Below are 225,451 nucleotides of genomic sequence, written 5' to 3'. Positions count from 1 at the left end.
GCCGCTCATCAGCCGGTCGACCGGCAGCTTGCCGGCCCGGTACAGGCCGACATAGCGCGGGATGTCGCGGATCGGCACGCAGGTGCCGATATAGCTGCCCTTCACCGTGCGTTCCTCGGCGACGAGCTGGACCAGCGGCAAGGCGAGTGAAGCGGTCGGCGGCGGCAGTCCCGCGGTCACCGTGGTGCCGCCGCGCCGGGTGATCTCAAAGGCGAGCTGCATGGCACGCGCGGCGCCGGCCATCTCGAAGGCGTAGTCGACGCCGCCGCCGGCAAGCCGGCGCACCTGCTCGGCCGCATCCGGCGCGCGTGCGTTGACCACGTCGGTGGCGCCGAGCCCTCGTGCGATCGCGAGCTTCTCGTCGGACAGGTCGATGGCCACGATCTGCCGCGCCCCGGAGGCGACCGCGCCCAGCACCGACGACAGGCCGACGCCGCCCAGTCCGATCACCGAGGCGGTCTCGCCGGGCTGCAGCCGCGCGGTGTTGACCACCGCGCCCACCCCGGTCAGCACCGCGCAACCGAACAAGGCCGCCTCGTCGAGCGGCAGGTCCTTCGGCAGCTTGACCAGGGAGCGCCGCGAGACGACGGCATGGTCGGCGAAGGCGGAGCAGCCGAGATGGTGGTTGATCGTGACAGCCTCGCAATGCAGCCGGCGACCGCCGCCGAGCAGCGTCCCGGCGCCGTTGGCGCCGGCCCCCGGCTCGCACAGCGCGGGGCGTCCCTCGGCGCACGGCATGCAGTGGCCGCAGGAGGGCATGAAGACCATCACGACATGATCGCCTTGCACCAGGTCGGTCACATCCGCGCCGACCTGCTCGACCACGCCGGCCGCCTCGTGGCCCAGCGCCATCGGCATCGGGCGCGGCCGGTCGCCGTTGATGACCGAGAGGTCCGAATGGCACAGGCCGGCGGCGGCGATCCTGACCAGCACCTCGTCGCGGCCCGGCGGATCGAGCTCAAGCTCCACGATACGCAGCGGGCGGCTCGCGGCATACGGCGGTGCGGCGCCCATGCTGTTCAGGACTGCTGCCGTGATCTTCATGACCAATCCTTGCCAGCCATCAGAGCTGGTACATTCTGTTCCAGGTCGGGCTGATGACGATTTCATTGAGGCAGACGCTCGCGGGACGGGTCGCGATGTACAGGATGAGGTCCCCGAGATCGTCCGGCTGCAGCATACGCGCCCGCTCCTGCTGGTCAGGCGGCACCGGCCGCGTATCGAGGATGGGGGTTGCGACCTCGGCCGGCAGCAGCGCGGTCGACCGGATCCCGTTGCCGTACTCCTCCATGTTGAGGCTCTGGCTCATCGCCACGACGGCGTGCTTGGCCGCCGTATAGGCCGGCCCGCTGACCGGATGGATGAACTTGCCGGCCCATGATGCGGTGTGGATCAGCACGCCGTCACGCCTGGCGCGCATCAGCTTCAGCGCCGCCGCCGTGCAGTAGAACGCCGCCGAGAGGTTGGCGGCAAGGACGGTGTCGATGGCTTCCGGCACCAGCTGGTCCCAGCGCCGCAGGCGCGTGTTGAGGCCGGCATTGTTGACCAGGATGTCGAGGCGCCCGAAGCGCTCGCCGATCCGGTCCGCGATCGCGCTCACGGTCTGCGACACCGTGAGGTCGCCCGGCTCGACGATGGCCTCGCCGCCGGACGACGCAATGCCGTCTGCGACGACCTGCAGAGGCTCGACGCGCCGCCCCGTCAGCACGATGCGCGCGCCCGCGCCGGCCAGTGCCGTCGCCGCCGCCTGCCCGATGCCGCTGCCGGCGCCGGTGACCCATGCGACTTTGCCGCTCAGCTTCCCCATGTCACTCTGCTCCCAACCGGTTGGCACGCGCGCGACCGGACCGGCCGGTCCTTTCGGCGGCGTGTGCGGAGGCATCATGCAGGAGTTCGCCAACAGGATCGCCCTCGTCACCGGCACCACCGGCATCGGGCGCGCGACGGCGCTGCGGCTGGCGCAGGCGGGGGCGGACGTCCTGGCGCTCGGCATCGACGAGCCGGCGAACGCCGCACTGGCCGAGGCGGCCGCCGCAGCCGGGCTCGCGATCAGGACGCGCCACGCCGACGTGGCCGCACCCGCCGACGTCGAGACCGCCATCGGCGAGCTCGTCGCGACCGCGGGCGGCCTCGACATCATCGTCAATGCCGCCGCGGTGCATCCGTACGGCGATGCGGTGCAGACCGCGCCCGACCTGTTCGCGCGCTGCCTCGCGGTCAATGTCGGCTCGATGCATCTTACCGCGCATTTCGGCGTCCCCGCGATGCGCCGGCGGGGTGGTGGCGTCATCGTCACCCTGTCCAGCGTGCAGGGCTTCAGTTGCCAGGCCGGGGTTGCAGCCTACGTCGCCTCGAAGGGCGCCATCCACGCCATGACCCGGGCCATGGCGCTGGATTTTGCCGCCGATCGCATACGGGTGGTGTCGGTCAGCCCCGGCTCGGTGCGCACCCCGATCCTTGCGGCCGCCGCGCGCGCCTTCGACGGCGACGCCGCCGACATCGAGAGCGCCTTTGCCCGCTTCGGCGCCGCACACCCGCTCGGCCGCATCGGTGAGCCGGAGGAGGTGGCCGACCTGGTGGCGTTCCTGGCGTCAGACCGCGCGTCGTTCATCACCGGATCGGACCACAGGATCGACGGTGGCCTGACGGCCGGCCTCGGCGTGCGCTAGAGCATGAAGCCTGCATCATGCTCCGCTTGTCGTATGAAATAGAGCAGCTTTATGAGTGAGTTGGCATCGCAGAGCGATTCCAACTAACGTCATGCTGCTCTAGACTGAACGCGCTGAAGCCCAACCGGAACCTGATACCAGATGGATGAGCGGGTACTCCGCGGCCTGTCACCCCGGCAGCGCGAGATCGCGAGCCTGATCCGCGAGACCGGCCGCATCGCGGTCGACGAGCTGGCGAGCCGGTTCCAGCTCACCCCGCAGACCATTCGCCGCGACCTGAACGAGCTCAGCGAAGCCCGCCTGATCACCCGCGTGCATGGGGCCGCGATCGCCGCCTCCGGTGTGGAGAACCTCGCCTACGATGCCCGCAAGCTGGTGGCCCAGGGCCAGAAGCAGCGCATCGGGCGCGCCTGCGCCGAGCTAATCCCGGACAACAGCTCGCTCTTCATCAATCTCGGTACCACCACCGAGGAGGTCAGCCGGGCGCTGAGCGGACGCCAGGGCCTGATGGTGGTCACCAACAATGTCAACGTGGTGACCGAGCTGTACCGGAACCCGCTGATCAATGTCGTGGTGGCCGGGGGCAGCCTGCGCGCCAGCGACGGCGGCATCGTGGGCCGCATGGCCGCCGAGATGTTCCGGCACTTCAAGGCGGATATCGCCATCATCGGCACCTCGGCGATCGATGCCGACGGCACCCTGCTGGATTACGACCTGCGCGAGGTACAGGTCTCGCGCGCGATCATCGAGAATGCCCGCCGCGTGATGCTGGTCACCGACAGCAGCAAGTTCAGCCGCCGCGCGCCGGTCCGCATCGCGCGCCTCGACGAGATCGACGTGCTGGTGACCGACCGGCTGCCGAGTGCGGACATCGCCGAGCTGTGCCGCAGCCTGCAGGTGGAGGTCATCGAGACTGAACCGGAACCGGAGCCCGCGCGAGAGGCTGCCGGATAAGCGGGTATGCGATCGTTCTGTTCGCTTGCATGGTTCGTTCGTTCGTGAAAAGCTTGGAGGCGAACAGGTGCGCGATCTTGCGCATTCGGGGATCGTGTTGGACCAGCAGCCTCCACACCAGCAAGCTGGGAACCGACAGCCTGGCCAAGTCTTCGACCTCGTCATCATCGGCGGCGGCATCAACGGCTGCGGCATCGCGCGCGATGCGGCCGGGCGCGGCTGGCGGGTCCTGCTCTGCGAGCAGAACGACCTCGCGTCCGGCACGTCGAGCGCCTCAACCAAGCTGATCCATGGTGGCCTGCGCTATCTCGAGCATTACGAGTTCCGCCTGGTCCGCGAGGCGCTGCTCGAGCGCGAGACGCTATGGGGGATCGCGCCGCACATCGTCTGGCCGCTCCGGTTCGTGCTGCCGTACCATCGCAAGCTGCGGCCGCGCTGGCTGCTGCGGCTCGGACTGTTCCTGTACGACCATATCGGCGGCCGCAAGCGCCTGCCGCCGACCCGCTCCGTCGATCTCGCCACCGATCCGACCGGGACGCCGCTGAAGCCGGAGTTCAAGCGCGGTTTCGAGTATTCCGACTGCTGGGTGGAGGATTCCCGCCTGGTCGTGCTCAATGCGCTCGCCGCGCAGGAACTCGGCGCCATCGTCCTGACCCGGACGCGCTGCCTGTCCGCGGAGCACGACCAGAACGTCTGGAACGTGACGATACGCGACGAAGCCGGCGGGGCGGTGTCGATCGTCCGGGCGCGCGCGCTGGTCAATGCCGCCGGTCCGTGGGTCGATGCCGTCGCCCGCAGCGTCACCCGCACCAACGAGCGCGCGCCGGTCCGGCTGGTGCAGGGCAGCCACATCGTCGTGCCCCGGTTGTACGAGCATGATTGCTGCTACATCTTCCAGAACGCCGACAAGCGCATCTTCTTCGTGATCCCGTACGAGCAGGACTTCACCCTGATCGGCACCACGGATCGCGACTATGACGGCGATCCCGGCGAGGTGCATGCGAGCCAGGACGAGATCGACTACCTGTGCCGGTCCGCGAGCGACTATCTGCGCCAGCCGGTCACGCGCGATCAGGTGGTCTGGACCTATTCCGGGCTGCGGCCGCTCTATGCCGGAGACGGCGAGGATCCGGGCGGCGCCGCGCAATCCGCCACCCGCGACTATGTGCTGAAGCTGATCGTCGAGCCGCAGACGCCGGCGCTGCTCTCCATCTTCGGCGGCAAGATCACCACCTACCGCAAGCTGGCCGAGGCGGCGCTGGGGCAATTGCAGCCGCACCTGCCCAAGCCCACCGGCCGCGCGGCCGGCTGGACCGCCAGCGTGCCGCTGCCTGGTGGCGACTTCCCGCGCGAGGGCTACGACGCCGAGGTCGCGCAGGCGGTGGCGCGCTACCCGTTCCTGTCGCACAGGCACCTGCGCCGCCTGGTGCGCGCCTACGGCACGCGCATCCACGAACTGGTCGGCAACGCGGGCAGCATGGCCGCACTCGGCGGCCGCTATGGTGGCGATCTTACCGACGCGGAACTGCGCTACCTCGTCGCACGCGAGTGGGTCCGGACCGCAGGCGACGCGCTGTGGCGCCGCAGCAAGCTGGGGCTGCGGGTGAGCCCGGGCGAGGTCGAGGCGATCGAGCATGTCGTCCGGCAGTCGGTCGCGGCGCTGCCGCCTGTCCCGGCCGCCGCGCGTTAGACGAGTTCTGGTCGTAGTGCCGCCGCAATCCGTGGCAATCCTCCACCGGATGGATTTGCCGGAGGATGCGATGGCCTTGAGGAATGTTCTGGGTGGCGTGCTGACTGCTGTCGGAGTGGCGATTGTGGTGGGCCCCTGGACGGCCACCGCCTGGGCGGCTCCAGGCGTCGTCGTCGGTGGGGTCAACCTGCGGGCCGGTCCGGGGGTGGATTATCCTGCGCTCGCAGCGCTGCCGCCGGGAACCGGGGCGGAGATCTTCGGCTGCCTGCCCGGCTGGACGTGGTGCGACGTCGCCGTCAACGGCCCGGATGGCGGTGTGCGAGGCTGGGCCGCCGGACAGCGGCTGCAGGTGCTCTACGACAACCAGCCAGGCTATCTGCCGCAATACGGCGCCCTGCTGGGCCTGCCGCTGATCGGCTTCAGCATCGGCAACTACTGGGACCGCTACTACCGTGGCGAGCCCTGGTATGGCTCGGAGGGACGCTGGCGCGGTCGCGACTATGGCGGCGACGCCCATTGGAACGGGCCGCCGCGGGGAGGGCCGGGAGAGTACGGCCGCCCCGGCGAGGGACGCGGCGGCTTCCCCGGAGGATACCGTGGGCCGGAGGCGCACGGGCCCGCGGGCTACCAGTCGCGGCCGCCGCAGCGCGCGGCCGGTCCCGGCGGCCCGCAGCGCGGTGCGGGGCATGAAGCGCATGGCGGCCGGGACGACCGCCGGCCGAACTGATCGGTCAGGCTCTACTTGTCGCCCCTGCAGGAGCGGCACGAGTTCGGCGGCGGTATCGTCCTGCCGGAGGCCGGACAGCACGGCGGACGCGGTCAGCCGGCCGAGAGGACCATTCCGGCGGCGGCCGAACCCGAGTCGAAGGCGCTCTCGACTTTGCCGCCGAGGCACCAGTCCCCGCAGACCGCCAGGCCGGCATCGTCCCAGAGACAGGGCTGGCCCAGGGGCGCTAGGGTTCGCGCATGGCGCCAGCGATGCACGGCGGCATAGGTCGGCTGCGCCGTGATGCCGGTGACGCGCGCGAACGCCGATTGCAGGCCGATCGAGACCGCGTCCGCCTCGTGCTCCAGATGCCGGCGCGACCAGCCGGGCCCGGCATGACCGACCCAGCAATCGGGCCGTGCGGCATGGCCCGGTCGTGAACTGTCGCGGGCGATCCAGGAGAAAGGCTGGTCCGGCTCCTGCTCCTCGGCCGGTTTCTCGTCAAGCGTCCGGCGATCGGCGCCCGGCTGGCGTCCGGCAAACCCGAGCATCACCGCCCAGCACGGTTCCATGACGACCGCACCGGCCGCGCTGGCGAATGGGTGCCCGCAGACCTGCAGCAATCCCGTCGCCTGTGGCGCCGGCAACGCCAGCACCACCCGGCCATAGGGCCCGGCCCGCTCGCCCGCCTCGGCCACCGTGCCCGGGCGGATGGCCGCCGCATCCTGGTGCCGGATATGCCAGCCATCGGGCTGCCGGTTCAGGAAGGTGACCTGTCGGTGCAGGTGCTGCGTTCCGACTCCGCGCCGCTCGGCGACGCCGGCGAGGGTGGACATGCCGGGCACGCCGACCCAGCGCGGGTGCGGCTCGGCCGCGTCCCAAGCGGCTACCTGGTCGCCGGCCGCCGACAGGAAGTCGCGGAACCGCTCGCCACGCGCGGTTGCGAACTGCGCGCCATGGTCGAACGCGAAGTCGCCGCTGCGGCGGGTGGCGAGGCGGCCGCCCGGCCGGCGCCCCTTGTCGAACAGCGTGACCCGCAGCCCGGCCGCGTGCAGGACATTCGCGCAGGCCAGGCCGGCCATTCCGGCGCCGATGACGGCGACTGAACCTTCATTCTGCATGTGTCGGAAACCATCCTGATACGCCCCCGGTCCATGCGGAACCCGGCGAGGTCGCTCGCTGCCTCTAACGCAGATCGCCGGTCGGGTTCGTCGTTGCGAGCAGCATCTCGATCGGGTTCCAGAGATAGGCCGTCTGCTGCACTGGCTGGCCGCCCACCTGGGTGGTCCCGACGGCGACGGCGCGGCCGCCGAGGCGCTCGTAGAACCAGCGGCTCGGATTGTCCGACAACACCCAGAGAAAGGCCGACCGGCATCCTCGATCGGCCAGGCGCCGGGCGCCGGCATGCATCAGCCGGCGGCCGATCCCGGCCTCGCGCCAGTCATCGAGCACATAGAGCGTGTGGATCTCCCCTTCTCCGGGCGTGGATGCCCGGTGCCCCCCGATGCTCGCAAATCCCACGACCTGCTCGTCCCGGCCCGCGACGGCCACGAACACGCCGCCATGCCGGCGGATCATCGCCTCGTAATAGGCCGCCTGGTAGGCGGTCGACATCGCGGCCAGGGTACGATGCGACAGCAAGGTCGGGTAGGCGCTGCGCCAGGTCGCGACATGCACCGCACCGATGTCGTTTGCATCGTCCGGCCGGGCCGGCCTGATCGTGAGATCCGTCTGCATGGTCTGCGCCTCTCCCGCCCAGGACGACGTTGCCCGACCTGCCGCCGCGGCATGCCGGTGATCCGGCAGTGCCGTTCGGTGTGGCGCAAGGATTGCCTTATAGAAACGTCCGTCAAGCCGGACGTCATCGCAACGAAGGCGCCTGCTTCCCCGCGCGACACCGGCCGCGTCCGAGGGGTTCGAGAAACGCGTGGGCGTCTGTGGCCGCCGATAATTGTTGACCGGAGAGCGGAACCAGGCGGCGGGGGCCTTGTTCAATGGGCCGTCAGCCCGAGCGCGGTTGGCTGCACATGAGGGTGGACCTGACCATGCCGTCGGCGCCTTCGGATGGGTCTCGCCTCTCATTGCTCCTGCATGATGAAGCCCTCCGGGTAACTCGTCGGCAGGTCGCCGGCGACACGGTGCGGGTCGAAACCGTGACCGGCGAGCGTCAGCAGCTGGTCGATACGACGCTCACGCACGACCATGTGGACATCGAGCATGTTCCGATCGGTCGCGTGATCGACCGGATGCCCGACATCCGCACCGAGGGCGACCTCACGGTCATTCCGGTCGTCGAGGAGGTCGTCGTCGTCGAACGGCGGCTCGTTCTCAAGGAAGAGATCCACATGCGTCGCGTGCGCGTCAGCGAGCGCCACCAGCAGACGGTGACGCTGCGGCACCAGGAGGCGCTCGTCACACGGGTTCATCCGGGCTCGGGTCAGGACGACCGTACCGCATCGCCATCACCAGACAACCACGAGGAAACACCCCATGACTGAAGAAACCATCATCGCCGTCTATGATTCCGTGGACCATGCCGAGGCCGCGAAACGCGACCTGACCGCCGCCGGGGTGCCTCCGGGGGCGATTTCCCAGCACGCCGACGCCGGCTCGCTCGCGGACGGGACGAGCACCGGGGCGCCGCGCGAGCAGGGCTTCTGGTCACGCCTGTTCGGCGGCGAGCCGGACCACGACACCGCCGTCTATGACCGCAGCCTCGCAGGCGGCTCGACCGTGCTCTCGGTCAAGGTGCCGGATGAGCACGTGACAGCGGTGAGCGACATCCTGGAGCGCCACAACCCGGTCGACATCGACGAGCGCGCCTCGACCTATGGCCTGGCCAGCGGAACGCGTGCCGAGACCTATGCCGCGCCCGCGACCCCGGCGGTGACGCCGGTTGCGGCACCCGGCCTAAACGCGGGTCGCACCACGGCCCCGGCGGCCGGCGAGACCATCCAGCTTGCCGAGGAACAGCTCGTCGTGGGCCGGCGTGCGATCAATCGGGGGACCACGCGCGTCCGCCGCTTCGTCGTCGAAACCCCGGTCGAGGAGCAGGTCACGCTGCATGACGAGGCCGTGCGCGTCGATCGCCAGCCGGTCACCGACGGACGCGCGGTCTCCGGCGAGGCCTTCACCGACAAGGCGATCGAGATGACCGAGACCGGCGAGGAAGCGGTCGTCGGCAAGACCACCCGTGTGCGCGAGGAAGTCAGCCTGCGCAAGGAGGCGGTGGATCGGCTCGAGACGGTGCGTGACACCGTCCGTCGCGAGGACGTGGAGATCGAGCATGTCCCGGGCGAGACGCCTGTCGACCGCAAGATCTGAAGGACTGGCCGGGGCTGTGTGCAACATCCCCGGCTAGCTGAATTGCGGCAGCCGGTAGGCCGCGATGGCCGAGCCGCCCATGATTTGCGCGTGCTGTTCACTGTCCAGGTCGCCGAGCGCCGCGCCGAGTGCGGCCACGACGTCGCGGTAGCTGCCGGCGACCAGGCAGACCGGCCAGTCGGTGCCGAACATGCAGCGCTCCACGCCGAACGCCGCCAGCGCGTGCGCGATGTACGGCTGCAGGTCGGACGGCTTCCAGCGGGTCCAGTCCGCCTCGGTGATCATGCCGGAGAGTTTGCACCAGACGTGCTCGCGATGGGCTGCGACCTGGCGAACCAGGCTGCGCCACGGCTCCATCACGCCGGCCGCGATGTCGGGCTTGGCGATGTGGTCGAGCACGAAGCGTAGCCGTGGCATCTCGGCGACGATCCGCGCCATTGCCGGCAGGTGCGCGGTCGTGCCCACCAGGTCATAGGCCAGCCCGGCCGCGGCCACCGCCTCGAGCCCCTGCCTTGCGTCCGGCCGCAGGATCCAGGCCGGATCATCCTCCTCGTGCAGCAGATGGCGCACGCCGACCAGCCACCGCCCGCCAGAACCGGAACGCAAGGCGTCCAGGGTCTCGGCGACGGCAGGGTCGGTCAGGTCGACCCACCCCACGACACCGGCGACGAAGTCCGTCGCTTCGGCCAGACGCAGGAAGTCCCGCGTCTCGTCGAGGCTGTTTTGTGTCTGCACCAGCACCGTGGCGCTGATCCCGTCTGCCTCCAGGTCGGCACGCAGGTCGTCCGGCGCGAACGCCCGGCGGATCGGCTGGAACGGACCGCTCAGCCACGGATAGCTATACCCGCCACCGTCCGGGTTCCAGAAATGCTGGTGTGCATCGATGATCGGTATGGTCATGGGTGCTCTCGGGGCACTCTTGGGCCGCTCCTTGGGGGCGCTACCAGCGCTGGTGCACGTGCGGCCTGATATCCTGCTCGTAGATCGCGACCAGTGCGGCCATGGTCGCAGCGTCGAGCGCCGGCAACCCGGCTGCCTCGGCATTCGCGCGTGCCTGCTCGGCATTGCGGGCGCCCGGGATCGCGACGGTCACCGCTTCCGCCATCAGGATCCAGCGCAACGCAAAGCGCGCCATCGTGGTGTCGCCACCGACCAGCGGGCGGATGCGCTCGACCGCCTGCAGGCCCACCGGATACGGCACGCCGGAGAAGGTCTCGCCGACATCGAAGGCCTCGCCGTGGCGGTTGAATTGCCGGTGGTCGGTTTCCTCGAACGTGCTGTCCGCCTTGAACTTGCCTGACAACAATCCGCTGGCCAGCGGCACGCGGGCGATGATCGCAACATCGCCGGCTTTCGCCCGCTCGAACAGCAGGGTCTCCGGGCGCTGGCGAAAGATGTTGTAGATGATCTGGATGCTGACGATTCCGGGATATTCGATCGCCTTCAGCGCTTCCTCGACACGCTCGACGCTGACCCCGTAATCGCGGATCTTGCCGGCCTGCTTGAGGTCGTCGAGAACGCCGAAGACCTCCGGATGGTAGTACAGATCGGTCGGCGGGCAGTGCAGCTGCACCAGGTCCAGCGTCTCGGTCTGCAGATTGGCCAGGCTGCGCTCGATCCAGCCGGTGAGGTTGGCGCGGCTGTAGCCGGCGGTCTCCTGACGCTCCAGGCGACGTCCGGCCTTCGTGGCAATGAACGGTCGTTCGCCACCGCGCTCGCGCATCACCCGCGCGATCAGCTGCTCGGAGCGTCCGTCGCCATAGACGTCGGCGGTGTCGATGAAGGTCACGCCGCTATCGAGGGCCTGGTTGAGGGCGGCGAGGGCGTCGGTGTCGTTGACATGGCCCCAGCTGGCGCCGATCGCCCAGGCGCCGAAGCCGATCTCGCTGACCATCCGGCCGGTCTTGCCAAACCTGCGATGTCTCAAGGCTGTTTCCCCTGGAGCATGATCCGATCGATGATGCCCGGCTTGACCTTGGCTTCCGCCGGACCCAACACGGATCAGGTTGTCATACAAGCCGCTCAAAGAATCAACCCGGCATCTGGGAGGATGCACATTCGTGAAAACCGGCCGGCTGAAAGCTACAGCATCCTGGCCATGCACAGATGCGGGATGGTGACCTCGATGAACCGCTCGCCCTCGACCTGGTAGCCAAGTCGTTCGTAGAAGCCGACGACCGTCTCGCGCGCCGAGAGCGCGATCCTGCGGGCGCCGAGTCGCCGCAGCATCGTCTCCGCATGCCGTACCAGCGCCACACCCAGGCCCCGGCCCCGCAGCGGCGGGGTGACGGCCATCTGCCTGAGCCTCGCGGTGCCGGCGGCGTCCGGCCGCACCAGCAGCAGGGTCCCGGCCACCACGTCGTCGTACCAGAGCGCGAGATGGACCTGGTCGCGTTCCGCCGCGAGTTGCACCTGTGTCAGCACCAGGCCGAGAGGCTCGCGGAGCAGCCGCCTGCGCAGGGCCAGCATGTCGTGGTAAGGCGCACTCTGGTAGGCAACGGCGGATATCCGGATTGGCATCGACCCCATCCCTTCTCGGTGGCCCCATGCTTGGAAGCATGGCCTGTCTTCTCCTGCTGGCCGCGCCGGCCATGGCCGATGAGGTCTGCCGCTATGCCGGCAGCAGCGACTATGGCGGCCGGCTCGCCATCGAGGCGCGGTCGGTCTCGGCCGAGGGCGGCCTGCGCCTCGATGTCCGGCTGCAGCTCGATGCGACCCCGCTTTTGCTGGTGCATACGCACTATCTGATGCAGGAGATCAGCGTCTGGCATCGCGACGGGCTCGCGCAACTGGCCGTGAACAGCCGCTACCGCTTTAACGACCACATCGTGCGACAGCAATGGGATGTCTATGACCGCACGCCCGGCGGCCTCGCCGCCTGGCGGGTGCAGGGCAAGCGGCCTGCCGAGTTCCGCCGCCAGCATCCCCGCTTCGCCGCCCACTGGGACCCGGCCAGTTTCGGCGCACCCTGGCTGGGTGACTACGAGATGGACGCGGCCGCCCGCCGGCCGGATCTCGACCTGGCGCACGACATGCGACCGGTGCGTTCGCCTCTGGCGCTTGCCTTCTACTGGCTGCGCTGGCTGGACCGGCCCGGGAAGGTGGCGGTCTATCTGCCGGGCTTCAAGGAGCAGAAGCTGGTCGAACTCGGCATCGGGGCCGCGAGCATGGCGGCCCCGCGGACCTGGCAGGCGACGCCGCGCTATCCCGGTCTCAGCCCGAGCCAGCCCTCGACGGTGACGGCGGCGATGGCGTCCGACCGGCACCTGCTGCGGCTCGGCTTCGACCTGCACGGCGTCGCGCACAGCGCCCGCGCCAGCATCGCCCTGACCGGCTGCACCGGCACGCTGCCGCCACCGCCCTGAGCATGATCCGAGCGATCAGGCTCCGCTTGTCGTTCGATCCAGGTGACGGCAGCGTTTTGTTGACTTAGTCAGGGATAGACACGAACATCAACCCGAATGATCGGATATCGTAACTAAAGTGCTTGCCAGCCTCGGCACGCTGCGCGCTGCCAGCGGGGCCTCGGTCCCGGCCGGGCTCCGAAACCACGTCGCGAACCGGAGCGGTGTCCATCTCTAACGTTCCTCCCGGTGAGCAGGTCGGGCCGGACTCGACGTCCATGCTCAAGATCCTGTTCGTCAGCGGCTCGACACGGGCTCGCGACGAGTTTCCGCGCCAGGCCGGCGCCGCGCGCTCGGGCCTCACGGTCATCGTCGACGACCATCTGGGCGAGCTTGCCGGGATCGACCCGGAGATCGCGGCGGTGGTGCTGGACAGCCGGAACGGCCGCGAGATCGCCGATGTCGCCCTGCGACGGCTGACGCTTCAGCCAGCCGCCGTGCGCCCGTTCGTCCTCCTGCTGATCGGTGGCCACGAATCCGAGAAGGAGTGGGCGATCTCGAGCGGCGCCGATGATGTGCTGGCCGGATCCTACTCGCTGCCCGACCTGCGGCTGCGCCTTGCCGGCCTGTGCCGGGCGGTCGGCCAGCAGCGCGAGATCGACCGGCTGTCGAGGACTGTCGAGGGTGTCGCCAGCGAGGCGAGCCAGTTGCGCTCGCTCGCCTATACCGACCATCTGACCGGGCTGCCGAACCGGCTCTACCTCGATAACTGGGTGTCCGAGCTCGGCACCCGTCGCGACGGGGAGGCCAATTTCGGTATCCACATGATCGACCTCGACAAGTTCAAGCAGATCAACGACCGCTACGGGCACCGTGCCGGCGACATCCTGCTCAAGCAGGTCAGCGAGCGGCTCTGCCAGAATTCGCGCCGGCTCGACATCGTGGCGCGTCTCGGTGGCGACGAGATCGCCGTGGTCCAGGTGGGCGCGATCTCCGCCGACGATCTCAGGGCGTTTGCCGAACGCCTGCTGACCGTGTTCAAGGACGAATTCGTCATCGACGGCAATTCGATCCAGATGGCGGGCTGTGTCGGCAGCGCGCTGTATCCCGCGCACAGCGACAACTTCTCCGACCTGCTGCATCGCGCCGATATCGCGATGTACGAGGCGAAGTCCGCCGGCACCGGCATCTTCCGCCTGTTCCAGGGCAGCCTGGAACCGCCGGCGCCCGCGGCTCCCTCGGAAGCGGTGGAACGGCAGTTGCGCGAGGTCAGGTATGGCCTGTTCTTCAGCCTCGCCGGCTCCGCGTTCCGGGGCGGTGCGGTCGCGGTGCGCGCGCGGCGCCAGAGGGATGCGCGGCACGAGGGCGAGCACGACGAGGTGTCGCTCGCCGAGCGGGTCGAAGGCCAGCTGCGGGACCTGCGGCTGGCGCTGCTGCAATCGAGCCTGTGGAAGCAGACCACCTATCCGGTCGTGTTCAGTGCGTCCGTGCACGCCTCGGCGTTCACCGACCGCGGCATCGTGACCAGCATTCACGATCTGCTGCTCGAGGTGGGCGCCGACCCGGCGCAGTGCGAGGTAACGCTGGAGGAGCCCGACAGCCTCGCCGAGGTGGAGAGCCTGCACCGTCTGCGCGAGCTCGGCATGGGGCTCGGCGCGCATATCCGCATCGAGACCTTCATGCTGCAGCGCATGCTGCGCCTGCCGCTGACCCGGCTGCATCTCGATCGCGGCTTCACCGAGACCACCGCACAGGCCGGTAACTCCGACGTGCTGGTGGAGGCGGCGGTGCTGTTCGCGCGCTCGATCCGGGCGCGCACCGTCGCCTACGGCGTGACCGCGCGCGAACAGGCGGAGGCCCTGCTGGCACTCGGCGTCGATGACATGACCGGCCCCTACGCCGCCCCGGTTGCCTCGAACGATGCGCTGGCGAGCCGCCGACAGCGCATCGCGGCCGAGCAGCGCTGACGAGGGCCGGCTTCGATCGGGCAGGCCCGGCGTGCCGTCTGGCAGAGATGGGCGACGCAGGTCGGGGCGTTGATCCGGTTATTGTCCGGCTTCGAGCCTGGTCGAGAAATAGGCCCGGCTGCGGGCCAGATGATCGTGCGCCGCCTGCCGTGCGGCAGCCGGATCGGCCGCCTCTATGGCTTGCAGGATCGCCAGATGTTCGCGACGCAGCCGTTCCTTGTAAGCGGCCAGCTCGGCGTCCGGCATGCCCTCCAGGCGCACGCGCTGACGCGGGATGATGTGGCTGCCGAACACGTCGAACACCCGGGTGAAATACGCATTTTGCGTCGCCGCCAGGATCGCGCGGTGATAGGCGAAATCCTCGTCCGCGCCGGCGCCGGCGTCGCCCTTGGCCGCCGAGACCACCTCGAAATGCCGTCGGATGTCCGCGAGATCGGCAGCCGACCGACGCCCTGCTGCGAGCCCGGCCGCCTCCACCTCGATGCTCATGCGCAGTTCCAGCACGCTGAGCGTGTCCGCCAGGGTGTTGTCGGCGCCGTCGATGGTGAAGGAGCGTCGCGTGGTGTGGTCGGCGACGAAGGCGCCGAGACCCTGGCGCGTGGTGATCAGGCCGCGCGCGCGCAGTGACGCCAGCGCCTCGCGCACCACGGTGCGGCTGACCCCCGTGGCCGCGACGATCGCCTGCTCGGTCGGCAGGCGTTGGCCCGGGGCGAGCTGCCCGCACTCGATCTGCGCCACCAGCGTCTCGATCAGGCCGCCGGTGAGGTTCGGCGCCTGCTCGATACGCGAGAACAGCGCGGGTCGGCCCCCCATCACGCCGCGGCTTCGGTCACCTGGGTCTGCTCGCCCAGCCCCTGGATGCCGAGGCGGATGGTCTGGCCGGGCCGGAGGTACACCGGCGTCGGCTTCACGCCCATGCCGACGCCGGGTGGCGTGCCGGTGGAGATGATGTCGCCCGGCTGCAGGCTCATGAACCGCGACAGGTACGACACCAGGGTCTTCACCCCAAAGATCATCGTCCGCGTCGAGCCGTCCTGGCGCATGACGCCGTCGACGCTGAGCCACATCGACAGCGCTTGCGGGTCGGCGATCTCGTCGCGTGTCACCAGCCACGGGCCGATCGGGCCGAAGCTGTCGGCGGACTTGCCCTTGGTCCATTGCCCGCCGCGCTCGGTCTGGAACGCACGCTCCGAGACGTCGTTGACCAGGCAATAGCCCGCGACATGCGCCAGCGCGTCGGACTCGGCGACGTAGCGCGCCTCGCTGCCGATCACCACGCCGAGCTCGACCTCCCAGTCGGTCTTTTCCGACTGGCGCGGAATGATCACCGGATCGTTCGGCCCGGTGATCGCGCTGGTCGCCTTCATGAAGATGATGGGCTCGCCGGGGATCTTGGCCCCGGTCTCGGCGGCGTGGTCGGCATAGTTCAGCCCGATGCAGATAAACTTCCCGACCCGCCCGACGCACGGCCCGATCCGCGGCGAACCATCGACCAGCGGCAACGAAGCCGGATCAAGCGCTGCCAGCCGTTGCAGGGAAGCCGGTTCCAGCACCGCCCCCGCAACATCACCGACATGCGCCGAGATATCGCGAATGTGCCCGTCCGCATCCAGCAACCCGGGTTTTTCCTGGCCACGTGGACCATAACGAAGCAGCTTCATCTTGATCTTTCCTTAAACCTCGAAAAGGCAGAGACGGTTCGAGAATGTGCTAGGCCGTGTCAGAGGCGCCTGTGGCGCCGCCCGTCGCGTCTTTCGAGAACCGGAGCGGAGCGGCCGTCCGGCCGTGAGCACCGGAAGCGCAGAAAGGCGCGTCGGATGACCGGCATAGCGCATTCCCGAACCGTCTCATGCATTCGACCATCCTCCATCGACGACTACTGCATTCCCCGTCATGAAAGCGGAGTCATCGCTGGCCAGGAACACCACCAATTCGCCGATCTCTTCCGGCGTGCCGAGCCGTCCCATCGGCTGGCGGGCGAGAAAGCCGGCGCGCGCGGTCTCGTAGTCGCCTTGCGCCCGCATGCGGTCCTGCAGCGACGGGCTGTCGACGGTTCCCGGACAGATCGCGTTGGCGCGGATGCCGTGCGTCACATAGTCCAGCGCCACCGACTTGGTCAGGCCGATCACCGCCGCCTTGCTGGCGCCATAGGCGAAGCGGTTCGGCACCGCGATGACGCTGGAGGCGACCGACGCCATGTTGATGATCGAACCGCGCCGTCGCTCGAGCATGCCGGGCAGGATCGCGCGGATCATCCGGTACATCGCGCGGACGTTGAGCGCGAAGGAGAAGTCGAACGCGTCGTCGTCGCAGTCCAGGATGCTGCCGGCATGCACGAACCCCGCGCAGTTGAACAGGATATCCGGCGCCTGCACGTCGGCGGCAAAGCGCCTGATCGCATCGGCGTCCAGCACGTCGAGCCGGCGCCGTACGATGCCGGACGCGGCGGCCAGCGCGTCGAGCTTGGCGTCATCGATGTCGGTGGCGATCACCTGCGCACCCTCGCGCGCGCAGGCGAGGGCCGCCGCCCGGCCGATGCCCTGGCCCGCCGCCGTGATGATCGCCGTGCGTCCGGTGAGCCGTCCTGTCATCCTGCTGCCCTCGCTGTTGCCGGCGGAACCGCCGCGCCCGCCGCCGGCAGGCCTATACGGTGCATGGCGCCTCCCAGATGGGCGCGCATGGCGGTGCCGGCCGCTTCGGGATCGGCGGCTGCGATCGCCTCGAGGATACGCTCATGCTCGCTGAGCGTTGCCTGCGCCATGTCGTCGGAGCGCGCCCGGTTGCCGGCGGCGAGGATGCTCTCGCGCACCCGCTCGGCGGTGAAGCCGACGATCTGCTGGATGTAGGCGTTGCGCGTCGACGCCGCGATTGCTCGGTGGAACTCGAGGTCCCCCTCGAGCCAGGCGATGCTGCCGTACGGAGCCGCCGCCATGCTGTTGCGGGCCACGCGCATCCGCTCGAGATCGGCGCCGTCGCGCAGGCCGGCGGCGAGGGCTGCCGCCGGGACCTCGATCATCTCGCGCACCTGGAACAGGCTGGCGAACAGTTCGGCTGCCGGCGTCCGGGATGGCTCGATCTGCAGCACGACCGGCGTCGTCGCGTCGCTGACAAAGGCGCCGCGGCCCTGCTGCGACCAGATCAGGCCTTCGAAGCGCAGCCGGGCGATCGCCTCCCGCACCACGTTGCGCGACACCCCGAAGGTGCCCGCGAGCGACTGCTCGGTCGGCAGCCGGTCGCCCGGACGCAGCCTGCCTTCGGCGATCTCGCGCGAAATGGAGCTCGCCACCAGCGCCGGCAGATGCGGTCCGCGGCTCAGCCGGTCGAGCTTGAGGGTCACGGACTGGCCGGACCCGGCAGGATGCGCCCCATGCTGAGGATGCCGTCCGGATCGAGCGTGCGCTTGAGCCCCTGCGCCAGGGCCAGCGACACCGGATCGATCCGCTTCAGGAAGGCCGCCTGCTTGGTCCGCCCGATGCCGTGCTCGGCGCTGATGCTGCCGGCATAGCGGTCGAGCACGGCGAAGATCGCCTCCTGCGCCGCGTGGATCAGCGTGGCAGCCGCAGCGTGCGGCATGCCGTGCGGTGGCACCAGGTTGAGGTGGATGTTGCCGTCGCCGACATGGCCGTAGGTCAGCGCCTGGCTGTCCGGGAACCGCGCCGCCAGATGCGGCAGCACCTCGGCAAGGAAGGCCGGTATCTCGGAGATCGGCAGCGAGATGTCGGTGCGCAGGTAGGGCGCGCCCTTGCCCTGTGTCTCGACCATGGTCTCGCGCAGCCGCCACAGCCGGAGCGCCTGCGCCTCGCTGGCGGCGAGGGCCGCATCCATCACCAGCGCCTCGGCGCTCACCAGCGCATTCTCCAGCACCGCGCGCAGTTCGAAGCCGCCGCCGGCGGACAGTTCGATCAGCGCATAGACCGGATAGCGCGCCCCGAGCGGGTCGGCGAGCGTTGCATCGTCGCGCAACGAGACGTCGAGGCACTCGCGCAGCAGCAGCTCGAAGGCGGTGACGAGGTCGCTGGTCTTGCGCCGCATGTGCGCGTACAGCGCCATTGCGTCGTCGACGGAGCGCAGACCGACCAGCGCGGTCTCGACCTGCTCCGGCCTGGGGAACAGTTTGAGCGCGGCCGCGGTGACCACGCCAAGCGTGCCCTCGCTGCCGATGAACAGCTGCTTGAGGTCGGTGCCGCGATTATCCTTGCGTAGCCGCTTCAGGCCGTTCCAGATCCGGCCGTCGGCCAGCACCACCTCGAGGCCCAGCACCAGGTCGCGTGTCATGCCGTAATGCAGCACGTTGAAGCCGCCGGCGTTGGTTGCGATGTTGCCGCCGATCCGGCAACTGCCCTGCGCACCGAAGGTGATCGGCAGGATGCAATCCTCTGCCTCGGCGGCGCGCTTGGCATCGTCGAGCACGCAGCCGGCCTCGACGATCATGGTGAAGTCGATCGCCGAGACCAGCCGCACCGCGCGCATGCGCTCCAGGCTCAGCACCAGCTCGATGCGATCCTCCGGCACCGCGGCGCCGACCAGCCCGGTCAGGCCGCCCTGCGGCACCAGCGGGATGCGATGCCGGCTGCAATGCTGCAGGATGGTCGACACCTCGTCGACGTTGGCCGGACGCGCCACCGCCAGCGGGGTGCCGTGGTGATCGCCGGACCAGTCGCGGCTGTAGCGATCGAGATCGGCCGGATCGGTCAGCACCGTGCCGTCCGGTAGCAACGCGGCCAGCCCGGCGATGGCCGCGTTGCTGCCCGGTGCGGGGATTGGAGTGGCGACGGTCATGCGGCGATCCGGGCAATTCGCTGTTCTTCGTCATGTTATCATACAACAGGGCGCGGAGATCAAGCAAAGGGCAGCGCACTACTTGATCACCGCGAGCTTGCTGCGATCGATGGTCACCGCGACGGCGCCGACCAGCATCAGCCCGAATACCGTCTGCTGCGCGAAGATGTTGACGCCGACGAAGGTCATGCCGAGCTGCACGACGGCGATGATCAGCGCGCCCATCGCCGTGCGCAGCATGCCGCCGAGGCCGCCGGTGATCGCGGTCCCGCCGACGATCACCGCCGCGATCGCCGGCAGCAATTGCTGGTTGGCCAGAGCCGGCGAGCCGCTCGACATCCGGCAGCCGAGGATCGCGCCGGCGATGGCCGCCAGCATCCCGGACGCCGCGAACGCCGTGATCTTGACCCGGTCGACATTGATGCCCGCCGCCGCCGCCGCCGGCTCGCCCGCGCCGACCGCCTGGCTGTAGCGCCCGAAACGGGTGTAGCGCAGCACCACGAAGCCGGTCGCGCCGATGCCGATGGCCAGCAGGAACGTCGCCGGCATGCCGAGCGCGCTGCCGTTCAGCCAGGCGGTGTAGCGCCGGCCGCTCTCGCCGATGGTGATGGTCTGCCCGTCCGCCAGCAGCAGCGCGATGCCGGATGCGACGCCGCCGGTGGCGAGCGTCGCGATGAAGGACGGCACCCGCAGCCGCACATGCACGATGCCGCTGGCCAGCCCGAACAGCAGCCCGGTCGCCAGCACCGCGAGGAAGGCGGCCGGTCCGGCACGATTGACCGACTGCGCCAGCACCACGCTGCCCAGCGAGGCGACCGACTGGATCGAGAGGTCGATGCCGCCAAGCAGGATCACGAAGGTGACGCCGGCGGCCAGCACGAACAGGCTCGACATGTCGGCCAGGATCACCGACAGCGTGCCACGGGTGGCAAAGCCCGGCGCCACCGCCTGGATGCCGACGCACAGCAGCAGCAGCAGCGCCAGCGGCGCGATGTCGCGCCACCGCTCCGGCGGCAGGATGTCTCGGACGAACTGCATCAGCTCCGGCATGTGCCCGCTCCCGCCTTCAGACCATGTGCTTAACGAGATCAACCTGCGCCGGCTTGCCGCCCGGAGGTGCCGCGAACCGCCCGGTGATGGTGCCGTCGCGCATCACCAGCACGGTGTGCGACAGCCCGATCAGCTCCTCCAGCGTGTCCGAGATCAGCAGGATCGCGACCCCGCTCGCCGACAGTTCGCGTATCAGGCTGTACACCTCCTCCTTGGCGCCGACATCCAGCCCGCGCGTGGGATGGTCGAGCACCAGGATGCGGCTGCCCGCGTTCATCCAGCGCGCCAGCACGACCTTCTGCTGGTTGCCGCCGCTGAGCCTGCGGCAGGCGACCTCGACATTCGGCGCCTTGATGCGCAGCCGCTCCAACCAGTGCTGCGCCAGCCTGCGCTCGCGGCCATGGTCGATCAGCAGGCCGCCGCGCATGACCTGGTCCAGACTGGTCAGGCTGATATTGGCGGCAATCGACAGGAACATCACCAGCCCCTCGATGCGGCGCTCGCGTGGAATGGTGCCGATGCCGCGCCGGACCGCCTCCTTCGGCGTGCGCAGCCGCACCTCCTGGCCCCCCATCTCGATGGTCCCCGAGCCGGCGCGCACGAAGCCGCCGAGGCAGCGCGTCACCTCCTCGCGGCCGGAGCCGAGCACGCCGGCGATGCCGAGCACCTCGCTTTCGTGCAGCGCGAGATCGACATCATGGAACAGGCCCTCGGCGCCGAGTCCGCGCGCCTGCAGCACAATACGATCGCCCGGCGGACGCTGCAGCGGCTCCTTGTAGTATTCGGTCTGCAGGCTGCGCCCGACCATCGCCTGGTGCAGGTCGGCGACCGCGACCGCGCCGGCCGCATGCTCGCCGACGACCCTTCCGTCCTTCATCACCGTGATGCGGTCACTCAGCCGCAGCACCTCGTCGAGCCGGTGCGACACGAACACGAAGCTGGCGCGCGCCCGCAAGGCGCGGACGCGCGAGAACAGCAGTTCCACCTCGGCCTGGTTCAGCACCGAGGTCGGCTCGTCCAGCAGGATCAACAGCTGCCGGTGCGTGGTGTCCTCCAGCGTCAGCGCCTTCGCCAGCTCCACCATCTGGCGCTGCGCGAAGCTCAGCTCCGACGTGCGCGCGGCGACGTCGATCTCGACACCGATCTTGGCGAGCTGCGCCCGCGCCGCCTGCTGCATGCGTCGCGGCATGATGGCGCCGAAGCGCATGAAGCGGGCTTCCTGGCCGATGAAGATGTTCTCCGCGACGCTCATGTTGAGCAGCAGCGACTGCTCCTGGAACACCATGCCGATGCCGTGCGCCGCGGCATCCTGCGTGCCCGACAGACGCAACGGCGCGCCGTCGAGCGTCAGTGTGCCGGCGCTCGGCCGCACCGTGCCGGACAATATGCGCATCAGCGTCGACTTGCCGGCGCCGTTCTCGCCGATCAGCCCCAGCACCTCGCCGGCGCGCACGTCGAGCGAGACATCGTGCAGCACCTGCAGCGCACCGTAGGATTTCGACAGGTTGCGCGCCGTGAGCAGGCTCATTTGACGATCCGCAATATCTTGCGGTCGAGCGTGAGCGCGACGGCGGCGATGATCATCAGCCCCTGCACGGTCTCCTGCACGTAGGGCGAGATGCCGAGCAGGATCATGCCGTTGCCGAGCACGGTCACGATCAGCACGCCGATCAGCGTGTTGACCACGCCGCCCTCGCCACCAGTCAGCGCGGTCCCCCCGACCACCACCGCGGTCACCGTGGCGAACAGCCTGCCGTCGCCGATCACCGCGTTCGACTGCCCGAGCTGGGCCGCCGCGATGATCCCGCCAAGCGCATAGAAGAACCCCGCGAGGGTGAAGGCGAGAATGCGCACCCGGCGCACGGCGATGCCGGACAGTTCGGCAATCTCCTCGGCCCCGCCGACCGCCACGATGTGCCGCCCGAGCCGGGTGCGATACTGGATGAAGGCTCCGAGCAGCAGGGCCGCGATCGCGATCCAGACCGAGAACGGCACCCCTGCGAAACGGTCCAGCGCCAGCCCGCGCAACTGCATGTCGGTCAGCCGCACCGCCGAGCCGCCGAGCAGCCAGGTCGCAGCCCCGAGGCAGATGAACCACATGCCAAGCGTCGCCATGAAGGACGGGATGCGCAGCAGCGTCTGCACCAGTCCGGAGGCGAGCCCGGCCAGCATGGTGAGCGCGATCGCGGCCAGCGGCGCCAGCCAGCCGAGATCCTGCGCATTGGCGTCATTGGCGCCGAGCAGCACCACCACCATCGCCGAGATCGCCACCATGCCCTCGACGGAGAGATCGATGCTGCCGAGCAGGATGATGAACGTCTCGCCGATGCCGATCATCAGCGGCACCGACGCGGTGCTGGCAATGCGCACGAGGTTGCGCGGCGTGATGAAGCGCGGGTTGGCGAACGCGAGCCCGATGCCGAGCACCAGCAGGACGAGGAGGGGCGCCCAGCTTCTATAGCGTTTTAGCCAGGCCAGGGCGCTGCCCTGGACCCGCTGGGGCCGCAGGCCCCAGACCCCGATTCTAAAAGTAATGGGTTTCAAAGGCTTGCCTTTGATGGGGTCCAGGGGCAAAGCCCCTGGCCTTCGATCATCCCGCGCGCGCCGGCGCTGCCTGGTTGCCGCGCAACGGGCCGGCGATGTTGCCCCACAGGTCGTTGTAGTGCAGCGCCGGATGCGACTTCACGTTTGTCGCGACGTATTCGTCGACATTGTCGCGGGTGATCAGCGTGGTCTTGCCGTAGAACTGCCGATGCAGCGGCGGCTCGCGGGCCACGTCGATGGCGTGCGTGGCCGCGTGGTAGCCGATCGACAGCCCCATGCCGCCCTGCCAGAACGGGTTGGAACTCATGGTGCAGGCGAACTCGCCGCTTTTCACCGCATCGAGACCGGTCTTGATCGCGTCGATGCCGACCACCGGCACCTTGCCGGCCGAGCCCGCCGCGCGCAGCGCCTCGAGCACGCCGGTCGCCATGTCGTCGTTGGCGGCCCAGATGCCCTTGATGTCGTCGCCGAAGCGGGTCAGCAGCCCGTTGGTGATGGTGTAGGCGTTGGTCGCCTTCCAGTCGGCGACCTGGAAGTCGAGCAGCTTGATGTTCGGGTTCGCCGCGAGCGCCTGCTGCAGCCCGAGCTTGCGCTCGATCGCGGCAGTGTTGGAGATCAGGCCGCCGATGCCGATGATGCCGCCCGACCCGCCAATGGCCTTGAACAGATGCTCGGCGATGGTGCGCCCGCTGGCGACGCCATCGAAGCCGATATAGCTGACGTAATACGGGTTGAAATTCTCCGGCAGCAGGTCGGCCGGCTTGTTCCACTGCGTCACCACATAGGCGCCGGCCTTGGCGCAGGCCTCGACGATCGGCCGCGCATCCGGCGTGTCGTTCGGGTCCGAATTGAGGATCATGTTGCCGCCGGTGCGGGCCAGCATGGCGCGTATGTCGGAAATGCCCTTCTCGCTGTTGCCCTCGGAGACCAGCACCGTGTGCTGCAGGCCGACCGACTTGGCGAAGGCGTCCGCGCCCTGTTTCCAGACCGCGTGATAGGGATTGGACAATGACCGGATCGACGTGACCAGCGTCGGCGGCGAGGCGGCCGATCCGCGTCGCGTCCAGGGGAGGCAGAGCAGGCCTGCCCCCGCTCCGGCGAGCAGCTGCCGCCGCCCGATCCTGCAGCCACGCCCCTTGGCACCATCATCCCGCATGGAGATCTCCCGGATCGTTGTTCCTGCCCACGGCGCCGGTGTTCCGGCTGCCCAGTCGAAGCGAGCTAGTCGTATGACAACCCCTCGATCCGACGACGGTATGCGGTCCTGCGGCTGCCCACAAGAGCGATCGTGCGAGCCGGCCTGTCGAGCCGTGGGCGCGGGCTGCCGATCAGGGCGGCCGGCGCCAGAGGCGGCCGCGCGTGCCGCCCGGGATGTCATTGCGGTCGGTGAGTTGCTTGATCAGCCGGCTCGCGATCTGACCGCGATGGCCGTCCTGCCAGTGATCGGCCGCATCGTCCGCCGCCACCCAGCCGGGCAGCGGCAGCAGCAGGATGGTCGCCAGTCCCGCGAGCAGCGGTTCGTAGGTCGCGCGCAGGGCCACGAGCGTCCTCGCACCCTGGGCGTCGCTGGTCCATTTCAGCCCGCTGCCGACGAGCAGCGCCTCCAGCCGGGCGAGATCCTCGGGGGGCAGCCGGTCGAACCCCCGGGTCGGGGTCGGCGTGACGGCGAGCGTGCGTGCCATCTCGACCACCACCTGGCGCGCCATGGTGAAGGTCATGCGCGCCTGCAGCGGGGGCAGGTCGTCGAGGCCAACCAGGATCAGCGCGCAGGTGTCCATCACCGCCGCCAGCGCGGCGAGCCAGGACTGGTTGTCGTGCTGCGACCGGTAATAGACCAGCATCGGGTAGGAGAGATGGCTCTCCAGCAGCTCGGACGCCCAGACCTCCCACTCGCGCAGCAGGTCGTCGAGCTTGTCCAGCCCGCGTCCCTCGGCGTGCCGCGTCAGCATGGTGCCGGCGGTCGGCGGCGAGCCCGCGCGCCCGTCGAGCTGGATCACGTGCGCCTCGCGCCGGGAGAAGAGCTGGTACAGCACCGGCAGGTAGCCGATCACCACGGCGATGAAGCCGATGCCGCTGCCAGCCTCGACCACGCTCAGGGCGCGCGCCGCGGCGCTGTGCGGCACCACGTCGCCGTAGCCCAGGGTGAAGAAGGTGACCCCGCTCATGTAGAGCTGTTCGGACAACGGCGAGCGGGCCGAGCCGGCCTGCGTCTGCAGCACCCACTCCACCATGCCGAAGCCGGCGATCAGGGCTCCCGACCAGAGCGCGAACAGCATCACCATCGACAGCGCCCCGAACACGCTGAGGAAGTGCTCGCGGCGTGGCCCGGCGGCGAGGCGCAGCCCGACGGCCGCCCAGACCGCCCAGCCGGCGGCGAAATAATACCGCATCAGGCGGAAGCGCCGATACACCCGGCGCGGCAGCAGCATGACCTCGAAGGCGTCCTGCAGCACGATGACGAGCAGCGCCACCGCCAGCACCCCGACCGGCAGCCGGATCATGCGGCGGCCCCTTGCTGCATGCCGGCTGCCCGCCCGACCGTCAGGCGCCCGGCAGCGTCACCCCGTTCGCCTGCGCGATCGAGGCCGCGAGATGCGGCAGGTAGCGCTCGCCGTCGCCGAGCCCGACCGCCAGCGCCAGCGCGTTGCGCACCGCGCTGCCCACCGGGTTCGCGGCGGACACCGCGCCGGCGACGTTGGCCATGTAGGTCATGTCTTTCAGCGCGTTGCGCATGGTGAAGCGATGCGCCTCGTGGTTGCCGCCGACCACATGCTCGAAGAAGGTCTGGAAGAACGGGCAGTCCATGCGTCCGCCGGCCAGCACCTTGTGGATGATCTGGGGCGTGATGCCGGACTTGGCGCCGAGCATCAGCGCTTCGGCATAGATCGCGGCATAGCCGAGCGAGACCGAGTTGTTGAGCAGCTTGAGCGTGTGGCCGGTGCCGACCTCGCCGGTCTCGACCACGCGGCGCGCGAAGCAGTCCAGCAGCGGGCGGGCCTCGGCGAGATCGGCGGCAGCGCCGCCGGCCATGACGTCGAGGGTGCCCTCCCAGGCCTCGCGCGGGCTGCGCGACAGCGGCGCGTCCACGATCCGGATGGATTGCGCCGCGAGCTTGTGCGCGAGTTGCCGTGTGCTCTCCGGCTCCGAGGTCGAGCAGTCGATCAGCAGCAGCGGACGTCCCGCCGAGGCGAGCCCGTCCGGCCCGAGCACCAGCGCCTCGACCTGCGGGGTGCCGGTCACGCACAGCACGATGCGGTCGCACACCTCCGCCATCGCGCGCGGCGAGGTGGCCTCTGTGGCGCCACGGGTCTTGAGGTCCTCGACCGCTGCCGCCTTACGGTGGCGCAGCACGACCAGGTCGAACCCCTTCTCGACGATGTTCTTCGCCATTCCGTGTCCCATCAGCCCGACGCCGATGAAACCGACCTTGCCTTGTGCCATGTGTATCGTCCTGTGCTGTGCCGCCCGGCTATGCAGTCTTCCGTCGCTGGACATCCAGCTTCGTCTTGTTATCATACAACTCGGCAAGATCAATCCGCAGAGACGTCTCATGAGTGCCACGACTTCATCGAGGACCCCGACGGCTACAGGATCGAGCTGATCGACCTCGACACCACCATAATCCAGTAGAGTACGGGGTTCACATCATGCAGCAGGTCGGACTGTCGTTCGGGCGCGGACATCTGCAGGTTGCCGTGCCGGACGGCGCGCGCGCGACCGTCATACGCAAGCATCCGCTTCCCAGGCTTGCGGACGCCGCCGCCGCGGTTCGCCAGGCCTTCGCCGCCCCGGTCGGCAGCCCGCCTCTGCATGAGCTCGCGCGCGGACGGCTCAGCGCCTGCATCCTGATCTGCGACATCACCCGGCCGGTGCCGAACCATCTGTTCCTGCGGCCGATGATCGAGACCATGATCGCGGGCGGCATCCCGCGCGCGGCGATCACCGTGCTGGTCGCCACCGGCCTGCACCGGCCGAACGAGGGTGACGAACTGCGCGAGCTTGTTGGCTGTGACTGGGTGCTCGCCAATGTCCGTGTGGAGAACCATTTCGCCCGCGACGATGCGGCGCATGTCGATCTCGGCGTGACGGAAGGCCGCCGTACCCCGATCGGCATCGACCGACGCTTTGTCGACGCCGATCTGCGCATCGCCACCGGCCTGGTCGAGCCGCACTTCATGGCCGGGTGGTCCGGTGGTCGCAAGGTGGTGGCACCGGGCATCGCCCACCACACCACCATACGCACCTTCCATTCGGCGCGGTTCATGGAGGACCCGCTGGCGATCCAGTGCAACCTGGTCGGCAACCCGCTGCACGAGGAGCAGCTCGAGATCGTGCAGCGAATCGGCGAGATCTATGCACTGAACACCGTGCTCGACGAGGACCGGGCTCTCGCCTGCGTCACCTTCGGCGAGATCATCGCGAGCCACCTGGCCGCGGTAGCGTTCGCGACCGATGCGACCAGGGTGCCCGCCCCGCGCCGGTATCACACCGTGGTGACGTCCTCGGCCGGCTATCCGCTCGACAAGACCTACTACCAGACCGTCAAGGGCATGGTGACGCCGCTCGATATCCTCGCACCCGGCGGCACGCTGATCATGGTCTCGGAATGTTCGGAAGGCTTCGGCTCGCAGGAGTTCCGGCATGCGCAGGAGCGGCTGGTCGAGCTGGGCATGGAGCGGTTCCTCGCGACACTGACGGCCAAGTCGCTGGCCGAGATCGACGAGTGGCAGACCGAGATGCAGCTCAAGCCGATGCGGCTCGGGCGCGTGGCGCTGTATACCACCGGCCTCGATGCCCAGGAGCGGCGCATCACCGGGGTCGAGCTGATCGATGACGTCGCGACGGCCATCGAGGCCAGCATCCTCCGCCACGGCGATCCGCACGTGGCCTTCATCCCCGAGGGACCGTATGTGGTTCCGTTCTGTTCGACGGTGCATGACCGGCCGATCGCGGCCTGATGCCGGTCGGACTGTTCACCCACTCCGACTGCCTCGGACACGAGACCGGCCCGGGCCATCCGGAATCCCCCGACCGACTGCGCGCGGTCTGGCGGGCGCTTGAGCACCCGGACTTCGCCACGCTCCGGCGAGAAGACGCGCCGCTGGCAACCAACGCACAACTCGCTCTCGCCCATCCCGCCGCCCATGTCAGGCGTCTGCTGGCGACGCGGCCGCCGGCGCCCGCGCTGGCGCGGCTGGACGAGGATACGCTGGTCAGTGCCGGAAGCATCGACGCGGCGCTGCGCGCGGCGGGTGCTGCCTGCGCTGCGGTGGACGCGGTCATGCAGGGGCGCTGCGAGGCCGCCTTCGCCGCGGTGCGGCCGCCGGGGCATCACGCGGAGGCCGCGCGCGCGATGGGGTTCTGCCTGTTCAGCAGCGCCGCGATCGCCGCCTTGCATGCCAGGACGCGATGGGGCCTGCAGCGTATCGCGGTGGCGGATTTCGACGTGCATCACGGCAACGGCACGCAGGCGATCCTGCAGCATGATCCGGGGCTGTTCTTCGCCAGCTCGCACCAGTCGCCCTGCTACCCCGGCACCGGGGCCGCCAGCGAGCGCGGCGCGGCGAACAACGTGGTGAACCTGCCGCTGCCGCCCGGGAGTGGTTCGAAGGCGTTCCGGCAGGGCTGGAGCGAGACGATCCTGCCCGCCCTCGACGCCTTCGCCCCCGGGTTGCTGATCATCTCTGCGGGGTTCGATGCGCATCGCGCCGATCCGCTGGCGCAACTGACGCTGGAGGTGGACGATTTCCGCTGGATCACCGAGGCGCTTGTCGCACTGGCGGACCGGCACTGCGGCGGCCGTGTCGTCTCGCTGCTGGAAGGCGGCTACGACCTCGCGGCCCTCGCCGCCTCGAGTGCCGCGCATGTGCGGGCGCTGATGCGCCAATCTTGATACACCAGTGATGGCGCTGCCCAGCCAAGCACCTCCGGGACCGGTTTTTGCACGACGACACGCCATCGCACGCTGGCCGCTCGCGGCCATCTACCTCGCAGCCGGGCTCTTCCACCTGTCCATACCGGGCACCTTCCTGATGATCACACCGGACTGGGTGCCGTTCCGGCACCTGGTGATCATCGCGACCGGGCTGTGCGAGATCGCCGGTGCGATCGCGCTCAACACCCGTCTGCGCCGGGCGGCCGGCGTTGCATTGGCGCTCTATGCGATCTGCGTCTATCCGGCCAACATCAAGCACGCGCTGTACGGGTTGCCCGCCGGGCAGATGCAACTCGGCTGGTGGTATCACGCCCCCCGGCTGGCGCTGCAGCCGGTCCTGGTCTGGTGGGCGCTCTATGCGGGCGACGTCATCGAGTGGCCGTTCGCGCGCGCGGCGCCCAGCTTCGGTGGCGCTTCAGCAGGCCAGGGCGCTGCCCTGGACCCGCTGGGGCCGCAGGCCCCAGACCCCGATTCTTAACGTAATGGATTTCAAACTCGCTCACGGGGTCTCGGATTTGCCCATCTGCAGGAAGCTGTCGAACGCGTCGGCGTGCGCCGGATGCCAGCGCGACAAGGGCGGCCGGTTCTGCACGATGTCGCCCATCGCCCAGAGCATGCGTCGCTCGTCGGTCGGCCGGTCGACGTCGTTATCCGGGCAGAGGATGTAGAAATCGCCGGCCTCGATCGCGGCCAGCATGAAATCGACGGTCTGCTCCGGCGTCCAGGCCGCCGCCGGCTTTTCGGTGCGGCCGTTGGCGGTCAGGCCGGTGAAGACGAAGCCCGGGATCAGCAGGTGCGCACTCACGCGGCAATCCGGGATGTTGCGCAGCTCGTGCTGCAGCGTCTCGGTGAACACCTTCACCGCGGCCTTGGACACGTTGTAGGCGGCATTGCCCGGCGGCGTGGTGATGCCCTGCTTGGAGCCAGTATTGATCACCAGCGCCGGGCGGCCATGCTCGATCATCGCCGGCACGAAACACTGCGCGCCATGCACCACGCCCCACATGTTGACGTCGATGATGCGCGCCCAGGCTGAATCGCTTCCACTCTTGGAACTGCCGAGCGCGGTGCTGGCGGGCTGGATGCCGGCATTGTTCATCAGCACGTCGGGTGCGCCGAACCGGTCCAGCACGGCGTCGCGCACCCGCACGATTTCGTCCAGGCGGCCGATGTCGGCGGCAATCGTCAGGATGTCCGCGGCCCCCTGCAGCTCGGCCGCCGCCGCCTGCAGCCGGGCCGGTTCCAGATCGACCAGGCATAGCTTCATCCCAACGCCGGCGCAGCGTCGGGCGGCGGCAAGCCCGATGCCGGAAGCCCCTCCGGTGATGACGGCGACGCGCGAGGCGGTAAAGGCCGGATGCGGCATGGTGCTTATCCTGCAGGGATGGGTCAGGCGGTGGGGTCAGGCGGGGGCGAGGGCCGCCCACACCGCGTCGGCGCGGGGGATCGGGCCGACGGCGCCGAAGCCCATGGTCGAGAGGGCGGCGGCGCACCCGGCATAACGCACGGCAGCCTCCGGCGGATCGCCGGCGATGCACCGGGCAAGGAAGCTGCCGCAGAACACGTCGCCGGCGCCGGTGGCGTCCACCGGGGAACAGGCATGCGGCGCGACCCGCAGCCGGTGGTCCGGCGTCGCCAGCAGCGCGCCTTGCGACCCCATCTTCAGCACCACCAGCCGTGGCCCGAGCCGGAGATAGAAGTCGGCCACCGCGTCCGGATCGGCGAGGCCGGTGAGGGCGGCGGCATCGTCGAGGCCGGGGAAGGCGATGTCGGCGCCGCGCACGGCTTCGTGGATCACGCCGGCGGCGCGCCGGGGCGGCCACAGCCTGGGCCGGTAGTTGGTGTCGAAGGAGACCTGCGCGCCGCCGGCGCGGGCGACGTCGATGGCCTCCAGCACGGCGTCGGCGGCACTGTTCGAGATGCCGAGGCTGATCCCCGAGGCGTGCAGCACGCGCGCCACGCCGATCGCCGCCCGCGGCAACTCGGCCGTGCCGTAGGCGCTCGCCGCCGAGCCGCTCCGGTAGTAGCTGAAATGGTGCCCCGCTTCGTCGTGGCTGACGAAGTAGATGCCGGTCGGCTGGGCGCTGCTCCGGCGCACGAACCCGGTGCCGACGCCTTCGCGCTGCCAGAGCGCCATCAGGGCATCCCCGGCGCTGTCCGCGCCGACCGCGCTGATGTAGGCGGCGCGCGCACCCTGGCGCGCGGCGGCGATCGCCACGGTCGAGGTGTCGCCACCGAAATGCGGAGTGAAGCGTTCCCGCTGGCCGCTTCCCGGCGGCGCAGACGAGTTATACTCCAGCAGCGGCTCACCGATGCTCAACAGCTCGAAGGGTTCGGTCATGCGCTGGTCCATCGCCTTGCGGCCATGCTGGCCCGGCGCCGGCGCCGCTGTCCATGCGTCGCCGTGACGCCTTGATGACAACAGGCCGGCGACTTTGTGTTTGCCGGGTCTTTTGCTAGATCGTGGGCCGGATGATCTCGGAAGTCCTGTCCTGGTGGGCGCAGCAGATGCGCGGCCTGATCCCCGCGCGCTTCTGGCCGGCGGACCCGGCGGACGTCAACGCCCTGCTGGCCACCCCGGGTCCATCCGGCAATCTCGCGATCAGCCTGCGTCGCAACGGGCAGGAAACGCTGCTTGGCGTGCATGAGCCGGGCGATGCGACGTTGCGGCGGCTGCGGTCCGAGCATCCCGGCGCGATCCTGTTGCTGCGCCTGCCGGAGGCGACCGTCCTGGTTCGCGACGTCTCGCTGCCGCTGGCCGCGGAGGCCGAATACGAGCGCGTGCTCGGCTACGAGATGGACCGCCTGACGCCGTTCTCGGCGGCCGACGTGTTCTGGGCGGCGGCGATCGTGCGCCGCAACCGTGCGGTCGGGCGGCTCGATCTGCGGCTCAACCTGGTGCCGCGGGCCTGGCTCGCGGCACCGCTGGCGCTGCTGGCCGAGGCCGGCCTGCGGCCAGCGGCGATCGAGGCCGGGGGAGTCGAAGGCACGGGTGGCCCCGGTGCGCCGCCGCTGCGGATCGCGCTGGCGCACGACGTGCGCCAGGGGAGCGTCGAGCGCCTGAAGCTCCGCGTGGCGGCCGGTGCCTGCGCCGCCCTGGCGCTGGTCGCGATCGTGCTGCCCTTCATCCTGCAGTCGATCGCCGCCGGCCGCACCGAGCACCGCATCGCCGCGTTGCAGCCCCAGGTGGCGCAGGTGCAGGCGTTGCGGCGGACCCTGCTGGCCGGCAGCGCCGGGGCCGACGCCATCGCGCAAGCGCGCCGCCGGCTCGGCGACCCGCTGCGCCTGATGGCGGCGCTGACACGGGTGCTGCCGGACGACACCTATCTGAGCGACCTGACGCTGCGCACCGGCAGCATGACCGTGACCGGCCAGTCGGCCAGCGCGGTGCGGCTGATCCCGGCGCTGAGCGCCGATCCGGCCTTTGCGGCACCCGCCTTCTCGGCGCCGGTCACCCGCATCGAGGCGAGCAACACCGACCTGTTCTCGATCCGCGCCCGCGTCGCCGCCCGCTGATGGCGCTGGCCCTCCCTTTGCCTCTGCCGGGCGGCCAGCGCGGCCGCATCCTGGCGCTGCTGCTCACGCTGCTGGCGGCGGCATTGCTCTGGTGGGCGGCAGCAGGCCCGCTGCTCGGCTGGTATGCCGACCGGCAGGACGGGCTCGCGCAACGCGAGGCGCTGGCGACGCGGATGGCGCTGCTGGTGCAACGGCTGCCGGCGCTGCGCCAGCAGGTGCGCGACGCGGCGCATGCCGGCGATCCCGGCGCCCACGCTTTGATCGAGGGCAGCAGCGATGCGGTGGCCGGGGCCGCGATCCAGGAGAAGGTGGCCGCGCTGGCGACGGCACTCGGCGTCAGCCTGTCCTCGACCGAGACGCTGGCCGGTGCGCCGGATGGCGCCTACCGGCGGGTCGGGGTGCGGATCTCGCTCGATGCGCCGTTCCCGGTGGTCGTGCATCTGCTTGCCGCGATCGACAGCGCCCAGCCGAGCCTGCTCGTCGATGACCTGCAGATGCACGGCGCCCGCATCCTCGGCCAGCCGGAGTCGGCACCGCTGAACGTCGCCTTCACCGTGCTGGGATTCAGGCACCCGGACCAGGGCGAGGCGCCGCCGGATGCAAGGGCGCCCGCAGGCGCCGGTGCGGACGACCAGGGCGGGTAGGCGCGATGCTGCGGTACCGTTTTGTTGCGCTGGTTGCGCTCGCTGCCCTGCTCGTGGGAGCAATCGCCGTGGAACTGCTGGGCCCGGCAGCCGGAGAGCAGGTGCGATCGACAGCCATATCCAGCCGGCAGCCCGCAGCCGGCCGCCAGACGCCGCCGGCGCTGCCGTCGGGCACCCAGGGTGGGGCCTTGCAGGAGGCGTGGAGCCGCACGATCCTGGAGCGGCCGCTGTTCAGCCCGTCGCGCCGACCGAGCGCCGCCGCCGCGGCCGCCGCCACGGCGCCGCCGCGCCTGGCCGGCATCATCGTCGGACCGGCCGGCGACCACGCAATCTTTGCCGGCGCCGGCGACGCCCGCGCGATCCTCGCCGGTGTCGGCGCCCAGGTCGGACCCTACCTGATCCGCGCGATCACCGCCGACGGGATCGATGTGACCGGCCCGAACGGCAAGCAGCACATGCTGCCGCATTACGACAATAACGGGCCGCCGACCCAGGCTGCCGGAACCCCAGGCCAGCGGACGCCGCCGCCGCCGGGGACTTCCATCCTGGACATGCTGCGCGCGCGCCTGCGCCCCGGCGGCGGGGCGCTGCCGGCCGGTGCGCCCGCGCGTGGGGGCGCGATGCCCGGACCGTTCAGGCCGCAGGTCGCGGCTCCCGCCGGCAGCAGCCCGCCGCCCGGCGTCGGGCTGCCCGCCGCTACGAATCCCTCCCGCCGATAAATGAGCGACATGTCTGTGCCGATGTCTCTGCCGCCTGGCCGCCTGACCGGCCCTTCCGCCTCAGGGCGGTCCCTGCTGCTCGCCACCAGCCTGCTGGTGGCGCTGGCCGGGTGCAGTCCGCCGGACCAGCCGGTGATCGGGCCGCTGCCCGCCCCCAGCCGATCGTATCCGCGGGTCGAGCCTCGCATCGATGGCGGCCTCGGAGCGCCGACCGCGGTGGGACCGGCGCTGTACAGCTATGGCCGCAGCCCGGGGGGCGCCGGCAGCGCGCAAGGCGCGCCGAACGCCCGCATCGACGAGCGCGGCACCATCACGCTGGATTTCGCCGATACCGACATCCGCGACGCGGCGTCGCAGATCCTCGGCACGCTGCTGAAGGTCAACTACACGATCGATCCCGCAGTGAAGGGCACCGTGACCCTGCATACCGCGACCCCGCTCACCACGCGCCAGCTGCTGCCGACGATGCAGGCACTGCTGGCCCAGGTCGGCGCCGAGATGCTGCAGTCGGGCGGCCTGTACCGGATCGTGAGCGTCGGCGTCGCCGGGGGCGCCGGTGGGGCCGGCGCCGGCAGCTCGGCCAACATGGCGCTGGCGGAGGGGGCGTCGGTCGGCGGCGCCTCCGCGGTGCAGCTGCACTATGCCAATGCGGAGGATCTCGCCAAGGCGCTGCAGCCGTTCGTCGGCCAGGGCGCCAAGGTCACCGCCGTGCCGGGCAGCAACGCACTGCTGATCGCGGGCGACCCGCAGGCGCGCAACACGCTGCTCGACATGGTCTCGGCGTTCGACGTCGATGCGCTGGCCGGGCAGTCCTACGTGCTGCTGCCGGTCGAGAGCGGCACCGCCAAGGACATGGCGTCCTCGCTGCAGGACGCGCTGCGCGGCCAGAACAAGACGCTCGCCGATATCGTCCGGGTGATCCCGATGAGCCGGGTCGATGCGGTGCTGGTGACCTCGCCGCAGCCCTCGTACATCACGGCGGCGCGCCGCCTGTTCGCGCTGATCGAGCGCAGCCGGCGCAACACGATCCGCGCCTGGCACGTGTACTACCTGCAGAACAGCCACGCCGACGACACCGCCAACCTGCTGCAGCAGGCCTTCACCCCGAACAACGTGACGGTGCAGCCGAGCCCGCCAAGGCAGCTGCCGCAGGGCGGGGCACTCAGCGGCCAGCAGTCCGGCAGCGGCAGCACGCTGGGCACCGGCAGCTCGCTCGGCGGCGGCAACTCGCTCAGCGGCAGCGGCGGCGGCATCGGCGGCGGCAGCATCGGCGGCATCGGCAGCAGTACCGGCTCGAGCTCCGGCGGCGGCAGCAGCGCCGGCTCGACCGGCAGCCCGACGCCCCCGAGCGGTGGCGGGGCGTCCGCCAACCCGCTGCTGGGAGGGCTGGACAATGCCGGCGGCAACGGCGCCTCCGCCGACAACACCATGCGCATCATCGCGAACACGCAGAACAATGCGGTGCTGGTGTACGGAACCGAACACGAAACCGATGCGGTCAGCCAGATGCTGCGACGGATCGACATCGTCCCGTTGCAGGTACGGATCGACGCCATCGTCGCCGAGGTCGACCTCAACGACAACCTGCAATACGGCACCCAGTTCTTCTTCAAGTCGGGCGGCATCAACGGCGTGCTCAGCAACGCCAGCACGTCCGTCACAGGTACAATTGCCAACACGGTGTCCACCGCGGGCCTCGGCGCCACCCTGCCCGGCCTGGTGATCGGTGGTCTCGGCGCCGGCGGCGGCCCGCTGGCGATCTCGGCGCTGCAAGCGGTCACCAAGGTGCATGTGCTGTCCTCGCCCGAGCTCATGGTGGTGGACAACCAGCCGGCGCGCCTGCAGGTCGGTTCGCTGGTGCCGTACCAGAGCGGCACCGCGCAGAGCACGCTGACCAGCACGGCGTCCATCGTGAGCCAGATCCAGTACCAGCCGATCGGCGTGATCCTGGAGGTGACGCCGCGCATCAACACCGGCGGCATGGTGACGCTCGATGTCAGCCAGGAGGTGAGCACGGTGGCGACCGGCGTCACCACCGTGGGCGTCAACTCGCCGACCTTCAACACCCAGAACGTCAATTCGCGGGTGGTGGTGGCGGACGGCCAGACGGTCGGCATCGCCGGCCTGATCCGCGACAACACCAACCGCGCTAGCAGCGGCATTCCGTGGCTGAAGGACATCCCGCTGCTCGGGCTGCTGGGCGGTACGCAGACCAACACCCGCATGCGCGAGGAGCTGCTGGTGCTGATCACGCCGCATGTGGTGCGCGACCAGCACGACGCGCAGGCCCTGACCGAGGATTTGCGCGAGCATCTCAGCGGCGCCGCGGCGGTGCCGGACGACTCCGCGGCGGCGAACGGCAGCGCCGATCCGAATCAGCGGCTCAAGCGCAGCCTGAACCTCGAACACTGAGAGAGGCGGTTTGAAAACGCCTCTGCGCCCGAATGGCACTTGGCAGGCCCGCGAGGCGGGCTTTGCGCTGCTGATCGTGTTGTGGACGCTGGCGCTGCTGTCGCTGCTGATCAGCCAGATCGCCGGCTCGGGGCGACAGGCAGTGCGTCTCGCGGGCAACCTGAGGAATGCCGCGGCGCTGCAGGCGGCGGCCGATGGCGCGGTGCAGGAAGCCGGCTACCATCTGGTCGCCGGCGGCACCGCGCACTGGCCGGCGAACGGCGCGGTGCACGATCTGCGGCAGGACGGCGCCGGCATCCGGGTGCGCCTCGACAACCAGGCCGGCCTGATCAACCCGAGCATTGCATCGGTCGAACTGCTGGCCGGGTTGCTGCGCGCCTGCGGCGCGGAAAGCGGTGCCGCGGTGCAGGCGGCGTCCGCGATGGTGGCCTGGCGCTATCCCGGTGCGCAGACGGATTTCGGGCCGGCGGCATACCGGCAGGCCGGCCGCGATTACGGCCCTCCGGGAGCCGCGTTCGAGAGCCTGGCCGAGATCGGGCTGGTGCTGGGAGTAACCCCGAACCTGCTGGCCTGCATGGTGCCGCATCTCTCGCTGTATCGCGACACCGACCCCGATCCGAATGCTGCCGATCCGGTGGTGCTGCGAGCCATCGAACTTGCGACCGGCGCGGCGCCGGCGCTGACCAACGCCGAGGCCGACGAGACGGTCGTGCTGGTGAGCGCGGTGGCGACCGGACCGGATGGGGCGCGGGCGGCCCGGCAGGCAGTGCTGCGGGTGGAGCCGCCCAACCAGGCCGGCGGCCGCACCGCCGTCGCTGTTCCGCCGTTCGATGTCATGACCTGGCAGCGTTGAAGGGCGGCGAAGCGCTGATCAGCCGGCCACGGCGATGCAGGTGACGGTATCGATCTCGAAGCTGCCGTCGGGTTCGATCCGGAAATGCTCGCGCACCGCAGCGGGCGCTGTCGCCTGCAGCGCGAGGATCGCCTGCGTCCGCAGCATCTCGGTGCTGGTACGGTCGATCCACGCCGTGAAGTCCAGCCTCAGCCGTCGCGGCGTGATCCCGCCGACCTGCAGACCCGCACGCGCCAGCGCCGCCACCCATTCGGCCAGCGTATAGTTGCGCACGTGCGACGCATCGCGCAGCACCTCGATCGCCTGCAGGTAGGTGTCGAGCAGGGCCGAGGCCGGCGTGACGGTGTCGATGAAGACCGCGCGTCCGCCGGGCCCGAGCACCCGCAGCACCTCGCGCAGCCCGGCCTCGAAGCCGTGCCAGTGATGCGCGCTGAAACGCGACAGCACGAAGTCGAAGCGGCCGTCTGCGAACGGCAACCGCTCGGCGGCCGCCTGCTGCACGGTGATGTTGGCAAGCCCACGCGCCCGCGCCTCGGCGGCCACCGCCTCCAGCATGCTGGGCGTCAGGTCGCACGCCACCACCTGCGCCACATGCGGCGCCGCGCGGAAGCTGACATGGCCGCCGCCGCAGCCGAGATCGAGCACCCGCGCACCGTGTCCCGTCTCGCGTAGCAGCGCCTCGACCTGGTCGAGGTCGGCGCCGCTGCTGTGGGTGGGGCTGCTGACATAGGCCTGGGCGCGCGGCGCATACTGCGCGGCGACGAAGGCGTGGCCGGCGCGCTCGATCTCGCTGGTGCCCATCGCTAACCCTCCCGGTGACACCAGGCCTGCATGCCTCTTTCGCCGCCTGGCTGGAAGCCATAGATCTGCACGGCCGGCCTGTTGCTGACGCTGGAGATCCTGCCCGTGCCGATCCTGCTGCTGGCCTATCTCGCGCTCTGCACCGCCTGGTGGGCGTTCGAGTTCTATGTCGGGCGGCGGCAGGCGGCCTGCGTGCGGCGCCATCGCGAGCAGGTCCCGGCCGCCTTCGCCGCGTCGGTGACGCTCGAGGACCATCGCCGTTCGGCGGACTACACAGGCGACCGGTTGCGCCTCGACGCGTTCGCGTCTGCCGCCGATCTGGCCATCACCTTCGTCGCCCTGCTGTGGGCGCTCGATGCCGTCACCGGCCTGGTGTCCGGCTGGATGGCGCCGTCGATCGGCCGCAGCCTGGTGATCCTCGGCATCCTCGGCCTCGGCTCGAGCCTGGTGTCGCTGCCGCTGGCGGCGGCGCGCGACCTCGGGCTGGAGCAGCGCTACGGCTTCAACCGCAAGACCCCCGGCCTGTTCATCCGTGACCGGCTCAAGGGGATGCTGCTGACCGCGCTCATCGGCGGCCCGCTGGCGGCCGGCATCCTGTGGGCGCTGCGCGACCTGAAGGGACCGTGGTGGATCTACACCTGGGCGGCGCTGACCGTCCTCATGCTGGCCGCGCCGACCGTCTATGTCCGCCTCGTCGCACCCTGGTTCAACCGCTTCACGCCGCTCGACGGGGACCTCGCGGCACGCCTGGAGGCGCTGCTCGCCCGCTGCGGCTTTCGCTCCGACGGGCTGTTCGAGATGGACGCGTCGCGCCGGTCCAGCCGGGGCAACGCCTTCTTCGTGGGCTTCGGCCCGACCAAGCGCATCGTGCTGTTCGACACCCTGCTGGCGAAACACGCGCCCGACGAGATCGAGGCGATCGTTGCGCACGAACTCGGGCACTTCAAGCATCGCCATACCCTGACCGGCGCGCTGCGCAGCATCGTCACCCTGTTCGCGATGCTGGCGGTGGTCGGCTGGCTGTGCCGGCAGCCCTGGCTGCTGTCCGGCTTCGGCATGCGACACGCCGACCCGGCGCTGGGTCTGCTGCTCGGCTTCATGCTGGCCTCGGCGGCGTCCCCGGTGCTCGGCCTGTTCGGCCGCGCGATCTCGCGCCGGCACGAGTTCCAGGCCGACGATTTTGCCCGTTCGATGGTGGGGGCGGCGCCGATGGTCTCGGCGCTGACCCGGCTGGCGCGCGACAATGCCAGCACGCTGACGCCCGATCCGCTGTTCTCCCTGGTGCACGACACGCATCCGCCGGTTCCGGTCCGGGTCGCGCACCTGCTCGCCTGACCTTTGCTGGCCGGGCCGGAACCGACGCCGATCGGGCCGATCAACCGCCAGCGAGGCAACGAGACGCGAGGCCCTGGACGCCACCGTCCAGCGGCTCGCGATGCATCAGGCGCGCGGCACCGCACCCGTGACCAACGACGCGCTGGTGCTGCTGCGCGTCCTGGCCGACTATCCCGAGATCGTACCGGATGCGAAGGAGCGCACGAAGTGAGCGACCAGCCGAGTGACATGGTGATGCCTACCCTGCGGGCGATCCAGGCCGATCTTGGCGCGCTGAAAACCGACACCGCAGTCATCCGGCGACAACTGACCGCGCTGACCCTGGATGTGGCCAGAGTGCGCCAGGACACCGCTGGCGACAGGGTGACCCGAGCGCACGCCGAGGAACGCATGGATGCCTTGGAGGATCGCCTGGCGCTGCTCGAGAGCAAGCTGGCGAACGGCCCTTAACCTCGCACCGCGTCGAGCAGCTCAGCTTCGAGACCGAGTTCGAGGATCCGGCGCCGCTGGTGGAGGCCTTCGCCGTCGTCGGTATCAGGCCGTAGGACCAGACCGAGCATCGGCGTACAGCCATCCCACGATCGTGGAGAACTCGCTGTCGAGTGAGCTACTCCAGGCGAGCAGACTCGCGATGAGACCCGAGGAATGAGCCCTGCTTCGTGGACGGCGCACGAGTGAGTCGACTACCCTGCCTTATACCGAGAGTTGCAGTGGGATCTGGTCCAAGCTGAGGGTGGAACAGCATCGACCCATCATCTCCGAACGAGATGAGTATTGCGTCGAAGGCTGCATCCAGAGTTGCAACGAGCAGGATGCCGTTTTCAGGATCCAGGCGCTCCGCGTTGCTGCTCTTGCTCCAGGGCTTGATGTGGGACGCTCTCAGCAATGCGGGCACGTCGACGTTCGTGACAGCGCATCTGTTCTCGTAGATCCGCATCAGGTCGTCACGAAAGTTGCCCTGTCCTATCCGTGCGGCTATCAGCGCGGCCCGCTCGGTTTCGGGGACATCCGATCCCTCGTCGGGATCGACGACAGCGGTCAGGAAATCTTCCATGCTGAACGAGATCGTTCTTGCGGAAGCCTGCAACGCGTATTTCTGTATGTCCGCGGCGATCCTGGTGCGAACAGAAAGCTCGCCACCGCTAGTGACAAGGAAACTGCCGCGAACCTGACGCCGGCCGAAATGTACGGTGGCATCTAGATAATCGCCGTCCCGGATATCGTGAGCCGACCTAATATCCTGCGGGATTTGCCAACTCGTGAACGTCCGGCGGCGCTCAGTTCCCCGGACCAGGGACTTGCTCCATTTGATTTGCGGCATTCAATCCACCCGAAACGAAAAGCGGGCTCCAGCGTACCCAAGCTGACGAGACTGTAACACACAAGATTGCGCTCGTACGCCTGAAATGGACTTCCAGTGGCCTGCCCCCTGGTTGTTCGTCATTCATAAGCGGGCTTCATGCACGACATGGCACCGCCCGCGTTGGCATACGGTCGAATGCTGCTATAGCGCGCCCTTGGCGAAGCTCGCCGACCGGGAGTCTTGATGAGGCGCGCGATGGCCGTGCTGTATCTGGCAGCCTTCATCGACGCGACCAGCGTCGGCCTGATCATTCCGATCCTGCCCACGCTGCTCCGGCGGCTGGCGGGAGGCGGCCCGGTGGTCCTGCAGTACGGCCTGCTGGTTGCCGCCTTCGCCGCGATGCAGTTCCTGTTCGCCCCGGTTCTGGGCGCGCTGAGCGACCGGTTCGGACGACGCCCCATCCTGCTGCTGTCGCTGGCCGGCGGGACCGTGGACTACCTGCTGACCGGCTTTGCGCTATCGCTCTGGCTGCTGTTCGCAGCACGCCTGATCGGCGGCATGACCGCCGCCAACCTCGCCGTCGTCTCCGCGATGATTGCCGACCTGACGCCACAGGAGGAACGCTCCGGCCGCTATGGCACCATGAATGCGGCGCTCGGCGTGGGCTGGATCGCCGGGCCGGCGCTGGGCGGCAGCTTCGGCCAGATGTCGCCGGTGTTGCCCTTCCTGCTGGCGGCGGGCTTCAACGGCCTCAACCTGCTGCTCGCGGTTTTCCTGCTGCCGGAGCCGCGGCGACCGCACGGCGCCGTGCGTCCGCCGGTGCGGCTGGCGCAACTCAACGTCTTCGCTTCGCTGCGCTGGATTGGCAGCCTGCCGGGGCTGGCGCCGCTCATCGCGCTCTACGCCATGCTCTGCCTGCTCGCCCAGATCCCGGGCTCGCTGTGGGTGCTGTACGGGCAGGCCCGCTACGGCTGGGGGCCTGCACTCGTCGGCTGGTCGTTCGCCTGGTTCGGGCTGTTGTTCGCACTGGCGCAGATGCTGCTCCCCGGCCCGATGACCCGTTCCCTGGGCGAGCGGCGCACCCTGCTGATCGGGCTGGGTCTGGATGTGGCGGCCTGCGCCCTGATGGGCATCGCCCGCCGCGGCTGGATGCCCTTCGCCATCACGCCGCTGTTCGGCGCCTCCGGTGTCGGAACGCCCGCGCTGCAGAGCGCCATGTCACGCGAAGTGGGCGAGGACCGGCAGGGCGAATTGCAGGGCAGCCTTGCGAGCCTCAACAGCCTCTCGGGCGTGCTCGGACCGATCCTGGCGACGCTGGCGTTCGGCGCAACGCGCCTGGACATGCCCGGCGCGGTCTGGTTCGTCGCGGCGCTCGGCTATGCAGCCTGCATGGTGTCGGTGGGCGTGCGGTCCCGCCTGGAGCGGTCCGCGCAGACTCTGTAGCCGGACCTCAGCCCTTCCGGGTCCAGACGACCTGCGCGTTGACGAACTCGCGGATGCCGAAATGCGACAGCTCGCGGCCGTAGCCGCTGCGCTTGACGCCGCCGACCGGCGTGCGCGGGTCGGACGCGGTGAAGCCGTTGATGAACACGCCGCCTGCCTCGATGCGCCGGGCCAGGCGCTTGGCGCCGTCGATGTCGCGGGTCCAGAGGTTCGAGCTCAGCCCGTATTCGGTGGCGTTGGCGAGCGTGAGCGCATGCTCGGCGTCGCTTGCCACGATGATGGCGGCCACCGGGCCGAACATCTCCTCGTCGAACGCGGTGTTGCCGGGTCCCAGGTCGGCGAGGATGGTCGGCTCGTAGAACCAGCCCGGCCCCTGGCGCCTGTGGCCGCCGAGCAGCACGCGGGCGCCCTGCGCGATCGCCTTTTGCACCTGCTGGTCAAGCGTCTCGCGCAGATCCTCGCGCGCGATCGGGCCGATGGTGGTGGCGGGGTCGGTGGGATCGCCGGCCACCAGATTGCGGGCCGCGTCCACGAACCTGCGGGTGAAGTCGCCGGCGATCGGCTGCTCCAGGATGAACCGCTTGGCGGCGAGGCAGACCTGGCCGCAATTGCCGAACCGGCCGCCGAGTGCGGCTGCGACCGCGCGCTCGATGTCGGCATCGGCCAGCACGACGAAGGGGTCCGACCCGCCCAGCTCCAGCACCGACTTCTTCAGCGCGCGACCCGCCAGGGCGGCGACCGCGCTGCCGGCGCGCGGACTGCCGGTCAGGGTGACGGCGGCAATGCGCGGATCGCCGATGATCGCCTCGACCGGGTCGTTGTCGACATTGACCACGCCGAACACGCCGGCAGGGGCGCCCGCCTGCAGCCATGCGGCCTCCAGCGCGTAGGCCGAGCCCATCACGTTGGGGGCATGCTTGAGCAGGAAGCCATTGCCGCCGAGCGTGATCGGCACGGCGGCGCGGATCGCCTGCCACAACGGGAAGTTCCACGGCATGATGCCGAGCACGGTGCCGATCGGCAGGTAGGCGACATAGACGTCTTCACCCTCGACCGGTGCCGGTTCGTCGGCGATGAGTGCCGGCCCGTGCTCGGAGAACCAGCGCGCGGTGTTGGCGCATTTGCGGACCTCGGCGCGCGCCTCGGCCAGGGTCTTGCCCATCTCGGCGGTGATCAGCGCGGCCAGCGCCTCGACATCGCGCTCCAGGATCCCGGCCAGCCTTGCCAGCACGGCGGCGCGTTGCGCGACCGGGGTCTCGCGCCAGGCGCGGTAGCCGGTTTGCGCCGCTGCGAGCCGCCGCTCGATCGCGGCTGCATCGTCATACGGATAGTGCGCGAAGACCTCGCCCGTGGCCGGGTTGCGCGAGACCGCCGCCTGGCCGGATGACGCATCGCGATGATCAGGCAACATGTCCGGCATCGTCCTGCTCCTTCTGTGCAGCGCTGCATTTGGGGGCCGGTGGCAGGCAGCACCAGAGGTTTCGTCGGTCAGCCCTGCGTCAGGATCTCGCGTATCCGGGTGGCCAGGGACTCCATGCTGAACGGCTTGCTCATGATCTGCATGCCGGGCTCGAGCATGCCGCGGCCGACCACGGCGTTCTCGGCGTAGCCGGTGATGAACAGCACCTTGAGCGCGGGCGAGCCGACCCGGGCCGCGTCGGCGAGCTGGCGGCCGTTCATGCCGCCCGGCAGCCCGACATCGGTGACCAGCAGGTCGATGCTGCGGCCCGATTGCAGGATGCGCAGGCCGGACGGTCCATCGGACGCCTCGACCGCACGATAGCCGAGCTCCGAGAGCACCTCGACCACCAGCATGCGCACGGTGGGCTCGTCATCCACCACCAGCACCGTCTCGCCGTCGCTGGCGCGCGGCGCCTCGGCCAGGGCCGCCGCCGCCGCGTCCGCGTCCGCTGCGCCATCGTGGCAGGGCAGGTAGAGCGTGACGCCGGTGCCGTCGCCCACCGTGCTGTGGATGCGGATCTGCCCGCCCGACTGCTTGACGAAGCCGTAGATCATCGAGAGGCCGAGGCCGGTACCCTGGCCGAGCGGCTTGGTGGTGAAGAACGGATCGAAGGCGCGCTCGACCACCTCCGGCGGCATGCCGGCGCCGGTATCGGTCACGCTCAGCGCCACGTAGCGCCCGGCAACAAGATCGCGCATGTGCGCCGCATACGGATCCACCAGGCGGTTGGCGGTCTCGATGGTCAGCCGGCCGCCGCCCGGCATCGCATCGCGGGCATTGATGCACAGGTTGAGCAGGGCGTTCTCGAGCTGGTTTGGATCGCACAGCGTCGACCACAGGTCGGGCGTCTTTACCACCAGCAGGTCGATCCCCGGGCCGACGGTGCGCCGGATCAGCTCCTCGATGCCGTCGACCAGGGCGTCGGCATCCACCGTTCGGGGGTCCAGGGTCTGCCGGCGCGAAAAGGCGAGCAGCCGGTGGGTCAGCGCCGCCGCCCGGTTGGCCGCACCCTGCGCCGCATTGACGTAGCGGGCGAGGTCGCCGACGCGGCCCTGGTCGATGCGGGTCTGCAGCAGCTCGAGGCTGCCGACGATGCCGGTCAGCAGGTTGTTGAAGTCGTGCGCCAGGCCGCCGGTGAGCTGTCCGACGGCTTCCATCTTCTGGCTTTGCCGCAACTGCTCCTCGAGACTCTTGCGGGCGGTCATGTCGCGGCCGGCGGCATAGAATTCGTCACCGTCGGCCAGGCAGGTCCAGCTGTACCAGCGATACGAGCCGCTGCGTGCGCGCACCCGCGTGTCGAGGTCGCGCACCGGCTCGCCGCCGCGCAGGCGCTCCAGCGCAGCCCGGGTCGAGGCGAGATCGTCGGGGTGCAGCAAGGCATCGAAGCGCAGGCCGAGCAGTTCGGCCGCCGCGTAGCCGAGCGCCTCGGTCCAGGCCGGGTTGACGCTGCACAAGCGGCCGTCATGGCCGCAGGCGACGAACAGGTCCGGACTGACCCGCCAGACCAGGTCGCGCTCGCGGGTGCGCTCGCCGACCTCCGCCTCCAGGGTCTCGTTCAGGCGGCGCAAATCGGCCTCGGCGCGCACCCGCTGGGCCGCCGCCCAGGTCCGGTCGACAATCGTCCGGATGAAGGCGATCTCGGCCACGGACCAGCTCCGTGTAAGCGTATCGTGCAGGAACAGCACGGCGACCAGCTGCCCGCGTTCCATCAGCGGCACGTTCAGCAGGCTCTCGATCTGCAGCTCGCGCAACGATGCGGCATGCGCCCGTGTGCGCGGATCCTCGCCGACATCGGGGATGGCGACGATCTCGCCGCGCAGCAGGTCATCGAGGAACTTGCCGTAGGTGCTGAAGCGGTGCCGCCCGGCCGCGCTGCTGATCGAGGCGTCGGCGCACCAGTCGCCCTCGATGATGAGATCGCGGCGGTTCCGGTCGAGGCGGCCATAGCCCGCGCGGCGGACGTTCAGGGTGCGCCCCAGGACCTCGGCCAGGATCTCGGCCATCGCGGCGGTGTCGCGCACGTCGCGCAGCCGGTCACCCAGCTCGAGCTCGGCGGCCTGGCGCAAAGCGTGGCGCTTGCGGCCGTCGATATCGAACAGGATGCCGGGGAAGCGCCGCGGCGCGCCGCTGGCATCCTGTTCGCAGTTACCGTTCGCCTCGACCCAGAGCCAGGCGCCGTCATGCTGCCGGACCCGGTATTCGGCCCGGTAGCGGGATCCGGCTGCTACGGCCTCGGCGATCCGGCTCTCGACCTCTGCATGGTCGTCCGGATGGATGGCATCGAGGATGCTGCTGAGCGGCAGGCCGCGGGCGAGCACGGCGGGATCCATCGCGAAGATGCGGGCAAAGCGGCTGTCGCCGCTCAACCGGTCGGCGGACACATCCCACAGGAAGGTGCCGATGACCGCGCCCGCCTCCAGCGCCAGCTCGATGCGCTCGCTGGCCTGCCGCTGCTCGGTGATGTCGCGCGAGATCGCCAGCAGCTTCTCGGGCTGGCCGTCGGCCCCCAGCATCGGGGTCACGACCACGTCCCAGTAGCGGCTGACGCCTTTCATCGTATCGGCGTAGCCGTTGAAGCGGCCGACGCCGCCGAGCCTCGCCGTCTCGACCGCCATGCGCGCGTCGCGGTTCTCCTCGTGCCGCCAGAAGTTCGGCCAGAAGCAGCCCGCGACGGATGCGAGATCATCGATCTCCAGGGCACGCATGCCGCCGTCGCTGATGAAGAGCAGCCTGCCCTCGAGGTCGAGCACCTTGATGCAGTCGTTCGAGCTGGCGAGGATGCGGCGGTTGAACTCCTCGCTCGCCTGCAGCGCCTGCTCGGCCGACCGGGATGCGGTGATGTCGATGGTGATGCCGGTGTAGCGCCGCGCCCGGTGACCGTCGCGTTCGTAGCACCGGCCGCGCACCAGGATCCATCGCGTCTCGCCGTCGCGTTGCCGCACCCGGAACTGCTCGGAATAGTCGTCGATGCCGGTCTGGGACCGTCGCACCGTCTCCCTCGCCCTGATCCGGTCATCGGGATGCAGGTGGCCCACGAGGTCGCGTATCGGGATGCCGTCCTCGGCCACTTGCGGATCGACGCCGTGGAAGGTGGCGAAGGACGCATCGCCGCGCATCAGGCCGGACGGGACGTCCCAGTCGAAGAAGCCGACCAGCCCGGTATCGAGCGCGGTCTCGATGCGCTCGCGGCTCTCGCGCAGCGCGCGGACCGCCATGCGCTGCTCGGTGCGGTCGCGCATGATCTTGATGAAGCCGTCGATGGCACCGGCATCGTCGCGCAGCGCCATCATCTCGCCCGACGCCCAGAAGCGCACGCCGTCCCGCTTGACGTGCCAGCGTTCATCGTTGCCGCGGCCATGCCGCAGCGCGTTGCCCATCTCGCTCTCCGGCACGCCGGCGGCCACGTCCTCGGGCGTGAACAGGCGCTCCGCGGAGGTGCCCAGCATCTCCGCCTCGCTCCAGCCGAGGATGCGTCTCGCGCCGTCGTTCCAGCTGGTGACCAGGCCGTTGAGGTCGAAGCTGATGATCGCGTAGTCGATCGCGCTGTCGAGGATCCGACGGCTGAGCGCGTCGTCCCGGGTCTGGCTGTCACTCACGCGGCTGGCCTCTGCGCAGGTCGCTCATCGGGGATCGGTCCTCGCACACGGTCGCACGGCTCCAGTTCGGCAGGGGCACCTGATCCACTATTGCTGCCGGCGCGGCTTCATCTCGACGATGTTGCTGCCGGCCGCCTTGTCGCCGGCAGCGGGGCTGGCCTGGTCGGCGGTCGTCTCGGCCAGGACATCGGCGATCTTGCGCGCCAGCTGCTCGCGCTTGAACGGCTTGGCGATCAGATGCACCCCGTCATCCAGCCGGCCGTGATGCACGATCGAATTCTCGGTGTAGCCGGACATGTAGATCACCTTCGTCGCCGGCCGGATGGCGCTGATCTGCTCGGCCAGCGCGCGTCCACGCACCTTGCCCGGCAGCACCACGTCGGTCAGCAGCAGGTCGATCTCGTTGGCGTGGGCGCCGAACACAAGCAGGCCCTCCTCGCCGTCGGCCGCCTCCAGGACGCGGTAGCCGAGGTCGGCAAGGATCGCGACCGAGATCTCGCGCACGGCGGGCTCGTCCTCCACCACCAGGATGGTTGCGGTCCCGGCCGGCAGGTCGACCGGCGCGCTGGCAGGCTGCATCGCCGGCGCCTTGGCCGCGCGTGGCAGGTAGAGACGCACCGTGGTGCCCTCGCCGGGCTCCGAGTAGATCTTCACGTGGCCGCCCGATTGCTTGACGAAGCCGAACACCATCGCCATGCCGAGCCCGGTGCCGCGGCCGTCCGGCTTGGTGGTGAAGAACGGCTCGAACACCCGCCCGGCCACCTCGCGGCTCATGCCGTGCCCGGTATCCGAGACCGCCAGCATGGCGTAGTCGCCGGCCTCGACCTCGGCATGCTGGCGGGCATAGGTCTCGTCGAGCACCTTGTTGGCAAGCTCGATGGTCAGCCGGCCGCCGCCCGGCATCGCGTCGCGGGCGTTCAGCGCAAGGTTGAGCACCGCGCTCTCGAGCTGGGCCGCGTCCGCCATCGCCGGCCACAGGCCCGCGGTTTCCACGTAGCGGACGTCGATATGCTCGCCGAGCGTGCGCCGCAGCAGCGGGATCAGCTCGGGGATGGTGAGCGCGATGTCGATCGGCTTGGGGGCCAGCGGCTGCTTGCGCGCGAAGGCCAGCAACTGCGCGGTGAGGGTGGCGCCGCGCTGGGCAGCCCAGGTCGCGCGTTCGATACGGCCCTGCAGCGCCGCATCCCCGGGCAGCCTGGCGCGGGTGATCTCGAGGTTACCGAGGATCACGGTGAGCAGGTTGTTGAAATCGTGCGCGATGCCGCCGGTGAGCTGGCCGATCGCCTGCATCTTCTGCGCCTCGCGCAGCACCGCCTCGGCCTGAGCGCGCTTGGTCATGTCGGTAATGGTGAGCACGAAGCCGCCATCGGGCATCGGCGTGCGGCGCAGTTCGAGGTGGTGGCCGTCGGCCCGGCTGCGTTCATAGATCACCGGCTCGCCGGCACGGCTCAGGCCGTGCCTGATCTGTGTCTCGCTCTCCAGGAAGCCGGTCGTCGGCGCAGCGCCGGCCGCATCCTCCGGCGTCCGGGCCTCGGCGGCGGTGTAGTCGACGAACGCGGCGTACGGACTGCCCAACCGCAGCATGGCTTTCGGCAGCGCCAGGAGCTGCTGGAAGCACGGGTTCCAGTCGGTCAGGCGGCGGTCGGCGCCGAACACCGCGACACCCTGGCTCAGGCTGTCGAGCGAGGTGTGCAGCCGCAGCGCGACGGTGCGCTGTTCCGCCTCCAGCCGGGAGGTCACGGACCAGGCCCGGTTCAGCAGCCGCGCGCCCCACACCAGCGCCACCAGCGCCAGCGCGATGCCGGCCAACAGGAGCATCCGGAACCGCAGCCCGTGCCGGCCCGTGCTCGAAAGCCGGTCCGCCAGCAGGCCGCGCTCGTCCACGGTCATCGCGCCGAGGATCGACGAGATGCGCTGCATGTAGCGCAGGCCGGACTTGTTGAGCATGATCCGCATGGCGTCGTGGGTATTGCCGTCGCGCCGCAACTGCACCGTCTGCGCGAGTTCCTCGAGCTTGCGCTGCAGCACCGGGGACAGCTGACGCAGGCGGTCCTGCTCGATCGCGTTGTCCGCCGTCAGGCGCTGCAGGTCGCCCTGCAGGAAGGTGATCCGGCCGAGCGCCTGTTCGTACGGCACCAGGTAGTCGTCGTCGCCGGTGAGCAGGAAGCCGCGCTGGCCGGTCTCGGCGTCGTGCGCCGCGAGATCCAGGCTCTGGATGGTGCTCAGGACCTCGTCGGCATGTTGCGACCACACACGGGCGCCCCGGGCCGCATCGATCTGGTTCCAGGTCAGGCCGGCGATCAGCAGCAGGATGACCCCGAAGACGGCAAACATCAGGCCGTTGGCGCGCGCGACGATAGACTTGCTCATGGGCGGTCATGGTCCGGAACAGGTTCGACGGCAGCCCCGCGCCCACGTCGGAGGGCAGGGTCGGACCGCCCGTCGGCGGCTCCTTGCTGATAGCACGAAGCAGCGCCTGACATCCGGCTTTGCGCGCTTTCGTTGAATAGGTGTTTTCGTCCGGGCGGCAACCGGCCCGGCGGCCGGAATTTGCTCGAAACCGGCACTTGCTCTACTCGCTTGCCGACCCGCAGGATGAACCAGGAACCCGCATGTCCACAGCCTTGATCACCGGCATCACCGGCCAGGATGGCGCCTACCTCGCGGCCCTGCTGCTCGAGAAATCCTATCGCGTGGTCGGGCTGGCGCGACGGTCCGCCTCGGCGGACAGGGTCAGCGAGCGCCTGCGCTGGCTGGGCGTGCTCGACCGGGTCGAGCTGGTGGACGGCGACCTGCTCGACCTGTCGAGCCTGATACGGATCATGGGCGAGGTCGAGCCCGACGAGGTTTACAACCTGGGCGCACAGAGCTTCGTTGCCGCCAGCTGGCAGCAGCCGCTGCTGACCGGCCAGGCGACCGGCATCGGGGCGGCCAACGTGCTGGAGGCGGTCCGGATCGTGCGGCCGGCGGCGCGCTTCTACCAGGCCTCGTCGTCGGAGATGTACGGCCTGATCCAGGAGACGGTGCAGAGCGAGAAGACCCCGTTCTACCCGCGCTCGCCCTATGCGGTCGCCAAGCTCTACGCGCACTGGATGACGGTGAACTACCGCGAGAGCTTCGGGCTGCACGCCTCGTCGGGCATCCTGTTCAACCACGAGAGTCCGCTCCGCGGCATCGAGTTCGTGACCCGCAAGGTCACCGACGGCGTCGCCCGCATCAAGCTCGGCCTGGCCAGCGAGCTGCAGCTCGGCAACCTCGAGGCGACGCGCGACTGGGGCCACGCGCGAGACTATGTTCGCGCCATGTGGCTGATGCTGCAGCAGGATGTGGCCGACGACTACGTGGTCGCGACCGGCCGCACCACCTCGATCCGCGAGCTGTGCCGGATCGCCTTTTCGCATGCCGGCCTGAACTACCAGGACCACGTGGTCAGCGCGCAGTCCCTGATGCGCCCGGCCGAGGTCGATGTGCTGCTCGGCGATGCCGGCAAGGCCAAGCGCAGGCTCGGCTGGGAGGCCACCACCGGCCTCGAGACGATGATCGCCGAGATGGTCGAAGCCGATCTCGCGCGCCACCGCTCACGCCGGGGCTGAGGACCGCGCGTTGCCGCCGCGGCGCATCCTCGCCACCGGTCTCACCGGCTTTTCCGGGCGTCATCTCCAGCCGGCCGTGGCGTCGATCCTGCCGGATGCCGAACTGGTGCCGCTGGACTGCGACCTGACCGACGCCGACGCGGTGGCGGCACGGGTCCGCGACGTGCGGCCGGACGCCTGCATCCACCTGGCCGCGATCGCCGCGATCGGCGCGGCGGGCAGCGACCCGGCCATGGCCTGGCGGGTCAACCTGCATGGCACGCTGGCACTGGCCGATGCGCTGGTCCGGTGCGTGCCCGGGGCGGCGCTGGTGCATGTGTCGTCCGGCGACGCCTACGGACGCTCCTTCACCGGCGGCATTCCGCTCGACGAGCGCGCGGCGCTGGCGCCGATGAACGTCTATGGCGCGACCAAGGCGGCGGCCGACCTGGCGCTGGGCGCCATCGCCGGGCCGGCCCTGCACGTGGTGCGGCTGCGGCCGTTCAACCAGGCGGGGCCCGGGCAGTCGGATGCGTTCGCCCTGCCCGCCTTCGCCCATCAGGTGGCGATGATCGCCCGCGGCCTGCACCCGCCCGTGCTGCAGGTCGGCAATCTCGATCCGGAGCGCGACTTCCTGGACGTGCGCGACGTGGCGCGTGCCTATGCGCTCACCCTGGCCCGGGTGCGGACGCTGCCGAACGGGACCATCCTCAACCTGGCGTCCGGAACGCCGCGCCGGATCGGCGCGCTGCTCGACGACCTGCTCGCCTTGGCCGGTATCACCCCCGCGATCGAGGCCGATCCGGCACGCATGCGCCCGAGCGACATCCCGCGTGCCATCGGCGATGCATCGCGCGCCCGGGCGCTGCTGGACTGGGCCCCGGAGATCGCGTGGGACCGCACGCTCGCCGACGTGCTGGACGACTGGATGCAGCGGGTCGGGAGCGGCAACACCTAGGCGGTGTGGACAAAGCTCATTCACTACTCATCCACACACTGGTCGTCTATAATGTAGTCCTCGATCGCGTCCAATTGGGCCATGGCCTCAGGCGAGAACCGAACCGCATAGCTCACGCCGAGCGGGCACGCTTGCGTCTGGCCGCCAGGTGCGTGCGTACAGCATCCGCACTAAACGCCCGGCCTGGATCGGCCTTTAGGGCTTCAGCCGCCGGAACAACGCTCTCTCGAAGCCAGCTCTCCACCGCTTTGTCCCGGGCTGCCAGGGCACGCAGCCCGTCGCGGATCACTTCGCTTTCCGTGGCGTAGTCCCCGGTCGCCACCTTGGCCTTCACCATCTCGGCCATCTCGATCGGCAGGGTGATGCTGAGTTGCTGCGTCGAGCGCATGATCTGATTCCGTGGTATTAAGTAGGATTGAAACCTACCGTATAAGGCGGTTCTCCTGCAAATCCACCGAAAAAGCATCGTGTTCCCGGCGATCACCACCGCCACATCCGCATGAGCCCTAACAGGCTGCTGAAAAAGCAACGTCAGGGCGCTGCCCTGGTCCCGCTGGGGCCGAAGGCCCCAGACCCCGATTCTAAAAATACAGGGATTTCAAAGGCTAGCCTTTGATGGGGTCCAGGGGCGGAGCCCTTGGCCTGCTTTGGTTTCATAGCGACTGCATCGTTCTCGGGTTTTTCAGCACCCTGCTAAGCGTCTTGAGGTCGCGCGCGCCGTTGCGCCGTCCTGCCCTGGCCGCGCTCCCTTGCGTCGCACATAGACTTTTACTTTTGCCATTCTAGCGTCGATGATCCCGGTCCCTCCCGGGAGCGATCATCGTGCGTGGACATTGTCTCGCCGGCTCCGCCATCACACGGCGCGCGTTTCGGGCTCCGCCGCGCTGACCGTCCGCGAGACGCTGCCGTCGCCTGGTCCCTGGCCGGTGTCGCAGCCCGACCTGTCGGGCTGCGACACCGAGCCGGTCCACATCCCGGGTGCGATCCAGCCGCAAGGCGCCCTCCTCGTCGTCCGGCCGCACGACCTGCTGGTGGTCCAGGCCAGCGCCAACCTCGAAGGCTTCGTCGGCATGACGGCCGCCGCGGCACTCGGTCGGACGCTGGCCGAGGTGCTGGGCGACGCGCCGGCAGAGGCGCTGGTCGCCGCGACCGAGCGCTATGCCTACGCGCCGAGCAACGTCCTCGCGTTCGACGAGGCCGGCGGCAGGGTGCTGCAGGCGCGGGTGCATCGGTCCGGCCGCATGATGTGCGTGGAGCTGGAGCCGGCGGTCGCACCCGCGGCGCTGAGTTCGCCGATCGGCACGGCACAGGCGGTGCTGGCGAGCCTGACGCAGGCCATCGACCAGGCCGAGCTGTTCGAGATCGCGGCGCGCGAGATCAGGCAGCTGACCGGCTACGACCGGGTCATGATCTACCGCTTCGACCCTGACCTGCATGGCGAGGTGGTCGCCGAAACCCGCGCGCCGCACCTCAAGGGGTTCCTAGGCCTGCACTATCCGGCGACCGACATCCCGCTGCAGGCCCGGCGGATGTTCCTCCAGCAGCGGGTCCGGCTGATCGCCGACGTGCACGCCGAACCGGTGCCGATGCTCGTGTCCCGCGACCTCTCGGACGACGCGCCGCTGGACATGACCTGCTGCACCTGGCGCAGCGTCTCGCCGGTGCATCTCGAATACCTCCGCAACATGGGCGTCGGCGCCTCGTGCAGCATCGCGCTGTCCTCGCCCCAGCTTGGGCCGGAGGCCGACGGCCAGCCGGGACTCTGGGGGCTGATCGCCTGCCACCACGACTCCCCGTACTGGATGGACGCCGAGCTTCGCGCGTCGGTGGACATCATCAGCCAGGTCCTGTCGATGCTTCTGGGCAGCCTCGGCGACGCCGACATCGAGCGGCGACGGCGCAGGCAGGGCGGCGTCACCGCCTCGCTCGCCGGCCGGCTGCAGAGCGACGGGCTCCTGGTCGACGCGGTGGCGGCGATCGGCGCCGACCTGCTCGGCCTGGTCGCGGCGGACGGCGCGATGCTGCGTATCGACGGCGAGGTGCGCTGCCTCGGCCAGACCCCGGAGGCGGCGGATGCCGGCCGGGCGCTGTCGGTGCTGTTCGAGGCCGCGAACGGTGCCCTGCTGGCGCTGGACGACCTGACCCTGCGCCATCCCGATCTTGCCGCCTGCAGGCGGGACGGGTCCGGTGTCCTGCTGCAGCCGCTGTCACCGGCGAGCGACGATGCGATCCTCTGGTTCCGCCCGGAGCAGCAGCAGGCCGTGGTCTGGGCCGGCAATCCGGACAAGCTGGCCGATCGCGGGATCAAACCTGGGCCCGATCCCGGGCGGCTGACGCCACGCAAGTCGTTCGAGGCCTGGAGGCAGGTCGTCGAAGGCCGCTCCAGGCGCTGGACCGAGGCGGACCTGGCGCTGGCCGCCGAGGCAAGGCGCGCCATCACAGCCGAGGCCTTGCGCCGCACGCAGGCGACGCTGCGGCGTGTCGAGGACCGGCTCGGGTTCGCCCTGGCCGCCGGGTCGCTCGGCACCTGGGAGATCGATCCGGCGGCGGGCCGCCTGCATGCGTCCGCCATCATGGGCGCGCAGTTCGGACTGCCGCCGGAGGCCAGGCTGACCTTCGAGCAGATGCTGGGCGCGATGCCGTCCGACGACCGCGCGGCCTACCTGCTCAAGCTGGCGCGCACGCTCGCCGATGACAGCAGCTTCAACGCGCAGTTCCGCGCCCGCCGCCCGGACGGCAGCGAGCGCTGGATCGAGCATCGTGGACGCCTGCTGCGCCAGTCCGGACGGCCTGCGACGCTGACCGGCATTGCGCTCGACATCACCGGGCGCAAGCAGATCGAGGCCGAGTCGCACGCCACCGCGACGGGCTGGAGGCGCTGGTCGGCGACCGCACGGCGGCGCTGGAGGCAGCGCTCGGCAGCCTGCAGGCCGAGGTGTCGGAGCACGAGAGCACCGGGCGGACGCTGCGGCAGTCGCAGAAGATGGAGGCGCTCGGCCAGCTGACCGGTGGCATCGCGCATGACTTCAACAACCTGCTCACCATTATCAGCATCAGCCTGGAGATGATGCAGGCGGCCATCCTCGCGGGCGGCCTTCCCCGGGCCGGGCTCGAGGAGGCGGCGCTGCGTGACCTGACCCGCCATGCCGGCAGTGCCCGGCGGTCGGTGAGCCGCGCCACCGCGCTGACCCAGCGGCTGCTGACCTTCGCCCGGGTGCAGGTGCTCAGCCCGCAAGAGGTGGACATCAATGCCCTGGTCACCGGCATGGAGGACCTGATCGTCCGCACCATGGGCCCGGCGATCCCGGTCAGGCTGGTGCTGGACGGCGGGATCGGCAGCACCTTGTGCGACGTCAACCAGCTCGAGAACGCCCTGCTCAACCTGTGCATCAATGCGCGCGACGTGATGCCGGCCGGCGGCCGGCTCACCATCCAGACCGCGAACGTCAGTTTCGACGAGGAGTACGTGGCGCGACACGCCGACGTGCATGTCGGCCACTACGTGGCACTCTGGGTGACCGATACCGGCGGCGGCATGGCCCCCGATGTGGTGGCGCGCGCCTTCGATCCGTTCTTCACCACCAAGCCGGTCGGCCAGGGCACCGGCCTCGGCCTTGCCATGGTGCACGGCTTCGTCCGGCAGGCCGACGGCCATGCGCGCATCGACAGCGAACCCGGCGCCGGCACCACGATCTGCCTCTATCTGCCCAACCGCTTGCAGACCGCAGGCAACCCCAAGGCGGGTCCGGGCCAGCCCCGGATGGGCACGGTGCTGGTGGTTGCAGACGAGGCGGCGCTGCGTTGCCTCGTCACCGAGTGGCTGCGTGGCCGTGGCTACGTGACCTACGAGGCCGCGGACGGCCCGACCGCGCTGCGCTTCGTGCAATCGGACCTGCATGTCGACCTGCTGGTGACCGACATCGTGCTGCCCGGCATGAATGGCCAGCAACTCGCCGACGCGGCACGACGTCGCCAGCCCGGCCTCAAGGTGCTGTTCACCACCGGCTTCCTGGGCGAGCCGGCCACCCGCCTGGCGCTCGATCCCGAGGCCCGTGTGCTGATGAAGCCGTTCGCGCTCGACGCGCTGCAGGCCGAGATCCAGGCCCTGACGGCGGCCTGAACTCAGGCTCTCAGGAAATCGGCGCCACCTTCGGCTCGCGCAGCAGGAGCACCAGCAGGGCGCCGATCGCGCCCGAGATGCACAGTGCGTAGAGGCCCGCGCCGTGCACCGCGAAATGATGGTCGGCCCATTCGCGCAGGTTCGGCGCCACGAAACCACCGAGGTTGCCGAGCGAGTTGATGACCGCGAACGCCGCCGCCGCCGCGACCCCGCCGAAATGATCCGCCGGGAAGGTCCAGAACACCGGCTGCGCGCTGATGATGCCGCTGGCGGCCAGGCAGAGTGCCGCGATGGCGATCACCGGGGGTGACTGCGCCGACACCGCGATGCCGAGCGAGATCGCCAGCATCGAGATCACCGCGAACAGCCGCCTGCGGTTGAGACGCACCGCCAGTCCGGGCCAGAACAGGTTGACGGCGATGGCGCAGGCCCAGGGCAGCGCCGAGAGCAGGCCGACGACGAAGCCGATCTTGCGGCCGACCAGCTCGCTGACCTGGTTCGGCAGGTAGAAGGTGACGCCGTAGCTGCCGATCTGCAGGGCGAAATAGATCGCGATGAAATGCAGCAGGCGCGGATCGCGGAAGGCGTCGAGCAGGCTGTGCCGGCCGATCACCCGCTTCTCCTCGCCCTCGGCGGCGATGGCGGCCCGCAGCGCTCGCTTCTCGCCGGGTTCGAGCCAGTGCACCGAATCCGGGCTGTCCGGCATCCAGAACAGCACGCCGATGCCGACCAGGGAGGCCAGCAGCCCGTCGATCATGAACATCCACTGCCAGCCGGCGACGCCGAACACGCCATCGAGGTCGAGCAGCGCGCCGGAGGCCGGGTTGCCGAACAGCAGCGCGAGCGGGTAGCCGAGATAGAACAGCCCGATGACGCGGCCGCGTTCGGCGGACGGGAACCAGTACGTCATGAACAGGATCGCGCCGGGGAAGAAGCCGGCCTCGGCAATCCCGAGCAACAGGCGCAGGACGCAGAAGCTGACATTGCCGGTGACGAAGACGGTGGACGCCGCGACCAGGCCCCAGGTGATCATGATCCGCGCCATCCAGACGCGCGGCCCGACCCGGTGCAGGATCAGGTTGCTGGGCAGCTCGAACACCGCGTAGCCGACGAAGAAGATGCCGGCGCCGAGCGCGAAGTAGGCGCCCGAGATGCCGACCTGGGACTGCAGCGCCTGCTTGGCGACACCGACATTGACGCGGTCGAGGAAGTTCACGGTGTACATCGTCAGCAGCAGCGGGATCAGGCGCAGCTTCGCCTTGCGTATCGCGCTGACGAGGGCGGCGTTGCCCGTGCCAGGGCCGTCGTAACTCTGGTCGGGCAAGGCCGTGTCCTCTCGATGGAGCGCCTTCTTCTCAGCGGCGGGCGCGCGGGTTCAGCCGATACGGCCGCCCAGTTCGTCCTCGATATGCGCCCGTACGATATCGGTAAAGTGCTTCTCCGCGACAAAGCCGAGCGCCTCGGCGCGGCTGGCGTCCAGCGCCTGCGCCCAGCCGGCGACGATGCGCTCGATCACCGGGTCGCGCTGCTCGCGGATCAGGTTGGCCACCCGGTCGCCGGCCACCTCGCGCAGCGCCGCGATCTGCTCGCCTACGGTGACGGACAGGCCCGGCATGCTCAGGTTGGGCCGGTCGCCGACCCGCGCGAGGTCGAGGGAAGCGGCATGGATCAGGAAGCCGATCGCGGACCTCGGGCTGGTCATCCAGTGCCGCACGTCCTCGCCGACCGGCAGGATCGCCTCCTGGCCCGCGAGCGGCTCGCGGATGATGCCGGAGAAAAAGCTCGACGCGGCCCGGTTCGGCTTGCCGGGGCGCACGCAGATCGTCGGCAGGCGGATGCCGATGCCCTCCAGGATGCCACGGCGCGCATAGTCCGCCAGCAGCAGCTCGCCCATCAGCTTCTGGGTGCCGTAGCTGGTCTGTGGAGTCAGCACGTACTCCTCCGGGATCACCGGCGGGAAGCTGCCGCCGAACACCGCGAGCGAGGAGGAGAACACCACGCGTGGCTTCCAGCCCCCGCTCCCTGAAAGTCGGCCATCCCCTTCGAGACGAATCGCATCGAGCAGCAGCCGGGTGCCGTCGAGGTTGATGCGGTAGCCCTTCTCCAGGTCCGCCTCGGCCTCGCCGGAGACGATCGCGGCGAGGTGGAAGATCAGGTCGGGCCGGCTGCGCACCAGGGACGCCATGGTGCCGGGCTCGGACAGGTCGCCGGCCCGGCAGTTCGCCTCGCCGGTGAAGCCCGCCGGTGCCGTCGGCGTGATCACATCGACGAGGTCGAGCGTGGTGACCGGCTGGCCGCCGAGCTGGCGGTCTTGGGCCAGGCGCTCGGCCAGCTTGCGGCCGAGCATGCCGGCCGCGCCGAGGATGAGGATACGCATGTGGGGTGCTCCTGGAGCTGGGTGCGCGTCGATGGCACGACGGATCTGGTTGCCTGACAAGTCCTGATCAGGAATGGCGGTTCCACGCCAGGATGCGGAACTCCGGGCCGGACGCGTGCGTCCCGCTTGCGTGCGGATTTCCGAGCGACGCCGCCATGTCCCGCATGACCCGGTTCGCGATGCCGATGCGGTAGTGCAGCGGGTCCCAGAAATTGCGGTGCGACAGCGTGATGGCGTCGGGCTGCGCGAAGTCGAGCACCACGCTGTCCGGCGTGCGCTCGGCGGCGGCCACCGCCAGGCGCTTGCAGGCGTCCCACGAGGCGCGCGTGCGGCTGCCCGCCACCCCCATGGTCTCGTCGGTGATCGGCGGGAAATACAGCAGCTTGACCGCATCCGGCGGCAGGCGCGCGAGCAGGGCGGGCAAGCCGGCCACATACGGGAGCACGACCGGCGCCGCGCCAGCGGGCGTCTCGTCGACATGGCCCCAGCTCCGGAAGATCGCCTCGACGCGGGCGGCGTCGTAGGCGGCATCCGGCGGCAGGAAATTGGTGTAGCCGTCCACGCCGTAGTGGCGGCGCTTGAGCCCGAGCGCCGCCGAGGCCTGGTTGGCGGCCTCCTGCACCGCATACAGGCTCAGCATCTGGCCGTAGCCGCGCCAGCGCGTGCCGCCATACATCCAGGCCGGGAACGGCCGTCCGGTGAGCCGCGGCGAGCCGGGCCCGGCGAGGCACCAGGAGGCGTCGAGGCCGAGGATCAGGGCATGAGCGTGCGGATGGCTGCGCGCGAACAGCAGCAGCAGCCGCTCCTGCTCCCAGGCGGTGGCGGCGTTCATCGCGAGGTTGGCGAAACGCGCGCCGAGCAGGGCATCCAGCACCGCCGGGCGCAGCAGCCGGCTGGTCGAGGTGCCGATGATGACGGCGTCGAACTTCGCATCGGTCGCCAGCCGGGGGAACGAGTAGCGCGCATTGGTCGAGATCGGTACCCGCGTCATCGGCAGGTGCAGCGGCAGCATGCCCCACGGGTCGACCAGCACCACGAACAGGTAGGCGATGCCGAGCGGGAGGCCGACCCCGAGCAGCAGCACCGCCAGGAAGCGGCGCCACAGCGTCTCGGACCGAACGTTCTCAGAACTGGAAATAGATGAACTCACTCGGAATGCCGCCGCCGACCAGGATCACCAGAAACGCCAGCGCCGCGCCGATCGGCACCGCCAGCCACCAGCGCGGCTGCAGGCGATCGAGCATCGCGGCCTGGCTGGCCGGCCCGATGAACACGCACGCCGCCGCGAGTGCGACGATGCCGGCATTGCGCACGTGCACGTGGCCGATGCCCTGCAGCCCGGCCATCGCGCCCAGCATGTGCCAGGCGGTGTGGAAGTCCGGTGCGCGGAACAGCACCCAGCCGGCGATGACGAACAGCAGGGTCAGCAGCCATCCGGCAAAGCCCGGCAACCGGCCCCCGGCGCGCTGCCAGAGATGGTTGACGGCAAGGCCCACGCCGTGCAGGCCGCCCCAGGCGACGAAGGTCCAGGCGGCGCCGTGCCAGAGACCGCCGAGCAGCATGGTGGCGGCCAGATTGAGCATCTGCCTTCCCTCGCCGCACCGGTTGCCGCCGAGCGGAATATAGACATAGTCGCGCAGGAACCGCGACAGCGTCATGTGCCAGCGATGCCAGAAATCGCGCAGCGAGGCGGCGTTGTACGGCGCATTGAAATTGAACGGCAGCTTCAGCCCGAACATCAAAGCCAGCCCGATCGCCATGTCGGAATAGCCCGAGAAATCCAGGTAGATCTGCAGCGTGTAGCAGAATGAAGCGGCCCACCCCCCGGCCAGGCCGAGCGGCTGTCCGGTGGCGGCGAGCGCGAACAACGCATCCGGATTGACCGCGATGCTGTCTGCGAGTCCGGCCTTCTTGGCCAGCCCGACAGTGAACAGGGCAAGCCCGCGCGCGATGTCCTGCATCGGCGTTTCGGTCGGACGCACACGATCGAACTGCGGCACGATCTCGGTGTGGCGCACGATCGGACCCGCGATCAGTTGCGGAAAGAAGGTGACGAAGGCAAAGAACTCGAGCAGCCCGTGGATGCGCCAGCCGCCGCGACGCAGATCGACGAGATAGGCAATCTTCTGGAACACGAAGAAGCTGATGCCGAGCGGCAGCAGGATCGGCCACGGCGTGTGCACGCGCCCGAACAAGGCGTCGATATTCGTGGCGAGGAAATTCGCGTACTTGAACACGCACAGCGTCGCGAGATTGGCGACGACACCCGCGGTGAGCCAGGCCTTGCGGCCGCTGCGTCCATACGCGTTAGAAAGCAGCCAGTTCAGCAGCGTGAGGCCGACCAGCAGCGGCACGTAGTGCCAGTTCCAGCTGGCATAGAAAGTCAGCGAGGCGATCACCAGCACCAGCAGGCGCGCCTGGCGCGCCGTGCCGCAGGCGTAGTAGGCCGCCAGAACAACCGGCAGGAAAGCGAACAGGAAGAGCTGCGAGTTGAATAGCATCAGGGGTTAGACAAGGGCTTTGCCCTTGACCCACTGGGGCCGCAGGCCCCAGACCCCGATTCTTGAAGAATTGGATTTCAAAGGCTTGCCTTTGATGGGGTCAAAGGGGCAACGCCCCTTACGCTCGTCTCTTGCCCTTTTTCTTGTTTGCCTTGGCATCCTGCGACGGTGCCGGGCCGCCCTTGGCGCGTTCGATGACGAACTTGGCGTAGTCGTCCATGTCGCCGTCGAACGGCACGATGGTGCCGTCTGCGGCGAGCCAGAGCCGGTCGGCGACCAGTTCCATCAGCGAGCGGTCGTGGGTGATGAGGATGACCGCGCCTTCGTAGTCGTTGAGCGCGTCCAGCAGCGCGCGGCGGCTGTCGATGTCGAGATGGTTGGTCGGCTCGTCCAGGATCAGCAGGTGCGGCGCTTCCATCGCCACCAGGTTGAGCAGCAGGCGCGCGCGCTCGCCGCCGGAGAGGTTGGCGACCGTGGTTTCCTGCTTCTGGAAGGCGATGCCGAACTGGGCGAGGCGCGAGCGCTGCACGGTCTCGCTGTCGTCCTTGCGGGCGCGTCGCATGATGTCGAGCGCGGTGTCGTCGGGATCGAGCGCCTCGATCTGGTGCTGGTGGAACCAGCCGACTTTGATGCGGCCCTCGCGCTGCATGCGGCCGGAGGTGATCGGCAGCGCGCCGGCGGCCATCTTGGCAAAGGTGGACTTGCCGGCGCCGTTCACCCCGAGCAGCCCGATGCGGTCATCGACATCGAGGCGCAGGTTGAGGTCGCGCAGCACCGGCGGCGCGTCGCCGTAGGCGATACTGACGTGCTCGAGGCGCATCAGCGGCGGCGCCAGCGGGCGCGCCGGCGAGGGCAGGGTGAAGGGGACCACGCGCTCCTCGATGGTCGCCGAGATCGGCTCCAGCTTGGCGAGGCGCTTCATGCGCGACTGCGCCTGGGCGGCCTTGCTCGCCTTGGCGCGGAAGCGATCGACGAAGCTCTGCAGATGCGCCCGCTCGGCCTCCTGCTTGACGCGGGCGGAGGATAGAAGGCGCTGCTTCTCGGCGCGCTGGCGTTCGAAGTCGTCGTAGCCGCCGGTATAGTAGTCGAGCTTGCCGTCGGTGACGTGCAGGATGGCCTCGACGCAATTGTTCAGCAGCTCGCGGTCGTGGCTGATGATCAGCGCCGAGTGCGGATATTTCTTCAGTCGCGCCTCCAGCCAGAGCGCGCCTTCCAGGTCCAGGTAGTTGGTGGGCTCGTCCAGCAGCAGCATGTCGGGCTGCGCGAACAGGGCGGCGGCGAGTGCGACCCGCATGCGCCAGCCGCCGGAGAACTCCGCCATCGGCCGCGCGAGGTCCTCGGTGGAGAAGCCGAGCCCGTTCAGGATCTCGCTCGCGCGGGCGGGCGCGCGGTCGGCGTCGATCTCGATCAGGCGGGCGTAGATCTCGCCCATGCGCTCCGGCTCGGCGGTCGCAAGCTCGGTATGCAGCGCCTCGCGGTCGATGTCGGCGGCCAGGATGGTGTCGAGCAGGCTGACCGCGGTGGCCGGATGCTCCTGGTCGACCGAGCCGAGGCGGGCCGCCTTCGGCAGGCCGATTTCGCCGCCGTCCGGGCTGAACTCGCCCTTGATCAGCCGGAACAGGGTGGACTTGCCGACGCCGTTGCGGCCGACCAGCCCGACTCGGGTGTCTAGCGGCAGCGTCACGCTTGCGCGGTCGAAGAAGCGGCGCCCCCAGGCATTGAAGGTCATGGTGTCGATCTGAAGCATGCAGGATGGCGCCGCCCGTTGGTCGTGGTGGTCATGGTGAACGTCATTGTTCGCTGGCGCGTGCCTAGCGGATCGGGCGCCGGAAGGCGAGGACCGGCGGCCCTTTGGAGCACCGGCCGCCATCGCGTGCCCGGAATGCCACGGGTGCGGCATCGGATTGAGGATAGCGTAAATATAACTTTTTGGCCTGCGGCAGCCTCTGTTGTCGTTGCGAAACGCATGGTAACCGTTTGTCAGGTGCCCTGCTCCAGTCTGCCGAGACGGGGACTTCTCGACTGCGGCGACGACGTCCCGGGGGCTCCGATGCAAGAGTTGGCCACGCGTGACCGTGTCGCATCGGCGACCCGGCGGATCTCCTCCCTGGCCACCGTCGATCGCCCGGCGGCGCGTTTTGTCGTGACAGCTTTGTCCACGCAGCACGCCAGGACGGAAATCCGGTCCTGCTGGAACCAGTTACTGTCCGCCAACGACAAGCCCGGTGCGCTGTACCAGAGCGACAACTACTACGACTATCGATGCGAGAGTGGTGATACCGACGGCGACGTGCTGGCGGTCTCGGAGACGGCGCAGGGTTCGATCGTCGGCGTCGTCCCGCTCAAGGTCACCGGGATCGGCCTGCAATTCATTGCGCGTTCCAGCGTATTCCTGCGTCTGGCGCCGAAGGGATTGTTCCTGCTCGGCAGCGAGCCGATGCTCAGGGAAGATGACGACGCGTTCGACAGTCTTTTTCTCTACCTGCTGCAGCATTATCCGCGGGCGCGGGCGATTTCGATGATGTCGGTCGTCGTCGACAGCTTTACCTGGCGCTATATCACGACGTCGAAGCTGATCAGCGAAATCTATTACATCTACCTGCCGGAGGGGCCGCGCAACTGCCACTCCATCGCGGTGCCGGTCTCGCTCGACGCCTATCATCGTGGTCTCAGCAAGAAGCGCCGCTACAACCTGCAGCGGCAGGAACGGCTGCTGCAGGAGCATCTTGCCGAAGCGGTCACGCTTGTTGCGGTCGAGCGTGTCAGCCGGCTGCATGAACTCTACACGGCGATCGATCAGCTGCACGCCACCGATCCGGCGATCCTGTCCCGGGAACAGTATGAGCTCGCCTGCAAGCACGGCATCCTGCTCTGCTACGTGCTGCGGGCAGGATCCCGGACCATCGGGCTGGCCATCGGGTCCAAATCCCGGAAGACCTTTCTTGTCCACAAGATCTTCCACGACGAAGCCCTGAACAGGTATTCGCCCGGGACCGCCCTGTGGCAGTACATCCTGCGCGACCTCATCGAGCGTGCCGAGTTCACCCATGTCGACATGGGTTTCGGGGACCCGGCCTACCGGCAGCATACCACCAACGTGATAGAGCAGCGCGCCCGCATCCTGCTGTTCCGCCGGACGCTCGCCAACCGGCTGAGGATCGCAGCCCATCGCGGCTACTACGCGGCCACGACCGATATCAAGCGCCGGCTGAGGGACAGCCTGGTAGGCGGCCTGCTCAGGCGGCATGCGCTGGAGGCCGGTCAGATCCAGGGGGGGCTGGTGAGCGCCCTGCGCCGGGTGCGAACGATCTCAACTGCGAGCACACCCGCGAGCGACACCGTGTTCCGGTAGATCAGCCCGACGCCGGGCAGACCAGACCAGCCGCCGCGTTCACCCGGCGGGTGGCAACCGCCTTGCGCGCCGCAGCGCTCCGCTTGCGGGCTAGTCCGGCTTTGGCTCCGGCCGCCTTGAGGCGCGGCTTGTGGTCGGGATCTCATGCGGATGCCTCCAGCATCGCGCGGTAGTCGGCCTCGCTGGCCTGGCGGGGGTTGGTGCGGTGGCAATGGTCCGCGAGTGCGCGCTCGATGATCGTGGGATACAGCGCGGGTGCCACGCCCAGCGCGCCGAGCCCGTCCGGCAGCGCGAGCCGGCGGTTGAGCTCGCGGACCGCCTGGATGACGTCGCCGCCGTCCGGCAGGCCGATCGCCTGGCCCAGCCGCGCCATGCGGCCTTCCGCGCGCACCGAGGGCGCCTCGGCGTTGAAGGCGAGCACCGCCGGCAGCAGCACCGCATTCAGCACGCCGTGATGCAAGCTCGGATCGAGGCCACCCAGGGCATGGCTCAGGCTGTGGACGCAGCCGAGGCCCTTCTGGAACGCCATCGCGCCCATCATCGAGGCGCACATCATGTTCAGCCGCGCCTCGCGATCATGCGGCGACGTGACTGCAGTTTCCAGGTGCGACCAGCCGCGGCGCAGCCCCTCCAGCGCGATGCCGTCTGCCGGCGGGTTGAAGGCGGGGGCGAGATAGGTCTCGATGCAATGCGAGATCGCGTCCATGCCGGTGGCGGCGGTGAGGCGTGCCGGCAGACCGAAGGTCAGCTCCGGGTCGCACAGTGCCACGCGCGGGATCAGGTGTGGCGACAGCAGCCCGACCTTTCGGCCGTCCTCGAGGATGATGATCGCGCCGCGCCCGACCTCGCTGCCGGTGCCGGCGGTGGTGGGAATGGCGATGACCGGCGCCACCGCGCCGGTGATGCGCATGGCGCCGCCCTCGATCATCGCGAACGACGCCAGCGGGCCATCATGCGTCGCGGCCAGCGCCACCGCCTTGGCGAGATCGATCGAGGAGCCGCCGCCGATCGCGACGACGCCGTCGCATGCCCCGGCGCGATAGCTGGCGACACCGCAGCGCACGGCGCCCTCGGTCGGGTTAGACGGCGTGTCGGCGAACAACGCCGGCGACAGCCCGTCGAGCTGGGACAGCACGAGGTCGGCGAGACCGGCTGCCTGCACGCCCGGATCGGTCACCACCAGCGGCTGCCGGATGCCGAGACGGTCGCACTCCTGGCGCAGCAGCCGCACCGCGCCGAACTCGAACTGGATGCTGGTGACGTAGGTGATCGCGGCCATGCGGCTACTCCCGGGCGTCGCCGATCAGCCGCAGCAACGCCGCGCGCTGATCGGGACCAGCCTGGTGCAGCAGGTCGCGCACCCGGCGCAGGCGGCGGCGCTCCTCGTAGAGCTGGTCGAGCAGGGAGAGCACCACCGGCAGCGCCTCCTCGTCGACGCGCAGCTCTTCGCGCAGTTCGAGGATCAGCCGGACGCGGGCCACGTCGATATCGCCGAACTCGTAGCGGCCCGAGCCGCCTTGCGGACGCACCCAGCTTCTCTCGATCCAGCGTTCGACGTCGGTGCGCGTGAGGCCGCGCACCTCGATGCAGAGGGTCTCGATCGTGATCATGCTGCCCCCTTCGTTTCGTCGCTTGCGTTGGGCGGGACGGGCGGCGTCCAGTGGCGCAGGAAATCGCGCAGGCTGTCATCCACGGCGCCCACCGAGACCCGCAGCGTGACGTAGAGGTCGCCGGCCGGATGGCCGCCATGCGCCGCGACACCCTTGCCGCGCAGCCGCAGCTGCCGGCCGGTGTCGGAGTCCGGCGGCACGCTCAGCGCCACGGTGCCGGACGGCGTCGGCACCGGGAGCTTGGCGCCCAGCACCGCCGCCTTCAGCGTCACCGGCAGGTCGAGATGGATGTCGCGACCGACGCGCCGGAATGCCGCATCCGGCAGCACCCGGATCTCGATCAGCGCATCGCCGTCGGGTCCGCCTTCGCGCCCCGCGCCACCGCGGCCACGCAGCCGCAGGCTGGTGCCGTCCTCGATGCCGGGCGGGATGCGCACGTCCAGCGTGCGGCCATCCGGCAGGGTCAGACGGCGGGTGGCGCCGGTGACGGTGTCGACGAAGGCGACGTCGAGCGCATAAGTCTCGTCGCGCCCGCGTGCCGGACCGGTGGCGCCGCCGCCGCCCGCATGGCGGAAATACTCGCCGAAGATGTCGCCGAAATCCTCCTCGCTCCAGCCGGCCGCACCCGCCCCGGCCCCTGCGGAGGCGCCGTAGCGGCGGCCGGCCTCGCTCTCGGCGTAGTCCCGGTAGCGGCGTTGCTGCCCTTGCTGGCCCGATCCGGGTCCGCGTGGCTGATGGCGTTCCTGGCCCGATGCGTCGATCTCGCCGCGGTCGTAGCGCGCGCGCTTCTCGTTGTCGGAGAGCAGCTCCTTGGCGCCGGAGACTGCCTTGAAGCGCTCCTCGGCCGCCTTGTCGCCCGGGTTCAGGTCGGGATGGTGCTTGCGCGCGAGCTTGCGGTACGCCTTGCGGATCGCGTCGGCATCGGCATCGCGCGCGACGCCCAAGGTCGCATAGGGATCGTCCGCCACCCGCTCTCCATTACGCTAAGTTGTTCCTCTCAGACCGTTCGAGGATGCGCTACGGCGAGTCAGAGGCGCCCCTTTGGCGCCGCCCGGGGCGGCTGTCGAGAACCGGAGCGGAGCGGCCTTTTCGGCCGTGAGCACCGGAAGCGCAGACAGCCGCCTCGGATGACCGCCGTAGTAGCATCATCGAGCGGTCTTTCAGCCGGGAACCTGCGCCCGAATGGGCGCTTCGACAATGTCGGGCCAGTGTCGCTGGTCGTGCTCGCCGAACACGATGCGGATGCGCACCAGGTCGGGCAGGCTGTTGCCGCTCCAGCTGCTGCTCCATTGCTGGCTGCCATCCGACCAGTAGCCGAGATCGATGCCGGCGATGCCGTCGAGCAGCACCGTCGTCTGCGGGGCAGGCGCCGGCACGAGCCGCACGGCATGCCGGTGCGGCAGCCAGGAGAGCAGCAGGTGGCCGTCAGTGACGCCCAGCCGCATGTCGGCGGCTTGCGACACCGCACCGGAACCCGCTTGCTGCGCGGACTCCGGCAGTGGTGCAATGAAGGCCATCGCGTGCGCGCGCCCGGCCAGGGTGGCGCCTTCGCGCTCGGAGCCGGGATCCATCTGCTCGATGAGCCGGCGCAGCGTGCGATCGGTGGCGGCCAGCGCCTCGCCGCGGCGCAGCGCCTGGTCCTGGCGCCCCCAGCTGGCGAAGCCGAACCGCACGCCCTGCGACAGCGTGGCGAACAGCACGCCGAGGACGACCAGCGCCACGATGATCTCGAGCAGGGTGAAGCCGGCCTCGCGCTCGTTCACGAGGTCGCTCCGAGCGCCGCGCGCCGGGTCAGCAGGGTGGTGCCGCGAGGTCCCTGCGGCCCGTCCCAGCTCTCGGTGACCTGGATCTCGTAGAGCGTCTCGCGCTGCGGATGCAGCGGGTCGCTGCCGGCGTCCGTGAGAGCCGCGGCAGCGAGCGGCCGGACCTGCAGCCGCCAGCTGAAGCCGTCGCCGTCATCGCCCTCCTGGGTCTGGGTGCGCAGCGGTATGCCGTGGCCGACGGCGGCGAGATGCGACCGCGCCAGGGTCACCGCCTCGGTGGTGCGGTCGGCGAGCCGCACCGAGGCCAGGCCCTCGATGCTGCCCCGGAACAGCACGCCGAGCGCCAGGGCCGCGATCACGAAGGCGACCAGCACCTCCAGCAAGGTGAAGCCGGCCTCGCGCATCGTCCGTCGATCAGCCGCCATCGTTGGGGCGCACCGCGCCCTGGCGGATCTGTCCGCTGAACCAGTCGATGCCGAGATCCAGCGCGACATCGCCCTCGCTCAACCGGATCAGCGCGGCTGTCGCCCCGCCATCCGCATCGAAGCGCAGGGTGCCGTTGCCGGTGGGCTCGCCGGGCGGACTGTGCAGCTCCAGCGTCACCCGGCTGCCGAGTCGTGCCAGGGCTTCGCGCGCCTGAAGTGCGGTGACGAGCACCGGCCGGTCGGTGGCGATCGCGCGGCCGCGCGCTTGGCGCAGCGCGTCGGTCAGGCTGCGCGAGGCGGCCCGCAGGTCCAGGCTCGGCGAGCGGGTCGGCCCGCGCTGCAGCACGATGGTCAGCACCAGGCCCAGCACCGCCAGCACCACGATCATCTCGATCAGGGTGAAGCCGGCCGCAGCACCATTGGCCGATCGGGTCCTACCGGGCGAGATCCCCCTACTGCGCAAGATCATTGAGACTCAGCATCGCCAGCAGCAGCGAGGAGACGATGCCGGCGACCGCAGCACCCATCACGATGGTGATCACCGGCACCAGCAGCGCCACCAGCCGCTGCACCCGGATGCGGGTGGTCTCCTCGTGGATCTCGGCCGCCCGCAGCGCCATCGGGCCGAGCTGGGCGGTCTCCTCGCCCAGGCGCAGCAGGTGGATCATCCGGGCGGGAAAGATCGCGGCCTCGCCAAGCGTGCGGGCGAGCCCGGCGCCGCTCTTCGCACCTTCGGTGGCGCGCTCGATGGCGGCGAGCCCGGCCCGGTTGCCGATGACGTCGCGCACGATGCCCATGGCGGCGATCAGCGGCACGCCGTTGAGCAGCAGGGTGCCGAGGGTGCGGGTGAAGCGCGACGCCAGCACCTCGGACAGCACCCCGCCCAGCACCGGCGTGCGCAGCACCAGGGCGTCGAGCCGGGCCCGCGCCGGGCCCTCGCGCAGCAGGCGCCAGGCCAGCACGCCGAGTGCTGCCAGCAGCAGCAGGATCAGCAGGCCGTAGTGGCTGATCACCGCGCCGGCATCGACCAGGAACTGCGTCGAGGCGGGCAGGCTGGCGCCGTTCTGCTCGAACAGCGGGGTGAATTGCGGCAGCACCTCGGTCAGCAGCAGCACGATGGCGCCGATCGCCGCCGCCGTCAGCATCGCCGGGTAGATCATCGCCGAGGTCAGGGTCGCGGCCAGCGCGCGCTCGCGCTCCATCAGGGTGGCGATGCGCTCCAGCGTGGCGGCGAGGTTGCCGCCCGCCTCGGCCGCGCGCACCAGGCCGATATGCAGGCGCGGGAAGCTGCCGGGATGGCGGCCGAGGGCTTCGTGCAGGGTGGCGCCGTCGCGCACCTGGTCGCGCAGCGAGCGCACCACGGTCCGTACGCGGGCATTCGGCGCGGTCTCGTCCAGGAAGCGCAGCGCGCGGTCGAGATCCTGGCCGGCGCCGAGCATGACCGCCAGTTCGCGGGTGAAGTGCGCGACCTCGGACCGGCGCAGTGTCTTGCGGGAGAAGTCGAGGCGCCCCAGGGCCTTGAAGCGCCAAAGCGCCTCGAACGCGCCGGAGCCGACACCGGTGCCGGCGGCGTCGGTGCGCATCGGGATGTTGCCCTGGCGCCGGATGAACGCGAGCGCTTCCGCTTCGCTGTGCGCCTCGGTGACGCCGCGCACCAGGCTGCCGGCCGGGGTTATCGCGGTGAAGTGGTAGCTGGGCATGGCCCGGGGAGTTTCAGTGCGTCGCTCCGCCTCAATTTTCTGCCCTGATCGAACGCGCGACCTCCTCCAGGGTGGTCTGTCCGGCCAGCGCCGCGTCGATGCCGGCATCGAACATGGTGACCATGCCGCCCTCCACCGCCGCGCGCTCGATGGCGGAATGGTCGGTGCGGGCGAAGATCAGCCGCTCGATGCTGGCATCCGGGATCAGGAACTCGGCAATCGCCTGCCGGCCGCGATAGCCGGTTTGTCGGCAATGCGGGCAGCCGCGCGCGTGGAACAGGGTGATCGGGCGCGCGGCGGTGCGCGCCGCAAGGCCGAAGCGCTCGATCAGGGCCGGGGGCGCCTCGTACGGCTCGCGGCACTCGGGGCACAGCCGCCGCACCAGCCGCTGCGCCAGCACCCCGCGCAGCACCGCGGTCAGCAGGTAGTCCTCGACGCCCATGTCGCGCAGCCGGGTGATGGCGGCGGCGGCGGAATTGGTGTGCAGGGTGGACAGCACCAGATGGCCGGTGAGGGCCGCCTGCACCGCGATCTGCGCGGTCTCCAGGTCGCGTATCTCGCCGACCATGATCACGTCCGGGTCCTGGCGCAGGATCGAGCGCAGCAGGGACGCGAAGGTGAGGCCGATCTGCGGCTTGGTCTGGATCTGGTTGATGCCGCGCAGCTGGTACTCGATCGGATCCTCGACGGTGACCACCTTGCGGGTGACTGAGTTCAGCCCGAGCAGCCCGGTATAGAGCGTCGTGGTCTTGCCCGAGCCGGTCGGGCCGGTGACCAGGACGATGCCGTTCGGCAGCTCCAGGCGCTCTCCCAGGCGGGTGACCACGGCGGGCGCCAGGCCGAGCTTGCCGTAATCGAAGGTGACGGCGGAGCGGTCGAGCACGCGCAGCACCACGGTCTCGCCATACAGCGAGGGGATGGTGGAGACGCGGAAATCGATCTCCTGGCCGCGCACCGCGAGCTTGATGCGGCCATCCTGCGGCAGCCGGCGCTCGGCGATGTCGAGCCGGGCCATGATCTTAACCCGCGAGATGATCGCCGGGATCAGCCGCGCCGGCGGGCTGTCCATCTCGACCAGCACCCCGTCATGGCGGTAGCGCACCCGCAGGCGGTCCTCGAACGGCTCGATATGGATGTCGGAGGCCTGCGTCTCGACCGCGCGCGAGATGATCTGGTTGACCAGCCGGATCACCGGCGCCTCGCTGGCGAGGTCCTTGAGCCGCTCGGCATCCTCCTCCAGCGGCGTGTCGTCGTGCTGCTCGGGGCCGCTGCCGGTCTCGGTCGGATACAGCCGGTCGAACGCCGCCTCGAGCTCGATCGGGACCGCCACTTCGCGTCGCACCCGCAGCAGGGTGGCGGCCGCGACCGCCGCCGGCACGAACTCGTCGAGCGGATCGACGCAGGCGATCACCAGCACGCCATCCTCGACGGCGACCGGCAGCGCGCGGACCTCGCGCAGGAAGCGCGGCGTCAACCGGTCCACGAGCAGCGGCTCGGCGGGGTAGCGATCCGGCACCGCGCAAGGCAGGTCGAGCAGCGCGCAATAGGCATCTGCGAGGCCGCGCTCGGTCACCAGGCCGAGCTGCAGCAGCACGGTGTCGAGCCGGGTGCCGCTCTCGTCGGCCACCCGCCGTCCGCGATCCAGTGTGCGCGCGTCGCATTGTCCCTGCTCGAGCAGCAACTGCGCCAGCCGCTCGACCGCATCGCGCGGTCCGGCTGTAGGGAGGTTCGGGGTCGGGAGGACGGGGGCCGCGGGGACGGCTGCTCCGGTACTGGGAACTTCGAGGATGGCGCTCATGCGGCGGACGATTGCCGGGGCGAGGGGCAAGTGCAAGCCTTGTTGCATGACAGAATGCTCAGGATGCCGCGCTGCCCGACCTCCCGGGGCGTTTCTTGCCTGCCATGCCTTTCTTTCCTGAGAGCCTGCTGGCCCTGCTCGCGGCGCCGGCGATCGGCAGCTTCATGGGCGTCCTGGTACGCCGTCTGCCGCGCGGGCGCCCGGTCGTGGCATCGCGATCCGCCTGCGAGCAGTGCGGCCGGGTGCTCCGGGCCGCCGAGCTGCTGCCGCTGGCGAGCTTCGCCTGGCAGCGCGGCCGGTGCGCCGGCTGCGGTGCGGCGATCGGCTGGTTCCATCCGGCCATCGAACTGGCGGCGCTGGCGGTGGCAGGGCTGATGGTGCTGGTGGCGGGCGGTGACAGCCTGAGCCTGTGGGCCGGCTGCGTCCTGGGGTGGACGTGCCTGACGCTGGCGCTGATCGATTTGTGGCATCAGCGGCTGCCGGATGTCCTGACGCTGCCCCTGCTGCTGGCGGGCCTCGCGGTCTGCGCCTTGCGGACGCCGGAACAGCTTGGCTGGCACGCGCTGGCGGCGGCACTCGGATGGCTCGGCTTTCGCACTGTCGCCCTGCTCTACCGGCGGCTGCGCGGCATCGATGGGTTGGGGCAGGGCGATGCCAAGCTGCTGGCGGCGGCCGGCGCCTGGGTCGGGCTGGCGCCGCTGCCGGAGGTTTTCGGCGGCGCGGCGCTGCTGACCTTGCTGGGCGTGCTCGGAGAGGCGGGGTGGCGCCGGCGCGCGCCGGGACGCGAACGCCGGGTGCCGTTCGGCCCGGGGCTGGCGGCGGCCACCTTCGGGGTCTGGCTGCTGACGTCAGCGCCGTAGCTACTTGTTGCAGATCGCGCTGTCGGCGCTTGCATTGTTGTTCGGGCCCGGCGAGCACAGGTCGTAGTCGTGGTCCGGCCGGTCCGACGGCGCACGATAGACATAGGGGTGGTTCCAGGGATCGAGCGGCACGCTGCTGCCCTTCACGTACGGGCCGTTCCAGTTCTCGGCGTCGGACGGCTTGGTCACCAGCGCCTCCATCCCGTCCTCGGTGGACGGATAGCTGCCGACATCGAGCTTGTAGGTGTCGAGGATCGAGCCGATGCGCTCGATCGATTGCCGGGCGATCGAGACCTTGGCATTCCCGAGCTGGCGCAGCACCGCCGGCGCCACCAGGCTGATCAGCAGGCCAAGGATGGCGATCACCACCAGCAGCTCGATCAGGGTGAAGCCCGCATCTCCCGCGTCATTGCCGACCCGCCGCTTGGACAACGCAATCACGCTCGGCTAGAGGCTGCTTGGAAATGCCTGATGCTGGATGAGAGCGGCCTGCAGGGCCGCGGCCGGCGTGACGTTTCGAGCACCGGAGCGGAGCGGCCTTCATGGCCATGAGCAACGGAGCGCAGAAACGGCGCGTCGGATCGCCAGCAGCAGGCGTTTCCGAGCAGCCTCTCGGGGGTGGTTTTGGTTCCGTTCGCTGCCTGCATGGCGCTGGTCGCCTCACTCTATCACCTGCCGCCGCGCGTGCTGCCCTCGATCCAGGCGGTCGAAGGCGGCCGGCCGGGGGTGCTGCACCACAACACGGACGGGACCCTAGATGTCGGGGTGATGCAGATCAATACGCGCTGGCTCGCGCCGCTGGCACGCTATACGGGCACGCCGGCCGCAATCGTGTTCCTGCGGCTGCGCGACCGGCCCTGCTACAACGTCGCCGCCGCCGGCGCGATCATGCGCACCTATCTCGACGAGACGCACGGCAACCTGCTGCTGGCGGTCGGCGACTATCACTCGCACACCATCGCGCTGAACCTGGCCTATCGCCGCCAGGTGCTGCAGTCGGCGCGTCTGCTGTTCATGCGTCCGACCGCCGGTCGGATCCGGCTGGCGGGGCGCACCGGCTCAGGCCCGCCGGGCTGAGGCGCGTTTCGTGCGCGCCGCGCGCGCCGGGGTGGATTCCGACGCTAGCGACAAGGCAGGCTCGGCGGCGAGACCCGGTTCCAGCGCATGCAGCACGCCGCGGGCGGAGTCTTCCCATGACACCGGCCTGAACTCGCGCTGCACGCGCTCGGCCCAGGCCTCGGTCTCCTCCGGGTGCTCGATGGCATGGCGGATCATGTCGTAGGCTTCGTGTGAATTTTCCGGGTCGAAATAGCGGGCGAGGTCGCCTCCCGCCTCCGGCAGCGATGTCGCATTGGAGATGATGCAGGGCCGTCCGAACGACAGGCTCTCGGTGACCGGCAGTCCCCATCCCTCGTAGAAGGACGGGAACAGGGTGAAGCGGCAGCCGGCATAGAGCTGCCGCAACTCGTCGTCGCTCGGATCCTCGACCAGCACGATCTTGCCGTCGAGATAGTCGGCATTGTGGATCTGCTGCATCAGGTCGCTGACCAGCCAGCCGACGCGGCCGGCGAAGACCAGGGTCGGGATCCGATCGAGCGGCATCTCCTCGACCATGCGCCGCCAGACGCGGAACAGCAGCATGTGGTTCTTGCGGGCCTCGATCGTCGAGACGATCAGGGCATAGCTACCGGGCCCAGGCAGGGAGCGCGCACTGGCCTGCGGATTTTTGCCGGTGCGTCCTGCGCCGGCCGGGGCACGCACGGCGTCGCTGAAGCCGGTGCCGATCGGGATCGGGCGCGGGGTGCTGCGCAGGCTGTAGCCGGCGCGCCTCGAATCGCTCTCCAGGTCACGCGCGCTGGCTTGCGAGATGGTCAGCAGCACATCCACCAGCGGGAAGATCGCCCCCGTCCACTCCCGGAAACGCAGCACGAGATTGTGGTCGCACCATTCCGGGCGACGCAGCGGGATGATGTCATAGATCAGCAGGCTGAAGCGCAGGCCGCGGGTGCGCTGCGCCTTTGCCACGATCTCGGCATAGTACGGGTGGAACCAGGGCGAGCCGAGCACCAGCAGGATGTCGCCGGGCTCGGTGGTGGCATCGAACGCGGCCGTGTCCGCGCCGCCGCCGGCGGCACTCGGCATCGTGCCGGGCGGCATCCCGGGACCGAACGGGGCGATCTCGACGGCGCCGCGGCTGCGTCCCCGCTCGGCCGGATGACCGGCTTGGCCCGGGGCGGGTTCGCCGGATCGGCGCTGCCGGAGCTGCCGCACCAGCAGCGCGGCGCGCGTGCCGCCGGCCCAGGCAAGGGCACTGCCGAGATGCAGGACCGCGCGGCCGGCCTCGCGTTCCGCCTTGAACAGGGCAACGAGCGGTTTGCGCAGTCCCTCCGGCAGTCGGTAGGCCAGCCTCCGCCACGGGCTCTGCGACAGCGTGCGCGCCGGCTGCGTCCGGGCACCGGCCCGGGACGACGGCGCCCCGGCATGCGAGGAGCTGGTCAGCCGGTCATGCAGTCGCTCCACTTGCGCATACGGGATCGAGGTGAAGGACTGCAGGGTGGCGGCGTGACGCACGAAGCGCACGCGCTCTCGGCTTTCCGGCAGGGTCGCCAACGCCCGGCAGAGCTCGAACTCGATGCGCTGGATGCCGCTGGGTCGGGGATTTGCCGCGGCATACTGGAACAGGTCCTCGACATCGACCCAGATCTTGCTGTCCAACACCATGCTCCCTCAGTTGCGACGAGACCGACCTGGACCAGCCGCGTCCGCCGCCTCCTGCGCCCGAGCTTCGTCACACCCGGTCGCGTCGTCGATAGGCCCTGCTACACCGCCGGCCGATCTGCTAGCAACGGGCGCCCACCTGTCTAGCCCGCACGGAAACCGAGATGCCGCATCGTCACCTCCCCTTTGATCGGCTGCTGCAGGCGCTCGGTGCCGCGACCTTGGCCACGATGGCCGGCTGCGCGCCGCAGGCCTGCTCCCAGCCGGATGTGGTGGCGTACGTCAACCGGACCGCCGCCGCGCATGACCTCGACGTGATCGGCCTCGACGGACCGATCGGGCAGCGTCCGTTGCCCGGACGCCCGATGGCCATCTGTTCGGCCTGGATGCTCGAGCGCAATCCGGGCTTCCGGCCCGGCAGCGCCCTGCCGCCGACGCTGCGCATCGCGCGGACCTACAGTGTGCGGACCATGGCGCAGGGCTACGAGGTGCGGCTGCTGCGCCCGGTGGCTCCGGCTCGCACGATGGCGCGCCTGACGGCTCCAGGCACGACGACTGCCCTGACACGATAGTTTGCGCGAACCGCCTCCGCCCGCGCCCGTTTCCGCATGACACAGAAGGAGGTTCCCATGGGACTGTTCAGCAAGCCGATCAAGACGCTCGACGACCTGTTCGTTCATCTGCTGCAGGACATCTACTACGCCGAGCACCAGATCGCGAAGGCGCTGCCGACGATGATCGAGGGCGCCTCCAACACCCAGTTGCGCGAGGCTTTCCAGAGCCACCTGCAGGAGACCCAGGGCCAGATCTCGCGGCTCGAGGAGGTGTTCCGCATGCATGGCGTCGAGGTGCAGGGTGTCACCTGCGAAGCCATCGACGGCATCCTCAAGGAGGCCAGGCACGTGATGTCGGACGTCGGCGATCCGGACGTGCTGCAGGCCGCGATGCTCGCTTCGGCGCAGGCGGTCGAGCATTACGAGATTGCCCGCTACGGGACGATGATCGCGCTGGCCCGCCAGCTCGGCCGTCGCGACTGCGCGAGCGTGCTGGAGCAGACGCTCGCCGAGGAGAAGGCGACAGACGAGAAGCTCAGCCGCCTCGCGACATCCAGCATCAACCGCGAGGCCGCGTAGGCCGCCCAGGCTGATCAGACCGGTCAGGCCGATCAGGCCGCCCTGGTTCCCGCGTCCCGGTGACCCCACTGCCGCCTGGCTGCGTAGAGCGTGTTGCTCAGCAGGCAGGCGATGGTCATCGGGCCGACGCCGCCGGGAACCGGGGTGATGCGGCCGGCGATGCCGAGCGCCTCGTCGAACACGACATCGCCGATCAGTCGCGTCTTGCCGGCGGCGGTCGGGATGCGGGTGATGCCGACATCGATCACGGTGGCGCCGGGCTTGATCCAGTCGCCGCGCACCAGCCCAGGGCGTCCGGTGGCGACCACCAGGATGTCGCCGCGCCGGGCGTAGGACGCCGTGTCGACGGTATGGATGTGCGCGGTCGTCACCGTGCAGTCGGCATTCAGCAGGAGCTGGCTCATCGGGCGCCCGACCAGGTTCGAGCGCCCGACCACAACGGCGTGCAGGCCGCGCAAGCTGCCGAGTTCCGCGATCAGCAGCATCAGGCAGCCCAGCGGGGTGCAGGGCACCAGTCCGGGATGGCCCAGGGTGACGCGGCCGACATTGACCTGGCCAAGCCCGTCCACATCCTTGGCCGGGTCTATCGCGTCGAGCACCAGGGTGCTGTCGATGCCCGGCGGCAGCGGCAGCTGCACCAGGATGCCGTGCACGTCGGGATCGGCATTCAGCCGCGCCACCAGCGCCAGCAGATCAGCCTGGGTAGTCTCGGCCGGCAGGCTGTGTGCAAACGACCGCATGCCCACCGAGCTTGTCTGGCGCGTCTTGTTGCGGACATACACCTCGCTGGCGGCATCGTGCCCGACCAGCACGACGGCGAGGCCCGGAACGAGCCCGTGCTCGCGGTCGAGCCGGGCGACTTCGGCGCTGATCCTGGCGGTCAGGGTGGCGGCATGCTGCTTGCCGTCGATCAGGCGGGTGTCGATGGTGCTCATGAGGCAGGCCTGTTCGGGCAGCGTGAAGTTTGGACAGGGGAAGAGACGGCATGACTGAGATACGGAAGAACTTCGGCAGCGACAATGTCGGCCCGGCGCACCCGCAGGTGGTCGACGCCATGCTCGAGGCCAACCGCGGCGCGGTCGCATCCTATGGCGGCGATCCCTGGACGGCGCGGCTCGAGGGCCTGGTGCGCGAGATCTTCCAGACCGAGACGACGACCTTCCCGGTCGCCACCGGGACGGCGGCCAACGCGCTCGCGCTGTCGGCGCTGGTCCGGCCGTTCGGCGCGATCGTCTGCGACGAGGTCGCCCACATCATGAACGACGAGGCCGGGGCGCCGGAATTCTTCTCCGGCGGCGCCAAGCTGCTGACCTTGCCGAGCCCGGACGGGCGGCTCGATCCCGCGGCGCTGCAGGCGGCGCTGGCGCGGCGACGGATCAGCGGCGTGCATCAGAGCCCGGTCGAGGCGATCAGCCTGACCCAGGCCACCGAGTGGGGCACCTGCTACCCGACCGCCCAGGTCGAGGCGCTGGCGGATGTCGCGCGCGAGAACCGGCTGCACGTGCACATGGACGGCGCGCGGTTTGCCAACGCGGTGAGCTTTCTCGGGGCCACGCCGGCGGCGGTGACCTGGAAGGCCGGAGTCGACGTGCTGTCGCTCGGGGCCACCAAGAACGGCGCGATGGCGGCGGAGGCGGTGGTGTTCTTCAATCGTGACCTGGCGCGCGAATTCGCGCAGCGGCGCAAGCGGGCCGGCCATCTCTGGTCCAAGCAGCGGTTCCTGAGCGCGCAGTTGACCGGGTATCTGCAGGGTGGCCTGTGGCTGGAGAATGCGGGCCGCGCCAACGCCGCGGCGGCGCGTCTGTCGCAGGGCCTGGCGGCTCTCCCCGGTGCCGAGCTCGTGCAGCCGACCGAAGCCAACGAGGTGTTCGTCCTGCTGCCGGAGCCGCTGGTGCTGCGGCTGGAGGCGGCGGGCTACGGCTTCTACCGCTGGGCCAGCCGACCCGAGCAGGGCGGCTTCGTGGTGCGGCTGGTCTGCGCCTTCGACACGGTGGAGGCGGATGTCGATGCGCTGCTGGAGACGATCCGGCAGGCGGAATGAAGGCCGCAACGAATTGGTAACCTCTGGGGTGCATCACCGGTGTCCTGACTTGCCGACAAGGGGATCATCATGCCGGCCTCAAGCACTCTGGGTCGTCCGTCCGGCACTTCGCGCCGTCTCCGCGGCCTGGGCGCCAAGCTGACTGCGGGGTTTGCGATCCTCACGGCGCTTGCGGTCGGGCTGGGCTGCTTCGAGCTGACCCGGATGGTCAAACTCGATGCCAGCAACGCCGAGATGCGCGACAACCAGCTGCCGAGCGATTACTGGTCCGGCAAGCTGTTCATCGCCCTGAGCGATATGCAGCGCTTCGAGCTACGCTACGCGTTGGCGGCCGATGGCTCCGCCGCTAGCCTCGACCTTGCCGGGAAAACCAGGGACGCCATCACTGCGGTGGAAGCCGACCGGCGGATGATGGTGCCGCTCGAGGATGCGGGCGAGGAACACGCGCGCTATGACGAGTTCGACCGGCTCTGGCCGGGATATCTGGCCGAGGTGAGGTCGACCCTGCAGGGAACCTGGGCCAGCACCAGCGGAGGGGCGAATGCCGCGGCCGCCTACGAAGCGCTGGCAGAGATAGTGCGCTGGGACTTCGACTATAATTACCATATGGGCAACGTCGCGGTCGCAAGCAGCCGCAGCCTGTTCGTCAGAACGTGGCGGTTGTCGGTCGGCGGGATCGCTCTTGTCCTGTTGCTGAGCGTGTTAACGGCCTTCACCCTGATCCGCCATATCAGCCGTCCGATCGCGGCGATGACCACGGCGATGCGCCGGCTTGCCGACCGCGACGGCAGCACCGAGGTTCCGAGCCTCGGGCGTGGCGACGAGATCGGCGGCATGGCGGGTGCCGTGCAGGTGTTCAAGGACAACATGATCAGGGCCGATGCGGCGGCGTCGGAGCTGGAGCGCGCGCGACAGACCGTGGCGCAGCGGACAGCACGGATCGAGGGCCTGGTCGGGAACTTCGAGCGGCAGATCGGCGGCACGGTGGCAGCCCTGGCGGCCGCCTCGACGGAGATGGAGGCAACCGCCCGGTCGATGAGCGGCAATGCCCAGCAGACCGGCCAGCAGGCGACCACGGTGGCCGAGGCGGCACAGAGTTCGGACGCCGGCGTGCAGACCGTGGCGGCGGCGGCGGAGGAACTCGCCTCCTCGATCACCGAGATCAACCGTCAGGTTTCGGCATCGGCGTCGCTGACCGGCAAGGTCGTGCAGAGCGTCCGGCAGACGGACAGCACCGTGCGCACGCTGGCGGAATCCGCCGCCCGCATCGGGCAGGTGGTCGAGCTGATCAACAACATTGCCAGCCAGACCAACCTGCTGGCCCTGAACGCCACCATCGAGGCGGCGCGCGCCGGCGATGCGGGCAAGGGCTTCGCGGTGGTGGCCTCCGAGGTCAAGAGCCTGGCGCAGCAGACCGCGCGCGCGACCGGGGACATCGGTGCCCAGATCGCCGAGGTCCAGCAGGCGACCCATCACGCGGTCGAGGCGATCAAGGAGATCGCGATCCTGATCGAGGAGGTCGGCGCCATCACCACCTCGATCGCCGCCGCCGTCGAGGAGCAGGGTGCGGCCACCGGGGAGATCGCGCGCAACGTCCAGCAGACCGCCGCCAGTACGCGTTCGGTGACCGACAGCATCGACGGCGTCATGCACGCGGCGAATGAGAGCGGCGCCTCCGCCGGCCAGGTGCTCGATGCCGCCGGCGGCCTGTCGCGTCAGGCGGAGGTGCTGTCGGCCGAGGTCAGGGAATTTGTCACCTCGGTCCGGGCCGCCTGAAGCTAAGCCGCCGCCCTGCTGCCGCGTGTCGAGAGGATGGGCAGGCCGCGCCGCAATGCGATGAAGCCGAACAGCAGGATGCCGACCGAGATCTTGGTCCGACGAAGGTGCTCCCCTGCTCCAGCCCCGTCTGTGCGGCGCTTCTGGCATATGCCGCAATTTGTCAGACAAACCCGCGCTATCAAACGGAGTCTGCGCACAGCCCCTTGACCAGGACAACGCCGCCCCGCTGATATCGCTATCCTATAGAAAGCGGGTCCGGGGCCGCCGGCCCCGGCGGGTCGAGGGCAGCGCCCTCGCCTTGCCTCAGCCCGCCAGAGGGGGACGCGACCACCATGAACAAGCTAGGCGTGCACGCCTTCGTCTGGACCGCCGGCTGGAACCGCCAGGATGCGGCCTACGCCATCGGCCAGACCGCGGAACTCGGCTTCGACCTGATCGAGGCGTCGGTGATGGATTTCACCAGCGTCGACGTGGCGGAGACCCGGCGCGAGCTGGAGCGGAGCCACCTCGGCATCACCATGTCGTTCGGCCTCGATGCGTCGATGGACATCTCCAGCGAGGACCCCGACCGCATCAGGCGCGGCGAGCGGCAGCTGGCCGACACCATTGCGGTGGCGCGCGATCTCGGGGCCACGCATCTGTGCGGCATCCTGTATTCGGCGTTCCAGAAATATGCGGTGCCGCCGACGCCCAAGGGCATCGAGAATTCGATCGACGTCATCCGGCGTGTGGCAAGGCAGGCGGCGGCGAGCAACATCACGCTCGGCATGGAAGTGGTGAACCGCTACGAGACCAATATCCTCAACACGGCAGCCCAGGGCGTCGCTTTCTGCAAGCGGGTCGGCGAGCCGAATGTCAGGGTGCATCTCGACTGCTACCACATGAATATCGAGGAAGCCGACGTCGCGGCCGCGATCACCCAGACCGGCGACTATCTCGGCTACTTCCACACCGGCGACTCCAATCGCGGCTATCTCGGCTCGGGCTCGATCGAGTTCGGCAGGATCTTCCGGGCGCTGGTGGCGTCGGGTTATGCCGGCCCGATCACCTTCGAGTCGTTCTCGTCGGCGGTGGTCGGACAGCCGCTGGAAGGCATCCTCGGCATCTGGCGCAACCTCTGGGACGACGGGCGTGACCTCGCGAGCCATGCCAAGCAGTTCACCGAGGCGCATCTGAAGGCAGCGCACGAGGCGGCGCGGCGTCGGCCCACCTCCCTCGACTGATCCCGACATGGTCGCCCCCGGCGCGGTGTTCCTGGGCATCGATCTCGGCACGTCCGCGGTCAAGGCGCTGCTGACGGACATGGACCAGGCGGTGCTGGCGACCGCTTCGCTGCCGCTCGCTACCGCACGGCCGCATCCGGACTGGTCGGAGCAGGCGCCGCAGGATTGGTGGCAGGCGGTCTGCGGGGTGGTCGCAGCACTGCGCCAGGCGGCGCCCGAGGCGATGGCGCGGGTGCGGGGTGTCGGCCTCTCGGGACAGATGCACGGCCTGGTGCTGCTGGATGCGCAGGACAGCGTGCTGCGCCCAGCGATCCTGTGGAACGATTCCCGCGCGAGCGAGGCGGCCGCGTATCTGGCCTCGGTGCATCCGGCGCTCGCCGCCATCGCGGGCGCCCCGCACTCGACCAGCTTCTGGCCGGCCAAGCTGCTCTGGCTGACGCGCCACGAGCCGGAGGTGCTCGGGCGCGCGCGACACATGCTGTTGCCGAAGGACTATGTCCGGTGGTGCATGACCGGGCGCTACCAGACCGATGCCTGCGACGCCGGGGGCACCGCGATGCTGGATGTCGCCGGGCGCGACTGGTCGGAGCCGATCCTTGCCGTCTGCGGCGTCACCCGCCTGGTCCTGCCGGACGTGGTGGAGGGCGACCAGGCTGCCGCCCTGCTGGCCCCGTCGGTCGCGGCCGAGTGGGGCATCGCGACGGATCGGGTCGTCGTTGCTGGGGGCGGTGGCGATTCCGCGACCGGGGCCATCGGCATCGGCGCGATCGCCGACGGCGACGCCACCATCTCGCTCGGCACCTCGGCGCAGGTGTTCGTGACCACCGATCGCTACCGGCACGCGGTCGAGTTCGGCGTGCAGAGCTTCCCGCACGCCTTGCCCGGGCGCTGGTGCCAGGCCGGAGCGGTGCTGAACGGCGCCAGCGCGCTGGCCTGGGCGACGCGGCTGTTCGGCCAGGACGATCCCGGGACGCTGCTGGCCGAGGCCCAAGCCCAGTCCGAGAAGACGCCCGGGGGTCCCGGGCGCCTGCTGTTCCTGCCGTACCTGACCGGGGAGCGCTGCCCGCACAACGACCCGCATGCGCGCGGCGTGCTGTTCGGCCTGACCCCGGCCGCCTCGCGCGCCGAGATCGTGCGGGCGGTGCTCGAAGGCGTCGCCTACAGCCTGGCGGACGCCCTCGCCTGCCTGGCCCGCGCCGGAACCACGGTCGGGCACGCGGCCATCGTCGGCGGCGGCGCGCGCAGTGCGTACTGGACCCGCATCATCGCCGATGTCATCGGCGTGCCGGTGATCCGCTACGCGGGCGGCGAGACCGGACCGGCGTACGGCGCCGCGCGGCTGGCGCGGCTTGCGGTGACCGGCGAGGCCCCGGAGGCGGTCTGCGGCAAGCCGCCTCTGCTCGACCGGACGATGCCGGACATGGGTCGGCATGCGCGCTACGAGCTCGGGTTGGCACGGTTCAGGTCCCTGTACCGGGCGCTGCGGGACGAGTTCCGGGGCTAGGAGACCGTCCGACAATGCTACTACGCCGGCGATCCCCCGCTTTCTCGGCCGACGCGCCTTTCTCCGCTTCCGGTGCTCACGGCCCCACTGTCAAGCATTGGGCGGCCGCTCCGCTCCGGTTCTCGAAAGACATGCCGGGCGTGCCGCTACGCGGCACTCTCGCTCGGCGTAGCGCATTCTCAGACGGTCTCCCAGAGCATGATGCATGCATCATGCTCCGCTTGAGAGTGAAATAGAGCAGCTTTATGAGTTAGTTGGCATCGCGAAGCGATTCCAACTAACATCATGCTGCTCTATAGAGCCTGATCCGATCGATCGGGCTCCATTCGACTTTGAAAAGAGCAGTTCGAGATCGGTCGTAGCCGCGCCTTCGAGCACGGGCGCCGGCGCGAAAACCGGCTGGGCGGCGCGCCAGCGCGGCCTGCAACGTCTCGGGCAGATGAACTATGCAGTGGCCGGGCGGGACGGCAAGGTGCCGATCATCGAACGCGAGCCGACCGACGCCTGAGGATCAAGCCATGCCTATCCATGCCGCCACCGGCAATCCTGCGACCCATCGCTCCGACTATGCTTCCGGCAACCGGCCGCGCCGTCATCGGCATCTGCTCCGGCACGCGCTGAACCTCGACGACTTCGAGCGCATGGTGGAGTACCGGCTACCACGGGCCGTATTCGGCTATGTCGCCGGAGGGGCCGAGTCCGGTGGTTCGCAGCGCCACAACCGCGCGGTCTTCGACCGGTGGCGGTTCATAACCCGGATCCTGCGCAATGTCTCACAGCGGAGCACGTCCACGACACTGTTCGGCCGCGCCTATGCAGCACCCTTCGCGATCGCCCCGATGGGCGCATCCGCGGTGGTGGGATATGACGCCGACAACCGCATGGCGCGCGCGGCGCGGGACGCGAACATCCCGTTCATCCTGAGCGCCAATTCGATCACGCCGCTGGAAGAACTTGCCCAGACAAACCCGCATGCCTGGTTCGCGGCGTACCAGAAGGCGGACGCCGACAACATACGCACCATGTGCGATCGCGTGGCGTTAGCGGGATACGACGTGTTCATGCTGACGGTGGACGTGCCGGTCGGATCGAACCGCGAGAACAACATACGAAACGGCTACACGATGCCGCTCCGTCCGACGCCGCGCCTGGCACTCGACGGGCTGCGCCATCCGCGCTGGCTGGCGGGGACCGGTCTGCGCACGGTCATGCGGCGCGGCGTGCCGGCCATCAGCAACATCGATCCGGTGGCGCGCCCGACGATCTTCTCCCGCTCGCTCGGCGGCGTCACCGGACATGCCGCCTTTGCGTGGGAACAGGCCGAGCTGATCCGCCGCCACTGGCCCGGCCGGTTCGTGCTCAAGGGGATCCTGTCGAAGGAGGATGCGCGGATCGCGCGCGAAAGCGGCGTCGACGGGATCGTGGTCTCGAACCATGGCGGTCGGCAACTCGACGGCGCGGTGTCGCCGATGGACGTGCTGCCCGAAATCCGCGGCGAGAGCGGCGCGATGACGGTATTCGCCGATAGCGGCTTCCGGCGCGGCACCGACGTGTTGAAGGCGCTCGCCCTCGGCGCGCACTGCATCCTGATCGGCCGGCCGTTCCTGTTCGCCGCCGCGCTGGCCGGCGAGGCCGGCGTCGAGCATGCGATCAGGCTGCTGGCCAAGGAGATCGACACGGATCTTGCCCTGCTCGGGCTCGATGCGATCGATCAGGTGGATGCCGGCATCCTGCGCTGACCGGGGTTGACGATCATGCGCAGGCCTGCCGCCGGGATGTCATGCCGAACGCTGGAGCAGGCGCCGTTACGGTCCCGCCACCACTGTCCCGTCATCGCCCGCTACGACCGGTAACTGTATGTAGCTCGCCGCATCCGGCGCATGGAACACCCGGTCGGTCGCCTTGATGTAATCGCCCGGCTTGGCGAAGAAGATGTTCGGCACGTAGCTCTGCGGGTTCCGGTCGTAGAGCGGAAACCAGCTCGATTGGACCTGCACCATGATCCGGTGGCCGGGCAGGAAGACGTGGTTCACGTTCGGCAGTGCCAGCGTATAGGCCACGACCTTGCCCGGCGGGATCGCGCTCGGGTGGGCCGGATCGTCGCGATAGCGGCCGCGCAGGATGTCCATGCTGACGCCGAGCTCGTATCCGCCGAGCTCCGGCTGGTCCGGCACGCTGTCGGGATAGACGTCGATCAGCTTGACCACCCAGTCCGCGTCCGTGCCCGTCGTCGACGCCATCAGGTGCGCGACCGGCGCCCCGGTGATTGTGACCGGCGCCTTCAAGGGCGCCGTACTGTAGCTCAGGACGTCCGGCCGGCCGTCCGCGAAGCGCTGGTCGTCGACGAGCCACGTGTGCCAGGTCGAATCGTCTGCATAGGTCGGCCGGATCGGCCGCAGCCGATAAGGCACCGGCTTGGCCGGATCCGACACGTACTCGTCATACGCGGTCGTTCCCACTCCCGGCCGCAGGAACGATAACCCGAAGTCGGCCTGGAGATAGAGCGCGCGTCCCGTGTCGGCGCACGCCGCACAGGCCTGCGGCCAATTGGCATAGGTGCGCCAGGTATCGGAGCCGGTCTGGAAGGCGGTGACCGGTGCAATGTGCGCGGGCGCCGCTCCATCCTTGAGCCGCGCGTCGAGGAAAGGCAGCATCACATGCTTTCGGAACCAGGCGCCGGTGTCACCGCCCCAGTCGAATGGTCCGAGCGCGTTGCCCTTCGTGTTCGCCTGCCCATGGAACCAAGGTCCCATCACCAGGAACCGGTCGGACGCGTCGCCCTTGGCCGCGGTCGCCGCAAAGGCGGCGATTGCGCCGTAGATATCCTCCTGGTCCCATTGGCCTTGCACGAATAGCGTCGGCACGGTGAGCTTCGCGCGTGCCAGCAGCTTGTCCACCGCTTGTCCCTGCCAGAACCCGTCATAGGCGGGATGGCTTGTCAGGCGCTGCCAGAACGGCAGCTGCCTCAGCCCCATCGCATTCCCGAATGCGCCGGCTGAAACGTGCTTGAGATAAAGGGGAAAGTCATCATGTCCGGCCGCCCACCATTTCAAACTCGAATCCTTCGACGCGGTCTGAGCATAGATGTAGTCCATCATCTCCTCGCGAAATGCGCCGTGATGAAACCAGTCGTCCCCGATCCAGGTGTCGACCATCGGGTTGATCGGAACCGCCGCCCTGAGCGCCGGGTTCGGGTTGATCAGGCTCATCAGCGTCGTGAAGCCATCGTAGCTGGTGCCGATGGTGCCGACGCGACCGTTCGACTCAGGAACGTGCTTCACCAGCCAGCCGATCGTGTCGTAGGCATCGGTGCTGTGATCGACCTTGGTATCATTGAGAGGACCCACCAGCGGCCGGTTCATCACGTAGTCGCCGTTCGACTTGTACTTGCCGCGTACGTCCTCGACCACAACAATGTAGCCGTCGCGGACGAGATCGCGAAACGCGTAGCGCATTGCCTCGGCGACACTCGGCGTCTCGACGTTACCCGTGAGCTTGTCTGCGCTATACGGCGTCCGGTCGAGCATGATCGGCCCGTGCTTGACGCTGTGGGGCACGATGATGACCGCATGCAGCCGCACGCCGTCACGCATCGGGATCATCACGTTACGCTTGTCATAATCGTATTCGCTCAGGACCGGCCTGAAATGGGCGGGGATGTCGCCGCCGACACCCTGTCCCGAACCGCTTGCGGCGTCGGAGGCCGGCTGATGCGCCTTCGACGGCATCGCGGGCGCGGCCTTCGAACCGGAGACGTCCTGTGCCATCGCCGCTGCACAATGCGAACCTCCCAGCACCATCATTACGGCCAGAACCGATCGTCTGTTCGTCATCGCGCTACTCCGGGTCGTGTCAGCACGGAGCGATTCCAGCCAACGTCATGATGCTCTAGAAGCTCGTCCGGTTCTCGGTCTGGGCGACCGACCGGTCCGGGATGCCGGGGCTGCCGGATACCGAGAATGCGCTCACGCCCGACAGCGAAAAGGCCGACGCCTGGCCGCGTCCGGTCGCGAACAGCCGGAAAATGTCGGCGCCGGCCACGTCATCCATTGCGAACACCGGCCGTGCGTCGGGTGCATCGAACGCGATCTCGATGTTGCTCATCTCCAGCTTGCGCACATGGCGCATGAAGAATCCCGAAGCCGGCAGCGTGCCCATCCGGCGCGGTTCGGGATAGCCCTTGATGTCTTCCGGCACCTGCACCGCCGCCATGCCGGCGGTGCCCCCGCCGGGCGCCTGGATCAGCACGTTGTCGATCCGCACGTCCTCGATCGCGTGGCCCGGGATGCCGGCCAGGATCGATGGCATCGGGCTGCTTGCCTGGCAAACGAGATCGCTGATCAGGATACGACGCATGCGGCCGACAGGCACTCCCGCAGGGCCTCGCATGCGCGCGCCGAGACGCAAATAGAGTGGCGGCGCGTTGCGGATGTCGCGCATCGTGTTGCCCGAGAAGGTCACGTCCTCGCAGACGCCGCCATCGACGGTTTCCAGCGCAAAGCCGCGGCATGTCTCGAAGGTGCAGCCCGAGACGGTGATGTTGCGGTAGCCGCCGTTGCTTTCGGTGCCCGCCTTGATGCGCCCGGTATAGGCGCGCTCGCCGGCATTGATCCGGTCGAAGCGCTGGAACGTGCCATCGAGCAATGTGCCGACCAGGTAACCGCCGGTCACGTGGCAGCCGGTGATCGATACGTTCTCGGTCATGCGCGCGGCGCCGAGCGCGTACGAGCTCTTGAGACAGATCCCGTCATCCTCGGGTGAGTTCACGATGCAGTTCGAGATCGCGACGTTGCGGCAGCAATCGATGTCCATGCCGTCGCGGTTGGTGTCGATGCGGAGTGCGTCGATCACCAGGTTGTCGACGCCGGTTGCCAGGATGCCGAAATGGCCGCCGCGCAGGATGGCGAAATCCCGCAGCGTGACGTTGTGGCAGTGCTTCAGGGCAATCGTCTTGTTGGCGACGCCCGGTGCGTGCACGAGCGGCAGTCCGGTGTCCCAGTCGTAGGTCCGGCTCAGGGCGGACCCGTCGATCAGGCCGGCGCCGAGGATTGCCACATCGTGCAGGTTCTCGCCCCAGATCAGGCTGTTGTGCCAGTGGTTGTGACCGAAATCCTGGTAGGCCTCCCAGGGCGCGTTGCTCTCGGCCGCGTCGTAGCCGCCTTGCGTCGTGCCGTGGCGCGGCACGCTGGCGGCCTTGATCGTGGCGCCGGTCTCCAGCAGCAGGCTGACGCCGCTCGCAAGACGGATCGAAAAGCACAGGTAGGTCCCGGCCGGCAACCGCACAGTGCCACCGCCACGGGAGGCTGCTTCATCGATGGCGCGGTTGATCGCGGGGCTGTCGATCGCCTGCCCGTTGCCTGCCGCGCCATAGTGCCGCACGTCGAGGGCGGGGGCGCCGCCACCGGACGCTGCGGCGGATGCCACGGCGCCCGGGGCACCAAGCAGCGCACCGGTGGCTCCGAGCAGGTGACGTCGCGTGATGGTCATGCGGGAGTTCCCTCGGCAACCGCGGTCCGGCGCCGGTCCGTCAGATCGCTGCCAGCGCGTGCAGGATGCGGGCCCAGGAGCGGATGCCGCGGTGGAAGCTGTCGACGTCGTATTTCTCGTTCGGCGAGTGGATGCGGTCATCGTCGCGGGCAAAGCCCACCAGCAGGGCGTTCATGCCGAGCGCCTGCTGGAGTTCGCCGACCACCGGGATCGAGCCCCCGGAGCCGATGGTGACGGCAGGGCGCCCCCACTCCTCCCCGAGGGCGCGCAGCGTGGCGGCAAGCGGGGCGCCGTCGAACGGCACCGCGCAGGCCGGCGAGCCGCCGTGCGGGCGGAATTCGACCGCGCAGTCGCCAGGGATGCGGCTTCGCACGTAGTCACGGAAGGCGGCTCGGATGCGCTCGGGCTCCTGGCCGGCGACCAGCCTGAACGAGATCTTGGCCGAGGCCTTGGCCGGCAGCACGGTCTTGAAGCCGGGCTCCTGGTAGCCGCCGGAGATGCCGTTCACCTCGCAGGACGGCCGCGCCCAGGTCTGCTCGAGTGCGCTGTAGCCGCGCTCGCCGGCCGGGATCGACAGGCCCACCGGGCCGAGGGCGGCCTCGTCGGTCAGGCCGATGCGGTTCCAGGCGGCGCGCACCGCTTCGGGCACGTCGGTCACGCCGTCATAGAAGCCGGGCAGGGTGACCCGGCCGGCCTCGTCGCGCAGCCCGGCGATGATGTCGGCCAGGACATGGATCGGATTGCGTGCGGCATTGCCGAAGATGCCGGAATGCAGGTCGCGGTCGGCGGCCGAGATCACGATCTCCTCGCCGACCAGGCCGCGCAGCATGGTGGTGATCGCCGGGATCTCGTGCCCGACCATGCCGGTGTCGCAGATCAGCGCGACGTCGGCTCGCAATTCGTCCGCATTGGCCTTGAGGAACGGCAGCAGGTTCTCGCCGCCGCTCTCCTCCTCGCCCTCGAGGATGATCGAGACCAGGACCGGCAGCTCGCCTTCCGCTTCGCGCAGCGCGCGGCAGGCTTCCAGGAAGGTCATCACCTGGCCCTTGTCGTCCGAGGCCCCCCTGGCGATGATGGCGCCGTTGCGGACCACGGGCTCGAATGGCGCGGTGTCCCAGAGGGACAGCGGATCGATCGGCTGCACGTCATAGTGGCCGTAGAACAGGACATGCGGGCCGTGCCGCGCCGACCGGTCGTGCGCCACCACGATCGGGTGGCCGGGCGTCTCGCGCACCGAGGCGTCGAAGCCCATGCCGCCCAGCAGGTCCGACAGCCATCCGGCGGCGCGCCTGCAGTCGCCGGCATGGTCCGGCTGGGTGGAGATGCTGGGGATGCGCAGCAGGTCGAACAGGCGCGCGAGGCTGGGCTCCAGGTTGGCGTCGATTTGAGCCAGCGTCCTGTCTCTTGCGCCTTCTGGGTCGCCTGCACTCATGAAAAAACCCGATATTCTATTGCCGTCCCGGCGATCCGCCGTATGGCCGCATATCGTGCAGGATGTCGCGCAGGCTGTCGAGGTAGAGCGCCTGGCTGTTCTCGTGCACCAGGCGGCGCAACGCACCACGGCGCACCGTGTTCCAGGTCTCCGGGTCGTCGTACAGCCGCAGCACCCCGTCGGCGAAGCGGGCCGGATCGTCGGTGCCGCCGTTCATGATCTCGGCCTGGTCGGTCCAGCCGACCTGGCCGCAGAGTAGGCCGGTGGCTACGACCGGCAGGCCGAAGGCGGCGGCCTCGTGCACCTTGAACGGGATGCCGCCGGCGAAGCGCGTGGGGGCGATGAACACGCGATGGTGGTCGTATAGCGCCTCGAGGTCGTCGACGCTGCCGATCAGGTCGACACGCGGATGCCGGCCCAGGGCGGAGAGGTCGATCCCCCGCCGCACGAAGCCCGCGACGGTGAAGCGGACGCCGGGCGGCAGCCGGTGATCGAGCAGCGGTAGCACCTGCTCGATGAACCATTCGAGACTGTCATGGTTGGGCGAGTTCGCATCGTGGATGGCGCCCAGGAAGAGCAGTCCGTTGCGTTGGCTCCAGGTCGAGCGCGTCGGCGTCGGCAGCTTGAGATGGCCGAGCACGGAGACGTTGCTGTGCCCGGCACGCCGGACCAGGGCCGCGTCGGCCTCGTTCACCGCGATGATCTTCTGGCAGAAATAGGCGCAGGCCAGTTCCCGCTGCAGCGCCTGGTCCAGCGTGTCGGGCTGCGGCAGGCCGAGCACCCGGTTCTGCTCGACGGTGCGCGGGGCTGCGATGGCTTCGGTGTCGAGTACGAAGCCATGCGCCGGCAGGAACGAGGAGGCGTCGCCCAGAATCGGCAGCAGCCGTTCCAGGTTGTGGGTGCGGCCGATCCAGACGATGTCGAAGTAGCCGGCGCGCTCCTCGATGAAGCCGGGCAGCGCCTCCATGCCGCGCTCGTACAGGATCTCCGCGGTCTCCGGCATATCCCGGTAGATCTCGATCGGGCTGGCGGTCGCCTTGTAGATCGGGAACACGCTGACCTGGTGGCCGAGGGCCGCCATGCTGTGGATGATGTCGTTGGAGCGCACGTAGCCCGCGCCGAGGTTGCGCAGCGGGATGCGGTCCTCGATGAACAGGATGCGCAGGCTCAGGGCGCCGGCCTCGATCTCGCCGGCGCCGCGCGGCAAGACGCGCGGACGCGGCGAGCGCGCGTGCACGGCGTTGCGCAGGCGTGGCGGGTGCTGGTAGCGCAGCCAGTCCATGTGCTTGGACAGGAAGATCTTGTGGTTGCGCAGCATCAGACGGCTCGATGCGGCGGCATCGGCGGAGCCGTATTCGAAATGCTGGATCACCACCGACGGGTCGTAGAGGATGCGGTAGCCCGCCTTGCGCAGCCGCACGCACAGGTCCGCCTCCTCGTAGTAGGCCGGCCGGTAGTCGTCGTCGAAGCCGCCGAGCTGCTTGACCAATCCAGTGCGGAACATCAGGAATGCGCCGGAGCAGAAATCCACATCACGCAGGAAGTTGGCTTCCGGGGTGTTCGGATCGGCATCGCGCAAGTAGCCGTACGTGGTGCCGTCACGCCAGATGATGGAGCCGGCTTCCTGCAACTGGCCGTTGGTGCGTATGCATTTGGCGCCGACGGCGGCGATCGAGGGCTCGGAGAATAGCCGGTCGATGGCGCGCTGGCAGGCGTTGATGCCGAGCAGCAGGTCGTTGTTGAGGTAGAGCAGCGCCGGTGCTGTGACCTCGCCGAGTGCTGCGTTGCAGCTCTCCACGAAGCCGGCATTGTACGGAAAGCGGATCAGCTTGGCGCCGGTGATGTGGCGCTCGACATGGCGCGTCTCATCCGACGAGCCGGAATCCACCAGGATCAGCTCGATGGCGCCGGGGAAGTTCGCCCGCAGCGAGGCCATCGCCATCATGGTGAGGGCGAACTGGTTGTGCAGCACGACGATGACGCTGAGTGCCGGCGCCACGCTTGCGGCTAGGCGAAAATCGAGGCCGTCGCGGGCGAGTTGCGGCAGCATCGCCTCCGCGGAGCGGGCGAACAGCTGCTTGCACTGCAGCTCGGCAATCGGTTCCGCGATGCGGCCGAGCGTGCCGGACGCCATGCGCGACAGCCAGTGCGCAAACGCATCCCTGAAGGCGCCGCCTTCGAGATCCGCCTGCACGCGTCCGCTGCAGTAATAGTGCAGCAGGTCGATGTCGGCGTGCGGCCGCCGGCGCTCCTCGGCGCCGTGCTTGAGGAAATGCTCGTAGGTGTTGCGGAAGCGGCCGCTCTCCACCGCGCTCTGCACATCCGGATAGGTCGCGGCGTAGTAGGCTTCGGAGAACCATTGCAGCGGCTGGTAATCCTGCGGCCGCGTGTTAGTCAGGTAGTGGTGCAGCGCGCATCGGTAGCCGCCGCCGGCGATCGCGGCTGCGACGTCCGGATGCGTGGCCATGTACCAGGCCGGATCGAAATACCACGAGATGCGGCCGAACGAGCCGGCGATGCAGCCGCCGGTCAGGAACTGCATGAACGAGCCGCCCGCGGTGACGGGAGAGCGATCCTCGTCCGGCTTGTTGTACCGGTAGAGCGTCGCATCGAACAGCCAGTGGCCGCTGCGGAATTCCTGGTCGCCGAGGCTGAGATAATGGTCGTAGCCGTTCAGCAGGCCGTGCCGGTCCAGGACGCCGCGGCTGATATCGGCATTGCTGCTGAGATAGAAGCTCTCCGAGAACAGCCAGTGCGGTGACCGGTCGCGGAAGCCTTCGGCGCAATAATGCGAGAATCCCGATGCGATGGCGCCGCGCACGACGAGGGCGGCCACATCCGGGTTGGTGTCAAGATAGTAGCCCTCGTCGAAGAACATGTTCGGCGAGTGCCCGAGGCGGCCGCCGTACTGGCGGTAGAATGTCTCGAGGTCGGCAAGGCCGGCGGCGCGCATCTGCTCGGGTGCCGCGGGATACTCGCCGAGATACCAGGCCGCGTCGAACCTCGACCAGACCGGACTGCGTGCAGCCGGCTCGAAGTCGCACAGGTCCCCTGTGGTGTTGACCGGGAGCATCTCGATGCGTGCTTCGTTCACGAGCCAACCGCCATGATGTTCCGGGCCTGCGGCACCGGATTAGCACGTCCACCACGCCGGCGGTAAAGTTCTCGCGAGGTTTATGACAAGACCGTTAGTTGGACCGATCCCAAAACGAAAGCCGCACTGGCGATCAGTTCAGGCGTCCGCGCAGAAAGCCGAGCGCCGGCAATGGCCGCCAGCTGCGCGGCAGGTCGGCACGCCGGATCGGCGCCACGCTGTACGACGGGACCGGCTGGCGCGACAGGCGCAGGAACTGCGCGTAGGCGCGAACCTGCTGCTCGCGCCAGGCCTGGTCGGCGAGTGCCGCGTCGCGGGTCGGGTAGATCTCGGCGATGCGCGCGGCACGGCCAGAGGTTGCGATGACCGCCCAGATCCGGTCGTCCCGGCGTGCATTCCGCACCTGATCGAGCGTGACGATCTCGCTCATGCGTCCTCCAGCTTGGGGATCGACGAAACCATGAGAGGCGTGGCACCCGCAAGCGCCGGGACTGTCGGGGAACCGCCGCCCCGGCTGCCGCGACCTTGCGCTGCCGTGTTCTTGATGCGGAGGCGTCAGCGAGCTAGAGCAGCATCCGGTCGATGAGGCTGCTCTATCATACGAGAGGCGGGGCACGATCCGTCGCGCCCCTGGAGCCAGACATGTTGCGCCTGATCATCACGCTGCCGTTCCTGATTGCCCTGGTCGTGTTCGCGTTCAAGAACCAGCAGGTGGTCACGCTGGACCTGCCCTACGTCTATAGCGGGCAGTCCACCCTGGCGATGGTGGTGATCGTCGTGGCGCTGGTGTTCTTCCTGATCGGCGGCCTGGCGGTGTGGTTCGCCGAGTTGCGGCAGCGGCGGCGGGCGCGGCGGGCCGAGAGCACCATCCGCTCCCTCGAGGCGCAGGTCACCGATCTCCGCCAGCAGCTGGCGCAGTCGGCGGCGCAGCACAGCCTCGCGCAGCAGGGGGTGCCCGCCACCGCCACCACCACCTACCTGCCGGCGACGCAGCCGCCTTCGGCGTTCTGACCGGGCATGCCGCAGGATCGCCGTACCCGGCTGATCGCAGCACTCGATACCGCCGACCTGGGTGAGGCGCAGCGCTGGGCGGCGGCGGTGGCGCCCTACGCCGGCGCGATCAAGCTCGGGCTCGAATTCACCTATGCCCAGGGGCTTGCCGAGGTGCGGCGCCTTGCCGGATCGGCCAGGCTGTTCCTCGACCTGAAGCTGCACGACATCCCGAACACCGTGGCCGGCGCGCTGCGCAGCCTGGCGCCGGCGCGGGCCGCGATGCTCACCATCCATGCCGCCGGCGGCCCGGCGATGATCACTGCCGCACGCGAGGCGTGCGACGCCATGCCCGAACGCCCGCTGCTGCTGGCGGTGACGGTGCTGACCAGCCTGGACGCGGACGCCTTGCACCAGACCGGGATCGCCGGCGGTCCGCGACAGCAGGTGATGCGGCTCGGCCGGCTGGCCATGCAGGCCGGCGCCGACGGGCTGGTCTGCTCGCCGCACGAGGTGGCGATGTTGCGGGACGCTCTGGGCGATGCGCCGGTGCTGGTGGCGCCGGGGGTGCGGCCGGAGGGCTCGGCGTCCGGCGACCAGAAGCGGGTGATGACTCCGGGGGAGGCGGCACAAGCGGGTGCCGACTGGATCGTCGTCGGGCGCCCGATCACCCGGGCCGGCGATCCCGGCGCCGCTGCGGCTGCCATCGCGGCCGAGCTCGCGTAGGTCCCGCTCCGGATGACGCAGGTCAAGATCTGCGGCCTGAGCGACGAAGCCGGCTGCGACGCGGCGGTGGAGCATGGCGCCGACTGGCTGGGCTTCGTCTTTTTTGCGAAATCGCCGAGAGCGGTCGATCCGGCGCGCGCCGCTGCCCTGTCGGCCCGCTATGCCGGCGGCCCGGGCCGGGTCGGCCTGTTCGTGCGCGCCGACGATGATGCCATCCGGGCCTGCCTGGACCGGGTGCGGCTGGACGCCCTGCAGATCTACGACACCGCCGAGCGCGCGGCCGTGATCCGGGCGCGATTCGGCGTGCCGGTCTGGCTCGCCTGCGGCGTCGGCGATGCCGCCGATCTCCCGGTCGCGGCGCTGGCCGACCGGATGCTGCTCGAGAGCCGGCCGCCCGCGGGCGGCGACCGGCCCGGCGGCAACGCCACGCGGCTGGACTGGCAGTTGCTGGCGGACTGGCAGGCGCCAGGTCCGTGGATGCTGGCGGGCGGCCTCGATCCCGGCAATGTCTCGCAGGCCATGCGCGTCACCAGGGCGCCAGCGGTCGATGTCTCGTCCGGGGTCGAGTTCGAGCCGGGGCGCAAGGACCCCGCCCGGATCGCAGCCTTCCTGGGTGCCGTGCGCGCGGCCGACCGGGCCTAGTGGTAATAATCTGACGGAAGAGTCGTCAGGTTTTACCACTAGCCTTTGATTTGGCGGGCCGATTCACCTGCCGCTCGGGTAGTGAGCGTCAGGATCGGACCACTAGCTGGTCCGCCTGGGGCGGCACTCGCACAGCAGCTCTTGCCGGATCTCGGCGGCGAGGCGTGGGTTGGCGCGGCGGATCTGGCCGATCCGCAGCGCGGCGGCGGTGCCGGGCGGTGGGTTGCTCTCCCAGTTCTCCAGGAACAGCAGGTCCGACGACAGGCGCTCGATGATGGCCTGGCTGCTGTGGAAAGCAGACAGCGCGCGCTGCGCCGCGGTGGTTCTAGGCAGGCTCGTCTTCATCGTCTCCGTCCGCAGCAGGGTTGACCCTGTCTCTGGCGTTGCGGCTGGCCGGTTGAACCAGGCCATCCCGATGATGAAGATAAAGAACCCACCAGCGACTTCAAGCATTCCCTGCCCATTCCGCTTGGAATTTTGATGGACCGGATCGTGCAGTTCAAATCGTGTTGATGGTCCTGTGACTATTTTTTAAGTAATAATTCAAGACTACTCACCGGCGACATAACCCGCCTGCGCCACCGCGGCCCTGATCGCGGACCGATGCGCCTCGCCCTGCCAGCTCAGGATGCCGGTCGCCAGGTCGACCTGCGGGCGCGCCACGCCCGGAACCGCGCTGGCCGCGGCCGTTACGGCGCGGACGCAGTGCGCGCAGGTCATGCCGTGCACTTCGATGCGTGGCTCGCTGGTGTCCATGGCGCAGTATTCTCCGTTGGAGCATGATCCGACCGATCATGCTCGGCTGTCGTGCCCGAGACCCCCTATATAGGAGGCCTGAACCGAAGCGGCTCTGGCAGACGACAAGGAGGGCATGATCCGACAGATCATGCTCCAGGGAGAGGTGCGAATGGACGGCATGGGGATACCTGCCCCGCCTGACGGAGCGCAGGACGGGATTGGACGGGCCCGCGCACGGGTCGTGGATCTGGCAATCGATGGCATGACCTGCGCCTCCTGCGCCGGGCGCGTCGAGCGCGCCCTGAGCCAGGGCGACGGCGTGCTGTCGGCATCAGTCAATCTCGCCACCGAGCAGGCGCGCGTGTCGGTCAGTGCCGGCCGCGGCGAGGATGATGCGGCGTTGGCGGCCCGGCTGCGGGACGCCGTGCAGCGTGCCGGCTACGGCGCCCGCGTGCTGCCGCCCGAGCCGGACGGCGCGGCCGGCGAGACCGCGGCGCTGGACCGGCGCGAGCGCCTGCACCTGGTGCTGGCCTGCCTGCTGTCGGCGCCGCTGCTGGCCTCGATGCTGCTGCATGCCGGCTTCATGCTGCTGCACCAGGCCGAGCTGCCACAAGACAGCCTGGCGGCACAGATGATGCTGCCCGGCTGGCTGCAGTTCCTGCTGGCGACCCCGGTGCAGTTCTGGCTCGGCTGGCGCTTCTACCGGGCCGGAGCGTCCGCGGTCCGCCATGCGAGCGGGAACATGGACCTGCTGGTGGCACTCGGCTCGAGTGCGGCCTGGGGTTTGAGCACGGTCTCGCTGCTGCGCGGCTCGCCGGCGCTGTATTTCGAGAGCTCGGCGCTGATCATCACCTTCATCCTGTTCGGCAAATGGCTGGAGCGGGGGGCGCGGCGACGCGCGGCCAACTCCGTGCGGGCGCTCGCCGCCCTGCGGCCAGACCTGGCCCTCCGGCTCGACGCGGCCGGCCTCGAACAGGAAGTTCCGCTCGGCGATGTGCGCGTCGGCGACCTGCTGGTGGCGCGTCCCGGCGGCCGGATCGCCGTGGACGGAACGGTCCGCGAGGGCGAGAGCAGTGTCGACGAGCAAGTGCTGACCGGGGAGAGCCGGGCGGTTGCCAAGGTCCCCGGCGACACAGTGGTCGCTGGCAGCCTCGCGGTGGATGGCCGGCTGGTCATCCTCGCCGGCGCGGTCGGCGCCGAGACACGCCTCGCCGGGATCGTGCGGCTGATCGAGACCGCGCAGGCGTCGCGCGCGCCGGTGCAGCGCCTGGTCGACCGGGTCAGCGCCATCTTCGTGCCGGTCGTGCTGGGGCTGGCGGCATTGACCCTGCTCGGGTGGTGGGTCGCGACCGGCCGCTTCTCGCTGGCGCTGCTCGATGCGGTCTCGGTGCTGGTGATCGCCTGCCCGTGCGCGCTCGGCCTGGCCACGCCGGCTGCCCTGGTGGCCGGGATCGGCGCCGCGGCGCGGGCCGGCATCCTGATCCGCGATGCCGCGTCGATCGAGCGGGCGCGGGGCGTCGGCATCGTCGCCTTCGACAAGACCGGCACGCTGACCGAAGGCCGTCCGGTGCTCGACCGGGTGATCCCGGCGGATGGCGGCGGGCATTATGAAAAGGCGGCCGAGCTGTTGTCGTTGGCCGCCGCGATGCAGGCAGGCAGCGAGCATCCGCTGGCCGAGGCCGTGCGGGCCTCGTCCGGCCATTCCGTGACGCTGCCGGCGGAGCGCTTCGTCGCGGTTCCGGGCCGTGGCGTCACCGCGCGGGTCGGCGGACGCTCGCTGCTGCTCGGCAGCCGGCGGATGATGGAGATCGAGGGCCTGGCGCCGACGGGGGCGCTGGCCGAGGCCGCCGAGCGCATCGATGCCGAGGGCGGCACGGTCTCGTTCCTCGCCGAGCGGGCGGCGATCGACTGGAGCGGCCGGCGGGGCGGCGAGCGTGTGGCGGCCGGTGGCCGGATCCTGGGGCTGCTCGGCTTCTCGGATACGGTCCGACCGGGCGCCGCGCGCGCCATCGCCCGGCTGCGCGGCATGGGTATCATGTCGGTGATGCTGACCGGAGACGGCGAAGGCGCCGCGCGTCACGTGGCCGAAGCCGCCGGACTCGACCGGATGCTGGCCGGCATCTCGCCCGAGGGCAAGGCGGCTTCGGTCGCCGCCCTGCACCGGGAGTTGCGTGGCACCGGCCGGCCCTCGGTCGCGATGGTCGGGGACGGTCTCAACGATGCGCCGGCGCTGGCCGCGGCCGATCTCGGCATTGCGATGGGCCGGGGCACCGACGCCGCCATCGAGGCGGCGGGGATCACGCTGATGCGGCCCGACCCGGCCCTGGTCGCCGACACCATCGAGATCGCCGGGCTGATCTCCAGCCGCATCCGGCAGGGGCTGTTCTGGGCGTTCGCCTACAACCTGGTCGGGATCCCGCTGGCGATGGCGGGATTGCTCAGCCCGGCGGTGGCAGGGGGTGCCATGGCGCTGAGCAGCGTGAGCGTGGTGTTCAACGCGTTGCGTCTGAGGCGTTGGGCGCCTGCAGGGCCGGCGGCCGTGCATGAGGACGCTCCCGCTTCCGCCGCGGCCCCGGCGGGTCGATGACGCAGTCGGCGGCGGCAGGGCCGACAATCGCTTGGCTTGCCGTCCATCGGTCGCGCTCCTGACGCAGCCATTCGAGAAACAGCCTCACCTTCTTGTGCCGAAGATGGTCGCGCGGGCAGACGATCCACTGCGTCACGATCCGGATCTCCGGCGGCGCGCGCACCGGACAGACAAGCAGACCTGCGGCGCGTTCGCGCTCTGTCATCAGCGTGCTCTCGAGCGCGATGCCGAGGCCGCCGACCGCGGCATCGATCGCCATGTGGCTGCGGTCGAACATCACCTTGCGCCAACGCGTGGCGGGGACCACGCCCGACAGGGCAAACCACTGGCTCCATTGCGCCTGCGCCTTGACGGAATGGATCAGACGATGGCGCGTCAGCTCGGCGGGCTCCAGACTGGCGGCTGCCGCCAGCGCGGGCGCCGCCACGGGCAGGAAATTCTCCTCGACCAGGGCCTCGACGAACAGCCCGGGCCAGCGGCCATCGCCATGCCGGATCTCGACGTCGATCGCCTCGCGTTCGAAGTCCGTGGGTTCGTTGGTGCCGTCAAGCCGTAGCTCGATGTCGGCGCAATGATCCAGGAATGACGCAAGACGTGGCAGCAGCCACTTGTTCGACAAAGTAGGCGTCGCCCGCACCCGGAGCGCCATGATCGACTTGGCGCCGCGCAGATGCTCCGTCGCCTCGGCGATCTGCTCGATCCCGTCGGTGATGGACGCGAAGTAGCGTTCGCCTGCCTCCGTCAGGGTGATGTAGCGGCCGGCCTTGGCCGTCAGCGAGACGCCGACCTGCCCCTCGAGCAACTGGATCTGCTGGGTCACGGCGGAGGGCGTGACACCGAGCGTCTCCGCGGCCCGCGAGATGCTCCCGACCTTCGCCACCTCGTGGAACACCGAAATTGCGCGCAACGGCAGCGGCATGCGGACCCTCTGCACCCTGGGAGGATGAGAGCTTTAGACCTCCTAAACCGGCGTGCAAGGCATCTAAATTGAGCCGGGCAGAAATCGGCGTCTAATCCGACGGGCTGAAAGGCGGACCGGGCGACACACGTCGCCTTGGATGCTGCTCTGCGCCAAATGATCAAGGAAACCGTGGTCCAACACGGCGCCCGTCCGGGGAGGCATTGATGCGGAAACTTTCCACCGTGAAGCTCATCGTCTATGCGGCCACCGGAGTGGCGCTTGCCTCCACCGGAGCCTGGGCTGCGCCCGGTTGCTCGACCTATCCCACCGGAACGCCGGACCAGATCGGCTCGGACGACCTGAACACGCGTTTCGGCGCGGTTCCGAAGCCGTCACGTCCGCTGCATTTCGCCTATGTCACCAAGACGCTGATCAACGAGTTCTGGCAGGATGCGGCCGCCAGCGCGAAGCAGGAAGCCGCACGGTTCGGGATCACGCTTGATATCCAGGCTGCCAAGGACGAGGCCTCGATGATCGAACAGCTGAACCTGGCGCAGACGGTTGCGTCGCAGAAGCCCGATGCGCTTCTGCTCTCGCCCGAAAGCGACAGCAATCTTGCCCCCGTGGTCGAGGCCGCGCGCGAGGCGAACGTGCCGACGGTAATCATCGACGACGCCAGGACGAAGGGCGCCAGCGTCTATATCGGCACCGACCAGGTCAGCATCGGTGCCGATGCGGCTGACTACTTCCACAAGATCGATCCCAAAGGCGGCAACCTCGCACAGATCGAGGGCGCCGCGGGATCGCCGAACGCGCGATTGCGAATGCAAGGCTTCACGAGCAGGCTTGGCGCCTATCCGAACCTCCACCTCGTCGCGAGTCAGCCCGGGAACTGGGACCGGCTGACTTCCATGAACGCGGCGGCCAACATCGTGCGGCAGCATCCCGAGCTTGTCGGAATCTACGCCAACAATGATGGCATGGCGCTTGGCGTCTACGAGGCGATGGCCAATGCCGATCTTGCCACAAAGGTCGCGGTCGTCGGCACCGACGGAATCCGGGAAGCCAGGCGTTCCATCAAGAGCGGCGAGATGAGTGCCACCGTTGCCGAGTTTCCCCTCGTCGAGGGCAAGCTCGGCGTCGACATCGCGCTCCGCCTGTTGGCCTGTCAGGCAATCCCGCCATGGGTGGTCTCACCGCACGCCGTGCTGACCAAGGTCAGTCTGGCGCAGCACGCCTCGGCTCAGGCCGGTGAGTGAGCGCCTCGGCGCAGGCCGATGAGTGAGTCCCTCGGCGCAAGCCGTTGAGTGGGTACCGTGCTAGATCACCGTCCTGGTGACGAGCAGGCCGAACCCGCACTGCTCCGCATGCGGGCGATCAGCAAGGCGTTCGGTCATGTCCGCGTGCTCACCGATGTCGATCTGACGCTCCGGCCCGGTGAGGTGCATGCGCTGCTCGGCGAGAACGGGGCGGGAAAGTCGACATTGATGAAGACTCTGTTCGGCGTCGTTCAGCCCGACAGCGGCACGATCGAGCTGGCCGATGCCGGCGCCGTCTCGATCGCCGGACCCAGGCACGCGCTATCGCTTGGCATCGGTCTGGTCAGCCAGGAGCTGAGCCTGGTTCCGCAGCTCGACGTTGCCCGCAACATGTTCCTTGGACAGACCGACGCCTTGCGCATGGTGCCGCGTCGGGACGACCGCCGGAAGGCCGCCGGGATCCTGGGCGGGCTGGCGCCGCACGTCGCGGTGGACGCCATCGTCGGCGATCTTGGCATGGCCGACCGGCAGCTCGTCGAGATCAGCCGCACCCTGGCGCGTGGCGGCCGGATCATCGCGTTCGACGAGCCGACCTCCAGCCTGACGCCGACGGAACGCGATGCCTTGTTCAGGGTGATCCGGCAACTGACGGCGTCCGGAAAGGCGATCGTTTACATCTCGCACCGCATGGATGAGATGCGCGCCATCGCCGACCGCTTCACGGTGATGCGGGACGGACATGTCGTCGCGAGCGACGCGATGGCGGCCGCGACCGATGCTGCCCTGAACGAGCTGATCGCCGGCCGCGAGCTGTCGCGCGCGCTGGCCGGGCGACCGCCGCCGTATCAGGCGACGGCTTGCGGCATCGCCGCAATCGAGCCCGGGCCGGTGCCGAGGCTCGCCCTCAGGCAGCTCTCCACCGACCGCCTGCACGCGGTCGACCTTGCAGTGCGCCGTGGCGAGGTCGTCGGTCTCGCCGGACTGGTCGGTTCGGGACGTTCCGCGATCCTGCGTGCGATATTCGGGATGGATCCCAGCACCGGCGGCCAGATCCTGGTCGACGGGGTGCGGGTCAGGATTGCAAGGCCCGTCGATGCGATGCAGGCGGGCATCGCTCTCATCCCGGAAGACCGACGCGGACAGGCGATCGTCCCGATGATGTCGGTCGCGCAGAATTTCGGTCTGGCGACGCCAGGCCGGTTCTCCCGCTTCGGGATCATCCGGTCGCGCGCGCGCCGCACCGCGATCGAACGCTATGTCTCGGAGCTGGCAATCCGCCCGCCCGACGTCGCCACACCGGTCGCTGATCTTTCCGGCGGCAACCAGCAGAAGGTCGTCATCGCCCGGTGGCTTGCGGCGGGTGCGGGGATCGTCCTGTTCGACGAGCCGACGCGGGGCGTCGATGTCGGCGCGAAGGCGGAAATATACCAGGTGATTCGCGCGATGGCGGCGGATGGCGCCGCCGTCCTTGTCGTGTCGTCCGAGATCCCGGAGCTGCTGCTGCTTTCGAACCGGATCTGCGTTGTGGCAGGCGGCCAGGTGACACGCACCATCGCGAACGACGAGCACCTCGACGAGCACATCCTCTTGCGCACCATGGGAGCGCCGTGATGAACATCGACCAGGGACCGGCCATCGGTCTGGCGGCGGTCTCCGTGCCGAGCACCGCCGGCGAGCCGAAACGGGGACCGCGATGGCTGCGGCAGGCGAGCATCCTGATCGGCTGCGCGGCGCTGTTCGCCTGCTTCTCGGCGCTGACGGCCAGCTTCTACCAGCCATCCAACCTCGTCGGCATCATGCTGCAGTCGGCGATCAACGCGATCATTGCCGTCGGCATGACGCTGGTCATCATCACGCGAGGGATCGACCTCTCTGTTGGCTCCGTCGTCGGCCTGTCCAGCATGGTCGCCTCCGACCTTGCCTCCCACAATGTCTGGCTCGGGATCGGCGCCGGGTTGCTCACCGGACTCGGCTGCGGCCTTCTGAACGGCGTTCTCATCGCCAAGCTGCGGCTGCCGGATTTCATCGTGACGCTCGGCACTCTGAGCGTCTACCGCGGGGCTGCGCTGATCTATACGAACGGCCAGCCGATCTACGGGCTTCCCGCACCGTTCCGCCATGCTTTCGCTGGGCACCTGCTCGGCCTGCCCACGCCCGTCATCCTCGCCATCCTGATCGCGGCCGGTGCCTTCTTCGTGGTGCGGTTCACGGTGCTGGGCGAGCAGATCGTGGCGGTCGGGGGCAACGAAGAAGCGGCACGCCTGTCCGGTATCGAAATCGATCGCGTGAAGATCTCGGTCTATACCTTGTCGGGATTGCTGGCGGCTCTTGCGGGCTTCGTGCTGATCGCGCGGATTGGAGCGGCCGAGCCGATCGGCGGCACCGGGTTCGAGCTGCAGGCGATCGGGGCTGCCGTCATCGGCGGGGCGAGCCTGTTCGGCGGTGTCGGCAATCCGCTGGGCTCACTGATCGGGGCGCTGACCCTTGGCGGCCTGCAGAACGGGTTGACGCTGATGAACGTGCCATCCTTCTGGCAATTCGTCGCGTCCGGTGTCGTGGTCATCGTGGCGGTCTATGTGGACAGGCTGGCACGGCCGCGTCGGTGAACGCAGCCAGGCCGGCCGTTCCATGACGATCAGCCGGCGGCTTCGACACCGGCGCGGAACCGGCGCTCCATCTCGGCCCGGACCTCCACCACGTCGAGATCATGCGACAACTCGACGTCGTCGTAGCTGACGATCTGGTCCCGGAGCACCGGGCGTTTCAGCTTGACGTTCTGCGCGAGGCCCATCGGCAAAGCCCGAAGTGCCAGGCTGCGCGCGGCCGGGATCGCGCGAGCCCAGACCGCGAAGCCGCCCTCGCCGTCGAGGATCTCGCCTGGCTGCATGTCGCGCTTGGCCGTGGCGACGGCGTCGCCACGGAACTCCCGAGACGACCCCGTCGCCTCGCCGCGGAGTGCGGCGGAGAGGACGCTGATCGAGGTCTCGAGGCCGATGATGTGGAACGGTCGCCACATCGACGCGTACCATCCGGACGGGTCCGTCATGAGGCCGTACTGCTTGAAGCAGGCGCGGGTGTATTCGTTATGCGCCTTGAAGGTGACAAAGACCCCGTATCGGATGTTGTTCACCACCTCGCGCCCGTCGGGTTCCTGGCTGGCGGCGATATCGACCAGGCCGGAGCGCGCCAGGCGGCCGCCGTCGGAGGCCGGGCGGAAGACGCGCGCGAGGTCGTGCAGGCCTGCGGGATAGAAGGCCAGGCCATCCTCCGGACAGTCCAGGCCGGTGCCATTGGCGACGGCAGCCATCTCGATTGCCGCCTTCGTCCCGTCGGTGAAGGAATTGTACATCTTCGGATTGAAGTCGCCCTTCGCAACCTCTTCCTCGGTCCAGCCGAAATACCCCCACACGGTGTCCGGGGTCGAGTAGCGATAGCGCGGCTCGAAGTTCATGCCCTTGCCGGCGGCGACGAGCTCGAAGCCGCAGGAGCGCACCCAGTCCACCAGTTCACAGATCAAGGCGGGCTGGTCGCCATAGGCCATGGAATAGACCAGTCCCCTGGCGCGCGCCTTTTCCGCGAGGATCGGGCCGACCATGACATCCGCCTCGACATTGACCATGACGACATGCTTGTCGTGCTCGATGCATTGCAGCGCATGCCTGGTTCCGGCGATCGGATGGCCGGTTGCCTCGATCACGCATTCGATCTCCTCGCAGGCGAGCAGGGCGGAGACGTCGTCGGTAACAAACGTCGTGCCGCGTCGCACCGCGTCGGCGGCACTTGCGGCGCCATAGCGCTCCTCGGGCCAGCCGACCCGCGCCATCGATTGCCGCACGCGTCCCACCGCGAGGTCGGCGACCGCTACCATGTGCAAGCCCTCGATCTTCTGCGCCTGCGAGAGGACCATCGATCCGAACTTCCCGGCGCCAATGAGGCCGACACGCACCGGCCGCCCGGTCGCGGCGCGGCTGCGAAGCAGGGTCGAGAGATTCATCTTGCAACTCCAACGTGGGACGTATGGCCACCGGGTTCATACCCGGCCGATGAGCGTTGACGGGAGTGTGGTCCCGGGAGCGCCGAAAGCAATTTAGAAAAGGCGGCCCATCACTAAGTCGCCCTTCAATGCCGCAAGACTGTGTCCCCGCCTTCCGCGTCGGTCCATTGTTTAGGGGGCCTAAAATACGCCCACGGTAAAGTCGTTTGTTGGCGCACAGCGCTGCGCCTAGCGTCCGTCGCAAGGCCGCCTCAAACGATCAACCGAAGGCGGGGTCCGGCAATCCGGGAAGCGAAGGGAGCGGCGTCCATGAAAACGATCCCGATCAACGACGCGGATGAAAGCGCGATCGCGCAGCGCTGTCTGGCCCGTGTGCGTCTGCGAGTGATCCCCGTGGTGATGCTGCTGTATTTCGTGGCCTATCTCGATCGCAACAATGTCGGGTTCGCGGCGCCCGAGCTGCGGCACGATGTCGGCCTGACCGCCGCCTCGTTCGGGTTCGGCGCCGGCATCTTCTTTATCGGCTACTTTCTGTTCGAGGTGCCGAGCAATGCCGGCATGCACCGCTTCGGGGCACGACGCTGGATGGCCCGGATCCTGGTCAGCTGGGGGATCTGCGCGGCGGCGCTTGCCCTGGTCAGGAGCGCGTGGACCTTCGACCTGATCCGGTTCCTGCTCGGTGCCGCGGAGGCGGGCTTCTCTCCCGCCATCCTGTATTTCTTCACGCTCTGGTTTCCGGAACGCGAGCGGGCGCGCGCCCTCGGCTTCTTTGTCCTGACGCAGCCGATCGCGAACGCGATCGGCGCACCGGTGTCCGGTCTTCTGCTGTCGATGGACGGTATTCTCGGGCTGCACGGCTGGCAGTGGCTGTTCATTCTCGAGGGCATCCCCGCGGTGGTGCTCGGGTTGCTGGCACCTTTCCTGCTGACCGATCGGCCCGAGGCGGCCGCATGGCTTCCCGACGACGAACGACGCTGGCTGGCCGGCCGGTTGCGTGACGAAGCCGGTAGCCGGACCGCCGCCGCGGATAACGGCTTCATGGCAGGCATCAAGGACCGGCGCTTCATGGTCTATGCGGCGCTGAACTTCGGGCTGATCTGCGGTGTCTATGGACTGAGCGTCTGGCTGCCCACCATCGTGCGCGCGCTGTCCGGCATGACCGCGCTCGGCACCGGTTTCCTGGTGCTCGTTCCCTATTCCGTCGCCGCTGTCGCGACCTTCGTCGTGAGCCGGCGCGCCGCCCGGACCGGGAAGATCGCGCAGCATGCGAGCATCAGCATCGCGGTCGCCGCGGCGGCGCTGGTCGGCGCCGGCCTGACGCTGCCGGTCTCCGCGGTGGCGTCGATGGCCTGTCTCTGCGTGGCCTGTGCCGGGATCTATGCCTCGATTGCGCCGCTGCTCGCGATGCCGTCCGGCGTGCTCTGCGGGGCGGGTGCGGCGGCGGGGCTGGCGGTGACGAATTCCGTCGGCAATCTTGCGGGCTTCCTGTCGCCGTATGCCGTGGGGCTGCTGAAGGGCTGGACCGGAGGCGACCGCGCCGGCCTGTTCTTTCTCGGTGCCTGCCTGGTCGCTACCAGCATCGGCGTCTTTTTCTATGCGCGACACCGGCCGGAGGGACTGTTGCGGACTGTCCCGGCATCGCCGCTCTAGTAGGCTGCGGCAAAGCCAATCGCAAGGTCCCCGTCCTTGACCGGACTTACGCCTTGGCGGCGTTCTGTGCAGCCTCGAATACGTCGCGCGCGGACGTCGTGCCCGCTACGTGCTCCGTCCCCTCGGCTCCGAGGTCCATCCATCCCGCGTTCACGGCGTCGAACATTTCTTCCGCAGGTCCGGTGTGGCCCTTCGGGATGCCGAACTGCTCGAACATTTCTGCCCAGCCTGCACGCGGGACCGCAACGGCTCCCACGTCAAGCGTCAAGACGTCACCCAATTGCTCGGCGACTTCATCCGCGCTGACCATCGAACCAAGCTCGACGACGCGCTGCCCTAGCCAGGCTGGCCCGGTCAAAAGGGTTGCGGCCTCCGCGCCGATGTCGTTCGTCGCGACCATCGTCGATCGCCGGCTTGTCGGATTATAGTGGACAGGTAGCCTTCCGCCCTGGGCGATTTGCAAGCCGTAGAGGAAGTTTTCGAAGAATCCACCTGCGCGCACAAATGCGGTTGGTGATTGCAGGTCGCGAAAGCCCTGCTCCAGAAGCGACAAGGCCGTGATCATCCCGAGCCCGCTGGTCCTGTTCGCACCCATCGACGAAAGCGCCACCACTCGCGGTGGCGCGGCCTTGGTGAGCGCCTCGACATAGTTCGCAATCATGCCCTTGGCTTCCTTGTAATCGGGCGAGGGGGCCCAGACAGAAGGCAACATGACGAACGCGCCCTCGACGCCCTTGAGCGCTTGCTCGATGGCTGCTGAATCGTTCCAGTCACCGTCAACCAGTTCCACGCCCTGGTTCGCCCAGCTTGACGCCTTCTCGCGATTGCGGACGAGCGCGCGGACTGTCTTGCCGTGCGCCAACAGATGTTCTGCGGTTGCGCCGCCAACTCTTCCGGTGATTCCCATGACTAAAAACATGCGTTTTCTCCTGATCTCGAGGGACAGGGCACTGCCCGGTTGGTTCAACGGATGAGCGGCAGAATGGCCCGGATACGGGGATCGCGCGCGTAGAGGCCGCCCCATGTCATCGCGCCCAGAAGCAGGGAAATGATTTCCGGCGGCGAGCCCAACTCACCGATGCGGACATGGGCGCAGATGGCGCCTCCGAGAAAGCCGGTCACCAAGACCGCGCCGAGGACGGCGGTGGCCGGGATGGCGTAAAGGATGGCGCAGGCGAGTATGACAGGACCCACGATACGGGTGAGGTCCATCGCGAACCCGGTTTCCTGCAACATGCTCGCGATCTGTGCCGGCGCGAAAAGCTGAATAGCCCCATCTGCCGCCAGGGCGATAACGACAAACGTGCTCATGATTCGGCCGGCCCACAGGGCGCGATGCAAGGTCGTTGTTTCGGGCACCTGGTATAGGTTCATGGTTTCGGACACTATTCGTTCTCCAATGGCGAGTTCCGACTTGGAGGCATACTGTGTCTCCTGGCTATGATAAACACCGGGAAGGTGAACACATTGTTCTCTCCAAGGAGAACAATACCGGGGCACGGCAATGCAGAATCTTGAACCCATCCTGATTTTCGTAACGGTGGCGGAAATGGGGAGCTTCACCCATGCGGCCGATAGCATGGGCATCCAAAAGGGGAGGGCCTCAACGGCGGTCCGGAAGCTGGAGGAAGATGTCGGCGTCAGGCTGCTGCACCGGACGACGCGCAGCGTGCAGTTGACGGAGGACGGACGCGCATTCCATGCCCGTGCCCGCGATCTGCTGGCGGAAGTCGATGACCTGCACTCGATGTTCGCAGGCGATCGCGTGGCGCTTCGCGGCCGTTTACGGGTCGATCTGCCGACCGAGGTGGCGCGCACAACGATCGTGCCGGCCTTGCCGGGTTTCATGGCGACTCACCCCGAGCTGGAGCTGGAGGTGTCGAGTACGGATCGGCAAGTCGATCTGGTTCAGGAGGGGTTCGACTGTGTCTTGCGGCTTGGACCCATCGGGGACGAGACGCTGATTGCCCGCCCACTAGGCCTGTTGCGCATGGTCAACGCTGCCAGTCCCGCCTATCTGGCGCGCCATGGCGTCCCGCGATCGCTGGAAGATCTCCGGCGTCAGGAACATCGGACAGTTCATTTTTCGACGATGCTGGGCGCAAGACCCTATGGATGGGAATATCCGGACGGCGACAGCTACGCGACGCTTCAGTTGCCAGGTGCGCTACACGTCAACAGCGCGCAGACCTACGAAGCCGCGGCCCTCGCCGGCCTTGGCCTGATTCAGGCGCCACTCCTGGGGGTTGGCCGATACCTAGAGAGCGGAGCGCTTGTGGAGATCATCCCCGATTTTCGTCGCCGGGCGCTCGCCGTGTCCCTCGTCGTGGCACATCGGAGCAATCTGTCACGCCGGGTCCGCGCATTCATGAAATGGATCGAAGATGTGCTGACGCCGTATCTCGAATAGCGAGACGGACAGCTTCGGCCGGCCTTCGAAATCGACAGTCTGAAGTCATGTCTGCCGATCGGCGGTCGGCGCCCGGCTAGAGACTATGCAGTCGGAAGACGGTGCGCTCGCGGTAGGTCTGGCCGGGGCGCAGCACGGTCGAGGGGAAGTCCGGCTGGTTCGGGCTGTCGGGAAAATGCTGCGTCTCCAGGCAGAGCCCGTCGCCCTGCCGGTAGAGCGTGCCCGAGGTGCCGGCGAGCGTGCCGTCGAGGAAGTTGCCGCTGTAGAACTGCAGGCCCGGCTGCGTGGTCAGGCAGGTCAGCGCTCGTCCGGACACCGGATCATGCACGGTGACCGCCCGCCGCAGGCTGCCGGGCTCGCCGCGCAGCGCCCAGTTATGGTCATAGCCGCGACCGAGCGCCATCTGCTCGTGGCCGACGCGCAGGCGGTCGCCGATCGCGGTGGGCGTGCGGAAGTCGAGCGGGGTGCCGGCGACCGGCGCGAGCCGGCCGGTCGGGATCAGGCTGGCATCGACCGGCGTGAAATGGTCGGCCTCGATCTGCACCACGTGGCCTTCGATGCAGCCGCCGGCCTCGCCGGCGAGGTTGAAATAGCTGTGGTTGGTCAGGTTGACGACGGTGGGGGCGTCGCATCGCGCGACATAGTCGATCTCCAGTTCGTCGGCATCGGTCAGCCGGTAGGTGACCTCCGCATCGAGCCGTCCTGGATAGCCGGCTTCGCCGTCCGGGCTGGACAGCGACAGGCGGACGCCGTCCCCGCCCTGGGTCGCTTCCTGGGGCGTCATCATCCAGACTCTTCTCCCGAATCCATCCGGGCCGCCATGCAGGCTGTTCGGCCCGTTATTGAGCGGCAGACGATAGTCGGCGCCGTCGAGACTGAAACGGCCATGCGCGATGCGGTTGGCGTAGCGGCCGATCAGGGCGCCGAAATGCGTCGTGCCGTTATGGGTTTCGTAGCCGGCGAGGTCGGCATAGCCGAGCACGATGTTGGCCAGGCGTCCGTCGCGGTCGGGGGCGTCGAGCGATGCGATGATGCCGCCGAAGCTGAGGATGGAGACGGCGATGCCGTGCGCATTGCGGATGCTGGCGCGCTGCACCGCGGCTCCGGCCGAGGTGCTGCCGGCGCTGGTGATCTGCAGGGTCATCGATCGAACTCCGTGAGCGTCCCGCATCAAGCGCCGTACGGCCGATCAGGGTTGCCGGAGACCCCAAACATGATTTTGGGCGTTTGAGCATGTTTTCAGCAGTGACCGCCCATTTCTTGGGCAAGTGATGGTCAAGCGCTGTAAAACGAATGTTAATTCCGGTCTTCGTGAGCCGGCCGCCATGTAACAGACGCACCACTTGGGCGTTTATTGCGCGTTGATCGGCGCAGACGCTGCCGCGGAGTTAGCCCGCGCCCCAGGCGAGGCGCTTTGTTTCAAACGTGGCAAATGCGACACATTAATTAGTAACCATGTCTGAACGTCGCGTAACCCATTTCACGGGTTCGTGCCTTGGGGTAACCCTGCCTGACCAGGCCTGTTCCGGCCCGATACAGGGAGCCTATAGTGTGCAGACGTCACTAGCCCGTCACCGGAAGCGCACGTTGCTTGGTGCAACCGCGATTTCCACACTACTCTCGACGACCGCGGTTCTCGCCCAGGTCCCGAACAACACCGTGCCGTCCGGCGTACCGGCCAATGCCGGCACGCAATCCGGGGGCTCGGCCAACGGCAACACGGCGGCCCCGTCGGAGAACATAACCGTCCGGGCGCAGCGGCAGTTGCTGCGCGAGAAGAATTCCCCGAGCGGGGTGACCGAACTCGGCTCGGCGCAGATCTCGCAGACCGGCGTCCAGGGCAGCACGGCGACGCTGCTGCGCGCGGCGCCCTCGGTCTATGTGTATCAGCAGGGCATCGGCAACAACGAGCCGGTGATCTCGATCCGCGGCGCGCGCGGCCTGGAAGTGGCGCAGACGCTCGACGGCGTGCCGATGCAGGACCTGCTCAGCGGCGGCGGCGGCAGCTACCTGGAGAACCTGCTGGGCGGCCACTTCAATCTCGACCAGATCAGCGGCGTCTCGATCTATCCGGGCGTGGCCTACCCCGACAAGAGCACCTTCGGCACCATCGGCGGCACCATCGCCTATTCCAGCCTGCGTCCCAGCAACGACGCGAAGGTGGATGTGTTTGGCTCGGTGGGCTCGTTCAAGACCTTCAACGAGGGCTTCGAGGTCGATACCGGTCGTCTGGACAAGGTTTTCGGCGGACTGCTCGGCACCGGCGACGACGCGCCGAAGATGATGCTGAAATATTCGAACCAGCAGACCGCGGGCTACGTCGACTACACGCCCGCGCGCTTCAACAACATGGAGTTCGCTGTCGACAAGCCGTACGGCGATGGGCTGTCGCTGTTCCAGGCGACTGCCATCTACAACACCGGCAACGGCCTGATCACGCCGGAGCCGGTGCCGTTGCCGTACCTGGCGCAGAACGGTGAGTTCAGCAACTACTCGCCCGAACAGCAATTCGTCCGCCAGTACAACGACTACTTCACGCTGATCCTGAAGAACGACACCTATATCAACGACTATGTCAGCGCGGGACTGACCGGCTTCTATCTGTACTCGGACTCCTACACCGAGAACTATGGCAATCCGACCATCTTCGCACCGAGTGGTGAGCCCGGGTCCGCTACTGTAGGGGGCGCCAGCCCATTCAACCAGACGGTGGCGGGCTTCGGCGAGCAGGGCGACTATACGCCCGGCGGCAACTTCTACGATCCGCAGGCCTATTCCTACGGCGCCAATCCGTCCCTGGCCGGGTGCCCTGCCTCGACCACTGCGCAGTTCGCGGCGGCGGGCCAGACCAGCCCCTGCGGCTTCAACTCCGAATACACCCGGGTGCATAACGACACCTACGGCTTCCAGCCGCGCGTCACCATCACGCCGCCGAACATTTTCGGCATTGCCAACACCATCAAGATCGGCGGGCTGGTGGCCAAGGAGACATCGGACGCCAGTCCGGGCGCCAACGTTGGCCCGTCCTATCTCGGCATCTCCTCGGAGTTTCCGCATAACCCGAGCGATCAGGTCAACGGCTTCGACGGTGGCACCCAGCGGACAATCTACCAGGGCTATGCCCAGGACAAGATCGATCTGATCCAGAACACGCTGCATCTGACGCCCGGTGTCACTCTCGAAGGCACGGACTCCAGTGCGGACGGCGACAAGATCCTGAACGGGACACCCTCCGCCAGCGATCTGGCGACCGCCTACTGCCAGGGTCAGGCCGCGATGGCAGCCGCAAACCCCAATGGGGGCATATCCACATGCGCCAACGGGCAGTACAAGGCGCACAAGTGGGACCGCGAGTGGCTGCCGTTCATGAACGTGGCCTACGACCTGGACAAGATCCTGCCGGCCGCACGCGGCGTGTCACTCTATGCTAGCTATGCGACTTCGGCCTTGTTCGCCCCGACCACCGATTTCGGTCCGAACGGCCTGAATGCCCCTCCGCCTGGTGCCTCGATCGTCCATATGTACGAGGCCGGCATCAAGTACAACCGGCAGAACCTGTCGCTGTCGTTCGACTATTTCTACCAGCACATCGAGCGCGACTTCGGCTTCTTCGAGTATCAGAGCGGACCGCTCACGGGGACGTCATTCTACGCGAATAACGGGCAGCGCGAGAGCAAGGGCATCGAGGCGTCCGCGATCTACCAGGTCTCGCGCGACTGGCAGTTGTTCGGCAACGTCTCGCACACGCTGGCGAAGTATCTGAAGACATACACCGCCGACGTCACGGTGCAGGAAGACCAGTTCGGCCTGGTGTTCCGCGGCGATCCCGAGACCGGGGTGCCGGACTGGCTGTCCACCTTCGGCGTCGATTACGATCACCACGCGCTGCTGACGCGCGGCGACGACTTCAACGTCCGGTTCGAGGGGCAGTACACCGGCAAGCAGGCGACCACCTACGATGTGAACGGCCTGGGTAATCTGGGAACGATCCCCGGCTTCCCGCCCTACGGTACCTACGGCTACTACAACGCCACCGCAGGAGCGACCACCTACAACCCGAATGGCGGCATCCAGCCGTTTGCGGTGTTCAATCTCGATATCAACTACAAGCTGCCGATGCACGGCCACGCCGGGCCGTTGCACACGATCGACTTCGACCTGAACGGGCTCAACATCTTCAACACCCGCTACTTCCAGTACTACTACAGCCAGATCTCGCCGTCCTCGTGCGGAACCTTCAAGACCGGCAAGTTCGCGGGGCAGACGATCAGCAACTATGGCTGCACGCAGGCCTTCAACGATGCGCTGCCGGGCGAGCCCGCAGCGATCACCTTCTCGGTGCGCGCCAGCTTCTGAAGCCAGGCACTCAACTGGACAGGGGCCGCGCCGCAAGGCGCGGCCCCTGCTTTTGACTTAACAGAGTGCTGAAAACTCGGAAACGAGACATGCTTAGCGCAACGGGTGAAGACCAAGGGCTTGCCCCTGGACTCCATCAAAGGCGAGCCTTTGAGATCCTTGATTTTAAAAATTGGGGTCTGGGGCCTTCGGCCCCAGCGGGACCAGGGCAGCGCCCTGGCCTTGCTTTTTCAGCACCCTGTTAAAGCCGCTGCTCGACCGCGATCCGGGCCGCGGTTGCGAGCCGGTCCACCCGGTCGTTCTCGACATGGCCGGCATGGCCGCGCACCCAGTGCCACGACACCTCGTGCCGCCTGGCTGCTTCCAGCACGCGGCGCCACAGATCCATGTTGGCGACGGGATCGCCCGACGCGTTGCGCCAGTTGCGCCGCACCCAGCCCGCGCTCCAGCGGGTGACGCCGTTGCGCAGATATTCGCTGTCCGTGTGCAGCGCCACCACGCAGGACCGCGTCAGCGCCTCCAGCGCCTCGGCGGCGGCGGTCAGCTCCATGCGGTTGTTGGTGGTCTGCGGCTCGCCGCCGCTGAGCTCGCGTTCGCGCGCGCCCAGGCGCAGCAGCGCCGCCCAGCCGCCCGGCCCCGGATTGGGCCGGCAGCCGCCATCGGTCCAGATCTCGACATGCGAGGCCGGGACTTCAGAGTCCGTAGGCATGCGCATCCTTTGCAGCCAGGTGGAAGCGCAGGCGCCGGAGGGTGTCGAGCGGGTCCTTCGGCGTGACCAGGGCGCCGGGCGGCTGGTGCAGCCAGTCGAACAGCCGGGTGAGCAGGAACCGCAAGGCGGCGCCCTGCGCCAGCACCGGCAACGCGGCGCGCTCGGCATCGAGCAGCGGGCGGACGCTCGCGTAGCCGGCGAGCAGGGCGCGGGCCTTGGTGACGTTGAACTCCCAGCCGGGCTCGAAGCACCAGGCGTTCAGGCAGACGCCGATATCGTATGCCAGCAGGTCGGTGCAGGCGAAGTAGAAGTCGATCACCCCGGACAGCTCGCGGCCGAGGAAGAACACGTTGTCGGGGAACAGGTCGGCGTGGATCTGCCCGACCGGCAACGCGTCCGGTCCCGTGGCAGCCGGCCAGGCCGGCAGGATCGCCGCCAGCGCCGCGTCCAGCTCGGGACCGAGCCCGTCCTGCACGTCGCCGGCACGGTCGCGGCTCAGTGCCAGCAGCGGCAGCCAGGCATCCGGGCCGAGCGCGTTCTCGCGCCTCGGCGCGTAGCCGAGCCCGGCGACATGCAGGCGTGCCAGCGTCTCGCCGAGCGGCCGGCAATGCTCGACCCGGACCCGGCGCGGCCACACCCCGGGCAGGAAGCTGGTGATCGCCGCCGGACGGCCGCACAGCGAACGCAGCGCCTCGCCATCCCGGCCGGCCAGCGGCAGCGGGCAGGTCACGCCGGCCGCCGCCAGATGGCGCATCAGGCCGAGGAACCAGGGCAGGTCGCGTCGTTCGACGCGCTTCTCGTACAGCGTGAGGATGAAGTCGCCCGTCGTCGTGCGGAGCGAGAAGTTGCTGTTCTCGACCCCCTCCGCGATGCCGCGAAACGCCACCAGATCGCCGATGTCGTACTCAGCGAGGAACGCCGCCAAAGCGTCGTCCCCGACGTCGGTATAGACAGCCATCCTTGGGGCGGCGGCCGTCAGAGTCGGTCGGTCAACCCAACGGCGCCGGCAATTTGAAGATGACGTCTTCCTGCTTGACGGTACGCTCCTCGATCTCGAGCGCGAACCGTGCCGACAGGGCGTTGACCATCTCCTGCACCAGCGTCTCCGGCGCCGAGGCGCCGGCGGTGATGCCGAGCACGTTGACGCCGTCGAGCGCCGACCAGTCGAGGTCGCGCAGGCGAGGGACCAGCAGGGCGCGCGGTGCCCCCGAGCGTTCCGCAACTTCGCGCAGGCGCTGCGAATTGGAGGAATTCGGGCTGCCGATGACGATGACCAGGTCGCAGCCCGGCGCGATCGCCTTGACCGCTTCCTGGCGGTTGGTGGTGGCGTAGCAGATATCCTCGCGCTTGGGCCCTTCCAGCATCGGGAAGCGGCCGCGCAGCACCGAGACGATCCCGGCGGTGTCGTCCACCGACAAGGTCGTCTGGGTGATGAAGGCGAGCCGGCTCGGGTCGGCCGGCAGCACCCGGCTTGCCTCCTCGGCGTCCTGCACCAGGGTGACCGCCCCGGGGGGCAGCTGCCCCATGGTGCCGACCACCTCGGGATGGCCGGCATGGCCGATCATCAGGATGTGCCGGCTGTCCGGGCCGCCATCGGCATAATGCCGCTCGGCTTCGCGATGCACCTTGCTGACCAGCGGGCAGGTGGCGTCGAGATAGAGCAGGTTGCGGCGCTGCGCCTCGGCCGGCACCGATTTCGGCACCCCATGCGCGGAGAACACGACCTGACCATCCGGGGGCACCTCGTCGAGCTCCTCGACGAAGATCGCGCCCTGCGCCTCGAGCTGCTCGACCACGGTGCGGTTATGCACGATCTCGTGGCGGACATAGACCGGCGCGCCGTAGCGGCGAAGCGCTTCCTCGACGACGCGTATCGCCCGGTCGACCCCGGCGCAGAAGCCGCGCGGACCGGCCAGCAGCACACGCAGGGGCCGCAGCGCAGGGCTCCCGGCTGCATCCTGCAGCAGGTGGGCGTCTGGCTGATCGAGCATCTGGTCCGGCATGGTGTTCCCCTCCCGAGCGGTCGGCAGTATATGGCGAGCGCACTGAAAATGGCGACCCGTGCGGGCGCACGCCGCAAACCCCTCCCGCCACGTGACCCTGCCTTACAGGCGGGACTGGCCGAAAGTCGAGAATGAACCTGCCGATCTGCTCCCGTCATGTCGCGGCCAGCGCCGTATCCGCCGGGCGTGTTGCACCCCTGCGCACGGCCGCGGCGCTGCTGGCGCTCGCCACCCTGGCGTCCTGCGGCCCCGACAACCCCAACGCGTTCGCGCCGGAATGCGTGCCGGTCGGGATCCTCGGCGACGCCGCCGATCTCTCCACCTATGCCGGACCGTCGCGCGACCTCGCGACCCTGGTGACCCATGCCAGCATCGCGGCAGTCGGGGGCACCTGCAGCAATGCCGAGCGGGGACATGCGCTGCACACCTCGATCAGCGTGACGATCGGCGTGCAGCGGGGGCCGGCGGCGAGCTATCGCACCGTGAGCCTGCCGTATTTCGTCGCGGTGCTGCATGGCGACCAGATCGTCGACAAGCACGATCTCAGCATCGCGGCGACGTTCGCGCCGAATGCGGACCGGCTGGCGCTGAAGAGCGATCCGCTGGAGCTGGAGCTGCCGATCACCCGGCGGATGAGCAGCGACAGCTATCGTCTCGAGGTTGGTTTCCAGCTCACGCCGGAGCAACTTGCATACAACCGCGCGCATATGCCTCGCTGAAGCCTCGGGATCGCCCCGTTACCTCGGGATCGCCCTCTTACCTCGGGATCGAAGGACGACGAGAATGGCAGACATCCGCTACACCAAGGAACATGAGTGGGTCCGTCTGGAGGATGACGGCACCACCACGATCGGCATCACCGACCATGCCCAGGAAGCGCTCGGCGACGTGGTGTTCATCGAGCTGCCGGAGCCCGACCGCGACCTCGCCGAAGGCGAGAGCTGCGCCGTGGTGGAGAGCGTGAAGGCGGCGTCCGACGTGTTCGCGCCGTTTGCCGGCAAGGTGCTCGAGATCAACGAGACGCTGGCCGAGGATTCGAGCCTGGTGAACCGCGACGCGGAGGGCGAGGCGTGGTTCTTCCGCATGGAGCCGGCCGATCCGGAGGCGTTCAACGGCCTGATGGAAGAAGCGGAATACACCGCCTTTCTCGAAACCCTCTGAGAGGCTGCTTGCAAACGCCTGCTGCTGGCGATCCGACGCGCCTTTCCTGTGCTCCGGTGCTCACGGCCAAGGAGGCCGCTCCGCTCCGGTGCTCGGAAAGCCACGCCGGCCGCGGCCCTGCGGGCCGCTCTCATCCAGCATCAGGCGTTTTCAAACAGCCTCTACTCCCTGGACGCAAATCAAAAGCAGGTCTTTGAGATTCCATCTTTAGAGAGCGGGTCTGGGGCCCCCACGGCTCCAAGACGGGGCCCCAGCGGGTCAAGGGCGGAGCCCTTGCGCCGTGTGCTGCGCGCGCCAGGCCTGCACGGCCTGCAGCGTCTTCTGCACGTGGCCGTCGGGGTTCATCGCCGAATAGCTCTCCAGCACCGAGCCATCCGGGGCGATCACGTAGGAGGTCCGGCGGGCGTAGTGCATCACCGGCATCAGCGCGTCGTAGTGCCGCGCGATGCTGCCGTCGGCGTCGGCCGCGACCGGGAACTTGCCCTGGCACGCGCTCACCGAGAACTTGTCGAGGGTCGCGATGCGGTCCTCCGACACGCCGATCACCGTGGCGCCAGCCGCCTTGTAGTCGGGGAGAGCGGCCGCGAAGTCGTGCGCCTCGATGGTGCAGCCCCGGGTGAAGGCGGCGGGATAGAAATACACCACGACCGGCCCACGGTGCAGCGCCTCGGTCAGGGAGAAGCGGAACTCGTGGCCGTCGAGCGCTGCCCGTGCTGCAAAGTCCGGCGCCTTCGCGCCGACCGGCAGAGCGGCCCGGGCGGTGGACGCGGCCAGGACGAGGAGGGCGGTCGAGGCTGCGAGTTGCCTGGTGCGGCGCGGCACCGTCACAGGCGGCCGTCCGGTGAGACCACCATGCACTCGCCGCGGCCACGGCTCAGGCGCTCGCATGCCGCCATTGCGCCGTTGCGCGAAAGGCCGGTCAGCCTGGCGCGATAGATGCGTGCGCCGCCGCGACCGGCACGGATGCCGGCAATCTCGGTCTGCGCGCCGGGCAGCAATTCGCGCATCCGCGAGCGTGCGGTGCCGGCGGCTTCGCTGGCCTGGCCCTCGGTGCCGAAGGCGCCGACCTGGATCGCCCAGTCACGGACGCCACCGGCCGTGCGCGCGGTCGGGATGCTCATGGCCATGGCCGGCGCCACCAGATGGAAGCGGCGCCGGGGCGGTTCGACACGGGCGACCAGGGTCGGCGCCGGGGCAGGCTGGGGTGCCGGTTCCGGACGGACCGGCGGCGCCGGGTTGGCGGCAAGCCGGCTGGCCCAGACGCTGCTGACCCCCGCGGAGCTGGCGGCTGCGGCAACCTGCACCGGCGCCGATGGCGCGGGCGCGGCCGGAGGTACGCGGTTCCAGGCGGCCTGGTAGGCGGGCGCCGCCGTCGGCGCGGTGGCCGGGGCTTCCGCGACCTGGACCGGCTGGTCGTCGCCGGCGGAGTGGTCACGCCGGCGCGCCCAGGCCATCCGGACCGACCTGGTCTCCCCCTGGGTCTGCGCCGAGGCGAGCATGATGTTCGCGGCTCCCGCATGGTTCATGACCATCAGGTCGGCCTGCGAGCGGCTGCTGGGAAACACCCCGGCAATCTGCGGCCCGATGATCGCCACGTATTGCCGGGTCTCGTTCGGCAGCGCGCGGTTGCGGGTCAGGAAGTCGTCCAGCCGGCCGGGACCGGTATTGTACGCAGCCAGGAAGCCCGGCGATCCGTAGATGTCGTACATCTGGCGCAGGTAGGCGGTGCCGGCCATGACGTTGTCGTGCGGATCATACGGGTCAGGCCCGAGCGCATACTGGTTGCGCATGTCGTCATAGGTCGGCGGCATGAGCTGCATCAGCCCCATGGCGCCGGGCACCGAGGTCACGAACTGGCCGTTGATGAACTCGTGGCCGCCCGACTCCTGGTGGATGACGGCGCGTATCCACGCGTCTGGCACGTCGAAGCGGTTCGAGGCGGCCTCGATATAGGGCCCCCACGGATCGTCCGGCGGACCGGGCGGGGCATAGTAGTTGCGGGCATGGGCGCGGTAGTCGGCGGCTTCCTGGGCCACCGGGATCATCGGTCCGCGCGGCGTGCCGGCGCAGGCAGCCAGCAGCGTGAGCAGCAGGATCGACGCGACAGCCCTGAGCAGGGCCGGTTGCCGCGTCGGGGGCCGTGCCACCGGACGCGTGGCGGTGCGGATCTGCCCCCGGCGTCCAGTCTGTCGTGTCATGTCAGGTACGGCCCTATCAGCGAAAGCTCGCCTGATCATGCAGGAACCTCTTCTAACTCGCTACAACTAACCTGTCTTTATTGTCAGATGATCTGGCAGCGGAGCACTCGCCGGCCGCTCCGCATACCGGCAGGAGCGGACGCGCACGTTGCGGCGGGCATGCGGATCGGCTACGCGACCGGCATGGACAAGGTCGATATCGCTGCGCGGGCCGGCGATCTCGCTGAGCGGGGAGGCGATCTCGCCGAGCAAGCCGGGGCTGCGCGACATGCCTCGCTGCGCGGCACCGGGTTGCTGCTGGATGCGACGGGGGGTGCCCCCGCACACCGGCGGGCGGTGCGCCAGGACCTCGCCGAGGGCTTCGCCCTGTGGCGTCTGGCGCTCTCGCTGGGCTGGCTCGACATCAAGCTGCGCTATCGCGGATCGGCCCTCGGGCCGTTCTGGCTGACCCTGTCCGGCGCGATCATGGTGGCCTCGATGGGGCTGATCTACGGCCGGCTGTTCGGCATCGTGCTGCACGACTACCTGCCGTTCCTGGCCCTCTCGATGATCCTCTGGCAGTCGTTCATCGGTGGCCTGACCGGCGAGGCCTGCACGGTGTTCCTCGACGCCGAGCAGATGATACGCGCCATGCGCATGCCGTTCACCGTGCAGGTGCTGCGCTGCGTAGCCCGCAACCTCATCGTGCTGGCGCACAATCTGGTGGTGCCGATCGCCGTGTTCGCGATCTACCGGGTGTGGCCCGGCCTCACGGCATTGCTGTCGCTGCCCGGCCTGGTGCTGTGGGTTGTGGACGGGATTGCCGCCTGCTTCCTGCTCGGCAGCATCTGCGCGCGGTTCCGCGACATCCCCCCGATCGTGGGCAGCATCATGCAGATCGCCTTCTACATCACGCCGATCGTCTGGAAGCCGTCGCAGCTCGGCGCGCATGGCTGGTGGCTGCCGCTGAACCCGTTCGACACGCTGCTGGAGACGGTGCGCTCGCCGCTGCTCGGGGTGCCTGCGGGTCTCGTCACCTGGGGATCGGCACTCGGCTACAGCGTGCTGCTCTGGCTGGCGGCGCTGGTGGTGTTCACCCGGGCCCGGCCAAGGCTGGCGTTCTGGATATGAGCGGCCAGGGATCGGCGCGGCCGGCCGCCTTCGTGCGTATCGAGGGCTTGTCGCTGGATTTCCCGATCTATCACGGCGGCGCCCGTTCGCTGAAGAAGACGGTGCTGTCGGTCGCCTCGGGGAAGCTCGGTCCGGCGCGTGACGCGACCGGCGGCGCATTGTCGGGTGCCGCGGCCACCCGGCGTGTCGTCGTGCAGGCGCTGCGAGACATCAACCTGTCGCTGGCGCCCGGCGACCGGCTCGGCATCGTCGGCCATAACGGCGCCGGCAAGTCGAGCCTGCTGCGGGCGATGGCGGGGATCTACGAGCCGGTGGCGGGCAGGGTGCATGTCGGCGGCACGCTGAACGCCCTGCTCGATCCGAATCTCGGCATGAACCTCGACCTGACCGGCCGCGAGAATATCGTGCTGCGCGGCCGCTATGCCGGGCTGGCGTCTGGTGCGATCCGGCTGCTCGAGGAGGATGTCGAGGAGTTCGCGGCGCTCGACGCGTTTCTCGACATGCCGGTGCGGACCTATTCGTCCGGCATGGTGATCCGGCTCGGCTTCGGGCTCGCCACCGCGATCGCGCCGCAGGTGCTGCTGATGGACGAGTGGTTCATGGCCGGAGACTCGGCATTCCAGGACAAGGCCCGTGCCCGGCTGGAGAGCGTCGTGCGCGGCGCGGAGATCCTGGTGCTGACCTCGCATACGGTCTCGGTGCTGCGCAGATGGTGCACCCGGGTGCTCTGGCTGGAATCCGGACGGGTGCGCGCCGACGGACCGGCGGACGCGGTGCTGGACCAGTACACGCTGGCCACCGGCGGCAAGCTGCCGGCGAGCCGGGTCGCTTGCGTGACACCGGAGGTGCTGAGCAAGCTCGCGACCTGACTACCGGCTTTCGCGACTACCGGCTGTCGCGCGCCGGCGGCGGCCGGGTGGCATCGTCCAGGCGCAGGATGGTGTGGGCGTTGGTGAACGAGGTCGCCAGCGTGTCTATCGCGCCCGTCCTGAGCGCGCCGAGGATCGCCGGCGCCTTGGTGTTCTCGCTGGCGATCGCGATCACGTCGGGGATGCGCTCCAGGTCCTGGCGGCTCAGCCCGATGACGCGCCCCTGCATGCCGGTGTCGGCGGGGCGGCCATGGATGTCGATGAAGTCGTATCCCATCGTGTCGCCGATGGTGCCGGCCAGCCGGGCCTCGGCGATCTCGTCCGGCGAGAACCAGCCCATGCGCACCATGTTGCTCTCCTCGGAAAGGTCGCCGACGCCGATCAGGGCGACGTTGGCGCGCCGCGCGCGATCCAGGGTGAGCTTCACGGTCTCGTTGCGGTAGAGCTCGGCCCGCAGCTCGGCGTTGGTCACCAGCGCCGGGGCGTAGAGCGTCTCGCTCTCGCCGCCGAAGCGTGCCGCCAGCCGGCGGCAGATATGGTCAGGGTTCATGTGTTCGCCGGCGCGCTGCGAGCCGCCGATCGCGCAGACGAAAATGGTGCTGCCGCGGGCGCGCGCGCCGAGCGTGTCGGCGACGGCGGCGACGTTGCGGCCCATGCCGACGGCGACCGTGGCGCCCCCGGTCAGCGTCCGTTCGAGATGCGAGGCGACCAGGGCGGCGACGGCATTGCGCTGCGCCACCGGATCGCGGTGGTCGATCGAGACCAGCAGCCGGTCGATGCCGAAGCGGCCGATGAAGTCCTGTTCCAGCTCCGCCCCGACCGCAGGCGGCTGGTGCACGCGTATCTCGACCAGCCCGTCGGCGCGGGCCCGCTTGAGCAGCCGGCCGATCTTGGCGCGCGAGAGCGAGAAGCGCCGGGACAGCTCCTCCTGGGTGACGTCGTCGTAATAGTACAGCGTAGCGATCTCGATCAGGGTCTCGATCCTGACCTCCGTGCGATCGGCCTGGTCAGGCACGACGCCCTCCCGCGACCGGCGATGCGGGTCGTTTTCTGCGCTGCACAATTACCATGATGATGCTCATTTGTTCAGTGCCTGATGGTCATTTATCCGCATCCCGCATCACGATGAAGCCAGAATCGGCTTGGACCGACCCTATACGCCGCCCACCCCCTCAAATTTGCCTGCACAAGCGCGCAACATGTTGACTTCCGCGCGCCTCCGGACAAGGGTCTTACGGCACGAAACCGGCGGAGGAAGCGGCATGAACCGCGTGATCGACGATCCGGACCAGGTCACCGAGGGCAGCCTGCGTGGCGTTCTGGCGGCGCATCCGGACCTGCTGGCGGCGACCGACCATCCGCGCGTGTTGCGCCATGCCGGCGACCGGCCGCGCGGCCGGGTCGGCGTCGTCACCGGCGGCGGTTCGGGGCACGAGCCGGCGTTCCTGGGCTATGTCGGTCCGGGACTATGCGATGCGGTCGCGGTCGGCGAGGTGTTCGCCTCGCCCACCGCCAAGAGCTTCCATGCCGCCTTCCGGGAGGCCGACGGCGGCCGGGGCGTTGCCTGCCTGTACGGCAACTATGCCGGCGACAACATGAACGTGAAGATGGCGGCCAAGCTCGCGGCCAAGGACGACATCACGGTGAAGACCGTGATCGCCAACGACGACGTGGCCTCGGCGCCGCCCGATGCGGCCGACAAGCGCCGCGGGGTTGCCGGCGAGATCCTGATGTGGAAGGCGGGCGGCGCGCGCGCGGCCGAGGGCGCCGACCTCGACGGCGTGATCGCCTCGGCGCAGAAGGCGATCGACAATACGCGCTCGATCGGCATCGGCCTGTCGGCCTGCACCATCCCGGCTGCCGGCAAGCCGAACTTCACCATCGAGGCCGGCAAGATGGAGGTCGGCATCGGCCACCATGGCGAGCACGGCATCGCGGTGCTGCCGGTGGCGCCGGCGAAAGAGATGGCCGCGATGATGCTGGAGCGCATCCTGGCCGACCTTGCGTTCGGCGGCGAGGATGTCAGCGTGCTGGTGTCCGGACTGGGCGCCACCCCGCTGATGGAGCTGTATCTGCTGTACGGCCATGTCGACGAGATCCTGCGCCGGCACAAGATCACGCCGCGGCACCGCTTCGTCGGCAACTACTTCACCTCGCTGGAAATGGCCGGGGTGTCGGTGACGCTGACGCGCCTGGACGAGGAGCTCGACCGCCTGCTGCGCGCGCCGGCGCGCTCGATTGGGCTTACAGTGGGCGGCTGAGGAGCACCACGATGCAACAGACCGTGACACTCGCCGACGCCGCACCGATCGCCACCGGGATCGCCGCCATCATCATCGAGAACCAGGCGCTGCTGTCCGAGATCGACGGCGCCACCGGCGACGGCGATCACGGCATCAACATGGCCAAGGGGTTCCGGCTCGTCATCGAGCGACTGGAGAGCAAATCATTCGACCTGCGCGAGGGCTTTGCCACCATCGGCGACACCTTGCTGGGCGACATCGGCGGCTCGATGGGCCCGCTATACGGCTCGTTCTTCACCGAGATGGCCGAGGCGCTGGACGGCACGAGCACGCTGGACCGCGACCGGTTCGCGGCCATGCTGTCGGCCGGCGAGGCGGCGATCGTCGATCTCGGCGAGGCGAAGGTCGGCGACAAGACGCTGATCGATGTGCTGGTGCCGGCGCGCGACGCGTTCATCGCGGCCGCCAAGGACGGCCGGGATTTCGCGGCCAGCCTGCAGGCGCTGCAGACCGCCAGTGCCGCCGGCCTGGAGGGCACGCGCGACATGGTGGCCAGGCTCGGCCGCGCGGCGCGGCTGGGCGAGCGGTCGCGCGGCACGCTCGATGCCGGCGCCTGCTCGTGCAACCTGATCCTGCAGGCGCTGGCCGACGGGCTGCTGCAGCGCCTCGAGCCTGCCTGACCAACTTCTTTCGATCCCGCGAGAGGACGCCATGATGGATACCGTGATCGAGACCACGAGGCCGGCGGGCGCCGAGCTGCCCAAGCGCATGCAGGCGGTCGTCGCCTATGCGCCCGGCGACTACCGGCTCGAGGAGGTCGACGTGCCGCGCGCCGGGCCGGACGACATCATCATCGAGGTCGAGGCCTGCGGCATCTGTGCCAGCGACATCAAGACCTTCCAGGGTGCGCCGTCGTTCTGGGGCGACAACAAGGGCCAGGCGCGCTACGTCAAGGCGCCGATGATCCCCGGGCACGAGTTCGTCGGGCGCGCCGTCGAAATCGGCGAGAACGTCGCGCGGCGCGGCCTGCACAAGGTCGGCGACCGGTTGATCTCCGAGCAGATCGTGCCGTGCGAGCACTGCCGCTATTGCGGCCGCGGCGAATACTGGATGTGCGAGCGGCACGACGTCTATGGCTTCCAGAACAACGTCAATGGCGGCATGGCCAAATACATGCGGTTCCCCAAGGAGAGCCGCACGCACAAGGTGCCGGACAGCATCCCGCTGGAAAAGGCGGTGCTGGCCGAGCCGTATGCCTGCTCGGTGCATGCGGTCAATCGCGGCCTGATCCAGCTCGACGACGTGGTGGTGCTGTCCGGCGCCGGGCCGCTCGGCCTGGGCATGGTCGGTGCTGCACGGCTGAAGAACCCATCCAAGCTGATCGTGCTGGACGGCAAGCAGGACCGGCTCGACCTGGCGAAGAAGTTCGGCGCCGACATCGTGATGAACCCGTTCGAGATGGACGTGGTGGGCGCGGTCAAGTCGCTGACCGACGGCTACGGGTGCGATGTCTATATCGAGGCCACCGGGCACGAATCCAGTGTGACGCAAGGCCTGAACATGATCCGCAAGCTCGGCCGCTTCGTCGAGTTCTCGGTGTTCGGCCACGAGGTGACGGCGGACTGGTCGATCATCAGCGACCGCAAGCAGCTCGACCTGTACGGCGCGCATCTCGGACCGTACTGCTACCCGCTGACGATCGCCGCCATCGGCGACGGCCGCCTGCCGACCGAGGGCGTGGTGACGCACACGCTGCCGCTCGCCGAGTTCAGGCACGGCTTCGACCTGATGAAAAAGGGCGAAGGCTCGATCAAGATCATCCTGGTGCCATAACAAGAAAAACCGGAGGAGACCCCTGCATGGCCGACAAGATCAACGACACGCTGAAAGCCTTTGCTGCCGGGCGCATGGGCCGACGCGAGATGCTGGCCCGCATGGGCCAGTACGGCATCGGCGCCGCGGCGGCGACGACGCTGCTCAACCGCATGCAGTCGAGCGCCCTGGCGGCCACGTCCTATGACTGGATGGCGCAGAAAGGCAAGTCGATCAAGCTGCTGATGAACAAGCATCCCTACACGGACGCGCTGCTGAAGCATATCGACGGCTTCAAGACGCTGACCGGCATCGACGTCACCTACGACGTGTTTCCCGAGGATGTCTATTTCGACAAGGTGACCGCGGCGCTGTCGAGCAAGTCGACGACCTACGACGTGTTCATGTCGGGCGCCTACCAGACCTGGCAGTACGGCCCGGCCGGCTGGCTGGTCGACCTCAAGAAATTCATCAACGATCCGGCGGAAACCTCGCCCGACTATGACTGGGACGGCATCCTGCCGAACCTGCGTGCCTCCACCGCCTGGAGCGGCGTGCCGGGCGAGGCGCTCGGCACGGCGAATGCCAAGCAGTGGGCACTCCCCTGGGCGTGGGAGCTGAACTCGATCGCCTACAACAAGCGCATCCTCGACGCGGCGCACATGGAGCCGCCGAAGGACCTGCCGCATTTGATCGAGATGGCCGCCAAGATCTCCAAGGACGTCCCCGGCGTGTACGGCATCGGCGCGCGTGGCAGCCGCTCGTGGGCAACGATCCATGCCGGCTACCTGTCCGCGTTCAGCAACTACGGGGCCCGGGACTTCGACACCAGCAGCGGCAAGCTGGTGCCGGCGATGAACAGCAAGCAGGCGAAGGCCTTCACCAAGCTCTGGATCGAGATGCTGCAGAAGGGTGGCCCGAAGAACTGGACCACCTATACCTGGTACGAGGTCGCCAACGATCTTGGCGGCGGCACCTCGGCGATGGTATATGACGCCGACAGTGCAGCCTTCTTCCAGGAGAAGGGCACCAAGGAGGCGGGCAATATCGTCTACCACGCCTTCACGCCCGACCCGGAGGCCAGCCGGCCGACGCCGAATGTCTGGATCTGGTCGCTGGCGATGAGCAACTTCTCCCGCCAGCAGGCGGCGGCGTGGAAGCTGATGCAGTGGGCCACCAGCACGCAGCAGCTCATGCTCGGCGCCACCAAGGCGGACCTGATCGACCCGACGCGCCAGGTCGTCTGGGACAACCAGGACTTCAAGACGCGCATGCAGGGCTACCCGGGGTATCTGGACCAGTTCGCGGCGTCGTCGCCGGGTGCCAAGATCTATTTCACCCCGCAGCCGCTGTTCTTCAACGTGACCACCAACTGGGCGGCGGCGCTGCAGAAGATGTACTCGAACCAGGTGTCGGTCGAGGACGGCCTCGACCAGCTTGCGGCGGATATCAAGTCCCAGTTGTCGAACGCCGGCATCACAGATTGATCGCCTGAAGGGGCACGCGCATGGACGCCGTCACCTACCCGCCGATCGAGCGGCGCGTCAGGCGCGGGTCTTGGGTTTCCGTGCGCGTGCTGCCCTATCTGCTGAGCCTGCCGGCGCTGCTGGTGTGCATCGGGATCCTGGTGCCGTTCGTCACCGCGGTGCTGTACTCGCTGCAGCGCTACAACCTTGCCTTCCCGATGGGGCGCCGCTTCATCTGGTTCGGCAACTTCGTCAGCCTGTTCGGCAGTTCCAGCTTCTGGCACACGGTGTATGTTTCGCTGGCCTACACCGTGCTGACCGTCGGTGTGGAACTGCTGCTGGGCTTAGGCATCGCGCTGCTGCTGTGGCGGCGGTCGTGGCTGACCAACCTGCTGTCCATCCTTCTCATCCTGCCGCTGATGGTAGCACCCGCGATCGCGGCGCTGATGTGGAAGCTGATGACCAATTCCAATTTCGGCGTGCTGTCCTACCTGGTCTCGCTGCTCGGCTTCCATGACTTCCGCTGGGGGGCCTCGCCGAACAGCGCGCTGTTCACGGTGGTGCTGGTCGATGTCTGGGTCTATACGCCGTTCATCGCGATCCTGCTGCTCGCCGGATTGCGCGGGCTGCCCCGGCAGCCGTTCGAGGCGGCCGAACTCGATGGCGTGCCCGCAAGCTTCGTGTTCTTCCGTATCCTGCTGCCGATGCTGCTGCCCTACCTGCTGACGGCGAGCCTGTTCCGCATGCTCGACAGCATCCAGCAGTTCGACATCATCTATGCGATGACCCAGGGCGGCCCCGGCGACACGCTGCTGGTGTTCCAGGTGCAGGCGTACCTGCAGGCCTTCACCTTTACCGATGTCGGACGCTCGTCGGCGATCCTGATGGTGCTGTGGGCGATCACCTATGCGCTCACCACCGTGTTCATGAAGAACTGGACCCGCCTGCGCGAACGCGCGCACGGCCTGGCGTAGGAGAAGCGCGATGTCGTCGCAGAGCTTCCGCGCCCAGGCCCTTCGCACCGTCCGCATCGTGCTGATGGTGATGGTGGGGGTGTTCTTCCTGTTCCCGCTGCTGTGGGTGGTGCTGATGTCGTTCATGACGAACGTCGACATCCTGCGCTCGCCGCCGTCGCCGTTCTTCGCCCCCACGCTGCGCAACTATGTGGCGCTGATCTCCGGGCATCTTTCGACCAACTCCGGCGATGTGCAGATCGACTACATGCACAACCTGCTGAACAGCGTGATCCTGTCGGTCTGCTCGGTGGTGGTGTCGCTGATCCTGGGCGTGCCGGCGGCCTATGCGTTCGCGCGCTACAAGTTCCGCGGCGGCGAGGACATGGCGTTCACGCTGCTGTCGTTCCGCTTCGCGCCGCCGCTGCTGGTGCTGCTGCCGCTGCTCGGCTACTTCCAGAGCCTGCACCTGTACGACACCTATTTCGGCCTGGTCTGGGTGTACCAGCTCATCACGCTGCCGCTGGTGCTGTGGATCGTGCGCGGCTATTTCGAGGACGTGTCGGAGGATATCGAGTTGGCCTACCGGCTCGATGGGCATGGCTGGCTGGCGACCTTCTTCAAGATCTCGATCCCGCTGGCGCGCCCGGGGATCGCTGCCGCCGGGCTGCTCTCGTTCATCTTCGCCTGGAACAACTTCATCTTCGCGCTGATCCTGGGCTCGTCCGCGGTGCAGCCGGTGACGGTGGGGGCACTTGCCTTCATCACCGCGTCGGGCATCGAGTACGGCCAGATCGCGGCCGCTCTGGTGCTGTCGGTGATCCCGACCCTGGTGCTCGCGATCTTCACGCAACGCTACCTCGTCGAAGGCCTGTCCCTCGGCGCGATCAAGGGGTGAGGGACAAGATGGCCTACCTCTCGATCGAGACGATGTCGAAGGCCTATCGCAGGAACGAGGTCATCCGCGACCTGTCGTTCGAGGTCGAGCGCGGCGAGTTCCTGGTGGTGTTCGGGCCGTCCGGCGCCGGCAAGACCGTGCTGCTGCGGCTGATCGCCGGCATGGTGCTGCCGGATCGCGGGCGCGTGGTGCTGAATGGTGCCGACATCACCCGTGATGCGCCCGACCAGCGCGATATCGGCATGGCGTTCCAGAACTTCGCACTCTATCCGCACATGACCGCCTACGAGAACATCGCGAGCCCGCTGCGCTCGCGTGGCATGGCCCGCGCGGAGCTCGACAGCCGGGTGCATGCCGCTGCCCGCCTGCTGCGCATCGACCATGTGATCAGCCATCTGCCGAAGGCGCTGTCGAACGGCCAGAAGCAGCGCACCGCGCTGGCGCGTGCGCTGGTCGGCGAACCCTCGGTGCTGCTGCTGGACGATCCGCTGCGCAATGTGGATGCCAAGGTGCGCTACGAGATGCGGCTGGAGCTGCCGCGTCTGCTGCGCGAACGCGATACCACGGTGATCTACGTGACGCAGGACTACAAGGAGGCGATGGCGCTCGGCGACCGCATCGCGGTGCTGGGCGACGGCGGCTTCACCCAGATCGGCTCACCCGAGACGATCTACAACCGCCCCGCGAACAGCCGAATCGCCCGACTGTTCGGGGATCCGCCGATCAACCTGCTCGACGCGCGACGCGACGGCGGCGACGCCTTGCGCGTGGCCTCGAACAGCGTGGCGCTGCCGATGCGGTTCTCCAACTCGGCAGCGTCGGGTTGCGTGCTCGGCATAAGGCCGGAGGATGTCGCGGTGAGCCTGGAGGCGGTTCCCGGCGCGCTTCCCGTGGAGATCGACGCGGTGACGCCGCTGAACGATCGCCAGGTCATGCTGCTGCGCGCCGATGACGGCACCGAGATCTTTGCAAGCCGGCCGCAGGCGGAGCAGATCGAGCAAGCTGACGGCGCCCAGCAGCGGGGCCGGCGTCGCGCGTGGGCCAGCCTGGACGTCGACCGGGCGCATTTCTTTGAGCCGGGTTCGGGAGCCCGGTTGCTGGAGTCTGCCAGATGAGCACCCTGACGCTCAGCGAGCTCTCCAAGGTCTATCCGGGCTCCGGCGAGCGCTCCGTCGACGATGTGTCGATGGCGATCAGGGACGGCGAGATCATCGCCCTGCTCGGCTCGTCCGGCTGCGGCAAGACCTCGACCCTGCGCATGGTGGCGGGTTTCGAGAGTGTCACCAGCGGCACCATCAGGCTCGGCGAGACGGTGATCAACCGGCTGAAGCCCTCCGAGCGCAATGTCGCGATGGCCTTCGAGGGCTATGCGCTGTATCCGCCGCTCAAGGTGCGCGACAACATCGCGTTCTCGCTGCTGCGCGGCCGGACCCCGAAGGCCGAGATCGACCGCCGGGTGAACGCGGTCTCCGACATGCTCGAACTCGGGCCGATGCTGGAGAAGTTCCCGCCCAACCTGTCCGGCGGGCAGCAGCAGCGCGTCAGCCTGGCCCGCGCACTTGTGCGCAATGCTTCCGCCTACCTGCTGGACGAGCCGATGTCGCAGCTCGAGCCGCAGCTTCGTGCCCTGCTGCGCGCCCGCATCAAGGACCACATGACGCTGCACCGGATGACCACGGTGATCGTGACGCACGACCAGACCGAGGCGATCGCGCTATCGGACCGGGTCGCGGTGATGGACAAGGGCGTGCTGCAGCAGTTCGGCACGCCGGACGACTTGCGCGAGCGGCCGGCCAACCTGTTCGTGGCCTCCTTCATCGGCGAGCCGCCGATGAACCTGTACACGGCCGCGGTCGGCGACGGCGAGCTGGTGGTGCTGGACGAGTGCCACGAGCCGGCGTTCCGCATCCCGTGCCAGCCGGGCGAATTCGCCGGGCGGCGGCAGCTGGGCATTGGCATCAGGCCGCATCGGGTGCATCTCAGCGAAGCGGACGGCGCCGGTGACGGCTCCGGCAATGCCGCAGGAAGCGCCATCGTCCGCGGCGAGGTGCTGTCCAACCACTGGCTCGGTGACCACAGCCATGCCGGCATCGGGATCGGCGGCTGCTTCCTGATCGCGGTCGCCGACCGGCATGTGGAGGCCCGCGTCGGCAGCCAGGCGGTCTTGCGGATCCCCAGGGACGCTATCCATATATTCGATGAACAGACCGGGCTCGCAGTGGCGCACGGATTGCGGGCCTAATAGGAGAACCAGGATGCGTATCGTATTGGGCGGCGACAGCGCCGGCGAACCCCTGATCCAGGTGATCAAGGCCCATCTCACGCAGCAGGGCGTGCATGAGGTGGTGGATCTGTCGCAGCCGGAGGCGCAGGACGAACAGGAATACTACGCCGAGATGACGGACCGGGTGGCGCAGCGCATCCTCGATGGCGGCTTCGACCGCGGCATCCTCGCCTGCGGCACCGGCATCGGCGTCTCGATCTCGGCGAACAAGATCCCCGGCATCCGGGCGGCCCTCACGCATGACACCTATTCCGCCGAGCGGGCGGCGCTCAGCAACGACGCGCACATCATCACCATGGGCGCGCGGGTGATCGGGCCGGAACTGGCGAAGTCGATCGTCGATACGTTCCTCGCCAGGCAGTTCGACCCGGAGAGCAAGTCGGCCGGCAATGTCGAGGCGATCAAGGCGCTCGATGCCAAATACGCCCGGGAACACAGCCCGCGGGTGCCGGCGTAGCCGGGCCCGGGGTTGACGGGTCAGGCGGATGCGCCCGACTGGAAGCATAACGGTGTCCGGGTGATACGCGCCGACCAGCTCGATGCGAATACCGCGCAGACGCCGGGAATGGACCGGGCGGCCGCGATCAACCTGGCGCGGGTCGGGGCGCAGAAGATCTGGGCAGGCACGGTGAGCATCCATCCGGATGCCAGGACCGGCGCGCATCATCATGGGGCGCTGGAAAGCGTGATCTATGTGCTACGCGGCCGTGCGCGGATGCGCTGGGGCGCGGCGCTGGAATACACCGCGGAGGCCGGGCCCGGCGACTTCATCTTCGTGCCGCCCTACGTGCCGCACCAGGAGATCAATGCGCTGACCGACGAGACGCTGGAATGCGTGCTGGTACGCAGCGATAGCAAGGCGGTGGTGGTCAACCTTGATATCGAGCCGGTCGAGCAGCCCACATCCGTCCTGTGGGTCGACCCGATCCACCGGGCGTGAGGCGTCTTCTTGGGGATGGCCGCGTCATGCGGCCACGGGCTCCGCCGATCTGGACCGCTTGCGTGCGCCTTGCCAGACGAGTGCCGGGACATGCGCCCGTTCGGTCAGGAAGCGGCGGACCCGGAACGTCATGGCGGTCCGGCTCACCGTCATGCGCGACTGCAGCGTGCCGCCGAAGCCGCTGAGGAACTTCGCGATCCCCGGCGTTGCGACGCCGTCGAAGTCGAAGACGCGTCCCGCCGCGGCGGCGTCCTGCATACCCTGCCAGAGCAGCAGGCTGACGGCGCCGCTATGCGCCTTGGGCTGGCGGGTGGTCAGGAGGTAGTAGGAGGTGGATTTGTCCCACACCAGGAAGATCGCCGCCTGCAGGACCCCGGCGGCATCGTAGGCGCCCAGAGCGGTGCCGGTATCGCGCCGCAGCGCTTCGCGGCACGCCCGCTGCATGGCTTTCGTCGTGTAGAGGTTCTGGCGGCCACGGTCCTGCAGCATGCTCTCGTAGAAGTCGCAGAACGTGTCTGCATCGTCGATGCGGCACGCCGTCAAGCCCTCCTTGGTCGCGCTGCGGATCAGGTTGCGGGTCTTGTCCAGCATCGAGGACCACATGTCCGCAGCGCTCTGGCCCGGCTGGGTACGGAAGGTGTATTCGACCGAGCAGGCAAAGCCCGCCTCCTGGAATTTGAGGACGTCGGAGATGGCCGGGTCGAACCGTTGCTCGAACACCGACGCCTTCGGCAACTGGCTGATCAACTGCTCGACGATCTCGGTACGGCGGCGGAACTCGGAGGCCGGCTTGCCGGAACCCGGCTTGATGACCGGCCCGAGCGTGCGCGTCATCAGGGGCATCATCGAGATGTCACAGCCGAAGCGCTGGTCGATGATGTAGGGCATCGTGCCGACCACGGTGCCCCCTTGCCGAACCTCGGCCTGATGCCAGTTGCCGTCGGTGACCGCGTCGAGCCACCAGGGCTCGTGGAACACCGAGAAGGCGGGATATGGCTTGAGGATCTTGCCGCTCTGCACCGGGAGCAGGCTGCTTTCGACGATGTCGAGGGTTTTGATCGGAACGCCCATGATGGTCGATCTTTCTGATCCAGCTCGTGAATTTCTAAGAGCGACGGCTCGCAGGGTTTTTCAGGTGCGAGCCGGTCTACCAGAGAGAGTCGTCGCGGCTCGGCTTGTCGAGCCTGGTGCGGATGCCGAGGGCCAGTCCGAACAGGAAGATCGGCACTGCCATCGCGAGCGCTGTGATGGCGACAGGATCATGACCGCCGAAGATGCCGCTCATGGTCACGCCGCCAGGCCGCTCGTCTGCGACGTGGCGAGATCGGCCAAAAAAAGGCGGCCGCTCCGCAGCTTGCCAATGGCGTAGTCCGCATCAGTGCCGAACCGGAACGGCCCGGCAACGGTCTTGAAGCCGATCAGGACGGTCCAGGCGAGGCCGTTGAAATGTTTGCGGGGGCGGCGGAAGAAGTTCTGCATGATGTGCTGCCGAAACCTTGGCTGGGAAGTCGGTTCGAAATGCCGGGTGACGTTATTTCGCCACAACGTCTGTCGTTGGAGGCGCAGCGTCCGGTGAGTTGTAGATGCCGTCACGCTAACAAAAAGACAACTCGATACTGTTCCAGAACGTCTTATTAACGTTGCGGGGCTGGCCCGGCCCCGAAAGCGCGGCAGGCGGGAAATTATCGTTAGCCGGCGTTAGAGCCTGTTTGAAAACGCCTGATGCTGGATGAGAGCGGCTCGCAGAGCAGCCCTAGCTGCTCTGCCTCACTCTCAAGGAGAGCATGATGCATGCATCATGCTCGGGCCGCGGCCGGCGTGACTTTCCGAGCACCGCAGCGCAGCGGCCGCCCATGCTTGAAAAGTGGGGGCCGTGAGCAGTGGAGCGCAGGAAAGACGCCCGTCCTTGAAAAGAGGGGGATCGCCAGCAGCAGGCGTTTGCAAACAGGCTCTTAGCCCGGCGGCTGCAGGGCGGCCGCGAGGACCGGCCCCAGGATATCCTGCACGCCGGAGGCGATGATCTGGACGCCGATGCTCAGCAGGATGAGGGCGGCCAGGCGGGTGACGATGCGGGCGCCGGAGTGCCCGAGCAGCCGGACGACCCGCTGGGCGCCGGAATAGGCGACCCAGACTATGACACAGACCAGCGCCGCGGCCAGGGTGATGCCGAGGCCGAAGGAGGCGAGCGCGCCGAGACCGCCGCCCTGCGGGCGCTCGGCGCTCAGCGCGATCGCTACCGAGATGCTGCCCGGTCCCACCGTGAACGGCATGGTCAGCGGGAAGAAGGCGGTCTCGGCGACATCCTCGGTGGCGGCGGTGCGGCCGTCCTGGCTGGCCTGTCGTTCCTTGAGGGCCTCGTAGGCTTCGGGCGTCTGCAGCAGCCCCCACGCCCGCACCGCGACCACGAGGCCGCCGGCGATCCGCAGCGCACCGATGGTGATCCCGAAGAAATGCAGCAGCGCGCTGCCGCCCCAGAGCGAGATGAACAGGATCAGAAAGCCGTACCAGCCGACCCTGCGGGCCAGCATCGCCCGTTCGGCGCTGCTGCGACCGGTCGTCACCTCGGCGAAGACGAGGGCGGCGCCGAGCGGGTTCACGATCGAGAACAGCGCCGGGAACGCCAGCAGGAAGGCGCCGGACAATCCTGCGAAATTGGCGGTCTCGGGGTGGATCGGCATGATGGCGGCTTAGGGCAGCATGCGATCAATTGGAACCGCTTCGGGGTGCCAAATGTCGGGTGAGGGTGCTCTATCACGGCGAGCGGCGCATCTGCATCGGCCGCCGTGCGGCGTCCGGCCGCCTGGGTGTGCGCGTGTGGTAAGGTGCCGGCTGAAACCCTAGAGAGTGGCCGCCTGGTATGCCGCACGTGATCTGCCCCTCCTGCCACGTCCAGTACAATGCAAGTGCGTCACGATGCCCGAATTGCGGGGCGCCGCGGCCGCGGGCGTGGCGCCCCCTGGTCGAGCGGCGCTGGCCGGTTCCGCTGGCGGCGGGACTGGTCCTGGAGGCGGCCGCCATGCGCTACGGTCCGGCGAGCCTGCGTCCGGTCGGGCAGTCGCCGGTGGTCGTCGGCAGCTGGTTCCTGGCCGGGGCGCTGCTGTTCGCGCTGTTGGTGACGGTGGCGCTGTTCGCCGCGGGCCTGATCGTGCGGACGCTGCGGCGGCGGATGCACCGGTCGGCACGGCGAAAGCTGGCCCGGAAGCGGATGTGATAGTGGCAGATGTGATGGTTCGGCGACACTTCTGTATGAATAACGTCCTCGCAATCGCCGACTCTTCGTCCCGCGTTCTTGTCAATATTGCTCAGGTCGTGCTGTAACCAGCTTCTAAGAACCTGTTTGAAGACGCCTGATGCTGGATGAGAGCGGTCCGTAGGACCGCGGCCGGCGCGACTTTCCGAGCACCGGAGCGGAGCGGCCGTCTGGCCGTGAGCAACGGAGCGCAGGAGAGGCGCCCAGCCTTGAAAGCGGGGGATCGCCAGCAGCAGGGGTTTGCAAACAGGCTCTAGCATCGAGCCGGGACTTTGGAGTCAAGATGACCATCGAGGATGAAGCTCAGCCGATCCTGGCGCTCACGGCCCAGATCGTGTCTGCGCACGTGTCCAACAACACGGTCGGCGCGGAGGGGCTGACACCTCTGATCCGCCAGGTCTATCAGGCGCTGGCCAGCGCCGGGCAGCCGCTGGTGGAGCCCGAGAAGCCGCAACCCGCCGTTCCGGTCAAGCGGTCGGTATTCCCGGACTACATCATCTGCCTCGAGGACGGCAAAAAGCTGAAGATGCTCAAGCGCCATCTGCAATCCGCCTATGGCCTGACCCCGGAGCGCTACCGGGAACGCTGGTCGCTGCCGCCCGACTACCCGATGGTGGCTCCGAACTACGCGGAACGCCGCTCGACCTTGGCGCGCGAGATCGGGCTGGGACGCAAGAACGCGCCGCCCGGGCGCGAGGCGATCGAGCCCGCGACGGAAACTCCCGCCGAGGACGCACCGCGGCCGCGCGGACGGCGTAAGCGGTCCGCCTGAGAGACCGCTCGATAATGCTACTAGGGCGGTCATCCGACGCGGGTTTCTCCGCTTCCGGTGCTCACGGCCAGTAGGCCGCTCCGCTCCGGTTCTCGAAACCCACGCCGGGCGGCGCCAAGCTGGCGCCTCTGACTCGTCCTAGCGCATTCTCGAAAGGTCTCAGCCTAAGCGAGGCCAAGCCTTTACCGGCGGGTCCGGCGCGTGCTAGGTTGATGCGATACTAAAACAATTATGCGGAGCACTGGTGGGCGAAGAGCCTGCCGGTGCCTTTTCGCATGGCGGCCTTGGCATCATGCCGGGCGCCTTGACCACCCGCCTGCACATGAACAATCCGGAGACTGAAATTGATGTGGATGCCACGTCCGCTTTCGGCTGTACTGGCGGCAGCCCTGTTGTACGCGGCGCCTGGCGCCGGCGTCCTGGCGCAGCCGGTGTTCTCGAAGAGCGGCGGCGGCGCGTTCAGCAACATCACCACCTCGCTGCTGGTGAACGACGCGGCGGGTGCGTTCATGACCCAGGGCTCGGTCCCGTGCCAGGCGCCACAGACCGGCCAGCTCACCAGCCCGTCCGGGGTCTGCATGCAATACACGCCGAGCATTGCCTTCGTCGGCGGAGCCGCCGCGATCTTCGGGCTGAAGGGCGGGATCATCGACTATGCCAGTCCGCCGCTGAACGTGTCCGCCGATGCGGGACCCGGCAGCAGCGCGATCACCATCGCCAATCAGGCCGCCACCGCCAATATCAGCACAATTTCGGCAATCGGCTCGGTCAAGACGCTGAGCTCGCTCGCGGCCTCGGTCGCGGGCGCGCTGCCGGCCGGCGAGACCATCACCGCCTACGTGGTCGGTGCCAGCGGCACGGTCCTGAGCCTGTCCGCGCCGACGCTTGCCGACCTGCCGCCCGGCTCCACGGTGACCTTTTCGACCAATACCGGCGCCCAGCAATTCACCGGCATCGCGTCGTCGGTCGATCTGACCGCGCACCAGGGACCCGGCTCCGGCGGCCAGGCCTGGGGTGGCAACTTCATCGTCGAGGCCGAGGCGGGGTCCAACGGTTCGATCCACGGCATCGAGATCGATGTCGCCAACTTCTCGGCCAGCGTGGGCGGGTTCGGCGTCTGGCTCGGCAATAACGGCAACCAGCACATGAGCGCCGGGCTGTTCATCGGTGCCGGCGTCAGCGGCGCGGGCTGGCTGGAGGGGGTGGAGAGCGTCTCCTCGATCAATGACGACGTGCTGTCGATCTCGTCCGCGACCACCTTCGGCAACGACCACGGCAGCCACTCGGTCGGCACCATCTACCAGGGGACGTACAGCACCGCGATCATGCAGGGGATCAACCCGAACGGTCTGACGCCGACCACCCGGGCGCTGTTCACCGTCACGCCGAAAGGCGGCCTCGTCGACAGCTCGGTGACACCGATGGCTGCCACCAGCGGCAGCACGCAGACCGCCGTCAACGGCTCGACCGGCATGATCCTGGTCTGCAGCGGCACCATTGCTTCGCTGACCGTGGTCATGCCGGCGCTGCCGCTGCCCAAGCAGCGCTACGAGATCGGCTCCGAATGTACGGTGACCACGTTGAGTCTGACGCTGCCCGGTGGTTCCACGGTCGCGGGGGGCGCCACGACGATCGCGCCGGCGACACCGATCGGTTTCATCTACGACAATGACAGGCTGCTCTGGCTGCGCTGGTAGATCGCCGTCCGGACCTGCTAACTACTCCCGCACAGGCGATCCTCGGGCGCGGCGGATCGCGGGCGGGGTTCCCGGTTGGTCTCGTACAGGCATCTGCTGCTCGATCCGGTCTTCAGGTGCGACCATCTGTGGTATCTGCGCCGCGGCGAGCGGCCGGCCGTCCTCCTGCAGCATCGCGACGGCACGCCGGTCGCGGGTTTCGGCGGCGAATGGAAGCCGGTGCTCGCCTATACCGGGCTCGCCGGCGTCGACCTGCTGGCCTTCGAGCGGCTGGATGGTAGCCAGGCGACCTGGATCGTGTCGCCGGACGGCCGGCGGCTGGGCGACCGGCTGTCCGACCTCGCACCGGCCGACCGCGCGGCGCTGCAGCGCTCGGTGCGCCAGCGCGGCCTTGACGAGCCAGAAGGCCTGATCGCCGACGGGCTGCAGTTCATCGAAGCGCGCCTGCGTCGGGAGATCCTGGGCGTGGCGCCGAGGCGGGCCGCATTGCCGCCGTCCGGCGCGCCAGGTTCGATGATGTTCGGCGCTCCCCAGGGGCTGCTTTCGTATGCGCGCTATCCGGCCGGCCACGCAAGCGCAGGGCAGAGCGGCACATTCACCTTCGGCCCCGGCTGGTCGCGCGATTCCGGCACCGTGGCGCGGGCGATTGCATCGCCCTGTATGGCCGGGCTGGCCGTGGTGCCCGCTGCATCCCGCCATCTGCTGAGCGTCACCCTGATGCCGGTGCAGGTGCCGCACGCCGTTACGGCCGAGCGGCCGCCCGACCGGATACGCATCGTTGCCAACGGCCGATGCATCGGCGTCGCCGCCCTGGATGCACGCTGGCAGCGGGACGGGGCGCGATTTGCGTTCTGGCTGCCGCCCGGCCAGGGCCCCCAGGGGCCGCTCGCGCTCGAATTCCATCATGCGGACGGCTTCGACCTTGCCGGTCTCGACCTGTCGCTCGGCACGACGCTGGGCGCCAGGCAACATACCGATGCCGAACTGATGATGCTGTTCGAGAATATCGGCGACAATTGCGAGTTCGGGCTGGTGCAACGACATTTCGCCGCCGAGCCGGTCGGGCTGCTGCGGTTTGCCGGGCTGGGCGATGCGTACCGGCTGATCCGGCTGCTCGACGAGGGGTTCGGCAACCTCGGCGAGCCCGGCTCGCTGGGCACCATCATCGTCGGCGGCGAATACTGGATACAGGACCGCATCTACGGCGTCGCCTACCACACCTTCCGCTACCAGCATGACAGCGATGCCGACAGCGTGCTGCGCGACAACGAGGTCAAGACGCGCTACCTGACGCGCAAGCTGCGCGAGGATCTCGAGGATGGCGAGAAGATCTTCGTCTACAAGCGCGCCGTGACTCGGGATCCGCATGAAGTCCTGGCCCTGCACGCCGCCCTGAACCAGTTCGGCACGGTGAACAAGCTGCTCTGGGTCACGCCGGAGGACGACGAGCACCGGCCGGGTGACGTCGAATGGGTCTCCGACCGGCTGCTGCACGGCACCCTGCGCACGATCTCGCTGAGCAACGCAAACGATTTCGATCCTGCGACCTGGTTGCTGCTGTGTCGCAACGCCGTTGCCGCCTTCGGTGCGGCCGCCGTGTGACACTCTCTGAAGTCGCGATCAGCGTTTCGCTGAAACGAGGCTTCAGGCTTGCGGCTTGCGGCCCAGCATCAGCGTGAGCGCTCGCCGTGTCATCGCGCCATGCGGCGGCGTCATCCAGGTGAAGCCGCTGAACCGGCCTGGCCGGTAGATTGCCCGCCGGTGCGAGAAGCGCAGGAATCCGGCATGGCCGTGATAGGCGCCGGTGCCACTGTGGCCGAGGCCGCCGAACGGCAGCCCCGGTTGCGCGCAGTGCAGCAGCGTGCCGTTCAGGGTGACGCCGCCGGACCGCGTGGTGTCGAGCACGTGGCGTTGTTGCGCGCGATCGTCCGTGTAGCAGTATAGCGCAAGCGGCACCGGGCGTGCGTTCACGAACGCCGCCGCCTGCTCGACACTGTCGTAGGGCAGCACCGGCAGCACCGGCCCGAAGATCTCCTCCTGCATCATGGCCGTCTCCGTGGCAGTGGCGGCGAGGTCGGGAAACATGACGACGGTCGGCGGCAGCCGGCGCTGGGCACGCAGCAGCCCCTGCCGGTCAGCGCGATCGTCCGGGTGTCGCAGTATTGCCAGGCCCCGCTGCGCGGCATCCGCGACCAGGCCGAGCAGGCGATCCTGGTGGCGGTTGCTGATCAGTCCGGTGTAGTCCGGGTTGTCGAGGATGCTCGGGTACAGGCGCCTGGCGGCTTCGGCCAGGGCCTCGGCGGTGGCGGCGAGATGGGCGCGCGGCGCCAGCACATAGTCCGGCGCCAGGCAGGTCTGGCCGGCATTGAAGAACTTGCCGACGGCCAGGCTGTGGGCGGTCCGGCGGCGGGCCGCGTCGGTGGCGACCCGATCCGGGCACAGGATCGCGGGCGACTTGCCGCCGAGTTCCAGAGTGACCGGCACGAGGTTGCGTGCCGCGGACTGCATCACCTCGCGGCCCACGCCGGTCGAGCCGGTGAACAGCAGGTGGTCGAATTCGAGGGCGCAGAAGGCGCGCGCCATCGCTGCGTCCCCTTGCATGACGGCGACATCCTCGGGATCGAAGACCTCGGCGAGCAGCGTCGCCAGCAGATCGGCGCAGGCAGGGCTCAGCTCGGACGGTTTGAGCATGACGCGGCAGCCGGCGGCCAGCGCGTCGATCACCGGCTGCAGCGACAGCAGGAACGGGTAGTTCCACGGCGAGACGATCCCGACACAGCCGACCGGACGCATCTCCACCCAGGCCTGCCCGGGCTGGAACCGCAGTCCCACCGGCACCCGTTGTGGCCGCATCCAGCCTGCGACCCGCGCGCGCGCATAGACGATGGCGTCCAGCAGCGGCAGGATCTCGGCCAGCACCGTCTCGGGGTGCGCGCGGTTGCCGAAGTCGGCCATGACCGCGCGCTGCAGGCGCCCGGCATTGCCGCGCAGCAGCCGCTCGAGCCCGGCTAGGGCGGCGCGGCGCGGCGCGGCACCCGGAACCGGCTCGCGCAGAACGGCCCGCTTCTGGAGGAGGAGGCTGTGCTGCAAATGCCCGGTCATGTCGTCCTACCCGATCAACCTGTCGACCCCGCCCATCCACTGACAACGGCCTGCTCATCTCCGGAAATCGCAGACGAATTTCCGCGGCAGGACGCTATGGATCAATTTGCTGCCGAACGATTTTGCCGTAGCCTGCGCATCCTGTTGCCCTGATTACCCTTTTGCCCCTGCTTCCTCCTGTAGCAATGTCGGGACGGCCTGATGAGCCTTGAATCGGATCTGGTCGCGGACCGGCTGCGCCTGAAGCGCGGGCTTGCCTTCTGGCGCGTGGTGGCGGTGCTGGCCTTCGTGCTGGCGGTGCTCGGTGTCGGCGGCTTGCGGCTGCATCATGCGGCGGGTGCGCACCTGGCGCGGCTGAAGGTGGACGGGATCATCACCGACGACGCCGACCGCGTCGCCATGATCGACTCGGCGCGCAAGGATGCGAGCGTCAAGGGCCTGATCCTGTCGATCGACAGTCCAGGCGGCTCGGTGGCCGGCGGCGAGAATCTGCATGACGCCATTGCCCGGTTCGCCGCAGGCAAGCCCGTGGTGACGGTGATGGGCGGCACCGCAGCCTCGGCCGGCTACATGATCGCAGTGCCCTCGGCCCGCATCTTTGCCTCGAACGCGACCCTCACCGGCTCGATCGGCGTGCTGCTGCAGTCCCCCGACGTCTCCGGCCTGCTCGACAAGGTGGGTTTGGGCGTCGACGAGCTGGTGTCGGGTCCGCTGAAGGGGCAGCCCAGCGTGGTCAAGCCGTTGTCGCCGGAGGGCCGGGTGATGCTGCAGGGCGTGGTGATGGATCTGTATGACCAGTTCGTCGGCATGGTGGCGAGCGGGCGGCACATGGATGCGGCGCGCGTGCGGGCACTGGCGGACGGCCGGCCCTATACCGGCCACCAGGCGATCGGCCTCGGGCTGATCGACCAGATCGGCACCGAGCAGGATGCGCGCGACTGGCTGGCGGCGAACCGCCATCTTGCCGGCGACCTGCCGGTGCGGCCGCTGGAGCCGCAGGACAAGGCGCCCTGGTGGCGCCGCCAGATGCGCGCCTCGGCGGGCGGGTTGTTGTTGTCCGCGCTGGATGTTCTTGTTTCGAGCCCGGCGGCAAAAACCTTTGCAGCGCAAGGACTTGTGCTTGACGGGCCGGTGGCGCTCTGGCAGCCTTGACAGCCTGTTCGGGGGGACAGGATGACCAAGTCGGAGTTGATCGCGGAGCTCGCTTCGGCCAATCCGCACCTGCTCAGCCGCGACATCGAGCTCATCGTGTCCACAGTGTTCGACGAAATCACGGCGGCCCTGGCGCGCGGCGCCCGGGTCGAGCTGCGTGGTTTCGGGGCCTTCACCATCAAGCAGCGCGACGCCCGGACCGGGCGCAATCCGCGCACCGGCGAGGCGGTCGCGGTCGGCGAGAAGGTGGTGCCGTTCTTCAAGGCCGGAAAGGAACTGCGTGAACGCGTCAACAAGCGGCCGACCGGCCGCAGGATCTGAGCGCGCCGGATCCAAGCCTGCTGGACGCAAGGCTGCTGGACCCCAAGCCCCCTCGACCCCAAGCAGGGGGCGCCTCTCACGCCATCCCGAGAATCGATGCTTGTTCTTGTTTTGTTCAGCGCGGTGAGATAAGCTCCCCAGGACGAGGCCCATCAGGCACCACGAGGCAAGCTGGAGCAGGTTCGATGCGCGGGACGATCCGGATGGCGACCTGCGTGCTCGCACTCGGCACGGCCGCGCTGGCGGGACCGGCGGCCCGGCCGGCACTGGCCCATGAGCGGTTGCTGCATTGCGCGACGTCGCCGGCCTCGGCGAGTCCCGGTCATAGCGTGCCGCACTTCGCGCAGCGGCGCTATTACGCGCCGGTACGCAGTGCGATGTATTTCTCCCGGCCGGGCATGCTTTGCCGCTGGAAGGCTCCGACCCGCCGGCACGGGTGAGGACGGGAGCGCCGTGCAGGCCTGCTGACGGCGGCCCGGGGATCTTGCAGGCGAGGCCTCCTTCGCCCAGAACAGCCCCCAAGAACAGCGCGGTGCCGACGGGCGCTGCCGTCGACGGGGAGCGGTACGATGTTCAGGAAATCGAGCAAGGAGCAGGCGCCGACCCGGGCTGCGACGGCTGCGGTGCCGCCGACGAGCAGTGCCATCGGGGCGGCCGCGACCAGTGCCGCGAAGCTCGCCTACGAGGCGCGCCGCGCCGCCAAGGCGGGCGTCAGCCTGGATCGCTGGATGGCTGACAAGCAGAAGCGTGTCCGGGCCGAGCAGGAGGCCGAGCGAAAGGCGCTGCAGGCCAAGCAGCCGGTCAAGTCCGGCCTGTTCAGGCGACTGCTGGACCGGGCACACAAGCCGATCTGAACACCGACCCGCACCTCGCCTACGCGGTGGCGCTGCATGCCGACTGGAGCGTGCAGGCGTCGAAACGCTGGATGACGATCGCACGCAGGTGCTGCGGCGGGTGGATCGTGACAGAACCCGAGCCGGTCGGCCCGGTCGATACGCTGCTCGCGCGGTTGCGCCGGCTGGCGGCGGACGCGGCGCTGCCCTCGGGTGGCGCGATCGCTTTCGGGATCGATTGCCCGCTCGGCCTGCCGAGGGCGTTCATCGCGCGGCATCCAGGCGTCGGCAGCAGTTTTCGCGATTTCCTCGGCATGCTGGCCGCCGGCAACGGCCTCGTCGGGTCGCCTTCCCCGCCTGAGTTCCTCGATGTCTGCGCCGCCTTGCACGAGGTCAGTGCGAAGCGGCCGTTCTATCCGCGGAGCGCGGTGCGCGGCATGAGCCGGGCTGCGCATGCGGCAGCTCTCGGGCTCGCCGGCGCCGGCGCGTTGCTGCGCCACTGCGACCGCGCCACAGCGACCCGCCCGGCAGGCGCGCCGGTGTTCTGGACCCTCGGCGCCAACCAGTCGGGCAAGGCCGCGATTGCCGCCTGGCGCGACCTGCTGCTGCCGGCCCTCGCGGCGGAGCCCCATCGGCTCCGGCTGTGGCCGTTCGACGGCACGCTGGCCGCCTGTGCCGCGGATGCGGCGGACCAGCCGGGCCTGGTGACGCTGGCCGAGACCTATCCGGCCGAGGCGCTCGACCAGCTCGGCTTGCGGATCGCGCGCAGCGGGCACGCCCCGGCCGTGCGCGGCAGCAAGCGGCGGCAAGCCGATCGCGCTGCCCTCGGGCCTGCCCTGCTGGCGTCGCTGGGCCGCTTCGGCGCGCTGGCGGATGACCGCCTTCGCGACATGGCGCTGGCGGGCTTCGGCAGCGACGCCGCCGGGGAGGATCGTTTCGACAGCGTGGCAGGCCTGCTGTGCGTGCTCTCGGTCCTGGGCGGCCAGCGCTGCGACCAAATTCCCGGCGATGCCTGGGTGCAAGGATGGGAAGGCTGGGTCCTCGGCCAATGCCTCGGCCTGCCCCGTCAAACGACAAGCGGCGCCTGATCGACCGGATCATGCTCCGGGGCCGGACAGTGGAAGCGGCGCCTGTGCGCCGCTATGATCGGGCCGCAAAGGCATGGCCGAGGGTCGTTACGTCATGGACAGTGTGCTTCAGCTTGCGACAAGCCCCGTCGACAGCGTCACCGTCGTTCCGGTCATCCTGTCGGGAGGCTCGGGCAGCCGGCTCTGGCCGGTCTCGCGCGCCAGCTTCCCCAAGCAGCTCTGGCCGCTGATCTCCGAGCGCTCGATGCTGCAGGAGACCGCCCTGCGCGGCGTCGGCCGGGGGTTCGCGCCTCCGATCATCGTCTGCAACCAGGAGCATCGCTTCCTGATCGCCGAGCAGATGCGCGAGGCCGGGATCGAGGGGGCGCGCATCGTGCTCGAGCCGGTCGGCCGCAACTCGGCGCCGGCGCTGGCGGCGGCGGCGCTGCTGGTGGCCGAGGAGAACCCGCAGGCGGTGCTGTGGATGATGGCCGCGGATGCGGCGATCACCAAGCCGGCGGCGCTCGCCGAGGCGGTGTCGGCCGCGGTCGCCGCCGCCATCAGCGGGCGGCTGGTGACGTTCGGCATGAAGCCGGTGCGACCCGAGACCGGCTACGGCTATATCGAGGCGGGCGCGCCGCTGCCCGGGCTGCCCGGCGTTCGCGAACTGACCGCGTTTGTCGAGAAGCCCGATGCCGCGCGAGCCGCCGAACTGTTCCAGACCGGCCGGCATCTCTGGAATTCCGGCATGTTCGTGTTCACCGCGGAGACGCTGCTGGAGGAGATGCAGCTCTATGCGCCGGCGGTGCTGGCGGCCGCGCGCAAGGCGGTGGAGGCGCGGACCAGCGACCTGCATTTCATCCGGCTCGATCCGGCAACGTTCCGGCAGGCGCCCGACATCAGCATCGACTACGCGGTGGCCGAGCACACCACCCGCGCCGCCGTGGTGCCCGCCGATCTCGGCTGGTCCGACGTCGGTAGCTGGGATGCGTTGTGGGAGATCAGCCCCAAGGACGAAACCGGCAATGTCGCCATCGGCGACGTGTTCCTGGAGCATACGAGGAACTGCTACGTGCGCAGCGACGGCATCGTCACCGCGGTGACCGGCATGCAGGATGCGATCGTGGTGGTGACCGAGGATGCGGTGATGGTCACGCATCGCGACCGCGCGCAGGACGTGAAGAAGATCGTCGAGCGGCTGCGATCGCACGGGCGGCACGAGGCGGTGGCGCATAATCGCGTGTATCGTCCGTGGGGCTTCAAGGAGAGCCTGACCGAAGGGGATCGTTTCCAGGTCAAGCGCGTGTTGATCTCGCCGGGCGCGCAGATCGCGATGCAGAAGCACTATCACCGCGCCGAGCACTGGATCGTGGTGGCGGGTGTCGCACTGGTGACGCGCGAGGGCGAGGAGACCCTGGTGCGCGAGAACGAGAGCATCTACCTGCCGCTCGGCTGCGAGCACCGGCTGGAGAATCCCGGGCGTATCCCGCTGACCTTGATCGAGGTGCAGTCCGGCCCGTATCTCGGCGAGGACGATATCGTGCGGTCCGGGGAAGGCGACGGCGACGGCTGAGGCTTAGCAGGCTGCAGAAAACCCAAGCAAGGGCTCCGCCCTTGACCCGCTGGGGCCTGAGGCCCCAGACCCGCTTTTTTCAAAGAAAGGATTTCAAAGGCTTGCCTTTGATGGGGTCCAGGGGCGAAGCCTCTGGCCTGCTTTCGTTTCGTGATGGATGCATCGTTGGCGAGCTTCTCCGCAACCTGCTAGCATGATCGGATTAAGATGCTCGCCAAAACAACGAGCTAAAGCTCTATCTGTGAACCAGTGTGAACCGATAATGCTCTAACCGGCCTCGTCAGGCCCGCACCAGGCCGGTGATCGGCCGGACCGGCGGTGCGGCCGGGAACAGCGCCCGTGCGACATGCTCCGGATCGAGGCCGAGGCTTTCCCCCGCCACGCCGGCGATTAGTGCGTCGAGGCTTGCGGTCGGTCGCAGGTCACGATCCTCGTACAGCTGGTTTGCGGCCAGACCCGGCCAGTCCGTGACCACCCGGCCGCCGCGCACGGCGCCACCCGCCAGCATCGCGACCGTGCCGGTGCCGTGATCGGTGCCGCCGGTTCCGTTCACCGCCGCGGTGCGGCCGAATTCGGTGGCGACCAGCACCGTCGTCTGCAGCCATACCGGCCCGAGTCCGTCTCGCAGCGCGGCCAGCATGGTGTCGAGCGCCTTGAGTTGCGCGGCAAGGCGCGGCGCCTGCGCGGTGTGGGTGTCCCAGCCGCCGGTCTCGATCATTGCGATGCGCGGACCGTTGTCCTGCGCGAGGAAGCTGGCGGACAGCCGGCCGAGGCTGGCCGGATCCTGCTTCGTCGCGCCATGACCCGCCAGCGTGGTGGCGTCCATCGCGGCTGCCCACAGCGGATGCAGTTGCGGGTCGGCATCGTAGAGCGTGGCGACCCGCGTCATCAGGTCATCGGACGCCTGCGGCAGGCCGGAGGGCGCGTACGACGTGACCGGCGCCCGCCCACGCAGCGCCATCGGCACCGTGGCGGCGATCGCGATCGCCTCATCCCGGGTCTGCGGCAACAGGGCCACCAGCCGGTTCAGCCAGCCATCCTTGACCTCGTAGGGATGCAGGCCGCCTGTCTCGAGGACGTTCTGGCCGTCGAAGTGCGACCGGTCGCGGTACGGCGACGCGACGGCATGGACGAACAGCGCCTGTCGCTGCGCATACATCCGACCAAGCTCGACCAGCGCAGGATGCAGCGCGAACAGGCCGTCGAGCTTGATCGCATCGGCGCCCCCGGCCAGACGGCCACGCAACGCGGCGTAGGCGGGGTCCCCGTACGGCCGCACGATGTCGAGCCCGTCGGCCGCGCCGCGCTGGATGACGAAGACGAAGCGTCGCTCGCTGGCGACATTGGCAAGTGCCAAATGCGGGCCGACCCAGAACGCTCCGGCACCCAGGGCGGCGAACGACAGGAACCGGCGGCGGACAAGCATCGGCCTATCTCCTGAGGAAGTCGGGCGAGACGAGCAGCAGCGCGAGCGCGCTGGCCGGGCTTTCGGAGCGCCCGACCTGCTCGGCGGTGGCAGCAGAGAGCGAACCGGGGATGATCCGCGCACCGATCGCGCGGGCATCGATCCGGTCGCCGAACGGGTCCGCGAGCCGCGATGCGAACTCCACCCGGCGCAGCAGCGCATCAGGCGCCGCCCAGCTCGCGGCGGTGTCGTCCCAGCCGGCCGGGGATCCCGGCTTCCAGACCGGCTGGCCCAGCTCCGACTGCACCCCGGCGAGCGGCATCGTGCCGGGCTCGGTCTGGTCGAGCCCACGCAGGGCCGAGATCGTCCATTCCCAGGGCGTCTTGAACTTCAGTGGCTGCGACGCCCAGGGTTCGGGAGAGCGGATCAGCGTCCGGTACACGCGGGGCAGGTCGCCGCCGGTGCCGGAGAAGGTCGCGGCCAGGCGTGCGACCAGCCGCGGCGGCGGCGTGTCGCCGGCGAAATGGCGTGCGAGCTTGGTGGCGATATGGGTCGCGCTGTGTGGCGAGCGGGCGAAATCGATCAGCGCCGCGCTTGCCTGATCCTCCCCGGCCTGGTCATAGGTCCGGCCCATGATCCTGCGCGCGCCGGCTTCGTGCCGCATCGGGCGGAAGGCGAAACGATCGGGATCACCTTCCGCCCCGTGGCCGCGTCCGAGCCCATCGACGGTCCAGCCGGTCAGCGCGCGCGCGAACTCGGTGACGTCCGTCTGGCTGTAGCCCGAGCGCACGCCCAGCGTGTGCAGCTCCATGATCTCGCGCCCGAGATTTTCATTGAGGCCGAGCCGGCGCCCCGACTCGCGTTGCTCTGCACGTTGCGCGGCGAGGCTGTCCGGGCCGATCGAGGTGATCTGGTTGAGGTAGATCAGCATCGCCGGATGCTGCTCGGCCGCCAGCAGCATGTCGGCAAACCGGCCCAGCACGTGCGGCCGGATGGCGTCGCGCTCGAACGCGCCGGCATAGGCGGCGATCTGCGGATTATCGACCGAGACGCAGAAATGGTTGGACCAGAAATGCACCATCCGTTCGACGAACGGCGCCGGCGTGACGAGCGCGCTCTGCGCACGGGCCTGGACGGCGTCCCGGTAGAGCGCATGGGTATCGCGGACGAACGCCTGGCGGCTTGCCTTCAGATCGGCGCTCTCGTCCTCGGCTCTTGCAAGCACTGGCGCCTTTGCAAGCACTGGGGCTTTTGCAAGCGCCGCCTGCCGCATGTCGCGTTGCTGCACGCGGTAGCGCTGTACGATGGCTCCGGCATCGGCGAGTGCCGCGTAGGCCGCCGGTCGCACGTCGAACCTGTCGAGCTGGCCGAGGAGCCAGCGTCGCGCGTCGACCGGTGGATCCTCATCCGCGCGCCCGCCGAGGCCGAAACGATTGAGGGCGATGGCCGCGGGCGAAAGAGGCATGAAAGCTTGTGTCATGGCTTGGTCACGGATCAGGCGGGTCGCATGACGTAATGGCCGGCGATCCAGACATAGCCCAAGCCGTTCCAGCGCCAGTGCGCGGGGCGCCAGACATAGTAGCCCGGCGGCGGTGGCGGCGCACGTTCGACGAGCGGCGCCGGGGCAGGTCCGGGAACGCCGGGTGGCGCATAGACGCATCCTGAGAGCGCTCCAAGCAGAAGCAGGGCGGCGCAAAATCGCATGTCGGCAAACTCCCTTACCAGATCAGCAACTCGACCGGTTCAGCCCCAGTGGCCAGGGACCCAGTACGGGCCGTTCCAGTGCGGCCGGATCCAGACCGGTCCGGCAACGACCGCGGGAGGCGCATAGACCACCGGCGGCCGCGCGACGACCACCGGTGGCGCCATGCCGACAACCACGCCGCGCGGAGCCCAGCCATAGCCACGGTGCCATCCCCAACCCGGGTGCCAGGCGTGATGCCAGCCCCAGGCGGCAGCCGGTGTCGGGATCGACAGGCAAGCCGTGGAAGCGGCGATGATGACGGCAGCAACGCCGAGCTGGGGGCGCCTGAATAGGGTTCTCATGTTCGGTTCCTCCTCACCAGACCCAGCAGCGGGCCGGATGGATGCCGCCATACGGGCCGATACGGCCGGGCCGGCAGGCGCAGCCATCAAGCGTCGCCAGCAGCAGCGCGGCGACCGCGATCGACATAAGGCGAGTGCGGTAAAGCGACATCATCGTTTTCTCCCGGAGCGTGACCCGATCGATCATGCTCACCGTGTTGGGTGTTTGATCGGCGGCAAGCGTCACATCGCGTCGCATTGCGATTAGTGTGACCGGACCCCGCGCTACTGGCTGGCCATTGCGTCGGCGGCCTGGCCGTGTCGAGCGGCGCGCTGCGCCTGCGTGAACTGCCTGACATCGTCCAGCGTGACGTAGCCCTTGTGGCCCACGTCGATCTCGTCGAAGTGGCGGCCGACCATCCGCATGCCGCCCGATTGCGCCTGGGACAGTGTCAGGTGTCCGTCATGCGACGTGTTCGCGGCATCGAACCGCGCCTGCAGGCGATGCGCGCCGGGCGCAGTCGGTGCTACCGCTGCTGATGACGCTGCGGGTGGCGTATCCTGCGCCGACGCTGTTCTCGCCAGTGGCGGCAGCATGACCAGGGCGGCTGCGAGCAGGCGTGTCGTGATGGGATGCATGACGATCTCCGTTCTGGTCTCCCTTGAACGGCGGTCGATCGGAAGTCCGTCGCGTGCTGCGGCTAAAAAATTGCCTCTAGCCGCGCGAGGCCATTTCCGAGAGCAGGAAGTCGCGGAACACGGCGACGCGCTTGGAGGTGCGCAGCTCTTCCGGATAGACGAAATACGCCTCGATCACCGGGGATTTCACCGCTGTGAGGATCTTCCTGATCCCGGGCCGGTCGTTGAGCATGTAGTGCGGCAGCGAACCGATCCCGAGGCCGGCCTCGATCGCGTCGGCCATCGCGGCGAGGTTGTTGACCTCGAGCGTCGACAGGCGCTTGGAGCCGTTCGGCCGGCCGGCGCCGGCGATCCAGTTGATGTCGGGCGACGGCGGGTGGTAGCTGCCGAACAGCACCAGCCGGTGGCGGTCGAGATCCTCGATCGCCGCCGGCGTGCCGCTGCGGTCCAGATAGGACTGCGCCGCGCAGATCGGCAGGTGGATATCGGCGAGATGGCGCTGCACCAGGTCGGGCTGCCGCGGCGGGTGCATGCGTATGGCGACGTCGGCCTCGCGCATGCCGAGGTCGAGATCGCCGTCCTCGAGGATCAGCGTCACGGTGATGTCGGGATGCGCCTCGAAGAAGGCGGGCAGCCGCGGCGTCAGCCAGGTGCCCCCGAAGCCGGTGGTGGTGGTGACCTTGAGCCGGCCGGCTGCCTTCTCCTTGCTCTCGGTCAGCAGCGCCTCGGTCATCGCCAGCTTGGCGAACACCTCGCGGACGGTGCGGTTCATCGCCTCGCCCTGCTCGGTCAGGATCAGCCCGCGAGCATGGCGGTGGAACAGCGGCACCTGCAGCGCCTCCTCCAGCGCCGAGATCTGCCGCGACACTGCCGACTGGCTGAGGTTGAGCACGTCCCCGGCATGGGTGAAGCTGCCGGCCTCGGCCACGGCATGGAAGATGCGCAGCTTGTCCCAATCCATGCTCATGTTGCGTCCATGCTCATGCTGTCTCGCTCACCCTGCCACGGTTCAACGCCGGTCGTCGGTCATAGGCACGATGTCGTTACCATGCCCTCATTCCGCGGCAAGGGCCTGCGCGGGACGAAGCTCCGCCAGGTAGCGCTCCGCCTCCAGCGCCGCCATGCAGCCGGTACCGGCGGCGGTGACCGCCTGGCGGAAGATCTTGTCCTGCACGTCGCCGGCGGCGAACACGCCGGGCAGCGAGGTCTGCGTGGTGCCGGCGCGGGTCACGATGTAGCCCTCGTCGTCGAGTTCGACCTGGCCGCGGAACAGCGAGGTGTTGGGCGTGTGGCCGATCGCGACGAAGACGCCGTCCAACGCGAGGCGGCGGCTCGCGTCGGTCGTGACGTCGCGCAGCACGATGCCACCCACCACCGGCGGGGTGCCGGTCTCGGTGATCTCCTCCACCACGCTGTTCCAGACCACCGAGATCTTCGGGTGTGCGAACAGCCGGTCCTGCAGGATGCGCTCGGCGCGCAGGCTGTCGCGGCGGTGGACCAGGGTGACGTGGTCGGCATGATGGGTGAGGTAGAGCGCCTCCTCGACGGCGGTGTTGCCGCCGCCGATCACCGCCACCCGCCTGCCGCGATAGAAGAAGCCGTCGCAGGTGGCGCAGGCCGACACGCCGGCGCCCTGCAACTTCTTCTCCGACGGCAGGCCGAGCCAGCGTGCCTGCGCGCCGGTGGCGATGATCACGCTGCGGGCGAGATAGATGTCGCCGGAGTCGCCGACCAGCCGGAATGCGGCACCGGGGGCGCGCGGTGCGGCGAGGTCGGCCTGCATGATCAGGTCGTGGATCATGCGGGTGCCGACATGCTCGGCCTGCTGGCTCATCTGCTCCATCAGCCAGGGGCCCTGGACCGCGTCGGCGAAACCCGGATAGTTCTCGACATCGGTGGTGATCATGAGCTGGCCGCCCGGCTGCAGCCCCGCGACCAGAACCGGCCGCAGATTGGCGCGCGCCGCGTAGATCGCCGCCGTGTAGCCCGCCGGACCGGCGCCGATGACCAGGATTTCGGTCGAGATGGTCTCACTCATGATCGAACTGAACTCCCGCGCGGCCCCCCATGCGGCCCCCCATGCGGCCCCTCGCGCGGCCCCTCGCGTGACCGAAGATATCGGGGGGATTTGCGGCGGTGCAAGCAAGATGCCTGCCGCGCACCGCCGGGGCCGGCCGGATTGGACGCGACAGGTCCGGCTTTGCGGCGTTCCGGGTTGCTGCCATATAGGCGGGGGTCCCGAACCGTTACCCCCGGTCATGCCGAATTCCGCTAGCCAGAGCGCCCAATGCTGTCTTATTTCGTTACAAAGCCAGTTCGATCGTGACCGAGCTTGATGCCATCGACCGGCGCATCGTGGCTGAGCTGCAGGAGGACGGCCGCATCACCAATGTGGAGCTGGCCCGACGCGCCGGGATCTCGGCGCCCCCCTGCCTGCGCCGGGTGCGGCGGCTCGAGGAGCTGGGCGTGCTTCGCGGCTATCACGGCGACAGCGATCCGCAACTGCTCGGCTGGGCGATCACCTTCTTCGCGCTGATCGGACTCGACAGCCAGAAGGACGCGGTGCTGGCCGGTTTCGAGGCGATGGCCGCCGAGTGGCCCGAGGTGCGCGAGTGCCACATGATCCGCGGCGGCGGCGATTTCCTGCTGCGCCTGGTCGCGCGCGACACGTCGCACGAGAACCAGCTCACGCGCCGGCTCACCGAGGCGGCCCATGTCAGCCGGGTGCAGACGCTGCAGACCATCCGCACGAGCCGCAACCTGGTCGGTGTGCCGATCGAACCACGCTGAGGACGGACGGCGATGTCAGCAACCCTGGACCGTCCGGCGGTGGTGGCCACAGGCCCGACGCTCAGCATCGTGGTGCCCTGCTACAAGGAGCGCGCCAACGTGCGTCCGCTGGTTGCAGCCCTGGAGGCGACGCTCGATCCGATCTTTCCGGGCGCCTGGGAGGTCATCTTCGTCGATGACGACAGCCCGGACGGCACCTCGGCCGAGATCCGCGCCCTGGCCTCGGGCGACATCCGCGTGCGCGGCCTGCGCCGGGTCGGCCGGCGCGGCCTGTCCTCGGCGGTGATCGAGGGTGTGCTGGCCTCCTCGGCGGAGGTCATCGCGGTCATGGATGGCGACCTGCAGCACGACGAGACGCGGCTGGTGCCGATGGTCGAGGCGGTCCGCTCGGGAGGCTGCGACATCGCGGTCGGCAGCCGGCATGTCGAGGGCGGCGACAATGCGGGGTTGAGCAACGCCTGGCGGCACCGCCTGTCGGACGGCGGCATACGCATGGCGCAGGCCATGCTGCCGGTGCGGCTCGGCGACCCGATGAGCGGCTTCTTTGCCTGCCGCCGCGACTTCTTCGATGCGCTGACCCCGCGCCTGAGCGCCACCGGCTTCAAGATCCTGCTGGACCTTGTCCTGACCGCGCGCACGCCGCCACGCGTGGTCGAGATCCCGTGCCACTTCAAGCAGCGCGCGTCCGGCGAGAGCAAGCTCGACGCCCTGGTGCTCGTCCAGTTCGTGGCGATGCTGCTCGACAAGGCGGTCGGCGGCTTGCTGCCGACCCGGTTCATCGCCTTCGCCTTGGTCGGCGCGGTCGGCGTGGCGATCAATATCGGCGTGCTCGATCTCGCCCGTTTCGCCGGCGCCCGGTTCTCCGAGGCGCAGCTGGCGGGAACCCTGGTCGCCATCGTCGCCAACTTCGCGCTGGATAATTCGCTGACCTATCGCGACCGGCGGCTGCGTGGCGGCCGGTTCTGGCTCGGACTGATGGTGTTCATGCTGGTCTGCTCGGCCGGGGCACTCGCCAATGTCGGCATCGCGCGCGCCCTGTTCCTCGCGCACCGGGGCTGGGGACCGGCCTCCGCCGCCGGCGCCGCGATCGGCGTGGTTTGGAACTATGCGGTGTCGTCGACCCTGATCTGGCGCCGCAAGTGAGCGGCTGTTTGCAGACACCTGCTGCTGGCGATCCGACGCGGCTTTCCTGTGCTCCGCTGCTCACGGCCAGACGGCCGCTGCGCTGCGGTGCTCGGAAAGCCACGCCGGCCGCGGCCCTTCAGGCCGCTCTCATCCAGCATCAGGCGTCTGCAAACAGCCTCTGAGCTTGATGGGCCGGCGACAGGGTCTGGGACGGCAGTGGATCGGCTTCTGGCTGCTGCTGGTCGGTCTGACCGCGGTTCGCCTGCTGGTCGCCGCACTGTCGCCGGTGTCGGCCGACGAGGCGTACTACTGGACCTGGTCGCGCGCGCTGGCGCCGGGCTATCTTGACCATCCGCCGATGGTGGCACTCTGGATCGCCGCGGGCACCCGGCTCTGCGGCGATACCGCGCTGGGCATCCGCCTGCTCGCCCCGCTCGCGGCCGCCCTCGGCAGCCTGCTGCTGGTTGCCGCGTGTCGCGATCTTCTGGGCCGAGGCTGCGACATCGGCTGCGGCATCAAGGCGGCCATCCTGCTGAACGCCACCCTGCTGCTGGGTGTGGGCGCGGTGACGATGACGCCGGACACGCCGCTGCTGTCCTTCTGGACCGCGGCCCTGGCGGCGCTGGGCCGGGTGGTCGCCACCCGCCGGGGCGCCTGGTGGCTGGCGGTGGGCCTCGCCACCGGGCTTGCGATGGACAGCAAATACACCGCGCTGCTGACCGCGGCCGGGATCCCGCTCTGGCTGGTCGCGACCGGCGAGGGCAGGCGCTGGCTGCGCACACCCTGGCCCTGGCTCGCAGCCGCACTCGCGCTGCTGGTGTTCGCGCCGGTGCTGGGCTGGAACGCGGACCATCGCTGGGCCAGCTTCGCCAAGCAGGGCGGACGCACCGGCGCGTGGCATCCGGGGCGGGCGTGGCGCACCCTGGCCGAACTGGTCGGCGGCCAGGCTGGGCTTGCGACGCCTGTGGTGTTCGTCCTGCTGGTCTGCGGCATCGGTCGGCTGGCGCGGCGTGTCCGCTCCGGTCCACCGGGCCATGCGTTGCTGGTGGCGGTGACGGTGCCGGCGGCGCTGGTGTTCGTGCAGCACGCCCTCGGCGACCGGGTGCAGGCGAACTGGCCCGGCCTGCTCTATCCGGCCTGCGCGATCGCCGCAGCACCCCTGGCCTGGCGCTGGTGGCGCGCCGGTACAGCCCTCGGCTTCGTGCTGACCGCGCTGGTCTATGCGCAGTCCGTGGCTGCTCCGCTGCCGCTGCCGCGCCGGCTCGACGTGACGCTGGTGCGCCTCGCCGGTTGGCAATCGCTCGCACGCGAGGCCGCCTCCGCGGCCGGCCCGGGCACGGCGCTGGTCGCCGATGAGTACGGCCTGGCCGCCGAGCTGGCCTTTGCGGCACCGGGTCGCGCGGTGTTCGCAGCCGAGCCGCGCTGGCGGCTGTTCGGGCTACCGCATCCGCCGGTCGGTGGCGTCACGATGCTGCTGGTCCGCAGCGCGCGGCGCAAGGATGCGCCCGATCCGCTGCTGTTTTGCACCGTCGCGCGGGTGGGGAGCCTGGCGCGCGGACGCGATGGCGTGACGGCGGAGCGCTACGACCTGTACCGGGTGACGCTGCGGACCGGCCTGCCGCCATCCCTGCAGAGCGAGGTGGCGGCGATGCCGGTCCCGCTGCGTTAGTCCCGGCTTAACCCTGCTCGGGCAAAGTGCCTGCAGGCGCCCCGCACGGGTCGTGACGGAGGCGGCAGCACATGGCGGGTGGACGAGCCAACGGCAAGAACGCGGCGCGCGGCGGTGGCAACGTCATCATCCGCCGCGAGGAGATCGTCGAAGGCGGCCATCACGGCGGCGCCTGGAAGGTCGCCTACGCCGATTTCGTGACCGCCATGATGGCGTTCTTCCTGCTGATGTGGCTGATCAACGCCACCACGCAGGACCAGCGCCGCGGCATCGCCGCCTATTTCAGCCCGATGGCGAAGGTCGAGAACGGCTTCTCGGGCACCGGCATGGTGCCGGGCGGCGCCGCCCCGGTTGCCGATGGTGCGCAGCTGGTGGACCAGGGGCCGCCGCTGCTCGCGACCCTCTCCGCCCACGCCGACAGCCGGACCCCGCAGAATGACGGCGATCCCGATACCGGCAGCGCCGCGCAAGCCAAGCCGGGTCCGCTCGGTGTCGGACCGAACGTGGCCGGGGCGCAGGCGGCCGCGCTTGCCGCCGCCAAGCCGCTGGACAGCAAGGCGCCCCCGGCGTCCGCGGCCGGAACGCAGACCACCCAGGATGCGAACGCGGCCCAGGCGGAGACCAGGACCCTACGTGACGCGGCGCAGGGACTGCGCGATGCCATCGCCAACGACCCGGCGCTGCGCACGGTCGCCGGCCAGATGGCGATCGATGTCACCCCGGACGGGCTGCGCATCCAGATCATGGACTCCGAGCGGCAGCCGATGTTCGCCAGCGGCTCGACGGTGCCGAACGAGCGGGCGCAGGCGCTGCTGCGCGTGGTCGCCCCGTTCATCGCCAAGCTGACCGAGGCGGTCTCGATCGGCGGCTACACGGATGCCGGCGCCTATCGCGACGGCCAGGTCTCCAACTGGAGCCTGTCGTCCGGCCGTGCCGATGCGGCACGCAACGTGCTGGTGCGATCGGGATTGTCCGAGACGCGGCTCAGCAACGTCACCGGCTACGCCGATCATGGCTTGCTGTTTCCGGCCGATCCGCTGTCGCCCTCGAACCGGCGCATCGTGCTGACGCTGCAGCGCGCCCTGCCGCTGGCCGGAGCTGCGGCCGCCACGGACAGAGCTGCCGCGCCCGCGCAGCCGTAGGAGGACCACGCATGCTGACGATCGGCGGCCTGGTCTTCCTCATGCTGTGCGTATTCGGCAGCTTCATGGCATCCGGCGGTGCCATCGGCGCGCTGATCGGATCGATGCCGTTCGAGTTGCTGAGCATCCTGGGGGCGGCGATCGGCACCTTCGTCATGGCCAACTCGATGCCCGAGCTGAAACATGCCGTCGGGGGGTTCATCAAGACGATCAAGGGGCCGGCCTTCAAGAAGACCGACTATGTCGACTTGCTCAGCCTGCTGTTCTTCCTGGTCAAGCTGGCGACCACCCGTGGCGCCATGGCGCTGGAGCCGCACATCGAGCATCCCGAGAGCAGCAGCGCCTTCGGCAAGTTTCCCAAGATCAGTGCGAACCACCACGTTACCGTGCTGATCTGCGACTACCTGCGCATGGTGGGCATGAACGCGGACGATCCGCACCAGATCGATGACGTGATGGCGCGTGAACTCAAGAAGATCCTCAACGAGGAACTGCATCCCGCGCATGCCCTGCAGACGATGGCGGATGCGCTGCCGGCGCTCGGGATCGTTGCCGCCGTGCTCGGCGTCATCAAGACGATGTCGCACATCAACGAGCCACCGTCGGTGCTTGGCGAGATGATCGGCGGCGCGCTGGTCGGGACCTTCCTCGGCGTGCTGCTGGCCTACGGCATGGTGGCACCGATCGCCTCGCGGCTGCGCAGCATCATCATCGAGGAGAGCAAATACTACGAACTGATCCGCGCGGTGCTGGTGGCCCACCTGCACGGCAACCCGCCGCAGGTCAGCGTGGAGAGCGGTCGCAAGATGGTGCCGAGCGAGCACATGCCCACCTTCCAGGACCTCGAGACGGCGTTGCAGGCGATCGAGATGACCTGAAGCCGGAGGGCTTCACGCCGAGCGCGCCTCGCGCATCAGGACGCCGACCCGCCTGGAGAAGGTCCCGGGCTCGGCCGCCACCTGCCGCACGCTGAACCAGGCCGCATCCAGCGCATCGGTTGCGGCCTCGGGGATGCCGCCGCGGAACGCGCACAGGACCGGCAGCAGGATGTAGTGGCCGAGCAGCGGACCGCGGGCCTCGCCGTGCAGCACATCGAACGGCGTCAGCAGGCGCACGGCTTCGGCCGCCACGCCGGTTTCTTCCAGCAATTCACGTATGGCGGCGGCCTCGATCGTCTCGCCCGTCTCGATCCTGCCGCCGGGATAGCCCCACAGGCCGGCGTCGGGCGGATTGCGCCGTCGCACCAGCAGCACCCGGTCCTCGTGCAGCACCACGGCCAGTGCCGCGGGGACCGGCCGGATCATGCCCGGAGCAGCATCATGTCTCGGACGCAGCCACCAGGAGCCGGGCGACCTGCTCGCAGAGCGCGCGATCGGCGTTCGAGAAGCGGTCCGGCACCGGGCTGTCGATGTCCAGGACGCCCAACAGGCGGCCGCCCTGGATGAGCGGCACCACGATCTCCGAGCGCGAGGCGGCGTCGCAGGCAATATGGCCCGGAAAGGCGTGCACGTCCGGCACCACGATGGTCTCGCGCCGGGCCGCCGCCGCTCCGCACACGCCCTGGCCTGGCGGGATGCGCACGCAGGCAACGCGTCCCTGGAATGGTCCGAGCACCAGCACGTCGCCGCGCAGGATGTAGAAGCCGGCCCAGTTCACCGCCGCCAGCCGCTCGAACAGCAGGGCTGCGGTGTTGGCGCAGTTGGCGATGAAGTCGGTCTCGCCGTCGAGCACGCCACGCAGCGCGTCGAGCAGGTCATGCTCCAGATCAGGCGTCATCCGTGCCTCGCTAAAGCATGAGAGCCTGTTTGAAAACGCCTGATGCTGGATGAGAGCGGGCTGAAGGCCCGCGGCCGGCGTGACTTTCCGAGCACCGGAGCGGAGCGGCCGTCTGGCCGTGAGCAACGGAGCGCAGGAAAGGCGCCCATCCTTAGGAAAGTGGGGGATCGCCAGCAGCAGGCGTTTGCAAACAGGCTCTCAGCCGGACGGTGCCGGCAACCCGGCGGTGGCTGCCGCACGGCCATGCTGCAGATCGAGCAGGCGGGTGACATCGTCCGCTGCCATCGGTCGGCTGATCAGGTAGCCCTGGCCTTCGCTGCAGCCCTGGCTGCGTAGCCATTCGAGTTGTTCGGGATCCTCGATCCCTTCGGCGAGACACGCGACGTCGAGATTGCCGGAGAGGGCGATCACGGTCCGGGTGATCGCCGCCGCGTCCGCCGCCCGGGTAACGTCGCGGGTGAACGACCTGTCGATCTTCAGCCGGTCCAGGGGGAAGTGGCGCAGATAGGCGAGCGACGACCAGCCGGTGCCGAAATCATCGACCGCCAGGCTGACGCCGATCCGCTTCAGCTCGCCCATGATGCGTATCGCGCCGGCAAGATCGTCGAGCGGCATCGCCTCGGTGATCTCGAGCTCGAGCCAGTGCGGTTCCAGATCGGCCTCGCGCAGGATCGTGGCGACGTCCTGCACCAGGCTCTCGCTGTAGAACTCGTGCGGCGAGAGGTTGACCGCCATGCGCATCGGACGATAGCCGGCGCGCTGCCACCGGGCCGCCTGCGCGCACGCGACACTCAGCGTGTTCCGGCCGATCGCGCACATCAGCCCCGCCTCCGCGGCCAGCGGAATGAAGCTGGCGGGGGGCACCGCGCCGAACTGCGGATGGGTCCAGCGCAGCAGGGCCTCCACTCCGCAGATCGCGCCTGTACGGAGCATGATCTGTGGCTGGTAGTGCAGGGTCAGCGCGTTGCGCCGCACCGCATGATGCAGGTCGCGCGACAGCCGCACGCGCCGCTGCAGCGGCTGGCCGTCCGGACGGAACAGCCGCACCTGCCCGGAGCCGGCATTACGCGCTTCCTGCAAGGCATGGCTGGCGCGGCGCAGCAGGCCTTCCGGCTCGCGCGCATCCGCGGGGAACAGGCTGATGCCGGCGACGACCCCGAGCGGCAGGACCTCGCCGGCCTCGCTGCGAACGGTCTGCAACCGCCTGACCATCTCGTCGCCACGCGCCGCTGCCTCGGCCGGACCGGCGATGCGATCGAGTGCCAGCGCGAACGTATCGGTGCCGATCCGGGCGATCAGCTCGGCGGGGGACAGGCAGGCCTGCAGCCGCCGGGCCGCCTCGGCGAGTGCCACATCACCGGCCGGATAGCCGAAGACCGTGTTGATCTCGCGAATACGGTCGAGGGTGATGACCAGCACGGCCCCGGGTGGCGCCTGCAGCGGCACGGTCATGCCGAGGCGCAGCGCCAGTTCGGCCTCGAACACCAACCGGTCGGGAAGCTCCGGTCGGGGCTGGCCGGCGGCCTTGGGTCGTGCGGCAACCCGGCCCGGCAGCCGCCTGAGGATGGCGGCCACGCGTGCCAGCACCTCGGCGGGGCGGAGCGGCCTGACCAGGATGTCGTCATAGGCCGCCATGCCAGGGCCGCCGGCGGCCAGTTCCGCCTCGGTCGGCATCAGGATGCTCGGGATGCTGACGACGTGCCCCGGCCCGGTTCCCGGCTGCACCAGCAGCAGGTCCGGCACCATGTCGGCCGGCGGCGACACCTCGCTCGCATCGATCCGCTGGCATTGCACATCGTAGCCCGCGGCCCCCAGCAGGCTGACCAGGACGGAGAGCTCGTCGAGCCGGCGATGCAGGATCAGGATACGGTGCCCCGGGCCTGCTTCGGGCCGGCGCGCCGGAGCCGCCAGGATGCCGCGGCGCGCCTTGCCCATCATCAGCGTTGCGGAACTCTGCGGCATCGCGCGTCCTGCGGTCCTGGACTATGCAAGATGGTCAGCCGGCGGAAGTTGCCACACCGCGACGATCAACGTCAGAATCTCGTTATAATTTGCTGTTCAGCTCGCACCGCTGCCAAGTAGCCCATCTCTCAGCGCCGTGGTCGGCGGCTGGTGGCCGAGGAAGCTCGCCAGCAGGTGGTGGCTGAACTCCGCTCCCGCGATGGCCGCGATCTTCCGGTCGTCGAACAGCACATCCACCTGGTCCGGCAGGAAGATGAAGGTGGTGGTATCGCCCTGTTGCACCGGCTTCACCGTGTCGAGCAACTGCCCGAAGCCGGTCTCCTCGGTCTTCGAGCAGCCGGGCACGCAGTTCAGCACGTGTCCGCGGCGATACTCGTCCTGCACCCGGCCGACCCCGGCCGTGCGGACGAACTCGATCCTGAGCACCTTGGCACCGGCCTGGGCCAGCAGGACGGCTGGATCATGGCTTTGCGCCGGCACGTAGAGCCCGGCGACGTAGCCGCGAATATGCAGAAAGGTGAAGAGGCGGACGCCCATGCCGTTGAGCTGCAGATGCTGCCCCTGGACCTCCATGCTGTCCGGCATGGTGATCCCGCCGGCGCTCATCGCCCGGGCTGGCGTGCCGCCCGCGAGAAGACCGCCCAGACCAGCAACGCTCAACACGCCGAGAACGCTCAGCTCTCTCACGCGTTGCTTCCAGCGCAGGCGTGCCGCATCGGATCGAAGCATCCTCGAACCTTCGTGGTTTGTACCATGCATCGCGGTCGCCGCTGGTGCCGTCAAGAAAATCGGATGCGCGGGACGCGGCTGGTCGCTAATGGTCTTCCGACACGGAAGACCAAGAGACAGATGCCGGCACCGTGAGCCCAAGGATGCCCATGCTTCAGCCCGAGCCTCAGCTGGCCAGCGATCCAAGAACCGCCGAGATCCTCGACATCGTCGCCAAGGAGACCCAGATCGACCGGGCCAGACTGACGCCCGAGGCCTCGATCGAGGCCCTCGGCATCCCGTCCCTGGACATGGTCCAGGTGATCTTCGAGATCGAGGCCCGCTACGACGTCGAGATCCCGGTGGCACCGGAGCGGGCCGGCGGCGAATTCAGCACCATCGGCGACCTGGTGGCGCACGCGCTGCGCGCCATCGACGCCGCCCGGGCCGCCGAGCCCAGGATCGGCGGCGCCACGGATACGGCCCGCGGGTGACACGCCGCGTCGCGGTCACCGGCGTCGGGGCGATCGCCTCCATCGGTGCCGACATGGAGCAGCTTTGGCGCGCGGTGCAGCAGGGCCGCTCCGGCATCGGGCCGATCCGCACCATCCCGACCGAGCGTCTCTCTACCCGGGTCGCGGCCGAGATCCATGATTTCGACCCGTTGCGCTGGTTCGAGCCGCGCCAGATGGCGTTGCTGGACCGCAACGCGCAGCTCGCCCTGGTCGCCGCCCGCGAGGCGGTGCGCCAGTCCGGCGTAGACACCAGGAGTGCCGGCGCGCGTGGCGGGGTGGTGCTGGCGGCAGCCATCGGGCAGCACACCATCGATTCCACATACAAGTCGTTCTATGGCGACGGCGCGAAGCGCGTGCACCCGTTGACGGTCCCGCGCCTCATGCCGAGCAGCGCCACCAGCCAGGTCTCGATGGAATTCGGTCTGCGCGGCCCGAGCGTCGCGATGGCCTCGGCCTGCGCGTCGGCCAACCATGCCATCGGCCACGCCTTCCAGATGATCCGGGCCGGCATGCTCGACGTCGCCATCACCGGCGGCGCGGATGCCTCGGTGGTGGTCGGCGTCCTCAAGGCGTGGGAGGGGCTGCGCGTGCTCAGCCCGGACCTGTGCCAGCCGTTCTCGCTGGATCGCAAGGGCCTGGTGATCGGCGAGGGCGGCGCCATGCTGGTGCTGGAGGAGTGGGACGCGGCGGTGGCGCGCGGCGCCGTGATCCAGGCCGAGCTGGTCGGGTTCGGCAGCTCCGCCGATGCCAGCGACATCACCGCGCCGGACGCGGCGGGCGCCGCGGCGGCCATGCGCGCCGCGATCGAGGATGCCGGGGTGAGTGCCGATCAGGTCGACTACGTCAATGCGCACGGCACCGGCACCCGCCTCAACGACCGCACCGAGGTTGCCGCCCTGCGGGCGGTGTTCGGCCGCCATCTCGGCCGCATGGCGGTCTCGTCCACCAAGTCGATGCTGGGCCATTGCATGACCGCAAGCGGCGCGCTCGAGCTGGCGGTCACGGTGGCGGCGCTGCGCGACAGCGTGCTGCCGCCCACCGCCGGCTTCACTACGCCCGATCCCGAATGCGACATCGACTGCGTGCCGAACGTTGCCCGCCAGGCGCCGATCGAGGTGGCGCTGTCCAACTCGTTCGCCTTCGGCGGCCTCAACGCCACCCTGATCGTGCGCCGCGCCGCATCCTCCCGGAGACCTTCATGATCGCCCGCCTCGCTAGAAACCAAGTATTTTGAGCCCGCACCTCAACCGGCCCCACGTCAACCGTATCGGCACCGCGGTCCCGGCGCACGACGTGCATCTTCCGTTCCTCGGCTTTGCCCGTACCCTGCTGGAGGATGACCGCGCCCGGCTGGTGTTCGACCGCATGGCCGAGCGCTCCGGGATCGCGCACCGCTACTCCAACTTCCGTCCCGGCAGCCTCGCGGCCGGCGAGGTCGATGCCGACGGCTTCTACCGGCGCGGCGCCTTCCCGAGCACCGGTGCGAGGATGCGGCTGTACGAACCGTTCGCCCGCACTTTGGCGCTGGACGCGATCGCCAAGCTCGACCTCACCGGCGAGATCGACCGGATCACCCACATCGTGGTGGCCTCCTGCACCGGGTTTACCGCGCCCGGCCTCGACCTGCAGATCGCCGACCGGCTCGGACTGCCGGCGAGCGTGGGCCGCACCGTGGTCGGCTTCATGGGCTGCGCCGCCGCGGTGCCGGCGCTCCGGCTCGCCTGCGACACGGTGCGGGCCGACCCGCGGGCGCGTGTGCTGATGGTGAACTGCGAACTCAGCACGCTGCATCTGCAGGAGACTTCGGACCTCGAGACCGTGCTGTCCTTCATGCTGTTCGCGGATGGCGCGTCGGCAGCACTCATCACCGCCGATCCGGTCGGGCTGGCGGTGGAGGATTTCCGCAGCGAGATCATCCCCGACAGCGCCGACCTGATCACCTGGCGCATCGGTGACCAGGGCTTCGACATGCATCTGTCGGGCAAGGTGCCGGGCCGCATCGCCGGGGCGCTGCGCGGCGATCCCGAGGACCCGGCCGGCCTGCTGCGCGGGCTGGGCACGGATGCCTACGATCTCTGGGCGGTGCATGCCGGCGGCCGCACCGTGCTGGACGCGGTCGAGGTCGGACTGTCGCTCGACCCGTCGCGGCTGCGGCACTCGCGCGCGGTGCTGCACGACTACGGCAACATGTCGTCGGCCACCGTCATGTTCGTGCTGGCGCGCATCCTGGCCGAGCGGGACGGCGCGCGGGGGCTGGGCCTGGCCTTCGGCCCGGGCATGGTGGCCGAGAGCTTCCGCTTCCGACGCGCCGGCCGGGACAGCTGATGGATCTTTCGGCTCGCGCCGAAGGGCCCGAGATCCTTGACGCGGGCGATGTCGGGCCGGACATGTTCGCCGCCGTCATGGACGATCTTGCCTCGGTCAGCCGGGTGATGCTGGCGCATGCGCCGACCATCGGCTTCCTGGACCGGGCGACGCGCGGCATGCCACGCGGCGCCAGCCTGTCGGTGCTCGATGTCGGCTATGGCGAGGGCGACCTGCTGCGCCGGATCGGACGCTGGGCCGGTCGCCGCGGCCTGCTTGTGCGGCTGTCCGGCATCGACCTCAACCCGCGCAGTGCGGGCGCTGCCCGCGCCCGGACGCCGGCCTCGATGCCGATCGAGTACGCGACCGGCGATGTGTTCGACCATGCCGGCGACGCCGACTTCATCGTGAGTTCGCTGTTCACGCATCACCTGACCGATGCCGATGCGGTGCGCTTCCTGCGCTGGATGCAGCAGCGCGCGCGATTGGGCTGGTTCGTCAACGACCTGCAGCGGCATGTGCTTGCCTATCACGGCTTCGGGATGCTGGCGCGGCTGGCCCGCTGGCATCCGATCGTCCGCCAGGACGGGCAGCTCTCGGTGGCGCGCAGCTTCCGCTATGCCGACTGGCGGGACCTGCTCGACGCGGCGGGTATCGAGGCGCGCCTGCTCTGGCGGCCGATGTTCCGGCTCTGCGTCGAGCATCTCGGATGATCCTGCCAGCCGCCGGCAGCACCTCGATTGCCGCCGGCAGCACCTTGATCGTCGGCGGCGGTTTGGCCGGCGCCGCGGCGGCCTGCCAGCTGGCGCAGCAGGGCCAGCCGGTCACGCTGTTCGAGCGCGAGCGGCAGGCCCGTCACAAGGTCTGCGGCGAGTTCATCAGCGTCGAAGCGGACCGCCACCTGGCGGCACTCGGGCTCGATCTCGCCTCGCTCGGGGCGGTGCCGATCGAGCGGGTGCGTATCGCGTGCCGGCACGCCCTGATCACGTCGGCGCTGCCGTTCGCCGGCAGCAGCCTGACCCGGCGGCGGCTCGATGCGGCGCTGCTGGCGCATGCCGAGGCAGCCGGCGCCGACACCAGGCAGGGCTGCGGCGTGCGCCGTGCGGTGGCAGACGGCGCAGGTGCCACCCTGCTGGAACTGGATGGTGGCGAGCGGCTGGGCGGGCGGAGCGTGTTGCTCGCCACCGGCAAGCACGAGCTGCGCGGCCTGCGTCGGCCGCCGCCATCGCAGGACCAGGTCTGCTTCAAGAGCTATTTCATGCTTGCCGCACCCAGCCGGCGGGCGCTGGACGGGCATGTCGAGCTGGTGCTGTTCCGCGACGGCTATGGCGGCCTGCAGATGGTCGAAGGCGGCCTCGCCAACCTCTGCCTGGTGACGACGCGCGCGCGGCTGACGCGCGACGGGGGCACCTGGCGCAACCTGCTGGCGTCCCTGACGGCGGAAAGCCCGCATCTGCGCTCACGCCTGCAGCATGCCGACGAGTGCCTGGACCGGCCGCTAACCATCGCCAGGGTGCCATACGGCTTCCTGCATCGCACCGCGCCCGAGGCACCGCGCGACCTGTTCCGCCTTGGCGACCAGATGGCGGTGATCCCCTCGTTTACCGGGGACGGCATGGCGATCGCCCTGCACACGGCGGCGCAGGCGGTGCGGTCGGTGCTCGGCGCAGAGCCCGCCGCCTCCTACCACGACCGGATGCGCCGGGCGCTGGGACCGCAGATGCGGCTGGCTGGCGGCCTGTATGCGATCGGCCGCACCGTGCCCGGCCAGGCCATGATGTTGCTGGGCGCCCGCCTCTGGCCGGGCCTGGTGCAGCGGCTCGCTTCGGCCACGCGCGTGCCGGATCACGCGGGGACGCTGTCGCCGGCCTGAGTCACCTGCCCGTCGGCTGCAGCAGGCGCGTCGACAGCAGGGCGCCGGTCAGGGCGGATCCCAGGATGCCGCCGCCGTACTGGATCGTGCCGACGAACGCCGAGACCGTGCCGGCGCGATCCGGCATCACCGCGAGCGCGCCGGCGACGGCGTTGGCGACGATGAACCCGGTTGCACAGACGAAGCAGAACAAGGGCAGAGCGAGGCTGGCCAGGCCGCCGAGACCGGTGCAGGCGTCGACGGCCAGGACGATGCCGGCCACGGCCGCACCCGAGGTGCCGGCCAGCAGCAATCGCCCGCTGCCGAAGCGTGGCACGAGCCGCGCATTGACTAGGCTGGCCGCGATGAGCCCGATGACGCCGAGGCCGAACAGCAGGCAATAGCGTCGCAACTCGATCGTTCCGGATGCGGACCGGAGTGACGACGCCATGGTCGGCAGCGCCGGCAGGTAGAAATCGGTCGAGATCGAGCCGAAGCCCATCAGGGCGCTCAGGATCATGAGCACGCGCAGCTTATGCCGTGCCGGGACCGCCCGGGGGGTCACCCGGCTTATCCGCTGGTAAAACCTGACGACTCTTCTCTCAGATTTTTGCCACTAGAGCCTGATCGTCTCAGGCTGAACCAGCCTGAGACGTGAATCAGTCTCTAGATCAATCTGGTAGAGCAAGTTTACCGGCTCAACTTGAGCCGGTCTTGCTCTAGGTGCCATGGCGGTAGTCCTCGTCGCTGACCTGCTCCAGCCAGTCGACCGGCGAGCCGTTCAGTTTCTCCTGGATGGCGATGTGGCTCATGGCGGTGGTCGCCGAGGCGCCATGCCAGTGCTTCTCGCGCGGTGCAAACCAGACCACGTCGCCGGGCCTGATTGCCTCGACCGGGCCGCCTTCGCGCTGCACCCAGCCCAGGCCGGTGGTCACGATCAGGGTCTGGCCGAGCGGATGCGTGTGCCACGCGGTGCGAGCACCGGGCTCGAAGGTGACGAGGGCGCCACCGACACGCGCCGGCTCGGGAGGGCTGAACAGCGCATCGATGCGCACGGTGCCGGTGAACCAGTCCGAGGGCCCCTTGGCGGAGGCGGCAGTACCCGCCCGTGTGATGTCCATTGCCGGTTCCTTTCGTTGCCGAGTCCGTCGCCCGGCGGTCAACGCCTCGATGCGGTCCGCCGTTCGCAAGAGGAGTTTACGGTCATCGTCAGCGACGGGTCGATGCCGTCGCCCCGGGGCAGCGGGAGCCCGCCCGCGCGACGGCCTCAGCGCGCCGGACCGACCAGTCCGATCCTGAGCATCTGCCGGCGCAGGCCGTCGCGATCCAGGAGGTCGGGCATGGCATCGATCCATCGGCACACGCCACATTGATCGTGGGATCCGCTAGGCGCGGCGCAGCCGGTGATGTCGGCTCCGCACTCCACACACACGCATTCCGCTACAACCATCGCGGTGTCTCCCGGACCTCAACCCGTCTCATGGCGTGAGACTGGCATGAAGCCTGCTGCCGTCCAAGGGCAGGATCTCGTAGCGGGTGCTGGCCACGCGGCAAAAGCTGGGTAAATCTGCAGCCGGCATGATGATGCCGGCCAGCGCGATCATCGATGGAGGGCGCGATGACGGACATGGTGCAGCGTCGCGACCTGCTCTCGGCCTCGGTGCTCATGGCGGCCGCTTCATTGCCATCGCGGGGCGCCGATGCGGCGGGAGCCGATCCCGCGATGACGCAGGTGGTGCAGGCCGACGCCATCCCCTGGCGACAGCTCTACAATTTCCCGCCGGGAACTGCCGAGCAGGCCACCCTGCATGGCGGACTGCACGAGCCCGGGCAGTATTTCGTCCTGATCCGTTGGCATCCGGGCTATATGAGCGCCCCGCATTCCTACGAGACCGACCGGCTCTGCATCGTGCTGTCCGGCACCTGGTGGGTGGCGAGTGGCACGGATTTTGCCCCCGGCGCCACGGTGCCGGTCGAAGCCGGCGGCTTTGTCCGGCGCGTCGCCGGCACGCCGCATTATGACGGGGTCAAAAAACACGCAGACGGCCCGGCGATCCTTGCGATCTCGGGAATCGGCCCGATCCATTTCAGCCTGGTCGATCCGCACCGGCCTGGCTGGCGCGAAGTCTGATTGTTATGACACGGGCATGAGCAAGCTTTCGATCAACCGGACGACGCGGCTGTGCATGTCGCTCTCCGCGCGGCCGGGCAATTTCGGCACCCGGTTCCATAACCACCTCTACGAGGCGCTCGGCCTCGACTATGTTTACAAGGCGTTCGGCACCCGCGACCTCGACGGCGCGATCGGCGGCATCCGGGCGCTCGGCATCCGCGGCTGCGCGGTCTCGATGCCGTTCAAGGAAGTCGTCATCCCGATGCTGGACAGCCTCGACCCGTCCGCGCAGGCGATCGGGTCGGTGAACACCATAGTCAATTCCGACGGCCATCTTCACGCCTACAACACCGACTACATCGCCATCGTCCGGCTGGTGGCCGAGACGCCGATCGACCGAGAGATCCGGTTCCTGCTCACCGGAAGCGGCGGCATGGCGAAGGCGGTGGCTTCGGCGTTGCGCGACAATAGTTTCACCAACGGCACCATCGTGGCCCGCAACCAGGCAACCGGCACGGCTCTGGCGGATGCCTGCGGCTATGGCTGGGCGCCCGAACTGGGCGACGCGCAAGCGGGCATGCTGATCAACGTCACCCCGGTCGGGATGGAGGGTGGCCCGGAGGCCGAGGACCTTGCCTTTCCGAAGGCGGCGCTCGAGGCGGCGAAGGTCGTGGTCGACGTGGTGGCCCTGCCTTCGGAGACGCCGACGATCCGGGCGGCGCGCGCTCTCGGCAAACGCATCGTGACCGGCGCCGAGATCCAGACCGTACAGGCCGTGGAGCAGTTCATCCTCTATACCGGCCAGACGCCCACGCCTGAGCAGATCGCGGCGGCGGCGGCCTTTGCGCAAGGCCGCGGATAACGCGGCCTGTCAAAGGACAAGCCGAGCATGATCGATCGGATCATGCTCGGGGCAAAGCCGCCGCCTGATCTGGACCTACACCGGCGCCGGGTTGCGCTCGGCGAACCCGGCCTGGTGCCAGAACGGGTAGGGCAGGGTGACGGCGCTGGCCGCCTCCAGGCTTGCCATCTGCTCCGGCGTCAGGGTCCAGCCGACCGCGCCGAGATTCTGCCGCAACTGCTCCTCGTTGCGGGCGCCGACGATGATGTTGGAGACCGTCGGGCGCTGCAGCAGCCAGTTCAGCGCGATCTGCGGCACGCTCTTGCCGGTCTCCGCCGCCACGCGGTCCAGCGCGTCCACCACCTTGTGGACGTGCTCGTCGGCGACCGGCGGCCCCATGTCGGCGGTCTTGTGCAGGCGCGAGCCGGCGGGCAGCGGCTGGCCACGGCGTATCTTGCCGGTCAGGCGGCCCCAGCCGAGCGGGCTCCAGACCACGGCGCCGACGCCCTGCTCCAGCCCGAGCGGCATCAGTTCCCACTCGTAGTCGCGGCCGATCAGCGAATAGTAGGTCTGGTTGGCGACGTAGCGCTGCAGGTTGTAGCGCTCGGACACCGAGAGCGACTTCATCAGGTGCCAGCCGGAGAAATTGGACACGCCGAGATAGCGGATCTTGCCGGCCCGTACGAGGTCGTCGAGCGCGTTCAGCGTCTCCTCGACGGGCGTTTTGGCGTCGAAGCCGTGCAGCTGGAACAGGTCGATATAGTCGGTGCCGAGGCGCCTGAGCGAGTGCTCGACGGCCTGGATCAAATGGTGGCGCGAGGCGCCGACCTCGTTCGGGCCGTCGCCGGCGCGGAAGGTCGCCTTGGTCGAGACGATGACCTTCTCGCGCCGCCCCTTGATCGCGCCGCCCAGCACCTCCTCCGCGAGGCCCCCCGAATAGATGTCGGCGCTGTCGAACATGGTGAGGCCGTGCTCGAGGCAGATATCGACCAGCCGGGTTGCTCCCTGCACGTCGGTATCGCCCCACGCCTTGAAGAATTCGTTGCCGCCGCCGAACGTGCCGGTGCCCAGGCTCAGCACCGGCACCTGGAAGCCGGATCGGCCGAGAAATCTGTGTTCCATGAAGAGGGTCCTTTTCAGCTTCGCGTCGCCGCTTTGACGCTGCGTGGCGCGAGTGGTTCACGCTAATCTGGCGCGCCATAGCAATCAGGGGACCGTCATGGCCGAAGACCGCAGCCGCCACCGCGCCCTGGGCGACCATGTGCTGCACCCGGAAACCCTGATGCTGGGCTACGCCTACGACCCGGCGCTGTCGGAAGGTTCGGTGAAGCCGCCGATCTTCATGACCTCGACCTTCGTGTTCCGCTCCGCCGAGGAGGGCCGCGACTTCTTCGACGTGGTGGCCGGCCGCAAGCCGGTGCCGGAGGGGGGCGCCGGCCTGGTCTATTCGCGCTTCAACCACCCCAACACCGAGATCGTCGAGGAGCGGCTCGCGGTGTTCGAGGCGGCCGAGCAGGCGCTGCTGTTCAGCGCCGGCATGTCGGCGATCGCCACCACGCTGCTCGCCTACACCAGGCCCGGCGACGTCGTCCTGCACAGCCAGCCGCTCTATGGCGGCACCGAGACGCTGCTGATGCGCACCTTCGCCGGCTGGGGCATCGGCGCCGAGGGCTTCACCGACGGGCTGGACGAGGCGGCGATCGACGCGGCCGCCGCGCGCGCCTGCGCCCGCGGCCGGGTTTCCATCATCATGCTGGAGACCCCCTCCAACCCGCTGATCTCGCTGGTCGATTTCTCCCTGGTGGCCAGGGTGCGCGACCGCATCGCCACCCGGCAGGGCCATGCGCCGCTGATCGTCTGCGACAACACCCTGCTTGGGCCGGTGTTCCAGGCGCCGCTGCTGCACGGGGTCGACATCGTGCTGTACTCGCTGACCAAGTATATCGGCGGCCATAGCGACCTGATCGGCGGCGCAGCCCTGGGAACGGCGGCGCTGATGCGGCCGATCCGGCTGCTGCGCGGCGCCATCGGCACCCAGCTCGATCCCAACACCTGCTGGCTGATCGGGCGCTCGCTGGAGACGCTGGGGCTGCGCATGCGGGAAGCGGCGCGCAACGCGGAGATCGTGCTCGGCTTCCTCGCGGCGCACCCGCGCGTGCTGAAGCTGCATGCGCTGAACCGGCTGCAGGCGGGTGATCCGGCGGCCGCGGTGCAGGCGCGGCAGGCGACCGGCGCCGGCTCGACCTTCAGCATCGTCATTGCCGGTGGCCAGGCCGAGGCGTTCCGGGTGCTGAATGCGTTGCGCATCTTCAAGCTGGCGGTCAGCCTCGGGGGGACGGAGTCGCTGGTCTGCCATCCGGCCTCGACCACCCATTCCGGGGTGCCGGCCGAGGTCCGCGAGCGGGCCGGGGTCGTGGACGGCCTGATCCGGCTCAGCGTCGGCATCGAGAATGCCGAGGACCTCGTGGCCGACCTGGCGCAGGCGCTGGCGGTTCTGGGGACCGGGGATACGGTGTCGTAACTTAATCGCTGGACGCACTGCGCCGGTCTTCTGCAAACCGGGTCTCTGCCCTGAGACAAAACCGGGGTCAGGATCTGGTCGCGGATCATGGCGTTACGTCGCGGTCGCGCCGATCGGCGCACCATTGGAGTATCTCCCATCCACCACAATCCTACGAACCGGCCTGCCGCATTGCGCGAGGCGGCCGGCATGGCTGCTGCCATGCCGGCCGCCCCGGTCCGGCGCCGGCTGCGCAAGCTCGCCGGCCTGGTGCCGCAGGCGACGGTGCACCGGCTGTTCGCCCGCTCCCGGCTGCTGCGGCGGGTGACCGTCGGCACGCTCAGCCGGATCGAGCTCGCCATCATGGGCGGCCACAAGCAGCGCGGCCGTCTCGACCTCATCCGCCGGGTCCGCAGCGAGCGCGAGTCGCTGCTCAGTGGCAACGAGGCCTTCATGATCACCTCGCTGGCGGCGGCACAGCGCGCGGTCGGTGGCGTGATGGCGGAGGTCGGCGTGTTCCAGGGCTGCTCGGCCAAGCTGATCAGCCTGGCTGGCCGGCCCACCGCGCTGCACCTGTTCGACACCTTCTCCGGCCTGCCCGAGCCGGACCGCGACGAGTGCCGAGCGATGCGCAAGGGGCACTATGCCGCGTCGCTCGAGGCGGTGCGGTCCTACCTGCACGACCAGCCGAACCTGGTGTTCCACCAAAGGCTGTTCACCGGCGAGAACGTCGCCTGCAGCGACGAGCGCTTCTCGTTCGTGCATCTCGATGTCGATCTCAAGGAGGGCACCCGCGCCTGCCTGGAGTTCTTTTATCCGCGCATGCTGGCCGGCGGGGTCATCGTCAGCCACGACTACTCCTACCTGGACGGGGTGCGCGAGGCGTTCGCCGAATTCCTCTCCGGACGCCCCGAGCGGGTGATCGAGCTGCCCAGCTCCCAGGTCATGCTGATAAAAAACTAGGGCCGGCTGAGCGCGAGGGCCGGAAGGCTTCGCGCCATCCGGCTGGGCTGGTAGAAGCCGCGGGATGGCTGCGAGGTCGGGATCCATGGCGGAGATGGCTGTTCAACGACGCGGCGTCTGCCTGGTGATCTCGGCGCCATCGGGGGCCGGCAAGAGCACCATCGTCAATGCGTTGCGCGCCGCCGAGCCGGAGCTGGTGCATTCGGTCAGCGTGACCACGCGCACGCCGCGTCCGGGCGAGGTCGAGGGCGTGCACTACCACTACCGCAGCATGGCCGAGTTCGATGCCATGGCGCAGTCCGGCGCGCTGCTCGAGTGGGCGATGGTGTTCGGGCGCGGCTACGGCAGCCCGCGCCAGCCGGTCGAGGACGCGCTGGCGGCAGGCCGCGACATGGTGTTCGACATCGACTGGCAGGGCCACCGGCAGATCCGGGCGGCGCTGCCCGAGGACGTTGTCAGCCTGTTCGTGCTGCCGCCGTCGCTCGGCGTGCTGGAGCAGCGGCTGCGCTCGCGCGCCGCCGACGATCCGGCGGAGATCGCCCGGCGCATGCAGTCCGCCCGCGACGAGATCGCGCACTGGCGCGAGTTCGAGCACGTGATCGTCAATGCGGAGCTGGACCGCTCGATCCGCAGCGCCCGCGCCGTGCTGCAGGCGGCACGGCTGCGCACCGCGCGCCAGCTCGGGCTTGCTGCCATGGTGGATGGCTTCAGGGCATGATGGCCAGGCGCGCATGATGGCCAGGCTCCCATGATGGACTTCGGCGCCATCTGCGTGCTGTGCGTCGGCGACGTCATGCTCGACCGCTATGTCTATGGCGAGATGGAGCGGATCTCGCCGGAAGCGCCGGTGCCGGTGCTCCGGCTCACCCGTACCCGCGAGATGGCGGGCGGCGTCGGCAACGTCGCCAGCAACATCCTCTCGCTGGGCGGCCGCGCAGTACTGGTCGGCCTCATCGGACGCGACGCCGCCGGCGCCCGCCTGCGGCAGATCCTGGTCGGGCAGGGCCGGGTGCTGGACGCGCTGGTCGAAAGCGAGGCGCGCCCGACGATCTGCAAGACGCGCTACATCGCGGCGCACCAGCAGGTGGTGCGGGCCGATGAGGAAAGCCGGCTTGCCTTGCAGCCCGCCGAGGCGCTCGCGCTGAAGGCCGCCATCGACAGCCATATCGGCCAGGCGCAGGTGCTGCTGCTGTCGGACTACGGCAAGGGGGTCTGCGCGCCGGCGCTGGTCGCGCATGCCATCGCGCAGGCGCGGCGGCGGCGCATCCCGGTGTTCGTGGACCCGAAATCCAACGATTTCTCGCGCTATCGGGGTGCCGACTGCATCACCCCGAACGCGCGCGAGCTGTCGGCGGCCGCAGGCCTGCCGGTCGAGGACGCGCTTCAGGTGGAGGCCGCGGCCCGTGCCGTGATGGCCCACGCCGAGGCCGGCGCGATCCTGGCGACCCGCTCCGACAAGGGCATGATCCTGGTCGAGCGGGACGGCCCGGCGCTCTCGGTGCCGGCGCGGGCCCGCGAGGTGTTCGACGTGTCCGGCGCCGGCGACACGGTGATCGCGGCCATGGCGCTGGCCCGCGGGGCCGGCCAGACGCTGGCGCAGGCGATGCGCATCGCCAACGCCGCTGCCGGCGTGGTGGTCGGCAAGCTCGGCACCGCGACCGCCGACATCGCCGAAGTCATGCAGGAGCTGCTGCTGCTCGACCAGCAGTTCGGCGAGCATGCCGCCGAGACCGCCCTCTCGACGCTGTCGCACGCAAAGGCCCAGGTCGCGCGCTGGAAGGCGCAGGGCCTGCGCGTCGGCTTCACCAACGGCTGCTTCGATATCATCCACCCGGGCCATGTGGCGCTCCTGGGCACCGCCCGCGCGGAATGCGACCGCCTCATCGTCGCCCTGAATGCAGACGCCTCGGTCAGCCGGCTCAAGGGACCGACCCGCCCGGTCAACCGGCTCGCGGCCCGGGCCCAGGTGATGGCGGCGATCCGCCATGTCGATGGCGTGGTGAGCTTCGACGAAGACACCCCGCTCGCGCTGATCCAGGCGCTGTCGCCCGACGTGCTGGTCAAGGGCGGCGACTACACCCTGGAAACCACAGTCGGCGCCGACTTCGTGCAGGCCAACGGGGGCCGGGTGGTACTGACCGGACTGGTTCCCGAGCAATCCACCACCGCAACCCTTGAGCGGATACGCGCTGGTTATCCCCGCTATACAGCGCGGTCCCCGTGATCCACAGGCACAGGACGCGGGCGGAACTGCGCCGCAGGCAGTAAGCAGAAGGCAAGGCGAGGGGCGCCGCCCCTCGACCCCGGCAAAGGCGAGCCTTTGCAAACGAATCGTTTAAGAATAGGGGTCTGGGGCCTGAGGCCCCAGCAGGTCACGGGCAGAGCCCGTGCCTTGCTGACAGCAAAAGGGCTAGGGTCAAAGCGTGAACCAGATCGAATCGACCCAGCGCGAGAGCCTGTTCGGCCTGTCGCAGCGGCTGCCGCCCTCCAACGTGCAGGCGGAGCAGGCGTTGCTGGGGGCGTTGCTCGCCAACAACAAGGCGTATGACCGGGTCAGCGAGTTCCTGTCGCCCGAGCATTTCGCCGATCCGCTGCATGGCCGGATTTTCCAGGCGATCACGAGGCGTGTCGAGGCCGGGCAGCTGGCGGATGCGATCACGTTGCGCGCCGAGTTCGAGCATTCCGGGCTGCTCGACGAGGTGGGGGGTGTCGTCTATCTCGGGCAGCTGCTGACCGCGATGGTCGGCATCATCAATGCCGGCGAGTATGGCCGGGCGATCCACGATGCCTGGCTGCGGCGGCAGTTGATCGATATCGGCGAGACCGTGGTGAACAACGCGTTCGGGCAGACGCCGGAGCTGGATGGCGCCAAACAGATCGAAGCGGGCGAGGAGGCGCTGTTCCGTCTCGCCACCGAGAAGAGCCAGGATGGCGGGTTCGTCACCTTCGAGCGTGCGCTGACGGATGCGATCGGGATTGCCGAAAAGGCGTTCCATCGCCAGGGGGATGTGGCGGGGCTGACCACCGGGCTGCGCGATCTCGACAAGAAGACCGGCGGGCTGCATCCGTCCGACCTGCTGATCCTGGCCGGGCGGCCGGCGATGGGCAAGACGGCGCTGGCGACCAAGATCGCCTTCGGCGCGGCGCGGGCGCTGATGCGCGAGGCGCGCGAGTACGAGGCGCTGCATGGGTCCGGAAAGGGCAGCGACCAGGTGCAGCCGAAGGGGTCGGTGGCGATCTTCTCGCTGGAAATGAGTGCCGAGCAGCTGGCGACGCGGTTGCTGTCGGAGGAGAGCCGGGTCTCCTCCGAGCGCATCCGGCGCGGCGAGATCGGGCAGAAGGAGTTCGACCGCTTCATCCAGGTGTCGCGCGAGCTGCAGAGCTTGCCGCTGCATATCGACGACACGCCGGCGATCTCGCTGTCGGCGCTGCGCACGCGCTGCCGTCGGCTGGCGCGCACCAAGGGGCTCAGCCTGGTGGTGGTGGACTATCTGCAGCTGATGCGGCCGTCGGTGGGCACGAAGCCAGAGAGCCGGGTGCTGGAGATCAGCCAGATCACCCAGGGCCTGAAGGCGATTGCCAAGGAGCTGGAGGTGCCGGTGCTGGCGCTGAGCCAGCTCAGCCGCTCGGTGGAGAGCCGCGAGGACAAGCGGCCGCTTCTGTCGGACCTGCGCGAGAGCGGATCCATCGAGCAGGACGCGGATGCGGTGATGTTCGTCTATCGCGACGAGTACTACCTGCAGCAGCGCGCACCCAAGCAGATGGCGTACGACAGCGAGGACAAGTATCAGACCGCGCTGGACAAGTGGCAGCGCGACATGGAGCAGGTGCACAACAAGGCCGAGCTGCTGCTGGAAAAGCAGCGGCACGGGCCGACGGGCAAGATCGACCTGTTCTTCGAGGGCGAGTTCACCCGGTTCGCCGATCTCGACCATGTGCATGGGGGGTGATCCCGCGACCCTTTCGACGCTGTAATGGGTTCTGAGACGGCATAGGCTCGGGGTAGAGCTTGGTTCAAGCTAGAAGTATCCCTTTCCAAGACGAAATCTGATGATCTTGGAGGTGGCATGGGCGATAGTTGCGCCCTTGCCAGGGGACCCGCGCCTCATGCTTTCGCATCAATGACCAGGGCCTCGGGAGGCCGCGACCCCACGGCGATGATGGGTCTTCAGGTCGCAGCGGCAGACCGTGTCCAGGTCGGTTGGTGAGAACGGTCGAAACCGTTGATGTCGCGGAGCTGGGGCCACCCTGTTCGCTTCTCGCCGGTCTGCGAGAATGGCGCGGGTTTGCTGAAGTCTGTCCCGTCTCCGAGGCCAGGCCCTGCGAGCAATGGCTGCAACTGAGCAACCAGCCCGATGCAGTCTGGGAATGGAGCGGGGGACTGCCGGCGATCTCGCTGGCACCGATAGGCTGCTTTCTTCTTCAGGACATAGAGATCAGCGGCTCGGGCTACGTGTTTGCCCAGGATCGCTTTGTTCGCGAGCACTCGCACACGTCAGATGTCGCGCTGAAGCGACTTTGCGAACATTATCCTGGCAACCCTCTCGACGCGGCCTCCGCCCGCCGGGTGACGATCGATGAGCCTGTGCTCGTGGTCACCGGGCCGGGCCATAACACGTATGGTCACTGGATCCTGGACTTCCTGCCGCGCGTCGTGATCGCGCAGCGGCTTCTCGGTCCCGTGCTGGATGGCATGCCGATCCTGCTGCCATCAGGAACCCCGTCCTGGGTGCCGCGGATGCTGCAGGCCTACTGCAACATTGCGCCGGATCGGCTGCACATGTTTTCAGAGCAGGAAGATAGAGTGACCTGCAAGTACGCGTGTTTACCAAGCTTTGGTCACGATGGCAGCTATTCCCTGCACAACCTAGTACGGGAGTTCTACGGCGATCTCGGGGATGCCTGCCTTGCCGTGCCGAAGCGCCGGGTCTGTCTTTCACGGCGATCCTTCAGCGAAGGCCGGGTTTTTGTTGCGCGCGAGTCGCTTGAGCGGATGGCGGTCGCGCGTGGATACGACATCGTTCGTCCCGAGGAGCTAAGCTTCACGGAGCAGGCGGCAATGTATCGATCGGCAAACTGCATCATCGGAGAGGGCGGTTCCGGCCTGCATGGGTCGGTGTTTGCGGAGCCCGGAACCATCGTTGCGTCAGTCGGGTTCAACTGGGTGCAAGCTCATGTCAGTGGCGCCTTCGAACAAAAGTTGATCTACATGAACAGGCTGGAAGACGCGCCGCAGACGGAAGACGGCATCAGGAACTTCAGCGCAACGGACCCCGATTTGACCAGCCTGTTCGAGGTGATCGACCAGTTACAAGCCGGCCGATCGGGCGTCATGCTGCCGCGCGAGCCTTGAGAGGCGGGAGCTGGGGATCGTTTCAGATCTGCCGCCACTGATCGGAACTCTCCCGCATGAAGTGACCGGTCGCTCCTGCAGCCAGCGTGATCGCGGCTCCCGCTGAACCGGCCTCGATCCGGGTGGCCGAACTTCCCGGATAGACGTCGAGCTTCTTGCTACACCTGTTCAGGATATACACATCGCCGCCGTCCGGTACGGCCAGCGGTAGCCTGACTGCGCCGGTCGCACATTGCCTGACGGTATTGTAGTGCGCGGTCAGCGCCGTTGCAGTCGCAAGTGCCGACCCGGTGCTGCTGATGGCTCTATGCAGCGTGCGAATGATGAACCCGTTCACATTCATACTCTGGGCGAAAGTTGCATGGCCTAGGATCGCCGCCGAGGCAGCGGTCAAGTCGCCCTTGGAAGACACCAGAAACACATCGCGCGTCTCGAAGCTTAGTCGGAGGAAGCGCCTTGTCACTCCTGACGCATCGATCCCGTCCTCCCAGCCGACCCGGGACGCGCTACTTCCAATATTGATCGCACTGGTGCTGTTCGCGTTGCCGCCGGCCCAGATGTTGACCCCGGTCTTTGACGTGTAGCTGCCGGGTTCCCCGGATGCGCTGCCGCTCCAGTTATCCATGCCAATTTCAATGCCGTCGGCAATCCCATCTCCCGCGCCGCGGACGATCTGGACATTATCCTCAATACCCCAGATGCGCCCGAGATTGCCCGTGCCAGGAGCCAGACTCGCAGCGACATGAAGGGACACCGCGTCCTTGGGGATGTAGGAGGCCGCCCCTCGTCCGGATCGGAATTGGGATGGGTCATAGTTGTAGAGATTGATGTAGGCGGCGTCGTGCTCGTATTTGGCCACGCCGCTTGCGTAGGCTCTGTTGACGGCACCGACGAATAGCGTCGTGTGGCCGCCGTGCCCGCTGCCCTTGCCCGAATCCATGACTTTTCCAAGCGCAAGAGCGGTCCCGCCATCTTGCAACACCGACCCGTCTGTCATTCCCGGTGGGAAGGACAATCCTGTAAACTCGGCACCCTCTGGCACGATCTCTGCGTCGTTCCCCTGGGAATACTGCGTTTGCGTGAGGTTATAGTTTCCGGGGCTGAACCAGAGCAGGCGGGCGGAGCGGCCGCCGCTATTGCTTGCAGCGATGATCGCGGCTTGAACGGCTGCGTTGTCGTTACCCGCCGGCGAATATCCGGCGGTGAAGTCGGTGATCGAGACGATATCCGGGCTTCTGGAGGCCAGGTCGTGGGCCACCAGCACGGCCTCGTCGTCGGCTTGAACCCCCTGTTTCGCCGCAACGTCCGACCCGCCAGGACCGGCTTGCGCCGTCACGGGCGATGCAAGCAGCGCCGAAAGGAAGAGGACTTGCGCGGAGCCGATCCGACGTCGAGCCGCCGCTGGAGCGCCTCGCGCTGATGCCGCTCTTGCCGGCACGCGTGTGGACCGGCCGCGCCGCCTCAGCCCGGCGCATTCCGGGTCATCACATCGAGCTTCTCGCTCAGTGCCGAGAGCGTGTAGGGCTTGGCAATGAAGGCCATGTTCTCGTTGTCGTCCTTGCGCTCCTGCATGGCTTCGCGCGGGTAGCCCGACGCCATCAGCACCGGGATCTCGGGCTGCAGCAGCCGTGCATCGCGGGCTAGATCCACCCCGCTCAGGCCTTTCGGCATGACGACGTCGGTGAACAGCAGGTCGACCGGCTTCTCCGACAGCAGGATCGCCAGCGCCTCGGCGCCGTCCCGTGCGGCATGCACCTTGTAGCCGAAGCTCTCGACCGCGGCGACGGCGATCTCGAGCACGTCGGGGTCGTCCTCCACGACGAGAATCGTGCCGTGAGTGGTATCGGTCTGGGTTGCTTGCATGGCTGCGTCCTTGCTGCTGGGTGTCTGCGATTGCGGCAGGTACAGGCTGACCGAGGTGCCGGCGCCGATGGCGCTCTCGATCTCGATCTGGCCATCGCTCTGCCGCACGAATCCATAGACCTGGCTCAGCCCGAGGCCGGAGCCCTGGCCGACATCCTTGGTGGTGAAGAACGGCTCGATCGCCCGGTCGCGCGCCGTGGGCGTCATGCCGCTGCCGGAATCGTGCACCGTGATGCAGACATACGGTCCGGGCGCAATCTCGCGGATCCGCAGCGCATCCGCCGCCCGGATCTCGATGTTCCGCGTCTCGATGGTGAGCGCGCCGCCCTTCGGCATGGCGTCGCGCGCGTTCACGACAAGATTGAGCAGGGCCGACTGGAACTGCGCCGGATCGATCTCGCTGAGCCAGAGCGGCGGGCTGAGATCGAATTGTAGGTTGATGGTCTCGCCGACCGCACGCCGCAACAGGATCTCGAAGGCTGTGATCAGGTCGTTGATGTTGGACGTCTGCGGCTGCAGGATCTGGCGGCGGGAGAAGGCCAGCAACTGGTGCGTCAGCTTGCCGCCACGATCCGCGGCACGTTGCGCCACCTCGATCAGGCGCCGTACCCGCTCGTCGGTGCTGGCGGCCATGACCAGGGCAAGGCTGCCGCTCACTGCCGTCAGCAGGTTGTTAAAATCGTGCGCAACGCCGCCGGTGAGTTGCCCGACGGATTCCATCTTCTGCGACTGGTAGAGCTGCTCGCGAGCGGCTTCCAACGCGTGCTTCTCGGTGATGTCCCGGGTGATGGCGGCGTAGCCGAGGAACTCGCCGTCCTGGTCGTGCATCAGGTCGATCACGACGTTGGCGAGGAACCTGCTGCCGTCCTTGCGCACCCGCCAGCCTTCGCCCTCGAAGCGCCCGTTTGCCCGCGCGGCGCTCAGCGTCTGCTCCGGCCTGCCGGCCGCCCGGTCCTCCGCGGTGAAGAAGCGCGCGTAGCTCTCGCCGAGGATCTGGTCCCGCGAATAGCCCTTGGCACGTTCGGCGCCCAGGTTCCAGCTGGTGACATGGCCGTCCGGATCGAGCGTGAAGATGGCGTAGTGGACAAGGCTGTCGACGAGCATCCGGAAGCGTTGCTCGCTCAGCCGCAGCGCTTGCTGGACGGTGCGGCTGTCGCTGATGTCGCGGGTGATCTTGGCGAAGCCGTCGAACTCGCCCGCCGTGTTCTGTAGCCGGTTGATCACGACGCTGGCCCAGAACTGGCTGCCATCCTTGCGCAGCCGCCAGCCGTCGCCCTCGTACTGGCCAGCCTCGCGTGCGGTGGCGAGAATGGTCGCCGGCGCACCGCGCGCGATGTCGCCATCGATGAAGAAGCACGCGAAGTTCTTGCCGATGATCTCGGCGGCCGTGTAGCCCTTGAACCGTTCCGCGCCCGGGTTCCAGCTGAGCACGATCCCGTTGGCGTCGAGCCGGTAGATGGCATAGTCGACGATGCCCTGGACGAGGTCGTCCGGCGTCGAGACAGGCGTCGCTGCAGTACCCTCGAGCGTCATGTTGATCCAGTGACCACACCTGCGGACGAACTAATCATACCACTAAAATAACGAAAGCGATCGTCTATCGCGCGGCCGTCGGAATAATCCGTTCAGGTCTGGCAGGCTAACCAACAGCAAGCCTGGTCAGCGCGCAGTCCGCATTCGCGATGCGCGAGCCGTTGTGCACATCATCATCCTGCGCGATCCGCCGATCATGCTGTAGAGTCGGATGTACCCCCGCATCCGGGGCTTCACGCTCATGAGGGCGCCGCATGCAGCTTGTCGTGAGGCGCTTTCTCGAAGTTGGTGAACTGCCCGCCGCCGCAAGCATCGCGTCGCAGCCTCCCCGCAGCCTCGCGCCACCGATTCTCGCCTATCCGGGACAGGACCTGGCCGCGCTGATGAGCGGCATCCGCGGCGCCTCGGTGCAGGACAGCGCAGGCGGGCTGGCGGCGCCGCCGTTGCAGCTGCGGCTCTACACCATCGAGAACGGACGTTTCCTCGTCGGCCACGGCCTGGATGGGACCATCCTCAGCGAGGACGGACGCCCGATCCACCAGACCGCGGCGTTCCGCGCGATCAAGCAGGCAGGGGAGGCGTCGGAGACGCGGCTCGACCTGCCCGAGCCGTTGCGGCTCGACGAGGTGTTCGTCGGCTTCGACGGGGCGTGGCGGAACTACTTCCACTGGATGTGCTTCGGCCTCACCAAGGCCTTCCTGGCGGCGCGTCATCTGGAGCCGTCGGTGATGATCGCGACGCCGGACTACCGGGAGGCGGCGCGCAGCGGCGGCATCTCGTACGGCGAGACCACCTGGCAGCAATCCCTGGAGTTCAGCGGCCTTGCCGGGCGGGTGACAGCGTTGCCGTCGGGGCTGTATTGCGCGCGCCGTCTGCATTTCTTCTGGACCGAGCCGGGCGCGCCGACCGACATCATGTATCTGGATGCGTTCACGGATGTCTTCGACCGCATGCGCGCGCATGTCATTCCGACGTCGCGTGCGTTCGAGAGCATCCATCTGGCCAGATCGGGCGGCGTGTCGAGCCGGATCGGCGACGACGTCAACAGCATCGTGTCGGCGGTGCTCGACCGGCGCGGGTTCCGGACCGTGAACTTCGAGGGCGTCGACCTGCAGCAGCAGATCTCGATCGTCGCCGGTGCCAGACGCCTGGCGTCGCCGCACGGCGCGGGGCTTACCAACATCCTGTTCCATGCCGGTGGCCTGCGCGTCCTGGAGCTGAACCGGACGCTCGACGGCAGCCAGTCGTTCCGTCCCTGGTTCTATGTGGCGTCCGCGGTGCGCGGCCATCGCTACGTGACGCTGGACAGCCTCGGCGACCTCGGCGAGCAGCATGTCGAACAGGCGGTGTCGGCGCTGGACGCGGCATGATCACCCGTCCGGTCGGGGCCGATCTGGCCGAGGCCGCTGCTCTCGTGACCAGGGGGGAACTGGCGGCGGCGGCCGCGCTGGTGGACGCCCTGCTGCAGGCGGACCCGGCGGATGCGGGTGCCTGGTTCCAGCGGGCGCGCCTGCTGGCGGCGACGGGCGCACCGGCCGACGCGCTGGTCGCCTGCCGGCGCGCGATCGATCTGTGGCCCGACATCCTGCCGGTGTGCCGGCTTTTCGTGCAGCTCCGCGAGCGTCTCGGCGATACCACTGGCCGCGACGAGGCCGATCTGCCGGGCCCCGACCTACTGCCTTATGCCGAACGGATCATGCTCGCGGCGACGCCGGATGACGCCTTTCTGCACAACCGGATCGCCGCCCGCCTGTGCGACGCCGACGATCCGCTCGGCGCCCTGCCGCACCTGCGTATCGCGGCAGTGGCCCTCGGCCATCGCGACAGCGCGCTGTGGAACTACACCAGCGCGCTCACCCTGACCGGCGGGTATCACGAGCTGCTCGCGGCGGAGCCGCTGCTGCGTGCCCTGGCGCGCGAGGTGGCGCCGCCGTTTGCGCCCTACGTCCACCTCGCCAACGCCAAGCTCGCGCTGCATCACGGCCGCGACGCCGTGCTGGGGCAGTTCGAGGCCTTGCGCCATTCGGCGCGCTGGCTCGACGCGTCCGGCCTGGCGGCGTTGCTGGCGCGCAGCATCGCGCGGCGCCGCCCCTTCGGCATGGTCCTGCTGACGCAGCCGGAGGCGCGCATGGCGGCCTATGCCAGTCGCCTGGCCGGCCGCCATCCTCGCGACCATCCGGCGCATCATGCGGGGCTGGTGCTCGACGGGGACGAGTTGTCGGCGGTGGCGAACTCGGTGTGGCAGGGCTGGTTCGGCGCCACCATCGAGAGCGCCGGCAGCCTGGCCCCCGGCCGTCTCGGCAGCCGGTTGCTGGCCGCCTTGAACCAGGCCGACGTGGTCGGCCTGCCGGACGCTGCGGTGCTGACAGCCGAGATGCAGGTGTTCGGCTTCCTCGCCGAGATGCAGAGCCTGGTGCTGCGCCGGCCGGACCGGCACTTCGTGCCGCTCGGCGTCATGGCGGCCCTGCACGACGCGATGCCGTTCCTGCGGCCGCTGCTCGAGGGGCTGCCGTTCCTGGGCCATGTCGGCTGCCATCCGGACCTGGCCGAGCGGCTGGCACGGTTCTGCCGCATCGCCGAGACCAGCACGTGGCTGCTGCCGGCGCCGCTGGACGCCGCGGGCATTCCGACGGCTCTGCGCAGTGGCGGCCCGGCGCTGGAACGCCTGGATCAGGTTCTGGAGAGCCTGGTGGTGCCGTTCGAGGGCGCCGTCTTCCTGGTCGGCGCCGGGCTGCTCGGCGCGATCTGCTCGGCGCATATCAGGCAACTGGGCGGCATCGCGATCCCGGTGGATGCAATCATGGGCCGCTGGATGGCGGGCTGATCCGGCTTCAGCCCGCCTGGTCCAGCAGCGTGCCGAAAAACTCTTAAACGAGTCGTCCGTAGTGCAACGCGTGAAGGCCAAAGGCTTCGCCCCCTTTGATCCGCTTCGCGGCTCAAGTCCATCAGAGGCGAGCCTCTGAAATCCTTGAATTTCAGAATCGGGGTCTGGGGCCTTCGGCCCCAGCGGGCCAGGGCAGCGCCCTGACCTTGCCTTTTCAGCAGCCGGCGAGAGCTCTCAAGCGAAGCATGACGCATGCATCATGCTCTACCCAGCCTGGGCCGCGGGGCGCTTTGCCGGAGCCTGCGAAGGACGTCCGATCGAGCTGTACTCCATACCGGCCGCCGCCATCGCCGCCGGGTCATAGACGTTGCGCAGGTCGATCACGATACGGCCACGCATCAGGTCGCGCAGCCGCGTCGGCGGGATCGCGCGGAAGGCGTTCCACTCGGTGACCAGGATCAGGGCATCGGCCTCGCGCGCGGCATCGAGCGCATCGGCGCAGTAGGTGATGCGTTCCGGCATCGACGCCCGAGCCGACTCCATGCCGACCGGATCATAGACCCGCACCGCGGCGCCGTTCTCGACCAGCCGGTGCACGATCGGGATCGAGGGCGCATCGCGCATGTCGTCCGTCTCCGGCTTGAAGGTCAGGCCGAGGATCGCGATCGTCTTGCCGCGCACGCTGCCGCCGCAGGCGGACATGATGCGCGCGCCCATGCTGGCCTTGCGCGCGTCGTTCACCTGTACCGTCGCCTCCACCAGGCGCGAGGAGGCGCCCGCCTCCTGGGCGATGCGCATCAGCGCCAGCGTGTCCTTCGGGAAGCACGAGCCGCCATAGCCGGGCCCGGCATGCAGGAACTTGCGGCCGATGCGGCCATCGAGGCCGATGCCGCGGGCCACGTCATGCACGTCGCCACCGACGCGCTCGCACAGGTCGGCCATCTCGTTGATGAAGGAGATCTTCATCGCCAGGAACGAGTTGGCCGCGTACTTGATGAGCTCGGAGGTCTCCAGGCTGGTGAACAGGATCGGCGCCTCGATCAGGTAGAGCGGCCGGTACAGCCGGCGCATCACCTCCTGGGCGCGCTCGCTGCCGCCGTCCTGGGACACATCGGTGCCGATCACCACGCGGTCCGGCCGCATGAAGTCGGCAATCGCGCTGCCCTCGCGCAGAAACTCCGGGTTGGACGCGACATCGAACGCGAGGCCGGGCCGGGTGTGCGCGACGATCTCGGCGATGCGCCGGCTGGTGCCGACCGGGACGGTCGATTTGGTGACGATCACCGCGTAGGTGTCGAGCGCCTGGGCCACCTGCTCGGCGGCGGCGAACACATAGGTCAGGTCGGCATGGCCGTCGCCGTTGCGCGGCGGCGTGCCCACGGCGATGAACACCGCCTCGGCGCCGGCGACGGCCTCCTTGATGTCGCTGCCGAACGACAGCCGGCCGGCGGCGATGTTGTCGGCGACCAGCTTGTCGAGCCCGGGCTCGTAGATCGGGATGCGGCCCTGGCGCAGGCTGTCCAGGCGCCCCGGATGGGTCTCCACGACCGCGACCTCGACGCCGAACTCGGCGAAGCAGGCCCCGGAGACCAGGCCGACATAGCCACCGCCGATCATTGCTACGCGCACAGTTTGCTCCAGTCCGTCAGCGTCAGGGCAGCGGGAAGCCTACAGGATATGTCGGCAAAGGTCAGGCCGGGCGTTGCGGTCGATGCGACCCGACTCAGCCGACGACCTTGCCGGCACCCGCGCTGAGCAGCGCATCGAAGTAGGCGATGGTGCGCTCCAGCCCATCCTCCAGGCCGATCGCGGGGGTCCAGCCCAGCAGCTCGCGGGCCCGGCTGATGTCGGGGCAGCGCTGCATCGGATCGTCCTGCGGCAGCGGCCGGTACACGATACGGCTGCGCGAGCCGGTCAGCGCCAGCACCCGCTCGGCCAGTTCGCGCACCGGGATCTCGTGCGGATTGCCCATGTTGACCGGCCCGGTGATGTCTTCATCGCTGGCCATCATGCGCACGAAGCCCTCGATCAGGTCGCTCACATAGCAGAAGGCCCGTGTCTGGCCGCCATCGCCGTAGAGGGTGATGTCCTCGCCGCGCAGCGCCTGGGTGATGAAGTTCGACACCACGCGGCCGTCGTCGGGATGCATGCGCGGGCCATAGGTGTTGAAGATCCGCACCACCTTGATGCTGAGATTGTGCTGGCGGCGATAGTCGAAGAACAGCGTCTCGGCGCAGCGCTTGCCCTCGTCGTAGCAGGCGCGCGGGCCGAGCGGATTGACGTTGCCGCGATAGTCCTCGGTCTGCGGATGCACCGTGGGGTCGCCATAGACCTCGCTGGTGGAGGCCTGGAACACGCGCGCGCCGGTGCGCCGGCCGATGCCGAGCACGTTGATGGCGCCGAGCACCGAGGTCTTGGTGGTCTGCACCGGGTCGTACTGGTAATGCACCGGAGAGGCCGGACAGGCGAGGTTGTAGATCTCGTCCACCTCGATGTTGATCGCGTGGGTGATGTCGTGCCGCATGACCTCGAAGTTCGGCTCGCACAGAAGGTGGGCGATGTTGTCGCGCCGGCCGGTGAAGTAGTTGTCCAGGCACAACACGTCGGCGCCGTCGCGCACCAGCCGGTCGCACAGGTGCGACCCCAGGAAACCGGCCCCCCCCGTGACCAGGATTCGCTTGCGGACCAGGCTCGCCGACGAAGTTCGTGACATTTGCGTTAACCGCGTGTTGAAGGTGGAATCATACGGGAGCCGCATGACCGGTGGAAGCGCCGTGATCGGGAGCGGTTCTCCCGCCTGCGGCGTGCTTGGAAGCCGGACCGGGTGCCAGAGCGGAAGCGAGGCGGAACGCGATGGAAGCTGAAGCGAGGCAGAGAGCGATGGCGGATGGCGGGCGATACCTGGTGACCGGCGGTGCCGGCTATGTCGGCAGCCACGCGGTGCTGGCGCTGGCGGATCGTGGTGATGCGGTGACGGTGCTCGACGACCTGTCGCTGGGACATGCGCGCGCTGTCCCGGACGGCGTGACCCTGGTGCGGGGCAGCCTGGCCGACGCGGCCGTGGTCGAACGGGTGCTGTCGGACGGTCCCTGGGACGGGGTGCTGCATTTCGCGGCGCTCTCTCTGGTCGGCGACAGCATGGTGCGGCCGATGCACTATTTCATGGCGAATACCGGCCTGGGCATCCGCCTGATCGACGCCTGCATCCGCCACGGCGTGCGCCGCTTCGTGCTGTCCTCGACGGCGGCGCTGTTCGGCCGTCCGGGCGAGCAGGTCATCACCGAGGATGCGCCAGTCGAACCCGGCTCGCCGTACGGCGAGAGCAAGGCGATGCTGGAGCGCGCGTTGCTGTGGGCGGATCGCATCCACGGCATGCGCAGCGCCTGCCTGCGCTACTTCAACGCCGCCGGCGCCGATCCGCGGGGCCGTGCCGGCGAGGACCACACGCCCGAGACGCACCTGATCCCCCTGGTGATCGATGCGGCGCTGGGCCGGCGCGCGGCGGTGGCGATCAACGGCGGCGACTACGACACGCCGGACGGCACCTGCATCCGCGACTACGTGCATGTGAGCGATCTCGCATCCGCGCATCTGCTGGCGCTGGAGCAGCTGGATGCGCGCAGCGTCACCTACAACCTGGGCAGCGGGCACGGGCATTCGGTGCTGGAGGTGATCCGCAGCGTCGAGCGGGTCAGCGGCCGGCCGGTGCCGCACCGGATCGGCGCGCGCCGGCCCGGCGATCCATCGCGGCTGGTCGCCATGAGCGAGCGGCTGCGACGCGAGACCGGCTGGGCGCCCCGATTCGAGCGGCTGGACGAGATCGTCGCCACCGCCTTGGCCTGGCGCGAGGCGCATCCGCAGGGCTACGGCGATCGCTAGCCGCCGGGGTTTCGGCCGTGGCGTGATCGGGCTATAGGCCGTCCGCATGGTCGAGCCGGCTTTGACGAACCACCCGATGTCGCAAGGATCAGCCGGAGCATGATCCGCCCGATCATGCCCGGTGAAGCGTTCCCGGGTCGCCTGGGGCTGCCCTGAAGCGTGAGCAGCGTGCTGTCTCTGGTCGCCTCGCTCGGATCGATCGTGCTCGGCTTCGTCCGGTCGGCCGGCTCGCTGGCGTTGTTCGCGGTCGCCGCGATCTCGCACCTGTTCCGGCCGCCGTTCTACTGGCGCGCCTTCCTCGCCGCCTTCATCGAGTTCGCGTTCTTCTCGCTCCCGGTGGTGGCGCTGACCGCCCTGTTCTCGGGCGGCGTGATCGCGCTGCAATCCTATACCGGCTTTGCCCGCTACAACGCGCAGAGCGCCATCGCCGGCATCGTCGTGCTCTCCGTGGTGCGCGAGCTGGGCCCGGTGCTGGCCGGGCTGATCGTCGCCGGCCGCGTCGGCTCGGCGATGGCCGCCGAGATCGGCACCATGCGGGTCACCGACCAGATCGATGCGCTGGGCACGCTGTCGACCAACCCGATGAAATACCTGGTCACGCCGCGTCTGCTGGCCGGCACGCTGGCCCTGCCGCTGCTGGTGGTGGTCGCCGACATCCTCGGCGTGCTGGGCGGCTTCATCGTCTCGGTGGTGAAGCTGGGCTTCAGCCCGAACGCCTACATCGCCAATACCTTCAGCGTGATGCAGCCGATGGACGTGAATGTCGGGCTGGTCAAGGCGGCGGTGTTCGGGTTCCTGATCGCGCTGATGGGCTGCTATAACGGCTACCACAGCCGCGGCGGCGCGCAGGGCGTCGGCTCCGCGACCACCGCCTCAGTGGTGGCCGCCTCGATCCTGGTGCTGGCCTTCGACTACATGCTGACCGAGATGTTTTTCTCGCGATGAGCTGGTCGCGATGAGCGGAGCGGGCACGCCGAAGCTCCGGATACGGGGGTTGTGCAAGGCCTTCGGGTCCAAGCAGGTGCTGGACGGGATCGATCTCGACGTCGCCGCCGGAACCTCGACCGTGGTGATCGGCGGCTCGGGCAGCGGCAAGTCGGTGCTGCTGCGCTGCATCCTCGGGCTGGTCGAGCCGGATGCCGGGACCATCGAGATCGACGGCGTGGACGTGCTGGCGCTGCGCCGGCGCGAGCGGGAGGCGGTGAACCGGCGCATCGGCATGCTGTTCCAGAACGGTGCGCTGTTCGACAGCCTGCCGGTCTGGGAGAACGTGGCGTTCGGGTTGCTCGCCCGGCGCCAGGCCAGCCGGCGCGCGGCGCGCGACAAGGCGGCCGAGGTGCTGCGCCAGGTCGGGCTCGATCCCAGCGTCGGGCTGATGTCGCCGTCCGAGCTGTCCGGCGGCATGCAGAAGCGGGTCGGCCTGGCGCGCGCGATCGCGGCACAGCCGGAGATCCTGTTCTTCGACGAGCCGACCACCGGGCTCGATCCGATCATGGGCGCCGTCATCGACGGGCTGATCGTGGACTGCGTGAAGACGCTCGGCAGCACCGCGATCGCCATCACCCACGACATGGCGTCGGCGTCCCGGATCGGCGACGCGGCGGCGATGCTGTATCGCGGCAAGCTGGTCTGGCAGGGACCGGCGGCGTCGCTGCTCGAGAGCGGCAATCCGCTGGTGGACCAGTTCACGCATGGCCGCCGGGAAGGCCCGATTGCCATGGAATTGCGACGCTGAAGCGGGGTGCCTGACGGCATGGCAAAGCGCGCCGCGCGGTTCGTCTGCCAGAGCTGCGGCGCGGCGTATCCGAAATGGACCGGCCGCTGCGAGGCCTGCGGCGAGTGGAACACCATCGTCGAGGAGGCCGTCGAGCCGCGTGCCACCGCCTCGCGCATCGGCAAGCCGCGCGCGGGCCTCATCGCGTTCGTCGGCCTAGAGGGCGAGGCCGAGCCACCGCCGCGGATCAGCACCGGAATCGCGGAACTCGATCGTGTCCTCGGCGGCGGCCTGGTGCCCGCTTCGGTGGTGCTGGTCGGCGGCGATCCGGGCATCGGCAAATCCACCCTGCTGCTGCAGGCGGCGGCCAGCATGGCCCGGGAGGTCGCCGGGCGCCGCGTGCTCTACATCTCCGGCGAGGAGGCGGTCGACCAGTTGCGGCTGCGCGCCCGCCGACTCGGGCTGACCGCGCCGCTGCTCGAACTGGCCGCCGCGATCAACGTGACCGAGATCGTCGCCAGCCTGCAAGCCGAGCGCGACACCGCCCTAGTGGTGATCGACAGCATCCAGACCATGTGGCTGGACACCATCGACAGCGCGCCTGGAACCGTCAGCCAGGTGCGCGCCTGCGCCTTCGAGCTGATCCGGCTCGCCAAGCAGCGCGGCTTCGGATTGGTGCTGGTCGGGCACGTGACCAAGGAAGGGGCACTCGCCGGACCGCGCGTGCTGGAGCACATGGTCGATGCGGTGATGTATTTCGAAGGCGATCGCGGCCACCAGTTCCGCATCCTGCGTGCCGCCAAAAACCGCTACGGCGCCACCGACGAGATCGGCGTGTTTGCGATGACCGATCGCGGCCTGGCCGAGGTGCCCAACCCGTCCGCGCTGTTCCTCGCCGAGCGCCGCGGCAACATCGCGGGCTCGGCGGTGTTCGCCGGCCTCGAGGGCACCCGTCCGGTGCTGCTGGAAATCCAGGCGCTGCTGTCGCCGAACAGCGGCTCCTCGCCGCGCCGCGCCGTGATCGGCTGGGACGGCGCGCGCCTGTCGATGCTGCTCGCCGTGCTGGAAACGCGCTGCGGCCTGAAGCTGTCTGGTTCGGATGTTTTCCTCAACGTTGCCGGCGGCCTGCGCATCGGCGAGCCGGCCGCCGATCTCGCGGTCGCCGCCGCCCTGGTCTCGGCCGCGACCGGCCAGCCGACCAGTGCCGGCTCGGTCTATTTCGGCGAGGTCGGGCTGTCCGGGGAGATCCGGCAGGTGTCGCAGGCGGAGAGCCGCCTCAAGGAGGCGCAGAAGCTCGGTTTCGAGCAGGCCATCCTGCCCCGTCGGATTGCCCGCGGCGGCCAGCGGCTGGTGGCGCCGGAGGGGATGAACCTGCACGAGTTGGGGCACCTGTCGGACCTGGTGGCGATGTTCAACCCGGACGGCGATTCATGATCTCCAACGGACGCCTTCGGCGCGGGACACGCACCGGCGGGCCTCAGGTTGCACGAGGTCGGGCAATCGCCAGCATCGTGAACAGCGCGCAGGCGATGGCTGCAAAGATCGGGAGCCCGTGAGGCGTGATATCCATGGCGAAGCCGGCGGTGCCGGGCCCGATGAACGCCCCGAGACCCCAGGCGATCGACATCACAGCGTAGACCGATACCAGGTCGCCGCCGCGAAACCGGCTGCCGATCAGCGACATCATCACCGTGTAGATGCCGACGAACAGGCCGCCCCAGACGAACAGCAGCGGGTAGGCGAGGAGCGGCCGGTCGATCACCAGCGGCCAGATCAGCGCCCCTAGGGTCGAACATAAACCCAGCCCTATCACCAGCCGGCGGCGGTCGACCCGGTCGCCCAGCCAACCGATCGGGAGCTGCAGAAGAATTACGCCCAGCAGCAACATCGAAAGCAGCAGCGTTGCGGGTCGTTCCGCCCAACCGGCGCGCATCGCGTACAACCGCAGGAACGACATGCCCGACGTCTCCAGCGCCGCATTCAACAGCACCGCCCCCAGCGCCACCGGGGCCAGGGACAGGTAGCGCAGCATGTTCGGGTGCGCGGGGCGTTCGAAGACAGGTGTGCGTACCCAGGGCATGGCGATCGACAACAGTGCCGCCAGCGCAATGACGCTGCCGACCAGGAAGGGCAATGCTCCGCTTGTGCCGGTCAGCGTCAGGATCACCGGGCCGAGTGCGAACCCGAGTGAGAGGGCGGCGGTGTAGGACGCCATCGTGCGCGTCCGGTGACGCTCGTCGCTGAGCTGGTTCAGCCAGGTTTCGGACATCACGAACAGGGTCTCGGAGGCTGCACCGAGTGCCAGCCGGAGCGGGAACCAGAGCCAGATCGACGGCATGATCGGGAACAGCGCCAGGGCACCGGCCGCAACCAGCAGCGCGCACGCGATCGGCAATTTGGGACCGCTGCGCCAGCTCAGGCCCGGCAACAACGGCGCCATGGCCAGCACCCCGACCGCGTGCATCGCGGCGTTGATCCCGATGAAACCCTTGCCATGGCCCATTGCCGTGAGGCTCAACGCCAGCAGCGGAGCGCTCAGCCCATAGGTCAATCCGAAGATCAGCGCGGTCGCGATCAGGGATGCCGTGGTTGGAAGGCTCGACCGGGTCGGGCTGCTTTAGGCGCTCTGCGCCCGGCGACGATCCAGGAAGCGGCGTCGGGTGCTCAGCAGGCGTGTGAACCATTGCTCTCGCCGGCGATCCAGAACGTGCTGCAGCGTCTGCGCGTAGTCGAGGATCAGCCCTGGCGTCCACGTCATGGCCTCGGCTCGCGCACGCCACAACGCCAGCAGCCACATGGCAGGATCGGTCAGCATGAGCAGCAGGCTGCGCCAGGGACGTTCCTGTCCAAGCGCGCCTTCCATTGCTGCGTCGAGCGAGAGGGCCACGGTCGATGAGCAGTTGCGGCTGGTCAGGTTATAGACCGGCGTCTCCCGGTAGATCGCCAGGAAGGCGCGCAAGGCGGCGGCGTTGTACCGGGTGAACGGCACCTCCCGGTCGGGCCCGCGCCAGCCGGTGCACTCCTCCGCGAAGGACGACCGGAAGCGGCCCGGCACGTCGTTCTCGGCACTCGCCCGCAGCAGACGGCCGAATTCGTCCGGTGCGTGATCCATGTCTTCGGCCGGGCAGAGGCTGACATAGATGTCAGGCGAGATCGACAGCGCTGCGTGACCCGTGGAGATGACCCCGCCCTGGTCCATCGCGGCGATGTAGCGGTCGATCATCAGGCGTCGCTGCGGCTTCACCGCCGATCCGACCGGGGTCCAGACATGTACCCGCAGCGGCTGGTCGTTGATCCAGCAGCCGACCTCGGCCTGCGAGGCATGCAACAACCCTCGTCCATGCCAGTTCGGCCCGGAGAAGAGCGGCAGGTCGGTGACGGAGGCTCCCGGAGGAAGGCCCCGAAGCTGCAGCCCAAGCCTGCACAGGCTCCACGATGCCGCCAGCAACGCGACCCCGATGCAGAACGGAACACTGTGCCGGTGCGGCACCGGCCATGGCGCCCAGACGAGGCCTGCCACCAGCAGCTCGATCACCCCGACCAGCACCGCGTGGCGCCACCGCACGGAGCGGATCACTGCGGCCGAGACGAAGCGGAACAACCCGTCCATCGTCAGGGCCGCACCCAACACAACGGTCGCGACGATGTTGTCATCCCAGGGCAGGTCAATCGAGATGAACCCGAGTGCGAAAAATCCAAGCGACTTCAAGACGGGGATGGTGGCGTTGGGAAAGCCGATTGCAGCCAATGCCAGGAGACGAACAACACCCTCGACGACGAGAGCGATGCCGACCAGGTCGGTTGTGGCGATGATCGCGCTGTCGAAGAGGTCGTTGATGAACACCAGGCTCGCCAGCACGCTGAGGCAACCCAGCAGAACGAGCACCCACCAGCATTTTCGAAGGGGTTTCGCGCCAAGAAGCAGGAGCATCAGGCGGATCATGTCGTCTGCTCCAGTCGCTGTCGGCGTCCGCCCTGCAGGCAATCATGAGGATCGTTCGCGCGTTCGACAGCTTCGGCTGGATCGCGTCCTCAAGCCAAGGGGGTGGAGCCAAAGCGACAGGGGCCGCCGATCGGAGAAGCCAAGGAATACAGGGACATCCGCTTTGTGGGGGGACGTCCGCTCCGTGGGGAACATCGCTCCTGGCCGGACATCTCGTTCGCCCGCTCCCGGCCGAGCCTCTTGGCACTGCGAAGGTCCAATTATGGTCGAGAGCGGCATTCAGGCATGATCCACCCGGAGGCCGGTCATTCGATGGGAGGCGTTGCATGCGGATGCTCATACTCGGCGCAACCGGAGGCACCGGGCGCCAGATCGTTCGCGAGGGGCTGGCCGCGGGTCACGCCATCGTCGCCCTGGTGCGCTCGAAGGCGAAAGCCGAAGGGCTGGCAGGAGCGCAACTGGTCGAAGGCAATGCTCTCGACGAGGCGGCGGTGCGCTCCACGCTCGATGGCTGCGACGCGGTGATCTGCTCCCTGGGTGTCGGACTCAGCCCCTTCCGGGCGGTCACCCTTCTCTCGGCCGCGACGCGCGTGCTGATTTCCGCGATGACGCAGTCCGGAGTCCGCCGGCTCGTCTGCATCACCGGCATGGGCGCCGGCGACAGCCGTGGGCATGGCGGCTTCCTCTATGACCGGCTGTTCCAGCCGTTGCTGCTGCGCACGATCTACCAGGACAAGGATCGCCAGGAGGACGCGATCCGCGCGAGCGGCCTGGACTGGGTGATCCTGCGACCGACGGTGCTGACCGACACCCCGGCCACCGGGCGGGTGCGCGCAGTGACCGACCTCGCCGGCATGCATGGCGGCAAGATTTCGCGTGCCGACGTGGCACGATTTGCCGTCCGCCAGGTGAGCTCTGACGAGTGGCTGCGCAAGACACCGCTGATCACTGAAGCGCCTTAGACCGTTTGCGAATGCGCTATGCCGAGCGAGAGTGCCGCACCGCGGCACGCCCGGCGTGGCTTTCGAGAACCGGAGCGGGCCATGAGCACCGGAAGCGCAGAAAGCTGCGTCGGCCAGAAAAGCGGGGGATTGCCGGCATAGTAGCCTTATCAAACGGTCTCTTAGGCGCAGTCCCGGTCAGACGTGCTGCGCGCCCAGCCCAGGCAGCAGGATGTGCAGGACCATCAGCACCAGCACGATGGTCAGCAGCAGGGCGAACAGGCCGCCGAAGATGCGGATCGCCGCCACGATCAGCAGCACCGCGAACACCAGCAGGATGGCGTTCTCGGCGCCGTGGCTAAGGCCCATCGGGGCCAGCACGTCGCGCAGCACGCTCTCGATGACGGCAATGGCGGTGATGATCAGGTGGAACAGCGTCAGGGCCAGGCCGAGGATCAGGTCGATCGCGTGCTGCATGATCAGGCTCCGGCCATACTCATGACGCCTCCAGCCGGTCGAGCCGGCGCAGCGTCGGGAACAGCTTCATCCATAGCAGCGTCACCAGCAAGGTCCCGACGCCTCCGAGGACCACCGCCGGCATCGCCCCGATCAGCGCCGCCAGCGTGCCGCTCTCGAATTCACCGAGCTGGTTCGAGGTGCCGATGAACAGCATGTTCACCGCCGACACCCGGCCGCGCATCTCCTCGGGCGTGCGCAGCTGCACCAGGCTGGAGCGGACCACCACGCTGACCACGTCGGCGCCCCCGAGCACGGCCAGGCACAGGATCGACAGCGGCAGCGAGCGCGACACGCCGAACAGGATCGTGGCGACGCCGAACAGCGCCACGGCGCCGAACATCATCCGGCCGGCGCGTCCGCCGATCGGGCGCTTCGCCAGGACCAGCGACACCGCGAGCGCGCCGATGGCGGGTGCGGCGCGCAACAGGCCGAGTGCCACCGGCCCGGCATGCAGGATGTCGTGCGCATAGACCGGCAGCAGTGCGGTGGCGCCGCCGAGCAGCACCGCGAACAGGTCGAGCGAGATGGCGCCGAGGATCTCCGGGTTGGCGCGTATGAAGCGCAGGCCGCCGAACACCGCGTCGAGATCGACCTTGCGCGCCGGCCGTGGCGCGCTCTGCATCCGCACCAGCCCGTTCATGCAGGCCGCGAGGACGAACATGGACGTGCAGACGATGTACGGCACCGGAGCGCCGAGGCCGTACAGCAATCCGCCGAGCGACGGCCCGATGATGGTGCAGGTCTGCAGCATCGAGGACGACAGCGCTGCCGCGCGCGGGAACAAGGCGGCGGGCACCAGCGAGGGCAGCATCGCCTGCATGCACGGACCCTCGAAGGCGCGCGCGGCGCCGAGCAGCGCCACCACCGCGTAGATCAGGCCGGGCGACAGGACATGCAGCAGCGAGCCGGTGGCCAGCGTCGCGGCGCCGCACGCCTCGACGCCCTGGCAGAGTGCCGCCACCCGCCTGCGGTCGAACCGGTCGGCGACGTGGCCGGCGGCAAAGATCAGCAGCACCATCGGCATGAACTGCGCCAGCCCGAGCAGTCCGAGCGAAAACGCGCGATGGGTCAGGGCGTAGATCTGCCAGCCGACCGCGACCGCCTGCATCTGGTAGCCGAGCGCCGAGCCGCCACGGCTGAGCAGCAGCAGGGCCAGGCCGGGATGCGACAGCAGCTGGACCGGCGGGGACGCATTCTCGTCAAGTCTGGCCTGGGGCATCCCGCTGGAACGATTTCTGTCGGTTGGTTCGCGCGCTATACCTTGCCCTGACATGCCCGCGGTCACAAACGGCGTTGCGGAGGGATGGCGGCCTCAGGATCGCCGGTCTGGATTTCATCTGCCGTCCAGCCTGGGACGGCCTAAGGTCAAATGCGATCCCGCAGGAGCGACGTCTTGGACGGAAACCGGCTCCGTTTCACCATGAGCGCCACGACGACACACGGCGATGCGTCGCAGGAGCCGTTGCCGGATCAGCTCCCACCCGGCTGGATCCGCATCCCGATCTCGATCGAGATCCAGGGAGGGCGCTGAGGACCGCAACGTGCGGGAACTGGCGTCGGTGATCTGGACGGAGGCGCGCGCTGTCGGCGATGCGGCAATGTCCGCGGTCGGATGGACAGTGCGTAACCGCATGAGCCGAAACAGCGTGAGGCAGGTCGATGAGGCCTGGCGGGGCTATACCCACGACGGGCGGCCAAGCGGATCCGATCTGGCGCATGCCGAAGCGATCGCCCGTTCTATCCTTGCTGGCACGACACCGGACCTGACCAACGGCTCAACGCATTTCTACTCGCCGCAGGCGATGCCAACGACGAAAGATAAAGAACTCAAAGGTGTGGATGTTGGCGGCGGACTGGAAAGTGTGCCCGGCGTTAAGGATGCAGAGGGGAGACCAATTGAAAATTACCGGCCGGTCTGGACGAGAACCTTTACGGCGGAGCCAGTGAAGGACGTTCCAGAAGCGGCGTTCAAGTTCTATCGTCCGAGGAATAATAGCCCTGTCCGATAAGTCTAAGCTCGGAACCTTTCTTTTGGTCTGTCTACTCGGTTCAGCGGAACCCGCGCAGGCTTGTTGGGGCGGAACATCGCCAGGCCTCGACGCGCTCTTGCCCACTAGCGACGCAATCAATCTGGCGGTCCTCCAGATACGGAAGCACGGATGCGTGACGCCTGCGTGTACATCCGTCATCAGGCTCAACCACATCTTCGAAATCATCGACGAAGGCGAAGCCACGACCATGGGCAATGCCCGCTATCTGAGGCCAGATCAGCCCTACGTGGAAGAGAAACGTCTGCACGACACGCTGCTCGACCATCCGAGCCGGTTCGGACCAATGTGCGCGTTGTTGAGCAGCCCCGCCTCACGCTACGGCAAGCCTGGAGCGCGGGAAGGGGTGGACTATGAACTGTTCGTCGGCGTGACGGCCGTTGATCTCGCTCTTCGAATGGATGGCAACGGGCCGCCGCATTGCCTACCGGCGGTTCTGGCAGCGATGCCGCACACCGTGGAGGCCAGCACTGCGATCGGCAACGAAAGGACCATTTGCGAGAATGCGCCGGTCGCGCGGAACCCATGCGCCAGGATCGTCAGGCCGAAAGGGCCTTGATCGACACGGGTGTGTCTCCGATACGGTGTTTGGTTGAAGAAGCTTTCTCCAGTTGAACACCGCGTTCTGACATCGGGAGCATCAAGCGGCGATCAAGCGACCTTGCATCCTACGATGAGACCGGCAGCCGCTTTCGGCTGGCGTTGGCGAAGTTGATGCCGATGGCGCCGCAGCAGATCACCGCGGCCATCGGCAGCAGGCTGTTGGCCGCGAGCAGGCCCATGGCGATGCCGCTGACCGAGCCCAGGCTGAACTGCAGCGTGCCGAGCAAAGCCGATGCGCTGCCGGCATGCCGCGCGTGGCTGGCCAGCGCGAACATGCCCGCGTTCGGGCTGATGAACCCCATCGACGCCATCAGGATCGCGATCGGCACCGACACGAACGCGACGGGCCGGCCGGCGCCGGCGATGCCGGTCAGCGCCAGGGCCAGGAACACGATCGCCGCCGCCGACAGCAGCCAGATGCCGAAATCGAGCAGCGGCCCGACGCCGACGCGATGCACGATATGCGCGTTGATCTGGGTGCACAGGATGTAGCAGGCGGCGTTGATGCCGAACATCACGCCGAAGCCGGCCGGCGAGAAATGCAGGATGCGCTCGAAGGCGACCGGCGCGCCGGATAGATACGCGAAGATGGTGAAGGTCGCGAAGCCGCAGATGCAGCTGTTCGACAGGAACGAGCGGTCGCGCACGATGGTGACGTAGCGCTGCAGCACCTCGATCGCCGGCAGACGAAGCCGCTGCTCGACCGGCAGCGTGTCCGGCAGGCAGGCGCCGACGGCGGTGATGCTGATCACCCCATAGACGGTCGCGATCCAGAAGATCCAGCGCCACGACGCGACGCTCAGCACCAGCCCGCCCAGGGTCGGCGCCAGGATCGGCACCACGCCCAGCACCAGCATGAGCTGCGACATGATGCGCGCGCCCTGCGGGCCGGTGGCGACGTCGCGCACCACCGCGCGCGGGATCACCATGCCCGACGAGCCGCCCAGCGCCGCCACGAAGCGCCAGGCGGTGAAGCTCCACAAATCGTGCGACAGGGCGCAGCCGGCGGAGCCGACCGTGTAGATGCTCATGCCGACCAGCAGCGGCAGGCGCCTGCCGAGTCGGTCCGAGAACGGCCCCTGGGTGAACTGCCCGACCGCAAGGCCTGCGAACCACGCGGCCAGCGTGATCTGCGCGGAGCCGGCGCCGCTGCCGAAGGCGGCATCCAGCGTCGGGAAGGCCGGCAAGTACATGTCGGTGGAGAGCGGGCCGACGGCGCTCAAGGCCCCGAGCAGCAGGATCATCCATAGCGGCATCCGGCCATGGGTGAGGCTCCGGCCGCGAGATGCGGGCCGGGCCACGGGGAGGGCGTGCGACATGATGATCTTATTAGGCCGAACCCGGCCTTTGCGGAAGTTTCACGATTGCGAGACTGCGCCGGACAAGCGTCAGCCGGCGGTTCCGCCCACGGTCAGCCCGGCCAGCTTCAGCGTCGGCTGGCCGACGCCGACCGGAACCCCCTGGCCGTTCTTGCCGCAGGTGCCGATGCCGGGATCGAGTGCCAGGTCGTTGCCGATCATGCTGACCTTGGTCATCGCGTCTGGCCCGTTGCCGATCAGGGTCGCGCCGCGCACCGGCGCGGTGACCCGGCCGTCCTCGATCAGGTACGCCTCGCTGGCGGAGAACACGAACTTGCCCGAGGTGATGTCGACCTGGCCGCCGCCGAAGTTGACGGCGTAGAGGCCGCGCTTCACCGAGCGGATCATCTCGTCCGGGCTGTGCGCGCCGGCCAGCATCACCGTGTTGGTCATGCGCGGCATCGGCGCGTGCGCATAGGACTGGCGGCGGCCGTTGCCGGTGGCGGCGACGCCCATCAGGCGCGCGTTCATGCGGTCCTGGATGAAGCCGGTGAGGATGCCGTCCTCGATCATCACGGTGCGGCTGGTGGGGGTGCCCTCGTCATCCACGGTCAGGCTGCCACGCCTGCCTTCGATGGTGCCGTCATCGACCACGGTCACGCCAGGGGAGGCGACGCGCTTGCCGAGCAGCCCGGCAAAGGCGGAGCTGCCCTTGCGGTTGAAGTCGCCTTCCAGCCCATGTCCGACCGCCTCGTGCAGCAGGATGCCGGGCCAGCCATTGCCGAGCACCACCTCCATCTCGCCGGCCGGCGCCGGGCGGCTGTCGAGATTGACCAGCGCGCCGCGCAGCGCCTCGTCGACGGCGTGCTTCCAGGAGGCCTCGTTGAGGATCCTGGAATAGGCGAAGCGGCCGCCGAGGCCATAGCTGCCGCTCTCCCGCCGGCCATCCTTCTCCACCACGACACTGACATTGAGGCGCACCAGCGGCCGCAGGTCGGCGACGCGATGGCCATCGGCGCGCATGATCTGCACCGCCTGCCACTCGGCGGCGAGCGAGGCCGAGACCTGCACCACGCGGCTGTCGGTGCCGCGCGCATAGGCGTCGATCTCGGACAGCAGGGCGGCGCGCTCGGCGAACTGCGCCTCGTGCAGCGGATTGGCGTCGGAATAGAGCCGCGAATTGGTGGCCCGCGGCGTCTCGGCGACGGTGCCGCTGCGGCCGGCGCGCACCATCCGGACGGTGGCGCCGGCGCGGGCGAGGGCGCTCTCGCTGAGTTCGTCGGCATGCGCGTAGGCGCTCTCGTCGCCCAGCACCGCGCGCAGGCCGAAGCCGGTCGAGGTGTCGAAGCTCGCCGACCGGATCACCCGGTCATCGAGCGAGATCATCTCGCTTTCGCGATATTCCAGGAACAGCTCGCCGTCATCGGTGCCCTCCAGGGCGCCGGCGAGCAGCCGCCCGGCCACCTCGCGATCGAGCTGGGAGCCGGGGCGATCGAAGAAAAGCTGGTCGGTCGCGACCAGGGGCGTGAGCGCGTTCATGAAGGGGCAGGCTCCTGGACGGAATTCTGTTCGTAGATATAGCCGCCTGAGCCGTAGGAAACAGGTGCTGATCGGGGCCGGGCGACATCAGCAGGCCGGCCGGCAGGCAGGCGGCACCGAGCAGTCCCAGGATGTCCAGCGCCGACAGCCCGAGCGCTTGGCCAAGGGTGGCGAGGCCGGTGCCGATGAGCATGGCCAGCGCCGACAGCACGTTGCCGCCGCCGACATGGCGCGCGCGGTGGAGGACGGGAGACCAAACCTGAATCATGGTCATCGCCGGCACGACCAGCAGCCCGGCGGCGGCGGCGAGCAGCATCAACTCGCTGCAGGCGACGACGATGCCGGTGCCCGACAGGGCGAGGCTCAGCCCGCGGTTTCGCCTTGCGAGGTCGAGCAGCAGCAGTCCCATCGCGACGGTCGCCGGCCGGCAGAGAGAAAGTCCCGGACGCCGACGCACGAGCCGCGCTCCGAGCAGCGTGCCGCCGCCGATGCCGAGCGAGAACGCCAGCAGCGCGAGTGACGCGACGGCGGTGCCACCTGCGAGCGTGTCGTGCACGACGACCGGCAGCATGGCGAGCACCAGCGTGCCGGTCAGCCAGAACCAGGCGGCGTACAGGCTGGCGCGCCAGAGGCCCGGCTCGCGGCGAAGGCCGCCGAGCAACGCCAACGAGCTGCCGAGGGGGCGGCGCGGCACTGCGAGATCCGGCAGCGCCGCGGGCAAGGCCGGGATGGCGCGCGCGGCGAGCCAGCAGAACAGGGACGCTGCCAGCACCAGGGTGACGATGGGCAGCGTGGCCGCAATACCGCTGTCCCGGGTCGCAGTGACCAGGGTGCCGCACAGGCCGCCGGCCAGGATCGCGAGGAAGGTGGCGCCTTCGATCAGCGCGTTGCCGAGTGGCAGATGCGGCCGGTCGAGCAACTCGGGCAGGATCGCGTATTTCAGCGGGGCGAACAGCGCCGCGATCGCCCCGAAGCCGAGCAGGGCGACAAACAGCAGCGGCAGGTTGTGCAGCAGCAGGCCGACGGCAGCGACGGCTGCCACTGCCAGTTCCCAGCGCTTCAGACGCTCCGCCAGCAGCGCCTTGTCGAGCTTGTCGGCCAGCGCACCGCCCAGTCCCGACAGCACCAGGTAGGGCAGCACGAAGCAGGCGCCGGCCAAGGTGACGAACATGCCGCCGCTGCGCTGCCCGGTCGCGCCGCCCCACAGGACGGTCACCACCAGGGCGTTGCGCAGCACGTTGTCGTTGAAGGCCGCCAGCAACTGGCAGCAGAACAGGGCGGCGAACCCGCGATGACCGATCGCCGCCACGCGGGCGCGGGCGTCCGGGTTCAGCGGCTTCAGGCGCGGCGTGCGCCGCGCAAACGGTGCAGCACGACGATCAGCAGCGTCAGCAGGAGTGCGGCAAAGGTCTGGTGCAGGGTCCCGGCCCAGACCGGGATCACCAGCAGGAGCGTGGTGACGCCGAGCGCGTACTGCGCGAGTGCGCCCCAGCCCAGCAGCATCAGCGCGTCACGGGCCGGTTTGTGCTTGCACGAGCGCAACCCGACCAGCAGCGTCAGCCCGACCGCGATGACCGACAGGGTCGCCAGTGCGCGATGGTCGAACTGCACGGTCGCCAGGTTCTCGGTCAGGTTGCGCCAGAACGGCAGCAGCCTGGCGTAGTGCGGCGGCAGCAGGTGGCCGTCCATGTCCGGATAGGTGTTGAAGATGAAGCCGGCATGCGTGCCGGCGGTGAAGCCGCCGGCGACGATGGTGAGCACGACCAAAGCCGCCGCCAGGCAGGCCAGGTCACGGGTCCAGGCGATCCCGCGGCCGGGTGCGAGCGGCAGCGGCTGCGGGGTACGCACGCTGAGCGCGGTCCACAGGATCGCGGCATAGAGCGCAAACGCGAAGCACAGGTGCAGCACCAGGCGCACGGGTGCGACGCGGATGCTGTCAGGATCGAAGCCGGACGCGACCATGAACCAGCCGATGGCGCCCTGCAGGCCGCCGAGCACGAACAGCAGCGCCAGCCGGGTGACCAGGCGCGCGCCGATGGTGCCGTTCAGGGCGAACACCAGCAGCGGCACGAACAGCACCAGCCCGATCAGCCGGCCGCAGAACCGGTGGATCCACTCCAGCCAGAAGATCCGCTGGAAGCCGGCCAGCCCGAAGCCGTCATGCAGGATGCGATATTGCGGGATGGTCCGGTACAGCGCGAACTCGTGCTCCCATTGGGCATGGGTCAGCGGCGGGATGATCCCGGTGACCGGCCGCCATTCCATGATCGACAGGCCGGAGCCGGTGAGCCGGGTGGCGCCGCCGAGCGCGATCATCACCAGCAGCATGCCGCACAGGGTGAACAGCCAGAGCGACACCAAATGCGGGTTGCGCCTGGCCAGCGGGGCAGGTGCCGCGGCCCGCCTCGCTGCCAGCCGACCGTCTCGAAGCAGCAGCGCGTCTGAAGCCATCGGATTTTTGCCTCGGCGGCGACGCGGCGCGATTGCTGGCGCGTGCCATAGTGTAAAGGGGGACGGCGGTCGCCTTGTCGCCCGTGGTCGCATGATGCTACCGCGCGGCATGGCCAATATCGAGAGCACGAAGTGCGGAGCGACCGGCGCCATCCTCTCTGACGGCACCGCGCCGCCCGTCGCGAGCGGCGTTGTCCGCTCGCTGCTCAAGGCGGCCCTGCTGCTGTGCGGGCTGCTCGCCGCCGGCGTGCTGCTGCGAGCCCTGCCCGGCCTGAACCACGCCATGCTGCAGGGCGGCGTGCTGCAGCGCGGGCTCGAGGGCCGGCTGGTCTTCCTGGGGATCGGGACCCTGGTCTGCGCGGTCGGCTTGCCGCGGCAGGCGGTGGGCTTCGCCGGCGGCTTCGCCTATGGCCTGGTCTGGGGCACGCTGCTCACCACCGTGGCCACCCTGGCGGGATGTCTCGCCGACCTGTTCTGGGCGCGCGCCGTCGGGCGCGACTGGGTGCGGCGCCGGATGCGGCACGGCCGGCTGGCGCGGCTGGATGGCTTCATCGCGGCCAACCCGTTCAGCGCGATCCTGACGCTGCGGCTGCTTCCGGTCGGCAGCAGCCTGATGGTCAGCCTGTTCTCCGGCATCCTCGGCGTGCGCGTCTGGCCGTTCCTGGCGGCGACGCTGCTGGGCAGCCTGCCGCAGACCGTCATCTTCGGGCTGCTCGGCGCGGGGGTGGGAATCGGCCACGGGGCCCAGCTGCTGCTCGGCCTCGGCCTGTTCGTGGCGTCCGGCTTAGTGGGCCTCTATCTCTTTTTCCGCACTGCAGCATTTTCCTAGCGAAGTCGCCCGGGCCATGCCATATCAGGCCACGTCCCTTTCCGGATGTTGCCATGGCCATCTTCCTTTCGGCCGCGCCGCCGATGCTTGCGCGCCTTGCGCGGACCCGGCCGCTCGACACCACGAACGGCCGCACCAGCCTGGTCGCCGCCCTGCTCGGCATCCTGGTCGCGGTCGGACCGGTCTCCACCGACATCTATCTGCCGGCGTTCCCGGCCATGCAGGCCGACCTCGGCGGCGGCCCGGGCTCGGCGCAGGCGACGCTGGCGATCTGGTTCGTCGGCCTTGCCTTCGGCCAGTTCTGGCAGGGGGCGCTGTCCGACCGCTTCGGGCGGCGAGGCCCGCTGCTGGTCGGCACCGCGATCTATACGCTCGCCACCATCGGCTGCGCACTGGCGCCGGGGATCTGGAGCTTCTCCGCCTTCCGGCTGCTGGCCGCCCTCGGCGCCTCGGCCAGCCTGGTGGTGCCCGGCGCCTGCGTGCGCGACCTGTCGGACGGGCATCTGGCGGCGCGCATGATCTCGCGCCTGATCCTGATCATGGGCGTCGTGCCGGTGCTGGCGCCCACCCTCGGCGGTTTGGTGCTCACCGTCGCCTCCTGGCGCTCGATCTTCTGGGCGTCCGCGCTCTACGGCCTGTTCTGCATGCTGCTGGTCCATCGCATGCTGCCCGAGACGCTGCCGCGCGACCGCCGCATCTCGCTCTCGCCGATCTCGATGTTCAGCCACACGCTCGGGTTGATCCGGGAGCGCAGCTTCATCAGCCATGCGATGGTGAATGCCGCCGGCGCCTTCGTGTGCTTCACCTATCTCGGCGCGGCGCCCGTCGTGTTCATCCGCCTGTTCGGCCTGACGCCGCCGCAGTTCGGCATGCTGTTCGGGCTGAACGCGATGGCGATGATCTCCGCCTCGCAGCTGAACGGGCCACTGGTGCAGCGCTTTGGCGCACGCCGGGTTCTGGGCGGCGCCATCCTGGTCGCGGTGGCCGGCAGCCTGCTGCTGCTGCTCCTCGGCCTGCTGCACGAGGCGCACAAGCTGCCGGTGCTGCTCTGTGTGATGCTGTGCCTGGCTGCCCTCGGCCTGACCGGCCCGACCAGCACGGTCGGCGCCCTGGCGCGGCACGCGCACCATGCCGGAGCCGCCTCGGCGCTGATCGGCACGCTGCAATACGCGCTCGGCGCCGCGGCCGGCCTGGTGATCGGGCTGATGAGCGACCGGACCATGCTGCCGATGGCTGCCATGATGCTGCTCGGCTGCCTGGGCATGCTGGTCGCCAGCCTCTACCGGCCACGCCCGGTCCGGCTCGGTCTCCGAGCTTCCGGCCCGAGATTGGTATAGAGGCCGAAGCCTTTCATGTAATTTCGTCAATACAACTTTCCGCGTTCTACCGGTTTTGTTATGCTGTCGCCTCCACGGCTCGAGATCCCGGGCCAGGCCGGTCGCATCCTCGGCGCCCAGGAGGGTGAATGCGCAGAACGCTGATCCAGAGCCTGAAGTGGTTCAGTCCGATCGCGTTGATCCTGGTGCTGGCCTCGCTTGCGATCTATGGCTGGCAGCAGTCGGTGGTCACGCAGCACATGCGTATCGCCACGGCCCGCGTCGCCAACCGGCTGCGGCTGGTCGATCATCTGGGCCAGTGGCTGCGCGAGTCCGAGCACGCCGAGCAGGCCTATCTGGTCGCCGGTGCCGGTCCTGACATGATTACGTACCGAAACGCCGACCTCAGGGTCAACGTGATCACGGCGCGGCTCGCCGAGCCCATGCGGGCACCCGCCGCACGCGGCGAGGATGCGGACGCGGCGCCGCTCGACGAGCTGGTCTCTCTGGTCGGCCGGCGCCAGGCCGTGCTGGCGCGCGAGGCGGCGCTGCGCACCTCCGGGATGGCGCCCGCTTTGCTGCTCGAGCAGCACACGATGCGCGGCCAGCCGCCGGCGCGGGAGGTCCTGAACCAGGTCGGGCTGGTCCGCGAGCGCCTCGAGAGCGAGCGCCAGCGCCTGCTGGACTCGACATCGGAGAGCTTCGTGACGGTGCGCTGGATTGCTGCCGCGGTGGCATTGACCGGGGTCGGCGGCCTGCTCGTCACCTGGATCATGCTGCGGCGGGCCTGGAGCCACCTGGTGCGCGCCGAAACCGAGCAGCGCACCGCAGCCCTGCAGCTGCGCGGCAGCCTGGACAGCCTGAGCCAGGGTGTCGCGGTGTTCTGTGCCGACGGACGGCTGCTGAACTGGAACATGCGGCTTCGGCAGATGCTGGATCTGCCGGCGGCACTGCTGCAGCAGGGGCTGGCCTATGACGCGTTGGAAGCGCATCTGCGTGCCGGCGGCGGCAGCTTCCTGGAGCCGCTGGAAGCCATCCGCCGCGACCTGCCCGACCGGGAGCGGCCTGCGGTGGTCTATGAACGAACGGTGCCGCAACGACCCGGCAAGAGCGCGGGGTCTGGTAGCGTGGCCGCTGGACCCTTTGGCGAACGCAATATCGATATCTGCCGCACCTTGATGCCGGGGGGCGGCTTCGTGCTCGCCCTGACCGACATGACGGAGCGCAGCCAGGCCGAACGCATGCTCCGGGTCGCGCAGAAGATGCAGGCGGTCGGCGAGCTCACCGGCGGCATCGCGCATGATTTCAACAACCTGCTCACGGTTATCCTCGGCAGCCTGGAGCTGCTCCCGGACGACCTGCTCGGTGCCGGCACGGAGCGCTCGCGGACCGCATCCGAGCAGGTCAGGCGGGCCGTGCAGGCGGCCGAGAGCGGCGCCGCGCTGACCCGGCAGTTGCTCGCCTTTGCCCGTCGCGAGCCGCTTGCCCCGGTTCCCGTCGATCTGTCCGTGGCGCTGCCGGGCCTCAGGTCGCTGCTGCGCCCGGCCATCGGGGAAGCCATCGGCATCGACCTCGTGGTGCAGCCGGACCTGTGGCCAGCCACAGTGGACGCGGCGCAACTCGAGAGCGCGGTGCTGAACCTGTCGCTGAATGCGCGTGACGCCATGCCCGGCGGTGGGTTGCTGGTCATCAAGGCGGAGAACGTCGCTCTGGAGCCGTACCAGGCACGCCAGATCGATCTCGATGCGGGCGACTTTGTCCGGGTTGCGGTCTCCGACACCGGCCAGGGCATGAGCCCCGATGTCCTGGCGCGTGCCTTCGAGCCGTTCTTCACCACGAAGCCGGAGGGCCGCGGCACCGGGCTCGGCCTCGCCATGGTGTTCGGCTTTGCCCGCCAGTCGGGCGGCGCCGTCTCGATCCGGTCTCAGGCCGGCCAGGGCACGACGGTGGCGCTCTACCTGCCGCGCGCCAGTGCTGCCGTTGCCGCAGCCGCCGTCGCCGGCGCACTCCCCGGGGCCGATCCGCCCAGCCTGATGACCAGGCGCATGCACCCGTCGTCGCCCGAGCCGGCGCGCCACCCCAGCATCCTGGTCGTGGAGGACGATCCGGCCGTGCGCGAGATCGCCGCCGAGATCCTGCGCGAGCTGGGCTACCGGGTCAGCGAGGCGGCGGATCCTGACGCGGCGCTGCGGATCCTGTCCCTGCGCGACCATCCGCTCGACCTGCTGCTGACCGATATCGTGCTGCCCGGGACCGTCGATGGCCGTGAGTTGGCGCGGGAGGCGCGTGGCATGCATCCTCGCCTGCAGGTGATCTTCATGTCCGGCTATTCGGAGACCGACAGCCTGCCGGGAGACGGTGCCGCCGGAGAGGAGAGCCAGGCCCTGCTCGGCAAGCCGTTCCGACGCGCGCAGCTTGCGGCCATGGTTGCCGACATGATCGGCGTGAGCAGCCGGACCGGCGAGGCTGCCTGACGCGGCTGCTGTCCCGGCGGGCTCTTGCCCACCGCAGGCATACTCTGTAGAGGCCCGGCTGTTCCGAACGCAGGGTATCCAGGCCATGATGGACCTCAAGCAGCATATCCGCAGCATTCCGGACTTCCCCAAGCCGGGCGTGATGTTTCGCGATATCTCGACGCTGCTGCGCAATGCCGATGCGTGGCAGGTCGCCATGGGACGGCTGGCAAAGGCGGTCGCCCCAGCGCGGCCGGACCTGCTGGCCGGGGTGGAGAGCCGCGGCTTCCTGCTTGCAGCCCCCCTCGCCAGCAAGCTCGGCTGCGGCTTCGTGATGCTGCGCAAGCCGGGCAAGCTGCCGGGGCGGACGGTCTCGCTCAACTACGAGCTCGAATACGGCAGCGACAGCCTGCACATCCAGGAGGATGCCGTCGTCCCGGGCCAGCGTGTGGTCGTGGTCGATGACCTGCTCGCGACCGGCGGCACGCTGTCCGCCGCGATCAAGCTGTTGCAGAAGGTGGGCGCAGAGGTTGTGGCGTCGGCGGTGCTGATCGAGCTCGGCTTCCTGGACGGCCGCAGCAAGCTTGGCGTGCCGGTCACGGCCCTGGTCCGCTACGACGACTGAACGGCTGTCCGATAACGCTACTGTGCCGGGAATCCGACGCGCCTGTCTGCGCTTCCGGTGCTCACGGCCAAACGGCCGCTCCGCTCCGGTTCTCGACAGGCACGACGGGCGCCGCTTGCGCGCCTCTGCCGCGGCACAGCGCGTTCTCGAACAGCCTCCGGCCTGCTCAGCAAGAGAGCCGGGTTTCCTTACCGTGGCGGGTGCTTCAGGCGGCTTTGATTTCGGCGACGAAGCTCTCGATTTCGGTGTTCAGGTGGCCGGTCTGACGCGAGAGGTCGGCGGCCGAGGTCAGCACCTCGTTCGCGGCGTTGCCGCTGCGGGTCGCCGCTTCGGTCACGCCGCCGATGGTGGCGGAGACCTCGCGCGCCGATTGCGCGGTGTGCTGCACGTTGCGGGCGATCTCGGCGGTCGCCGCCCCCTGCTCCTCGACCGCGGCCGAGATGCTGACGGCAATGGCGCTGACTTCCTCGATGGTCGCCAGGATGCCGCGTATCGCGACCACTGCCTCCTCCGTCGCGGTCTGGATCTGGGCGATCTGGGTGCCGATCGCCTCGGTCGCCTTCGCCGTCTGGTTGGCAAGGCTCTTGACCTCGGAGGCGACCACGGCAAATCCCTTGCCGGCGTCGCCCGCGCGCGCCGCCTCGATGGTGGCGTTGAGCGCCAGCAGGTTGGTCTGGCCGGCGATGTTGGTGATCAGGCCGACGACCTGGCCGATCTTCTGCGCGCCCTCGGAGAGCGCGCGCACGATCACGTCGGTACGCTGGGCGTCTCCCACGGCCTGCGAGGTGATGCGGGCGGACTGCGCCACCTGCCGGCTGATTTCGCCGATCGAGGCGGCCAGCTGCTCGGCCGCCGCCGCCACCGTCGAGACGCCGACGCTTGCCGCCTCCGAGGAGACCGTCATCGAGGCCGCCTGCGCATTGGCCTGCGATGCGCTCGCCGTCATCGTCCGGGCACTGGCCTCGAGGCCGCGTGCCGCCGAGGACAAGCCGGACACCAGGCTGCCCACCTTGTCCTGGAAGCTGCCGGCCATGGCGTCGCGCGCCACCCGCTGGGTTGCCTGCGCCTGGGTCGCTTCGTGGATATCGACCAGGGAGCCGCAGGCCCGGCGCGGCTTGCCGCCGGCATCCAGCAGCACGCCTCCGGTGGCGCGGAACCAGCGGTACGAGCCGTCGCGCACCTTCAGCCGGTAGGTCGTGTCATAGACAGCGCCGGTGGAGAGCGAGGCGCCGAAGGTCGCGAACACGCGGGCCGCGTCGTCGGGATGCAGCCGGTCCGACCAGGACCGCACGACATCGGGAAACTCCGCCGCGGTCGTGTAGCCGCAGAGCCGGCGGAATTCCGACGACCAGGTCCAGCGTGACTGCGCATGCATCGCGTCGCCCGCGAACAGCACCGCGTCCCACAGGCCCACTCCGCAATGGCCGGACAGCGAGGTCAGCCATTCGGCCTTGCTGGCGTTGTCGCGGGCAGCCTTCGAGGAGAACAAGCCGAACATGCGCGGGCACCCTGGTGGCGGTGGCTGTGACCACAGGCGACAGGTGCCCGCGACAGGGGTGTTCTACCGGGGCGACGTTGATTTTCTGTTAATGCCGAAGCTCAGGAGGCGTGCCCTGCGACGAACCTCTCGAGCCAGTGGATGGTGTATTCGCCGGACCGGAAGCCCGGATCGGCCAGGATGCGCTTGTGCAGCGGGATCACCGTCCGGATCCCGGTGATCACGAACTCGTCCAGCGCGCGCTCCATCCGGCTGATCGCCTGCGCCCTGGTCGGGGCGTGCACGATCAGCTTCGCCACCATGCTGTCATAGTACGGCGGCACCACGTATCCGGCGTAGAGCGCGCTGTCGATGCGCACGCCGAGGCCGCCCGGCGGATGGAACATCTCGACCCGACCGGGCGTCGGCATGAAGCTCTCCGGGTCCTCGGCGTTGATCCGGCACTCGATGGCATGCCCGCTGAATCGGATGTCGGCCTGCTTGAAGCCGAGCGGCGCGCCGGCCGCGATGCGTATCTGCTCGCGCACCAGGTCGATGTCGCAGACCATCTCGGTCACCGGGTGCTCGACCTGCAGCCGGGTGTTCATCTCGATGAAGGCGAACTGGCCGTCCTGGTAGAGGAACTCCAGGGTGCCGGCGTTGCGGTAGCCGAGCGTCCTCAGCGCCGCGGTCGCGGTCTCGCCGATGGCGTCGCGGGCGGCGGGCGTGAGCGCCGGCGACCCTGCCTCCTCCAGCAGCTTCTGGTGCCGCCGCTGCAGCGAGCAGTCGCGTTCGCCGAGATGCACGACGGCGCCGTGCATGTCGGCCAGGATCTGCAGCTCGATATGGCGCGGCCTGTCGAGGTACTTCTCCAGATAGACCTCGTCATTGCCGAACGCGGCGCGGGCTTCGGTACGCGCGACGCGCCAGGCCTCCTCGAGCTCGGCCTCGCTCTCTGCGACTTTCATGCCGCGGCCGCCGCCGCCGGCCGCGGCCTTGATCAGCACCGGGTAGCCGACCTCGGCGGCCACCGCGCGTGCGGTCTCGAGGTCCGGCAGAGCGCCGTCGGAGCCGGGCACCAGCGGCACGCCGAGCGAGCGCATCGCGGCCTTGGCGGTGATCTTGTCGCCCATCATGCGGATATGGGCCGGAGACGGGCCGATGAAGGTGAGGCCGTGCGCCTCCACCGTTTCCGCGAAGTCGGCATTCTCGGACAGGAAGCCGTAGCCGGGATGGATCGCGTCCGCGCCGGTGATGGTGGCCGCCGTCAGGATGGCCGCCACGTTCAGATAGCTGTCGCGCGACGCCGGCGGCCCGATGCACACGCTCTCGTCGGCCAGGCGCACATGCATCGAATCCGCATCGGCGGTGGAGTGCACCGCGACCGTGCGGATGCCGAGCTCGCGACAGGCGCGCAGGATGCGCAACGCGATCTCGCCGCGATTGGCGATCAGGATCTTCTCGAACATGCCCGGCGCCTGAGTGGGGGGCGCTTCAGTCGGGCGCGCTTCAGCGGGGGACGCTTCGGTTGGGCGGGGTGCCAAGGTCAGTCGATCACCGCGAGGACTTCGTCGAACTCGACCGGCGCGCCGGACGCGACCAGCAGCAGGCGCAGGGTGCCGGCCCTGGGCGCCTTGATCTGGTTGAAGGTCTTCATCGCCTCGATCAGCAGCAGGGTCTGCCCGGCGGCGACCTGCTGGCCCTCGACCACGAAACTCGGTGCGGATGGCTCCGGCGACAGGTAGGCAATGCCGACCATGGGGCTCTTCACCGCGCCCGGATGCCGGGCCGGGTCGCTCGCCGCCGCGGCCGCCTGCAACGCATCGGCGCTGGCCGGGGCGGCGGCAGTCGTCGCCAACGACGCGGGCGCCGCCGCCTGCACCACGGCGGGGGCACGCGCCACGCGGATGCGGCTGTCCTTCTCGGCGATCTCGATCTCGGTCAATCCGGTCTCGGTCAGTATGTCGGCCAGGGCGCGGATGGTCTCCGCATCCAGGAGCAGGCGGCTCATCGATCGTCCTCGTCCAGTATTGTGTCCGCCATCGCCGTCAGTGCCAGCGCGTAGCCACGCACCCCAAGCCCGCAGATCACGCCCAGCGCTGCCTGCGAGACGAAGGAGTGCCGGCGGAAGTCCTCCCGGCGATGGATGTTCGAGATGTGGACCTCGATCACCGGCAGCTCCACCGCCATCAGCGCATCCATCAGCGCGATCGACGTGTGGCTGTAGCCTCCCGGATTGATCACTATTCCCCGCGCCCGGCCCCGGCATTCCTGCACCCAAGAGATCAGTTCACCCTCGCCATTGGTCTGGCGGAAATCGATCGCCACATCCAGCCGCTCCGCCGCCTGGATGCAGACCTGCTCGAGGTCGTCCAGCGTCGCCCGGCCATAGATGGCGGGTTGGCGCAGGCCGAGCATGTTCAGGTTCGGTCCGTTCAGGACGGCGATCAGAGGCGGGCCCATGACCCGGGCGTTAGCATGTCGCGTCCCGCTGTCCAAGCGGTGAGCCGGCCGGAAACGGCGATCCGTGCAGCGCGGATACTCGTCGGTGCTGGCCGATCAGCAACAGTGTGGCGCGTGGGGAACTCCCAATCTTCGCACTGCACAAAATACATCCCGGCTGCATTCCAGTAATGTCCCGCTGGGTCGGATCATGTCAGGGGCAACAGCCAAAATTCCGGCCTGTTCAAGCCAGCGAACGGGGCGCTGATGCTGGGCCGGCGGGCGTCCTGGGTTGATCTGCGGCAGTTTGAGCTTGATCTTGCGGATTGAGTGCCTGTCTAATACTCCGGTACTGCAGGAGATCACCGGACCGTGATGCCAACGACCCGTTCCAGCCGCGCCCTCCGGGTCGGGCACGCCACCATCTGCTGCACCGTCGGGCTGCTCGCCCTGGGTCTCGCCGTGCCGGGTGCCGGCCATGCCGCGAGCATCGCGGCGGCTCCCGCTCCGCCGGCTTTGGCGGGACCGATATCGCCGCACGCGACCAGCTGGGCGAACTCCGTGCATGACGCACTCGCGCGGCAGGCCCGTCTCGCGGCCGCAGCAGCCCGCAGCGCCTTCACCGAGAGCGGCATCGCGACGTGGTACGGGCGCGAGTTCCAGGGCCGCCGGACATCGAGCGGTGACCGCTTCGACGATGCCCGGCTGACCTGTGCGCACCGCACCCTGCCGCTGGGCACGCGCCTGCTGGTCACCTCCGAGGATACCGGGCGATCGGTCGTGGTGGTGGTCAACGACCGCGGTCCGTACGCGGCGCCGGGCCGTATCATCGACCTCTCGCGCGCCGCGGCTGCCCGCATCGGCATGGTCGCGGACGGCGTGAACACGGTGACGGTCAAGCGCATCCTGCCCTCCGACCTGCCGGTCGAGGTGGCGCAGGCACCGGACGGCGATACCAGCGAGCAGGCGATCGCCAACTCCCGCCGCTGACCGGGCCTGCCTGCCTGCCCGCGCCTACTTTTCGGCGACGTGGTCGGCGACATAGGCGCCGCGCAGGCCCATCGGCTTGGCATCCCCGATGGTGCTGTCCTGCGCCGTCTGCATCTCGAGTGCGGCATTGAGCTCGGCTCCGAGCAGGACGACGTAGGCGGTCACGAAGAACCACATCATGATGCCGATCACGGCGCCGAGTGGCCCGTAGGTCGCGTCGTAGCTGGCGACGTGGCCCACATAGTATGAAAAGCCAGCCGAGGCGAGCAGCCACAGGAGCGTGGCGACCACCGATCCCGGGGTGATCCAGTGCCAGCGCGCCTCCTGGCGGGAGGGCCCGAACCGGTACAGGGTCGAGAACGCCGCGGCCACGAAGATCACCATGACCAGCGGGCTGCCGAGCCGGATCAGGAACTGGGTCTGCGCCTCGATGACCTCGAGGCCGAAATGCGCCGGGATGAAGTCGAGCGCCGCCGGCAGGAACACCACCAGCGCCAGGGCCAGCACGGCGCCGATGATGGCGCCCAGCGTCATGCCGAGCGCCGTCAGCTGGTAGCGCACGAACGACCGGCCCTCCTTTTCCTCGTAGGCGATGTTGAGAGCCGCGAGCATCGACTTGGTGCCGGCCGATGACGACCACAGAGTGATCATGATGCTGATGATCAGGCTGATGGTGAGCGTGCTGTGCGGCTTGCTGACCAGGGTGTGGATGCGGTCGCCGATCAGTTCGTAGGCCGGCCCGGGCAGCAGGTGCCGCAGGACCTGCATCTGCGGCTCCACCGTCTGCGGATCGAAGGCGAGGCCATAGATCGAGACCAGCATGCTGATCGCGGGGAACAGCGCGAGCGTCGCATAGAACGCGCATCCCGCCGCCGCGAGGCCGATCCGGTCCGAGATCATCTCCGAGAAGGTCCGCCGGAGCACCATCTTCCAGCCGCTCCATGGGATCTGCGTCGGCACCCTGGCGTGCCGGCCGATCTGCTGCTCCGCGGCCGCGTCGGCCGGTGGGTTCTCGACCACGGTCGGGCTCTCGGCAGTCCGGTTGCGGTCGGGGTTCAGGCTTCCGGCGGTCTGCATCGCGGCCTCCCGTGCTGGCTGCTCTAGGAGACCGTCTGATAATGCTACTACGCTGGCGATCCGACGCGCCTTTCTGTGCTTCCGATGCTCACGGCCAGAAGGCCGCTCCGCTCCGGTTCTCGAAAGCCACGACGGCCAGCGCCGTTGGCGCCTCTCGCTCAGCCTAGCGCATTCTCAGACGGTCTCCTAAAGCAAGACCGGCTCGACATGAGCCGGTAAATTTGCTCTACCACATTGATCTTGAGCCTGATTCACGTCCCTGGCTGATAAAGCCCCAGACAATCAGGCTTGGCGCATCCGTGTGACATGAAGTCGCGAATGCGATTACCGGTTGCATCGTCGGGCGACTGGTTCCATATGGCTCCCACGCAGCAACGCACGTGCCACTGGCCCTCTGAGGTTACGCAACGACGTCAAGCGTTCTGGCAATCGGGACCCCTTCACGGGGACCCAGTCTTGGTCGCTGGTCCGTTAGACCGTTTCGCAACTCGTCCATCGCCTCGAAAAGATGGATGACGCAGAAGGGAGGAGGTGGGCGCGATGACCCCTAAAATCGCCCGTTATCTTGCTGCACAGGCTCCGGCAACGCCCTGTCTCGTCGTCGACGTGGATCGCATCGAGGAGCGGTATCAGGAACTGCGCGCCGCCCTCCCGCTGGCCCGCATCTACTACGCGGTGAAGGCCAATCCGGCGCCGCCGGTGCTGCAGCGCCTGGCAGCCCTCGGATCCTCGTTCGACGCCGCGTCGTGGGAGGAGATCGATCTCTCCCTGCAGGCTGGCGCGCCGGCTTCCCGTATCTCGTTTGGCAACACCATCAAGAAGGGATCGGCGATCGCACGCGCGCACGCTGCGGGTGTCTCGATGTTCGCCTTCGACTGCGACGAGGAGCTCGACAAGCTGGCTCGCCATGCGCCCGGCAGCCGGGTCTATTGCCGCATCCTCGTCGAGAACGCGGGAGCCGAGTGGCCGCTGTCGCGCAAGTTCGGCACCACCGTCGCGCATGCCCGCGCCCTGATGCTGCGGGCGCAGGACCTCGGCCTCGATCCGTTCGGCTTGTCGTTCCATGTCGGCAGCCAGCAGACCACCACGGATGCCTACGAGGCTGCGATCGGCAAGGTCGCCATGCTGTTCACCGACCTCGCGCAGGCCGGTCTCGACATCCGTATGGTCAATCTCGGCGGCGGCTTCCCGACCCGCTATCGCGACGACGTGCCGGAGATCGACCAGTTCACGTCCGCGATCGCGCGCGCCCTGACGGCGGCGTTCGGCAATGCGCTGCCGGAGCTGGTCGTCGAGCCGGGACGCTTCCTGGTCGGCGACGCGGGCGTCGTGTCGTCGGAGGTGGTGCTGGTCAGCCGCCGCGGCGACAGCACTGCCGCCAACGGCGGCAAGCGCTGGGTCTATCTCGATATCGGCCGGTTCGGCGGACTGGCCGAGACCGAGGGCGAATCGATCCGGTACCAGTTCCGCACGCCGCATGACGGCGGCAGCACCGGACCGGTGGCGATCGCCGGCCCGACCTGCGACGGCGCCGACATCCTGTACGAGCGCAGCGACTACCGGCTGCCGCTCGACCTCGCCTGCGGCGAGCGGGTCGAGCTGCTCTCGACCGGCGCCTACGTCTCGACCTACTGCTCGACCCGCTTCAACGGCTTCGCCCCACTAGCCGAGCACTATATCTAGGGCGTCTCGACTCAGGCCAGGGCGGCCTCGCTGCTGCGGGAACGGCGCGCGCCGCCGCTGCGCAGGAAGCCGGCGCGGATGCAGTGGTCCACCAGCCGCCGCAGGAACAAGGCGTCCGTCGGCTGGCAGCGCCGGCCGGACAGCGCCGCAAGGTTGGCCGCCCCGAAGCGCGGGTCGCGGCACAGGTAGCTGCCGAACGAGAGCGTGACCTGGTCGTGCAGCCAGCGCTCGGCGTCGCCGATCATGCCCGGCTCGAACGAAGCGGGCGTCACCAGGCGCGGAACCTCGTATTGCGGATAGCAGCCGGCGAGGCGGGTGAATTGCGCGACCGGCAACGGGCGCTCCGCGACGAGATGGAACGTGCCGCCGGCCGCGTCGCGCATGCGCTCGGCGATGTCGACCAGGCCGCCGCAGACATGGTCGATCGGCACCAGATCGAGGGTAGCGTCCGGCGATGCGATCAGGGTGCGCACCTGCCCCTGCGCGAACAGCCTGATCATGGAATAGATGTTCTCGAAGCTGCGGATGGCGCCGTCCGGCCATGCCCCGACCACGATCGACGGTCGGGCAATGGCGACCGGCACGCCGCGGCGGCCGGCCTGGAGCATCAGCCGTTCCGCCTCCGCCTTGCTGGACTCGTAGCCGTTGGCAAAGCTCTGGCCGACATCCAGCTCGTCCTCGCCGATCGCGCCGCTGCGCTCGCCACAGACGTAGGCGGTGCTGACATGCAGCACCGGGGTGGCGGGGGCGCCCGACGCGGCGGCCGCCGCGCCGCCATGCTCGGCGAGTGCGATCACGGTGCGCGCGCCGCCGACATTGACGGCCCGGTAGGCCTCCGGATCGAGGCTGAACCCGACCACGGCGGCGCAGTGGATGATCAGGTCCAGGCATCCGGCAAGCGCCTCATACCGCGCGGGACAGAGCCCGAGCCGCTCCTGGCTGACATCGCCGCTCAAGACTGCGATCCGGCCGCCGGCGGGGGCGACGCCGGTCCACGGCTCGGTGATGAGCGGCGTGCGGTCGTTCCGGTCGAGCGTGCGGCTCTTGCGCACCAGGCCGATGACGGAGTGCCCCCGGTCGGCAAGCCGGCCGACGAGCTCGGCACCGATCAGGCCGGCGGCGCCGGTGACAAGGATGCGCATCGAGCCTGGGCCGGGACACGAGGTAGCGCGCACGGGAGCGGCGTGCGGGTCGGACTGAAGCAGGGGACGGGCCTCCGGATTATGCGGGGGCGCCTTTTGTCGCAGGCGGGATGCGATCCGTCGAGCCTCGCGCCGGGGAGCCCGCCTACTCGAAGAACTCCACGCGGCCGTCGTCCAGGTCGTAGCGCGCGCCCACGATCTTCAGCCGGCCCTCGCGCTGCGGCTCGATCAGGATCTGCTCGGTCGTGCGCAGACGCGCGACGATGCGCCGCACGTTGGCCCGCACCGAGCGGTCCAGCAGGTCGTCGCCGGCGCCGGCACCCGGGCGGCTCGCCTGCAGGACGGCCGGAATGATCGGCTCGATCATCTGGCCGATGCTGCCGGGATAGATCGTGTCGTTCTGCACGACATCGAGCGCCGCCTTGACCGCGCCGCAACGTTCGTGCCCGAGCACGACGATCAGCGGCACGCCCAGCATGAGCACACCGTACTCGATGCTGCCCATGGCCGCGAGATCGACCACGTTGCCGGCATTGCGGACGATGAACAGCTCGCCGAGGCCGCGGCCGAACAGCAGTTCCGGTGGCACCCGGCTGTCGGAGCAGCCGACCAGCACGCAGAATGGCTGCTGCGCCTCGGCCAGCGCCACGCGCTGCTCCCGGCTCACCCCCTCCGGATGGATCGGGGAGCCGACGCGATAGCGCCGGTTGCCCTCCCGGAGCAGGTCGAGGGCCTGCTCCGGGGTCATCTGCGGGCCTAAGGGCGCTGGTCCGGCCATGCTCCGGGTCCTGTCGGGGGCGTCTAGTGGTGAAAATCTGACGGAAGAGTCGTCAGGTTTTACCACTAGCCTTTAATTTGATGGGCCGATTGAACCTGCCGCTCGGGTAGTGAGCGCCAGGATCGGACCACGTTCAACCGTGCAGGCGTGCGATGTCCAGCAGCACGGCTGCCTCGTTCTCCTTTTCACTGAGCTGGTGGCGGGCGATGTCGCGTATGCTGATCATGCCGCCAAGGCTGCCGCCGCTGACCACCGGCAGATGCCTGACCCGGCGGTTGTTCATGATCGCGAGCACCTTGTCGAGCCGGTCGGTGGGCTTGCAGGTGATGACCGGCGAGGTCATCGCCTCGCGCAGCTTCATGTCGAGTGCGTCGCGGCCGCGCTTGGCGAGCAGGCGGACCAGGTCGCGCTCCGAGAAGATGCCGACGATCGCACCCTTGAGATCCTCGACCACCACCGCGCCGATCCGGCGCGCGGATAGGATGGCGACGGCCGCGGAGACGAGCGCCTCCGGTCGGATCGTCGCGCAGTCGCGCCCCTTCTGGTCCAGGATTGTCTCGATGAGCATGCGTGGGCTCCTGATGTTGTGCAAATGGCAGAGGCGGCTGACGAGGCATTTGGGTGCGTCGATGATGGTTACAGGAGCAGGGTTAATGAAACCGCATCCATGATCCTGTTTTGTTCACTGTGCTGCTGTCACCTGATCAACGCCTCACTTGACGCCCCACTTCACGCCTCACGTAACGCCTCACTCCACCGCCGCCCGCAGGCCGGCCCCGGCCGCGAGCGGGCAGAGCGGCAAGCCGCCGGCCAGGAACGCCGCCAGCAACAGCAGGTCCGGCCTCCAGTCCAGCCCGGCCTGGACGGCATCGACCGCGGCCGCGCCGAAGATCAGCGCCGGTGTCGCCAGCGGCAGCACCAGCAGAGGCAACAGCACGCCGCCGCGCCGCGCGCCCAGCACGATGGCAGCCGTCATGCCGCCGATCAACGACAGCACCAGCGTGCCGAGACCCAGACCGGCCAGCAGCACCGGCAGCACTGCAATACGCATGCCGAGCATCAACGCCAGCGGGGCCGCCGCCAGCAGCAGCGGCAGGCCGGTGGTGACCCAGTGCGCCGCCATCTTGGCCAGCGCGATCGCCGGCGCCGGCAGCCCGCAAAGCATGAGCTGGTCGAGCGCCCCATCCTCCAGCTCGGCGCCGAACAGCCGGTCCAGCGGCAGCAGGGCGGCGAGCAGCGCGCACACCCAGACGATGCCGGGCGCCATGCGCCGCAGCAATTCCGGCGAGGGGCCGAGCGCCAGTGGGAACAGGCTGCCGGCCAGCAGGAAGAACAGCACCGCGCCGAGCGTGTCCGCGCCGTGCCGGAGTGCGAGCCGCAGGTCGCGCGCCACCAGGGCGGCAAAACGAGCCCCCGGTGCGGTCAAGCCAGCGGTTCCAGCACGTCCTGCGTGGTGACGGTCTCGAGCGCCAGGATGGCGGCATCCGGCAACGGCAAAGGGACATGCGTGGTGGCCACCACCAGCCCGCCGGAAGCGCGATGCGCCGCCAGCAGCTCGCCCAGCAGGGCGACCGCGTGGCGATCGAGCCCGAGGCTCGGCTCGTCGAGCAGCCAGAGGGTCGCGCGCAGCAGCAGCACGCGGGCGAGGGCGGCGCGGCGCTTCTGTCCCGCCGACAGCATGCGGGCGGGCAGCTGCCGCAGCGGCGCCAGGTCCACCGCCACCAGGGCCGTGTCGAGGTCGCCGCCGCCAAGGACGCGCGCGAGCTGCAGGTTCTCCTCCAGGGTGAGGCCCGGCTTGAGCGCGTCCTGGTGGCCGAGATAGGCGACGCGGCCGGCATGCGCGAGCGGATCGTCCGATACCGGTCGCCCGTCCCAGAGCAGGCTGCCGGCATCGGGTGCGCGCAGGCCGGCGAGGGCGCGCAGCAGGGTCGATTTGCCGGCGCCGTTCGGGCCGGTCAGCAGCACCGCGCCGCCGCCGCCGCAATCGAGGTCGACCCCGTCCAGCACCAGCCGCTCGCCGCGGAACACCACCAGGCCCCTGGCCTGCAGGCCGGAAGGTGCCAGCTGTCCGGTGCCAGCGCTTGTCTCGCCTGCCGCTAGGTTTATGGTCAAGCCGGTCCAGACCTGGCCCTGTGCTCCAGTCTTTTGTGGCCAGGTCCTTGCGGCGGACGCCCTCGGAGGGGAACAGAATGAAATCGGTCGGTCACGACAGCCTGCACACGCGCAAGACGCTCGAAGTGGAGGGCAAGACCTACCACTATTTCTCCATTCCCGAAGCCCAGGCGAGCCTCGGCGATGTCAGCCGGCTGCCGGTCAGCCTCAAGGTCCTGCTCGAGAACGTGCTGCGCTTCGAGGACGGCCGCTCCTACTCGGTCGCCGACGCGCACGCCGTCGCCGACTGGCTCAAGGAGGGCCGTTCGAGCAAGGAGGTGCCGTTCAAGCCGGCCCGCATCCTGATGCAGGATTTCACCGGCGTGCCGGCGGTGGTCGATCTCGCCGCCATGCGCGACGGCATCACCCGCCTCAATGGCGATCCGCAGAAGGTCAATCCCCTGGTGCCGGTCGATCTCGTCATCGACCACTCGGTGATGGTGGATTACTCGGGCACCGCCGACAGCCTGCAGCGCAATGTCGAGACCGAGTTCGAGCGCAACGGCGAGCGCTATGCCTTCCTGCGCTGGGGCCAGGAGGCGTTCGAGAACTTCTCGGTGGTGCCCCCCGGCGCCGGCATCTGCCACCAGGTCAACCTCGAATACATCGCCCAGGCGGTGTGGACCGGCACCGTCGGCGAGGAGACCTTCGCCTATCCCGACACGCTGTATGGCACCGACAGCCACACCACGATGGTGAACGGCATGGGCGTGCTCGGCTGGGGCGTCGGCGGCATCGAGGCCGAGGCCGCCATGCTCGGCCAGCCGATCGCCATGCTGATCCCGGACGTGATCGGCTTCAGGCTCACCGGCCGGATGCCGGAGGGTGCCACCGCCACCGACCTCGTGCTGACGGTGACGCAGATGCTCCGCCGCAAGGGCGTGGTCGGCAAGTTCGTCGAATTCTATGGCCCGGCGCTGGACCATCTGCCGGTCGCCGACCGCGCCACCATCGGCAACATGGCGCCCGAATACGGTGCCACCTGCGGCTTCTTCCCGGTCGACGACCTCACCATCGCGTATCTGCACCAGACCGGCCGCGACGAGCATCGCATCGCGCTGACCCGCGCGTATCTCGAGGCGCAGGGCATGTACCGCACCGCCGCCACGCCCGATCCGGTATTCACCGACACGCTGGAACTCGACCTCGGCTCGGTGGAGCCGTCGCTCGCCGGTCCGAAGCGCCCGCAGGACCGGGTTGCGCTGAAGAACGCCGCCACCGCCTTCAACGCCGAGCTGACCAGGAGCCTCGGCGTGGCGGCCAACGATCTGTCCACGCGCGCCGCCGTCGCCGGCACCAACTACGAGATCACCCACGGCGACGTGGTGATCGCCGCGATCACCTCCTGCACCAACACCTCCAACCCGGCGGTGCTGATCGCGGCCGGGCTGGTGGCACGCAAGGCGCGGGCCCTCGGGCTGCATCCGAAGCCGTGGGTGAAGACCTCGCTGGCGCCCGGCTCGCAGGTAGTCACCGAGTATCTCGACCGCGCCGGCCTGTCGGCGGAGCTGGACGCGCTCGGCTTCAACACCGTGGGCTATGGCTGCACCACCTGCATCGGCAATTCCGGGCCGCTGCCGGACGCCATCGTGGACGCCATCGAGAACAACAAGCTGGTCGCGGTGTCGGTGCTGTCCGGCAACCGCAACTTCGAGGGCCGCATCAGCCCGAACGTGCGCGCCAACTATCTCGCGAGCCCGCCGCTGGTGGTCGCGTACTCGCTGCTCGGCAACATCCGCGAGGACATCACCACGGTCTCGCTCGGCACGTCGTCCACCGGCCAGCCGGTATACCTGCGCGACATCTGGCCGACCAACAAGGAGATCGCCGATCTGATCGCGACCTCGATCTCGCGCGAGCAGTTCATCGAGCGCTACGGCCAGGTCGGGCGCGGCACCAAGGAATGGCAGGCGCTCAAGGTGGCGACCGGCTCCCTGACCTATGCCTGGGACGGCGGCTCCACCTACGTGCAGAACCCGCCCTATTTCGAGGGCATCACCATGGTGCCGACGCCGAAGGGCGACATCATCGACGCGCGCGTGCTGGCGCTGCTCGGCGACAACATCACCACCGACCACATCTCGCCGGCCGGCTCGATCAAGCAGAGCTCGCCCGCGGGGCAGTATCTCGGCGAGCACCAGGTGTCGCAGAAGGACTTCAACTCGTACGGGTCGCGTCGCGGCAACCACCAGGTGATGATGCGCGGCACGTTCGCCAACATACGCATCAAGAACGAGATGGTGCCGGGGGTCGAGGGCGGCATCTCGAAGCACTACCCGTCCGGCGAGCAGGGCGCGATCTATGACGTGGCGCAGCGCTACAAGGCGGAAGGCGTGCCGCTGGTGGTGTTCGGCGGCAAGGAATACGGCATGGGCTCGTCGCGCGACTGGGCCGCGAAGGGCACCGTCCTGCTCGGCATACGCGCGGTGATTGCCGAGAGCTTCGAGCGCATCCATCGTTCCAACCTGGTCGGCATGGGCGTGCTGCCGCTGCTGTTCCAGGAAGGCACCACGCGCGAGACGCTCGGGCTCGTGGGCGACGAGACCGTCACCATCGAGGGTCTCGGCGCAATTGCGCCGCGCATGACGCTGACGCTTGCCATCACCCGCGCCGACGGCAGCCGACAGGATGTGCCGGTGGTCTGCCGGGTCGATACGCTGGACGAGGTCGAGTACTACCGGCATGGCGGCATCCTGCAGTACGTGCTGCGCGGCATGGCGGAAGCGGCCTGATTTGGCTGACGCTGCCGGCCCGGGCCAGACCGGGCCGGCAATCGTCGAGGCGCGCGATCTCCACAAGTCTTTCGACGGCACCGCGGTGCTGCGGGGCATTTCGCTGGACGTGGCCGAAGGCGAGCTGGTCTCGCTGATCGGGCCGTCCGGCTGCGGCAAGTCCACCTTCCTGCGCTGCCTGAACCTGCTCGAGATCCCCGATGCCGGTTCCGTCAGCGTGGCCGGGATCTCGGTTGCCCGCCAAAGCAAGCGCTGGGGGCGCGCCGACGAGGAGCAGGCGCACCGGCTGCGGCGCGGCGTCGGCATGGTGTTCCAGGGCTTCAACCTGTTCGCGCACCGCACCGTGCTCGACAACGTCATGCTGGCGCCCAGGGTGGTGCAGCTGTTGCCGCGCGAGCGGGCACGCGCGCGCGCCCTGGCCCTGCTCGACAAGGTCGGCCTGGCGGATGTGGCGGACCGTTATCCGGCCACCCTGTCCGGCGGCCAGCAGCAGCGTGCCGCGATCGCCCGCGCCCTGGCCTGCGAGCCGCGGGTGATGCTGTACGACGAGCCGACCTCGGCACTCGATCCGGAACTGACCGACGAGGTGCTGGCGGTGATGCGCCAGCTTGACCGGGACGGCATGACGCAGATCGTGGTGACGCACGAGATGCGCTTCGCCCGCGCCGCGTCCGACCGCATCGCCTTCATGCAGCACGGCCGGATCGTCGAGATCGCCGCGCCGGCCAGCCTGTTCGCCAACCCGGCGCACCCGGACACGCGTCGCTTCCTGAAGCATTATTTCCTGTGAGGCGGCTGCTGGCGGCCTGCTGCTGCCTGTTGCTCGCGGTGCCGGCCAGGGCGGAGGCGCCGCTGCGCTGGGGTGCCGACGCGCAGTCCGGCGCGCCGTACGTGTTCCACGACCCGGCCGCACCCTCGCGGCTGACCGGCTTCGAGACCGACATCATCGAGGCCGTGGCACGTCGCCTCGGACGCGCCTCGCTGATGGTGCAGAACGACTGGGACGGGCTGATCCCGGGCCTGCAGCGCGGCCTGTACGACGTTGCCATCGACGGCATCGAGATCACCCCGGAACACCGGGAGGCGGTGGATTTCTCGATCCCGTACTACCGGACCTTCGAGCAGATCGTGGTGCGGCGCGACCAGGCGGGGCTGGACAGCCTCGCTTCGTTGCACGCTCACGTCGTCGGCACCCTGAAGGCCAGCCTCGCCGACCGCATCCTGCAGGGCGAGCCCGCGATCGCGGTGCGCACCTATGACGAGGAGACCAACGCCTATTCCGATCTCGCCTTGCACCGGCTGGATGCGGTGCTGCTCGACTGGCCGATCGCGCTGTACTACGCAGCCCCCGACCCCAGGCTGAAGCTGGTCGGCGCCCCGGTCGGCGACCTCGCCTATGGCATCGCGTTCGCCAAGCGCCAGGACGGCTTGCGCGGCCAGGTGGACCGGGCGCTGCGGGACATGCAGCAGGACGGCTCGCTGCGCCGCATCCTGCAGCGCTGGAACCTCGCGCCGCCGCATGCTGCCGGGCTGGCGCCGGGGATCGCCGCGCCGCCTTCGGCGTGGCGGCATTATCTGGCGGCGACCGCACCGAGCCCCGGTGCGATGGACCGGCTGCGCCGCTATGCGAGCTTCCTGCCGCTGATCGCGCGCGCGGCCGGGCTGACCCTGCTGGTCTCGGCCTGCGCCATGGCCCTCGCGGTGGTGGTCGGGCTGGCGCTGGCGATCGCGCGCCGGTACGGCCCGCGCCCGCTCGCCCTGGTCGCGACGCTCGCCGTCGAGATCGTGCGCGGCACCCCGCTGCTGATCCAGATCCTGTTCATCTTCTACGGCCTACCCGGCCTTGGCATCCGGCTCGACCCGTTCCTGGCCGGCGTGGTGGCGCTCGGGCTGAACTACGGCGCCTACGAGGCGGAGAACTACCGCGCCGGCCTGCAATCGGTGCCGGATGGCCAGGTCGAGGCGGCGGTAGCGCTGAACATGACGCAGATGCAGGCCCTGCGGCACGTGGTGGTGCCGCAGGCGTTCCGGCTGGTGCTGCCGGTGATGACCAACGACTTCATCTCGCTGCTGAAGGACAGCTCGCTGGTCAGCGTCATCACGCTCACCGAGCTCAGCTCGACCTATGTCCGGCTGTCGACCACCTATTTCGACTATTTCGGCACCGGGCTGCTGATCGGGGCGGCATACCTGCTGCTCGGACTGCCGTTCGTGCATCTTGCGCGCCTTGCCGAACGTCGGCTGGCACGCGGCGTTGGGCACGGTCGACACTGACTGGCGATGGCCCGGAGACGCGCATGCTGACCCTGATCAGGGCCGTGTTCGACGAGCGGCAGCGGGGTGCACGCTCGCTCCGCATCCCATTGATCGGCATCTACAGCCTGCTGGGCTTCGTCAATCTCGCGGTCTGGCTATGGGCGCTGCTGGTGTTCCGGCAGCACCCGCTGCTGCTCGGCACCGCCCTGCTGGCCTACGGCTTCGGGCTGCGGCATGCGGTGGATGCCGACCATATCGCGGCCATCGACAACGTCACCCGCAAGCTGATGCAGGAGGGCATGCGCCCGGTCAGCGTGGGCTTCTTCTTCTCGCTCGGCCACTCGACCGTGGTGGTGCTGGCGGCCGCCGGTGTCGCCGCAACCGCAACCGCTCTCGGGCGGCACCTGGAGCAGTACAAGGCTGTCGGCGGCATCGTGGGCACGCTGGTCTCGGCCCTGTTCCTGTTCGCGATCGCAGCCGCCAACATCGTCATCCTGGCTTCGGTCTGGCGCACCTGGCGGCATGTGCGGGCCGGTGGCCGCTACGTGGACGAGGATTTCGACATCCTGCTCAACAGCCGCGGCCTGCTGGCGCGGCTGTTCCGGCCGCTGTTCCGGCTCGTCACCCGCGCCTGGCACATGTATCCGCTGGGTTTCCTGTTCGGGCTCGGCTTCGATACCGCGACCGAGGTGGCGCTGCTCGGCATCTCGGCGACACAGGCGGCACAGGGCATCCCGGTCTGGTCGATCATGGTGCTGCCGGCCCTGTTCACCGCCGGGATGTCGCTGATCGACACCACCGACGGCGTGCTGATGCTGGGCGCGTACGCCCCTGCCTTCGGAAAGGACGGCGCGGTCATCAAGCCGATCAGGAAGTTGTACTACAATCTGGTGATCACCCTGGTGTCGGTGCTGGTGGCAGGCCTGATCGGCGGCATCGAGGCGCTCGGGCTGATCGGAAATCAGTTCGGCCTGTCCGGACGGTTCTGGCAGGGCATCGAGACGCTGAACGACAATTTCGGCAGCATCGGGTTCATCGTGATCGGCGTGTTCATCGCGGCCTGGATCGGCGCCGTCCTGATCTACCGCTATCGCGGCCTTGACGAGGCTCTTGCCACGCCCATCCGCCGCGACTAAATAACGCTTATTCCTGATCTTCCGTATCTCTCGGAGGGTGGCCGTAAAAGGCCGCCTTTTTTGCTTTGGATCGTCTCCCGCCGTGGATCATGAGCTGCCTCATCTTGTCGGACTGGAAGCGCGCATCGCCGACATGATCGCGCCCGCCGTCACCGATATGGGTTTCGAGCTGGTGCGCGTCGCCGTGCTCGGACGCGATCGGCCGACCGTGCAGATCATGGCGGATCGCGCCGACGGCACACTGATCGGGGTCGGCGATTGCGAGGCGATCAGCCGCGCGGTGGGCGCGGTGCTGGATGTCGAGGACCCCATTCCGGGGGAATGGGAACTCGAGGTGAGTTCGGCCGGGATCGACCGTCCGTTGACGC

General features: G+C 68.8%; 208 protein-coding genes and 1 pseudogene (2 of these 209 running past the window's edge). 106 read left to right on the top strand and 103 right to left on the bottom strand.

Translation table 11 applies throughout. The features are described 5' to 3' along the window. Both ACQY4O_RS14790 and ACQY4O_RS14785 read right to left on the bottom strand, forming a co-directional pair. On the bottom strand, positions 1–1,044 hold the 5' portion of the coding sequence (locus ACQY4O_RS14790; protein WP_428377117.1) for a zinc-dependent alcohol dehydrogenase family protein. Its footprint begins 87 nt before the window's first position; the window shows 1,044 of its 1,131 coding nt (coding positions 1–1,044); it begins with the start codon at positions 1,042–1,044; its stop codon lies off the left edge, out of view. A gap of 19 nt (positions 1,045–1,063) precedes the next feature. Continuing rightward, on the bottom strand, positions 1,064–1,807 hold the full coding sequence (locus ACQY4O_RS14785) for an SDR family oxidoreductase (RefSeq protein WP_428377116.1): 744 nt from the start codon (positions 1,805–1,807) through the stop codon (positions 1,064–1,066). 76 nt (positions 1,808–1,883) lie between these two features. Between ACQY4O_RS14785 and ACQY4O_RS14780 the strand changes: the two genes are divergently transcribed. From ACQY4O_RS14780 to ACQY4O_RS14765, 4 genes are all read left to right on the top strand, one after another. Next, entirely contained in the window at positions 1,884–2,669 is a 786-nt protein-coding gene (locus ACQY4O_RS14780; RefSeq protein ID WP_428377115.1) for an SDR family NAD(P)-dependent oxidoreductase, read from the top strand. A 141-nt stretch (positions 2,670–2,810) separates the two neighbouring features. Continuing rightward, complete coding sequence (locus tag ACQY4O_RS14775; RefSeq protein ID WP_428377114.1) at positions 2,811–3,623, top strand: DeoR/GlpR family DNA-binding transcription regulator; 813 nt, start codon at positions 2,811–2,813, stop codon at positions 3,621–3,623. A gap of 94 nt (positions 3,624–3,717) precedes the next feature. Further along, the gene (gene glpD, locus ACQY4O_RS14770) at positions 3,718–5,313 is read left to right on the top strand and encodes a glycerol-3-phosphate dehydrogenase (RefSeq protein ID WP_428378208.1); all 1,596 of its coding nucleotides are present in this window, start codon (positions 3,718–3,720) and stop codon (positions 5,311–5,313) included. 70 nt (positions 5,314–5,383) lie between these two features. Then, a complete protein-coding gene (locus ACQY4O_RS14765) occupies positions 5,384–6,040 on the top strand; it encodes an SH3 domain-containing protein (RefSeq protein ID WP_428377113.1) in 657 nt (218 codons plus the stop codon). Positions 6,041–6,132: 92 nt separating this feature from the next. On the opposite strand, the gene ACQY4O_RS14760 is transcribed toward ACQY4O_RS14765, so the two are convergent. Together ACQY4O_RS14760 and ACQY4O_RS14755 are read right to left on the bottom strand one after the other, a co-directional pair. Continuing rightward, positions 6,133–7,140: an NAD(P)/FAD-dependent oxidoreductase gene (locus ACQY4O_RS14760; RefSeq protein ID WP_428377112.1), complete on the bottom strand. Its 1,008-nt coding sequence runs from the start codon at positions 7,138–7,140 to the stop codon at positions 6,133–6,135. 64 nt (positions 7,141–7,204) lie between these two features. Further along, on the bottom strand, positions 7,205–7,756 hold the full coding sequence (locus ACQY4O_RS14755) for an N-acetyltransferase family protein (RefSeq protein WP_428377111.1): 552 nt from the start codon (positions 7,754–7,756) through the stop codon (positions 7,205–7,207). 290 nt (positions 7,757–8,046) lie between these two features. Between ACQY4O_RS14755 and ACQY4O_RS14750 the strand changes: the two genes are divergently transcribed. Then, positions 8,047–8,517: a DUF2382 domain-containing protein gene (locus ACQY4O_RS14750; RefSeq protein ID WP_428377110.1), complete on the top strand. Its 471-nt coding sequence runs from the start codon at positions 8,047–8,049 to the stop codon at positions 8,515–8,517. Continuing rightward, positions 8,510–9,343 carry a YsnF/AvaK domain-containing protein gene (locus tag ACQY4O_RS14745; RefSeq protein WP_428377109.1) on the top strand — a complete coding sequence of 278 codons (834 nt, stop codon included), beginning with the start codon at positions 8,510–8,512 and terminating at the stop codon, positions 9,341–9,343. The genes ACQY4O_RS14750 and ACQY4O_RS14745 overlap by 8 nt, the downstream gene beginning before the upstream one ends. A gap of 33 nt (positions 9,344–9,376) precedes the next feature. Here ACQY4O_RS14745 and ACQY4O_RS14740 read toward each other — a convergent pair whose 3' ends face one another. From ACQY4O_RS14740 to ACQY4O_RS14730, 3 genes are all read right to left on the bottom strand, one after another. Further along, the gene (locus tag ACQY4O_RS14740) at positions 9,377–10,243 is read right to left on the bottom strand and encodes an amidohydrolase family protein (protein WP_428377108.1); all 867 of its coding nucleotides are present in this window, start codon (positions 10,241–10,243) and stop codon (positions 9,377–9,379) included. Positions 10,244–10,283: 40 nt separating this feature from the next. Next, positions 10,284–11,270, bottom strand: coding sequence for an aldo/keto reductase (locus ACQY4O_RS14735; RefSeq protein WP_428377107.1), 987 nt, complete (start codon positions 11,268–11,270; stop codon positions 10,284–10,286). A gap of 155 nt (positions 11,271–11,425) precedes the next feature. After that, positions 11,426–11,863: a GNAT family N-acetyltransferase gene (locus ACQY4O_RS14730; RefSeq protein WP_428377106.1), complete on the bottom strand. Its 438-nt coding sequence runs from the start codon at positions 11,861–11,863 to the stop codon at positions 11,426–11,428. 38 nt (positions 11,864–11,901) lie between these two features. Here ACQY4O_RS14730 and ACQY4O_RS14725 point away from each other — a divergent pair, with 38 nt between their 5' ends. Beyond that, positions 11,902–12,708: a hypothetical protein gene (locus ACQY4O_RS14725; RefSeq protein WP_428377105.1), complete on the top strand. Its 807-nt coding sequence runs from the start codon at positions 11,902–11,904 to the stop codon at positions 12,706–12,708. Positions 12,709–12,965: 257 nt separating this feature from the next. Continuing rightward, entirely contained in the window at positions 12,966–14,654 is a 1,689-nt protein-coding gene (locus ACQY4O_RS14720) for a diguanylate cyclase domain-containing protein (RefSeq protein WP_428377104.1), read from the top strand. 78 nt (positions 14,655–14,732) lie between these two features. Here the strand turns inward: ACQY4O_RS14720 and ACQY4O_RS14715 are convergent, their stop codons facing one another. From ACQY4O_RS14715 to ACQY4O_RS14665, 11 genes are all read right to left on the bottom strand, one after another. Further along, positions 14,733–15,467, bottom strand: coding sequence for a FadR/GntR family transcriptional regulator (locus ACQY4O_RS14715; protein ID WP_428377103.1), 735 nt, complete (start codon positions 15,465–15,467; stop codon positions 14,733–14,735). Next, positions 15,467–16,315, bottom strand: a complete 849-nt coding sequence (locus tag ACQY4O_RS14710) for a fumarylacetoacetate hydrolase family protein (RefSeq protein WP_428377102.1) — start codon at positions 16,313–16,315, stop codon at positions 15,467–15,469. Before ACQY4O_RS14710 ends, ACQY4O_RS14715 begins: the two co-directional genes overlap by 1 nt. A 186-nt stretch (positions 16,316–16,501) precedes the next feature. Then, positions 16,502–17,245, bottom strand: coding sequence for an SDR family oxidoreductase (locus tag ACQY4O_RS14705; RefSeq protein WP_428377101.1), 744 nt, complete (start codon positions 17,243–17,245; stop codon positions 16,502–16,504). Further along, a complete protein-coding gene (locus tag ACQY4O_RS14700; RefSeq protein ID WP_428377100.1) occupies positions 17,242–17,991 on the bottom strand; it encodes a FadR/GntR family transcriptional regulator in 750 nt (249 codons plus the stop codon). The genes ACQY4O_RS14705 and ACQY4O_RS14700 overlap by 4 nt, the downstream gene beginning before the upstream one ends. After that, the gene (locus ACQY4O_RS14695; RefSeq protein ID WP_428377099.1) at positions 17,988–19,433 is read right to left on the bottom strand and encodes an FAD-binding oxidoreductase; all 1,446 of its coding nucleotides are present in this window, start codon (positions 19,431–19,433) and stop codon (positions 17,988–17,990) included. The genes ACQY4O_RS14700 and ACQY4O_RS14695 overlap by 4 nt, the downstream gene beginning before the upstream one ends. Before the next feature lie 78 nt (positions 19,434–19,511). Then, a complete protein-coding gene (locus tag ACQY4O_RS14690) occupies positions 19,512–20,471 on the bottom strand; it encodes an ABC transporter permease (RefSeq protein ID WP_428377098.1) in 960 nt (319 codons plus the stop codon). Positions 20,472–20,499: 28 nt separating this feature from the next. Further along, on the bottom strand, positions 20,500–22,011 hold the full coding sequence (locus ACQY4O_RS14685) for a sugar ABC transporter ATP-binding protein (RefSeq protein WP_428377097.1): 1,512 nt from the start codon (positions 22,009–22,011) through the stop codon (positions 20,500–20,502). After that, entirely contained in the window at positions 22,008–22,910 is a 903-nt protein-coding gene (locus ACQY4O_RS14680; RefSeq protein WP_428377096.1) for an ABC transporter permease, read from the bottom strand. Before ACQY4O_RS14680 ends, ACQY4O_RS14685 begins: the two co-directional genes overlap by 4 nt. A gap of 163 nt (positions 22,911–23,073) precedes the next feature. Then, complete coding sequence (locus tag ACQY4O_RS14675) at positions 23,074–24,183, bottom strand: sugar ABC transporter substrate-binding protein (protein ID WP_428377095.1); 1,110 nt, start codon at positions 24,181–24,183, stop codon at positions 23,074–23,076. Positions 24,184–24,355: 172 nt separating this feature from the next. Beyond that, on the bottom strand, positions 24,356–25,528 hold the full coding sequence (locus ACQY4O_RS14670; RefSeq protein WP_428377094.1) for a potassium channel family protein: 1,173 nt from the start codon (positions 25,526–25,528) through the stop codon (positions 24,356–24,358). Positions 25,529–25,568: 40 nt separating this feature from the next. After that, positions 25,569–26,522, bottom strand: a complete 954-nt coding sequence (locus ACQY4O_RS14665) for an NAD(P)-dependent oxidoreductase (protein ID WP_428377093.1) — start codon at positions 26,520–26,522, stop codon at positions 25,569–25,571. 152 nt (positions 26,523–26,674) lie between these two features. Between ACQY4O_RS14665 and larA the strand changes: the two genes are divergently transcribed. From larA to ACQY4O_RS14650, 3 genes are read left to right on the top strand one after another with little or no spacing between them, the layout of a single operon-like run. Further along, the gene (gene larA, locus ACQY4O_RS14660; RefSeq protein ID WP_428377092.1) at positions 26,675–27,985 is read left to right on the top strand and encodes a nickel-dependent lactate racemase; all 1,311 of its coding nucleotides are present in this window, start codon (positions 26,675–26,677) and stop codon (positions 27,983–27,985) included. Beyond that, positions 27,985–28,920 (top strand): histone deacetylase family protein, encoded by a 936-nt coding sequence (locus ACQY4O_RS14655; RefSeq protein ID WP_428377091.1) that lies wholly within the window; start codon positions 27,985–27,987, stop codon positions 28,918–28,920. The genes larA and ACQY4O_RS14655 overlap by 1 nt, the downstream gene beginning before the upstream one ends. A gap of 10 nt (positions 28,921–28,930) precedes the next feature. Beyond that, entirely contained in the window at positions 28,931–29,440 is a 510-nt protein-coding gene (locus ACQY4O_RS14650; RefSeq protein WP_428377090.1) for a DoxX family protein, read from the top strand. Between the two features lie 21 nt (positions 29,441–29,461). Here the strand turns inward: ACQY4O_RS14650 and ACQY4O_RS14645 are convergent, their stop codons facing one another. Beyond that, a complete protein-coding gene (locus tag ACQY4O_RS14645) occupies positions 29,462–30,328 on the bottom strand; it encodes an SDR family NAD(P)-dependent oxidoreductase (RefSeq protein ID WP_428377089.1) in 867 nt (288 codons plus the stop codon). A 36-nt stretch (positions 30,329–30,364) separates the two neighbouring features. Beyond that, complete coding sequence (locus tag ACQY4O_RS14640; RefSeq protein WP_428377088.1) at positions 30,365–31,303, bottom strand: sugar kinase; 939 nt, start codon at positions 31,301–31,303, stop codon at positions 30,365–30,367. A 131-nt stretch (positions 31,304–31,434) separates the two neighbouring features. On the opposite strand from ACQY4O_RS14640, the gene ACQY4O_RS14635 reads away from it, so the two are divergent. The 5 genes from ACQY4O_RS14635 to ACQY4O_RS14615 all read left to right on the top strand — a co-directional run bounded on the left by ACQY4O_RS14635 (position 31,435) and on the right by ACQY4O_RS14615 (position 37,106). Next, on the top strand, positions 31,435–32,478 hold the full coding sequence (locus tag ACQY4O_RS14635) for a PilN domain-containing protein (protein ID WP_428377087.1): 1,044 nt from the start codon (positions 31,435–31,437) through the stop codon (positions 32,476–32,478). Next, complete coding sequence (gene gspM / locus ACQY4O_RS14630; protein ID WP_428377086.1) at positions 32,478–33,122, top strand: type II secretion system protein GspM; 645 nt, start codon at positions 32,478–32,480, stop codon at positions 33,120–33,122. The genes ACQY4O_RS14635 and gspM overlap by 1 nt, the downstream gene beginning before the upstream one ends. Before the next feature lie 68 nt (positions 33,123–33,190). After that, positions 33,191–33,841, top strand: a complete 651-nt coding sequence (locus ACQY4O_RS14625) for a hypothetical protein (RefSeq protein ID WP_428377085.1) — start codon at positions 33,191–33,193, stop codon at positions 33,839–33,841. Continuing rightward, entirely contained in the window at positions 33,842–36,253 is a 2,412-nt protein-coding gene (gene gspD / locus ACQY4O_RS14620; RefSeq protein WP_428377084.1) for a type II secretion system secretin GspD, read from the top strand. 10 nt (positions 36,254–36,263) lie between these two features. Continuing rightward, the gene (locus tag ACQY4O_RS14615; RefSeq protein WP_428377083.1) at positions 36,264–37,106 is read left to right on the top strand and encodes a general secretion pathway protein GspK; all 843 of its coding nucleotides are present in this window, start codon (positions 36,264–36,266) and stop codon (positions 37,104–37,106) included. An 18-nt stretch (positions 37,107–37,124) separates the two neighbouring features. Here ACQY4O_RS14615 and ACQY4O_RS14610 read toward each other — a convergent pair whose 3' ends face one another. After that, positions 37,125–37,907, bottom strand: a complete 783-nt coding sequence (locus ACQY4O_RS14610; RefSeq protein ID WP_428377082.1) for a class I SAM-dependent methyltransferase — start codon at positions 37,905–37,907, stop codon at positions 37,125–37,127. Positions 37,908–37,988: 81 nt separating this feature from the next. Here ACQY4O_RS14610 and ACQY4O_RS14605 point away from each other — a divergent pair, with 81 nt between their 5' ends. Further along, positions 37,989–39,242, top strand: a complete 1,254-nt coding sequence (locus tag ACQY4O_RS14605; protein WP_428377081.1) for a M48 family metallopeptidase — start codon at positions 37,989–37,991, stop codon at positions 39,240–39,242. Between the two features lie 207 nt (positions 39,243–39,449). After that, positions 39,450–39,692, top strand: a complete 243-nt coding sequence (locus tag ACQY4O_RS14600; RefSeq protein WP_428377080.1) for a hypothetical protein — start codon at positions 39,450–39,452, stop codon at positions 39,690–39,692. Positions 39,693–39,849: 157 nt separating this feature from the next. On the opposite strand, the gene ACQY4O_RS14595 is transcribed toward ACQY4O_RS14600, so the two are convergent. Further along, on the bottom strand, positions 39,850–40,563 hold the full coding sequence (locus ACQY4O_RS14595; protein ID WP_428377079.1) for an HNH endonuclease: 714 nt from the start codon (positions 40,561–40,563) through the stop codon (positions 39,850–39,852). A 225-nt stretch (positions 40,564–40,788) separates the two neighbouring features. On the opposite strand from ACQY4O_RS14595, the gene ACQY4O_RS14590 reads away from it, so the two are divergent. Beyond that, on the top strand, positions 40,789–41,988 hold the full coding sequence (locus ACQY4O_RS14590) for a TCR/Tet family MFS transporter (protein ID WP_428377078.1): 1,200 nt from the start codon (positions 40,789–40,791) through the stop codon (positions 41,986–41,988). Positions 41,989–41,995: 7 nt separating this feature from the next. Here the strand turns inward: ACQY4O_RS14590 and ACQY4O_RS14585 are convergent, their stop codons facing one another. From ACQY4O_RS14585 to ACQY4O_RS14575, 3 genes are all read right to left on the bottom strand, one after another. Beyond that, complete coding sequence (locus ACQY4O_RS14585; RefSeq protein ID WP_428377077.1) at positions 41,996–43,408, bottom strand: NAD-dependent succinate-semialdehyde dehydrogenase; 1,413 nt, start codon at positions 43,406–43,408, stop codon at positions 41,996–41,998. 68 nt (positions 43,409–43,476) lie between these two features. Further along, positions 43,477–47,046: a PAS domain S-box protein gene (locus tag ACQY4O_RS14580; RefSeq protein ID WP_428377076.1), complete on the bottom strand. Its 3,570-nt coding sequence runs from the start codon at positions 47,044–47,046 to the stop codon at positions 43,477–43,479. Between the two features lie 87 nt (positions 47,047–47,133). Continuing rightward, entirely contained in the window at positions 47,134–49,416 is a 2,283-nt protein-coding gene (locus ACQY4O_RS14575) for a CHASE3 domain-containing protein (RefSeq protein ID WP_428377075.1), read from the bottom strand. 242 nt (positions 49,417–49,658) lie between these two features. On the opposite strand from ACQY4O_RS14575, the gene ACQY4O_RS14570 reads away from it, so the two are divergent. Continuing rightward, entirely contained in the window at positions 49,659–50,639 is a 981-nt protein-coding gene (locus tag ACQY4O_RS14570) for a GDP-mannose 4,6-dehydratase (RefSeq protein WP_428377074.1), read from the top strand. A gap of 10 nt (positions 50,640–50,649) precedes the next feature. After that, on the top strand, positions 50,650–51,576 hold the full coding sequence (locus tag ACQY4O_RS14565; protein ID WP_428377073.1) for a GDP-mannose 4,6-dehydratase: 927 nt from the start codon (positions 50,650–50,652) through the stop codon (positions 51,574–51,576). A 112-nt stretch (positions 51,577–51,688) separates the two neighbouring features. Here the strand turns inward: ACQY4O_RS14565 and ACQY4O_RS14560 are convergent, their stop codons facing one another. Beyond that, complete coding sequence (locus tag ACQY4O_RS14560) at positions 51,689–51,964, bottom strand: ribbon-helix-helix domain-containing protein (protein WP_428377072.1); 276 nt, start codon at positions 51,962–51,964, stop codon at positions 51,689–51,691. Positions 51,965–52,367: 403 nt separating this feature from the next. On the opposite strand from ACQY4O_RS14560, the gene ACQY4O_RS14555 reads away from it, so the two are divergent. Both ACQY4O_RS14555 and ACQY4O_RS14550 read left to right on the top strand, forming a co-directional pair. Further along, positions 52,368–54,581 carry a GAF domain-containing protein gene (locus tag ACQY4O_RS14555; RefSeq protein ID WP_428377071.1) on the top strand — a complete coding sequence of 738 codons (2,214 nt, stop codon included), beginning with the start codon at positions 52,368–52,370 and terminating at the stop codon, positions 54,579–54,581. Then, complete coding sequence (locus ACQY4O_RS14550; protein WP_428377070.1) at positions 54,512–55,696, top strand: ATP-binding protein; 1,185 nt, start codon at positions 54,512–54,514, stop codon at positions 55,694–55,696. The genes ACQY4O_RS14555 and ACQY4O_RS14550 overlap by 70 nt, the downstream gene beginning before the upstream one ends. A gap of 10 nt (positions 55,697–55,706) precedes the next feature. Here the strand turns inward: ACQY4O_RS14550 and ACQY4O_RS14545 are convergent, their stop codons facing one another. From ACQY4O_RS14545 to ACQY4O_RS14525, 5 genes are all read right to left on the bottom strand, one after another. Then, positions 55,707–57,020, bottom strand: a complete 1,314-nt coding sequence (locus ACQY4O_RS14545) for an MFS transporter (protein WP_428377069.1) — start codon at positions 57,018–57,020, stop codon at positions 55,707–55,709. A gap of 51 nt (positions 57,021–57,071) precedes the next feature. Further along, on the bottom strand, positions 57,072–58,073 hold the full coding sequence (gene denD / locus ACQY4O_RS14540) for a D-erythronate dehydrogenase (RefSeq protein ID WP_428377068.1): 1,002 nt from the start codon (positions 58,071–58,073) through the stop codon (positions 57,072–57,074). A gap of 67 nt (positions 58,074–58,140) precedes the next feature. Beyond that, complete coding sequence (locus tag ACQY4O_RS14535; RefSeq protein ID WP_428377067.1) at positions 58,141–59,223, bottom strand: hypothetical protein; 1,083 nt, start codon at positions 59,221–59,223, stop codon at positions 58,141–58,143. Then, the gene (locus tag ACQY4O_RS14530; protein ID WP_428377066.1) at positions 59,198–60,574 is read right to left on the bottom strand and encodes an MBOAT family O-acyltransferase; all 1,377 of its coding nucleotides are present in this window, start codon (positions 60,572–60,574) and stop codon (positions 59,198–59,200) included. The genes ACQY4O_RS14535 and ACQY4O_RS14530 overlap by 26 nt, the downstream gene beginning before the upstream one ends. A gap of 118 nt (positions 60,575–60,692) precedes the next feature. Beyond that, positions 60,693–62,321, bottom strand: coding sequence for an ABC-F family ATP-binding cassette domain-containing protein (locus ACQY4O_RS14525; protein ID WP_428377065.1), 1,629 nt, complete (start codon positions 62,319–62,321; stop codon positions 60,693–60,695). A gap of 303 nt (positions 62,322–62,624) precedes the next feature. Here ACQY4O_RS14525 and ACQY4O_RS14520 point away from each other — a divergent pair, with 303 nt between their 5' ends. Beyond that, the gene (locus ACQY4O_RS14520) at positions 62,625–63,926 is read left to right on the top strand and encodes a GNAT family N-acetyltransferase (protein WP_428377064.1); all 1,302 of its coding nucleotides are present in this window, start codon (positions 62,625–62,627) and stop codon (positions 63,924–63,926) included. Positions 63,927–64,068: 142 nt separating this feature from the next. Here ACQY4O_RS14520 and ACQY4O_RS14515 read toward each other — a convergent pair whose 3' ends face one another. From ACQY4O_RS14515 to ACQY4O_RS14480, 8 genes are all read right to left on the bottom strand, one after another. Then, on the bottom strand, positions 64,069–65,205 hold the full coding sequence (locus ACQY4O_RS14515) for an iron-containing alcohol dehydrogenase (RefSeq protein WP_428377063.1): 1,137 nt from the start codon (positions 65,203–65,205) through the stop codon (positions 64,069–64,071). Between the two features lie 4 nt (positions 65,206–65,209). Then, complete coding sequence (locus tag ACQY4O_RS14510; protein WP_428377062.1) at positions 65,210–65,536, bottom strand: chaperone modulator CbpM; 327 nt, start codon at positions 65,534–65,536, stop codon at positions 65,210–65,212. Then, complete coding sequence (locus ACQY4O_RS14505; RefSeq protein WP_428377061.1) at positions 65,533–66,504, bottom strand: DnaJ C-terminal domain-containing protein; 972 nt, start codon at positions 66,502–66,504, stop codon at positions 65,533–65,535. The genes ACQY4O_RS14510 and ACQY4O_RS14505 overlap by 4 nt, the downstream gene beginning before the upstream one ends. Before the next feature lie 192 nt (positions 66,505–66,696). Further along, entirely contained in the window at positions 66,697–67,299 is a 603-nt protein-coding gene (locus tag ACQY4O_RS14500; RefSeq protein ID WP_428377060.1) for a prepilin-type N-terminal cleavage/methylation domain-containing protein, read from the bottom strand. Continuing rightward, a complete protein-coding gene (locus ACQY4O_RS14495; RefSeq protein WP_428377059.1) occupies positions 67,296–67,724 on the bottom strand; it encodes a type IV pilus modification PilV family protein in 429 nt (142 codons plus the stop codon). The genes ACQY4O_RS14500 and ACQY4O_RS14495 overlap by 4 nt, the downstream gene beginning before the upstream one ends. Continuing rightward, complete coding sequence (locus ACQY4O_RS14490) at positions 67,714–68,187, bottom strand: prepilin-type N-terminal cleavage/methylation domain-containing protein (RefSeq protein WP_428377058.1); 474 nt, start codon at positions 68,185–68,187, stop codon at positions 67,714–67,716. Before ACQY4O_RS14490 ends, ACQY4O_RS14495 begins: the two co-directional genes overlap by 11 nt. Beyond that, positions 68,177–69,424, bottom strand: a complete 1,248-nt coding sequence (locus tag ACQY4O_RS14485; protein WP_428377057.1) for a type II secretion system F family protein — start codon at positions 69,422–69,424, stop codon at positions 68,177–68,179. Before ACQY4O_RS14485 ends, ACQY4O_RS14490 begins: the two co-directional genes overlap by 11 nt. Positions 69,425–69,455: 31 nt before the next feature. Next, on the bottom strand, positions 69,456–71,222 hold the full coding sequence (locus ACQY4O_RS14480; protein WP_428377056.1) for a GspE/PulE family protein: 1,767 nt from the start codon (positions 71,220–71,222) through the stop codon (positions 69,456–69,458). Between the two features lie 104 nt (positions 71,223–71,326). Here ACQY4O_RS14480 and ACQY4O_RS14475 point away from each other — a divergent pair, with 104 nt between their 5' ends. Continuing rightward, positions 71,327–72,082, top strand: a complete 756-nt coding sequence (locus tag ACQY4O_RS14475) for a prepilin peptidase (protein ID WP_428377055.1) — start codon at positions 71,327–71,329, stop codon at positions 72,080–72,082. On the opposite strand, the gene gspG is transcribed toward ACQY4O_RS14475, so the two are convergent. Beyond that, on the bottom strand, positions 72,083–72,523 hold the full coding sequence (gspG, locus tag ACQY4O_RS14470; protein ID WP_428377054.1) for a type II secretion system major pseudopilin GspG: 441 nt from the start codon (positions 72,521–72,523) through the stop codon (positions 72,083–72,085). It lies immediately after the preceding gene. Between the two features lie 204 nt (positions 72,524–72,727). Here gspG and ACQY4O_RS14465 point away from each other — a divergent pair, with 204 nt between their 5' ends. Then, positions 72,728–73,159, top strand: a complete 432-nt coding sequence (locus tag ACQY4O_RS14465; RefSeq protein ID WP_428377053.1) for a lytic transglycosylase domain-containing protein — start codon at positions 72,728–72,730, stop codon at positions 73,157–73,159. Here ACQY4O_RS14465 and ACQY4O_RS14460 read toward each other — a convergent pair. Further along, positions 73,142–74,797 carry a glycosyltransferase family 4 protein gene (locus tag ACQY4O_RS14460; RefSeq protein WP_428377052.1) on the bottom strand — a complete coding sequence of 552 codons (1,656 nt, stop codon included), beginning with the start codon at positions 74,795–74,797 and terminating at the stop codon, positions 73,142–73,144. The genes ACQY4O_RS14465 and ACQY4O_RS14460 overlap by 18 nt on opposite strands. A 167-nt stretch (positions 74,798–74,964) precedes the next feature. On the opposite strand from ACQY4O_RS14460, the gene ACQY4O_RS14455 reads away from it, so the two are divergent. Beyond that, positions 74,965–75,372, top strand: coding sequence for a hypothetical protein (locus ACQY4O_RS14455; protein WP_428377051.1), 408 nt, complete (start codon positions 74,965–74,967; stop codon positions 75,370–75,372). A 57-nt stretch (positions 75,373–75,429) separates the two neighbouring features. Then, positions 75,430–75,933 carry a ferritin-like domain-containing protein gene (locus ACQY4O_RS14450; protein ID WP_428377050.1) on the top strand — a complete coding sequence of 168 codons (504 nt, stop codon included), beginning with the start codon at positions 75,430–75,432 and terminating at the stop codon, positions 75,931–75,933. A 32-nt stretch (positions 75,934–75,965) separates the two neighbouring features. On the opposite strand, the gene folD is transcribed toward ACQY4O_RS14450, so the two are convergent. Next, positions 75,966–76,868 carry a bifunctional methylenetetrahydrofolate dehydrogenase/methenyltetrahydrofolate cyclohydrolase FolD gene (gene folD, locus ACQY4O_RS14445; protein ID WP_428377049.1) on the bottom strand — a complete coding sequence of 301 codons (903 nt, stop codon included), beginning with the start codon at positions 76,866–76,868 and terminating at the stop codon, positions 75,966–75,968. A 50-nt stretch (positions 76,869–76,918) separates the two neighbouring features. Between folD and ACQY4O_RS14440 the strand changes: the two genes are divergently transcribed. From ACQY4O_RS14440 to ACQY4O_RS14415, 6 genes are all read left to right on the top strand, one after another. Continuing rightward, a complete protein-coding gene (locus tag ACQY4O_RS14440; RefSeq protein ID WP_428377048.1) occupies positions 76,919–77,974 on the top strand; it encodes a threonine aldolase family protein in 1,056 nt (351 codons plus the stop codon). A 69-nt stretch (positions 77,975–78,043) separates the two neighbouring features. Continuing rightward, on the top strand, positions 78,044–79,750 hold the full coding sequence (locus ACQY4O_RS14435; RefSeq protein ID WP_428377047.1) for a methyl-accepting chemotaxis protein: 1,707 nt from the start codon (positions 78,044–78,046) through the stop codon (positions 79,748–79,750). Between the two features lie 335 nt (positions 79,751–80,085). Then, positions 80,086–80,976, top strand: a complete 891-nt coding sequence (locus ACQY4O_RS14430) for a sugar phosphate isomerase/epimerase family protein (protein WP_428377046.1) — start codon at positions 80,086–80,088, stop codon at positions 80,974–80,976. A gap of 7 nt (positions 80,977–80,983) precedes the next feature. After that, entirely contained in the window at positions 80,984–82,480 is a 1,497-nt protein-coding gene (xylB, locus tag ACQY4O_RS14425; protein WP_428377045.1) for a xylulokinase, read from the top strand. Between the two features lie 205 nt (positions 82,481–82,685). Then, positions 82,686–82,988, top strand: coding sequence for a hypothetical protein (locus tag ACQY4O_RS14420; protein WP_428377044.1), 303 nt, complete (start codon positions 82,686–82,688; stop codon positions 82,986–82,988). Positions 82,989–82,998: 10 nt separating this feature from the next. Then, positions 82,999–84,219, top strand: coding sequence for an alpha-hydroxy acid oxidase (locus ACQY4O_RS14415; protein WP_428377043.1), 1,221 nt, complete (start codon positions 82,999–83,001; stop codon positions 84,217–84,219). Between the two features lie 66 nt (positions 84,220–84,285). Here ACQY4O_RS14415 and ACQY4O_RS14410 read toward each other — a convergent pair whose 3' ends face one another. The 5 genes from ACQY4O_RS14410 to ACQY4O_RS14390 form a co-directional block, all read right to left on the bottom strand. Further along, positions 84,286–86,247, bottom strand: a complete 1,962-nt coding sequence (locus tag ACQY4O_RS14410; protein ID WP_428377042.1) for a CocE/NonD family hydrolase — start codon at positions 86,245–86,247, stop codon at positions 84,286–84,288. A 121-nt stretch (positions 86,248–86,368) separates the two neighbouring features. After that, positions 86,369–87,967 (bottom strand): rhamnogalacturonidase, encoded by a 1,599-nt coding sequence (locus ACQY4O_RS14405; protein ID WP_428377041.1) that lies wholly within the window; start codon positions 87,965–87,967, stop codon positions 86,369–86,371. Between the two features lie 40 nt (positions 87,968–88,007). Next, positions 88,008–89,399, bottom strand: coding sequence for a dipeptidase (locus ACQY4O_RS14400; protein WP_428377040.1), 1,392 nt, complete (start codon positions 89,397–89,399; stop codon positions 88,008–88,010). Positions 89,400–89,415: 16 nt separating this feature from the next. After that, positions 89,416–92,493 (bottom strand): glycosyltransferase, encoded by a 3,078-nt coding sequence (locus ACQY4O_RS14395; protein ID WP_428377039.1) that lies wholly within the window; start codon positions 92,491–92,493, stop codon positions 89,416–89,418. A gap of 133 nt (positions 92,494–92,626) precedes the next feature. Then, positions 92,627–92,923: a hypothetical protein gene (locus ACQY4O_RS14390; protein WP_428377038.1), complete on the bottom strand. Its 297-nt coding sequence runs from the start codon at positions 92,921–92,923 to the stop codon at positions 92,627–92,629. 212 nt (positions 92,924–93,135) lie between these two features. On the opposite strand from ACQY4O_RS14390, the gene ACQY4O_RS14385 reads away from it, so the two are divergent. The 3 genes from ACQY4O_RS14385 to ACQY4O_RS14375 are packed head-to-tail and all read left to right on the top strand — an operon-like array spanning position 93,136 to position 94,851. Further along, positions 93,136–93,504, top strand: a complete 369-nt coding sequence (locus ACQY4O_RS14385; protein WP_428377037.1) for a lipopolysaccharide assembly protein LapA domain-containing protein — start codon at positions 93,136–93,138, stop codon at positions 93,502–93,504. A gap of 6 nt (positions 93,505–93,510) precedes the next feature. Further along, the gene (gene pyrF / locus ACQY4O_RS14380) at positions 93,511–94,209 is read left to right on the top strand and encodes an orotidine-5'-phosphate decarboxylase (protein ID WP_428377036.1); all 699 of its coding nucleotides are present in this window, start codon (positions 93,511–93,513) and stop codon (positions 94,207–94,209) included. Between the two features lie 12 nt (positions 94,210–94,221). Continuing rightward, a complete protein-coding gene (locus tag ACQY4O_RS14375; protein WP_428377035.1) occupies positions 94,222–94,851 on the top strand; it encodes a phosphoribosylanthranilate isomerase in 630 nt (209 codons plus the stop codon). Positions 94,852–94,953: 102 nt separating this feature from the next. On the opposite strand, the gene ACQY4O_RS14370 is transcribed toward ACQY4O_RS14375, so the two are convergent. Together ACQY4O_RS14370 and ACQY4O_RS14365 are read right to left on the bottom strand one after the other, a co-directional pair. Next, positions 94,954–95,196, bottom strand: coding sequence for a hypothetical protein (locus ACQY4O_RS14370; RefSeq protein ID WP_428377034.1), 243 nt, complete (start codon positions 95,194–95,196; stop codon positions 94,954–94,956). 204 nt (positions 95,197–95,400) lie between these two features. After that, positions 95,401–95,607, bottom strand: coding sequence for a heavy-metal-associated domain-containing protein (locus tag ACQY4O_RS14365; RefSeq protein ID WP_428377033.1), 207 nt, complete (start codon positions 95,605–95,607; stop codon positions 95,401–95,403). A 115-nt stretch (positions 95,608–95,722) separates the two neighbouring features. Between ACQY4O_RS14365 and ACQY4O_RS14360 the strand changes: the two genes are divergently transcribed. Beyond that, positions 95,723–98,176, top strand: coding sequence for a heavy metal translocating P-type ATPase (locus ACQY4O_RS14360; protein WP_428377032.1), 2,454 nt, complete (start codon positions 95,723–95,725; stop codon positions 98,174–98,176). On the opposite strand, the gene ACQY4O_RS14355 is transcribed toward ACQY4O_RS14360, so the two are convergent. Beyond that, on the bottom strand, positions 98,082–99,095 hold the full coding sequence (locus ACQY4O_RS14355) for a LysR substrate-binding domain-containing protein (RefSeq protein ID WP_428377031.1): 1,014 nt from the start codon (positions 99,093–99,095) through the stop codon (positions 98,082–98,084). The two genes, ACQY4O_RS14360 and ACQY4O_RS14355, sit on opposite strands and share 95 nt — an antisense overlap. 224 nt (positions 99,096–99,319) lie before the next feature. Between ACQY4O_RS14355 and ACQY4O_RS14350 the strand changes: the two genes are divergently transcribed. The 3 genes from ACQY4O_RS14350 (at position 99,320) to ACQY4O_RS14340 (ending at position 102,942) form a co-directional block, all read left to right on the top strand. Continuing rightward, entirely contained in the window at positions 99,320–100,336 is a 1,017-nt protein-coding gene (locus tag ACQY4O_RS14350) for a substrate-binding domain-containing protein (RefSeq protein ID WP_428377030.1), read from the top strand. A 108-nt stretch (positions 100,337–100,444) separates the two neighbouring features. Beyond that, complete coding sequence (locus tag ACQY4O_RS14345) at positions 100,445–101,947, top strand: sugar ABC transporter ATP-binding protein (RefSeq protein ID WP_428377029.1); 1,503 nt, start codon at positions 100,445–100,447, stop codon at positions 101,945–101,947. After that, the gene (locus ACQY4O_RS14340) at positions 101,947–102,942 is read left to right on the top strand and encodes an ABC transporter permease (RefSeq protein WP_428377028.1); all 996 of its coding nucleotides are present in this window, start codon (positions 101,947–101,949) and stop codon (positions 102,940–102,942) included. Before ACQY4O_RS14345 ends, ACQY4O_RS14340 begins: the two co-directional genes overlap by 1 nt. Positions 102,943–102,971: 29 nt before the next feature. Here the strand turns inward: ACQY4O_RS14340 and ACQY4O_RS14335 are convergent, their stop codons facing one another. Beyond that, a complete protein-coding gene (locus ACQY4O_RS14335; RefSeq protein ID WP_428377027.1) occupies positions 102,972–104,330 on the bottom strand; it encodes an NAD(P)H-dependent oxidoreductase in 1,359 nt (452 codons plus the stop codon). A 309-nt stretch (positions 104,331–104,639) separates the two neighbouring features. On the opposite strand from ACQY4O_RS14335, the gene ACQY4O_RS14330 reads away from it, so the two are divergent. Beyond that, positions 104,640–105,980, top strand: a complete 1,341-nt coding sequence (locus tag ACQY4O_RS14330; protein ID WP_428377026.1) for an MFS transporter — start codon at positions 104,640–104,642, stop codon at positions 105,978–105,980. A gap of 46 nt (positions 105,981–106,026) precedes the next feature. Here the strand turns inward: ACQY4O_RS14330 and ACQY4O_RS14325 are convergent, their stop codons facing one another. Together ACQY4O_RS14325 and ACQY4O_RS14320 are read right to left on the bottom strand one after the other, a co-directional pair. Then, a complete protein-coding gene (locus ACQY4O_RS14325) occupies positions 106,027–106,899 on the bottom strand; it encodes an NmrA family NAD(P)-binding protein (protein WP_428377025.1) in 873 nt (290 codons plus the stop codon). A gap of 44 nt (positions 106,900–106,943) precedes the next feature. After that, positions 106,944–107,366, bottom strand: coding sequence for a DoxX family protein (locus tag ACQY4O_RS14320; protein ID WP_428377024.1), 423 nt, complete (start codon positions 107,364–107,366; stop codon positions 106,944–106,946). A gap of 118 nt (positions 107,367–107,484) precedes the next feature. On the opposite strand from ACQY4O_RS14320, the gene ACQY4O_RS14315 reads away from it, so the two are divergent. Next, positions 107,485–108,390 (top strand): LysR family transcriptional regulator, encoded by a 906-nt coding sequence (locus tag ACQY4O_RS14315; protein ID WP_428377023.1) that lies wholly within the window; start codon positions 107,485–107,487, stop codon positions 108,388–108,390. Positions 108,391–108,466: 76 nt separating this feature from the next. Here the strand turns inward: ACQY4O_RS14315 and ACQY4O_RS14310 are convergent, their stop codons facing one another. Further along, positions 108,467–109,534, bottom strand: a complete 1,068-nt coding sequence (locus tag ACQY4O_RS14310; RefSeq protein ID WP_428377022.1) for an aldose epimerase family protein — start codon at positions 109,532–109,534, stop codon at positions 108,467–108,469. A 443-nt stretch (positions 109,535–109,977) separates the two neighbouring features. Between ACQY4O_RS14310 and ACQY4O_RS14305 the strand changes: the two genes are divergently transcribed. Beyond that, positions 109,978–112,746, top strand: a complete 2,769-nt coding sequence (locus ACQY4O_RS14305) for a TonB-dependent receptor (RefSeq protein ID WP_428377021.1) — start codon at positions 109,978–109,980, stop codon at positions 112,744–112,746. 241 nt (positions 112,747–112,987) lie between these two features. Here ACQY4O_RS14305 and rnhA read toward each other — a convergent pair whose 3' ends face one another. The 3 genes from rnhA to ispH are packed head-to-tail and all read right to left on the bottom strand — an operon-like array spanning position 112,988 to position 115,458. Next, the gene (rnhA, locus tag ACQY4O_RS14300; RefSeq protein ID WP_428377020.1) at positions 112,988–113,455 is read right to left on the bottom strand and encodes a ribonuclease HI; all 468 of its coding nucleotides are present in this window, start codon (positions 113,453–113,455) and stop codon (positions 112,988–112,990) included. Then, entirely contained in the window at positions 113,439–114,413 is a 975-nt protein-coding gene (locus ACQY4O_RS14295) for a homoserine kinase (RefSeq protein WP_428377019.1), read from the bottom strand. The genes rnhA and ACQY4O_RS14295 overlap by 17 nt, the downstream gene beginning before the upstream one ends. Before the next feature lie 31 nt (positions 114,414–114,444). After that, entirely contained in the window at positions 114,445–115,458 is a 1,014-nt protein-coding gene (ispH, locus tag ACQY4O_RS14290) for a 4-hydroxy-3-methylbut-2-enyl diphosphate reductase (protein ID WP_428377018.1), read from the bottom strand. A gap of 131 nt (positions 115,459–115,589) precedes the next feature. On the opposite strand from ispH, the gene ACQY4O_RS14285 reads away from it, so the two are divergent. After that, positions 115,590–116,177 carry a hypothetical protein gene (locus ACQY4O_RS14285; protein WP_428377017.1) on the top strand — a complete coding sequence of 196 codons (588 nt, stop codon included), beginning with the start codon at positions 115,590–115,592 and terminating at the stop codon, positions 116,175–116,177. Positions 116,178–116,241: 64 nt separating this feature from the next. Further along, positions 116,242–116,619, top strand: a complete 378-nt coding sequence (gcvH, locus tag ACQY4O_RS14280) for a glycine cleavage system protein GcvH (RefSeq protein WP_428377016.1) — start codon at positions 116,242–116,244, stop codon at positions 116,617–116,619. 258 nt (positions 116,620–116,877) lie between these two features. Here gcvH and ACQY4O_RS14275 read toward each other — a convergent pair whose 3' ends face one another. Both ACQY4O_RS14275 and ACQY4O_RS14270 read right to left on the bottom strand, forming a co-directional pair. Then, complete coding sequence (locus tag ACQY4O_RS14275) at positions 116,878–117,441, bottom strand: peroxiredoxin (protein WP_428378207.1); 564 nt, start codon at positions 117,439–117,441, stop codon at positions 116,878–116,880. Positions 117,442–117,443: 2 nt separating this feature from the next. Then, positions 117,444–118,817: a lytic transglycosylase domain-containing protein gene (locus ACQY4O_RS14270; RefSeq protein ID WP_428377015.1), complete on the bottom strand. Its 1,374-nt coding sequence runs from the start codon at positions 118,815–118,817 to the stop codon at positions 117,444–117,446. Between the two features lie 159 nt (positions 118,818–118,976). On the opposite strand from ACQY4O_RS14270, the gene ACQY4O_RS14265 reads away from it, so the two are divergent. After that, on the top strand, positions 118,977–119,927 hold the full coding sequence (locus ACQY4O_RS14265) for an ABC transporter permease (protein ID WP_428377014.1): 951 nt from the start codon (positions 118,977–118,979) through the stop codon (positions 119,925–119,927). Then, positions 119,924–120,796 (top strand): ABC transporter ATP-binding protein, encoded by an 873-nt coding sequence (locus tag ACQY4O_RS14260; protein WP_428377013.1) that lies wholly within the window; start codon positions 119,924–119,926, stop codon positions 120,794–120,796. Before ACQY4O_RS14265 ends, ACQY4O_RS14260 begins: the two co-directional genes overlap by 4 nt. Before the next feature lie 16 nt (positions 120,797–120,812). Here the strand turns inward: ACQY4O_RS14260 and ACQY4O_RS14255 are convergent, their stop codons facing one another. Continuing rightward, positions 120,813–121,811, bottom strand: coding sequence for a sugar-binding transcriptional regulator (locus ACQY4O_RS14255; RefSeq protein ID WP_428377012.1), 999 nt, complete (start codon positions 121,809–121,811; stop codon positions 120,813–120,815). A gap of 247 nt (positions 121,812–122,058) precedes the next feature. Here ACQY4O_RS14255 and ACQY4O_RS14250 point away from each other — a divergent pair, with 247 nt between their 5' ends. Genes ACQY4O_RS14250 through ACQY4O_RS14205 form a run of 10 tightly spaced genes read left to right on the top strand, consistent with a single transcriptional unit; the run spans position 122,059 to position 131,392 of the window. Then, positions 122,059–123,057 carry a dihydroxyacetone kinase subunit DhaK gene (locus ACQY4O_RS14250; protein ID WP_428376531.1) on the top strand — a complete coding sequence of 333 codons (999 nt, stop codon included), beginning with the start codon at positions 122,059–122,061 and terminating at the stop codon, positions 123,055–123,057. An 11-nt stretch (positions 123,058–123,068) separates the two neighbouring features. After that, positions 123,069–123,719 (top strand): dihydroxyacetone kinase subunit DhaL, encoded by a 651-nt coding sequence (gene dhaL, locus ACQY4O_RS14245; RefSeq protein ID WP_428376530.1) that lies wholly within the window; start codon positions 123,069–123,071, stop codon positions 123,717–123,719. 31 nt (positions 123,720–123,750) lie between these two features. Then, a complete protein-coding gene (locus tag ACQY4O_RS14240) occupies positions 123,751–124,872 on the top strand; it encodes an alcohol dehydrogenase catalytic domain-containing protein (RefSeq protein WP_428376529.1) in 1,122 nt (373 codons plus the stop codon). Positions 124,873–124,898: 26 nt separating this feature from the next. Further along, a complete protein-coding gene (locus ACQY4O_RS14235; protein WP_428377011.1) occupies positions 124,899–126,338 on the top strand; it encodes an extracellular solute-binding protein in 1,440 nt (479 codons plus the stop codon). Positions 126,339–126,358: 20 nt separating this feature from the next. After that, positions 126,359–127,291, top strand: coding sequence for a carbohydrate ABC transporter permease (locus ACQY4O_RS14230; RefSeq protein WP_428377010.1), 933 nt, complete (start codon positions 126,359–126,361; stop codon positions 127,289–127,291). 10 nt (positions 127,292–127,301) lie between these two features. Continuing rightward, positions 127,302–128,168: a carbohydrate ABC transporter permease gene (locus ACQY4O_RS14225; RefSeq protein ID WP_428377009.1), complete on the top strand. Its 867-nt coding sequence runs from the start codon at positions 127,302–127,304 to the stop codon at positions 128,166–128,168. An 8-nt stretch (positions 128,169–128,176) separates the two neighbouring features. Continuing rightward, positions 128,177–129,283 carry an ABC transporter ATP-binding protein gene (locus ACQY4O_RS14220; RefSeq protein ID WP_428377008.1) on the top strand — a complete coding sequence of 369 codons (1,107 nt, stop codon included), beginning with the start codon at positions 128,177–128,179 and terminating at the stop codon, positions 129,281–129,283. Further along, positions 129,280–130,410, top strand: a complete 1,131-nt coding sequence (locus tag ACQY4O_RS14215) for an ABC transporter ATP-binding protein (RefSeq protein ID WP_428377007.1) — start codon at positions 129,280–129,282, stop codon at positions 130,408–130,410. The genes ACQY4O_RS14220 and ACQY4O_RS14215 overlap by 4 nt, the downstream gene beginning before the upstream one ends. 13 nt (positions 130,411–130,423) lie before the next feature. Continuing rightward, the gene (locus ACQY4O_RS14210; protein ID WP_428377006.1) at positions 130,424–130,909 is read left to right on the top strand and encodes an RpiB/LacA/LacB family sugar-phosphate isomerase; all 486 of its coding nucleotides are present in this window, start codon (positions 130,424–130,426) and stop codon (positions 130,907–130,909) included. A gap of 12 nt (positions 130,910–130,921) precedes the next feature. Next, positions 130,922–131,392, top strand: a complete 471-nt coding sequence (locus tag ACQY4O_RS14205; RefSeq protein WP_428377005.1) for a cupin domain-containing protein — start codon at positions 130,922–130,924, stop codon at positions 131,390–131,392. 24 nt (positions 131,393–131,416) lie between these two features. On the opposite strand, the gene ACQY4O_RS14200 is transcribed toward ACQY4O_RS14205, so the two are convergent. The 4 genes from ACQY4O_RS14200 to ACQY4O_RS14185 all read right to left on the bottom strand — a co-directional run bounded on the left by ACQY4O_RS14200 (position 131,417) and on the right by ACQY4O_RS14185 (position 134,070). Then, the gene (locus tag ACQY4O_RS14200; RefSeq protein WP_428377004.1) at positions 131,417–132,463 is read right to left on the bottom strand and encodes a GNAT family N-acetyltransferase; all 1,047 of its coding nucleotides are present in this window, start codon (positions 132,461–132,463) and stop codon (positions 131,417–131,419) included. 76 nt (positions 132,464–132,539) lie between these two features. Beyond that, on the bottom strand, positions 132,540–132,677 hold the full coding sequence (locus ACQY4O_RS14195; protein ID WP_428377003.1) for a hypothetical protein: 138 nt from the start codon (positions 132,675–132,677) through the stop codon (positions 132,540–132,542). A gap of 2 nt (positions 132,678–132,679) precedes the next feature. After that, a complete protein-coding gene (locus ACQY4O_RS14190) occupies positions 132,680–132,871 on the bottom strand; it encodes a hypothetical protein (RefSeq protein WP_428377002.1) in 192 nt (63 codons plus the stop codon). A 473-nt stretch (positions 132,872–133,344) separates the two neighbouring features. Further along, a complete protein-coding gene (locus ACQY4O_RS14185; RefSeq protein WP_428377001.1) occupies positions 133,345–134,070 on the bottom strand; it encodes a MarC family protein in 726 nt (241 codons plus the stop codon). 179 nt (positions 134,071–134,249) lie between these two features. Between ACQY4O_RS14185 and ACQY4O_RS14180 the strand changes: the two genes are divergently transcribed. The 4 genes from ACQY4O_RS14180 to ACQY4O_RS14165 all read left to right on the top strand — a co-directional run bounded on the left by ACQY4O_RS14180 (position 134,250) and on the right by ACQY4O_RS14165 (position 138,713). Continuing rightward, positions 134,250–134,603, top strand: a complete 354-nt coding sequence (locus tag ACQY4O_RS14180; protein ID WP_428377000.1) for a hypothetical protein — start codon at positions 134,250–134,252, stop codon at positions 134,601–134,603. Between the two features lie 322 nt (positions 134,604–134,925). Beyond that, positions 134,926–135,414, top strand: a complete 489-nt coding sequence (locus ACQY4O_RS14175) for a MucR family transcriptional regulator (RefSeq protein WP_428376999.1) — start codon at positions 134,926–134,928, stop codon at positions 135,412–135,414. A gap of 353 nt (positions 135,415–135,767) precedes the next feature. Further along, positions 135,768–137,111, top strand: coding sequence for a hypothetical protein (locus tag ACQY4O_RS14170; protein ID WP_428376998.1), 1,344 nt, complete (start codon positions 135,768–135,770; stop codon positions 137,109–137,111). A gap of 75 nt (positions 137,112–137,186) precedes the next feature. Beyond that, positions 137,187–138,713: a hypothetical protein gene (locus ACQY4O_RS14165; RefSeq protein ID WP_428376997.1), complete on the top strand. Its 1,527-nt coding sequence runs from the start codon at positions 137,187–137,189 to the stop codon at positions 138,711–138,713. Between the two features lie 42 nt (positions 138,714–138,755). Here the strand turns inward: ACQY4O_RS14165 and ACQY4O_RS14160 are convergent, their stop codons facing one another. Further along, entirely contained in the window at positions 138,756–140,213 is a 1,458-nt protein-coding gene (locus ACQY4O_RS14160) for an aldehyde dehydrogenase family protein (RefSeq protein WP_428376996.1), read from the bottom strand. A 201-nt stretch (positions 140,214–140,414) separates the two neighbouring features. Here ACQY4O_RS14160 and sppA point away from each other — a divergent pair, with 201 nt between their 5' ends. From sppA to ACQY4O_RS14130, 6 genes and pseudogenes are all read left to right on the top strand, one after another. Further along, positions 140,415–141,365: a signal peptide peptidase SppA gene (sppA, locus tag ACQY4O_RS14155; RefSeq protein WP_428376995.1), complete on the top strand. Its 951-nt coding sequence runs from the start codon at positions 140,415–140,417 to the stop codon at positions 141,363–141,365. Positions 141,366–141,374: 9 nt separating this feature from the next. Beyond that, positions 141,375–141,686: pseudogene (locus ACQY4O_RS14150) on the top strand (integration host factor subunit beta); the annotation flags it as partial. A 185-nt stretch (positions 141,687–141,871) separates the two neighbouring features. Further along, the gene (locus tag ACQY4O_RS14145; RefSeq protein ID WP_428376994.1) at positions 141,872–142,126 is read left to right on the top strand and encodes a hypothetical protein; all 255 of its coding nucleotides are present in this window, start codon (positions 141,872–141,874) and stop codon (positions 142,124–142,126) included. A 129-nt stretch (positions 142,127–142,255) separates the two neighbouring features. Beyond that, positions 142,256–142,540 (top strand): hypothetical protein, encoded by a 285-nt coding sequence (locus ACQY4O_RS14140; RefSeq protein ID WP_428376993.1) that lies wholly within the window; start codon positions 142,256–142,258, stop codon positions 142,538–142,540. Positions 142,541–142,566: 26 nt separating this feature from the next. Further along, the gene (locus tag ACQY4O_RS14135; protein ID WP_428376992.1) at positions 142,567–143,607 is read left to right on the top strand and encodes a hypothetical protein; all 1,041 of its coding nucleotides are present in this window, start codon (positions 142,567–142,569) and stop codon (positions 143,605–143,607) included. Between the two features lie 94 nt (positions 143,608–143,701). Continuing rightward, entirely contained in the window at positions 143,702–145,159 is a 1,458-nt protein-coding gene (locus ACQY4O_RS14130) for a mannose-1-phosphate guanylyltransferase/mannose-6-phosphate isomerase (RefSeq protein WP_428376991.1), read from the top strand. 280 nt (positions 145,160–145,439) lie between these two features. Here the strand turns inward: ACQY4O_RS14130 and ACQY4O_RS14125 are convergent, their stop codons facing one another. The 8 genes from ACQY4O_RS14125 to trxB all read right to left on the bottom strand — a co-directional run bounded on the left by ACQY4O_RS14125 (position 145,440) and on the right by trxB (position 151,266). Further along, complete coding sequence (locus tag ACQY4O_RS14125) at positions 145,440–146,585, bottom strand: DUF1501 domain-containing protein (protein ID WP_428376990.1); 1,146 nt, start codon at positions 146,583–146,585, stop codon at positions 145,440–145,442. Positions 146,586–146,589: 4 nt separating this feature from the next. After that, positions 146,590–148,029, bottom strand: a complete 1,440-nt coding sequence (locus ACQY4O_RS14120; RefSeq protein ID WP_428376989.1) for a DUF1800 domain-containing protein — start codon at positions 148,027–148,029, stop codon at positions 146,590–146,592. Positions 148,030–148,058: 29 nt separating this feature from the next. Next, the gene (locus ACQY4O_RS14115) at positions 148,059–148,268 is read right to left on the bottom strand and encodes a hypothetical protein (RefSeq protein ID WP_428376988.1); all 210 of its coding nucleotides are present in this window, start codon (positions 148,266–148,268) and stop codon (positions 148,059–148,061) included. A 39-nt stretch (positions 148,269–148,307) separates the two neighbouring features. Continuing rightward, entirely contained in the window at positions 148,308–148,610 is a 303-nt protein-coding gene (locus tag ACQY4O_RS14110; protein WP_428376987.1) for a hypothetical protein, read from the bottom strand. A 13-nt stretch (positions 148,611–148,623) separates the two neighbouring features. Then, entirely contained in the window at positions 148,624–148,836 is a 213-nt protein-coding gene (locus ACQY4O_RS14105) for a hypothetical protein (RefSeq protein ID WP_428376986.1), read from the bottom strand. Between the two features lie 38 nt (positions 148,837–148,874). Beyond that, positions 148,875–149,228 (bottom strand): hypothetical protein, encoded by a 354-nt coding sequence (locus tag ACQY4O_RS14100; RefSeq protein ID WP_428376985.1) that lies wholly within the window; start codon positions 149,226–149,228, stop codon positions 148,875–148,877. A gap of 76 nt (positions 149,229–149,304) precedes the next feature. Continuing rightward, the gene (locus ACQY4O_RS14095; protein WP_428378206.1) at positions 149,305–150,189 is read right to left on the bottom strand and encodes a LysR family transcriptional regulator; all 885 of its coding nucleotides are present in this window, start codon (positions 150,187–150,189) and stop codon (positions 149,305–149,307) included. Between the two features lie 93 nt (positions 150,190–150,282). Further along, complete coding sequence (trxB, locus tag ACQY4O_RS14090) at positions 150,283–151,266, bottom strand: thioredoxin-disulfide reductase (RefSeq protein ID WP_428376984.1); 984 nt, start codon at positions 151,264–151,266, stop codon at positions 150,283–150,285. 284 nt (positions 151,267–151,550) lie between these two features. Here trxB and ACQY4O_RS14085 point away from each other — a divergent pair, with 284 nt between their 5' ends. The 5 genes from ACQY4O_RS14085 (at position 151,551) to motA (ending at position 156,832) form a co-directional block, all read left to right on the top strand. Beyond that, positions 151,551–152,018, top strand: coding sequence for an Lrp/AsnC family transcriptional regulator (locus tag ACQY4O_RS14085; protein ID WP_428376983.1), 468 nt, complete (start codon positions 151,551–151,553; stop codon positions 152,016–152,018). A gap of 12 nt (positions 152,019–152,030) precedes the next feature. Then, positions 152,031–153,161, top strand: a complete 1,131-nt coding sequence (locus ACQY4O_RS14080) for a glycosyltransferase (RefSeq protein ID WP_428376982.1) — start codon at positions 152,031–152,033, stop codon at positions 153,159–153,161. A 169-nt stretch (positions 153,162–153,330) separates the two neighbouring features. Next, complete coding sequence (locus ACQY4O_RS14075) at positions 153,331–154,812, top strand: glycosyltransferase family 39 protein (protein WP_428376981.1); 1,482 nt, start codon at positions 153,331–153,333, stop codon at positions 154,810–154,812. Between the two features lie 71 nt (positions 154,813–154,883). Further along, positions 154,884–155,954 (top strand): flagellar motor protein MotB, encoded by a 1,071-nt coding sequence (locus tag ACQY4O_RS14070; protein WP_428376980.1) that lies wholly within the window; start codon positions 154,884–154,886, stop codon positions 155,952–155,954. A gap of 11 nt (positions 155,955–155,965) precedes the next feature. Further along, positions 155,966–156,832 (top strand): flagellar motor stator protein MotA, encoded by an 867-nt coding sequence (motA, locus tag ACQY4O_RS14065; protein ID WP_428376979.1) that lies wholly within the window; start codon positions 155,966–155,968, stop codon positions 156,830–156,832. Positions 156,833–156,844: 12 nt separating this feature from the next. Here the strand turns inward: motA and ACQY4O_RS14060 are convergent, their stop codons facing one another. From ACQY4O_RS14060 to ACQY4O_RS14045, 4 genes are all read right to left on the bottom strand, one after another. Next, positions 156,845–157,258: an NUDIX hydrolase gene (locus tag ACQY4O_RS14060; protein WP_428376978.1), complete on the bottom strand. Its 414-nt coding sequence runs from the start codon at positions 157,256–157,258 to the stop codon at positions 156,845–156,847. 13 nt (positions 157,259–157,271) lie between these two features. After that, entirely contained in the window at positions 157,272–157,730 is a 459-nt protein-coding gene (locus ACQY4O_RS14055; protein WP_428376977.1) for a GAF domain-containing protein, read from the bottom strand. A gap of 198 nt (positions 157,731–157,928) precedes the next feature. Next, entirely contained in the window at positions 157,929–159,692 is a 1,764-nt protein-coding gene (locus ACQY4O_RS14050; RefSeq protein ID WP_428376976.1) for an EAL domain-containing protein, read from the bottom strand. 96 nt (positions 159,693–159,788) lie between these two features. Continuing rightward, a complete protein-coding gene (locus ACQY4O_RS14045) occupies positions 159,789–160,379 on the bottom strand; it encodes a chalcone isomerase family protein (protein ID WP_428376975.1) in 591 nt (196 codons plus the stop codon). 185 nt (positions 160,380–160,564) lie between these two features. Between ACQY4O_RS14045 and ACQY4O_RS14040 the strand changes: the two genes are divergently transcribed. The 5 genes from ACQY4O_RS14040 to ACQY4O_RS14020 are packed head-to-tail and all read left to right on the top strand — an operon-like array spanning position 160,565 to position 165,092. Continuing rightward, a complete protein-coding gene (locus ACQY4O_RS14040) occupies positions 160,565–160,894 on the top strand; it encodes an acyl carrier protein (RefSeq protein ID WP_428376974.1) in 330 nt (109 codons plus the stop codon). After that, positions 160,891–162,117: a beta-ketoacyl-[acyl-carrier-protein] synthase family protein gene (locus ACQY4O_RS14035; protein WP_428376973.1), complete on the top strand. Its 1,227-nt coding sequence runs from the start codon at positions 160,891–160,893 to the stop codon at positions 162,115–162,117. Before ACQY4O_RS14040 ends, ACQY4O_RS14035 begins: the two co-directional genes overlap by 4 nt. Before the next feature lie 28 nt (positions 162,118–162,145). Beyond that, positions 162,146–163,240 carry a type III polyketide synthase gene (locus ACQY4O_RS14030; RefSeq protein WP_428376972.1) on the top strand — a complete coding sequence of 365 codons (1,095 nt, stop codon included), beginning with the start codon at positions 162,146–162,148 and terminating at the stop codon, positions 163,238–163,240. Further along, the gene (locus tag ACQY4O_RS14025) at positions 163,240–163,932 is read left to right on the top strand and encodes a methyltransferase domain-containing protein (protein ID WP_428376971.1); all 693 of its coding nucleotides are present in this window, start codon (positions 163,240–163,242) and stop codon (positions 163,930–163,932) included. Before ACQY4O_RS14030 ends, ACQY4O_RS14025 begins: the two co-directional genes overlap by 1 nt. Continuing rightward, entirely contained in the window at positions 163,929–165,092 is a 1,164-nt protein-coding gene (locus tag ACQY4O_RS14020) for an FAD-dependent oxidoreductase (protein ID WP_428376970.1), read from the top strand. The genes ACQY4O_RS14025 and ACQY4O_RS14020 overlap by 4 nt, the downstream gene beginning before the upstream one ends. Before the next feature lies 1 nt (position 165,093). On the opposite strand, the gene ACQY4O_RS14015 is transcribed toward ACQY4O_RS14020, so the two are convergent. From ACQY4O_RS14015 to ACQY4O_RS14005, 3 genes are all read right to left on the bottom strand, one after another. Continuing rightward, complete coding sequence (locus tag ACQY4O_RS14015) at positions 165,094–165,636, bottom strand: hypothetical protein (protein WP_428376969.1); 543 nt, start codon at positions 165,634–165,636, stop codon at positions 165,094–165,096. A gap of 154 nt (positions 165,637–165,790) precedes the next feature. Next, complete coding sequence (locus ACQY4O_RS14010) at positions 165,791–166,192, bottom strand: (R)-mandelonitrile lyase (protein ID WP_428376968.1); 402 nt, start codon at positions 166,190–166,192, stop codon at positions 165,791–165,793. Between the two features lie 357 nt (positions 166,193–166,549). Then, positions 166,550–166,675, bottom strand: a complete 126-nt coding sequence (locus tag ACQY4O_RS14005) for a hypothetical protein (protein ID WP_428376967.1) — start codon at positions 166,673–166,675, stop codon at positions 166,550–166,552. A 14-nt stretch (positions 166,676–166,689) separates the two neighbouring features. Here ACQY4O_RS14005 and ACQY4O_RS14000 point away from each other — a divergent pair, with 14 nt between their 5' ends. Both ACQY4O_RS14000 and ACQY4O_RS13995 read left to right on the top strand, forming a co-directional pair. Next, positions 166,690–167,202, top strand: a complete 513-nt coding sequence (locus ACQY4O_RS14000; protein WP_428376966.1) for a cupin domain-containing protein — start codon at positions 166,690–166,692, stop codon at positions 167,200–167,202. Between the two features lie 16 nt (positions 167,203–167,218). Next, positions 167,219–168,046, top strand: coding sequence for a shikimate 5-dehydrogenase (locus ACQY4O_RS13995; RefSeq protein ID WP_428376965.1), 828 nt, complete (start codon positions 167,219–167,221; stop codon positions 168,044–168,046). A gap of 75 nt (positions 168,047–168,121) precedes the next feature. Here the strand turns inward: ACQY4O_RS13995 and ACQY4O_RS13990 are convergent, their stop codons facing one another. Continuing rightward, the gene (locus ACQY4O_RS13990) at positions 168,122–169,147 is read right to left on the bottom strand and encodes an aldo/keto reductase (RefSeq protein WP_428376964.1); all 1,026 of its coding nucleotides are present in this window, start codon (positions 169,145–169,147) and stop codon (positions 168,122–168,124) included. 97 nt (positions 169,148–169,244) lie between these two features. On the opposite strand from ACQY4O_RS13990, the gene ACQY4O_RS13985 reads away from it, so the two are divergent. From ACQY4O_RS13985 to ACQY4O_RS13960, 6 genes are all read left to right on the top strand, one after another. Beyond that, a complete protein-coding gene (locus tag ACQY4O_RS13985) occupies positions 169,245–170,546 on the top strand; it encodes a cystathionine gamma-synthase family protein (protein ID WP_428376963.1) in 1,302 nt (433 codons plus the stop codon). 189 nt (positions 170,547–170,735) lie between these two features. Beyond that, positions 170,736–171,488, top strand: a complete 753-nt coding sequence (locus tag ACQY4O_RS13980) for a TylF/MycF/NovP-related O-methyltransferase (RefSeq protein ID WP_428376962.1) — start codon at positions 170,736–170,738, stop codon at positions 171,486–171,488. Positions 171,489–171,582: 94 nt separating this feature from the next. Next, positions 171,583–172,206, top strand: coding sequence for a guanylate kinase (gene gmk, locus ACQY4O_RS13975; protein ID WP_428376961.1), 624 nt, complete (start codon positions 171,583–171,585; stop codon positions 172,204–172,206). 33 nt (positions 172,207–172,239) lie between these two features. Beyond that, positions 172,240–173,712, top strand: coding sequence for a D-glycero-beta-D-manno-heptose-7-phosphate kinase (gene rfaE1, locus ACQY4O_RS13970; protein ID WP_428378205.1), 1,473 nt, complete (start codon positions 172,240–172,242; stop codon positions 173,710–173,712). Between the two features lie 199 nt (positions 173,713–173,911). Next, on the top strand, positions 173,912–175,438 hold the full coding sequence (locus tag ACQY4O_RS13965) for a replicative DNA helicase (protein WP_428376960.1): 1,527 nt from the start codon (positions 173,912–173,914) through the stop codon (positions 175,436–175,438). Between the two features lie 254 nt (positions 175,439–175,692). Beyond that, on the top strand, positions 175,693–176,841 hold the full coding sequence (locus ACQY4O_RS13960) for a glycosyltransferase family 61 protein (protein ID WP_428376959.1): 1,149 nt from the start codon (positions 175,693–175,695) through the stop codon (positions 176,839–176,841). A 22-nt stretch (positions 176,842–176,863) separates the two neighbouring features. Here the strand turns inward: ACQY4O_RS13960 and ACQY4O_RS13955 are convergent, their stop codons facing one another. Continuing rightward, positions 176,864–178,177 (bottom strand): hypothetical protein, encoded by a 1,314-nt coding sequence (locus ACQY4O_RS13955; RefSeq protein ID WP_428376958.1) that lies wholly within the window; start codon positions 178,175–178,177, stop codon positions 176,864–176,866. A 125-nt stretch (positions 178,178–178,302) separates the two neighbouring features. Continuing rightward, positions 178,303–180,237: a PAS domain S-box protein gene (locus ACQY4O_RS13950; protein ID WP_428376957.1), complete on the bottom strand. Its 1,935-nt coding sequence runs from the start codon at positions 180,235–180,237 to the stop codon at positions 178,303–178,305. Between the two features lie 254 nt (positions 180,238–180,491). On the opposite strand from ACQY4O_RS13950, the gene ACQY4O_RS13945 reads away from it, so the two are divergent. Both ACQY4O_RS13945 and ACQY4O_RS13940 read left to right on the top strand, forming a co-directional pair. Continuing rightward, complete coding sequence (locus ACQY4O_RS13945; protein WP_428376956.1) at positions 180,492–181,607, top strand: glycosyltransferase 61 family protein; 1,116 nt, start codon at positions 180,492–180,494, stop codon at positions 181,605–181,607. Further along, positions 181,604–183,061, top strand: coding sequence for a hypothetical protein (locus ACQY4O_RS13940; protein WP_428376955.1), 1,458 nt, complete (start codon positions 181,604–181,606; stop codon positions 183,059–183,061). The genes ACQY4O_RS13945 and ACQY4O_RS13940 overlap by 4 nt, the downstream gene beginning before the upstream one ends. A 264-nt stretch (positions 183,062–183,325) precedes the next feature. Here ACQY4O_RS13940 and ACQY4O_RS13935 read toward each other — a convergent pair whose 3' ends face one another. Together ACQY4O_RS13935 and ACQY4O_RS13930 are read right to left on the bottom strand one after the other, a co-directional pair. Further along, positions 183,326–184,678 carry a UDP-glucose dehydrogenase family protein gene (locus tag ACQY4O_RS13935; protein WP_428378204.1) on the bottom strand — a complete coding sequence of 451 codons (1,353 nt, stop codon included), beginning with the start codon at positions 184,676–184,678 and terminating at the stop codon, positions 183,326–183,328. A 106-nt stretch (positions 184,679–184,784) separates the two neighbouring features. Beyond that, on the bottom strand, positions 184,785–185,774 hold the full coding sequence (locus ACQY4O_RS13930) for a UDP-glucuronic acid decarboxylase family protein (RefSeq protein WP_428376954.1): 990 nt from the start codon (positions 185,772–185,774) through the stop codon (positions 184,785–184,787). Positions 185,775–185,941: 167 nt separating this feature from the next. Between ACQY4O_RS13930 and galE the strand changes: the two genes are divergently transcribed. The 4 genes from galE (at position 185,942) to radA (ending at position 190,088) form a co-directional block, all read left to right on the top strand. Then, positions 185,942–186,940 (top strand): UDP-glucose 4-epimerase GalE, encoded by a 999-nt coding sequence (galE, locus tag ACQY4O_RS13925; protein ID WP_428376953.1) that lies wholly within the window; start codon positions 185,942–185,944, stop codon positions 186,938–186,940. A 159-nt stretch (positions 186,941–187,099) separates the two neighbouring features. Further along, complete coding sequence (locus tag ACQY4O_RS13920; RefSeq protein ID WP_428376952.1) at positions 187,100–187,885, top strand: MlaE family ABC transporter permease; 786 nt, start codon at positions 187,100–187,102, stop codon at positions 187,883–187,885. A gap of 10 nt (positions 187,886–187,895) precedes the next feature. After that, positions 187,896–188,675 carry an ABC transporter ATP-binding protein gene (locus tag ACQY4O_RS13915; RefSeq protein WP_428376951.1) on the top strand — a complete coding sequence of 260 codons (780 nt, stop codon included), beginning with the start codon at positions 187,896–187,898 and terminating at the stop codon, positions 188,673–188,675. Between the two features lie 18 nt (positions 188,676–188,693). Further along, a complete protein-coding gene (gene radA, locus ACQY4O_RS13910) occupies positions 188,694–190,088 on the top strand; it encodes a DNA repair protein RadA (protein ID WP_428376950.1) in 1,395 nt (464 codons plus the stop codon). 43 nt (positions 190,089–190,131) lie between these two features. Here radA and ACQY4O_RS13905 read toward each other — a convergent pair whose 3' ends face one another. Together ACQY4O_RS13905 and ACQY4O_RS13900 are read right to left on the bottom strand one after the other, a co-directional pair. Continuing rightward, entirely contained in the window at positions 190,132–191,217 is a 1,086-nt protein-coding gene (locus ACQY4O_RS13905) for an MFS transporter (protein ID WP_428378203.1), read from the bottom strand. 54 nt (positions 191,218–191,271) lie between these two features. Beyond that, positions 191,272–192,585: an HdeD family acid-resistance protein gene (locus ACQY4O_RS13900; protein WP_428376949.1), complete on the bottom strand. Its 1,314-nt coding sequence runs from the start codon at positions 192,583–192,585 to the stop codon at positions 191,272–191,274. Positions 192,586–192,923: 338 nt separating this feature from the next. On the opposite strand from ACQY4O_RS13900, the gene ACQY4O_RS13895 reads away from it, so the two are divergent. Next, positions 192,924–193,559, top strand: coding sequence for an NAD(P)-dependent oxidoreductase (locus ACQY4O_RS13895; RefSeq protein ID WP_428376948.1), 636 nt, complete (start codon positions 192,924–192,926; stop codon positions 193,557–193,559). A 177-nt stretch (positions 193,560–193,736) separates the two neighbouring features. On the opposite strand, the gene ACQY4O_RS13890 is transcribed toward ACQY4O_RS13895, so the two are convergent. Both ACQY4O_RS13890 and ACQY4O_RS13885 read right to left on the bottom strand, forming a co-directional pair. Beyond that, the gene (locus ACQY4O_RS13890; RefSeq protein WP_428376947.1) at positions 193,737–194,015 is read right to left on the bottom strand and encodes a hypothetical protein; all 279 of its coding nucleotides are present in this window, start codon (positions 194,013–194,015) and stop codon (positions 193,737–193,739) included. 19 nt (positions 194,016–194,034) lie between these two features. Further along, positions 194,035–195,276, bottom strand: coding sequence for an MFS transporter (locus ACQY4O_RS13885; RefSeq protein ID WP_428376946.1), 1,242 nt, complete (start codon positions 195,274–195,276; stop codon positions 194,035–194,037). Positions 195,277–195,598: 322 nt separating this feature from the next. Here ACQY4O_RS13885 and ACQY4O_RS13880 point away from each other — a divergent pair, with 322 nt between their 5' ends. Together ACQY4O_RS13880 and ACQY4O_RS13875 are read left to right on the top strand one after the other, a co-directional pair. Then, the gene (locus tag ACQY4O_RS13880) at positions 195,599–196,066 is read left to right on the top strand and encodes a hypothetical protein (RefSeq protein ID WP_428376945.1); all 468 of its coding nucleotides are present in this window, start codon (positions 195,599–195,601) and stop codon (positions 196,064–196,066) included. A 154-nt stretch (positions 196,067–196,220) separates the two neighbouring features. Continuing rightward, positions 196,221–196,664 carry a hypothetical protein gene (locus ACQY4O_RS13875; protein ID WP_428376944.1) on the top strand — a complete coding sequence of 148 codons (444 nt, stop codon included), beginning with the start codon at positions 196,221–196,223 and terminating at the stop codon, positions 196,662–196,664. 109 nt (positions 196,665–196,773) lie between these two features. On the opposite strand, the gene ACQY4O_RS13870 is transcribed toward ACQY4O_RS13875, so the two are convergent. The 4 genes from ACQY4O_RS13870 to ACQY4O_RS13855 form a co-directional block, all read right to left on the bottom strand. Then, entirely contained in the window at positions 196,774–197,952 is a 1,179-nt protein-coding gene (locus ACQY4O_RS13870) for a multidrug effflux MFS transporter (protein ID WP_428376943.1), read from the bottom strand. A 144-nt stretch (positions 197,953–198,096) separates the two neighbouring features. Then, positions 198,097–199,545 (bottom strand): metalloprotease TldD, encoded by a 1,449-nt coding sequence (gene tldD, locus ACQY4O_RS13865; RefSeq protein WP_428376942.1) that lies wholly within the window; start codon positions 199,543–199,545, stop codon positions 198,097–198,099. Continuing rightward, positions 199,427–200,854 (bottom strand): MFS transporter, encoded by a 1,428-nt coding sequence (locus ACQY4O_RS13860; RefSeq protein ID WP_428376941.1) that lies wholly within the window; start codon positions 200,852–200,854, stop codon positions 199,427–199,429. The genes tldD and ACQY4O_RS13860 overlap by 119 nt, the downstream gene beginning before the upstream one ends. Before the next feature lie 29 nt (positions 200,855–200,883). Then, complete coding sequence (locus tag ACQY4O_RS13855; RefSeq protein ID WP_428378202.1) at positions 200,884–201,873, bottom strand: COX15/CtaA family protein; 990 nt, start codon at positions 201,871–201,873, stop codon at positions 200,884–200,886. Positions 201,874–202,087: 214 nt separating this feature from the next. Between ACQY4O_RS13855 and ACQY4O_RS13850 the strand changes: the two genes are divergently transcribed. The 4 genes from ACQY4O_RS13850 to ACQY4O_RS13835 all read left to right on the top strand — a co-directional run bounded on the left by ACQY4O_RS13850 (position 202,088) and on the right by ACQY4O_RS13835 (position 207,219). Further along, positions 202,088–202,825, top strand: a complete 738-nt coding sequence (locus ACQY4O_RS13850; RefSeq protein ID WP_428376940.1) for a TVP38/TMEM64 family protein — start codon at positions 202,088–202,090, stop codon at positions 202,823–202,825. Positions 202,826–202,908: 83 nt separating this feature from the next. Beyond that, positions 202,909–204,162 (top strand): multidrug effflux MFS transporter, encoded by a 1,254-nt coding sequence (locus ACQY4O_RS13845; RefSeq protein ID WP_428378201.1) that lies wholly within the window; start codon positions 202,909–202,911, stop codon positions 204,160–204,162. A 128-nt stretch (positions 204,163–204,290) separates the two neighbouring features. Continuing rightward, complete coding sequence (locus ACQY4O_RS13840; RefSeq protein ID WP_428376939.1) at positions 204,291–206,615, top strand: ATP-binding protein; 2,325 nt, start codon at positions 204,291–204,293, stop codon at positions 206,613–206,615. 88 nt (positions 206,616–206,703) lie between these two features. Then, entirely contained in the window at positions 206,704–207,219 is a 516-nt protein-coding gene (locus ACQY4O_RS13835) for an adenine phosphoribosyltransferase (protein WP_428378200.1), read from the top strand. A gap of 205 nt (positions 207,220–207,424) precedes the next feature. On the opposite strand, the gene ACQY4O_RS13830 is transcribed toward ACQY4O_RS13835, so the two are convergent. The 4 genes from ACQY4O_RS13830 to aroQ all read right to left on the bottom strand — a co-directional run bounded on the left by ACQY4O_RS13830 (position 207,425) and on the right by aroQ (position 211,159). Then, on the bottom strand, positions 207,425–208,717 hold the full coding sequence (locus ACQY4O_RS13830) for a methyl-accepting chemotaxis protein (RefSeq protein ID WP_428376938.1): 1,293 nt from the start codon (positions 208,715–208,717) through the stop codon (positions 207,425–207,427). Positions 208,718–208,818: 101 nt separating this feature from the next. Beyond that, positions 208,819–210,165 carry an acetyl-CoA carboxylase biotin carboxylase subunit gene (gene accC, locus ACQY4O_RS13825; protein WP_428376937.1) on the bottom strand — a complete coding sequence of 449 codons (1,347 nt, stop codon included), beginning with the start codon at positions 210,163–210,165 and terminating at the stop codon, positions 208,819–208,821. Positions 210,166–210,242: 77 nt separating this feature from the next. Next, complete coding sequence (locus ACQY4O_RS13820; protein ID WP_428376936.1) at positions 210,243–210,707, bottom strand: acetyl-CoA carboxylase biotin carboxyl carrier protein; 465 nt, start codon at positions 210,705–210,707, stop codon at positions 210,243–210,245. Continuing rightward, the gene (aroQ, locus tag ACQY4O_RS13815; protein WP_428376935.1) at positions 210,704–211,159 is read right to left on the bottom strand and encodes a type II 3-dehydroquinate dehydratase; all 456 of its coding nucleotides are present in this window, start codon (positions 211,157–211,159) and stop codon (positions 210,704–210,706) included. The genes ACQY4O_RS13820 and aroQ overlap by 4 nt, the downstream gene beginning before the upstream one ends. A 354-nt stretch (positions 211,160–211,513) precedes the next feature. Here aroQ and ACQY4O_RS13810 point away from each other — a divergent pair, with 354 nt between their 5' ends. Continuing rightward, positions 211,514–212,128 (top strand): septal ring lytic transglycosylase RlpA family protein, encoded by a 615-nt coding sequence (locus tag ACQY4O_RS13810; protein ID WP_428378199.1) that lies wholly within the window; start codon positions 211,514–211,516, stop codon positions 212,126–212,128. A 24-nt stretch (positions 212,129–212,152) separates the two neighbouring features. Here the strand turns inward: ACQY4O_RS13810 and ACQY4O_RS13805 are convergent, their stop codons facing one another. After that, the gene (locus ACQY4O_RS13805) at positions 212,153–213,205 is read right to left on the bottom strand and encodes a YihY/virulence factor BrkB family protein (RefSeq protein WP_428376934.1); all 1,053 of its coding nucleotides are present in this window, start codon (positions 213,203–213,205) and stop codon (positions 212,153–212,155) included. A 540-nt stretch (positions 213,206–213,745) separates the two neighbouring features. Here ACQY4O_RS13805 and ACQY4O_RS13800 point away from each other — a divergent pair. Next, the gene (locus ACQY4O_RS13800; RefSeq protein WP_428376933.1) at positions 213,746–214,888 is read left to right on the top strand and encodes a type III PLP-dependent enzyme; all 1,143 of its coding nucleotides are present in this window, start codon (positions 213,746–213,748) and stop codon (positions 214,886–214,888) included. Between the two features lie 11 nt (positions 214,889–214,899). On the opposite strand, the gene ACQY4O_RS13795 is transcribed toward ACQY4O_RS13800, so the two are convergent. The 5 genes from ACQY4O_RS13795 to ccmA all read right to left on the bottom strand — a co-directional run bounded on the left by ACQY4O_RS13795 (position 214,900) and on the right by ccmA (position 218,872). After that, complete coding sequence (locus tag ACQY4O_RS13795) at positions 214,900–216,030, bottom strand: SDR family oxidoreductase (protein WP_428376932.1); 1,131 nt, start codon at positions 216,028–216,030, stop codon at positions 214,900–214,902. 145 nt (positions 216,031–216,175) lie between these two features. Then, positions 216,176–216,808, bottom strand: a complete 633-nt coding sequence (locus ACQY4O_RS13790; protein ID WP_428376931.1) for a carbonic anhydrase — start codon at positions 216,806–216,808, stop codon at positions 216,176–216,178. 133 nt (positions 216,809–216,941) lie between these two features. Beyond that, complete coding sequence (locus ACQY4O_RS13785; protein ID WP_428376930.1) at positions 216,942–217,376, bottom strand: CBS domain-containing protein; 435 nt, start codon at positions 217,374–217,376, stop codon at positions 216,942–216,944. Positions 217,377–217,556: 180 nt separating this feature from the next. Next, entirely contained in the window at positions 217,557–218,234 is a 678-nt protein-coding gene (gene ccmB / locus ACQY4O_RS13780) for a heme exporter protein CcmB (RefSeq protein WP_428376929.1), read from the bottom strand. Then, positions 218,231–218,872: a heme ABC exporter ATP-binding protein CcmA gene (ccmA, locus tag ACQY4O_RS13775; RefSeq protein WP_428378198.1), complete on the bottom strand. Its 642-nt coding sequence runs from the start codon at positions 218,870–218,872 to the stop codon at positions 218,231–218,233. The genes ccmB and ccmA overlap by 4 nt, the downstream gene beginning before the upstream one ends. Positions 218,873–218,997: 125 nt before the next feature. On the opposite strand from ccmA, the gene acnA reads away from it, so the two are divergent. The 5 genes from acnA to rimP form a co-directional block, all read left to right on the top strand. Beyond that, positions 218,998–221,691 carry an aconitate hydratase AcnA gene (gene acnA, locus ACQY4O_RS13770; RefSeq protein ID WP_428376928.1) on the top strand — a complete coding sequence of 898 codons (2,694 nt, stop codon included), beginning with the start codon at positions 218,998–219,000 and terminating at the stop codon, positions 221,689–221,691. A 1-nt stretch (position 221,692) separates the two neighbouring features. After that, on the top strand, positions 221,693–222,481 hold the full coding sequence (locus tag ACQY4O_RS13765) for an amino acid ABC transporter ATP-binding protein (RefSeq protein ID WP_428376927.1): 789 nt from the start codon (positions 221,693–221,695) through the stop codon (positions 222,479–222,481). Further along, positions 222,478–223,965 (top strand): ABC transporter substrate-binding protein/permease, encoded by a 1,488-nt coding sequence (locus ACQY4O_RS13760; protein WP_428376926.1) that lies wholly within the window; start codon positions 222,478–222,480, stop codon positions 223,963–223,965. The genes ACQY4O_RS13765 and ACQY4O_RS13760 overlap by 4 nt, the downstream gene beginning before the upstream one ends. A gap of 23 nt (positions 223,966–223,988) precedes the next feature. After that, positions 223,989–225,083: a HoxN/HupN/NixA family nickel/cobalt transporter gene (locus ACQY4O_RS13755; protein ID WP_428376925.1), complete on the top strand. Its 1,095-nt coding sequence runs from the start codon at positions 223,989–223,991 to the stop codon at positions 225,081–225,083. Positions 225,084–225,165: 82 nt separating this feature from the next. Beyond that, positions 225,166–225,451 carry the 5' end (the start) of a ribosome maturation factor RimP gene (gene rimP, locus ACQY4O_RS13750; protein ID WP_428376924.1) on the top strand. The gene runs 323 nt beyond the window's last position, so only the first 286 of its 609 coding nucleotides appear in the window; the start codon lies at positions 225,166–225,168; the stop codon falls past the right edge of the window.

It is taken from the genome of Lichenicoccus sp. (assembly GCF_965277665.1).
Lineage (GTDB): Bacteria > Pseudomonadota > Alphaproteobacteria > Acetobacterales > Acetobacteraceae > Lichenicoccus.
The sequence above is the reverse complement of the archived record's forward strand: the minus strand, read 5'-3'. Positions and strand labels throughout refer to the sequence as shown.

What these genes read in the sequence shown, in the direction of transcription:
- ACQY4O_RS14785 (WP_428377116.1), bottom strand. Translation starts at nt 1,807, where the DNA reads ATGGGGAAGCTGAGCGGCAAAGTCGCATGGGTCACCGGCGCCGGCAGC.
- ACQY4O_RS14780 (WP_428377115.1), top strand. Translation starts at nt 1,884, where the DNA reads ATGCAGGAGTTCGCCAACAGGATCGCCCTCGTCACCGGCACCACCGGC.
- ACQY4O_RS14775 (WP_428377114.1), top strand. Translation starts at nt 2,811, where the DNA reads ATGGATGAGCGGGTACTCCGCGGCCTGTCACCCCGGCAGCGCGAGATC.
- ACQY4O_RS14765 (WP_428377113.1), top strand. Translation starts at nt 5,384, where the DNA reads ATGGCCTTGAGGAATGTTCTGGGTGGCGTGCTGACTGCTGTCGGAGTG.
- ACQY4O_RS14760 (WP_428377112.1), bottom strand. Translation starts at nt 7,140, where the DNA reads ATGCAGAATGAAGGTTCAGTCGCCGTCATCGGCGCCGGAATGGCCGGC.
- ACQY4O_RS14755 (WP_428377111.1), bottom strand. Translation starts at nt 7,756, where the DNA reads ATGCAGACGGATCTCACGATCAGGCCGGCCCGGCCGGACGATGCAAAC.
- ACQY4O_RS14750 (WP_428377110.1), top strand. Translation starts at nt 8,047, where the DNA reads ATGAGGGTGGACCTGACCATGCCGTCGGCGCCTTCGGATGGGTCTCGC.
- ACQY4O_RS14745 (WP_428377109.1), top strand. Translation starts at nt 8,510, where the DNA reads ATGACTGAAGAAACCATCATCGCCGTCTATGATTCCGTGGACCATGCC.
- ACQY4O_RS14740 (WP_428377108.1), bottom strand. Translation starts at nt 10,243, where the DNA reads ATGACCATACCGATCATCGATGCACACCAGCATTTCTGGAACCCGGAC.
- ACQY4O_RS14730 (WP_428377106.1), bottom strand. Translation starts at nt 11,863, where the DNA reads ATGCCAATCCGGATATCCGCCGTTGCCTACCAGAGTGCGCCTTACCAC.
- ACQY4O_RS14725 (WP_428377105.1), top strand. Translation starts at nt 11,902, where the DNA reads ATGGCCTGTCTTCTCCTGCTGGCCGCGCCGGCCATGGCCGATGAGGTC.
- ACQY4O_RS14720 (WP_428377104.1), top strand. Translation starts at nt 12,966, where the DNA reads ATGCTCAAGATCCTGTTCGTCAGCGGCTCGACACGGGCTCGCGACGAG.
- ACQY4O_RS14715 (WP_428377103.1), bottom strand. Translation starts at nt 15,467, where the DNA reads ATGGGGGGCCGACCCGCGCTGTTCTCGCGTATCGAGCAGGCGCCGAAC.
- ACQY4O_RS14710 (WP_428377102.1), bottom strand. Translation starts at nt 16,315, where the DNA reads ATGAAGCTGCTTCGTTATGGTCCACGTGGCCAGGAAAAACCCGGGTTG.
- ACQY4O_RS14705 (WP_428377101.1), bottom strand. Translation starts at nt 17,245, where the DNA reads ATGACAGGACGGCTCACCGGACGCACGGCGATCATCACGGCGGCGGGC.
- ACQY4O_RS14695 (WP_428377099.1), bottom strand. Translation starts at nt 19,433, where the DNA reads ATGACCGTCGCCACTCCAATCCCCGCACCGGGCAGCAACGCGGCCATC.
- ACQY4O_RS14690 (WP_428377098.1), bottom strand. Translation starts at nt 20,471, where the DNA reads ATGCAGTTCGTCCGAGACATCCTGCCGCCGGAGCGGTGGCGCGACATC.
- ACQY4O_RS14685 (WP_428377097.1), bottom strand. Translation starts at nt 22,011, where the DNA reads ATGAGCCTGCTCACGGCGCGCAACCTGTCGAAATCCTACGGTGCGCTG.
- ACQY4O_RS14675 (WP_428377095.1), bottom strand. Translation starts at nt 24,183, where the DNA reads ATGCGGGATGATGGTGCCAAGGGGCGTGGCTGCAGGATCGGGCGGCGG.
- ACQY4O_RS14670 (WP_428377094.1), bottom strand. Translation starts at nt 25,528, where the DNA reads ATGATCCGGCTGCCGGTCGGGGTGCTGGCGGTGGCGCTGCTCGTCATC.
- ACQY4O_RS14665 (WP_428377093.1), bottom strand. Translation starts at nt 26,522, where the DNA reads ATGTCCAGCGACGGAAGACTGCATAGCCGGGCGGCACAGCACAGGACG.
- larA (WP_428377092.1), top strand. Translation starts at nt 26,675, where the DNA reads ATGCAGCAGGTCGGACTGTCGTTCGGGCGCGGACATCTGCAGGTTGCC.
- ACQY4O_RS14655 (WP_428377091.1), top strand. Translation starts at nt 27,985, where the DNA reads ATGCCGGTCGGACTGTTCACCCACTCCGACTGCCTCGGACACGAGACC.
- ACQY4O_RS14650 (WP_428377090.1), top strand. Translation starts at nt 28,931, where the DNA reads ATGGCGCTGCCCAGCCAAGCACCTCCGGGACCGGTTTTTGCACGACGA.
- ACQY4O_RS14645 (WP_428377089.1), bottom strand. Translation starts at nt 30,328, where the DNA reads ATGCCGCATCCGGCCTTTACCGCCTCGCGCGTCGCCGTCATCACCGGA.
- ACQY4O_RS14640 (WP_428377088.1), bottom strand. Translation starts at nt 31,303, where the DNA reads ATGACCGAACCCTTCGAGCTGTTGAGCATCGGTGAGCCGCTGCTGGAG.
- ACQY4O_RS14635 (WP_428377087.1), top strand. Translation starts at nt 31,435, where the DNA reads ATGATCTCGGAAGTCCTGTCCTGGTGGGCGCAGCAGATGCGCGGCCTG.
- gspM (WP_428377086.1), top strand. Translation starts at nt 32,478, where the DNA reads ATGGCGCTGGCCCTCCCTTTGCCTCTGCCGGGCGGCCAGCGCGGCCGC.
- gspD (WP_428377084.1), top strand. Translation starts at nt 33,842, where the DNA reads ATGAGCGACATGTCTGTGCCGATGTCTCTGCCGCCTGGCCGCCTGACC.
- ACQY4O_RS14610 (WP_428377082.1), bottom strand. Translation starts at nt 37,907, where the DNA reads ATGGGCACCAGCGAGATCGAGCGCGCCGGCCACGCCTTCGTCGCCGCG.
- ACQY4O_RS14595 (WP_428377079.1), bottom strand. Translation starts at nt 40,563, where the DNA reads ATGCCGCAAATCAAATGGAGCAAGTCCCTGGTCCGGGGAACTGAGCGC.
- ACQY4O_RS14590 (WP_428377078.1), top strand. Translation starts at nt 40,789, where the DNA reads ATGAGGCGCGCGATGGCCGTGCTGTATCTGGCAGCCTTCATCGACGCG.
- ACQY4O_RS14585 (WP_428377077.1), bottom strand. Translation starts at nt 43,408, where the DNA reads ATGCCGGACATGTTGCCTGATCATCGCGATGCGTCATCCGGCCAGGCG.
- ACQY4O_RS14575 (WP_428377075.1), bottom strand. Translation starts at nt 49,416, where the DNA reads ATGAGCAAGTCTATCGTCGCGCGCGCCAACGGCCTGATGTTTGCCGTC.
- ACQY4O_RS14570 (WP_428377074.1), top strand. Translation starts at nt 49,659, where the DNA reads ATGTCCACAGCCTTGATCACCGGCATCACCGGCCAGGATGGCGCCTAC.
- ACQY4O_RS14560 (WP_428377072.1), bottom strand. Translation starts at nt 51,964, where the DNA reads ATGCGCTCGACGCAGCAACTCAGCATCACCCTGCCGATCGAGATGGCC.
- ACQY4O_RS14555 (WP_428377071.1), top strand. Translation starts at nt 52,368, where the DNA reads ATGATCCCGGTCCCTCCCGGGAGCGATCATCGTGCGTGGACATTGTCT.
- denD (WP_428377068.1), bottom strand. Translation starts at nt 58,073, where the DNA reads ATGCGTATCCTCATCCTCGGCGCGGCCGGCATGCTCGGCCGCAAGCTG.
- ACQY4O_RS14530 (WP_428377066.1), bottom strand. Translation starts at nt 60,574, where the DNA reads ATGCTATTCAACTCGCAGCTCTTCCTGTTCGCTTTCCTGCCGGTTGTT.
- ACQY4O_RS14525 (WP_428377065.1), bottom strand. Translation starts at nt 62,321, where the DNA reads ATGCTTCAGATCGACACCATGACCTTCAATGCCTGGGGGCGCCGCTTC.
- ACQY4O_RS14520 (WP_428377064.1), top strand. Translation starts at nt 62,625, where the DNA reads ATGCAAGAGTTGGCCACGCGTGACCGTGTCGCATCGGCGACCCGGCGG.
- ACQY4O_RS14515 (WP_428377063.1), bottom strand. Translation starts at nt 65,205, where the DNA reads ATGGCCGCGATCACCTACGTCACCAGCATCCAGTTCGAGTTCGGCGCG.
- ACQY4O_RS14510 (WP_428377062.1), bottom strand. Translation starts at nt 65,536, where the DNA reads ATGATCACGATCGAGACCCTCTGCATCGAGGTGCGCGGCCTCACGCGC.
- ACQY4O_RS14495 (WP_428377059.1), bottom strand. Translation starts at nt 67,724, where the DNA reads ATGGCGGCTGATCGACGGACGATGCGCGAGGCCGGCTTCACCTTGCTG.
- ACQY4O_RS14485 (WP_428377057.1), bottom strand. Translation starts at nt 69,424, where the DNA reads ATGCCCAGCTACCACTTCACCGCGATAACCCCGGCCGGCAGCCTGGTG.
- ACQY4O_RS14480 (WP_428377056.1), bottom strand. Translation starts at nt 71,222, where the DNA reads ATGAGCGCCATCCTCGAAGTTCCCAGTACCGGAGCAGCCGTCCCCGCG.
- ACQY4O_RS14475 (WP_428377055.1), top strand. Translation starts at nt 71,327, where the DNA reads ATGCCTTTCTTTCCTGAGAGCCTGCTGGCCCTGCTCGCGGCGCCGGCG.
- ACQY4O_RS14465 (WP_428377053.1), top strand. Translation starts at nt 72,728, where the DNA reads ATGGCGCTGGTCGCCTCACTCTATCACCTGCCGCCGCGCGTGCTGCCC.
- ACQY4O_RS14455 (WP_428377051.1), top strand. Translation starts at nt 74,965, where the DNA reads ATGCCGCATCGTCACCTCCCCTTTGATCGGCTGCTGCAGGCGCTCGGT.
- ACQY4O_RS14450 (WP_428377050.1), top strand. Translation starts at nt 75,430, where the DNA reads ATGGGACTGTTCAGCAAGCCGATCAAGACGCTCGACGACCTGTTCGTT.
- folD (WP_428377049.1), bottom strand. Translation starts at nt 76,868, where the DNA reads ATGAGCACCATCGACACCCGCCTGATCGACGGCAAGCAGCATGCCGCC.
- ACQY4O_RS14440 (WP_428377048.1), top strand. Translation starts at nt 76,919, where the DNA reads ATGACTGAGATACGGAAGAACTTCGGCAGCGACAATGTCGGCCCGGCG.
- ACQY4O_RS14435 (WP_428377047.1), top strand. Translation starts at nt 78,044, where the DNA reads ATGCCGGCCTCAAGCACTCTGGGTCGTCCGTCCGGCACTTCGCGCCGT.
- ACQY4O_RS14430 (WP_428377046.1), top strand. Translation starts at nt 80,086, where the DNA reads ATGAACAAGCTAGGCGTGCACGCCTTCGTCTGGACCGCCGGCTGGAAC.
- xylB (WP_428377045.1), top strand. Translation starts at nt 80,984, where the DNA reads ATGGTCGCCCCCGGCGCGGTGTTCCTGGGCATCGATCTCGGCACGTCC.
- ACQY4O_RS14420 (WP_428377044.1), top strand. Translation starts at nt 82,686, where the DNA reads ATGCATCATGCTCCGCTTGAGAGTGAAATAGAGCAGCTTTATGAGTTA.
- ACQY4O_RS14415 (WP_428377043.1), top strand. Translation starts at nt 82,999, where the DNA reads ATGCCTATCCATGCCGCCACCGGCAATCCTGCGACCCATCGCTCCGAC.
- ACQY4O_RS14410 (WP_428377042.1), bottom strand. Translation starts at nt 86,247, where the DNA reads ATGGCACAGGACGTCTCCGGTTCGAAGGCCGCGCCCGCGATGCCGTCG.
- ACQY4O_RS14405 (WP_428377041.1), bottom strand. Translation starts at nt 87,967, where the DNA reads ATGACCATCACGCGACGTCACCTGCTCGGAGCCACCGGTGCGCTGCTT.
- ACQY4O_RS14400 (WP_428377040.1), bottom strand. Translation starts at nt 89,399, where the DNA reads ATGAGTGCAGGCGACCCAGAAGGCGCAAGAGACAGGACGCTGGCTCAA.
- ACQY4O_RS14390 (WP_428377038.1), bottom strand. Translation starts at nt 92,923, where the DNA reads ATGAGCGAGATCGTCACGCTCGATCAGGTGCGGAATGCACGCCGGGAC.
- ACQY4O_RS14385 (WP_428377037.1), top strand. Translation starts at nt 93,136, where the DNA reads ATGTTGCGCCTGATCATCACGCTGCCGTTCCTGATTGCCCTGGTCGTG.
- pyrF (WP_428377036.1), top strand. Translation starts at nt 93,511, where the DNA reads ATGCCGCAGGATCGCCGTACCCGGCTGATCGCAGCACTCGATACCGCC.
- ACQY4O_RS14375 (WP_428377035.1), top strand. Translation starts at nt 94,222, where the DNA reads ATGACGCAGGTCAAGATCTGCGGCCTGAGCGACGAAGCCGGCTGCGAC.
- ACQY4O_RS14370 (WP_428377034.1), bottom strand. Translation starts at nt 95,196, where the DNA reads ATGAAGACGAGCCTGCCTAGAACCACCGCGGCGCAGCGCGCGCTGTCT.
- ACQY4O_RS14365 (WP_428377033.1), bottom strand. Translation starts at nt 95,607, where the DNA reads ATGGACACCAGCGAGCCACGCATCGAAGTGCACGGCATGACCTGCGCG.
- ACQY4O_RS14360 (WP_428377032.1), top strand. Translation starts at nt 95,723, where the DNA reads ATGATCCGACAGATCATGCTCCAGGGAGAGGTGCGAATGGACGGCATG.
- ACQY4O_RS14355 (WP_428377031.1), bottom strand. Translation starts at nt 99,095, where the DNA reads ATGCCGCTGCCGTTGCGCGCAATTTCGGTGTTCCACGAGGTGGCGAAG.
- ACQY4O_RS14345 (WP_428377029.1), top strand. Translation starts at nt 100,445, where the DNA reads ATGCGGGCGATCAGCAAGGCGTTCGGTCATGTCCGCGTGCTCACCGAT.
- ACQY4O_RS14340 (WP_428377028.1), top strand. Translation starts at nt 101,947, where the DNA reads ATGAACATCGACCAGGGACCGGCCATCGGTCTGGCGGCGGTCTCCGTG.
- ACQY4O_RS14335 (WP_428377027.1), bottom strand. Translation starts at nt 104,330, where the DNA reads ATGAATCTCTCGACCCTGCTTCGCAGCCGCGCCGCGACCGGGCGGCCG.
- ACQY4O_RS14330 (WP_428377026.1), top strand. Translation starts at nt 104,640, where the DNA reads ATGAAAACGATCCCGATCAACGACGCGGATGAAAGCGCGATCGCGCAG.
- ACQY4O_RS14325 (WP_428377025.1), bottom strand. Translation starts at nt 106,899, where the DNA reads ATGTTTTTAGTCATGGGAATCACCGGAAGAGTTGGCGGCGCAACCGCA.
- ACQY4O_RS14315 (WP_428377023.1), top strand. Translation starts at nt 107,485, where the DNA reads ATGCAGAATCTTGAACCCATCCTGATTTTCGTAACGGTGGCGGAAATG.
- ACQY4O_RS14310 (WP_428377022.1), bottom strand. Translation starts at nt 109,534, where the DNA reads ATGACCCTGCAGATCACCAGCGCCGGCAGCACCTCGGCCGGAGCCGCG.
- rnhA (WP_428377020.1), bottom strand. Translation starts at nt 113,455, where the DNA reads ATGCCTACGGACTCTGAAGTCCCGGCCTCGCATGTCGAGATCTGGACC.
- ACQY4O_RS14295 (WP_428377019.1), bottom strand. Translation starts at nt 114,413, where the DNA reads ATGGCTGTCTATACCGACGTCGGGGACGACGCTTTGGCGGCGTTCCTC.
- ispH (WP_428377018.1), bottom strand. Translation starts at nt 115,458, where the DNA reads ATGCCGGACCAGATGCTCGATCAGCCAGACGCCCACCTGCTGCAGGAT.
- ACQY4O_RS14285 (WP_428377017.1), top strand. Translation starts at nt 115,590, where the DNA reads ATGAACCTGCCGATCTGCTCCCGTCATGTCGCGGCCAGCGCCGTATCC.
- gcvH (WP_428377016.1), top strand. Translation starts at nt 116,242, where the DNA reads ATGGCAGACATCCGCTACACCAAGGAACATGAGTGGGTCCGTCTGGAG.
- ACQY4O_RS14270 (WP_428377015.1), bottom strand. Translation starts at nt 118,817, where the DNA reads ATGACACGACAGACTGGACGCCGGGGGCAGATCCGCACCGCCACGCGT.
- ACQY4O_RS14265 (WP_428377014.1), top strand. Translation starts at nt 118,977, where the DNA reads ATGCGGATCGGCTACGCGACCGGCATGGACAAGGTCGATATCGCTGCG.
- ACQY4O_RS14260 (WP_428377013.1), top strand. Translation starts at nt 119,924, where the DNA reads ATGAGCGGCCAGGGATCGGCGCGGCCGGCCGCCTTCGTGCGTATCGAG.
- ACQY4O_RS14250 (WP_428376531.1), top strand. Translation starts at nt 122,059, where the DNA reads ATGAACCGCGTGATCGACGATCCGGACCAGGTCACCGAGGGCAGCCTG.
- dhaL (WP_428376530.1), top strand. Translation starts at nt 123,069, where the DNA reads ATGCAACAGACCGTGACACTCGCCGACGCCGCACCGATCGCCACCGGG.
- ACQY4O_RS14240 (WP_428376529.1), top strand. Translation starts at nt 123,751, where the DNA reads ATGATGGATACCGTGATCGAGACCACGAGGCCGGCGGGCGCCGAGCTG.
- ACQY4O_RS14235 (WP_428377011.1), top strand. Translation starts at nt 124,899, where the DNA reads ATGGCCGACAAGATCAACGACACGCTGAAAGCCTTTGCTGCCGGGCGC.
- ACQY4O_RS14230 (WP_428377010.1), top strand. Translation starts at nt 126,359, where the DNA reads ATGGACGCCGTCACCTACCCGCCGATCGAGCGGCGCGTCAGGCGCGGG.
- ACQY4O_RS14225 (WP_428377009.1), top strand. Translation starts at nt 127,302, where the DNA reads ATGTCGTCGCAGAGCTTCCGCGCCCAGGCCCTTCGCACCGTCCGCATC.
- ACQY4O_RS14220 (WP_428377008.1), top strand. Translation starts at nt 128,177, where the DNA reads ATGGCCTACCTCTCGATCGAGACGATGTCGAAGGCCTATCGCAGGAAC.
- ACQY4O_RS14215 (WP_428377007.1), top strand. Translation starts at nt 129,280, where the DNA reads ATGAGCACCCTGACGCTCAGCGAGCTCTCCAAGGTCTATCCGGGCTCC.
- ACQY4O_RS14210 (WP_428377006.1), top strand. Translation starts at nt 130,424, where the DNA reads ATGCGTATCGTATTGGGCGGCGACAGCGCCGGCGAACCCCTGATCCAG.
- ACQY4O_RS14200 (WP_428377004.1), bottom strand. Translation starts at nt 132,463, where the DNA reads ATGGGCGTTCCGATCAAAACCCTCGACATCGTCGAAAGCAGCCTGCTC.
- ACQY4O_RS14195 (WP_428377003.1), bottom strand. Translation starts at nt 132,677, where the DNA reads ATGAGCGGCATCTTCGGCGGTCATGATCCTGTCGCCATCACAGCGCTC.
- ACQY4O_RS14190 (WP_428377002.1), bottom strand. Translation starts at nt 132,871, where the DNA reads ATGCAGAACTTCTTCCGCCGCCCCCGCAAACATTTCAACGGCCTCGCC.
- ACQY4O_RS14185 (WP_428377001.1), bottom strand. Translation starts at nt 134,070, where the DNA reads ATGCCGATCCACCCCGAGACCGCCAATTTCGCAGGATTGTCCGGCGCC.
- ACQY4O_RS14180 (WP_428377000.1), top strand. Translation starts at nt 134,250, where the DNA reads ATGCCGCACGTGATCTGCCCCTCCTGCCACGTCCAGTACAATGCAAGT.
- ACQY4O_RS14175 (WP_428376999.1), top strand. Translation starts at nt 134,926, where the DNA reads ATGACCATCGAGGATGAAGCTCAGCCGATCCTGGCGCTCACGGCCCAG.
- ACQY4O_RS14170 (WP_428376998.1), top strand. Translation starts at nt 135,768, where the DNA reads ATGCCACGTCCGCTTTCGGCTGTACTGGCGGCAGCCCTGTTGTACGCG.
- ACQY4O_RS14160 (WP_428376996.1), bottom strand. Translation starts at nt 140,213, where the DNA reads ATGACCGGGCATTTGCAGCACAGCCTCCTCCTCCAGAAGCGGGCCGTT.
- sppA (WP_428376995.1), top strand. Translation starts at nt 140,415, where the DNA reads ATGAGCCTTGAATCGGATCTGGTCGCGGACCGGCTGCGCCTGAAGCGC.
- ACQY4O_RS14145 (WP_428376994.1), top strand. Translation starts at nt 141,872, where the DNA reads ATGCGCGGGACGATCCGGATGGCGACCTGCGTGCTCGCACTCGGCACG.
- ACQY4O_RS14140 (WP_428376993.1), top strand. Translation starts at nt 142,256, where the DNA reads ATGTTCAGGAAATCGAGCAAGGAGCAGGCGCCGACCCGGGCTGCGACG.
- ACQY4O_RS14130 (WP_428376991.1), top strand. Translation starts at nt 143,702, where the DNA reads ATGGACAGTGTGCTTCAGCTTGCGACAAGCCCCGTCGACAGCGTCACC.
- ACQY4O_RS14125 (WP_428376990.1), bottom strand. Translation starts at nt 146,585, where the DNA reads ATGCTTGTCCGCCGCCGGTTCCTGTCGTTCGCCGCCCTGGGTGCCGGA.
- ACQY4O_RS14120 (WP_428376989.1), bottom strand. Translation starts at nt 148,029, where the DNA reads ATGCCTCTTTCGCCCGCGGCCATCGCCCTCAATCGTTTCGGCCTCGGC.
- ACQY4O_RS14115 (WP_428376988.1), bottom strand. Translation starts at nt 148,268, where the DNA reads ATGCGATTTTGCGCCGCCCTGCTTCTGCTTGGAGCGCTCTCAGGATGC.
- ACQY4O_RS14110 (WP_428376987.1), bottom strand. Translation starts at nt 148,610, where the DNA reads ATGAGAACCCTATTCAGGCGCCCCCAGCTCGGCGTTGCTGCCGTCATC.
- ACQY4O_RS14100 (WP_428376985.1), bottom strand. Translation starts at nt 149,228, where the DNA reads ATGCATCCCATCACGACACGCCTGCTCGCAGCCGCCCTGGTCATGCTG.
- ACQY4O_RS14095 (WP_428378206.1), bottom strand. Translation starts at nt 150,189, where the DNA reads ATGGATTGGGACAAGCTGCGCATCTTCCATGCCGTGGCCGAGGCCGGC.
- trxB (WP_428376984.1), bottom strand. Translation starts at nt 151,266, where the DNA reads ATGAGTGAGACCATCTCGACCGAAATCCTGGTCATCGGCGCCGGTCCG.
- ACQY4O_RS14080 (WP_428376982.1), top strand. Translation starts at nt 152,031, where the DNA reads ATGTCAGCAACCCTGGACCGTCCGGCGGTGGTGGCCACAGGCCCGACG.
- ACQY4O_RS14075 (WP_428376981.1), top strand. Translation starts at nt 153,331, where the DNA reads ATGGGCCGGCGACAGGGTCTGGGACGGCAGTGGATCGGCTTCTGGCTG.
- ACQY4O_RS14070 (WP_428376980.1), top strand. Translation starts at nt 154,884, where the DNA reads ATGGCGGGTGGACGAGCCAACGGCAAGAACGCGGCGCGCGGCGGTGGC.
- motA (WP_428376979.1), top strand. Translation starts at nt 155,966, where the DNA reads ATGCTGACGATCGGCGGCCTGGTCTTCCTCATGCTGTGCGTATTCGGC.
- ACQY4O_RS14060 (WP_428376978.1), bottom strand. Translation starts at nt 157,258, where the DNA reads ATGATCCGGCCGGTCCCCGCGGCACTGGCCGTGGTGCTGCACGAGGAC.
- ACQY4O_RS14055 (WP_428376977.1), bottom strand. Translation starts at nt 157,730, where the DNA reads ATGACGCCTGATCTGGAGCATGACCTGCTCGACGCGCTGCGTGGCGTG.
- ACQY4O_RS14050 (WP_428376976.1), bottom strand. Translation starts at nt 159,692, where the DNA reads ATGCCGCAGAGTTCCGCAACGCTGATGATGGGCAAGGCGCGCCGCGGC.
- ACQY4O_RS14040 (WP_428376974.1), top strand. Translation starts at nt 160,565, where the DNA reads ATGCCCATGCTTCAGCCCGAGCCTCAGCTGGCCAGCGATCCAAGAACC.
- ACQY4O_RS14025 (WP_428376971.1), top strand. Translation starts at nt 163,240, where the DNA reads ATGGATCTTTCGGCTCGCGCCGAAGGGCCCGAGATCCTTGACGCGGGC.
- ACQY4O_RS14020 (WP_428376970.1), top strand. Translation starts at nt 163,929, where the DNA reads ATGATCCTGCCAGCCGCCGGCAGCACCTCGATTGCCGCCGGCAGCACC.
- ACQY4O_RS14010 (WP_428376968.1), bottom strand. Translation starts at nt 166,192, where the DNA reads ATGGACATCACACGGGCGGGTACTGCCGCCTCCGCCAAGGGGCCCTCG.
- ACQY4O_RS14005 (WP_428376967.1), bottom strand. Translation starts at nt 166,675, where the DNA reads ATGATCGCGCTGGCCGGCATCATCATGCCGGCTGCAGATTTACCCAGC.
- ACQY4O_RS14000 (WP_428376966.1), top strand. Translation starts at nt 166,690, where the DNA reads ATGACGGACATGGTGCAGCGTCGCGACCTGCTCTCGGCCTCGGTGCTC.
- ACQY4O_RS13995 (WP_428376965.1), top strand. Translation starts at nt 167,219, where the DNA reads ATGAGCAAGCTTTCGATCAACCGGACGACGCGGCTGTGCATGTCGCTC.
- ACQY4O_RS13990 (WP_428376964.1), bottom strand. Translation starts at nt 169,147, where the DNA reads ATGGAACACAGATTTCTCGGCCGATCCGGCTTCCAGGTGCCGGTGCTG.
- ACQY4O_RS13985 (WP_428376963.1), top strand. Translation starts at nt 169,245, where the DNA reads ATGGCCGAAGACCGCAGCCGCCACCGCGCCCTGGGCGACCATGTGCTG.
- ACQY4O_RS13980 (WP_428376962.1), top strand. Translation starts at nt 170,736, where the DNA reads ATGGCTGCTGCCATGCCGGCCGCCCCGGTCCGGCGCCGGCTGCGCAAG.
- gmk (WP_428376961.1), top strand. Translation starts at nt 171,583, where the DNA reads ATGGCTGTTCAACGACGCGGCGTCTGCCTGGTGATCTCGGCGCCATCG.
- rfaE1 (WP_428378205.1), top strand. Translation starts at nt 172,240, where the DNA reads ATGGACTTCGGCGCCATCTGCGTGCTGTGCGTCGGCGACGTCATGCTC.
- ACQY4O_RS13950 (WP_428376957.1), bottom strand. Translation starts at nt 180,237, where the DNA reads ATGACGCTCGAGGGTACTGCAGCGACGCCTGTCTCGACGCCGGACGAC.
- ACQY4O_RS13945 (WP_428376956.1), top strand. Translation starts at nt 180,492, where the DNA reads ATGCAGCTTGTCGTGAGGCGCTTTCTCGAAGTTGGTGAACTGCCCGCC.
- ACQY4O_RS13940 (WP_428376955.1), top strand. Translation starts at nt 181,604, where the DNA reads ATGATCACCCGTCCGGTCGGGGCCGATCTGGCCGAGGCCGCTGCTCTC.
- ACQY4O_RS13935 (WP_428378204.1), bottom strand. Translation starts at nt 184,678, where the DNA reads ATGATCGGCGGTGGCTATGTCGGCCTGGTCTCCGGGGCCTGCTTCGCC.
- ACQY4O_RS13930 (WP_428376954.1), bottom strand. Translation starts at nt 185,774, where the DNA reads ATGTCACGAACTTCGTCGGCGAGCCTGGTCCGCAAGCGAATCCTGGTC.
- galE (WP_428376953.1), top strand. Translation starts at nt 185,942, where the DNA reads ATGGCGGATGGCGGGCGATACCTGGTGACCGGCGGTGCCGGCTATGTC.
- ACQY4O_RS13915 (WP_428376951.1), top strand. Translation starts at nt 187,896, where the DNA reads ATGAGCGGAGCGGGCACGCCGAAGCTCCGGATACGGGGGTTGTGCAAG.
- radA (WP_428376950.1), top strand. Translation starts at nt 188,694, where the DNA reads ATGGCAAAGCGCGCCGCGCGGTTCGTCTGCCAGAGCTGCGGCGCGGCG.
- ACQY4O_RS13900 (WP_428376949.1), bottom strand. Translation starts at nt 192,585, where the DNA reads ATGCTCCTGCTTCTTGGCGCGAAACCCCTTCGAAAATGCTGGTGGGTG.
- ACQY4O_RS13895 (WP_428376948.1), top strand. Translation starts at nt 192,924, where the DNA reads ATGCGGATGCTCATACTCGGCGCAACCGGAGGCACCGGGCGCCAGATC.
- ACQY4O_RS13890 (WP_428376947.1), bottom strand. Translation starts at nt 194,015, where the DNA reads ATGCAGCACGCGATCGACCTGATCCTCGGCCTGGCCCTGACGCTGTTC.
- ACQY4O_RS13885 (WP_428376946.1), bottom strand. Translation starts at nt 195,276, where the DNA reads ATGCCCCAGGCCAGACTTGACGAGAATGCGTCCCCGCCGGTCCAGCTG.
- ACQY4O_RS13870 (WP_428376943.1), bottom strand. Translation starts at nt 197,952, where the DNA reads ATGATCCTGCTGCTCGGGGCCTTGAGCGCCGTCGGCCCGCTCTCCACC.
- tldD (WP_428376942.1), bottom strand. Translation starts at nt 199,545, where the DNA reads ATGAACGCGCTCACGCCCCTGGTCGCGACCGACCAGCTTTTCTTCGAT.
- ACQY4O_RS13855 (WP_428378202.1), bottom strand. Translation starts at nt 201,873, where the DNA reads ATGCTGCTGGTGATGATCGCGCTCGGCGGCGCCACCCGGCTCACCGGC.
- ACQY4O_RS13850 (WP_428376940.1), top strand. Translation starts at nt 202,088, where the DNA reads ATGATGCTACCGCGCGGCATGGCCAATATCGAGAGCACGAAGTGCGGA.
- ACQY4O_RS13845 (WP_428378201.1), top strand. Translation starts at nt 202,909, where the DNA reads ATGCTTGCGCGCCTTGCGCGGACCCGGCCGCTCGACACCACGAACGGC.
- ACQY4O_RS13840 (WP_428376939.1), top strand. Translation starts at nt 204,291, where the DNA reads ATGCGCAGAACGCTGATCCAGAGCCTGAAGTGGTTCAGTCCGATCGCG.
- ACQY4O_RS13835 (WP_428378200.1), top strand. Translation starts at nt 206,704, where the DNA reads ATGGACCTCAAGCAGCATATCCGCAGCATTCCGGACTTCCCCAAGCCG.
- ACQY4O_RS13830 (WP_428376938.1), bottom strand. Translation starts at nt 208,717, where the DNA reads ATGTTCGGCTTGTTCTCCTCGAAGGCTGCCCGCGACAACGCCAGCAAG.
- accC (WP_428376937.1), bottom strand. Translation starts at nt 210,165, where the DNA reads ATGTTCGAGAAGATCCTGATCGCCAATCGCGGCGAGATCGCGTTGCGC.
- ACQY4O_RS13820 (WP_428376936.1), bottom strand. Translation starts at nt 210,707, where the DNA reads ATGAGCCGCCTGCTCCTGGATGCGGAGACCATCCGCGCCCTGGCCGAC.
- aroQ (WP_428376935.1), bottom strand. Translation starts at nt 211,159, where the DNA reads ATGGGCCCGCCTCTGATCGCCGTCCTGAACGGACCGAACCTGAACATG.
- ACQY4O_RS13810 (WP_428378199.1), top strand. Translation starts at nt 211,514, where the DNA reads ATGCCAACGACCCGTTCCAGCCGCGCCCTCCGGGTCGGGCACGCCACC.
- ACQY4O_RS13805 (WP_428376934.1), bottom strand. Translation starts at nt 213,205, where the DNA reads ATGCAGACCGCCGGAAGCCTGAACCCCGACCGCAACCGGACTGCCGAG.
- ACQY4O_RS13800 (WP_428376933.1), top strand. Translation starts at nt 213,746, where the DNA reads ATGACCCCTAAAATCGCCCGTTATCTTGCTGCACAGGCTCCGGCAACG.
- ACQY4O_RS13795 (WP_428376932.1), bottom strand. Translation starts at nt 216,030, where the DNA reads ATGCGCATCCTTGTCACCGGCGCCGCCGGCCTGATCGGTGCCGAGCTC.
- ACQY4O_RS13790 (WP_428376931.1), bottom strand. Translation starts at nt 216,808, where the DNA reads ATGGCCGGACCAGCGCCCTTAGGCCCGCAGATGACCCCGGAGCAGGCC.
- ACQY4O_RS13785 (WP_428376930.1), bottom strand. Translation starts at nt 217,376, where the DNA reads ATGCTCATCGAGACAATCCTGGACCAGAAGGGGCGCGACTGCGCGACG.
- acnA (WP_428376928.1), top strand. Translation starts at nt 218,998, where the DNA reads ATGAAATCGGTCGGTCACGACAGCCTGCACACGCGCAAGACGCTCGAA.
- ACQY4O_RS13755 (WP_428376925.1), top strand. Translation starts at nt 223,989, where the DNA reads ATGCTGACCCTGATCAGGGCCGTGTTCGACGAGCGGCAGCGGGGTGCA.